Source organism: Lentibacillus sp. JNUCC-1, from assembly GCF_009741735.1.
Taxonomy (GTDB): Bacteria; Bacillota; Bacilli; order Bacillales; family Amphibacillaceae; genus Lentibacillus_B.
In genome coordinates this window covers 749,729-980,414 of record NZ_WHOH01000001.1, presented here as the reverse complement: position 1 = coordinate 980,414, position 230,686 = coordinate 749,729, and the positions used below count along the sequence as shown (strand labels likewise).

The following is a 230,686-nucleotide window of genomic DNA, read 5'->3' as shown; positions in this document are numbered from 1 at the left end:
CGCGCTACCGCGCTCCGGGGTCTCACCGAGGCTTGTCCTCCCGCTGGAGTCTCCGTGTTTTCCCCGAGCTTGGTGTAGAGTGTCCTCCTTTCTTCTCGCTTCGTAGCCAGAACGAATGAAAGTGTGAATGATCATTTAGAGCTTGAAAATAGCTCATAAACGGAAATAAATACTCATAAGTTAAGTTGGATTACGGCTAAATCGAAAATAATACCTATTAGTGGAACAGGAAAAGAAGTATTTACGTTCATACTTGGTTACTTAAGCAGAACCGTCCAAGTCACTGAAAAACATAAAGTGATTGGAGCTGCGGGAAGTCGACTCCTGCGGGAACAGCACGAGTCCGAAGACCCCGCAGTGAGCGGTCTTTGCGAGCGAGGAGGCTGAGGCCGTGCCCGCGGAAAGCGACTTCCCGCAGCGGAAATCACGATGCTCTCAACTTAGAACTGATTTTTCTTTACGTATGAACTTAATTCTACTGTCCGTTAAGGGATTTAACTGTGAAAAGCCCAATAGAAAAGAGCGATCTGAGACCGCTATGCGGATTAATGTGTCATATTTAAAAACCAGAAGAGAGGGAGACATCGCTCGTTCTTTCTGGTTTTTATATGGCCCTTGCGGGCTTGGGGTGCATATTCAATATTCAGTGCCAAAAACTGTCACTCAATTTACCGATTATAGTCTACTAATTTATGTCGATATTTGATAGAATGACTGTAACTACCTAAAGGACGTGACAGTATGATAGATATTCATAGCCATATACTTCCAGGTGTAGATGATGGGGCGCAGACTGAGCAAGACAGTCTTGCGATGGCGCGGGAAGCTGTGAGACAAGGTATTACGACAATTATTGCGACACCGCATCATAGAAACGGCAGCTTCGATAACCCGGGGACTTGATACAGCAAAACGTGGAGATTTTGAACCAGCTGTTTAAAAATCTTCCTATCAAAGTCTTGCCCGGGCAGGAAATTCGCATGAACGGGGATATGATAGAGGAACTTCAGCAAGGGGAGGCACTCTCACTCAATCACTCGAAGTATGTTTTCGTGGAGTTTCCGTCCCAGCATGTGCCTCATTATGCTGAGCGTATGCTCTTTGACTTGCAAGTGGCTGGGCATATGCCAATCATTGTGCACCCTGAGCGGAATGCTGAACTCCTTGAGCATCCTGATCGCCTGTTCAACTTTGTGCAAAAAGGCGCGCTCACTCAGATCACTGCTGGCAGCGTCATTGGCAAGTTCGGCAAAGCGATACAGAAATATACACACCAGCTGATCGAGGCGAATCAAACGCACTTTGTTGCATCAGACGCACACAATACAACATCACGCGGGTTTTATATGCATGAAGCACATGAAGCTATTCGAGAACGTCACGGGAAACCGACAAGCTACATGTTCATGGAAAACGCACACTTGCTCATCGATGACATGAACGTCTTTCGTGACGAACCGTTTCCGGTAAAACGGAGAAAAATTCTTGGCTTGTTTTAGAACTGCAAATTCGTGCACACCCTGAATGATACAATAACAACATAGTATCACCATATGGGTCACATCAGAACCACAGTCATCGAGAGCGCCCCTTCATCGCGGGCCCCATTACGATTACATCATAACTGCTCTAACCAAACACACTTATGCAATACACCAAACCGTTAAAGAAGACTGCCATATGATTAATGTAATGGTTGTGGAAGATGAGAAGATGACACGAACAGTCATGCAGGACTTGTTTGCCATCCACGGAGGATTCGACCTTATAGCGAGCGCCGAAAACGGTAAAGAAGCCCTGCGGCGCGCCAAAATAAATCCACCGGACGTCATTCTCATGGACGTGCATATGCCTGTCATGAACGGCATCAATGCCACCCGGAAAATTAAAAGCATCAACCAAGATATTAAAATCATCCTGTTATATGAAAAGCCAGAGGAAGAAATAGTGATCGAAGCCTTAATTGCAGGCGTAGATGGTTTTCTTCTGACCACCGCCGATTTCAGTCATGTTGTCCAGTCGATTCATGACGTTCTCAACGACCAGGTGATTCTGTCAGGGGAGATCAGTCGAATTCTGGCTCGACGCGTCACTGAACTTCAATACACAAAAAAAGATGTGCTCAAACGCAAGCTTGAGGAACGTCACATCTCCCTTTCACCAAGAGAACTCGATGTCGCCTACCAGCTTCTTGAAAACAAGACCAATCACCAAATCGCCAAAGAGTTATTCCTAAGCGAAGGAACGGTGAAGAATTACATCAGCCATCTATACGGAAAAACCGCCATTAAACATCGGAAAGAACTCGTACAGTACTTACGCTACCTCTTAAACTGACATATACTTCCAATGTTTCAAGAAGTTAACGTTATTGTAATGAAAAGTCACTATGAAAATGACTTTCAATCTACTATAATGGATATTATGTAAAAAGTGTGGAATAACGTCGGAACTTGTAAAAAACGTTACATGCTTTTGGAAAGGAGGCCACATTCACGATGACATACCGCAAACGACTGCTTTTTCTCATGACGCTCGACTCGATCATCGTATTGTGCGCCATTTTTGCCGCGACATGGATTGTGTATCCCGGCATGCAGGTGGAAAATGCCGTACCCGTACTGACCATCAGCGCCATCGCTATGCTTGTCTTTCACCATCTTTATGCCATGATTTATAAATTATATAACAAGGTGTGGGCATATGCGAGTGTCGGCGAACTGCTCGCGATCGTCAAAGCCGTGACATTCACGATCATCTCGGCAGGCATCGTACAATTCCTGGTCAATGATTTCTCAATCTACCGCCGGGCTTTACTCGTCACATGGCTCTTACATATTATCTTTATCGGAGGCTCCCGCTTCTTCTGGCGCGTATTCCGTGATCGGTATATTGCAACTGGTCAAAACAGAAAACGCACACTGATCGTCGGAGCGGGGTCTGCCGGAACAATGATTGCCAGACAACTCCACAATAACAACGTGGATGACGATGGCCTCATGCCTGTTGCCTTTGTGGACGATGACATCACGAAGCAGCGCATGGAAATCTATGGTGTCCCTGTCCTCGGGCAGATCAAGGATATCGACACAGTGGTGAACAACCACAACATCGAACTCGTCGTTATCGCCATCCCATCATTGAAAAATGGCGAGCTGTCGGAAATTGTGGCAAAATGTAACGCCACCAACGCCAAAGTCCAGATGATCCCGAAAATCGAGGATCTCATGACAGGCCGTGTCTCCGTCAGCAATCTGAAAAACGTTGAAGTAGAAGACCTGCTCGGCAGACGACCAGTCGAACTCGACATCAACGCCATTTCTGAATATGTCACAGGTCAGACCGTCATGGTCACCGGTGCCGGTGGATCAATTGGTTCTGAATTATGCCGCCAGCTCATGCGTTTCACACCAGGGAAAATCGTACTCGTCGGCCATGGGGAATTCAGCATTTATACGATTGATATGGAATTAAAACAAGACTATGGCCAGACTGAGACAGAGATTGTTCCGGTGATCGGAGACGTGCAGGACAGAGACCGCATGTTTGAGATTATGCAGGAACATCAGCCGATGATTGTGTATCATGCAGCGGCTCATAAGCATGTGCCTCTCATGGAATACAACCCGCATGAAGCGGTGAAAAACAACGTCATGGGGACGCGGAATGTTGCAGAAGCAGCTGATGCCTTCGGCGTTAATACTTTTGTTTTGGTTTCGACTGATAAAGCTGTGAACCCGACGAATGTCATGGGCGCGAGTAAACGGATTGCTGAAATGGTTATTCAGGACTTGAATAAACGGAGTCAGACCAAGTATGTGGCTGTTCGTTTTGGCAACGTTCTTGGCAGTCGTGGGAGTGTTATTCCTTTGTTTAAAAAACAAATTGAGCGCGGGGGACCGGTTACGGTTACTGATCCGGAGATGACGCGTTATTTTATGACCATACCCGAAGCCTCACGGCTTGTGATTCAGGCAGGAACACTGGCTAAGGGTGGAGAGATCTTTGTTCTGGATATGGGTGAGCCTGTGAAGATTGTTGATTTGGCTCGTAATCTGATTAGACTATCAGGATATACGGAAAATGAGATTGAGATTCAGTTTTCTGGTAAGCGTCCAGGGGAGAAGATGTTTGAGGAACTGCTTAATGAGAATGAGGTTCATCCGGATGCAGTTTATGAGAAGATTTATGTAGGGAAGACGGTTCAGGTTGATAGACAGATTATTGATATGATGCTGGAGAACTTGCCGCATAATTCGGGTGAGATGTTGAAAGATGAGTTGTTGGGGATTGTGTTTATGGAGCAAAGAGAACTGGCCCAGGTGCCAGGTAATTAAAAGAAATACACTGGAGGTCATGATTTGAAAACAGTTAAAAAAGCCATCATCCCAGCAGCCGGTCTGGGAACAAGATTTTTACCGGCCACAAAAGCAATGCCGAAAGAAATGCTTCCAATTGTTGATAAACCAACTATTCAATACATAGTTGAAGAAGCTATTAACTCCGGTATTGAAGACATCATCATCGTAACCGGAAAACACAAGCGCGCTATTGAAGACCATTTTGATAATAACTTTGAACTTGAAGATAACCTAATTAAAAAAGAAAAATTTGAGCTTCTTGAGAAAGTTAAACACACATCAAATGTTGACATTCATTACATCAGACAAAAAGACCCGCAAGGCCTAGGCCATGCCGTATGGTGCGCACGTAAATTCATCGGGAACGAACCATTTGCTGTTCTCCTTGGGGACGACATCGTGGAATCAGAGACACCAGGACTCAGACAGCTTATCCAGCAATATGAAGAAACAGAGAGTTCAGTAGTCGGTGTCCAGCAAGTACCACAAGACGAGACTAATCGCTATGGTATTGTAGATCCTTCATCATCTGAAGGCAGACGCTACAAGGTACATCACTTTGTGGAGAAGCCGAAACTGGGGACAGCTCCTTCTAACTTGGCTATTATGGGGCGTTATGTACTCACACCTGAAATTTTCAAACACCTAGATAAACACGAAATCGGTGCGGGTGGAGAAATTCAACTGACTGACGCGATCCAAAATTTGAATCAAGAGCAGTCCGTCTATGCCTATGATTTTGAAGGCAAACGCCATGACGTTGGAGAGAAGTTTGGGTTTGTGAAAACGACTTTGGAGTTTGCTTTGAAAGATGTGAGCATCGGAAACGACGTGGCAGCTTTGGTTAATGAATTGGCTGCTAAGCAGAGTGTTAAAAGCTAAAAAGTAAACATAATAATGGCAGGTGTCGAGTACAGAAACTCGGCACATTGCCATTACATTATTGCACAATACCTTAGTAGTTTAGTAGTTCCTCAGAGTTCAATTACCCAAATAATTCTGGAGAAGTATTAAGCTACTAAAACCCAGGGAGCGTATGAATATGTATTTAAAATTAAAACGGCTTGTTGATATCATTCTGTCGCTTGGTGGACTCTTAATCTTATCACCCGTTTTCATCATACTCATTATTGGAATTAAATTGGATTCAAAAGGGCCAATTTTTTTCAAGCAAAAAAGAGTTGGTCTGCATAAATCGCATTTTAACATATTAAAGTTCCGTACTATGAGAATCGATACACCAAAGGACACCCCAACGCACTTATTAAAAGACCCTGATATGTATATTACTAAGATGGGTAAGTTCTTAAGAAAAACATCACTCGATGAACTTCCACAGATATTAAATATACTAACTGGTAAAATGAGTGTTATTGGTCCAAGACCAGCCCTTTGGAATCAATATGATCTAATCAAGGAACGAGACAAATATGGCGCAAACGACATCTCACCCGGGTTAACCGGCTGGGCGCAGATTAAAGGCAGGGACGAACTGCCAATTGATATCAAAGCTCAACTGGACGGGGAATATGTAAACAATATGAGCTTCTGGCTAGATGTGAAATGCTTCTTCGGAACGTTTATCAGCGTTGTCAAGAGCGATGGTGTGGTAGAAGGCGGGACAGGTAGAACTACCAAGGATGAATCTGCCTGTAGCAAGGAGACTGTGTCAAAATGAAACATGTATTGATAACAGGTGTTAATAGTTATGTTGGTAACAGTTTAGCAGAATGGTTGGGCAAAGATCCTGATAGTTATTCTGTTGATAAGATTAGTTTGAAAGATGGATCATGGAGAGAAATGGATTTTTCTAAATATGATTCTGTTGTTCATGTTGCTGGGATAGCGCATGTTTCCAAAGATCCCAAGATGGAAGAGAAATATTATAAAGTAAATCGAGATTTAACAATAGAAGTGGCACATAAAGCCAAAGTAGAAAACGTGGGTCAGTTTATCTTTATAAGCAGCATTATTGTGTATGGAGATGCTGTAGGAGAAGACGGTGTGATAGACAAAAATACAATACCAAAACCAAAAGACTTTTATGGAGAAAGCAAGTTGCAGGCAGAAAAAGGAATCGAGCCGCTAAATGATAAAGTGTTTAAAGTGGTTATAATTAGACCGCCAATGATTTATGGTAAAGAATCGAAAGGCAATTACCCAAAGCTAGCAAAAGCAGCTCAAAAACTTCCTATATTCCCTGATCTTAACAACCAGCGAAGCATGTTGCATATTGATAATCTTTCTGAGTTCTTGAGACTAATGATCGAAAAAGAAGAAAGTGGACTGTTTTTTCCTCAAAACAAAACATATGTAAAAACGAGTGAAATGGTAAAATTGATCTCCAATGTGCACGGAAGAAATATAAAATTGGTAAAGGTATTTAATCCATTATTACGTTTTATGCTGCCTAGAGTTGATATAGTAAACAAAGTGTTTGGAAATCTAGTATACGATATAAATCTAAGTCAATATAAAGATAACTACAGAATCCGAGATTTGAGTAGTTCTATACGGCTTACTGAAAGCAGGGAATAGAGTTGAGTTCTAAAAAAGTTCTTATATTAGTCAACCATGATGTAGTTATTTACAACTTTAGATTAGAATTGGTTGAACGACTGTTAGAAGAGGGCTATGAAGTACACATATCTTCACCATACGGCGAAAGGATTGATGATCTAGTTAAGTTAGGTTGTCATTATATTAAAGCAGATGTTAATAGACACGGATTAAATGTATACCAAGAGTGGAAATTACTTCGTTATTATAAAAATATAATGAAAAAAATCAAACCAGATATCGTTTTGACATACACAATTAAACCAAACATATATGGGGGGATGGCTGCAAAAAGCTTAAAGATTCCTTACATAGCAAACATTACTGGGCTCGGTACCGCAGTAGAAAGTGGCGGGTTAATGCAAAAGGTGTCCGTGATCTTATACAAAAAAGCTTTTAAAGACATATCAAAAGTCTTTTTTCAGAATGAGGAAAATCAACAGTTTTTCATTGATAATAAGATTGCAGAGAGTAAACATAAATTAGTACCTGGTTCAGGGGTTAATTTAAATCATTTTTCTTTAATTGATTACCCAGATAATTCTACAATTGACTTTGTTTTTATTTCAAGGATTATGAAGGAAAAAGGCATAGACCAATACTTGGAAGCGGCTCAATACATTAGACAGAAACACCCTGAGACAAGATTTCATGTTCTGGGATTTTGTGAACAAGATTATGATGATCAGCTTAAAAAAATGCACGATAAAAAAGTTATTCAATATCATGGGATGCAACGAGACATTAGAAAGTACCTTTCTCTTTCTCACTGTACGATACACCCAACATATTATCCAGAGGGCATGTCAAATGTACTATTGGAAAGTGCGGCAAGCGGACGTCCGGTTATTACGACAAATAGAAGCGGTTGTAGAGAGATAGTGGATCATGGTAAGAATGGATATATTGTTGAGCAAAAAAGCAGCGAAGACCTTATAAAAAAAATAGAATTATTTTTACGCCATCCTCATGAAGAAAAGAAAAAGATGGGATTGTCTGGGCGAAAAAAAGTAGAAGAAGAATTTGATCGGCAGATGGTTGTTGAAGCTTACCTTGATGAAATACAAAAGGAAATAGGTTGATAGAGATGAACTATAAAAAATTAATACCTAATCAAGAGATAAGATTTAAAATACTCGGGTTACTGGATTTTTTGCCTGATAAGTTTATGATAAAGATTCAATATTGGATCAAAACGGGACGAATTTTAAACTTAGAAAATCCAAAAAGATTTACTGAGAAATTGCAATGGTACAAGTTATACTATCGTGATCCACTAATGACACAATGCGCAGATAAGCATAATGTAAGACAATTCATTATTGAAAAAGGCTATGAAAATATTTTAATCCCACAATATGGTGTGTATGATAATGCTAATGATATAGATTTTGATAATCTGCCGAGTGAATTTGTCCTCAAAACAACAAATGCAAGTAAAACAAACATATTATGCCATGATAAAAGTACTTTAAACATTGAAGAAACCATTAATACACTAAATCAGTGGCTAGTGGATAGGCCAGTCAAGATGGGAAGAGAGTGGGCCTATTATGATATCAAACCCAAAATAATATGCGAAAAACTAATCAAAGACAAAACGAATAATAAAAAAGAACTTAGTGATTATAAGTTTATCTGTTTTAATGGGGAAGCGAAATACGTTTGGATAGATATTGATAGATATTCTAATCACAAGAGAAACTTCTATGATCTTGAATGGAATTTTCTTGATGTTGATAGTGATATACCAAACTGTGGAGATATAATACCTAAGCCAGGTGGGCTTGAACGAATGATTCAGGTAGCTACTGATCTTTCCAAAGACTTTCCACATGTTAGAGTCGATTTATATTGGGTAAATGAAGAAGTTTATTTCGGAGAGTTGACTTTTTACTTGCTGAGTGGATATGAAGAATTTAAGCCCGATCAGTTTGATTTTATATTAGGCGAACAGTTTAAAGTAGATAAAATGAAATATTAAGAGGAGATTTTATAATGCAAGTATTGTTCTGTCATGATGGACCGTTAAGTGTTGATGGTGAACAAAATTATTATGGCATTGCTCACAATAATGAAATGTTTAAACGGTATTACGCAATTGCAGACCAAATTGCAACAGTAATTAGACTAAACCAATTAAAAAAAGATGAGTCAACGAAGAATCTATCCAAAATAAATGGTATCCCTTTTAAAGTGTATGAAATGCCCAATATTAGTAGCGCAAAAGGTGTATTATTTTATCGAAAAAAAGCAAAAGCAATTGTTAAAAAAGCAGTCTTGGAGTCTGATTATATCGTAGCTAGGCTGCCAAGTATGTCGGGTTTTATAGCTATTGATTATGCTAAAAAATATAATAAACCGTATTTAACAGAAGTTGTTGCTTGTCCATGGGATGCACATTGGAACCATAGTTTTAAAGGGAAATTAGTTGCGCCGTTTATGTATCTAGCGACAAAGAAACGTGTTAAAAATTCTAATTATGTAGTTTATGTAACAAACCACTTTTTACAAGATCGATATCCTACACGTGGTAAAAGTGTTAATTGCTCAAATGTAGCCTTAACTAAATTTGATGACAATATCTTAAGGAAAAGACAAGAAAAAATAAGAAACATGGATGCAAATAGTAAAATTATAATAGGTACAACTGCAGCGGTGAATGTAAGGTATAAAGGACAACAATATGTAATAGAAGCTTTAGGTGAATTAAAAAAACAAGGTTATACCCATTTTGAATATCAACTTGTTGGGGCAGGTGATCAATCATATTTAAAATCTGTTGCCGAGAAATTCGACGTTACTGAGCAAGTTAGATTTATGGGACCTATGATCCATGACGAGGTTTTTAGTTGGCTTGAAACGATTGATATTTATACGCAACCAAGCCGACAAGAAGGATTACCACGTGCTTTGATTGAAGCTATGAGTAGAGGAGTGCCGGCTTTTGGTGCTAATACAGCTGGAATTCCTGAGTTAATAGATGATGGATTTATATTTGGTAATACAAAGTACAACACACAAGAAATATGTTCTATTTTAAAGACTTTGAAAAAGGAACAAATGTTAAGTCAAGCTGAAAGAAATTTTATAGAAGCGAAGAAATACGATAAAAAGAAAATTGATGAGCGGAGAGAAAGGTTCTTCAAAGAATTCAGCCATAATAACATTTGATTTGTTTTCATTATAGGGGGTAACAATGGAATTTATAGATAGTACTATTGATAAAAAAGATTTCAATTTGTCTTATAAAAATAGTAATTTTAAGAAGGAAACTGATGTTTTTGTTGTCTATCTCTATATAATAACAGCAGTGATATTATGTGTTGCTTTACCAGATGAATATTTAAATACAATGCTTTATTATATTGCAGTTGTTTTAAGTGCAGTCATGTTTGCTGGATTAGCACAGAGTAGTAAAACTTCTCTTTTCTTTAATGTATATGCGTTTCTTTCATTTGCTGTTTTGTTTTTCACCTATGGATTTAGAAGATTTTCAGCTATTGATGACAGTTCTTACATAAAAATTTTTAACTATGTCTCACAGGATGGCTGGTTTGATTATTTTTTGAATTCAACAATGGAGCCAGGTTATTTAATACTCAATAATATTGTCGCCCTTTTTACTGAAGACTATTTGTATATGCAACTAGTAACGTCCTTTATTCCATTGTTTTTATTTTATTATGGCTTTAAGAAATATAGGTATATGATCAGTTTGCCAACAGCTGTCTTTTTATTAAGCACTATGCTATATTTCCAAATGTTATCTGTAGCGTTAGTAAGAATGTTTATAGCAATTAGTATTGTATTTATTGCATTTGATTATATACCTAAAAGAAAACCTATTAAATATTTTTTGTTGATTTTTCTAGCAAGCTTATTTCATTATTCCGCTTTTTTTATGATCATATTAGTCTATTTTGCAATAAATAAATCAAATCTGTCTAAAAAGGCTTCACGGAGTTATAATATCTTATTTATTACAGCACCTATACTTTTTATATTTGTATCTGAATTTATTGTCCCATTATTAGGAAGTAGATATACAAAATATGGATCAATAGATGGTGTTAGTATAAGCATATCATCATTTTCGACAGTTCCCTTATTAATCTTATTATTATTTTATTATAAAAAGTTTTATGGTAAACAACAATTATATTTCAAGTTGTTCTTAACAGTTTATGCACTATCAATAATAATCTCTTTGTTTGGAAGTATGGTCAATTTAGGTCGATTAATTTTCTATTCATATACAGCTTTTATCTTAGGAGCAGCAATGGTAAGTAAGTTATTAAGTAGGGATTCTAAAAAGCTATTATACTCAAGCATTATAATAGTATACGGCTTTTTATATGTTTATACTACACAGTTTACATTGGAGCATCATGTTTCATATTTATTCCCATACCGAAATATCTTTTTTAGTTTATAAAAAGAGCTTCCTCGCTATTTAATGTTGAGTCTAAAGTTTCATAACACTGTCTATACTGGGTAAAAACTATAAAATTACCCAGGAGATGATTCGTTATGCAAGATTTTCAAGAGCGGTATGATGTGTTTCAGTCAGCACTGGAAATACCTGAACCATGGTACGTATTTCATCATGAACTGGCCAAAGAAGAAAACACGTTGCACATTTATATTGAATATAGGTCAGGGGCCGAATTTTCCTGCCCCAACTGCGGTAAATCTGGATGTAAAGTTCATGATACCCTGGATCAAGATCGGACATGGAGACACCTTGATTTCTGGCAGTATCAAACCCTGCTTCGGGCAAGAATGCCACGAGTAAAGTGCGATGCTTGTGGTAAAATACGGACAGTGCACATTGAATGGGCACGCTCTGGTGCGGGATTTTCCTTTCTTTTTGAACAACATCTTTTATCGTTAATGATTGAGATGCCTGTTGCCGCAGTCGCTCGTAAAGTTGGTGAACATGATACTCGCCTTTGGCGTGTGTTTAATTATTATGTCAATAAAGCAATGGAAGACATGGATATATCGGAATTAAAACGCGTTGCCATGGATGAAACGTCTCGCGCCAAAGGGCATAAATATATCACGCTTTTTATTGATATGGACACAAAACGCTTGATATTTGCCACCAAAGGAAAAGGCGCGGACGTTCTACAGGATTTCTGCCTCCATCTTGATCATAAAGGGGTCTCACGCTCCCAAATTGAGGATATCTGTTGTGATATGTCTCCATCATTTATATCAGGTATTGAAAAGAACTTCCCAAATGCTTCAATTACTTTCGATAAATTTCATGTAATGAAATTGGTCAATGAAGCGTTGGATCAAGTACGTAGAGAAGAACAAGCAACACAACCGGAACTCAAAAATTCACGCTACGTATGGTTGAAAAACCAGGGAAATCTAACTAAAAAGCAGGAAGCTCAATTTCAAAAACTCAAGGACATGGACTTAAAAACAGGACGCGCATACCGCATGAAGTTATCGCTTCAAAACATGTGGACACGGTCTTACATTATTTCCAAACTCTACTTTAACGAATGGTACAATTGGGCAACACGTTCCCAACTTAAACCAATGATTGATGCCGCCAAATCTTTAAAGAGGCACCAGGATGGTATCTTAAGGTGGTTCGAAAGTAAGATGACCAACGGTCTGATTGAAGGGACTAACAGTCTGATTCAAGCGGCCAAAAGAAAAGCCCGAGGTTATCGTACAGCCGAGAATTTTATTGCCATGGCATATGCGACAGTCAATAAGCTGGATTTGATCAAACAATCATGACTGCAGTTATTCCTTTGTTTGCTTGACGACCACTACCTTGTATGCATTAGAGCTTGTCAAGTGGGTTCCTTGACTAGCTCTAATGCATACAAGACAATGCAAGCCGCAAACAAGGAATGATAGGTTCGCAGTGTTACTACTATTTTGTTTTTTCAATACTAAATAGCGAAGAGCCTAAAAAGAGACTTGAACTATGCTTTTTCTCACAAATAAATTAATTTCTTAGGGGATGTTATTGAGATTTTACTTATAAATTCATTAGTCTTAGCGAGGTGATTTATTATGATCAGAGTTCTACATGTTGTTTCAAGTATGGGGAGAGGTGGAATAGAAACCTTTATAATGAATATTTATCGGAAAATTGATAGAAGTAAAGTTCAGTTCGACTTCCTTGTACATACTCAAGAAAAATGTGCTTATGACACAGAAATTCGAAGCTTAGGTGGTAGAATTTTTAGTATAACTCCAAGAAAACATGGGATGCTAGAAAATCGAAAAGACCTTAATAACTTTTTTAAAGAACATAAAGAATATAAGATTGTTCATCAACATTTAAGTTCGTTAACCTACATCGAGCCGCTTAAGTTGGCGAAAAAACACAATGTCCCAATTCGCATTGTACACAGTCATAATACCATGCAAGGTGGAATCTTCATTCATAAGTATATTCATAAATTTAATAAAAGGTTTATCGGATCAATTGCCACTCATTATTTTGCTTGTTCTCGGTTAGCTGCTAAATGGCTTTATCCAAAAAAACAATATAATAATAATAACTATCAAATCATAAATAATGCTATTGATACAGAGAGATTTGTTTATAACGAAGAAATTAGAAGGGTGAAAAGGGAGGAGTTGGGAATTGAAGACTCCTTCACACTAGGACATGTTGGGCGCTTTACACATCAAAAGAATCATGAGCTCTTAATTGATATTTTCAAAAATATTCACGACAGATGTGAAAATACTAAATTAATCTTAGTAGGTGATGGGGAGCTAAGAAAATCTATTGAAGAAAAAGTGCAGAAACTTCACTTGAAAGATAAAGTTATTTTCACAGGTGTAAGATCGGATATTCCGGAGTTGTTACAAGCAATGGATGTATTTGTAATGCCATCATATCATGAAGGATTGCCTGTAACGGTAGTTGAAGCTCAAGCATCTGGGGTGCCATGTGTTCTATCAACAAATATCACACAAGAAATTGAAATATTAAATATTGTTGAATGGTGCAATTTAACTGATGATCTTTCAACTTGGACAAACAGTATATTAAACTTCAAGAAAATAAATCATCGAAATAACAAGAAAAATGAGATAATAAAAGCAGGTTATGACGTCAATGATCTTGCTAAAAGATTAGAAAAAATTTATCATCAAGTATTGATCTATCGAGGAGGGTAATAATATTATGAAAAAAATATCAATATTGGACACATCAGTTGCAACTAAAAATATTGGAGATGAAATAATTGTAGATTCAGTTAAAAAAGAAATTTTAAAGATTTTTAATCGTAAATCCATGTTTTTTAATATTCCAACACACGAAATAATTAGTAGGCATAGTAGAAGAATAATTAAAGAAAGTAATTATTCGTTTGTGGCTGGAACAAACCTATTATCATCAAAACAGAATATTATAAAAGCTAATCAATGGAATATAAATTTTTATGATGCCATGAAATTTGATAATGTTATATTAATGGGGTTGGGTGGACGAATTATCAAAAGAAAACTAGCTTATTAACTAAGTTAGTATATAAAAATGCTTTAGATACAGAAAAGTTACATTCTGTTAGAGATAATTATACAAAAGAAAAATTAAAAAAATAGGAATAACAAATGTCATAAATACCGGCTGTCCAACAATGTGGCAGTTAACTGCTGATCATTGTAAATATATACCTGTCAAAAAAGCGGAGAATGTGGTTTTTACAATTACTGATTATCGTAAAGATGAACAAAATGATAAACAAATGGTAGATATACTAGAAAGAAACTATAAAAAAATATATGCATGGGTACAAGGATCAAACGATCTTGAGTATATACTTTCACTGAGCAATAAAATAGAAATTGTTGACCCTACCTTAGAAGCATACGATAAATTGCTCGATTCCGATCTTGATTTAGATTATGTAGGCACTAGATTACATGCTGGTATTAGAGCCCTTCAAAAAAAACGTCGAAGTATCATTATCGGAATTGACAATAGAGCACTTGAAAAACAACGTGATTTTAATATTAATGTAATAAATAGAAACGAAATTAATAGTTTGGATACTTATCTCAATAAGGAAATTTCTACTGAAATTAAACTTGATGTCAAAGCTATTGAAGACTGGAAAGCCCAGTTTGTTAAGTAAGATTATTCAATTCACAATAGATTGGGAATATGAACAATATGAAGAGAGAAAAACGACTTATTATTAATACAATTATATTAGGCATTGGTAATGTTTTACCTAAATCTATTTCTTTTTTGATATTGCCGATTTTAACGGCTTTTTTAACTAAAGCTGAATACGGTACGTATGATTTAGTATTAACAAGTGTATCTTTAGTAGTCCCTACATTTTCTTTATTAATCGAACAGGCAGTTTTTAGGTTTTTACTTGACGCTAGAACTGAAAAAAAGAAAAAGAAGATAATTACAAACTCCGCATTATATGTCTTCGCATCTTCTATTATTCTTTTTATTATAAGTATATTAATACTGTCTTTCCTACGAATAGAAACTCAAGTGTTAATAAGCTTATTCATTGTAGTTAATTTGTACTATAGATACGCAATCCAGACTTGCAGAGGTTTGGGGCTATTAAAAAAATATTCAATGTCAAGTTTAATTAATTCCTTAATGAAGCTTACGTTAATTTACTTTCTTGTAAAACAAATCCCTTTAGGATTAACTGGGGTGTTAATAGCTCTAGTGTTATCTGTTTTTTTGGGTACAATATATGCAATAATTAGTAGTGGAATAATAAAAATGTTTTCTTTCAAGATGTTTGATATGAGATATATTAAAGTGTTAATTGCTTACTCTGCGCCCCTGTTACCTAATTCATTATCATGGTGGGTTATTAATATATCTGATCGTTGGATAATAACAGCTTTTCTAAATGTAGAGATGACTGGTATATTTGCTGTTGCAAATAAAATACCTAGCGTTTTTAATCTATTATATAATAATTTCAACCTTGCCTGGCAAGAATCTGCTTCAGTCAATTCTAAAGATAAAGATATTAAGGATTACTACACAAATATCTTTGATAATTTGTTTAATATTTTAGTTGGCATGTTATTGTTACTAGTAACTCTTTCCCCAGTTTTGTTTAATATTTTTATTGATGAATCTTATTTCTCAGCGTTCTACCAAATGCCAATATTGTTTCTTGCAATGTTTTTTAATAGTCTTTCAGCATATTATGGTGGAATTTATGTTGCATTCAAAAAAACAAAGAGTATAAGTGTTTCTTCATTAATTGCGGCATTTATAAATGTGATATTTAATATTGCATTAATATCACATATAGGCTTGTATGCTGCTTCTATTTCTACGTTATTATCTTATTTAATTCTAACTATATATAGAGCTGTTGATCTACAGAAGCAAATTATGATCAAATATAATTTTGTTAAAATATTATTTTCATTGTTATTAGTTGTGATCGTTGCAACTATAAATTATATAAACGAAGCGCACCTCCATATAGTTAACTTTATTGTAGCTATCGTTATCGCAACTTTACTTAATAAGAATTTGATACGGCAAATACTGCATAGAATCATAATAAATATCAAAAAATAATACATAAGCTTTTAAATAGCTATGTTGAATTAATATAGAAATTGTGAATGAATTGTAATTGGAAGGATATGAGGAAAACTCTTTTTTCGAAGTATGGGTGTCCACTTCCTCCTAATGTAAACATTTAAAGAAGCAGGATAAAGTTAAATTAAAACACAATGTTTTTAGAGAATAACCCTAAACTAAAATATTTACGGAGTTGAAGACATGAATGATATTACTATTGACGCAACCAAAACATATTTAATCACAGGAGCATCTGGTTTTATAGGCTTTTACCTAACTAAAAGCCTACTTGATAAAGGATGCCGTGTAATCGGAATTGATAACATGAATGATTATTATGATATGAATCTGAAATTAGCACGATTGGAACAGCTAAAATTATATGAGCAATTTACATTTGCCAAAGAAGATATATCGGATAAAGATATTTTAGTGAAAATCTTTAATGAGTATCAACCTCATATTGTTGTAAACTTAGCTGCTCAGGCGGGTGTTCGCTATTCTATCGAAAACCCCGATGTCTATATCCAGAGCAATCTTATAGGTTTTTATAACATTCTAGAGGCATGCCGTGATTACCCAGTTGACCATCTTGTATATGCATCCTCTAGTTCTGTTTATGGGGCCAATAAAAAAGTACCTTTTGAGGAGACGGACTTTGTGGACAATCCTGTATCATTATATGCCTCTACAAAGAAGTCAAATGAATTAATGGCTCATACATATAGTCATTTATACGATATCCCCGCAACTGGTCTACGTTTCTTTACCGTTTACGGGCCGATGGGACGCCCAGATATGGCCTACTTTGGATTCACAGACAAGTTTTTTGCTGATGAGCCGATAAAGATATTTAACAATGGTGATTTTGAGAACGATCTGTATCGCGATTTTACATATATTGATGATATCGTTAAAGGGGTGGAACGACTTTTGGGGACTCCGCCTAACAATGAGAAGGGTGCTCCACATCGAGTATTTAATATCGGCAATAACAGCCCAGAGAAGCTTATGACATTTATCGGTGCCTTGGAAAAAGCTTTAAGCATCGCCCTTGGACGTGAAGTTGAATTTAATAAACTGTATGAACCAATCAAACCAGGTGATGTACCGGCTACATATGCTTCAACTGATCGATTGTATGAAGCAATTGGTTTCAAACCCCAAACCACGATTGAAGAAGGACTTCAGAAATTTGCTGACTGGTACGTTAAGTATTATCATGTGAAGTAATTCACATGATAAAAAGATTTAGTAACTCTTGACTTTCTCAATATTTTGGAGGTAATTAGATATGAAAATCGTAGTTGCCGGCACAGGGTATGTCGGCCTTTCAAACGCAGTTTTACTCGCTCAACATCATGAAGTTGTAGCTCTGGACGTGTTACAGGAAAAAGTAGACATGATTAACAACCAGAAGTCTCCGATTGTTGATACAGAAATAAGCGATTATATGAGCAGTAAAGAATTGAACCTTACAGCTACTACTAATAGCGAACAAGCTTACAAGGGTGCTGATTATGTAATTATATCGACACCTACAAACTATGATCCTGATAAAAACTATTTCGACACGTCAACCGTTGAAGATGTAATCAGAGATGTACTGGACACAAATCCAGAGGCGGTCATGATCATTAAATCTACTGTACCTGTGGGCTATACAAAAGAAATAAGTATCAAATTTGCAACAAATAATATTATTTTTTCACCTGAGTTTTTACGTGAGGGAAAAGCCTTGTATGACAACTTGTACCCATCACGTATTGTGGTAGGTGAACAATCTGATCGTGCTCGTGTATTTGCTGACTCGCTCATAGAAGGTGCAGTGAAAGAGAACATTGATGTTCTGTTTACAGATTCAACGGAGGCAGAAGCGATTAAACTATTTGCAAATACATACCTTGCTATGCGTGTTTCCTTTTTTAATGAGCTTGATTCATATGCAGAAGTTCGCGGACTTGACAGCAAGCAGATAATAGAAGGTGTAGGGCTTGATCCACGGATCGGCAGCCATTATAACAATCCTTCATTTGGATATGGTGGCTACTGCCTGCCTAAGGATACAAAACAGCTTTTGGCAAATTATGAAGATGTACCTAACAATATTATGCAGGCCATCGTGGATGCGAACCGTACTCGGAAGGATCATGTTTCCAATGCCATTTTGGAGAGAGAACCAGGTGTTGTAGGTATCTATCGTTTAACTATGAAAACTGATTCTGATAACTTCCGTCAGTCTGCCATCCAGGGGTTATGAAAAGGATTAAAGCAAAGGGCATTGAAGTCATTGTATATGAGCCAGTATTAGAAGAAGATGACTTCTATAACTCCCGGGTTGTAAATGATTTTGCAGCGTTTAAAGAAGAAGCTGATGTTATTGTTGCAAACAGGCTGGATGAGCATTTAAAAGATGTGAAAGACAAAGTTTATACACGCGATCTGTTCAGCAGAGACTAATCATCTTTATGAGGCTACTATTCATTGCCGCGCTCTTTCATGTATAATTAACCATAACAACTTTCTGACTTTGAGGTGACTTGATGGCACTTGATTATATCAGTTCAATCCCTTTGCACGTGCAATTGAAAGAGGCGATTGAAGAGAAGGTTCTAGCTGGACAGTATACAGATCAGATCCCGAGTGAACGTGAACTGATGGACGAGTATTATGTGAGTCGTAGTACGGTGAGGCAAAGCATTTCACAGCTCGTTCAGGAAGGGGTTTTGGAAAAGAGGCGGGGCAAAGGGACGTTTGTCGCCATTAAGCCGATTAATGATTGGCTGGGGAGTCTTAGCAGTACCTATGAAATCATCGAACGGATGGGTATGAAGCCCGGTGCGCAAGTGATTGAATCTAAGATTCTTTCACCTGGCCCAGAGCTTCAACCTTTCGTTAAAATGGCGAAAGTCTATCATATTGCACGACTTCGTTATGCCAACCGTATTCCGATTGGCATTGAACGCCATTATTATCCGGTGGAAATTGGAGAGCAGCTTGCCCGGTTTGATCTGAAGGATGTGTCCCTGTATACCCTTTTGGAAACCGAAATGGGTGTCATTACATCTGAAGCAGATCAGATCATTACATCAACTCCGCTTACGGGGGATGACGCTGCCTTGCTTAAATTGCCAGAGCATACCGGTGTTTTGAACGCAAAGCGTACGATTACCGATATGGATGGCAAGTTTGTTGAATTTGAAAATGCGTATTATCGTGCAGATATGTATTCATTTCATATTAAGCTTTCCAGAAAAGGGAACTAGATTCATAAATTCAATAAAATGATTTGAAACCGCTATGGGCCTTAAATAGGCATCCAGGCGGTTTTTTTGTGGTCGAATTGGCAGCGTATCACTTGTACGGACGTCCGTAAGCGTCAAATAATCCCCACCTGTAATCAGATGGGTGAAGAAAGACACAGGATAGGACCACGCTTGCCATGTTTTTGAGCCATCTCTGCCATAAAAATGAGCCACCTCTGCCACTACTGAGCCACTTCCTATATAATAAGTTTGCACATACTGTGCAAATTCATTATGTAGGAGGTTTTTTTGTGATTAAATATCGCGAAATTTTACGGCTTCATGCCCAGGAGGTGAGCCAAAGAGGGATTGCCTCAAGTTGTGCACATTCAAGAAACACCATCAGCGAGGTCTTGAAAAGAGCAAAAAAGCATGGGATTTCTTGGCCTCTTGAGCAGGATATGTCGGACCAAGAACTTCAAGAGCTTCTATACCCTGAAAAAAGCGCTGAATCTGGATTTAGAAGAATGCCTGACGTAGAACATGTTCATAAAGAACTGGCCAAAAGTGGTGTGACACTCTCGCTCTTATGGGACGAATACTGTATAAGTTGTAGATCAAATAAAGAAATCCCATACAGCTATCGTCAATTCTGTCGCTTCTATCATAAGTATGCAACTAAAACAAAGGCTACCATGAGAATCAAACGTAAGCCTGGAGAGCTTTTGGAGGTTGATTGGGCTGGTCAAAAGATGTATATCAAAGATAACGTCACAGGGGAAGATATTCCAGCATATATATTCGTCGCAACCTTGCCATGCAGCCAATACGCATACGTAGAAGCTTTCCTGTCCATGGGGATTGAGAATTGGATAAAAGCTCATATTCACGCATTTCAGTTCTACGGGGGCGTCACTAGAATTGTAGTGCCTGATAACCTTAAAACGGGTGTGGTAAAAGCTTCGCGGTCGGAGCCGATTATAAACCGCGTTTATCAGGAAATGGCGGAACATTACAATACAACTATTATTCCAGCCAGAGTTCGGCATCCGAAGGATAAACCAAGTGCAGAAGGCACAGTGGGAAACGTTTCAACCTGGATTATTGCATCCCTTCGGAATCAAAAATTCTTCTCCATTACGGAGTTGAATCAAGCAATTCAGGAAAAATTAATGGAGTTAAATACAAAACCTTTTCAAAAAAAGAAAGGAAACAGACAAACGGCCTTTTTGGAAGAAGAAAAATTTGCGTTGATGCCTTTGCCTGTTTCCCAATATGAGATTGCCACTTGGAAGAAGGCAACCGTACAGTATGATTATCACATACATTTAGATCAAATGTATTATTCTGTGCCCTATGATTATATCAGTCATCAGGTAGATGTGCGACAAACCGGAAGCATCGTGGAAGTCTTTTTTAAGAACTTCAGAATTGCCTCTCATAAACGGTTAAACGGTGAGGCTGGACAAACTTCAACAAATGCGGACCATATGCCTGATAAGCATAAACAGTTTATTAACTACAATCAAGACTACGTACTTGAATGGGCTGGAGCCTCAGGCAGCCATATTTTAACGACTGTTAAAAGTATACTGGCATCCTATAAGACTGAGAAGCAAGGACTGAAGTCCTGCCTTGGGTTAATGAAACTAGCTGATAAGCATTCTATTGTATATGGTAACTTAAAAGTGAGCCACCATCGCAGTTGAAAATTGAGCCACTCTAATAGAAAATATACCCCTAATGAAATATCAGGGGGTTGAACTCGGAGTGATCACATTGATGGAAAAACAAAAAATAATAAAATCATACTTGGAAGGAGTAAGTCAGAGAAAGATTGCCGAACAAACGGGAAAATCTAGAAATACGGTGAAAAGTTACATTGACGATTATGAGAAGAGCAGAAAGGAAGATGTAAGGGATCTTCCAATAGCTGAGAATATTGTAAAGGCGCCTGCATATAAAAAGCGGATTGGTAAAAAGAGAGTATTAACAGATGATATAAAGCGAATTTTGCGCGGCTATATAAAGGAAAATGAATGGAAGAGAAACCACTACATGGCCAAGCAGCAAATGAAAATGATAGATATGCATGAGGCGTTGTTGGATGCCGGACACGCCATTAGTTACACAACGGTGCGAAACTTTGTTAATAAAGAAGTGGCTAAATCAAGGGAGGTGTTTATCCGGCGGAATTGTGTACCTGGTTATGAGGCGGAATTTGATTGGGGCGAAATTAAGCTTGAGATTGATGGAGAAATCAAAAGTTATTCATTAGCAGTTTTCACATTAGCTCACAGCAATTATCGCTTCGCGAAGATTTATCAATCTGAGTCTCAGGTTTGTGTACTGGATGTTCATTCGGAGTTCATTCATCATATCGGTTTTATTCCTAAGGTCTTTACCTATGATAACATGCGGACCGTTGTAAAATCTTTTGTAGGGACAGAGAAAACGGTCACAGATAGCATGATTAATCTTTCCAATTACTATCAGTTTAAAATTCGTTTGTGTGAGCCACGGAAAGGCAATGAGAAAGGACATGTGGAACGGAGTGTAGAGTTTATACGGAGAAAAGCATTCTCAGCAATCTATTCATTTACGAGTTTACAAGAGGCGGAAGATCACCTCTCCTGTACACTTAAAAAGATCAATGAACGGTATCATCATGAACATCAAGTAAAGCATATAACGCTATTGGAAGATGAAAAGAAAGTCGCAAGACCTGCTGTTATGGCACCATTTGATAGCGCGGAGTTGGTTGAATGTCAGGTGAATAAATATAGCACAGTGATGATTAAGCAAAATCATTATTCTGTGCCGGAGGGGCACGTTGGGAAATACATCAAGGCAAAGGCCGGTGCCACGTATATTAAGTTGTTTATTGATGGAGAGCTTGTAGCTGAGCATCAACGAAAATGGGGTGTGCATGAATGGCAAATGAATATTTATCACTATCTGAGTACCTTCCAAAAGAAAAAAGGTGCCATATCCCAAAGTGAATGTTTGAGACAGGCACCAACCCAAATAAAAGATATCTACAACAATTATTATATAGGAAAAGAGAAAGAATTCATAGAGCTGCTTCTTTACGTGAAAGAAAACAATAATCTGAAACGGGTCCTTGAAGCCGTAGAAGAACTAAGTGCCATCCGATTTGATCTCGTCACGACGGACAGCATCCTGTTTATTTGCGGACAATCCACGTCTACGACCAAAGCGTTCTCCGGTGGAGATGAAACCATGAATCAGTCTGTGAGCAACATGGAGGCATACGCAGACATGTTTAATCAAGTCGGATAAGGAGCAGTGACCAATGGATAAACAACAACGAATTATTGATCTATGTAAAGATTTGCGCTTACCAAGCATACGAAAAATCGTTCAGAATGAAGCTTTGGAACAACCAGCTCAAGCATTTGAAGTGTTACTTCAAGTGCTTGAACAAGAAAAAGCCGACCGGCAGGTGCGGGCAAAGCAAAATCGTATCCGTACGGCTAATTTCCCACAGAAGAAGCTATTGGAGGAATTGAGAGTAGAAGAATTACCGGAACAAGCCAGTCAAAAATTACCTCATTTAAAAACACTGGATTTCATAGAGGAAGGGCAAAATGTCATTCTGACAGGTTCATCGGGCACGGGGAAGACCCATATTGCGATTGGGCTTGGAATGGAAGCATGCTTGGCAGGATACCGGGTATTCTACGCTACGGTCCCTTCCTTGATAAACCAGCTAAAGGAACATCGTTCAGAAAGAACCTTGCGCTCATTTGAGTTGAAGTTTGGGAAATATGACGTTGTTATCCTGGATGAATTAGGTTACATTTCTTTCGACAAGGAAGGTGCGGAGTTACTGTTTTCTCACCTCTCGCTACGGGCAGGTAGGAAATCAACAATTATCACCAGCAACCTGCCATTTACGAAATGGCAAGACATGTTTCATGACCCGGTATTGACGGCTGCGTTAACCGATCGTCTTACACATAAATCTCATGTCGTAAACATGATAGGGCCTTCTTACCGAATGAAGGAAACAGAAGCTTGGATCAAAATGAGTGGAAACAAAGTGGCTCAAAATTAAATTGCGAAATGGCTCACTTTTCACTTGCGAAATACATTCTATTGAACGAGTGGAAAACGCATGTGAACGGGCACTGTCTTATACGCCCAGACCAACACTCAAAAGCATTCAAACAATACTAAGTACTGGACAGGATAAATTGATGCAGGAAGAACAGCACGACACAAAAAGTACAAGTAGCTCGTATGGATTCACTCGTGGAGCTGCTTATTATGGGGGAGATAAAGAATGACAAACGAATCAACATTATCAAAGTTGAATGATATGCGTATGGCTGCCATGGCAGAATCCTATCAAGAACAATTGAGAAATCCCGACTACCAATCAATGACGTTTGAAGACCGTTTTGCCTTACTCGTTGATTTGGAGTGGTCGAGACGACAAAACAATAAACTGGAACGCCTTATAAAAGGTGCCCAATTCCGTAACAACCAGGCCGCTATAGAGGATATTGAGTACCATGCAGACAGGAAACTAGATAAGGAACAAATCCTTAGGTTAGCTTCTGGGCAGTACATTGAAGAGCATCGTAATATAATCTTAAAAGGAGCTTCGGGAAACGGGAAGACCTATCTTGCATGCGCCTTCGGTATAGCTGCTTGCCGTCAGTTCTATAAGGTTAAATACATCCGATTACCAGATCTACTAGACGAGCTAGCAGTGGCAAGGGGGAAGGGGTGTTCCGGAAAGTCATAAAGCAATACAAAAAGGTTAATCTCCTTATTTTAGATGAATGGCTTCTGACACCCTTGAAGGAAACTGAAGCTCGTGATCTATTGGATATCGTGGAATCCAGACATCGTACAGGATCAACTATTTTCTGTTCACAATTCGACCCAAGATGTTGTCGAATCTTTTTCAGGTCAAATGCAATTGAATGTTTCTCCTCGAGGCGCGACTTCACGCATAACAGACCTCTCAGAAAGCATCACACTCACGTATGACAAGGACTTCAAACATGTTCTAGGGCATAAGCAGGCCAAAAGGGCGCTGGAAATTGCTGCGGCAGGCGGGCATAATGTGTTGATGGTTGGTCCGCCCGGTTGTGGCAAAAGCTTGCTTGCAGAGACGTTTCAATCCATTTTACCACCGTTAAAACAAGAGGGAAGTTTTGACGTCATGAGCATTTATCAATTGGCAGGGATGACGAACGAAAAGCATCAGCTGCCGCCTTATAGAGCCCCGCATCATTCAGCATCAGCCGTTTCACTGATAGGCGGTGGCGCAAATCCGAAGCCTGGTGAAGTTACCCTCGCACATCATGGTGTGCTTTTCCTTGATGAAATGGCGGAGTTCCCCAAGCGAACGTTGGACATGCTCAGGCAACCTCTGGAAATGGGGAGGGTAACGATCAGCCGGGCAGCTTCGACCGTGACATACCCGGCGCAATTCATATTAATAGGTGCTATGAACCCTTGTCCGTGTGGCTATTTAGGATCAAGACACCGGTACTGCACCTGTTCCCCCAAACAAGTTCTTGCCTACACCAATCGCGTATCCGGCCCAATAGAAGATCGGATGGATATTTTGTTAACGCTTAACACAGTGGTATTGGAGCAAGAATCCTCAGAAGGTAATGAGCCATCCTCAAGTATACGGTCCCGTGTCCAAGCAGCACGAAATATACAATATGCGCGTTTTAACAGAGACATCACGAATTCGGTTGTGTCCAATGAGCAGTTGTCCCATTGTAGCAGGTTGAATGATGATCAGCAGAAAATGCTGCAGCAGTGGGCGAGTCAATACCACTGGAGTACGCGGGTACAAATGAAAATCCTGCGCTTAGCCAGAACCATATCTGACTTAAGCGGTCATGAGAACATTTCCAATGAAGCGATTTGGGAAGCCGTTACATTGCGTCGCACCAACGCGAGCCTAGGGCAGAAAAGGATTACGGCAGATCACTAGAGAGATACATGAAGAAGCGTGATCAAAGAAGCACGGGGACGGTTCTCGTGCTTCCTTTACTACGATAAAGCAATAAAGTGGAGTGTTTTTTATTTTTTCTTTTATTAATTTTACCTTTTACCATACTTAAGCCACAAGAAATTCAATTTTCATCCATCAAATCCTTTCATTTTCTCAATTCCCCTATTTACTACACCCCAAGATACGATTCTACACTTTCGGCAAGAGAACAAACGTTCTTGACTTTCCTATCAGAATATCATATGATATCGCTAACGAATAAGAGAGGTGTGACGTTATGGCGACTGTCGTTTCGAGCATTGGTCTGAAAGGCATGGAAGGTTACCGTGTCCAGGTGGAGGTACAGCTATTGCCGGGGGTTGAAGGAATTTGTATTGTGGGGCTGCCGGATGCTTCTGTGAAAGAGTCGAAGGATCGGGTGCTGGCGGCTTTGTATGCGTATGACTGCGAGATCGCTGATAAGCGGATCATTATAAACTTATCCCCTGCAGAACAAAAGAAAAACAGTCCGATTTTTGATTTGGCGATGGCGATTGGGATTATGAAGGAAACGGGTGAAATTAAAGATCAGATACCTGAAGCCGCAGCTTTTCTGGGCGTGTTATCCTTGGATGGTTCGATTAAACCGGTTGAAGGGATGCTGCCGGCTATTATGGCAGCTAAAAAGGCGGGTTATAAGGTGTTGTATTTACCGCCGATACATGAGTTTCCATTGACTCATATTGATGGGCTTGAACTTCGATTTGCTGAAACACTTGTAACCGTCAAGTAGAAATAAACAGTTTTCCACAAATAATTTTAAACAGGTTTCCACAATTAAGACTCAACAGGTGACGTATCAAAAATAGCCTTGCGATACTTCATCCGTATGCTGTCTGCCTCCTTATCAAACGTAAGAACCTCACTTCGGTGCAATAATCTGTCCAGAATGGCGGTGGTGAGAGTGGGGTCACCAAGAAACTTTCCCCACTCACCAGGACCTTTATTAGAAGTTAGAATAAAAGCTGCTTTATCATACAGATCATAAACAAACTGGAAAAACAAATGAGCTTCTTCGGCATCATATGTCATGTACATTACATCATCAATAATGACGAGATCAGAAGAGACAATGCGTTTATATCTTGTCTTGGATTTACTGATATAGTCTTTCGTCTTTAGAATGTACATTAATTGGCTCATTGAGGTGAAGGATACCTGGTATCCGCGTTCTACGGCATGTATGCCAAGAGCCACAGACAAGTGTGTCTTGCCAGCGCCGGTCGGCCCCATCATAATCAAAGTGAAATGCTCATCTATCCAATGGAGTTCCTGTAAAACGTGAAGTTGCTTCTCCCCAATCGCATTTTGCTCCTTTAAATCATACATTTCAAATGTTAGATGCTCTGGGAATTCTGCCCATTTCATCATTTTGTAAGCGTCAAATAATCCCCACCTGTAATCAGATGGGGATTTCATGTATGCTTTATTTAGATTTATTTGGAACGCGACACGCCTGTAAATGATAAACTAGACTCAACAGTTTTCCACAAATAAGAATCAACAGAATTTCACAAGTCAGATTAAACAGTTATTCCAAATTCACCCCTAGATTCAATATACTAGAGTTAGTTTATTGAAAGTGGGGACGCAGGAGTGGAAATATACATGGCTTATGTTGAAATTCATCGTTTGTATTCGGAGGGCTTTTCAAAAAGTAAGATTGCAAGGAAGTTAGGGATATCCAGAAATAGAGTGATAGATTATTTGAGAATGGATCCCGATGAATTTGAGGAATTTGTAAATTCACTAAGGGTTAGGGGGAAAAAGTTAGATCCTTATCAAGCACATATAATTGCATGGCTTCAAGAACACCCTGATTTAACAGCGGCTCAAATCCATGATTGGCTAGAGGAGAAGTTGGAAGTGACAGATGTGAGTGAGAATACAGTAAGAAATTATGTAAATGAACTACGTGATAAGTATTACATTCCCAAAGTAAAGGTTCAGCGAACTTACAGTGCGGTCCCGGAATTACCAATGGGTCTTCAAGCGCAGGTTGATTTCGGCCAGACGGTTGTTGAAGATAATCAGAAGGGGAAGCATCGTTTGTATTTCATCGCGTTTATACTATCACATTCGAGATACAAATATGTAGAGTGGCTAGACCGACCGTTCAGAACAACCGATGTCATCCATATGCATGAGAATGCATTCCAATATTTTGGGGGGATGCCACAGGAAATGGTCTACGACCAAGATGCCCTTTTAGCAGTAAACGAAAATGCCGGAGATTTAATTATGACGGCAGAATTCACGAAATACCATCAGGCAAGGCAATTTCGCATTTATTTATGTAAGAAGAGCGATCCGGAATCAAAAGGGAAAGTCGAACAAGTTGTCAAATTTGTAAAAAACAATTTCAGCAGTCATCGTACTTTTCATAACATTGATGACTGGAATGCGTCCTGTCTCGCCTGGCTAAAACGCACCGGGAACTATAAAGTTCATCACAATATAAAAAAGAGACCCGCCGAGGTGCACGCCCTGGAAAAGCCGCACTGACCGAAGCATGGGGACGGTTCTCGTGCTTCCTTTACTTCGATAAAGCAATAAAGTGGAGTGGTTTTTATTTTTTCTTTTATTAATTTCACCTTTTACCATACTTAAGCCACAAGAAAATCAATTTTCATCCATCAAATCCTCCTATTTTCTCAATTCCCTTATTTACCACACCCCAAAATACGATTTCACAATTTCAAAAATAGAACAAACGTTCTTGACTCCCCTCTCAGAATACCTTATGATATCGCTAACGAATAGGAGAGGTGTGACGTTATGGCAACTGTCGTTTCGAGCATTGGTCTGAAAGGCATGGAAGGTTACCGTGTTCAGGTGGAGGTGCAGCTGCTGCCGGGGGTTGAAGGGATTTGTATTGTGGGGCTGCCGGATGCTTCTGTGAAGGAGTCGAAGGATCGGGTGCTGGCGGCTCTGTATGCGTATGATTGCGAGATTGCTGATAAGCGGATCATTATAAACTTATCCCCTGCAGAACAAAAGAAAAATAGCCCGATTTTTGACTTGGCGATGGCGATTGGGATTATGAAGGAAACGGGTGATATAAAAGATCCGATTCCTGACGCCGCAGCTTTTCTGGGTGTGCTATCTTTGGATGGATCCATTAAACCGGTTGAAGGGATGCTGCCGGCTATTATGGCAGCTAAAAAGGCGGGGTATAAGGTGTTGTATTTACCGCCGATACATGAGTTTCCATTGACTCATATTGATGGGCTTGAACTTCGATTTGCTGAAACACTTCAAGATGTTGTTGAATCTTTTTCAGGTCAAATGCAATTGAATGTTTCTCCTCGAGGCGCGACTTCACGCATAACAGACCTCTCAGAAAGCATCACACTCACGTATGACAAGGACTTCAAGCATGTTCTAGGGCATAAGCAGGCCAAAAGGGCGCTGGAAATTGCTGCGGCAGGCGGGCATAATGTGTTGATGGTTGGCCCGCCCGGTTGTGGAAAAAGCTTGCTTGCAGAGACGTTTCAATCCATTTTACCACCGTTAAAACAAGAGGGAAGTTTTGACGTCATGAGCATTTATCAATTGGCAGGGATGACGAACGAAAAGCATCAGCTGCCGCCTTATAGAGCCCCGCATCATTCAGCATCAGCAGTTTCACTGATAGGCGGCGGCGCAAACCCAAAACCTGGTGAAGTCACCCTTGCACATCATGGGGTGCTCTTCCTCGATGAAATGGCGGAATTCCCTAAGCGAACGTTGGACATGCTCAGGCAACCTCTGGAAATGGGGAGGGTAACGATCAGCCGGGCAGCTTCGACCGTGACATACCCGGCGCAATTCATATTAATAGGTGCTATGAACCCTTGTCCATGTGGCTATTTAGGATCAAGACATCGGTACTGCACCTGTTCCCCCAAACAAGTTCTTGCCTACACCAATCGCGTATCCGGCCCAATAGAAGACAGGATGGATGTTTTGTTAACGCTTAACACAGTGGCATTGGAGCAAGAATCCTCAGAAGGTAATGAGCCATCATCAGGTATACGGTCCCGTGTCCAAGCAGCACGAAATATACAATATGCGCGTTTTAACAGAGACATCACGAATTCGGTTGTGTCCAATGAGCAGTTGTCCCATTGTAGCAGGTTGAATGATGATCAGCAGAAAATGCTGCAGCAATGGGCGAGTCAATACCACTGGAGTACGCGGGTACAAATGAAAATCCTGCGCTTAGCCAGAACAATATCTGACTTAAGTGGTCATGAGAACATTTCCAATGAAGCGATTTGGGAAGCCGTTACATTGCGTCGCAGCAACGCGAGTTTAGGGCAGAAAAGGATGACGGCAGACCACTAGAGAGATACATGAAGAGTCATGAGCAAGCAGGGAGGCAGAAAAATGGCCCGCAAAGCCCGGGTGAAAAGTAAGACTGGCATCTATCATATCATGGTTCGTGGTGTGAACAGGCAGGAAATATTCCATGACGATGCGGACTGTGAGAAATACCTTGAAATCATCCAAAAATATAAAGCCCGAACGGCCATACAATTCTACGCGTGGTGTCTGATGAATAATCATGTCCATTTGCTGTTGAAAGAAGGAAACGAACCGCTTGCAACGACCATGAAACGGATAGGGGTCAGCTATGTCCGGTATTATAATTGGAAATACAGAACAACCGGCCACCTGTTTCAAGACAGATTCAGAAGTGAAAATGTGGAAACGAGCGCGTATTTACTGACGGTGACTCGGTACATCCACCAAAACCCGGTTAAAGCGAAGATCACAACCAGGGTGGATAAATGGAAGTGGAGCAGTTGTCTGGGCTATTATGGTGAACCCTATTTTCCAGGTGACTTGTTGGACAAGGAGCTGGTGTTGGGCTTGTTTTCTGGCCATGAGACAACTGCACAAGCACGTTTTAAAGCGTTTAATGAAGAACCCAATCAAGATCAATGCCTTGAAGATCGTTTTTACACCATTAGAAAGACGGACGAAGAAGCCAGGACAGAAATTAAACAGCTGTTGGGACAACTTGAAATTGCCCATGTGAAGAGTTTACCCCGATTGGAAAGAAATGCGATCTTAAGACGGGTGAAGGGCATCAAAGGACTGTCCCAACGGCAAGCTGCAAGAATTTTGGGTGTGTCAGCTAATTTGATTTTTAAGGCGTGAGGCAGTGGTTCATTTTGGACATGCCTTACTAGTTGCCACCCACCACCGGCACCTGTCTGAATGCATCTAGCATGCTCTGCAGTTCTTCCCGGGTTTTGAGCGGATCGACAGGGAGCGTTGACGGGCGTGCTGCCTCTTTTGCATCTCGCTGTTTTTGTTGTTCGCGGAACCAATCAGGTACCACCTCTTTTCTTGCGGTAGCGCCGGCGTAATAAGCGCGCGTTTGTTGGCGAGGTTGTCTGCTCGAGTAGGTTTCGGCTTCTCGTTTAGCATCTGCAACCGTCATGATATTTTTCCTTCCCCAGGCTTTCAGGATGCCTTTTACATACGCTCAGTTTGGTTAGACACGTTCAACGAAACACGGGGTGCTGAATTTCATTTTATATACAGCTAGCTTCACCTAGCTTTGAGTGGGGATCATTATATAAGCTTAAACATATTTTTCTAAGTTATTGACAATTAAATTTCCAATATCTTCTGTTGTATTTACCCCCCCTAAATCCGGTGTTCTTATGGTTTTATTGGACAAGGTGCTTTCAATTGCATTAATAACCAATTCACTTAAGTTCCCCAGTTCTAAGTGCTCTAACATTAGAGCCACGCTCCAGATTTGAGCAATTGGATTAGCAATTCCTTTACCTGCAATGTCCGGGGCAGAACCATGGATTGGCTCGAACATAGAAGGGTACTTTCCAGAAGGGTTAATGTTACCAGATGGTGCAAGACCCAGACCGCCCACAACTGCAGCTCCAAGATCGCTTAGAATATCTCCAAATAGATTACTGGATATAATAACTTCAAAGTCTTCAGGTCTAGTGATGAAATAGGCAGCAAGGGCATCAATGTGATAATAATCAACTTGGAGATTATGTTTACTTTCAAACTTCTTTCCTATCTCATCCCAAAAGGTCATAGAGTGCTTAATCGCGTTTGACTTTGTAGCAACCGTAACAGACTTTTTCTGTTTTTGTTGGGCATAATTAAACCCATAATCAAAGATTCGTTCTGTACCAAATCTAGTGAACACATTATTTTGAATAACTACTTCGTTGGGTGTATTTGCATGTAATTTGCCCCCAATCTTCGAGTATTCTCCTTCGGTGTTCTCTCTAATAATTGTAAAATCAATGTTTCCATTTAGTTTTTTTAATGGGCTCTCTATTCCTTGAAGTTGTTTTATTGGTCGTAAATTTACATATTGTTCAAACTGTTGTCTAATGGGTAAAATTAATTCCCATACAGATATATCATCCGGTACAGAAGGTGCTCCTACGGCACCGAACAAGATAGCATCATTTTCTCTTAGTCTATCTAATCCATCATCTGGCATCATTTTATGATTTTTGAGGTAGTATTCACACCCCCAATCGTATCTATTTTCTTTAAAATGTATGCCGCCATGAATCTTTTCTACTACATTCAAGACTTTTAAAGCTTGTTCCATAATTTCTGGTCCAATTCCATCACCTGAAATTACGCCTAATGAATACTTTTTCATGTTTCATCCTCCAAGATTCTATTATAAAAGCCATAAGGATAGTTGAGGTATAAATATTAATATCAACAACACAATTATTAATAACGCGTAAAAAGGCAAGACACCTTTAAGAATTGACTCAATTTTTAACCCTGATACGCCACTGACTACGAATAGGTTCATTCCTAGAGGTGGAGTAATCATGCCAAGTTCCATAGTCACTACCATAATGACTGCAAAGAAAAACAAATTAATATCTAATGTAGCTAAGATTGGTAAGAAAATTGGTAAAGTGATCATTAACATAGCGGTAGCATCCAAAAACATACCTAGTACAAATAGCATTAAACTGACAAGTAAAAGAAACATTATTGTACTGTCAAAATTAGATCCAATCCATGCAGCAAATGTTTGTGGAATTTGTTCCAAACTTAAGAAAACACCCAATAGGGATGCGGATGCAATGATTAAAAAGATCATTGCGGTAGTGTTTACTGAGCTGATAACTATGTCTCTAAAATTTTTCCAATCTATTTCTTTATAAACGTATTTTGAAATGATAAAAGCATATAAAACTGCAATGAAAGAAGCTTCTGTCGGAGTTGCAATTCCCCCGTAAATACTCCCTAAGATAATAACTGGGAAAAGCAGTCCCCAAATAGCCTTCTTTGAGGCCTTTATCCTAGTTTCCCAAGATGCTTTTTCTAAACCACCATAACCTTTTCTAATCGCCACCACAATTGAAAAAATAATTAAAGCAGTTGCCAAGAGGGCGGCAGGTATAAGAGCAGCAGTGAACAAGCCTTTTACCGATATTTCTGCAATTGAACCATAAAGTATGAGGGGAACTGAAGGTGGGACAAGAATACCAAGAGTTCCAGCTGTAGCAACTAATCCAGCAGCATATTTTTTATCATACCCTGCTTTGGTCATTACCGGGATCATTATGGATCCAACTGCGACTGCTGTTGCGGCACTTGAACCAGAAATAGCCGCAAATATCAGAGATACTAAAATAGCAACAGTCGAGAGCCCACCTCTTGTGTGCCCAATCCAAGCATTCATAACTTCAAATAGGTATTTTGCCATCCCGCCCCTTGCCATAATTAATCCAGCAAAAATAAAACCAGGAACAGCCATAAGAACAGGTTTATCTACTCCGGTAAACATACGCAATGCAATTGTATCTAGAGAGAAGCCATCTACTAAAAGCATGATCATGCTGGACAAACCAATACTAATGGCCAGAGGGACTTGTAAAAACATAAACAGGAACAATAGAGCTAAAAGATATATTACTGCCAACCTAGAACTCCTCCTTCCTAAAATGTTTAACAATAAAATTGATGAGATGTATCAGAATTAATATCCCAGTTATTGGCATAATTAGGTAGGTGATCCAAACCGGCAAACCTATATCTGGTGTTGTAAGTCCCTGTTTAAATGTTTTTACAACAATGAAGTACCCTGAAACCATGAACAGCACACCAAACGCAAGACTGAGTAAATAAGACAAAAGCATCATTGCTGATTGAACAGTTTTACTGGTAAATCTGTTTGCCAAATCAACAGTAATGTGTTTTCCATCTCTTAATGCTGTTCCAAAACCGATAAATATTGCAATAAGAAATAGAAGCGTGTATGTTTCCGGCACCCAATATTGTGGAATGGATGGGAAAAATCTTAAAGCGATACCTATCAAATTAGTTATCACACCCAACAGGAAAAAGATGACTACCAAGTTATTTTCTATAATTCTCAAGTATTTCATCCTAAATCCACCTTAGTTACAATCATAAAGATCAGAAATCTGGCCTTTATGATTGATTATTAATTTGTTCTATATATTCCTCACCTATTTCCGGTACCCATTTATCATAAAGTGGTTCAAATGCATCTTTGAATGCTTTCCTTTGTTGTTCTGACAACTCGATAATTTCCACATCCCCACGTTCTTTAAGCTTTTTAAATGATTCTTCATTTAATTCGTCTGAGGTATTCACTGCAAACTTAGTTGCGGCATCAGCAGCTTCCTCAATTAGCTGTTTTGTATCATCGTTTAGCGTGCCCCAAAACTCAAGGTTTGTTTGTAATACATAGTCGATTCTATTGTGGTTGGTGACCGTTAAATAATCTGTAACCTCATCAAAATTAAACGATTCCAAAGCTCCAAATGTATTCTCAAGGCCATCCACCACACCTGTTTCCAGAGATGTAAATAACTCATCAATACCCATACTTTGTGTGCTGGCGTTAAGTAAATCATAAGTTTCTGTCAGAACTGGCCCACCTTGAGTTCTGATCTTTAAACCAGCAAGATCTTCCGGAGATGTTACCGCTTTCTTGTTATTCATTAAATTTTTCGGACCATTTGGCCAGACAGCTAATCCCTTTATTTCATCATCTTCAAAACTATTTAAGATTTCTTGTCCTTCTTCACTTTGCCAAAAGGCCATGGATTCAGCATTGCTCTCAAACAAAAATGGCATATTCGGAATGTTAAAGGCAGGGTGAACATCAGTCATGCGACTCATATCAGAAATTATAAATTGAGTGTCGTTAGAAGCTAGGTTTTGGTATTGGTTTGCAGTATCAAACAAAGTATTATTTGGGTAAATAGTCACTTCAATGTTTCCGTCTGAGTTTTCTTCAATATATTTTTTAAACTCCACAGAAGCTTTGTGCTTAATATGTGTCTCCGTAACGTCGTGTGTCAAAGTAATATCCAACTTCTGAATCCCATCACTGGCTGCAGGTTCTGAATCATTTCCACATCCAACCAGTATCAGAACTAAAACAAAAAACAAAATAAGTTTTTTCATAAATTTAATTACCTCCTCAATTTGTGTATACTACATAGTACGTACTATGTTGAAAAATATGATAACATAATAATGTGAGTATGTAAATATTTCTAAAAAATTTATACTACCTACATGGAGGGATGTAAATGATTGAAAAAGTTGAACCACTGCAAAAGAAAGGAACTATGTCTACAAGAATAGTTAACATAATAAAGGAAAATCTTATAAAGGGTCATTTAAAAGCAGGGGATAAGCTACCGAAAGAATCAGAGTTAATGGACATATTAGGAGTTAGTAGAACGCCTTTAAGAGAGGCGATAAAAGTACTTGAATCAATCGGCATCGTTGAAATCAGAAGAGGCGAAGGGATGTTTATAACAAAAGAAAACTCACCAGGTGGATTGAATCCACTTATATTCAGTTTGATCTTGCATAGAGAAAACATTCATTCGTTAATTGAATTTAGACAACAGTTTGAAGTATTAATGATTAGTATTTTAAAGACAAAAGCATCGTTTAATATCGCTAAGATTGAATCGGTTTATAACTCGCAAATTAATAGAATGGAAAAAAAGCTTACACCTGAAGAGTTGGTTGAGATTGATCTAGAATTCCATTATACAGTTATGGAAGAAACCGAAAATCCTTTTGTTATTGAGATTGGGAAGACGATCTATGAAATCATCAAACCCCATATGATTCATTTTAAAGATAAAAAAAATATTGAACGGACGCTTAAAACTCATAAACTTTATTTGGATGTATTAAAAGGGGAAAAAGAATTTCAACCAAATGAGACAGCAAGAAACTTAATTAAAAATAATGAAGAGATGATTGACTTTTCGATTAAGAATTATCGTTAATTATTATTTGCATTTAAACTAAATTCGGCGTCAATTCCTTGCTTTTACCCTGATTAAGCCCATTTAGTATTTACTAGAATTGTCGCTTGCGTTTGTCTGGGCTAGTTTGGAAACATGGGCGATTGTCATGCTTCTCTAATTACTAACATACTGTTATGTGGTAATAATTTTAAAAAGATTACAAACGGATTATTGACAATAACTGAATGGTTGATATAATTGGATAAATAAAAATATAAATAAGAAACTAATAACGATGACTATTTGCTTATGGAAATCACCTTTGAGAGTATTATGAGTTTTTTCAGGGGCATGGCATATTTATACACCTGAAATTCATACTATGATAAACATCATAATCATCTACAAAATTTCAACGGAAGGAGGAAAGACTGCAAAATTGTTTTGAGGACACTAATAGTTTGAATTTAAATATCTCATAGAAAATGGAAAGACTGCCTATAAATGTTTGAATATGTATCTTTGCTCGTACAAGGGAACTCATGGTGTAAAAATATTGGGAGGTTTTATTTTATGAAGAGTGTAAACGAATACATCGATCAGAATCGTGATTACTACATTAATTGGTTGAAGGAGATTTGCGAGATTCCTAGCGTTGCTGCTCAAAACAGAGGGATGACGGACAGCGTAGATTATCTTAAGGGGTTGTTTGAAGAAGCGTTTCAACAGACACCAGAAGTACTAAAAACAAGTGGCTACCCCGTTGTGTTTTCACATCTGAAGGGGACGGGGGAAAACACATTAAGTTTTTACAACCACTATGATGTTCAACCTGAAGATCCTATAGAATTATGGAATACGCCACCCTTTGAACCGACTATAATTGATGGGCAGATGTACGCTAGAGGGATTGCAGATAATAAAGGGAATTTAATTGCGAGACTTGCTGCGGTACATGCTATTAAAAATGTAATAGGTGAACTTCCTATAGATATTAAATTTATATTTGAAGGCGAAGAGGAAATTGGCAGTGTAAGCTTACCGGAATTTGCAGATGAATACAAAGATAAAATCAGGGCTGATGGTTGCGTATGGGAGTTTGGATATAGAGATGGGGATCATCGATTACAATTGTCTTTAGGTGTAAAAGGTATGCTCTATGTAGAATTGTTTTCAAAAGGGGCTAATACTGATTTGCACTCTGCACAGGCTTCAATTGTAGAAAGCCCTGTTTGGCGTTTAGTATGGGCATTAAACCATTTAAAAGATGAAAACGAAAAAATCCTAATCCCTGGTTTCTACGATGATATTGACCCACTTACAAAAGAAGATGAAGAGATGATTAAACATTATCGTCTAAGTGAAAATTTTCTGCTCGAACACTTAAATGTAACAAATTTTGTAAATAACCTTGAAGATGAAGAACTAAAGATCAAACATATATTTGAGCCAACATGTAATATTTGCGGTATACAAAGTGGATATACAGGTGAGGGCTCGAAAACCGTTCTTCCTTCAGAGGCTTTTGCAAAGTTAGATTTTCGCCTAGTATCTGGCCAAGATCCAGATAAAATATTATTAGACTTAAGAAAGCATCTTGATGATAATGGGTTTTCTGATATAGGAATTCGTAGTTTGACAAAAGAAAAGGCAGCAAGAACCTCTCCTACTGAACGAATTACGAAAGCCGCAATTAATACAATTAAAAGTAGCACAAACGAGATGCCGAATGTGGTTCCAAGTACACCTGGAACAGGACCAATGTTTGAATTATGTCAAAAACACGGCATTCCGGCTGTTTCTTTCGGAGTAGGTCATTTCGCATCTAATAATCATGCTCCGAATGAAAATATATTTATAGAAGACTTTATAGAGGGTATTAAAATGATGGCATCATTCATATTTGAATTTAAGAATGAAATGGAACAACAAGGAGCGGGTATTCGTGATGAAGTCAAAAGCCAAAAGTGATACCTTTCATGAGATGAAAGCATCCGATCCAATTCTCTATGATACAGTTTTGAGTATTTATGATGAGCTGGTACAAATCAGGAGGGATTTTAGAAAGCATCCGGAATTAGCTTTTCAAGAAAAAAGCACTGCTTCTACCATAGCACATTATCTGAAAAGTTGGGGCTATGAGGTTGAAGAAGGTGTTGGAAATACAGGGGTAATCGGATTGCTTCAGGGAAAAGAGGATGGCAAGGTATTCGGTTTGAGAGCAGATATGGATGCCCTACCGATGGATGATGAAATCACAGAAGATTATAAGAGCATACATGAGAAAGTAGCCCATACTTGTGGTCATGACATGCATATGGCAAATTTACTAGGCGTTGCTAAAGTTTTCTCTATTATGGGGTTAAAGAAAGGAACACTGAAGTTAATCTTTCAACCTGCGGAAGAAATTGCTGCTGGAGCAAAAAAAATGATAAATGAAGGTGCATTAAGAGATCCTCCGATTGATATGATGGCTGGTTTACATGTGCACCCTACAATAGAAGTTGGCGAATTTTCCATATCTAATTCAAAGTATAGTGGTGCGGCTGCTGACTTTTTTAATCTCGAAGTATTCGGTAAAGGGGGCATGCTGCCTATCCACATCTGACAGTTGATCCGATAACGATTGCTTCTCAAATTATATTGGCTTTCCAACAGATAGTCAGCAGGCAAGTGAATCCAATAAACTCAGCGGTAATAAGTATTGGTAGCATTAAAGGAGGGACAAAAAATAATATTATTCCAGAGAAAGTAACAGTAAAAGGAACGGTAAGAACACTAGATCCAAGCACTAGAAAATTGGTTTCAAATAGTATGAGAAAAATCGCGGCTTCTATTGCTGAATCATACGGAGGGAATTGCAATCTCCAATATAACTTTGGTCCCCCACCTATAAAAATAGATAGTAAGGCAAAAGAATTATTTGTAGATTCAGCAACAAAATTATTTGGAGAAGAAAGTATTAAGTATTCTCCACCTGCGATGGGTGGTGAAGATTTTTCAGAATTTTCATCGGAAGTGCCATCAATATTTTTTAGATTAGGAACATATTCAGATGAGTCTACTGCATACAGTAACCATAATCCTAAGTTTGATGTTGATGAACGAGCGCTGTTATATGGAGTTTCTGTAATGACGCTTTTAGTAAACAAGTTTTTAAATAATACGTTTGAATAAATGGGGGGAATTTTAATGAAAAAAGTCTTCTGGTCAACATTATTGATTTTCGTTTTATTAATTGCAGGTTGCTCAAATTCAAGTGGCGGGGAAAATGTTGAAGGGAATGGTGGTGACCCTGAAGAGGATGCCGATTCCAAAAAATTAGTTATTGCAAGTGGAAATGACATTGTCTCCTTTGACATACATGATCATAATAATACTAGTACAGAAGCAGTTCATGTAAATATGTTTAATTATCTTGTAAGGAACGACCCTGAAGAAGGATTTGTTTCTGATCTTGCTGAAAGCTGGGAAAACGTAGACGAGAATACTTGGACATTTACTTTGAAGGAAGGTGTGACCTTCCATAATGGTGAAGAGCTAACAGCTGAGGATGTCAAATTCACGCTTGAACGAGTGGCTAAAGATGATACGCTGTTGGAATATGGTTCCTATCAACAGATTGATGAAGTTGAGGTTCTTAGTGATTATGAGTTTAATATTTATACACATGAATCTGAACCTGCTCTATTAAATAGATTGTCACGAATTGGTTCAGGTATGCTTCCTAAAGATTATATAGAGTCCGAAGGCTGGGATGCATTTCTTAAAGATCCAGCTGGCACAGGTCCTTATAAGCTAAAGGAATGGAAGAAAGATGACCGACTTATTCTAGAGCCTTTTGATGATTATTTTGGTGAAGAACCAAAATGGGAGGAAGTTGTATTTAGATCTATTCCGGAAGATTCTACACGGGTTTCAGAAGTTTTAACAGGAGGGGTAGATGTAGCAGTTAATATTCCTCCAACTGATATAGAACGTATTGAAGATAAAGAAGGAGTATCGGTGGTAAATTCACCATCACAGCGCGTGATGCTGTTGGCACTCCGTACGCAAGGGGATTATCCTACTGCAGATCCTAAGGTTCGTGAAGCTATTGATTTAGCAATCGATAAAGAGGCGATTGTAGATTCACTTCTTGAAGGAAACGGCACACCGACAAGAACACGTGTAACACCAGGTAACGTGGGAGCAAACGAAGAACTATATGATACCCAGGTATACGATCCGGAAAAGGCCAAAGAACTACTTGCTGAGGCAGGCTATGAAGACGGGTTAAATATAACCTTAAGTGCGCCTAATGGTCGATACTTAAAAGATAAAGAGTCCGTTGAGTTAATACAAGCAATGCTACAAGAAGTCGGTATTACTGCTGATGTAGAAATGTTGGAATGGAGTTCATTTTCTACTAGATATGCAGAAAAAGAATTTGAAGATGTGTTTTTTATAGCATATGGAAATTCCATGTTTGATGCATCCCTTGCTTTACAGCGCTTAACTAAAGAACAAGCAGCTGGAGAAACCGATTATGATAATCCTGAAACAGAACAACTGATACAAGATGCTATGTCTAACATGGATCCAGATGAACGTGTCGAGCAATATCAGAAAGCGCAAGAAATAATAGCAGAAGATAGGCCGCAAATTTACTTGTATCAAATTAACTCTATTTATGGAGTTAATGATAGGCTAGATTTCACACCAAAATTAAGTGAAATGTTATACGTGGATGAAATTACACTAAAATAGAAGGGGGTTCTTCCTCCCTTCTCTTTTCTAAAGAGGAGGAATATGACTTGAAATACTTTGTTAAAAGCTTAATTAAAACCATCCCCGTTCTATTCCTCATTACCTTAATTGTTTTCATTCTTGTGCGTGTTACAGGTGATCCGGTTTCCCTAATGATATCTGAAACAGCCACTGACGAAGAGCGTGAAGCACTGAGAGAGTCACTTGGTTATAATGACCCGCTCTATACTCAGTATTTTGATTATATGGGAAATCTGATTAAGGGGGATTTTGGGAATTCCCACAGATATGAAACAGATGCCTTGAATTTAGTAATCGAACGATTACCTGCTACTATCGAACTAGCAATTGCTTCCATGATTATAGCTATTATTGTCTCTGTGCCGTTGGGTATAATGTCAGCTATAAAACGTAATAGTTTTTTTGATTTGTTCATTACAGGCGGAGCGGTTTTGGGGAAAGCTATGCCAAATTTCTGGTTGGGTATTATGATGATTTTATTTTTAGCAGTGAACCTTGAGATGTTTCCAGTGTCAGGTAGGGGGTCCCTATTACATCTCGTGTTGCCTGCAATTGCATTGGGAACAGGAATTGCTGCTGAAATGACGAGGCTTATACGATCAAGCATGCTTGAAATTCTGGAGCAGGATTTTATTCGGACGGCAAGGAGTAAAGGTTTAAGAGAAGCAATAGTAGTTAATATTCATGCCTTCCGTAACGCGCTTATTCCAGTGATTACAATAACTGCTTTACAAACATCAACATTAATTGGAGGAACGTTGATTACAGAAACTGTGTTTGCTTGGCCGGGGATTGGCCAGTTATTAATACAGGCTGTAAACTTGCGTGACATGGCGGTTGTACAAGCTGCGGTATTTATTATAGCAATAGCTGTTATTCTCAGTAATCTTATTGCTGACTCAGTTTATAGACTTCTCGATCCAAGAATTAAGTATGACTAAGGAGGGGCGTTGTTATGGAAAATCTGATAGAAAGCGTGGATGCAGTTCCAAAGCGCAAGGAAAGCCGAACAAAAAAATTATTACAACAGTTATTTAGAAGTAAAACCGGTACAATGGGATTGGTAATTGTTGTATGTGTATCATTAGTTGCTATCTTTGCAAATAACCTTGCTATGCATGATCCTGCAGAAACTAATGTAGTAAATCGACTGCTCCCTCCTTTTTGGTTAGATGGAGGGAGCACGGAATATCTTTTAGGAACAGATAATTTAGGTCGTGACGTGTTAAGTAGAATAATATATGGCTCACGAATTTCTTTATTAGTAGGTATAAGTGCTGTTCTGTTAGCAGGTTTTATTGGGATGATTTTTGGACTCATTGCAGGGTATTACGGAAAGATATGGGACTTTATTATTATGAGAACAGTGGATTCCTTTTTAGCTATACCTAATATTTTATTTATGTTAATCGTATTAGCGGTGTTAGGTCCAAGTTTAATAACGCTAATCCTTGTTCTAGGAGGAACAACTTGGGTGGTTTATGCCAGAATGGTTCGTAGTGAGACATTAAGTGTAAAGGAAAGAGATTATGTTCGATCTGCCCGTGCAATAGGTGCTAAAAATTTTAGAATTATAATCCAGTATGTTTTACCCAATGTCGTTTCCTCTTTTATTGTTATCGCAACATTAAACGTTGCTTCAACGATTATATTGGAGGCAAGTTTAAGCTTTTTAGGACTTGGAATACAGCCACCTGATGTTTCATGGGGACTGATGCTCAGTGATGGTAGAGAATATATATCTACTAGTTGGTGGGTTGCGACATTTCCTGGAATAGCCATTACAATGACAGTACTAGGCGTTATATTCCTGGGTGATTGGCTCCGAGATGTACTAGACCCTAAAATTAAAGACTAATAATGTGAGGTGCTGATATGGCGAAGCAACTTTTAGATATTCAGGATTTAAAAGTTCGTTTTAAAACAGATGACGGATATGTATCAACTGTTAATGGTGTCACGTTTCGCATACACGAAGGGGAAACGTTGGCTATAGTAGGGGAATCTGGCAGTGGGAAAAGTGTGACTTCTTTAGCTTTGTTAGGAATTTTGCCCCCTAATGGGGAAGTGTATGATGGAGATATGACTTTTGAAGATAAAAAATTACGTAAGATTAGTAAAAAGGAATATAGAAAGTTACGAGGCAATGAAATATCAATGATATTTCAAGAGCCGATGACTGCATTAAATCCAGTCTTTACAATAGGTTTTCAGTTAAGAGAAGCACTGATGTTACATTTTAATTTATCCAAAGAGGCAGCAAACAAAAAAGGGATAGAGATGCTTGACCACGTAGGTATTTCTGATTCTGAGAGAATTATGAGTCGCTTTCCTCATAATTTATCGGGGGGGATGCGTCAACGAGTGATGATTGCTATGGCATTATCGTGTAATCCCAAATTGTTAATAGCGGATGAACCGACAACTGCGTTGGATGTAACTATCCAATCACAAATATTGAAGCTCATGAAAGATCTTAAAAAAGAATCAAATACCAGTATACTCTTTATCACACATGATTTGGGAGTAGTAGCTGAAATGGCTGACCGAGTTGTAGTTATGTATGCTGGTGAAGTAGTAGAAGAAGCACCAGTGCATGAATTGTTTGAAAATCCAAAACACCCTTATACAAAAGGTTTAATGTCATCTATGCCTAAAGTTCACGAGGTAGTAGATGATTTATTCTCAATTGAAGGTACCGTGCCTAATCCTTCTGAAATGCCTACAGGATGTAAGTTTCACCCAAGATGTCCTTTAGCTGACGATGAATGTAAACTTGTTCATCCGGAATTAGAATTTATAAGTGAAAATCATGCGAAGAGATGCATTAAAGTTTAGGAGGGAGATAGATGTCAGAAACCAATACGAAGAATGCGAGACCAGATGACGAAGTTCTCTTAGAAGTAAAGAATTTAAAAAAACACTTTGAAGTTTCCAAGGGTTTTATAAAAAAAGAAATATCTACTGTACGTGCTGTTGATGGTGTTAATTTTAAAGTATATAAAGGAGAGACATTGGGGATTGTGGGTGAAAGTGGCAGCGGCAAATCAACTACAGGACTGTTAACACTTGGCCTATTAGCTCCTACAGAAGGTGAGATTTACTTTGGTAATAGTGAGATATCAAAACTCAATACAAAAAATTTAAGAGCGATGAGGAAGAACTTACAAGTAATATTTCAAGATCCCTATTCTTCTTTAAATCCTAGGATGACTGTAGAACACATTATAGGAGAGCCGTTAGTTGTCCATAACTTAGCATCTGGAAAAGAACTTAGAAAAAAAGTTCTTGAGCTTATGAATTTAGTCGGGCTCCAGGAACATCAAATGAAAAGGTACCCTCACGAATTTAGTGGTGGTCAACGTCAGCGCATAGGAATCGCAAGAGCACTTGCACTTGAACCACAAGTCATTGTTTGTGATGAAGCTGTTTCATCATTAGACGTTTCAATACAAGCACAGATACTAAACCTTTTGAAAAAGCTACAAAGAGAAATGGAGTTAACATATATTTTTATAGCTCATGGTTTGCCCGCTATCCGTCATATAAGCAATAGGATTGGCGTTATGTATTTAGGAAGGATGGTAGAGTTAGCGGATAGGGATGCAATATTTGAGAAACCACTTCATCCTTATACTTATGCACTATTGGATTCTGTGCCTATACCAGATCCAAAGTTACGAAAGGAAAGCCAAGTAATAGAAGGAGAAATACCAAATCCCAGCGATCCACCTTCAGGGTGTCATTTCCATCCTAGGTGCCCATTTGCAAATGAAGTTTGTAAAAACAAAGCACCGGAATATAGGGAAATATATGATGGCCATTATGTTGCTTGTCATTATCCGTTAGTCGATTATGAAACTCAGGTTATTCCGGTTGAAAGAGAAAAATCACTTTAAGTGTGTTAAGTTCATTATTAAGCACAGAGAAGCATGGGACTGTACTCGTGCTTCCTTATTTTTATGTTGATTAAATTTTTGGTTTATATGGGTGGCGATTCTTAGTAATCTTAATAGTGTTTTTTATAATCTTTTTTATCCATAACCTCGAATATGGGTGATGACACCTAGTTTTAGGGGAAAGGGGAACTTATAATGCGTAAAGTGTACTATTCTGAAAGAAGCGAGAAGATTGATATAAAATTAAATTCCATCAGAGATTTAAAAGATCTTTTCGTTCAAATCCACGAAGATTTAGCAAGGGATTTATACTTTCGTGAGTTATATGGAAATCAAAAATCTAACATAGACGGAATAGCTGGTTCCAATATCGAAGCTTTTGCATTTGAGAAAACTCGTATACGAAATCTTATGCCGATTGATTATAATAAAAGATATAAAGAACATGAGTTATTTACACTTATTGAATTATTACATGACTATGTATCTGAATGTAAGTGGGATGATTTTGAAGAAACATGGATGTGCAATAAGGAGAAAGGGCAAAGGGTATTTAGGGATAGGATTAATTCAATTTTAAATATTTATGATCAGGGTTGGGAACTTTCTACGGAAGGATACATAAGAGAGTGGGTAAATAATGGCTTAGGAGAACTTATTGAAGCACAGTATGATAATTCGGATGACGAACAATATACGGAAATACAAGAAGCAAAAAAGCAATTTTTAAGATATGGCTCTACTATAGATGACAAAAGGTCAGCTCTACTCCAATTAGGGCGAGTAATGGAAAATGTAAGAAGAGAAATGACGCAACTGCTTCCAGAAAAGCCAGACACTGAGCAGTTATTCCATATACTTAATAAATACAACCTAAGACATAATAACCCAAATCAGCATAAAGATTATGACCGGGAAATCTATTATAGGTGGATGTTTTTCATATTTTTATCTGCAATCGACGCTTATTTTCAAATGAAAGACTAATAATTTATTGAAAACTCGATCGTAAAATGGTTAAACTTCTTAATAAAGACGGTCGAGTTTTTTAAATTAATTTAGGAAATAACGTCAAGAACACTAGCCTCGCATATAAGTATGTGGACGAGGGGGACTCGTGTTTCCTTACTCTTATGTTGCTATAACTGCTTAACTAAAATGAACAGTTTTTGTGCCGTGCATGAGAATTCACCAAAATATGCCGGTTAGTTTACCACAAGAAAAAGCATGAATGTGAAGTAGTATGCAGGACAAAGTATGGTTGCCATATTTTTGTTCTATAGTACATGGAGAGAAGGCGCTGCCATCAAGAGGTATGAACTATGCCTGGTTTATCCGTTTACATTGGAAAGCGCTGAAAGAAGCGATTGGGCAATTTGAAAATCATTCAATGGGATCCATATGATTATTTTTTATTTAAAATAAACCAGGCTTTTGAGCTACAGTTTCTTTTCTGCCTGCTTTTTTATACACGTAGTAAGCTTTTATTTAATTTACTTTTATTGATCTCGCCAACCATATAGTTAATAATTGCTCCCAAGTTGTAATGGACCTTATACAGTGTTCTATCTAGCTCACCTGCTAGTGCTTTATCTTGGTATTGGTTATCAAGGTAGTAACCGTTTATTCTTTCTTCACCACTTAGGATTTTATTCATTAAACGATGATTTCCGTCAATGACAACCATTTGTGTTCTGGTATTTAACAAAGGATAGCTAACAATAAAAATTGGATCTTTACTATTTGCCACTGCTTTTAAACGTTGGGATTCTATAGCACCAGGAGCAATACCATCTGAAATAACATTAACAAAAAATGACATTGGAGGAAGGTCATAAGTGTCGACCACTTCCATGGCTTTGGTTACACTCCAAGTAATATTATAAAAGTCACCATTAGTTAAATCGATAGTCTGAGTAAATGTTTGAGTATTACCATCTATTACACGGATTACACTATCACTATTCATAATATCTTTAATTTCATCCATTGGCTCTTTGGCAGCCTCTTCAATCTTTTTCTTGTACTTTTTAATAGTCTGCCTTAACCTAGGATATTCATTTTTAATGGATAAACCGTTCAGCTTAAATATACTCTTGTTTGCGATACTTTCCAAAAAGTCATTAATTTGATATCTATCACTTGTTATCATAGTTTCCCCTCCAGATTAAAAAAGCCCTTATTAGAACTTATTCACCGCTTTTTCCGCTAATGCTTAAAAGGAGAGATTTTTTCATATTAAGTAAATGGTTTTAATCATGGAATGGCATTAAAAAAGGATGATACTCCTGCTTACTCATCATTATGTTGCTTAAGTTTAGAATATATTTGCCACCGATTCTTAACCTTCTAAAGCCTCCTAATGCGTTTGGAACTGCTGAACGTGAGGTAAGGTATTGAATGGAACCACGCTTGCCATTTTTTGAGCGATCCTTGCCATAAAAATAAACGATCTCTGCCACTGTCGAGCCATTTTTTGCTGATGAATAATTAGGGCCAGTGAGGTAGTACCACTCAAACTATACTTTCCACAAACTATACTTTCCACATAATGAATGATAAATGAGTGTTGATCATCCGCCGCTTGAGTGAAGGGGGTTAGCTAAACATCCCTATTCCCCCTCACCGATGTTGCCTAATTAAACTCATCCAGCATTCGCCGAAGTTCCGCACGTGTATGCTGCGGATTAATGATATGCTGGTCTGCTTTAGTCGACTCTCTTGCCTTGCCTTGTTTTTTCTGCTCATTAAACCAGTCCGGGATCACCTCTTGTCGGAAGGAAGAAGGAGAAAAATAAGAGCGCGGCTTTTGTGGCTGGTGTTTAGTCGAATAAGCTATGGCTTCTTGTTTAGCATCTGCAATCGTCATGATATTTTTCCTTGCCCAGGCTTTCAGGATGCCTTTTACATACGCCCAGCTCGGTTTGCCACGCTCTAATGCAAGTTTCATAGCATGGGCGACGAGCTCGTCGTTTGTATCGGTAATCCATGTTGCAATGTCGGTTAGGATGCTTTGGGTGGGCATACCGAAATGAGCCTTGTAGAATTGGCCGGCTTGATGGTCGTGTTGATCTGCAGGTGTGATTGTATGGGTTTGTTTGTCTTGTGTATCGTCTTGTTTAAATAATGGGCCCGTCGTGTGGTCCATTTTGTGGTCTTCTGTGTGGGTTGGTTTGTGATTCGATATGATGTCGTCGTTTTGATTTGCGTGGGTGGTTCTGACAGTAGGTGCTTGTTCCGTGCTGTTAGCCATGGCTTTTTCAGAGTTGGGTACGGATTCAGGTGCGTCTGCTATGTCTGTAAACGCCTGCTGCTGCGATACCATGCAGTATTTGGCCGCCCGGTTGGCGCCTTGAGATGTGACGACGATATGCCCTTGGTGACGAGTTCCTCACGGGCGCGTTTGAATGATGTTGTTTTGAGGCCGGAATGAGACTGCAGCTGACTCGCGGCCACTGTGAATTCTTTACGCCATCCGGATATGTTGTTGAAATGCATCAGGGCATACCAAAGTGCCACTGCCGAGCTTGACAGTGGGGTGAAAATGATTTGTGTGTGAAACGCGTTGAGTTCTTTTATGTAGTTCATGTGACGGACTCCTTTTTAATTGTAGAATGGACTCTAATTGACAGCGCTGTCATTAAGAGCTGAGGTCATTCATAATAGTTGTTTTCAGTTCGGAGGTGTATAGCTTCTTGCGTGCTTGTTGGCCCCAGCTTTTTACAGCAGCGACAGTTGTATTTTCCTGAATGGCAATGTCTTGATAAGGCTGCTCTTGAATGATGGCATGATAAAACCATTTCCATTGATTTTCTGTTAAATGGGATTTTAATTGCGTACAGAAGGCAGGATCGTCTGACATGAGGTCTGTGAGTGGTGTGACTGAGCTGAAGATCTGCTGCTGGTGGTGAAGCTTGGCTGATTGCAAATGTGTTTCCTGATAGTGATGGTCACGATTCTGTTTGCGAAGCTGATCAATGAGGCGGTTGCGGATCGTGTAATTGAAGTAAGTGGACATCGGCCCTTTATTCGGATTGTGTGTTTCGTAGGCCTGCCACATGGCACATAGTCCCTCCTGAAAGTATTCCTGATGTGGGTCATGAATGTTGAGCTTGTGGATCTGATAATGAATGCGGCGTTTGTTTTGCTCGTAAATTTCTTCAAATGTAAACGTTCTTGTCATGGTCTGGCTCCTTTAAATGGGATTGGAAGGGAAATGGGGATAGGATCGTAACGAGGACACCGGAAGCCTGAGTCATGGATGTCAGAAGGGACGCCGTGGCGCAAGCGTCCTTATCTCGCTTATTTTGACTTCAGCACACTTTTAAATAAGTCGTCCATAAGTTGCAGGTCCTTATAAGATAATCCAGACCAGGCTTTATAGTCTAAAATGGCATGGTTTTCGAAGCCGTGCTTCCTGTATAATTTCGACAGACGTAAGAGATTCAACATGTCGGTTGGCAGATTCTCGTTTGGATTATAATCTTTGCCGCGGATCAAATAGTCCGTCGATACATGAAATATATCCGCAAGCTTCTCGATCGTCTCCACAGAAGGCGTACTCGCTTCCCGTTCATATGTACCATACACATTATGTGAGTAACCGATGAGCGCACTAAGTTCTTTTTGCGAATAATCGGAGCTGTCGCGAAGGCTCGCCAAGCGCTGCCCCAGTCCTTTCATACTAAACACCTCTCCCTACACGCTTAAAAAATACCACAAAATAACTGATAAATAGGGAAAACACACGAAACGAGTGTTATTTTTTGTGGATGGGGGGTGAAACACTTGTGGTGTGTGTTTTTGGTAAGGTAATAGGAAAGTTTTTGGATGTATCGCTTGAGTTTGTTCTAGAATCAGTGGAGTGAACCCATTGTTCTTTGAAGTAAATGTGGAGTCGGGCCGAAAGGTCCTATACGTTCTTTGTCACTGCTAAGTAATTTGAGCCTTGTACATCTTTTACAAATGCAATATGAAGATAAGGAGAATGGTGATTTGATTGTGCAGAGTTGGAGGAGAGCTGAGTACAAAAGCAGGTATGATTCCGATGGTTTACAAGTATTGTTTTGCGTTTATGCTTAAATAGTATATAATTAAAGCATAAAAGCAAAACGAGGTCGATATTATGAGGTATCGTGAACAATTAGAGCGTTTAATTGCAGATAACAATGGAATCGTAGTAACGAATGAAGTGGAAAAACGAGGTATCCCACGTCATTATTTAACGCCTCTTGTGCGAGAGGGGAAATTGGATCGGGTATCACATGGGGTTTATGTAACACCTGATGCCTTTGAAGATGAAATGTATATGCTTCAGATGAAAAGACCAAAAGTGGTATTCTCTCATGAAACAGCATTATTCTGCCATGATTTAACGGATAGGGATCCACTTGAATGGTCTGTAACCGTACCAAATGGATACAACGCCACAAAGTTAAGGAATTCAGGCATTCAAGTATACTCTGTAAAAAAACATTACATTTAATGGGAACTACTGAGGTGGAAACTTTTTTTGGAAGGAAGGTCACAGCCTACAACAAGGAAAGAACCATTTGTGATATTATTCGAAATCGAAATAACATGGATATTGCTATCTTAAATGATGCATTGAAGAGATACCTCGTTCGTAAAGATAAAAATATTTCTTTATTAATGAAATACGCTAAAGCGTTACGGGTTCAAAAAATCCTAAGAAATTATATGGAGATTCTACTATGAAGAGTTCAACTCAAATAAAAGCCTTAATAAGAAATCTTGCAAAAGAAAAGGAAATAAATGCACAAATACTATTGAGGAACTATATGTTGGAGAGACTTCTAGAAAGAATCTCCAGATCAGAGCATAAAGAAAATTTCATTTTAAAGGGTGGCATGTTGGTAGCTGCCCTAGTTGGTGTAGATATGCGTTCAACAATAGACATGGATGCAACGATTAAATCTTTTCCTGTTGATATGGAATCGATTGAAGCTGTATTTAGGGTAATTCTAGGCGTGCCATTAGATGACGGAGTGAAAATGACACTAAAACGAATAGAGGAGATAAGGGATGAGGACCAGTACAGCGGTTACCGAGTGTCAATTGAAGCTGTTATGGACGATGCGAAAATTCCTATAAGAGTTGATATTACCACTGGAGATGAAATCACACCAAAGGAAGTTATTTATACATTTGATTTATTACTTGAGCACAGAAGTATTGATATCCTAGCATATAACATTGAAACGGTTATTGCTGAAAAATTTGAAACTATATTAACAAGAGGCATTACTAATACAAGAATGAGAGACTTTTACGATATCTACATTCTTGTTAAGTTACAAGGGCACCGAATCGAGAATGATGTCTTGGGTGAAGCGGTTAGAAAGACTGCAGAAAAAAGAGGGTCTGTTTCTACTTTGTTTAGTGGACAAGCTATTCTCGATGAGGTTAGATTTGATGATGGCCTACAACGGCACTGGTTAAATTATCAAGGTAAATATCGTTATGCTGATGATATTTCCTGGGAAGATATAAATGGTGCACTTATTAGGTTATGGAATGTAATTTTGGAAAACCTGGAAAGTTAGTGTAAGAAACGCCCGGGCGGCTTGGCTCTGGCATTGTTATATTTGGTGCTGGAGCTGCTCGATTGAGCGGCGTGCTGGTGTAATAGCCGTTGTTGCTGTCGGAGGGGAAGTCCCCATTCATATTCATCAGTAGCTCGTCATGCCAACTCGATCAATTTTGGGGGTAACAGAAGGATTGTGGATCCCATTCTTGTTCACCCCACAATTGATCGAACAATATAAACAACGCAAGTTGATGAAATACATCAAGTTTTAGAGGATACCAAAAGCGGTAAACCATTAAACCGATTATTGCTTTTTAAAGTGATTGCTTATTTAAGGTATTCTTTGACAGTGATAACCCCAGGAGCGCTGAAATGGAGGCGTTCCTGGGGTTTTTTAGAATTTAGTAGTGAGTACTATTTATGTTTAGAGATTCCAGGAAGGTTGAAAGTATATCGCTAGCGTTTTGATAGTAGGCCTCCTGGGATGCTTGAGGAAGCACGATTACCGTCTCAATGTTTCTTTAAGATATTTGGGATAACTTAAAACCCTATTTAAGGTAATTGTTGGAATATGTCGAAATGTATAGTATAATAGTCTTGGGTTAAAGATTTGCAGAAGCATTATTTACATCTTTATAGTCTCTATGTCTTTCATGTTAATTTAAACTATTATATATCAATCACACCAAGACCCAAGCATACAATGAACTTTTTATGCTTGGGCTTTTCATTTGGAATGAACGAAGTAAACCAGTAAAAAGTACCTTTATTTAACCTAATGTAAAGGTGGGATATTATGAGTGCCAGCCATTTTACCATTTATAGGTTGTATGGTGGTGGAAATTGGCAGAGTATTATTAATGATTTCAATGAAGGCAAAGATGAAGAAGAACATCTCTTTATCCACACTAATCGAGAATACAGGTTCCGTAACATATCGGCTTACAGCTTATATACTAGCGTGGCAAAAACCTCTCCTAATTGGGGTGCAACTTTATCAGAACTGGTGAACGATTTAGGAGAAATTGAAAACATAAGGCAATCGTTTGTTTTGTTTCTGAAAGTAGGCGATGAAAGTTTCGCAGCAACGGGGGGCAATGGCTATCAAGTGCTTGAAGGCGTTAAAGACTATAATTTTGGCTTAGAGTTGCTATCGCGTCTAATAAGCCAAAATGATGACGTGATTAAGAGAGTGAACGACAGATATTTCACAGGAAACATTTTAGGCGGTAATTATCAATATAACCGAAGAGTAACGATAAACACAGAAGCGGATTTCAATAATTTTTTTAATGAGATTTATGTGGCATTGCCGAGTGATAAAATTACGAAAAAGTTAGGAATCAACATAACTACCAAGAAAAAAGATTATAGGTTTCTCGCGAAGGATTCAATACAACTCGGTAAGGCCATGACGCTGAAAGAGCTTGATAGCATGTTAGGCTCGGTTTTAGGTCTATTAAAAGCACAAGGATATGATATCAACCCTTTTTATAGATTGAATGATAAAGATCATACAACAGATGAATTGGATATGAGGTTGGTACAAGGATTTACTGATTATTTGAGTGGGGAAAATTTCAATGTGGACTTTTCTATTATCCCTTTTTACGAAGTGTATGATACACACTACATGAAAATAAATGACGATCCCGAAACCACAGAAACTTATGAAACAGAAAATGATATTGCAGAGCTGTTCAAGAAGCATGTAGATTTGGATAAGGAAGCGGAAGATATTCTGTCAATCATAAAAAACACCTATTTAACAGCAAAAGTTGAAAATAATGAAGAGGCTAAGCAAACTTTATATGAACACTTAGATGTAAAGGTAAGGTTAGACGATGCTTCATACTGGCTCATGAATGGAAATTGGTATAAAGTGGGTCGATCATTCATTGATGAACTCAATAAACATTTTGTAAATAAAGTAACAACAAATTTTGATCATGAGTTTAAATTAAACAAAGTACATACATGGCCGGACAAAGAAAGTGAAGGAGATTATAACTTTTGTCATAATGAAATCGCATCTATTTTTGTCCTAGACAAGATTCTATACCGTAATATAGAAATATGTGATTTACTATATGTTGAAGACGATGCAATATACTTTATACATGTTAAGGATGGCTTGTCTGGAGATGTTAGAGTATTGGTAAACCAAATTGAAGATGCCATGAGAGTACTGCAAGACGGGTTAGAGTATGACATAGATACACTTAAAGAATTTTATGAAAGCATTGTTCAAAAAATCAAAAGTGATAACGAATCTCAAACGCAACAATCACGAGCAGCCCAAAAATTCATTAGCCATTTTCAGTGTTCATAGAGCTTCAGTCAACAGTTAAGGGCACTCAAAAATAATATTACGTTTGTGTTTGCTTATCGACCACTTGAAAGTCATGACTTAAATAGACCAGAAACAATTGAATCCACAGCTGCAAAGTTATCCATGATCGGATTAACTGAAACGATTAAGAACTATGACTTTAGGTTGGAGTTTATGGAGATTGAGCGTGGAACTTAGGATGGATAATTGAAAAGAAAAGAGAGGGTTAATATGCTTTTAAGACTACCATTGCCTAAAAAGGTATATAAATTTATGGAGCCGAAACGATTAAAGGAATTACAAGGCAGCAAGACATTTTTCATTAACCATTTAAACAATTATTCAGAGGAAAAGTTAGGTAGTGAAATAGGAGATAATGATGAGGGTCGTCTAAACACAAAATTCAACATTGGTAATTACACTTTTAATAAAGGGAAGCCTAAAAACCCAATTTTTGAGCAAGCGTTCCGTTCTATGCAAAGAGGAATACACATTGGAGAAGAAGCAAATAATGTTACGTTGGAAAATGTAGTAATAGAACAAAACATTGATGATAATAATTATTACGTGTACTGTACCAGTTTAGAATGTGATCAAAAATTAAAAAAGGAATTTGGGGGTGCAACCCTAGTTATTAATGATTTTCAAAACTTCTTGCTCAGTATTAACCGAGAGATGATTAAAATCGGAAAGCAGCCATATTCTTTCGGTGCATGTGAGTATGTTTCCAAAAGAGAAAATGTATTTACTGAGTTTGATAGTGAATTTGTAATGTCATTACCGTTTTTAATTAAAGAAAAAAGATATGGTTATCAAAAAGAGTTCAGGGTTTTATGGAAAAATAGTGATAATGAAATCATAAAAGCCCCCTTGAAATTGTATTGCCCTCAAGCATTGGAATACTGTGAGTTTGTATTCTGATATATACGCTTTTTTGTTTCATATCAGGGATGTATAGCTTCATCCATGCTTGTTAGTCTCAGCTTTTTACAGTGACAATAATAGTTGTATTTTCTTGAATGGCAATGCCTTGGGAAAGTTTTTCTGAGAGGGTGGCATAATAAAGCCATTTTCACTGGTTTTAGATTAAACAGGAGGTTTATCGTGGTAATGGTCACGATCCTGTTTGCGAAGTTGATCAATGAGGCAATGGCGGATCGTGTATAATTGATGTAAGTGGACATTGGGCTTTTATCGGGGTTGTGCGTTACGCAAACCTAACCTAGCACACATGGCGTATAGTCCCTCTTGAAAGAACTCCTAAATGTGAATCACGTATGTTGAGACTGAGATTTTGATGTTCTGGCGGGGGATTCTGGAGATTTTCCGATTATACAGAACCAATTTAATGATTGTTATCTAAATGTATCTTTACAAATAAAACCCATGGGAAATGCTTATAAGACAAGCATTCCTATGGGTTTTTCAGTTTGTGCTCCTAAAATCACGGGTAAATAAGTTGTATAATACAATAACCAGAAATGAGGGAATCAAATTGGCTAATCTTGATGTTAAACTAGACGAAAAATATGACCTATTTATCAACGGAAATCTTCAAAAGGCATCCAACGACTATTTTGAAGTCCTTAACCCTGCAAATGGAAATGTTTTGACCAAGATGGGACGTGCTTCTTCTGATGATGTCGACAAAGCGGTTCGTGCTGCTAGGGAAGCTTTCTCAGAATGGTCTCATACATCGATAGAAGAACGCTCACAGTATTTGCACAAGGTTGCCGATGCGCTTGAAGAGAATAAAGAACGTTTATCTAAAATAGATTGTCTGGACACCGGCAGACCAATTGCTGAATTCGAATCCAATTATGGTGATTATAATATTGCGATTGCTCAGTTCAGATATTTCGCCTCAGCCATACTGAATTTTGAAGGGATGTCCCGTCCTTTAAATGATGGGCAGTTAGTTGTGCAGAGGGAGCCTTTTGGCGTGTGTGGACAAATTATTCCGTGGAATGTGCCGATGGTGATTTTGTCTTATAAAGTGGCACCAGCGATTGCTGCTGGAAACACGGTGGTTTTAAAACCGGCTGAAGATGCAAGTATCTCGACTATGGAATTCGCTAAATTGTTACAAGACATACTTCCTGCAGGTGTTGTTAATTTTGTCACTGGCTTTGGGGATGAAGCAGGACAAGCCATCTTGGACCACCCGGACATCGATAAACTTGCTTTCACAGGAAGTACAGGTGTGGGGCGTAAAGTAGGAAAAACGGCAGGTGAAAAGTTAATACCAGCCACGCTTGAGCTTGGCGGTAAAAGTCCGCACATTGTCTTCCCGGATGTGGATGACATCGAGCGTGCCGTTGAGACAGTTGCATTCGGATTTTATTTCTACAACGGCCAGGGTTGTTTAAATGGCACATGTATTTCGCAAGTGAAAAGTGAGCCATTTCGCAATTTAATTTTGAGCCACTTTGTTTCCACTCATTTTGATCCAAGCTTCTGTTTCCTTCATTCGGTAAGAAGGCCCTATCATGTTTACGACATGAGATTTATGTGTAAGACGATCGGTTAACGCAGCCGTCAATACCGGGTCATGAAACATGTCTTGCCATTTCGTAAATGGCAGGTTGCTGGTGATAATTGTTGATTTCCTACCTGCCCGTAGCGAGAGGTGAGAAAACAGTAACTCCGCACCTTCCTTGTCGAAAGAAATGTAACCTAATTCATCCAGGATAACAACGTCATATTTCCCAAACTTCAACTCAAATGAGCGCAAGGTTCTTTCTGAACGATGTTCCTTTAGCTGGTTTATCAAGGAAGGGACCGTAGCGTAGAATACCCGGTATCCTGCCAAGCATGCTTCCATTCCAAGCCCAATCGCAATATGGGTCTTCCCCGTGCCCGATGAACCTGTCAGAATGACATTTTGCCCTTCCTCTATGAAATCCAGTGTTTTTAAATGAGGTAATTTTTGACTGGCTTGTTCCGGTAATTCTTCTACTCTCAATTCCTCCAATAGCTTCTTCTGTGGGAAATTAGCCGTACGGATACGATTTTGCTTTGCCCGCACCTGCCGGTCGGCTTTTTCTTGTTCAAGCACTTGAAGTAACACTTCAAATGCTTGAGCTGGTTGTTCCAAAGCTTCATTCTGAACGATTTTTCGTATGCTTGGTAAGCGCAAATCTTTACATAGATCAATAATTCGTTGTTGTTTATCCATTGGTCACTGCTCCTTATCCGACTTGATTAAACATGTCTGCGTATGCCTCCATGTTGCTCACAGACTGATTCATGGTTTCATCTCCACCGGAGAACGCTTTGGTCGTAGACGTGGATTGTCCGCAAATAAACAGGATGCTGTCCGTCGTGACGAGATCAAATCGGATGGCACTTAGTTCTTCTACGGCTTCAAGGACCCGTTTCAGATTATTGTTTTCTTTCACGTAAAGAAGCAGCTCTATGAATTCTTTCTCTTTTCCTATATAATAATTGTTGTAGATATCTTTTATTTGGGTTGGTGCCTGTCTCAAACATTCACTTTGGGATATGGCACCTTTTTTCTTTTGGAAGGTACTCAGATAGTGATAAATATTCATTTGCCATTCATGCACACCCCATTTTCGTTGATGCTCAGCTACAAGCTCTCCATCAATAAACAACTTAATATACGTGGCACCGGCCTTTGCCTTGATGTATTTCCCAACGTGCCCCTCCGGCACAGAATAATGATTTTGCTTAATCATCACTGTGCTATATTTATTCACCTGACATTCAACCAACTCCGCGCTATCAAATGGTGCCATAACAGCAGGTCTTGCGACTTTCTTTTCATCTTCCAATAGCGTTATATGCTTTACTTGATGTTCATGATGATACCGTTCATTGATCTTTTTAAGTGTACAGGAGAGGTGATCTTCCGCCTCTTGTAAACTCGTAAATGAATAGATTGCTGAGAATGCTTTTCTCCGTATAAACTCTACACTCCGTTCCACATGTCCTTTCTCATTGCCTTTCCGTGGCTCACACAAACGAATTTTAAACTGATAGTAATTGGAAAGATTAATCATGCTATCTGTGACCGTTTTCTCTGTCCCTACAAAAGATTTTACAACGGTCCGCATGTTATCATAGGTAAAGACCTTAGGAATAAAACCGATATGATGAATGAACTCCGAATGAACATCCAGTACACAAACCTGAGACTCAGATTGATAAATCTTCGCGAAGCGATAATTGCTGTGAGCTAATGTGAAAACTGCTAATGAATAACTTTTGATTTCTCCATCAATCTCAAGCTTAATTTCGCCCCAATCAAATTCCGCCTCATAACCAGGTACACAATTCCGCCGGATAAACACCTCCCTTGATTTAGCCACTTCTTTATTAACAAAGTTTCGCACCGTTGTGTAACTAATGGCGTGTCCGGCATCCAACAACGCCTCATGCATATCTATCATTTTCATTTGCTGCTTGGCCATGTAGTGGTTTCTCTTCCATTCATTTTCCTTTATATAGCCGCGCAAAATTCGCTTTATATCATCTGTTAATACTCTCTTTTTACCAATCCGCTTTTTATATGCAGGCGCCTTTACAATATTCTCAGCTATTGGAAGATCCCTTACATCTTCCTTTCTGCTCTTCTCATAATCGTCAATGTAACTTTTCACCGTATTTCTAGATTTTCCCGTTTGTTCGGCAATCTTTCTCTGACTTACTCCTTCCAAGTATGATTTTATTATTTTTTGTTTTTCCATCAATGTGATCACTCCGAGTTCAACCCCCTGATATTTCATTAGGGGTATATTTTCTATTAGAGTGGCTCAATTTTCAACTGCGATGGTGGCTCACTTTTAAGTTACCATATACAGGCACACGATTATTTTTACATGATGACATCTATGATCAGTTTATGGAGCAGCTGGTTAAAAAAGTTGAATCATTAAAAATAGGTGATCCAGCAGATCCAAATACGCAAATCAGCTGTGCAATTTCCCAGAAACAAGGTAAGCGTATTATGGATTATATTGATATCGGTAAGCAAGAGAATGCCAAACTAGTAACAGGCGGACATAAAGTAGATGTCGAGGGTAACGATTATGGTTATTTCATTGAACCGACCATATTTGAGGCAACAAACGATATGAGAATTTCACAGGAGGAAATTTTCGGCCCCGTTCTTTCCGTGATACGCTGGAACGATTTTGATCAAATGATTCAAGAAGCAAATGACACAGAATATGGCTTAGCCGCTGGGGTGATTACAACGAATCTGGAAAATGCAGTGAAAACAGCCAACCTTCTCCAAGCGGGTAATGTCTGGGTCAATGAATACAATAATTTCCAAACAGGCGCTCCTTTTGGCGGCTATAAAAACAGTGGACTCGGCCGTGAATATGGCAAAGAGGCCTTGGATATGTACACTCAATCAAAAATGATCACACTCATGAATCATCTGCCACCGATTGGATTTGCAGATTAAATAGGCGTGATAGAATAAATGGATTAAAACATGAAGGAGGAACCAAAATGCAGGTTACAGGTGCTCTAGTAGATGAAAATCAGAATGTGAAATTAGAAAACATCGAGCTTGAAGGTCCTTATAAAGATGAAGTTTTGATTAAGTTAGTTGGCACTGGGATATGTCATACAGATCTGAGTGTTTTAAACCAGGAAGTGCCTACACCATTACCAATTGTGTTGGGACATGAAGGAGCCGGCATCGTTGAAGAAGTTGGCCCCGGGGTAACCGAGTTTGAGAAAGGCGATCACGTGGTTATTGCATTTGCATTTTGTGGAGAATGCAAGATGTGTAAGAAAGGTAAACCAGGCAGCTGTGAAAACCTCGGGAAGCTAAATTTTGAAGGAACAATGAGAGATGGAACCATGCGCATGCGGCAACAAGAAGAGTCTGTGGCCACGCTGTTTGGTCAATCTTCTTTATCAACCTATTCTGTTTCGCACAAAAGCAACTTGGTTAAGGTCGATAAAGATGTTGATCTGTCCATAATGGGCCCACTGGGTTGTGGCATTCAGACGGGTGCCGGGACAGTCGCGAACAAATTACAACCGGAGTACGGCTCTGACATCGTTATATTTGGCGCCGGAGCTGTTGGATTGAGTGGCGTGATGGTTGCCAGTCAGCTAGGTTGTGAGAATGTGATTGTAGTTGATATTAACCAGGAACGCCTTGATTTGGCGAAAGAATTGGGTGCCACCCATACGTTGAATGGCAAGAAAGTAGATACGCTCGAGGAGATTTCCAAAATCACTAACGGAGGCGCACAATATGCCTTTGACACGACAGGTGTACCCGATATCGTCCTTCAGTCTATACGGTGTTTGGCGGTAGACGGCGTAGTAGCCGTTGTAGCTGTCGGAGGAGAAGTCCCCATTCATATTCATCAGGACCTTGTCATGCCAAATCGTTCTATTGTAGGAGTAACAGAAGGATTGTCTATTCCTTCCTTGTTCATTCCGCAATTAATCGAACAGTATAAACAGGGCAAGTTTCCTTTTGATAAGTTGATCCAGAAATATTCATTTGATGAAATACATCAAGCTTTAGAGGATACCAAGAGCGGTAAAACCATTAAACCGATTATTACGTTTTAAGGTGGTTGGTTGTTTAAGTACTGGAATGCGAATATAAAGTTTGAGAAATCCCTTCAGATTAAAGGACTGAAGGGGTTTTTTATAATAAAAATAGAACATTAAATCTGTAATGCTGTGGAGGTCATAGAAGATTTAAGTCCCGGGTCTAACCTTGAACTTCAACACCATGTTTTGAAACTTTTGGGAGCGCGAATGCTGTTTCTATGGTCTCCGGGGAGTTTTCGGATGTATCGCTGAAATTTGTGAGCGTATCTGGGGAGCTTTGTCTGGTATCAGTTGAATTCACTGGTTCATCAATGGAGTTTGAGCTAGTATCCGGGAAGTTCATTGATTTATCAATGTAGTTTTGATTGGTTAAGAGCCAGTTGATGGCTTCTTTGACAGTAGAAATCACAGAGTTGTCTATTTGATAGCGATCCCTGCGACTTTTTGTGGTGAAAAGTGCGTACTATTTGTTTGGAAGCACGAGTACTGCCCCCATGCTTCCCACTTACTGCTAAACCAAAATGGACAGTTTTTGCTCGTTAAAACTGAATACTAAGGACTTACAGAAGACTTTTACCAGGTGTGCGATTATGTTTACCATGCCTTGTGTCTGTTGTTAGATAGCATCCATCGAGTTGCCGTCAATCGCACACTATCTAAAAAATGTCTCCAAATATATACTTCACAAGACTTAAGACCTTTTATGCTATAATACATATGGAGAACTAAAAATAATGGAGGAATAAGTTACGCTGGTATTGTTCAAGAGGCTGTTATTCCCCAAATATTTGATTAACTAGGAGGCTGCTGTGAATGGAAAAAGAATTGCTTCAACAGATCTTAGCTGGTATCCAGGATTTGAAAAAAGAAATGGTTGAAGTTAAGACTGAACAAAAAGAGACATCCCGTCGCCTGACGAGCATGGAAGGTAAATTACAAATTATTTACGAGCAAACTGGGAAACTTACCGAATACCACACTGAGACAATAGAAAACTTCGAACACCTTGCAACAAAGGAAGATCTTACTTATTTTGATAAGAAAATAACTGAGCATGATCGAGAGATATTTAAAATAAAAAACAGAGCATAGGCATGTGGACCCGGGTGGTAAAACATGCCATCGAACTCTGTTGGTCCCTAATCGGTCAATCTACAATTCCCCCCATATATACGAACGCCCACGTATACCCCTACTCACTTTTAATCCTTTTCACGTGAACATCACTCCCATGCAGCCACTTTTTGAAGTCAAAAATGATAGGCATAAGAATGGGACCGTCACGAACCAAGCTTTCATCTTTTTTGGAAAATAAGCGGCTGTGGAAGCATGGGGACGGTACTGGTGCTTCCTGGTGCTTATATTGCTTATGTTTTAGTATATATTTGACGCCAATTCTACGTCATCCTAAAGTGGTTGTAACTGACACACCAAAATTTACAGTTCATGCCAGTTCTGAACACTAAGGGACTTGTGTGCGAATTTTTTCACCAGATGTACGATTGTGTTTACCATGTGTAACCTTCAAGTAGGATTAAGCATATTTACATAAATAAAATTCAACGGTTCTCCTCAATTAAATCATAAGGGAAGGAAGCACGAGTACCGTCCCCATGCTTCCTAAGCAAGTCATAAGAGTAAGGAAGCGCGAGCACCATCCGAGGCCACTGCAAAAGTCATCTTTCTCAGTAGCCTCATACCGTCCCCATGCTCTCCACCCCCTATTTACTATACAAAGCACCCTACTAATGGTAGGATAATAGACGGATATAGCTAATGAAAAAATATATAAAGTAATTGGGGGTACGATAATGAAAAATGATTTGGTTGTAAAACCTGTAGAAGAACTGGCACCACTCATTAAAGAAAAATCGGTTTCACCGGTCGAATTGACAAAGGCTGTGCTGGATCAAGCCGAGGCTTGTGAGGAAAAATTAAATGCGACGATCTCATCTTATCGAGAAGAAGCAGAAACTGCAGCAAAACAGGCTGAGTCGGAAATCGCAAACGGGACATATCGCGGGATGTATCATGGTATACCAATGGGCATTAAAGACAACATATTCATGAAAGATAAGCTCACGACCATGGCTTCAAAGATCCATCAGGATTTTATTGCGCCCTATGATGCCGGTGTCATTTCTAAACTTAAGGAAGCGGGTGCCATCCTTACCGGGAAGTTGAATATGCATGAATACGCGATGGGGCTGACGAGCGACAATCCGCATTACGGAGCAGTACATAATCCATGGGAACTCAGCAAAATCCCCGGTGGCTCAAGCGGCGGTTCAGGGGCTGCCATTGCAGCGCATGCAAGCATGGCATCCATCGGAACCGATACGGCCGGGTCCATCCGTATTCCTGCTGCTTTTTGCGGTATCGTAGGCTTAAAACCTACATACGGACGTGTCAGCACACATGGCGTTTATCCGCTCTCCTGGACACATGACCATGTCGGTCCGATGGCCAAAACGGTCAAAGATACCGCGGGTCTATTTAACATTATCGCGGGAAAAGGGGACGGAAACCCAGCCGATTCCAATCGTGTCCTTGATGGGGATGTGAAAAATTTGGTTATCGGTGTTGAGGAAGATTTCTATTTCAACCAGATTGACAACCGGATTGACGCATTAGTCCGAAAAACCATAAATACCCTTGTTGAACAGGGGGCCAGAGTAGAAGTGGTCAGCATTCCATCAATGTCAGAAACGGGTCATGCCGGATTTACCATCACACTGTCAGAAGGCTCTGCTGTTCATATGAACAATGTACTGGAGCGCGCCGGTGATTTTGGTGCAGATAACCGAGGTATGCTGGAAATGGGCGCCTTCCCTTCCTCACAGGCATATGCCGATGCGTTAAAGGTGAGGGAGCAGGTCAAAAAGGAATTCCGGGACACCTTCAAGAAAGTGGATGTCCTCATAACACCAACATCACCGGTAATGCCAATCAATATTGGGGATAGTCAAGCCGATTTGAACGGTGAAAAGGTCGATTTCCTAACCAACGTCATCAGACTTACGATCCCGGGGAACCTGACAGGTCTCCCTTCACTGAGCGTACCATGCGGTCTCATCGATGGCATGCCGTGCGGAATTCAAATCACAGGCCCCGAATTCAGAGAAGACCTTGTCCTCAATACCGGACTGGCCATTGAACAGACAAATCCGCTTAATGGCGCAAAGCCATCTATTTTGTAATAGAGGGTTTAGGGTGTCGGTCCCTAACTTCTATTAAATACAACAACTATGTTGAGATACACCGACCATTGTGCTTAGTGGTAACATGCCCTGTTTTCCTGAACTTGAGGAATAACAGGGCATGTTTTTTAATTTTGTCTGGGGAAGCACAATGGGGTGCTCAGAATTCCTCAATGATCTTTTATAATAGATACAGAGGAATGGAACTTTTTCGGGATGCAGGGAATGGACTGCCATGATACGATGTCATAAAGGTATGGGGAATCTGTTCTGTTATGCTGCTGGAAAGAAGGGCTAATCATGAGAAAACCAAGAATTGGGATTATAGGGCTCGGTGGAATTGCCCAAAAGGCATATTTACCGATTTTGTCACAGGAGACTGATTGGGAGGTTGCAGGTGCTTTTACCCCAAATGTGCAGAAACGAAATTTAATCTGCAGTGAGTACCGTATGGAGGAATACGCCAGTGTGAAAAAGCTTGCTGCTGACTGTGATGCTGTTTTTGTGCATAGTTCGACTACATCTCATTATGCAGTGGTAGCGGAGTTATTGAGAGATGGCAAGGATGTATATGTGGATAATCCGCTGGCGGCAACCGTTACAGAAGCGGAAGAGCTGGTTGAAGTAAGCAAAAAACATGGCAGAAAGCTGATGGTTGGCTTCAATCGCCGTTTTGCACCACAATACATAAAGGCAAAGCAAAAGATCCCCCATGCCTCTGCCGTCCGTTTTGAAAAACATCATGTGAATGGAATAGGAGCGGATTATAAGTTGACGATGCTTGATGACTATCTTCATCTGATAGATACCGTGCGCTGGTTAACAGAAGGAAAGAAAATTCAGCTCGTATATCCGCGGCTGCAATTGAATGAGGCAGATCAGCTCATTTATGCCCAGCATACGTTTGAAACAGATGACAAGATCGTTTACCAAACCGGAATGCACCGCCAAGCCGGTACCAACCTGGAACAATTGGAAGTGGTCGCCCTGGATTCCATCACCCGTGTCAAAAACATGCGCACGGTGGAAACAGAAAAAGATGGTATACTGCATTGGGAAGAACAGGGGACCTGGGAAACAATGTTGACAACCCGTGGTTTTACAGGGGCGGTTACACACTTTATAGATTGTCTGCAGCAGGACATGCAGCCAATGATTGATGGGGAACAAGCACTGCAATCACAAAGGGTTTTGGAAAGCTTGCTTGAGGAATAACGTGTTGGGAATCCGGGGAGTTTTCGGTTGTATCGCTGGAGTTTGTGAGTGTATTCGTGGAGTTTGAGCTTGTATCCGGGAAGTTCATTGGTTTATCTATGGAGTTTTGATTGGTTAAGAGCCAATTAATGGCTTCTTTGACAGTAGAAATCACAGGAATGCCTATTTGATAGGGATTCCTGTGATTTTTTTGTGGTGAAAAGTGCGTACTATTTGCTTGGAAGCACGTACCGTCTCCATGCTTCCTTCTGGTGTATATGTTGTACGTTTATTGTCCATAATAATTTATCATAAAGTTAATGATCTTTACATATCGTAAATATAAGTTATAATGGAGGTGAGAAGGGAGTGGGATTTATGAGTGTGGCTATACTAGAGGAATTTGACAAAGATATAGATGCTGCATACAAAGAAAATAATCAATCAAAAATTGAAAAGGAAACCTTTACTATTCTAAGTACTGTGGCTATGTTCATGATGGAATTGTTTAAAGATCGGCTTAAGCGTGTTGTCCCAGATATAAACCATCTGGATTTTAACAAATCCTTTATTACTTCTGAAAAAAACCATGAAGCTTTATTGCATTGGCTAAAGCAGATTGATACAATCACCAATGGCTCCGTTGAAGATATTGAATTTGGTAAATTTAAGGTGGATTTTGAGAAGTGGTTTTATGAGATTGGCGGAACAAATATACAGTTTGAATATCATGATTCATATCTAATTACCCCTGGTGAGGCTGCAGAACAGCTTGGTGTATCGACTGTTACGATTAATAATTATGTGAAGCGCGGATTTGAATATATGAATCATCGTTCACATCGGCGAATTCCTAAACACATGATCCCATTATGGAAAGATCCCGTTTATAGTATTAAAATTCAAATGATGTATCAACAACAAAAGTTACTTCATCAAAAACCCGAAGAACGGTTAAAAGAGGTTATGGAAGAAATTTTATCTTTTCAAATAAAATATCAGGCAGGGACAGTTAAAAAGGCTATTAAAGAGGTAGATGGTGATAAACCAGATCTTTTAACAGACTATTATGAGTGGGAGAGTTTAGAAGAGGAGCGGCAGGAATTAGAAGAACAAGTTTTTGGGGAGCAGACGGGTGGTTGAACGTACAGAGCTAAGAGATGTTAATTCCCCTCTTTATCCTGCTGAGGTCGACATCGTTGTAGAGCAATATAACAAAGTTACTACACAGAAAAACACACAACGTCTGGATTTCTCATCCGGTCTGTTGTGTGTTTTAAATCATTCTCCCACAAAATCTGCTTCACTCAACTGATCTTCTACAATCCTTGTGTAACTGTTAAACCAAAATGAACATTTTTTGCTTGTTAAATCTACAAGGATTTTAAAATGTTTGAGGAAACGCGAGTGCCGTATCATGGTTTCTCAAACTTGGTATTCAGGGAGTTTTCCGATTTATCGTTGAAGTTTGTGAGCGTATCAGTGGAATTCGCGCGCTAATCACTGGAGTTTCCTCCCACCCTCCCCGAAAATGTTATAATCAATCCATCATGACACAGAAACAAGGAGATGTACGATGACTAAAATCATGATCATAGAGGATGACCCGAAAATTGCTTCCCATCTGAAAAGTTATATTGAAAAATATGAATTTGACGTTGCGATTGTGGAAGACTTTGAACATATTATGGGAAGCTTTGTGAAGCACCAGCCCCAGCTTGTCCTGCTGGATATCAATTTACCGTATTTTGACGGCTATTATTGGTGCAGGCAAATACGAAAGGAATCGATTTGTCCGGTGATTTTCATTTCTGCGCGAACGGGTGAAATGGATCAGGTGATGGCGATTGAAAATGGCGGGGATGATTATATCACCAAGCCTTTTCATTCGGATGTTGTCATGGCGAAAATTCGCAGTCAACTGCGGCGGGCATACGGTGAATATGCGAGGAACCGGGGAGAGAGAATACTGGAAATGGGCGGTCTTCAGCTTTTCCCGGAAAGATTCGAGTTGCGGTTTGGGGGTCAGACCGTTCTGCTGACGAAAAATGAAAGTGATATTATGGCAACGCTGCTGGAACGTCATCCGCGTGTGGCGGGCAGGGAGGATTTGCTGGAAAAGCTGTGGGACGAGCAGACGTATGTCGATGAAAATACGCTGAACGTTAATATTACCAGGGTCAGGAAAAAGTTTCAGGAGCTTGGTATTGAAGGGGCCGTGGAAACCGTCCGCGGGGCGGGATACCGTTTGCGGCCGACATGGGAGGAGAGCCATGAATGAAACTGTTTCTGAAAGAACATGCGCTGTTAATTGTCCTTCATATTGTTCAGTTTGCCTTTTTTACTTTTCTGTTGCTGATCAGCGGGTATCGTGATTACTCGGTTCTCCTGTACGGCATCATCGTAGCCGTGTTTTTTCTCGGCAGTTATTTAATTTTTCAATACGCCACACGTCACAAAGTCTATAAGCGCCTTTCCGCAAAGGCAGAGCGGCTTGAGGAACTTTTGGAAAAAACCAGTGATGCCCCGGTCGGCAGGGCATTGGATCAATTGACGAAAAGTCATTACATGCTGTTTATGGAGCAGCTGAAGCAGGCGGAAGATGCCCAGGATGAACACCGCCAATTTATTGACAGGTGGGTCCATCAGATGAAAACGCCGTTATCCGTCATTGAATTGACAGCACAGAACCTCGATGAACCTGAATCCTCTGATATCAGGGAGGAGACCGAGCGGATTAAAAATGGGCTCCATACCGTATTAAACATGGCGCGGCTCCGCACGATCCAGGATGACTTCCATGTGAAGCCTGTCCGGCTTGAAGCGCTGCTGCACGAAGTTAACCAAGAAAATAAACGGTTTTACATCCGTAACCAGGTGTATCCCCGACTGCATATCCGCAGTGAGTCTGTTGCCGTCGAAACGGATGAGAAGTGGCTGTTTTTTATTGTGAACCAGCTTGTGCAAAATGCCGTCAAGTACTCCTCCGGCAAAAGCAACCGCGTAGAAATTGTGCTCGATAAAACGGAGGAAGGCGCTGCCGTTTTAGAAATAACGGATTATGGCGTGGGCATTCCGTGGCATGATCAGAAACGCATTTTCCAGGCTTTTTTCACCGGAGACAATGGCCGCCTTTTCCGGGAATCGACCGGCATGGGACTGTATTTAACGAAGGAAGTTGCGGACTACCTGGGACATGCGATTGAGGTGGATTCAACAGAAGGGGAAGGCAGCACGTTCCGGATCCTGTTTACCCGATCACAAACTGTAGACTTATAATCCTTACAAAAATGTAAGCTTCATGAAAGGTTATCCCATCGCAGCTTTGAACAAAACGGATTACACTATCTGTAGAGCTTTTTTATGAGTTGTTTTCAAGAAACAGCTTCTCTACAGAAAGGGGTATTGACATGCTAAAAGTCAACGAAGTCAGTAAAATTTATGAAGGAAAGGTCGCATATAGAGCTTTAACGGATATTAATCTGGAAATAGACAAGGGCGAATTTGTCGGGATCATGGGCCCGTCCGGAAGCGGGAAAACAACGCTCCTCAATCTGATTGCCACCATTGATGAACCAACAACAGGCAACATCCAGATTGAAGGGGAAAATCCGCATCGTTTGAAACGAAACCAGTTGGCCCAGTTCCGCAGAAGGGAACTTGGCTTTGTATTTCAGGATTTCAATTTGCTGCACACCCTCACAGTCAAAGAAAATATCGTGCTTCCATTAACCCTTGACGGGAAAAAGGTAAAGGATATGGAAGCCAAGGCCGATGCGATTGCAAACACACTTGGGATCACGCCTATCATGAATAAGCGGACATATGAAATATCCGGCGGCCAGGCACAGCGGGCAGCCATCGCCAGGGCAATGATCCATACACCAAAGCTATTGCTCGCAGACGAACCAACGGGAAATCTGGATTCAAAAGCTTCCAAAGATGTCATGGAAATGCTTGTGTCCCTTAATGAAAAGGAAAAAACGACGATGATGCTCGTGACACATGATCCACAGGCGGCAAGCTATTGTGACAGAGTTGTCTTCATCCGGGATGGCAAGTTCTACTCGGAGATCCATCAGGGTGAGAGCCGGCAAGCATTTTTCCAGAAGATCATCGACACACTTTCCTTGTTGGGAGGGAATGACAATGACTTTCCGACAGTTCGTCGTTAATAACGTCCTCCGCAACAAACGGCTCTATGCCGCCTATTTCCTGAGCAGTATGTTCACCGTCATGATATTTTTCACGTTTGCGATATTTGCTTTTCATCCCGCATTGACGGGAGACACCATGAGATCAGAAGTGATGTATGGCATGGGAATCGCAGGCGGCATCATCTATGTGTTCTCATTATTCTTTGTCCTGTACTCGATGAGCGCCTTCCTACAATCACGGAAAAAGGAATTCGGGCTGCTCATGATGCAGGGCATGTCCATGCGGCAAGTCCGCCTGATGGTATTCCTGGAAAATATGCTGATCGGTCTGCTCGCGACAGTGATCGGCATTGGCATCGGCCTGTTGTTTGCCAAAGCGATCCTGATGATTGCTGAAAAAGTGCTGATTATCGAGCAGGCATTACATTTTTACTTTCCATTGCTTGCCATCATCATCACCTTTGTTTCGTTTACATTGCTCTTTTTGATCATCTCTTTCTTTGTGACCTTTTTCCTTCGTTCTAGAAAACTTACCGAGCTGATCAAAGGCAGCCAGAAGCCTAAGGAGGAACCAAAAGCATCTGTCACACTGACCATTATTGCCGCACTGCTTCTGGGTGCAGGCTATGTGACGGCGCTATGGGCAAAAGGCGCGATGGTGATCTATGTCATGCTGCCCGTTATTGTGGTCGTTATTCTTGGCACGTATTTATTTTTTACACAGCTGAGTGTGTACCTGATTCATCGTTTGAAGAAAAGAAAAGCTGTTTTTTGGAAGAAGACAAATATGCTCCTGCTGTCAGACTTGTCCTTCCGCATGAAAGATAATGCAAGAACGTTCTTCATGGTTGCAGTTATTTCCACTGTTGCTTTCAGTGCCATTGGTACATTATTCGGATTCCAGACCTATTTGACATCCGGAATGAAAGAAACGAATCCGTATTCATTCACTTATTTTCACGGTGACATGCAGGATGAGGCGGATCCGCAAAAAGATATCCAGACCATTGAAAGCACACTGGACCAATACAATATTGAAGCTGAAAAAACATCCAGCGAATTGCAGTATTATACGATTTCAGGTGAGCGTACACTTGTTGTCAGCGCGTCGATGTACAATCAGTTTGCTGACGTTATGGGGGCGGGCAAAGTCTCTGTTGAAAACGGGGAGGCGCTCGCAGTCCAGCCAAGTGATCGGGTGTTAGCCGCGCATGGCGGAGAAAAAGATATGCTGAACAATGCAATCTCGCTGCAAAATGGCGACCAGCTGACGCCAGCACGGACGATTGAAAATGAGGCAGTTTTACCAGAGTTGAGAGGCTATTATATTGTGGCCGAAGCGGATTATCAGCAACTGCCAGAGCCGGAAAGCACAGAAAAGAACTGGGTATGGAAAGCCGCAGACGGACAAAGTGATGCAGTCGTGGAAGCCGGAACCCAATTAATGGACGAGGTTCCGCCATTTGCATTCCAAGCCATTGACGCCGTCATGTATATGATCAACAAAACCTATGGCCCAATCCTCTTCGTTGGCTTGTTCATCGGCATCGTCTTCTTCGTCGCAGCAGGAAGCTTCCTATACTTCCGCTTGTACTCAGACCTGGACGAAGACAAAGCCAAATTCAGCGCCATCGCAAAAATGGGACTGACAGACAAAGAACTCGGCAAAGTCATCAACAGACAAACCGCCATCCTGTTCTTCGCCCCCATCGCAGTAGCACTCATCCACGGAGCCGTAGCCCTCACAGCCCTTGCACATTTCTTTGAGTACCAGCTGTTTACAGAATCGGGGCTGGTTTTGGGCGGGTTCCTGGGGATACAGATTGTTTACTTTGTGGTAGTTAGGTATTTGTATAGCCGGCAGATTAAGTCGGTGTTGTAGAGTGGGAAGCGCGGGGGGGGACCCCACGCTTTCTTTTTTTAGGTGTTCGAACACGGGTGGTGCCTGTCACTTCCCGGTTTTTGTCGAATGGTGTCGGGCAATTTTAACCAGTGATATTCTACTTTATTTCGTTGGTTTACGGCAATATTTGGGATATAATTATAGCTACAAAAAAAGAGAGGATTTGATGCAGATCATTCCTATGTGCGGCTTGAAGAATACGACCGAAGTGAAGCGGCGTTGTGTTGGAGAAAACGGTTCTGTGTTTGTAACCAAAAACGGTTATAGCCACTTGGTAGTTATGGATATTGAGCATTATGAAAGAAGCATGCAGAAAATATGTGAAGCTAAAGTGGTTATGGGAGGCTTGGAAGATGTAAAAGCAGGTCGAACTGTAGATGGAGACACTGCAATGGGCAATTTAAGGGATAGATATGGAATTTAAGTTTAAATATAGGCCTGTCATAGAAAGCGGATGTTAACTTGGATGACGTTGTTTTAAACCATTGCTGTGGAAATATTCAATCTGGAAGGCTGGTTCAGAGTCGATACATTACAGTAGGTCAATTATGTTCATATCGTTGTGAAAAGAACCCTCCGCATGTTGCCTATTTAGGACTACCGTTAAAGTCGGTGATGTTTGGAGAGGTGGAGTTAGGGTAAGTAAATGTGAGTGGTAATATAAAGGGAGAGATTAATGATGAGTAAACTTAAAAAGTGGTTTATAAAAGTGGCTTTTCCAGTAATCATTAACTTATTAAAAGTATACGGTGAGGACATTGTAAGGGGATTGGTTAAGACATTTTACACACACATGTCCGAGAAGGAAAAGAACAGAGCACATGAACATTTTAACCAAGCTAAAGAAAATATGGATAAGGCATACACTGCTGAAACAGAAAAAGAAAGAGACGAATATAAGTTTCAAGCAGAATTTTATAAACAACAAGCTGAGCAAAATATAAATGAACTTCAGAGACTAGCTAAAGAATTTGCTGATTTAGAAGAAAAAACGGTTGACCTTGTTAAGGACAAAACTTCAAGAATGGATGTAGAAGACCTATTTAAGCTGGATAAGTCTAAAAAGGGAATATCACTTAAAAACGATACTAAACTTATTGATGTAGATCTCAAAGATAAATAGATATGAAAGGAAAAAAGCTTGCGGATTAGAATGAGAGAAATAAATGGGAAAAGAATTTTTATGGTTGGGGAGCATGGAGGTGACACTCGTGCTTCCTCATTTTTGTATTGCTGGGGTTAAGGGTTGATATGGATAACAATATTTTCTCGTCTAAAAGTGTTATTGCATGTATTAATCTTGCCTTTTACTGCGCAATTATTTAAGTGAATACAATCTTTGTTCTACTTTTCATTCAAAAATTTTACATGAGCTCCACACTTGCAGTGACCATGACCATTTTGTTTAATTTTAATTGTACTTTTGCATTCGGGGCATTTTACATACATAATGTCACCTCTTTATGGATGTTGGTCTTACACACTGGTTGGCAAATGCCAGGATTGTGTCATAGATGCCTTGGACAGGAAAACTACTGTTGTGTGTTCCATTTTACCATAATTTCCTCCTCTGAAGGTACGGGGGGTTACCCCAATATCCTATTGTACCCATCACAATGCGCAGGGAGGTCCAACAAGAGGTCAGTCAGTGTAGGATGCGTCCTAATCTCGCTTATAACTGAGAAAAAACACACTGTACGTGTGTTATATTTTAATAATAGGATAAAAAACACTAGCTGCGTGTGTTTTTTTGTTGGAGGTGGATTCAAATCGGATCTTTGAAAGTCATGACATGGAACATTCGGCAGGGTGGCAAAAAGGCTATGCAGCAGATTTCTGATGCGATTCTTTTTCATCAAGCGGATTTGGTGGTACTTACTGAATACAAAGATCATGAAGCTGGGATGGGACTTATGAAGACTTTGAAGCAGGCTGGGTGGTCGTATACACTTTCTTCAGAGCCGCCTAATAAGGAAAATGGTCTTCTCATCGCTTCTGTTTATCCGTTTGAAGCACACGCCGCGCCATTTTCAAAAAAACACGGTTCGCATCGATGGCATGAGATTTATTTGCCTTCGTTTGATTTAAATGTGCTCGGCATTCATGTGCCAAATGTGAATGAAACATATGACAAACGCTTTTTTGGGGAAGAGATCACTCGGTATGCGTATCGTCGTCGGAATGATCGCGCGATGATTGTTGGTGATTTTAATACGGCAAGGCCGGATGAAAAAAGCAGTGCACCACGTAAATTCAGTGATTATATTATGCAGCTCTTGGAGGGTGGATGGACAGATGCCTGGAAGGACATCCATGGAGAAAACCTGGATTACAGCTGGTTCAGTCATAAACAGAATGGATTTCACTTGGACTATGTGTTTTTATCCCCCAGCCTTTCCAATCATCTGACAGACACTCAATTTTCCCATCATGAACGAGAAGAAAACTACTCCGACCACTCGATACTGATTGCAGAGTTTGAGCTGTTCCAAGTGGGCGGGTGAGTGCGTTAATCGACAAGTGCCTGTCACTTCCCGGTTTTTGTCGAATGGCGCAACGATTTTTTTGACAGTAAAACCACGGGGATGCCTATATGATAGGCACCCCCGTGGTTTTTGGTGGTGAAAAGTAAGTACTATTTAGGAATGAGCAAGTTAACATCCCCCAGCATACTCGATCCTGAAGTCCTGGTTAAACGCATTTGCTATTCACTATTTAATCAATTTATTCAGATCCATCTTAGCATAAATGACTCTATGAATTTCTACCTGGTGTTCGAGAACAGTATAGAATACCAAATATTTTTTAACAGGAAGGACTCTGTATTCTGTATCCAGCGGAGCAGTTGTTTGATAAACCTTGCAGGAATATGGAAATTCCTGAAGACGCGAAATGGACGCATCGAAAGCATCAATCAAATTCATGGCTGCCAATGAATCGTGTAACTCATCCTTAATATATCTTGTTATCTCTAGCAAATCCTTTTTAGCAATTGGAAGATATTTAATTTTATACATTTTCACCATTGCTCTTTTCGGAAAGCCCTTTTCGTATATCTCGAAAAACATCTTCGTGCGTATGTCGTGTTTGAGTCGATTTTGCATCTAACTCTGCTTCTTTCAGCTTCAGATATATGTCACTTTCAAACAGCTTTTGTTCATAAGCTTCAATACTCATGACAACCATATCACCGTAGCCATTCTTTGTAAGGTAGACAGGTTCTTGATCTTCATGAACCGTTTTGGAAATATCCGCAAAATGATTTCGTAAATCAGATATGGGTCTAATGTGGCGCATATTACCACTCCTCAATTTTAATGATTTAAGTTTATCATAATTATGATAAGTCATCAAGAAAGCATGAGGAAGGCACTTGTGCTTCCTTACTAATTTTCATCATTACGCATTTTGTAGTATGTGCCGAAAATTTTTCGCCCAACCATGCCCCTTTTTCACTTTTCGTTTCGATTATAGATATAAAGAAGCGATTTGGAGGAAGCGCATATGTCGAAGCCAAAGCAATCATTTACGTTTGAAGAGGTGTTTAAGCAAAACGAGCGGCGGATTCATTATCATATCCATCGGCTGAATATCCGGGACCCGCATCAGGAATATTTTCAGGAAGGGCTGTGTGCGTTGTGGAATGCGTATGAAAAATATGCCCCGGACAAGGGACCGATGGCGACATATTTTAATTACACAATTAGGAACCGGCTGATTGACCGCATCCGCAGTGAATCGCGCAGTGTCGAGGCGCAGGAGCAGGCGGTCGAGGAGCAGCGCAAAGTAGCCATGGATGGCAACCATATCTCGCGGAATGCCCAATCGTACCCGCTCCCAGCGCTAGACAACAGCATGCCATTACCCGATGACAATAAACTCTGGGGCAATTTGAAAGCGCATTTGAGTGATAACCAGTGGAAATGGGTCCAGGGGTATATTATTGAGGACCTTTCCCAGAAAGAGATTGCTCAGATTGAAAAGGCTTCAATCGAGGCTGTGAAAAGCTGGGGAAACAGGTGAGGAAGAAGCTGCGGGATGAAGCGTTTCGGGCGAAAGTGGGGTGGGAGATTGGGGAGTGAGCGGGGGGATGGTGTGGGTGAATCACATTACCACATGTTTTCTTTGACAGTGAAAATCACGGGGATGCCTATATGATAGGCATCCTTGTGGTTTTTTAGCAATGAAAAGTGAGTACTATTAATGAGCATATCTGATCAAGCATAAACAAAGTGGCTATCCAAGGAAGACTGCGGTCTATCGCACGAAGAAAGGGTTCTATCCAAGCAATAATGGATTCTATCAAACGAAGAAGCGCTGCTATCCAAGCAAGATCCTCTTCTATCGCACGAAGCATCGGTTGGCACTATCCAAGGAAGAACAGGAAAATAATTACTTGAAATAAAATTCGGGAAGTGACTGTCACTTCCCGAATTTTGTCGAAAAAAGGAAGCGCGAGTACCGTCCCCATGCTTCCCCTGCCTGCTACATCAGTTTTTTCAATTCGCGTTTGGCTTCGCGGTTCATGTGTTTAGTGAGGTCTTGGTATAATGCGTCCCATTCAGACTTGAACATATTATATAAGACGGGATAGTTTTTTTGCAGCTTTAGAATACCTGCAGCGTAAAAGTCTGTTTCTGCTTTTAGTGCGTTAATGGCCTCCGAATTGAACAGATAATCAAGTTCACGAACCAGGGGATAATCGTCGTCATTATAAAACCAATGAACGCTATGATAGATCATCAGTGGAAAAATGGTTTCATCCCCAACGAGTTTGCCGATTTCTTTTTCGGCACGGGCTAATTGTTTGGCTTCTTTTAGAGCGCTTTTTGCGTCCTGGTCCTGTGGATTAGTGACGGTTGCCAGTTCCAAAAAGACTTCTGCATCCCGGTAACGATAAACTTCGGACAATTCTACATATTCGGTTGAAAGCACCGAAAATGCTTCTTCGCGTTCTTGAGGGTCCTGCAGATTTTTCAAGTACTTCCGAAAACGGGCCTTCACTTTTGAAAGTTCTGGCCAACTGTTGGTATTAAGAATGGCATACAACCAGTTAACGTAACGGTCAAAATCATCAATAGATGGTTGGAGGTCTGCTGGCGGTACGTTTTTTTCAGCGGTTTCTATGGCTTTTTGATCCTGACCAGTATCTAAATAAGTAATTGTTAATAGGTCATTTATTTCACGGCCTTCATCAGAGAATTGTTCAACCCCTTGCTCCAAAAAATGAATCGCTTCATCGATGTGACCGAGGTCTATCAAGACCTTGCCGAAAGCGGCGTACACCATGGCGGGTGTAAGGTCTTCATCTTCATACAAAGCTGGTGAGGACAGCAGCTTTTCCAACATCTGATGTGCCTTGTTGATTTGGTTGAGACGTAATCGGACGAATATGACACCAAGTTGTGCGCTCAAGATATCCGGATCAATCTGCAATACGTCAAGGAGTACTTTTTCCGCTTTTTCGTAGTTTTCATTGATGGTCAGTTTGTCAGCCTTCTCCAGCATTTTTTCAATGTCGCCGCCGTACTTGCGCGATAGATCGTATTGTTTACGTTTAACAGGGTCTTTTAATGTGTCATAGGCTTCGCGTATTTTTTCAAATTGCTCGGGATCTGTTTCCGGTGGATGTTGTTTGACGGCGCTAATATACTTTTCTTTAATGCGACGCTGGCTAATGTTTGCGGTAGTGCCCAGGATTTTATAATAGCTTTGGTCTTGCTTCGACATTGGCAGGCCCTCCTTAAAGCTCCAGATTGATTGCCAGGTCAATCGCGTTTTCGATTGCGTCGTTCAGTGTTATGGCATTCTTGGATTGGATCGCGGCGTCCAGTTGGTTGATCACATCTTGCAATGAGGCGCTTTGATCGTTGTCAACATTACTGTTGAACGCTTCTTGCAAGCGGTCTTTCCAATCACGTGCTTCTTTGAGCAAATCAGCATGGGATTCCATCGCATCTGTTACATCGATTTCGCTCCAATGATCAAGTTGCTGGGTATTGTCGGCCCCTTGTCCATAAGCAGCTTCAATATTGGCAAGACTGTCTGCAAACGCATCATCCGAACTGCGATCAATAGCATCCTCGATTGTCACGGTCATTTCATTGCCACTGGACGCATTCTTGGCAGTGACTTCCAGAATGCCATTAATGTTATAGCGGAATGTGATGTCAACGGCTTCATGTCCGGCTGGTTTTGCTGGAAGTCCTTCGAGTGAAAATTCATTTAGGAAGTAATTATCTGTGACCCAGTCATTTTCCCCCTGGTAAATTTCAACAGTGACAGCTGTTTGATGATCGAACGTCGTTGAAAAGGTGTGTGTCCGTGTAACAGGGATTGTTGTGTTTCGATCGATAATTGCGTGAAACTGCCCTGGGACCAGCTCGCGCTCAATTTCTCCCGCTACTGCAACACCCATGGAAAAAGGGGCAACGTCGGTAATGATCAGTCCGCTGTCTTGAAGTGTTCCAGCTTTGATGCCAGCCTGAACGGCAGCCCCGAGTGCAACTGCCTCGTCCGGGTTGATCTCAGAATGCGGGGTCTTGCCAAAGAAATCCGTTACAAGTTTTTGAACGTTGGGAATTCTGGTCGATCCGCCAACGAGGATGACGTCATCAATGTCTGCGCGGGCGAGCCCGGCTTCTTCCAAGACATATTCAAGATTATATTGAGTTTCAGCGAGGAACGGTTTGATCAAATGGACAAACTGCTCCTGCGTAATGGTTGTTTCCAGGCCGATTGGACGGTTGCCACTGACAGTAGCAACCGGGATGGAAACATCAACGGCTTCTTTAAAAGATAATTGCTTTTTCACATGCTCCGCTTCTTCTTTCAATCGAGCTTTTGCCCGCGGTTCTTCTCTAGGATCGATCTGATGTTCATCGATTACTTTTTCAGCGAACCAGTCCACAAGTGCCCAGTCAAAATCTTCACCCCCCAATCGGTGGTTACCGGCAGAAGCTTTGACTTCAAGAATGCCGTCCATAAGCTCGACGACAGAGACATCAAATGTCCCGCCACCAAGATCATAGACGAGTATATGACCGTCGTTTTTCATGTTCTGTATGCCATAAGCCAGCGCAGCAGCAGTTGGTTCGTTGATAATGCGCTCCACAACGAATCCGGCCAGTTCACCGGCTTCTTTGGTTGCCTGGCGCTGCTGGTTTGTAAAATAAGCTGGGACAGTGATGACCGCTTCAATTTCCCCTTCTGAGAGCTGGCTTTCAACTTGCTTTTTAATTTCCTTCAGAATCATGGCGGAAATTTCTTCAGGTCTGTAGGATTGGTTCCCCAGCTCAATGCGTGTATCCTGGCCCATCTCCCGTTTGACGGCTGATTTGGTGTACTGGGGCATGGCCACAAGCGCGCTCCTGGCATCATCACCGACAATCACCTGACCATTTGGATCACGTAACACGACTGAAGGCAGCATGAATGAAGCATTGTTCATCTCAAGCATGGCTGGATTTTGGTTATGTATGTAGGCAGCGGCCGAGTTGGTCGTCCCCAGGTCAATGCCAATGATGGGGCGAAAAGATTGATTGGTTGTCGCATCTTGTGTCATGATTTGTCCTCCTCTTTTACGGTTGTGACCTGTGCTTTTCGATAGATCGATCCATCCGCATAGGCAAAGCCGCGTTTGTGAATGGCACTGATTTCAAAAGGCTGGTGCTGTCCAGTCGGTGGAATGGTTTCGACCGCCTCAGCGCGACTAGGGTCAAAGGTATTTCCTATTTGAATCGTTTCCGTTATGCCAATCGTTGCGAGCGTCTTTAGTGATGATTCAATCCATTTTTCCAGCAATCCGGCCCATTGAGGATCATTGGACAGTTGATTATAGACCATATCCATGTCATCGATTTGACTGATTAAATGGCTGACGAGCTGGTGCTGAGTAGTGTGATCAGACGTTTTGGACTGTTGTTTGGTCTGCTTTGCCACTAAATGGTCCAGCTTGTCTTCCATGGATTTACTTGTTTTATATTGTAGTCTGGTTAATTTCTGCATGTGTTGTTCAAGGCTTGTAAGTTTGTCTTCTGTTGTATGTGATTGCTGTTTTAAGGCGTTTATTTCATCAATAACAGGATCAGGTGCTTTCTCTTTTTTCCCAAAGAACCAGGCCATTGCAGGTTGCTCCTTTCAAATACCATTCTATGAAGATTATATCAAAAGTTTCGGTGTGTTGATACTGATTGGTGGTAGAGTTCCTTGAATAAACGAAGATTAGGTGATAGATAGAAAGTGCCTGTCACTCCCCGAATTTTGTCGAAAATGAAGTGTGGGAACCGTCCTCGAGGAAGCATGGGGACGGTACTCGTGCTTCCTTTGTCGTTCATGACTTTTGCTAATGAGGCAACATATACATGCTACTATTTAATCATCTTATTCTGATCCATCTCGTCATAAATGTTTGAAAGTGGCTATCAAAGGAAGTACGCGGTCTATCGCACGAAGAAGGGTTCTATCCAAGCAAGCGCGGCTTCTATCAAAGGAGCTGGGGATTCTATCCAAGCAATAATGGATTCTATCAAACGAAGAGGTGCCGCTATCCAAGCAAGATCCACTTCTATCGCACGAAGCGTCGGTTGGGATTATCCCAGACATAACGGGAAAATGATAACCTACAATTCTCGCATAATCACAAACGCCCTCATATAAGCCAACTCACCTTTAATCCGTTTCACATGCACGTCCTTCCCCCGAAGCCATTTTTCAAAGTCAAAAATAACAGGCATACGATTGGGACCGATCGCAAACCAAGCTTTCATTTCTTTTGGAAAATAAGCAGCTGTATGAATCGTGCCAGCCGATGCATCGTATTTCTTTGAAAAAACATCATATTGCGGATCGTTCATGACTTGAAACGCCTGCAGCGGATTTGTCGCGTGCTGTTGCTGCTCCAGAATGGTCTCCTCACGCTGTCTCGTTTCCGCTTGTCGGTAGCGATTTTCCTCATCGAGCACGTGAAAATGATTGGTGCACACATTCGACTGCCGTGCCACAACCTCTCGCGGAGAAGCCTCCACGACATAGGACTCACCATCGGGATCCAAAATCACATAGCTGAATGAGTGCCGGTGGGGCAGTTCCTTCAGTAAGTCGATCGCCTCGTCCACATTTGCGCAATTCTCCAAAATGATCCGCCCAATCATATTGCACAGAAATCCGTCACCTGATTTTTTGCTATGGGTGAAGTTATAACCGAGCACAAGCCCCTTTTCATTCATCCCGTCAATACGGCCAGTGATCTGCATCGACGGCCCGAGAACCGCATAACCCTGATCAGTGGGCTGATAAAACACATATCTTCCCTCATAGCCCACCGGATGACTGTCATAATTTCGCACCATAAAATCCGGATCCGCAAAAATCGAACACCCACTTCGAACAAACTCACGATAATAACCGCCAAACAGCCGGTATGCCTCCGTGAGATTCATCTCAAGCGCATCCGCAAGCCCGTGAATTTCTTCCAAGATAGCAGGAGAAAACTTACCCATAATACGTCCATAAAGTTTTTCATCAACAATAAAATGGCGATCTTTCTTTGGCCCCCATTGTTTTTGACGGTTAGAGATAATTGGAGAATGCTTTAGCAATTCGCCTTGGTAATAGCCAAAATCATAGTGATTTCCTCTATATTGAAGCACATCGGTGTAGTAGTTCATGGGAATCATTCCTTGTCGTAGAGATCTTAGAGTCAGTTTAAGTGATGGGGGAAAGAAAAGGAATTACATTGCTTAATATGAAAAATAAAAATCGGGAAGTGACAGGCACCTTTCGGGCGAAAGGTGCCTGTCACTTCCCGGTCTTTGTCGAATGGTGCCGTGTTTCCGTTTCTTGAATCGATCTTGAATCAGCGTAATGGCATGGTGATTTCAAAAGTGCGGCATTCAAATAATGATCGACAGCGTTGTGAAATAGATCGAAGCCCGGGGCGGCAATGTACCCCTCAATTCGCATGTCGATCAGGTTAAAGTAAAAAGGAAGAGCCCTTGGTGTGTATCTCGGCGACGGGTCGTATATTCGGGCGAAAAAGGCTGAGTGCTATACACATGGCCCAGGCACAATGATGATTTATTTATCGCTCGATGAACCGCTTGAGTGGTGTGCGGGGGATAGTTTCCAAAACTATATATGTTACAACATTGTGAAACTGTGAACAAATGTATATACACACGGTGCTAATGTGTATATAATATAGGTGTAAAGAAATTTTATACAACATAATGTGAAGTGTTGAGCATGATGTTGGAAAAAGGAGATGGGGACCATGATCATGAACGTCATTCGCAATAATAAAATTGTCGCAGGGATTTTAGCATTTGTTCGCATTTATATTGGTTTAGCTTGGCTGACTGCGGGACTTGGGAAAGTGAGTGCCGGTTTTGATGCAAGTGGTTTTATCCAAGGGGCCATCGCGGGCGCGGGTGGAGAGCACCCTGCCGTACAAGGCTGGTGGGCTGTTTTTTTAGAAAATGTTGCCTTGCCGAATGCAGGTGTATTTAGCTTTATGGTCGCTTGGGGTGAAGTGTTAGTAGGAATCGCTCTTATACTTGGTTTATTTACGAATTTCGCCGCACTTATGGGCATCACAATGAACTTTGCTTTCTTGTTCAGTGGTACAGTTAGCACGAATGCACAAATGGTCCTGCTTACCATTTTCCTGATCATCGCCGGAGCCAATGCAGGTCGTTACGGTTTAGACCGCTGGGCAATGCCATTTCTAAAAAGACATATTGGCAATAGAAAACACAACAAGACACACAAACCAGATTTGGCAACTGCTTAAATAAAGACACCAGCTCATAAAAACGTGAGCTGGTGTTTTAGCTTGCGTTATGATGAGGGACTGGCATTTTCGCTTGCTAACGAGACATATACATACCACTATTTAATTAGCATAAATGATTCTATGAATTTCTACCTGGTGTTCGAGTACAGTATAGAATACCAAATATTTTTTAACAGTGAGAACTCTGTATTCTGTATCCAGTTGAGCAGTTGACTGATAAACCTTGCAGGAATATGGGAATTCCTGATACGCGAAATGGACGAATCGAAAGCGTCAATCAAGTTCATGCTGCCAATGAATCATGCAACTCATCCTTAATATATCTTGTTATCTCTAGCAAATCCTTTTTAGCGATTGGAAGATATTTAATTTTATACATTTTCACCACCACTTTTTTCGGAAAGTCCTTTTCGTATACTATGAAAAACATCTTCGTGCGTGTGTCGTGTTTGAGTCGATTTTGCATCTAACTCTGCTTCTTTCAGCTTCTGATATATGTCACTTTCAAACAGCTTTTGTTCATAAGCTTCAATACTCATGACATCCATATCACCGTAGCCATTTTTTGTAAGATAGACAGGTTCTTGATCTTCATGAACTGTTTTGGAATTATCCGCAAAGTGATTTCGTAAATCAGATATGGGTCTAATGTGGCGCATATTACCACTCTCCATTTTTATAGTATAAGCTTATCATAATTATGATAAGCCATCAATTTGTATTTAAGATACGATACACCACGGGTAACAACTTAAACGCTGGGATCGCCATAAGAACAAGGGGAAAGTCATTCGATGAATGTTGCTGTTTCTCTTGGCGTTTTTTTGCTCTTTAATGCATGATCAAAATGGCTATCAAAGGAAGCGCGCGTTCTATCGCACGAAGAAGGGATTCTATCCAAGCAAGGGAGGCTTCTATCAAAGGAGATGGGAGGTCTATCCAAGCAAAAACGGCTTCTATCCAACGAAGAGGTACTGCTATCCAAGCAAGATCCACTACTATCGCATGAAGCGTCATTTGGAACTGTCTGAGGAAGATCAGCTTTAATTGCGGGAAGTAATAGGCTACAATTTCTCCATATTCAGAAACGCCTTCGTATACGCCAACTCACTTTTATCTTTTTCACATGCACATCCTCCCTTGAAGCCATATCTCCCCTCGTAGCCCACCGGATGGATGTCTTAATTTCGTATCATAAAGTCCGATTCCGTAAAAATTTAACTGTGTGAAAAAGGAGTTGCCGATTACATCGCAAGAAATAATCTTAAATCCATGACACTCACCCATGTAGTGCCTGTCACTTCCCGAATTTTGTCGAATCCTGCTTCCGGTGCTTCGTTAGACAATAAAACGAGGGTCAAGTAGAATAAAGTTGCTAACATCACAACGACCTCAAAGTGGCAGTGTCGTCTATGATTATATTTTCAGGAGTTGACATAATGGCTAAAGAACAGCGAAAAATCCCCCTGTATGTGCAAATAAAAGGGAAGTTAATGGCAAGAATAAAAAATCAGGAATGGATGCCTGGGGACCCGCTTCCTTCTGAAGGCGATCTGATGCAACAGTTTAATGTAAGCCGTACAACGATTCGGCAGGCCATTCGTGATTTGACACAGGAAGGCATTATTGAAACCCGCCGCGGGGCTGTTGCACGTATAAAAACAACCCCTAATGATAAAATGGAAAACCCGGGAATTGTTCACCATGAACTCGGTACGGACTTTTCTGCTAAAGTTCTAAGATCACAGTATGTATCTGACCATTATTATGCGCAACATCAATTAAAACAAGAAAACAAATCCATATACTTTCTTGAACGTGTCCGCTTGGCAGATGACGTCCCAATCGGTATTCAGCAGCTCTATACCCCCGCCAAGATTGGTCACCTGATTGAAGAGAAAGCAGCTTCATGGTTTGATATTTTCCCTCTGCTCGGTATGAATGGCGTGACATACTCAAATATCAAAGAAGATGTGACTGCTTCATTAGTCAATCAACATGAAGCGGACTTATTGGGTATTTCATGCGGGGATCCGTTAATCGGTATTAACCGTGTGACCCTTGGCACTGACCGCCAGCCGATCGAGTTTTCAAAAACAAAATACCTGCCTGAACACTTTAATTATCGCATCGAAATCGGTTACGAATAACGTATCGATCACCTCCCACCTAGGACACGTATTGAATAACATGTTGCAATATGATTGATACATGTTATAATAAGTTACGTCTTCAAAGACAGGAATTAACATTTTGTGAGGTGACTTTTTTGGAAAAAATTAATAGCATTCGTCATGACAAAACACAAATAGACTTAGCAAGAATGCGTCAATATCGTCTGAATCGTGTTCGTGAACAGTTAAAATCATTAGAGTATGGTGGGATCGTGCTTTTTGATCCGGTGAATTTGCGATACGCTACTGGTAGCCGTAACATGCAAGTGTTTATGTTACGTAACCCCGCCCGTTATACATTTATTCCCACGGAAGGCCCCGTCGTTTTATTCGACTTCCCGAATTGCGAACATCTATCAGAAGGAATAGAAACCATAGACGAAGTGCGCCCGGCATTAACCATGTCCTACGTCGCCTCTGGAGAACATCTTGAAAGTGTATCCAAGCAATGGGCACAGGAAATAGCTGATCTTATGCGTCAATATGCAGGAGATAATAACAAAATCGCTATCGATCGCATCAATCCTGCAGGTGCAATTGCTTTAGCGAAAGAAGGCATGCGCGTCGTTGACGGACAGGAACCTGTTGAGCATGCACGAAGCATCAAGTCCCCCGAAGAAATTGACGCCATGAAAATATCGGTCAGAACAGCTGAAGCGGGCATGATTCGCATGGTTGAGAATTTGCAGCCTGGTATCACTGAGAATGAATTATGGTCTTATCTTCATCAAGTCAACATCGCGCAAGGTGGAGATTACGTTGAAACCCGTTTGCTAAGTTCAGGGGAAAGAACGAATCCATGGTTTCAGGAATGTAGTGACAGAGTCATCCAGGAAGGTGATCTGGTAGGATTCGACACCGACATGAACGGACCATTCGGGTATTTCACAGACATCAGCCGAACATTTTACTGTGGCGAACGCCCACCGACAGATGAACAAAAACGCCTTTATCAATTAGCCTATGAACAGGTTCAATATAATATCGATTTGCTTAAACCGGGAATGACTTTTAAAGAGTACTCCGATAAAAGCTGGAAAATACCTGAAGAATTCGTCCCAAATCGTTATTTTACCGTTGCCCATGGAACAGGGTTGAGTGGCGAATATCCATACATTGTCCATCCTCAGGATTTTGACCAAGTTGGTTATGATGGGATCATTGAAGAAAACATGGTCATTTCTGTTGAAAGCTATATTGGTTCACCCGGCGGAAAAGAAGGCGTGAAACTTGAAGAACAACTACTCGTCACAAGTGATGGCGTGGAAAACTTTTCTTCATTCCCATTTGAAGAAAGACTTTTAAAATAAACGGAACTGACATACAAAAGGGGGATTTTTTATGAAAAATATTAAAAAACTACTTTTCACTACATTATTAGGAATGATTTTAGTACTTGCTGCTTGTAGCGGAGACGAAAATGCCAATGACGGCGCAAATGGAAACGACGCAAAACCAGAAGATAAAGCACCTATTACGATTGGAATGAACAACTGGGCTGAAAACGTCGCTGTGTCTAACATGTGGAAAATCATTTTAGAGAATAAAGGCTACGAGGTTGACCTCAAAGCCGTCGAAAAAGCGATCCTTTATGAAGGATTATCTCAAAAAGATGTTGATATCGGTATGGAAATCTGGATGCCAATAACCGATAAACCATACTACGAAAAACATGAAGATAAAATCGATTTGCGTGAGCCATGGTATGAAGGGACGGATTTAGCTTTAGCTGTTCCAGAGTATATGGAAGACATCAACAGCATTGAAGATTTAAAAGGCATGGAAGCGAAATTGGACTCCGAAATCATCGGCATTGACCCTGGTTCAAGCATTATGGAGTTGACTGGGGATGTGATCGAGGAATACGGGCTCGATTACAACTTGGTCTCCTCATCTGAACCAGCCATGATTTCGGAATTACAGAAGAAAATGGCAGACGAAGAACCGATAGTTGTCACGCTCTGGAAGCCACATTGGGTGTTTGCAGAAATGGATTTAAAATTACTTGAAGACGACAAAAACATCTACGGTGACCAAGAAGATATTCATTATGGGATTCGCCTGGGATTTGAAGACGAATATCCTGAGGTCGTTGAATGGTTTGATAACTTCAAACTCAATGACGACCAGCTTGGCAGCCTCATGGCGGAACTGAATGAAGCTGAATCAGAAGAAGAAGGCGCCCAGAACTGGATAGATGATAATCAGGATCTGATTGATGAATGGGTTGGGGAAACTGAGTAAGCTTCAAGGCGTTAGGCTACTTGAAGAGCGTTAGAATGTTATAGGGAATTATGAACGCATCCTCGTGTATATGTGAGGGTGCGTTTTTTAGGCTCAACAATAAATGTTAGGGTGTTAAACTATTATGATAGGAAACTGGGTTTAGTTTAGTTATTCACAATATAAGTTAAATTCTAAGGCTCTTCGCTATTTAGTATTGAAAAAACAAAATAGTAGTAACACTGCGAACCTATCATTCCTTGTTTGCGGCTTGCATTGTCTTGTATGCATTAGAGCTAGTCAAGGAACCCACTTGACAAGCTCTAATGCATACAAGGTAGTGGTCGTCAAGCAAACAAAGGAATAACTGCAGTCATGATTGTTTGATCAAATCCAGCTTATTGACTGTCGCATATGCCATGGCAATAAAATTCTCGGCTGTACGATAACCTCGGGCTTTTCTTTTGGCCGCTTGAATCAGACTGTTAGTCCCTTCAATCAGACCGTTGGTCATCTTACTTTCGAACCACCTTAAGATACCATCCTGGTGCCTCTTTAAAGATTTGGCGGCATCAATCATTGGTTTAAGTTGGGAACGTGTTGCCCAATTGTACCATTCGTTAAAGTAGAGTTTGGAAATAATGTAAGACCGTGTCCACATGTTTTGAAGCGATAACTTCATGCGGTATGCGCGTCCTGTTTTTAAGTCCATGTCCTTGAGTTTTTGAAATTGAGCTTCCTGCTTTTTAGTTAGATTTCCCTGGTTTTTCAACCATACGTAGCGTGAATTTTTGAGTTCCGGTTGTGTTGCTTGTTCTTCTCTACGTACTTGATCCAACGCTTCATTGACCAATTTCATTACATGAAATTTATCGAAAGTAATTGAAGCATTTGGGAAGTTCTTTTCAATACCTGATATAAATGATGGAGACATATCACAACAGATATCCTCAATTTGGGAGCGTGAGACCCCTTTATGATCAAGATGGAGGCAGAAATCCTGTAGAACGTCCGCGCCTTTTCCTTTGGTGGCAAATATCAAGCGTTTTGTGTCCATATCAATAAAAAGCGTGATATATTTATGCCCTTTGGCGCGAGACGTTTCATCCATGGCAACGCGCTTTAATTCCGATATATCCATGTCTTCCATTGCTTTATTGACATAATAATTAAACACACGCCAAAGGCGAGTATCATGTTCACCAACTTTACGAGCGACTGCGGCAACAGGCATCTCAATCATTAACGATAAAAGATGTTGTTCAAAAAGAAAGGAAAATCCGGCACCAGAGCGTGCCCAGTCAATGTGCACTGTACGTATTTTACCACAAGCATCGCACTTTACTCGTGGCATTCTTGCCCGAAGCAGGGTTTGATACTGCCAGAAATCAAGGTGTCTCCATGTCCGATCTTGATCCAGGGTATCATGAACTTTACATCCAGATTTACCGCAGTTGGGGCAGGAAAATTCGGCCCCTGACCTATATTCAATATAAATGTGCAACGTGTTTTCTTCTTTGGCCAGTTCATGATGAAATACGTACCATGGTTCAGGTATTTCCAGTGCTGACTGAAACACATCATACCGCTCTTGAAAATCTTGCATAACGAATCATCTCCTGGGTAATTTTATAGTTTTTACCCAGTATAGACAGTGTTATGAAACTTTAGACTCAACATTAAATAGCGAGGAAGCAATTCTAAGAAGGAATGTTGGTGGTAAGCGTACTTCAACACTGGAATAATAAGCTTCAAGTTTCTATTGCTTCCTACTAAACTACTACTTTCAAAATTCAGAAAACACTACCTTTTTCCTATAGACCAAACAATTAATTGGTAGTAGTCTATATGTAAGTTCATATTTTGGTGGAGTCGAGGAGAAGTTGCCAAGCAAAATACCCTTGTTATAGACAGGGCTATTTTCGGCAACTTCTCTTTTTCTGCCAAATTTTAGAGGAGGTGACACTTCTAAAGTCTATTCGTTTTTAACATCACCCCTAGATACCTGCATAGATTTCTTAAAAATAAAGGAGGCGTTTGGTTGTTTAAAAAAATGGTATGGATTGTATCTATGGCAGCAATCGTTTTTTTGGGTTTTAGTACAGTAGAGAAACAGTTTGCTTCAGCGAGTGGAGAGAAGTTAATTGATGAAAACTTTGATCAGGGTACCATGCCTGAGAATTGGAATGTGATTCAAGGAAACGCAGAAGTAACTGACAGCAAACTTTTATTAACATCACCGAATATTTCTAATCCATCTCGTGTTCTAATTCCAATGCCTAAGGGCACTGGTGATTATGTATTTGAAGCTGATATGACATTTAAATCCGCTGTAAATGACGCTCGCTGGGCTTCATTGATGTACCGTGTTCAAAATGAGGATTACCCTTATTACCAGTTTGCTGTACGACGTGGTACTTCCGCCCTTAATGGTTTGGAATTCGCCATTCGGACAGAATCCAATTCCTGGAATGTTCCAGAAAAAACCTTCTACCCTGAAGACTTTCAATATGGTGATACACACCGTTTGAAGGTGATCGTAAAAGATAATCGTGTTCAGCACTTTGTTAATGGACAATTGGTAATTGATACGGACTTGGCAGATACATGGTATGAAGGTGATCTTGGCTTCCAGGTTTCCGGGGCAACTGTTGAATTTGACAATGTACTTGTAAAGACGAGGACAGAAGATTTGCCGCCCATGGAAGATAATAATGCTTTCTTACCTGATGAACCTGAAACCAATATGCTGAATGCGCCAACGGTTATATCCAGTTATATTCCAAACGAAATCTCACAGTTGGAAGGGGTTTCCTCAACGTTGCTTCCTGCTGAACTAAATGAAAGCGGTGACATATCAGTTGGAGATCAACTATTGACAGACCTTCTTGATGAAATCCGTGGAAAGTTTATTCCTGTTATAAAAGTCGAGGATGTTAATGCGGTCCCTGGTGTTATTGATGTTTTGGATTCAGCGTCCATAAACGATGCCCATGTACTGTCATCAAACCTTGACATAATTAGAGAAATTAAGGAAGCACATCCTACAGTACGCGGAACTGTATTATATGAAAAAAATCACCTAAACAAGCATGATTTGCAAAAGCTTGTTGAAGATGCGAATTTGACAAATTCAATGACTGTAGCTCTTCCGGAAAAATTAATTACAACTGACACTGTTCATTTCTTTCATGCACGCGCAATTGCGGTATGGGGTATCGGAGATGATATACACTCTTTGATCCATAATGGTGTAGATGGAATCGTTACATCGAGTCCGTCATCGACTGTTAATGCATTTAGCCAATATCCGGAAAAGACATTGGTTCAGCGCCCCATCGTAGTTGCCCATCGTGGAGTGCCATCATTAGCACCGGAAAATACTATGGCTGGATACAATTTGGCCTATGACTTAGGTGCAGACTTAATTGAAACAGATATTCAACAAACAAAAGATGGGCACTTGATCATTATGCATGACAGCACCGTTAATCGAACAACAAATGGTACAGGAAAAGTATCAGATTTGACATTGAATGAAATTCGACAATTAGATGCAGGAATTATTTTCGGTCCAGATTTTGAAGGAGAAAAAGTGCCAACATTCAAAGAGTTCCTAGATGGTTTCAAGAAGAAAGACGTAGTACTACTGGTCGAATTAAAAGCAGACAATATTGAAGAAGCGGTTTTACAAGAGATAAAAGATGCAGGAATTGAAGATAAAGTGGTCTTGCAAAGCTTTTCCGTTGAACATGTCAAGAAGTTCAGAGAAATAGCTCCCGAAATGAGTGTTGGTTATTTGTATTCTTCGTCAGTAGCTGCCACCCCTGAGGCGAGAGTAGAAGATGCGCAACAAATGATGAATTATGCAACTGCAATTGGTGCAAGACTAAATTCTAGTCATCGCAGCCTTTCGGAGGAGTCTGTTACTTATCTTAGACAACGCGGCATGATCAGTATGCATTGGACTTTCCGTTCACAGCCGCCACTTGAAGACCTGTTGAAAAAAGGTCTCATTGGACCGATTACTGATTACACACAATGGCTTACAGATGCACCAACAATCATTGAGACACCTATCAAGAAGCGTAACCTCAAAGTTGGCAAATCTGCAACAATCAAAGCTAAAACATTTGTAAATTATCGAGCAGATAAAAAGAAAAACATCGAAACGACCTTGTTTACTGAGGGGAACTTGAATGTTGTTGACGTGAATAAGAACACCATAACCGCGTTGTCGCCTGGACAAGCCGATGTCTTCGCGATCCACACATTTGATATGATCGGTGAAGAATGGAATCTGGTTTCTAAACCCATAAGAGTTAATGTATCACGTTAACTGAGACTAATCAAAACACCTCAAAAGGTAGAATATTTGGTTCTGCCTTCGGGGTGTTTTATTTTACGCACACTGTAAAAGATCCTGCATGAGATATTTCATGATGTCTGTGAAAATAATATTGCTTTTAAGTATTTTAAAATTTTTGTTTACAAAAGGTAAAATCTTTGCTAAACTGTAAGCAATTGAATATCTCTAAGAGAATCCAGGAGAAGAGAAATAAATGAAAACCCTTTCCTCGCGAATGGGTCTGTGTTTATTTTTCTTCTTTTTGTTTTTAGAGAATTCATAAAAAATAAAATGGGGGTTGGATTTATGAAGAAGTTTACTGTGTTTTTATCGGCACTTTTCTTGGTGTTATTTCTTAGTGCCTGCGCAGGTGATGACAGTTCCTCTTCTAATGGTGGAGGAGATGGCGATGGCGGGTCAATAACACTTTACTCACCGGAGACACCTGACTTATCAAAGGAATTGGCACAAAAGTATGAGGAAGTGCACGGGGGTAAAGTTGACGTCCATTATGCAGGCACAAACGTATTGGTCAATCAGATGATGGCTGAAAAAGGAAATCCAAAAGCCGATGTGTGGTACGGAGGCGGAGGCATACTGCCGTTTGAGGCTGCAGTAGATAAAGATATCATTACATCATATATTCCAGAAAATGCGGAAGACTGGGAAGTTGTTGAAAACGGTATCAAGATGAAACATGAAGATGGTTATTATGTAGGAGCAGAAATGTTTGTTCTGGGATTTGCCTATAATACTGAGTTGGTTTCAGAAGAGGAAGCACCAAAAACATGGGAAGATTTACTGGATCCAAAATGGGAAGGAAAAATTCAATTCCCGAATCCTGCTGCGTCAGGAACAGCTACACTTATGGTGTTAAGTTATATGATGCAGCATGGTGAGGAAGAAGGTTGGGAATATTTCCAGGCTTTAGCAGACCAGGCAAACTCAATTCCTGACTCTGGCTCTGGTCCAACTAAAGGTGCTGCAATGGGAGAAGCCCATATTGCTGTTGGATTTGACTTCATGGCTTATGAACATAAAAACAATGGGGAAACAGTTGATTTTATTGTTCCAGAAAAAACGCCTATCCTGGTTAATCCTATGACTCTTGTAAAAGATGGTCCTAACCCAGAGGGCGGAAAGAAGTTCATGGACTTTATGTTAAGTGAAGATGCACAAGAAATACTGGCGGATTGGTACCATATCCCGATTAACCCAGATGTTGAATCAAAAACACCATTAACTCTCGATAATTTGAAGGAGAATGCTGTTGATCTGGATATTGACTGGGTAAACGAAAATTATGACCGGATCCGTGATGAGTGGAAAGCTAATATTAATTAAAGGAAGTTGATTTCAATGGGGTCAGTGGTAGTAGAACAGCTAAGAAAAGACTTTTCGGGTACAACTGTACTGCACGATATAAGTTTGGACATTGAAGAGGGCGAGTTTTTTGCCCTCTTGGGTCCTTCAGGTTGTGGGAAGACAACGACAATGAGATGTATTGCCGGTTTTGAACAACCAACAAAAGGGGTCATAAAAATTGGCGGTAACAATGTGAATGACATAGCGCCAAACAATAGAAACTGCGGTATGGTGTTTCAAAGCTATGCTTTGTTCCCACACATGAACGTTTTCGATAACGTTGCATATAGCTTAAATGTGAAACAACTTAGAGACAGCAACATCTTTAAGAAGTTTGGTGTGTATACAAGAATGCTTAATAGTAAACTCGTTAAATATTCGAAGGAAACTGAGAAAAAGGTAATGAGTATACTTGAATATGTGGAATTAACAGAGCATGCAAATAAATTAACCAGTGAGCTTTCAGGGGGACAACAGCAAAGAGTTGCCTTAGCAAGAGCGCTTATTATGGAACCGGAAGTTCTTCTGATGGATGAGCCTTTATCCAATTTAGACCAGAAGTTAAGACATTCTATGAGAAATACGATTAGAAAGATACAACAAGATTTGAAAATCACCACAATTTTTGTAACACACGATCAGGAAGAAGCGATGAGCATGGCTGACCGTGTAGCAGTAATGAATAAAGGTGAAATATTGCAGATTGGGACACCGACTGATTTGTATAGTAACCCTAAATCACCATTTATTGCAGATTTTGTTGGGACATCGAATATTTTCAATGGAAAAGTAGTTCGTAAAGAAAACGGGCATTCTGTTGTTCGATTTGGGGAACAAGAGGTGCAAACAGTAGTCGATTTGGACAAGGAAGATGTACAAGTGGTCATAAGACCAGAGAGCATTAATGTTATTAATAAACACTCGATGGAGTATGATAACTACTTTGAAGGTGTTATTCAATTCGCGACTTATTTAGGGTCGACTGTTAGGTATGACATCACAGTAGGCGAATATAATGTTGTTGCAGATACAATCTATGAATCTGGCGATAGCATCATGGAAAATGGAGCGACAGTGAAATTAGGAGTGTCACCTGAAAGGGTGTTACTACTATGAAATGGATTAAAAAACACTTAACAGGTATTAATATTGTTAAGTATCTAATAATCGGGTTTTTCCTATTGTTTTTGATCTTACCTTTAATATCTGTTTTTTTAGTTAGTTTCACTGATGAACCCATTAATTTATTCGGTTCATTAATTAGTATGGACACCCTGCAAACAACGATTGATCAATTTAAGAACTCTACATTGGACAATTTTAAAGCCATTTTATCCAACAGCACTTATTATGATGCTCTTGGGAACAGTCTCTACTTATCATTACTCGTGTCTATTATAGTGCTGATAGTCTGTATTCCTATTGCATATGGAATCGCAAGAACAAAAATGCCCTTTAAAAAGACGATCAGTGCTCTTTGTACACTCCCGTTGATTGTTCCTACATTTATTTCGGCTTATGCCTTTATCATAATGTTTGGAAGATCGGGATGGGTAACATATATTTATCAATCATTGGGTGGAGAGGGATTTTTGATAGATCCATATTCCTTTACAGGGATTGTGCTTGTTCAAGTATTCTTCTTTTTCCCTTATGCTTTATGGCCAATGGTTGCCGCATTTAAAGTAAGCGATGTTTCGTTGGAAGAGGCTTCAAGAAACATGGGGGCTAAAAGCTGGCTTACATTTTCTACGGTAACATTTCCTTTGGTAGTCCCAGGAATGCTTTCTACAGCTTTGGTTATATTTGCCGTTAGTTTTTCTGACTTTGGTACTCCAATTATTTTGGCGCCAACGGATCTTAACTTGTTGGTTGTAGAAGCATATAGAGAGATCTCTGGATTCTTCAACTGGGGCGGCGCGGCTATCTTGACAGTAATTATGATTGCGGTTGCTGGATTCGTATTCTGGTTGCAGAACTTCTTTTTTAAAGGAAAGAATTATGATTCTGTTTCTGGAAAGCCTAAGCAAATTAAATTAAATGAAAGTAAATTGTTGGGCAGGTCTTTATCTGCATTCGCAGGGTTTGTTGTATTGATTCCTCTGTTTGCAATGCTTACTGTGTTCATGCAGTCTATTGCAAAAACTTGGGGTAAGGATCCTTTACCTTCAGGGTATACATTGCAACATTACAAAGATATCTTTTCATCGTCACTGGGTAATATACAAAATAGTTTGATCCTGGCTGCCGGAGCATTGGTATTGAGTATTGTTATTGCTACATTTGTATCGTATTTTGTTGTAAGACAGAATTCCGGAACTTTGGACTTTATGACGACTATTCCATTGATTGTTCCCGGTATTGCATTTGGTATTGCATTGATCCAAACCTTTAATACAGCGCCTTTGCAGTTAACAGGTACAGCGACGATTTTGATCATTGCATATACTATTCGACGTCTCCCATATATGGTTAGGTCTACTGTGGGAACAATGCAGTCTATTAAAGCTGATATTGAAGAAGCAGCGGTTAACCTTGGCGCTTCAACACTTACTGCAGCAATTACCGTTATTGGGCCGCTAATGCTTCCTGGTATCGCAGCAGGTTCAATACTGGTATTTATTACAGTCATTAAAGAAACAAGTATTTCCATATTAATGGCACCTGCAGATTGGGCTCCCATGAGTCTAGCAATTTTTCAGAACATCCTGAGAGCAGAGTACTATTCAGCTGCAGCTATGTCTGTGATATTGATCGTATTGGTGCTGGTATTACAGGCAATTGCTTCCCGTCTAACAGGTGGAAGTGATCAAACATAAAGAGTTCATTGAGAGGAAGATATTTTGGTGAAAGGGTTTATTTTTGATTTGGATGGTACTGTGTATGTAGATAATAAAATAATAGATGGTGCTGCTGAGGCGATTAACCATTTAAGGGAACGCGGGGACAAGGTTGTTTTTCTTACTAATAAATCTATCGAATCCATTTCGAGCTATGTGGATAAATTAAACAGGCTGGGAATCGAAGCGACTATGACTGATGTAGTGAACTCCAACTTACTTGCTGCTAAATATTTAGCTTCAGTTATGAAGGAGGAAGAAAGTGTCCTGGTCATCGGGGAGCAACCCTTATATGACGAATTGAACAAGTTGAGGATCCCTTTTACAGAGGATCCTCAAAAGGCAAGTTATGTAGTGCTTGGGTGGGATCGCGAATTCACCTACGAAAAAATAAACCAGGCATTCCAAGCTTGGAGCAATGGAGCTCAGATTGTGGCAACTAATCCGGATAGAACATGTCCAGTTCATGGGGGCAGATTCCTGATTGCGGTGCTATTATCGGAGCTGTGGAAGGTGCAACTGGTGAGAAAGTTAAAGCGATTCTCGGAAAGCCCTCCTTACTGGCAACTGACTTCATCGTAAAAGAATTGCTCGGTATACCTCCTGAACAATGTTACATAGTGGGAGATAGGCTTGAAACGGATATAAAAATGGGAAATGATTACGGTATTCAATCCGTACTCGTGCTTACTGGTATTACGGATCAAGCGATGTTAGACGAAACCTTTGAAAAACCACGGTTCGTTCTAGACAGTATTAAAGAAGTTGTGACGTTATAGCACTAGATATCCATATTCCATAACTTAGAATTACCGGATGAAATGGCCAAAGCCCCCGCTTTTAAGCCCTCCAATATTTCTTGTTTGTTTTTTATCAACCCACCAGCTATGATCGGCAGGTGGGTTGATTTTGTTAGTTCATCAATAACACTCGGCATGATACCAGGCAGGACTTCTATGGCATGTGGTTTGCAAGAGTGGGATATATCTATACCTCTTTTTATTGCATTATGATCTATCAAAAAGATGCGTTGAATCGTTTTTAAGCCTTCTTCGTTGGCATATTTAATTAAATTACTTTTAGTTGTTATAATGCCATCAGGTTTCCAATAATCAGCAATATACTTGATGGCACTATGTGAATTTGATAGCCCTTCAATGAAGTCTATATGTACAAATGTTACTTTGTTTGCAGCTTTTAACCTATCAATATATTCTTTCGTAGTTTGCAAGTTCCCTGTTAGCAAAAATGTTATATTTGCACTGGAATTGTTTGCTTTCTCAATATCAGATTCTTTTTTAACAGACGCAATTATTTGGGATTGAACCATATCTACAATGCTCGGCATTTTTATTCTCCTTATTAATGGAATTATGTATATTGTATCATAAAAATATCCACAATTTGAATATTGTAATCGGGATGGAGATTTATGGCGGTAATTACTTGTTTTGGCACACTAAAAAACCACAGGATATTACCAAATAGGTGATCCCTGTGGTTTTTATTGTTGAAATCAAGAATTAAGTATCTAACTCTGCTTCTTTAATAGCCACATCGAGTTCTTCTGTATACTGTTCTTTTTGATCGTCGGTCCATTTTAGTGATAGGCCATATAATTTATCACGGCTTGTTTGTGCTGTTTCACCCAATCAATATCAAAAAACAATGCACTTGTTCTCCGGACAAAGAAATCTACGGGTTTATAGACAAGCTCATAGTTTAAACCGTACTTCAATTCAGCCAGCACAAGCGGGTCTATGTCCGCCTCGTTCTCTATGCTTTCTTGATAGATATTAAAAAGTATTGAGATATTACTGCCGTATAGATCAATGAGTCTCGTAACTGTGTCTTTAGAAAGACCAAGATCCATTCCTTCTTTTAACTTCTCCTGCTTGAATATCTTAAACCCTTCAGAGCCTCCGACGTCTCCGCCGGATATAGGCAGATGCCGTGTTTGTGAAGGGGCATCATATAGTAAGTCTTCGTGTTTCAGTTCCTTAAGCACGGTATTCACAGCTTCCTCAGCCATTTTCCGATATCCGGTCAATTTGCCGCCTGCCATTGAAATCAGGCCTGATTCGGAAATGAATATCTCATCTTTTCTTGATATTTCACCCGGCTTTTCGTCATTACCATCAGAGAATAAAGCGCGAACGCCTGCCCAACTCGATTCAACATGATCTTTATTTATTCTCAAAGACGGGAACATGCTGTTAATGGTATTGATCACATAATCGCGGTCTTCAACAGTTGTTTTAGGATCGATTACATCAGCCTTATAATAGGTGTCTGTGGTGCCGACGTAAACTTTTTTCTGCCGAGGAATGGCAAAAATCATGCGGCCATCAGGGCTGTCAAAATAAATCGCTTGTTTTAAAGGGAAGTCCTTCTGGCTAAAGACAAGGTGAACTCCTTTAGTAAGATGAAGAGTTTTGCCCTTTTTGGAGTGATCAATTTCACGTAATTCATCGAGCCATGGACCTGTGGCACTGACAATTTTTTTTGCGTGAATCTCATGCAGTTCACCGCTAATCTCATCGTGCGTTTTGATCCCGCATACTTTACCGGACTCATCATATAGAAGGTTCACCGCTTTCATGTAATTAACAGCATGTGCCCCTTGTTCAATTGCTTTTTTCAAAACCTCTATGGTTAATCGGGCATCGTCTGTTTTATATTCAACATAGTATCCTGCCCCTTTAAGGTCGTTTTGGTTAATGAGCGGCTCTTTGTTTATCGCTTCTTTAGGATTTAGCATTTGACGTCTTTCGCCTTTTTTTACACCTGCCAGAAAATCATACACCTTCAATCCAACACTAGTACTGAGTGGCCCGAAGTTTCCGCCTTTGTGAAAGGGAAGCATCATCCATTCGGGTTTGGTAACATGGGGTCCATTTTCATACACAATTGCTCTTTCTTTACCTACTTCAGCTACTAGTTTAATTTCAAATTGCTGTAGATAACGCAGTCCCCCATGAACGAGTTTGGTAGATTTACTTGAAGTGCCTGCTGCAAAGTCTTGCATCTCGATGACTGCGACGTTCAACCCTCTAGTAGTGGCATCCAATGCGATCCCCGCTCCGGTTATTCCTCCACCAACTACTAAAATGTCCAGATTTTCTTGTTTAATGGCTTCAATAATTGTGTTTCTCTTATAACTAGAAAATTCAACCATGGCTTTATCTCCTTTATAAGTACTCCAGTGTAACTGGTCGGCGAACAAAAAAAGAGCCGCCAAAGCACTTATGCAAAATTGCATAAGCGTTTGCGGCTCTCCATTTCTCGGTCCGAATTTATTAACTTATATTTATATTAACATATTTACTTTAAAAAACCAATGAAATTATTTTTGCTTTGGGAAGATGGTGGACTGTGGAAATGAGTGACTTTTAGGTGACTCGTTAGAATTTGGACAGATATCGGTTTGGTTATATAGCCTTTCAGAGTATGCAAGAACTATTAAAAGTCAGCAGAGATTGCATCGGTAAATAATCAAACAAAGTTAAATCCGCCTTGCATTTTTATAAGGGAAGAGTTACACTGAGTATACAGTATACCGTACATTGATCGACATGTTTGATTTCCACAATGTAAACGCTTATACTATTAATATACGAAAAATAGTATATTGGATAAGAGGTGTAGTTTATGTGGGAAAAACTATATTCTAAAAACGGTTTAACTGCCAAGAATATTGCCATAGAAATATTAGATTTGGATATTGGAAAGAAGATTCCTCGCGTTTCAGACTATAGCGAGAGGCTTGGGATAGGCCGGGGACAGTTCAAATCGCATTGAAGTTACTAGAAGAGTTAAAAGCCATACGCTTGGAACCAAGAGGACATCTGGGTACATATCTTGTAGACAAGGACATTCAATTGCTGCAAGAAATTGCCGGTATCTCTCCTTTAATTGGTACGATGCCACTTCCATATTCCCGGAAGTATGAGGGGCTTGCTACAGGAATTGTGGAAGCTTTCCAAAAAGCAGGTAAAAAGGTTGGTCTCTCCTATATGAGGGGAGGGATGAACCGGGTTGAAGCGGTTCGTACAAAGCGGAGTGACTTTACGATTGTTTCTAAAATGACGGCTTATAATAGTCTTTCAAAGTATCATAACGTAAAGGTGATGAAGGAGCTAGGAAATGGCAGTTATGTATCGGCTCACAGAATTTTCTTTGCCAACCCTGAAGAACCTTCGTTACGAAAAGGAATGCGCGTTGGGGTAGATATGGACTCCCCTGACCAGATGGAATTAACTTTCAGTGAATTCGAGGGCCTGGAACCAGATTTCAAACATATCAATTATATGCAGTTGTTTGAAATGCTGCATACCAAGCAAATAGATGTTGCAGTTTGGAATACAGATGATAGACGTATCATACAAACATTCAAATCAGCTGATTTTCAATCTGAAAAAGCGAAAGAAATATCAAAAGAGACTTCGGAGGCCGTTATTATGATTGATGCAGATCGGGAGGAAGAAATTAGCAGAAAATGGGGTTCAGTTGATATAAAACAAATTTTAAGCATTCAGGCACAAGTTGAAAAAGGTTCGAAAATGCCAAGATATTAACCTTAAAGGAAGGTGAAGGCGATGCTCGTTAACGGAATGACCTATATGCATGAACACACAACGATTAATCTGTCAGAGGTAAAAAATAATGAAGATTGCCAATTAGATGCGTATGAAGAAACAGTTAAGGAGTACAAAAAACTTTATAAAAAAGGAGTTCGAAACATTGTAGATGTCACGAATTTTGGTATGGGGAGAAATATCCCATATGTTGAACGTGTTGCAGAAGAGACAGGAATTAATATTGTCCATGCAACAGGCTATTATCAAGAAAAGTTTTACCCGATACAAGTATTTAGGGAAACGAAAGAACAACTTGCAGACAGAATGATTAAAGAAATAACCGCGGGTATTAAAGGCACAAATGTAAAAGCAAGTATCATTGGTGAGATTGGCACTAGCTACAACGAATGGACGGATACGGAGAAGAAAGTATTTGATGCAGTTGTGATTGCGCATAAAGAAACAGGTGCCCCGATCACGACTCATACTACATTAGGTACGCTTGGGCATGAGCAGGTTGCGTTTTTTAAAAATAATGAAGTCGATTTGAACCGTGTTATTATTGGCCACCTCGATTTAACCGGAGATGCTGATTATATCCTTCATGTGTTGAAAGAGGGAGCGTTTGTTGAATTCGACACCATCGGAAAAGAAAATTATATGCCAGACCAAGTTCGTGCCGATATACTTAAAGAAATACAAAGAAAAGGGTATATGGATCAAGTGTTATTATCCATGGATATAACAAGGAAGTCTCATCTAGAATATCAAGGGGGTTAGGTTACGCCTACCTTTTAGATACGTTTATACCACTTTTAGAGCAAAATGGAATTACTAGCGAGTCGATTGATAAAATGCTCGTTAAAAACCCAATCGCATTTATGAAAGGGTGACATGACAATGGAAACTTCACCATTGAAAAGTCTCACATTAGACCAAGCTCAGAACGATCAATTTCGGTTGATTGACACCATTACAAAACATTTTCGAGGGGATGACATTCTATCGCTAGGGGATTTGGGAGTCGTAAAGGGGCAAAATAAACCGAATTACACCAAAAAGGTTGAAGAAGTGCTTGCTGAATTCTTTGGGGTTGAAAAAGCTAAACTTGTTCGGGGAGCAGGAACCGGTGCTTTAAGGTACGGCTTCATGAGTTTTCTAAAACCAAATGATAAAATCCTTCTCCATGATGCTCCGATATACCCAACGAGTAAAACAACACTGGATCATATGGGCATCATTCCAATCTTTGCTGATTTTAATGATCAGGAGGCTGTGAAAAAGGTTATCTCAAAGCATCCGGAGCTAAAAGGAGCATTAATTCAGCATACACGTCAACAAATAGACGACTATTATGAATTACGTGACGTTATAAAGCTGATCAAAGCAACAAGCCCCCATTTAAAAACGATTACGGATGACAATTACGCTGCTATGAAAACGAATTACATTGGTGCACAATTAGGAGCAGATTTGTCCACATTTTCCCTATTTAAATTACTAGGTCCCGAAGGCGTAGGAATTATATTAGGCAGTGCTGATTTAATTGAAAAGATTGAAGCGCTTAATTATTCTGGTGGTAGTCAGGTACAAGGGTATGAAGCACTAGAAGCTTTGAGAGGTCTAATTTACGCCCCTGTCATGCTGGCCATTCAAGCTAACGTCAATGAAGAACTCGTAAGACGTTTAAATCAGAATGAGGTTCAAGGAATAAAAAAGGCATTTCTGGCAAATGCACAATCAAAAGTATTATTAGTTGAATTCGAACAACCTATTGCTCAAGATGTTCTCCACTATGCAAATGAACTTGGAGCAGCGCCTCATCCTGTCGGAGCAGAATCCAAATATGAATTTGTGCCTATGTTTTATAAAGTCTCTGGAACTTTCCTTGCTTCAGATGCACGTTTAGGTAAAACAATGATTCGAATTAATCCTATGCGAAGTGGTGCTGACACAGTGATCCGGATACTTTCTGACAGTGTAGACCGTGTTAGACATTCCAAATAAAGAAGGGAGAGAAATTTGATGAACAAAAGAGTGATCATATTAATCTTAGATAGTCTAGGCGTTGGATATATGGCAGATGCAAAAAACTATCACCCTCAAGATGTGGGTGCTCATACATTTCATCATGTTATTGATTCAAATCCATCGATTGAGATACCAAACTTCGAAAAGCTGGGTATTAACCAGATTTTGCAGCATCCTAACTTGAATAAAGAAATTCAACCGCTGGCAAGCTTTGGAAAACTGAATCTTATGCATAGAGGGGCGGACAGCTTTGAAGGTCATAACGAAATAATGGGCAGCAAACCTAAGAAAACATACCAAGCTCCATTTGTTGAAAACATGATGGAAGTCAAAAGTGCCCTAGAAGCAGAAGGTTATGATGTTAAAATACCTGACCATGATCTGCCGTATCTATTGGTTAATGACCTTGTCATTGTCGCTGACAATATTGAAACTGATTACGGGCAAATTTACAATGTAAGTGCACCACTTGACCATATTTCCTTCGATGACGTCTTAAAGATCGGGAAGTGCGTACGCAAAAATGTAAGAGTAAATAGGGTTATTGCACTTGGTGGAGAGAATGTGACACCGAACCATTTAAAGAATTCTATTGAGAGAAGGGAAGACGGCTTGGTAGGTGTAAACTCTCCTAAATCTAATGTTTACAAAAAGGGATATCAAGTTCGCCATTTAGGATATGGCATTTCACCTGAACATCAGTTACCTACTATAGCAAAAAAGGCAGGACTGGAAGTGTCTTTGGTTGGTAAGATGCAGGACGTCATATATTGTGAAGGTGCGACAAAGCGTCCAGGTGTTGATACAGAGAATGTTATGAAAGATATATTGCAAGAAATGAAATCCGTTCAAAAAGGTGTTATTGCTGCCACTGTCCAAGAAACTGATTTAGCAGGACATGCCCAAGACTCCGCACGTTATGCCAATCGAATTCAACTGGTTGATAATTTTTTGCCGCAAATCTTTGAAGAAATGACGGATCAAGACCTTCTTATAATGAGTGCTGATCATGGTAATGATCCGACTATAGGACATAATCAGCATACAAGGGAAAAGACCTATCTTCTTGCCTATCAGAAAAAGTGCCGATCCGTTGATCTTGGTGAAAGAGATACTTTATCTGATATTGCGGCTACGGGAGCAGGCTATCTTGGGCTAGAACAAACAGAGAATGGGTCATCATTTCTTCCTTTTATGAAGAGAAGATAGGAAGGAGACTATTATGTTCTTAGATATCACGCTAGAAAGAAATAAACAACTTATGAGTACAGCCATTGACTTACATCAGCAAGGCATCATTACTCCAAATACGTATGTGTTGGACTTAGATTCCATAGAAGAGAATGCCGCCATTTTAGCCCAAGAAGCTAAAAAAGAGAATATAGAGTTATTCTTCATGACTAAACAACTTGCCAGAAATGAACTTGCTGCAAAAGCTATTGTAAGTGGGGGGATTGAAAAAGCAGTGGCAGTGGACCCTTGGGAAGCACTTGTACTGCATCAACACGGAATTAAAATTGGGCATGTCGGGCACCTTGTTCAGATTCCTAAGCACATGATTAAAGCTATATTAAAACTTACACCGGATTATGTAACTGTTTTTAGTTTTGAAAAAGCCCGCCAAATTAGTGACGCAGCCAAGGAGCTGAACATGAAGCAGAAGATTCTCTTACGTATAGCTGATCATGAAGATTTTATTTATGAGGGTCAAGCCGGTGGTTTTACAATTAACACACTGCGTAAGGAAGTAAGCCAAATAGGAGAACTCCCTGGTATTCAAATTTCAGGGCTAACCAGCTTTCCTTGTTTACTCATTGAAGATTATGAGGCTAAGGCAACACCTAATGTATATTCCATGATGAAAGCTAAAAAAATATTAGAAGAACAAGGTTATACACAGATTGAAATGAATATGCCTAGTGCAACCTCAAGTGCAACATTAAAGTTACTAAACGAAATGGGTGCAACACAAGGTGAACCAGGCCATGCTCTGACGGGCACAACACCACTACACGCAACAAAGAAATTACCCGAAAAGCCTGCAATGGTTTATGTGTCAGAGGTGTCTCATGTTTACAACCAAAATGCATATACGTTTGGCGGAGGATTCTATCCAAGGTCTCGAATGCAGAGTGCACTCGTCGGTACAGACATAAATAATTTAAAAAAAGTGTCCGTAAGTGAAAATGATCCATCAGCGATTGATTATTATGGCACTCTGAAGACGAGTGAGGTGAGTGTGGGGGAGACGGCCTTGTACGCCTTTCGTACACAAATCTTTGTAACAAATTCACGAGTGGCTCTCATCAAGGATTTAGAAAGCAACCCGAAACTCATGGGGATTTATGATTCATCCGGCAATTTACTGAAAGGCACTTATTAGTTATTCTATAAACGTATTGAAAGCGAAGCATGAAAGCGTTATAATTACAATATACTATATTTTGTACGGTGATTATAATTAAAGGTCCAGTAAGGGAATGATCTATGATGGGTGTCCAAGATAGATTCGAAAAGGCGCAAAAAGAGCTTAGACGATCAGTAGTTCGGATCAATAATAAGGTTTTTCATGAAGTAAAAGAAAAAAATGAAGATGTACAATACTTTGGAGTTAAGGATACCGACCAAATTCCTGCTGAAATTATTGAAATCCTCCGAAGACACCTTGAATACGCCTTACTTACAATTGACAAAGGCTCTGATAAAGGGAGAGCAATAGACACAGATTTGATTAACCCGATTACTTATAGAGTCATGACTGGTTCCAGCAGTGGGGGACCGATTAATATACTAAAAGGAATAAATGACTTTGCAATCGGTACCGATGGAGGAGGATCAGTGCTAGGTCCAGCGTTAAGCTGTCACCTGCCGTCCGTGATTGGTGCTGGTGTAGGTCTCCTTGTAAAAAATCATAAAACCTCCACAGATGGGATACATTTTAAAGCCAGTATCGGTATTATCGGAAAAAAAGTTTCCCGATTAAATAATGTAATGGAGTCTGTAATAGGGTGCGGTATAGGTGGATTGGAAGATAAGAAGCTGAAAATCATCGTTCCCAAAAAAGGTTCTGTAACAACCCCAGATAAAAAGGATATGCATGAAAAAGTAATGCATGTTCTATCTTCCATTAATAATGCTTCGTATATCATTGAAGAAATGGATATGTGTGGCATAGAGGAGCGCAGTGTGGCTATTGAAACAATAAACAAGAGCTTTAAAGAAAAGCAAGCAGATATGATTTTGACCTGTGAGGGACCAGTAGATGTTTATGGATATGGAGAAACGATCCCTCAATTTTTTGGGGATACAGGCATAGCAATAACAAAACATCATGGAAAATGTCTGATCAGGGCAGCTAATATGTGTCAGACTACAGCAATGACTGTACCAATTAACGAATTGGCAAGCGGAATGGTTATTATCGCGAAGCCAGGTATAAAACACTGTGGGTTTGCTTTTGATTTGGCGCAGAAGTTGGAGGATGCAATCCATTTACCAGACATTTGGAATCGATACTTTCTGAAACCAGATTAAAATAGAGTAACTGTTTTTCTGTTAAGAATAGAATTAAAGGGTGGATATATGATGAATATGGAAGATTATAGAAAACGACTGGATATATTGATAGAACAAAGTGTTATTACGAAAACAGCTTATGATGTTGCCTTTTCTGCTTTTGATGAATTGACAAAAATCCTTGGGAAGTCGGACATTACACAAGCAGAGATGCTATTTACGCATCTGCCAATGGCATTAACGAGAACCAATTCCGGTGAAGAAGTGGAAAAGCCCAATGATGCCATCATGGAAGAAGTTCGCGCGTCAGAGCACTTCGATACAGCTCAAGCACAAGTGGATTTCGTTGAAAGAAAATGGGGGAAGGACTCCCTGATGGCGAACGACAATATTTATATATGCATTACACAACGGTAATTGATCAGAATTAGCAAAAGGCTTTATGCCTTTATAAATAAGAGGAGGAATACAAATGAAAATAGTTATTGGTGGACAGGTGGAAAAAAAGGAGATTGAAAGACTGATTAAAGAACAAGATTCGTCAATCGAAACGGTTATAAAATCAGATTTGGATGCAGCAATGGCAATTAAAACAGGGCAAGCAGATTACTATTTAGGGGCATGTCATACTGGTGGTGGAGGCGCTTTGGCAATGGCTATTGCTATGATTGGGCGGGACAAATGTGAAACCGTTTCAATGCCTGGCAAAAAGCCTGTTGAAGAAAATGTTGTCGAAGCAGTTAAGAATGGTAAAGTGGCATTTGGTTTTACCGGTGACCATATGGAGACGGCAGTTCCGATGATTTTGAAAGTAATTAAAAACAACTTATAACGAATGGAGGATAAAACATGGAGACAATCTTTGTAGTTCTTATCGGGGCAGTGGCCGCAGTTTTGGCTAACAGGAATATTGCTGTTTTTAATGACGGTTTACGCCCAATTGTATCTGAACATGTTGAAGGAAGGCTGAAACGCAGAGAACTCGGTCTAACAGCCTTTGCCATGAGTTTCGGATTGGTAATCGGTTTCGGGATACCATTTACCTTATCGGCAAGTATTATTCTAATTCATAGTATTTTATTAGGGACTGACATCATTGGTTTGATTGCACCCAAAAACAGGTGGGGAACGCCTGTAGCCGCGATAGTGGGGGCGCTTTATGGTTGGGGGCTCCTTTCAGGGTTAGAAGGATTTGTTAAGCTATTTGATTACCTTCCTGTTAACTTCTTGGAACCGCTTGGAGAAGTTGGAACACCTGTAGTCGTAACATTCATGGCATTCCCGGCATTAGCTGTAGCTATGCAATACGGCGTCAAAAAAGGTATTTTGACTTTCGTTGTTTCTGCAATTGCTAGACAGCTGGCTGTTTTTGTAAATGAACAAGGCTTAATTCAAATTGGTGATAATGCAGTTTCTCTGAACCAAGAAGGTATGGCATTAATAGTAGGAATGATTTTCTTATTCGCTTATGCTATGAATGAAAAGCCTGAGGGTGACGCATCTGTAGATCTCGCGTCCGTGTTTAGTGAAAAGGTTAAGTCTATCAGAAAGAATGTAGTCTTCTTCATGATTATAGGGGCATTGATCGCAGGCGCCACGAATTTGTTACTAATGGCTGGTGACCCTATTTCACTAAATTTACTGGCTGATGGTAAACAAACAGATGCAGGTATAGCTGCAGCTGCAAGAGCAATTGGCTTTATACCACTCGTAGCAAGTACCGCTATTGCAACTGGTGTTTATAGCCCGGTAGGTTTTACGTTGATCTTCGTAGTTGGGTTGTTTATGCCAAACGTCTGGTTAGCGGTTCTTATTGGCGCTGTAGTGATCTTCGCAGAGGTCATGTTGCTAAGCTCCATTGCCAAGTTCTTGGATAAATACCCTGGTGTCCGTAACTCTGGTGAGAATATTCGTAGCGCCATGACTAAAATTTTGGAAGTTGCTTTATTAATCGGTGGTGCGAACGCAGCAAACATGATTGCACCCGGATTTGGATTCTTCTTTATAGCAGGATTCTACTTACTAAATGAAATTGCAGGTCGACCAATTGTCCGCATGGCCGTTGGTCCGGTTGGGGCAATTGCAGTTGGGATAATTGCTAATATTTTAGTAGGATTAGGGATTATGTCGCTATAAATTAATAAGTCATATGACAAGCATATATAGAGTGGAGAAGCACAGGAAGTTCCTGTGCTTCTTTTTCATTATAGAGGGAAAAGTGCCTGTCACTCCCCGAATTTTGTCGAATGTTCTTGCAGGGTCATTTGTTCTAAAAACTGGATGCTGGTTTGTTTGTCTGTTAATGGGATTGTTTTAGCGATGACTTTTTTATTTCGATCGTTACGTAGGGTGTATACATTATTACTTAGCACTGCTGATGTTCCGGCTTGTGGATATAAGACATACACGCACTGGCAATTGGGATAGGTGTTTAGATATTTGTACATTTGGACGAGGTCTCTTTCCTCAATGCCGCGGCCGGAATGATAAGCTTTCCATTTTGTATCGATGATGATCACTGTATTGTCTGGCTGTTTGATCACGATATCTGGAAGGATGCGCGCAGCCGGTCTTCCGTTTCTATTAAATAACGCGTGTGTATTGTCCTGGACCGATATGTCGACTGGGAGATACCGCTGGAATAGTGTTGCGGTGTATTGTTCATAGAGATCGGACATATCGAATAAGAGTGAGAATGCTTCGTTCCGTCCGATCATTAAGCCGCCCGTCAGCTGTTTTTGAAATAAAATCGCTAGGTGAATGGCTGTTTGATACCGGGACAAATTTCTGTCGATGATGACGTTTTGCAGCATATCAGGGGTGAATTTCACCTGATCGACGTCAAACAGCTGTTGGTTGAGCTGGTGCAGCTGGGAAAGGACGTCGCCTTGCTTAACATGCTTTTGCAACAGTCTGTTCGTGGCCAGAAACAGCTGGTTGATCACGTTGTTGTGACTGTGTTCCGCGAACGAGCAGTATACGCGGTGTGGCCGTTTTTTCAGCATGTTGTGTTTCACGTGCTTTTGAATATTAACTTTCCCTTTGACATAATGGCCATTTCTTTCCGTTGTGCGATATTGGCCATGGATGCCCCTTTTGAACTCAAACAGAAGTTCCTCCGCGTACATCTTCGCAAAAATATGAAACAATGAATAGGGCTGAGCACTCAATCTACTGCTCGCGGTTGCAGTGATGTTGAATTGATAGACTTCATCCAGCATCATCAGCAATGTATGCCGGGATCTCAGAGTGTCTTCGTCCAAGCTCAGTTTTGGCAGAATTTCCATGGAAAAATAAGGACATTGGATAAAACCGACATAATTGATCAACCGAATGGAACGATTCCCCCAAACAATGAAATCCCTATTTAAATGATTCTCCTCAATATACACTTCTAATTGACTCGCTTCTTCACGGGTTAAGGAGACCCCGCCCGCATCTGATCCAGACGTGATCGGTACCGGGTGGTTTTCCTGGATGGTGAGGTGCCTCATTTGGATGACCATTTCCCGATCCGGAACAGCGCCTCCGCTTCAGGTTTTTCAACGCGTTCATACATTACTTTTGGCTGCAGTTCGCCTTGCACTGTGTCATTGAAAATGGTTGCCGGTGTGATCTCTTGTTTAAATAAAAAATAGCTTTTATCTGTCTCGTCTTGTGTGGCGCCGCCCAGAATATGTTCGATTTGGCGCCAATCGCCGTAAAAGTACTCCTGCAACAGCGGTATAATGCGCTTCGTAAAAGCATTCAAAACATCGTCCACACTGTGGCAATCCATAAGATAGGCATGTCCGATTGTATGTTCACGATCATATAAAAATTCAATCCGCTGGTTGATCGTATCAAGAATCTTGGGCAGACGGATTGGACCACGGCCATTCTCCATCGGAATATCTTTAAGCAAGTCCGATTGAGGCATAACCTCTTTAAAAGTAAAACGTCGCCGCAGCGCTGTATCCATAAGAGCAATCGAACGGTCCGCTGTATTCATGGTGCCGATCATGTACAGATTTTCCGGCACGCCAAATGGCTTGTTGGAATAAGGGAGGGTCACCGTTGTGGCTTCTTTTGTGCCAAGGCGTTTGTTCGGTTCAATCAAAGTGATGAGTTCCCCGAAGATTTGTGCGATATTCCCTCTGTTGATTTCATCAATAATCAGGACATATTTTTCCAAAGGATCGATTAACTGGATAACATGATGAGCGGGCTTAAAGTCTTCCCGTTTCAGCTCGCTCAATTGCTTGATCTGATAGTCAAATTGGTCAGCTTTGTAGATGTCACTGACATTGATGGGATCTGTCCATAGCCACTCCACTTTACGCATGTGTTTATAATGCTCATTGAACTTTTCTGACTGATACTCATAATCGCCAACCACTTTGGCGATCGCATGGACGGTATCTTTGTTGTCATGATCGGAAATGAAGATAATGTCACCTGGCTTGATGACGTTTTTAAAAATATGCAAATAAGGCGCAGATCCTTCCCAGTGATCCTTGGATATCGCTGCAAGTTTTTCCGGCGTATCGTATGTCTGATGTTCTTGCTGATAGGTTTCTTCAGCCATTTTGTCGCTGTCAATTGTGCATATATTGGTTGAGACCATATTATGTTCAAGCCCATATTCGAGATATGTATCGCCCGTCGTACCAAGTGACATTTGGATGAATCGGCGGTGCTGGTATGCATTATACGCTGCTTCGGCCTGCTGACTGATGCGTTTAAACATGCCGTCTTCGGTTTTGAATTGTCCATCTTCACCAATTCGAATGCCTTCAATAAATTCCTCATAGCTTAACGACTGGTGAAACGTGCACAATTGGATGTGGCCTGACTCGAGAAATTGTTCATAGAGGTGACGGTGATCCTGGTCTGCTGGTTGGTTGGCCACCACGTGCACAGCCTCTCTTGTGGCGGCATGGGTTTTCCCTGTTCCTGGAGGGCCATAGAAAATGCAATTATGATCCAATGTAAATTCCTCCCAATTAAGGTTTACATAAATAGTACATGAAAGGAAAAATAAAAGGAAGTAGTCATTATTGTTGACTTGGTACTAACGTTAATATAATATATGAATTAACGTTAGTACTTTAATTGGAAAGAGGTGACTTACAATGAAAAAAACCATTGAAGGAGCCGTTTATAATACGAAAACGGCTCAAAAGATTTGTGAACGGTTTACACATGAACCCAAACATGAAAAAGGCGCTAACGTTAAACAGTTACAGCAATTGTTTAGGACAAGGAGCAATAAATTTTTCTTTTATGTGAAAAGCGAATTCACAACACCGGTTGTCGTTAATAATGATGATATTTTTCCGGAGTTTGAAGAACAGGAAGTGATTGACGAGCAAATCATCCCAGTTTCCTATGAGAAAGCGCTGCAGTTCGCAAGCGAGATTTCAGCTGACTCAAAGTCAGAAAAGAACATGATTCGCAAGTACTTTCCCGAATTGGTTGAAGGGCAAGGCGAGAAAAAGATTCAAAAGAAGTTATACCTGTCCGAAAAAGCAAATTGGTATCTGGAATTGATGCTGCAGGAAGGCACAGATACCAACAGCAGCCTCGTTGAGAAACTCATCACAGAGGAATACCGCAGATTGTATAAACAAGGCATCATGATCCGGGATCCGTTTTCGGAAATGGATGACTAGAAGTTAGCAAAACATGAATACACAGGGGGTATTTTAAATGGAAAATAAAGTTCAGCAATTAATCACGGAAGGCGTCACCTTAAAAAGAGAAGGGGATCTGGAAGGGGCACTCAACTGTTATTTGCAAGCCATTGACATAGACCCGACCAACATGAAGCTATTTATCAGCATTGGCAAAACGGCACATCTGTTAAAACAACAAAACTTGGCCGCAAGATGTTATTTGGCGGCCACACATCTCATGCTTGAACCGATCGAACGCACAATCCATCAGCCTGATCAATTACCGTCTTACTTGCAGATGGCGTATGGACAATTCACAGAGGAAGAATTGCGGCAATTACCGCGGAAATCGGCTTTTGCTATTTTAATAGACAGCAATACGCCAAGACATGTGGCACATTCAATGGTTGACCTTTCCCCGGATATCATGGAAAAGAGAACGGATTTAATGCCGTTTGCAGAGATTTACAGAGCCAGCATTTTAGGTGACGGGTCCCATGGTAACGTGCTCAATCGGTATGGTTACACACCTGATGATCAAATGACAATAGATAAAGAGTTTTACATACCATCAGGTCAAAAGTTTCTAATGGCTGATGTGCAGTGGGATCAATTGGATCGGCAAAATGTAACGGATATTTATTTTTAACTCAACTTTCGCAGACTGAAATAGGCAGGTAAACCTTGATATAACTCGGCAGACCCGCAATCCATTGTTGTAGTTGACTTTTGATGAGTTGCTGCATTTTCTTATTCGTCTTTTTCAAGGTATCTTCAAGAAGCTCGAATAACTGCTGTAAAGCCACAGCCCAATCGAGGTCATTAACTTCATCACATAATTCATAAAATATACCGCCCAATGTGCGGTCATCTGTACTACAACGATTTTGCCATGATAAGACAATATACCTTGCAAACACAATGGTTGTATGGCTAATAAGAGCGTCATAAGAGCGACTCTGGAACTCCTTTTGGAGTTTTAAAAGTGATTTTGTCGTTTTGAAGAAAACTTCAATATCCCAGCGCATGCCGTAAATTCGAATAATTTCCCGGTCACTTAATGTACAGTCTGTACTCAAAATAGCCAACCAATCACTTTTCTTATTTCGGTTGCGTACGAACACGATTTTAATCGGCACACCATTTGCTTGCGTTGTGTGGATGGAGCGTAAAATGCCTCTTTTGCCATCAGTTGGGGCAGCTATACGATACAATTCATCCAGACTAACACGTTTGCCATCTACCAGATAACGCTGCTTTAGTTTTTTTACCATGCCAATCACGTCAAGACCTTGTTCTGTCAGGTCTTTAACAAGGGGCTGTTGTGTAAACCATGAATCCATCAGTACATAGGAAGCATCGATACCAGCGTTCATCGCACGTTTAATCATACCTGGAATCTGTTCAGGCGCTGTTTGCAACGCTTCTTGACGACGCTTGTAACCAGAACTACGTTTATCAATACTTTCAGAGATCCCATTAATCTTGCTTTTTTTCGAACTTAACAGCGAAAAATCAACAGGCAGGAATGTAGCACCATCAGACCATCCCAGTGTCAGCATGCGAAACCCTTTGTAAAAACGCATTTTCTGTGATGCATGATCAAAGCAACGAGCCAGAAGTTCTACATGTTTACTTCGGTTCCGATCATAAGACGAATCATCTAAGATGAGCACTTTTGGACGGTCATGACGAGTGAGCTTTGATACCTTACTTATGGTATAAGCGACTAGTGAAAGCAAAAATCGGCGCCAATTAAACGTCGACTGATTCAGAAACCGGTAAATAGTATCCTTAGCCGGAACATCCGCGGCTCTTTTGCCTTCCAGCGTTCGAAACCAATTTTTATTTTCAAAGATCAGACTAAAGATTAGCTGGAAAATGTAAGCACACGAAAAGCCAAAGGATTTTGTAATGCCAGCGTTACGCAAGTGCTTGAGCACTTTTAATTCCTTAAATGTTGAATTTATTTCATTTGGCAGTTGATTATTCGAGTTGTTTTTCGCTATCATATAGAGAGCACCTCTTCTGTATGGTATGTGATTCTCATCAAATCAACTATACCAAAAGTTGAGGTGTTTTTTCATGTTAAAGTCAAAAGTCAAGCTCTATATGTCAGACCCAACGGGTCCTGATAGGCGTTGAATTCATTAAGACTTTTTTGGTGCGAAAGTTGAGTTTTTAAGTAAAAAGGAGTAAATTACATGACACTTGAAATAGCGATTATGAATACAGCAGGAATTGCTCTCGCCGCCGATAGTGCTGTTACGGTCAAAGGCGGGCAAAAAATCTATCATTCGGCACATAAACTGTTCAAATTGTCCGATGCCCATCCAGTCGGCATTATGATTTATGGAAATGCTTCGTTTCTGGACGTCCCATGGGAAACGATTATTAAAATGTATCGCAATCATATTGGTAATACGCGCTTTGACACGTTAGAGGCATATACGGAGAGCTTTTTCGACTTCCTGCATCACAATGATTATCCAGACCTCATGTCGGAATGCAGTGAACACAGCTACATTAAGCACGCTTTGGAAACTGAGGTCATCAGCCTCGGAAAAGCATTGGCAGATATCAAGAACGATTTGTTTGCAGAGTATGGTGACTTATATATTCAAGATGAGATTCAAGACATGTATATGGAAAATGGAGAGGCATTTCTGCAAAACAGCATCACGGATTTTGCGGAAACGAAGCATATTCAAGGGTTCACAGATGACGACTTTGCCCGTCTGACTGACGCATACGGCGCAGAAATAGAAGGCATGATTGAGAAGCACTTTGAGTCTTATAATCTCATAGACGAATGGGTAGATCCAATAAAATCCATTGCCATCAGCGCCACATTAAAATTGTTTTCACGCAAATTTTCCGGCCTTGTTTTTGCCGGGTTCGGTGAAAAGGAGATCTATCCTTCGCTCTATTTATTCTTGGTCGACGGCAGCATCCATCAAAAAGTGAAATACAGGAATACGCCACAATCCAAAGCGATTAACCATGAGCGGCGGGCGTCCATCATTCCACTGGCACAGCGTGATGTGGTGAATAATTTCATCGAGGGGATCCACCCAGGGATGAACAAGCTGCTGAGGAAAAATCTGAAGCGCCATGTTGAATCTCTACATCGCTCACTCGTGAAAACGCTGGATACTGAACTTTCCGGCCAGACGAACCTCACAGCGATTAAAGAAAATCTTAAAGAAGAAATTCTTCATTTATACCATGAACATTTCAATGCAATGAACCGATATAAAGAAGAGCAGTTCATTGATCCGATGATGGCCATTATTGAGCATCTGCCCCACGAGGAACTGGCAGAAATGGCTGAGACCTTAATTCATATGACATCTTTTAAAAAGAAATTGTCAGCAGACGTCGAATCGGTAGGTGGACCAGTCGATAGTGCCGTAATCACAAAGGGAGACGGCTTTACGTGGGTGAGATGTAAGAATCATGTGGTAGATTATCGGTGATAAAAAAATATGAGGGGGAAACACAATGAATTTTGCACGTGTGCTGGAGGCCATCAAGGCAATTATAAAAGGAAATGCACTCTTATTTACAGTCTTAACTATATTTTTCTATAAAACCGTAAGCAATGCTGCTGATCAAGGGTTAACGCAGTTGTTGAATATGAACAACGAAAGCATTTATACATACAACTATTCGTTCGGGATGACAGGGCTGCTATTGATCATTCCTGCAGCTTTATTTACTTTATTAATTATCAAAGGATTGCTCTTAATCAAAAATAAATTCAAGCCCTCGGCAAATCCGCACGAGCTTGGATTCCCGACTCTTTCTCAGGTGTGGACATTAATCAAATTGCTTGGCAAAGCATTCTTATGGATCTTCTCCGCAATCGGATTGTTTATCTTCTGGCTGGCCAGTGTGCTGAGTCCTGGTTCTTCCGGGGGAGGCGGCGCTTCATCAGGTCGAGGAGCAGTTGGCGGAAGACCGAGCGCTCCAGTTGATAACAGCAATTTAAAACGCGAGGCCGAATTTCAGGCGAGGCAAAAGCAAAAGGAAGCCGATTATGCTAAACGTCAATTAGGAAAACAGCTTGGTTATAACGCAGGTTACGCACCTGAGGTGAATAAGAGGTTGAACAGAGCCAATGCAATGCAGCGCGAAGCTAATGAGGCGGCGAAGAGAGCGCGGAATTTGTAGGGTGCGGCCGAGGTTGTGCCCATAAGCGCCAGTATAACCGATAGGGAGGAAATACAATTGAAGAAGATCAGAGAATACTTAGTAGACGTGGCAGAGGAGCAGTTACGAGACGAGGTTAATACAACATCTTTTACAAAAAGTGAACTGGAACTTCTGCCGATCATTTTAGAAGATGGGGAAACCGTGCATCGGGTTATGAGCGGCCGTGCGGATCAAAAGTTAGGCAAGCTCATGGCTACAAACAAAAGAGTTATTTACTTAAGAACATATTCAGCAGGAAGCAGCGATATGGAAACATTTTATTTTGGGGAAATACAGTCTATTACTCAAAATAAAACAAAAGGGCTGAGCGGACAAAATGTTGACTTAACATTTACGGATATAACCGGATATGCTTACACAGTATATAGCATATTAAATTTTAGTGTGCCGAGTTTTTTGGAGTATGTTCATGCGATGAATGATCAGTGATTAAGTAAAGATTACCAAGACGAAATTAGGTATCCCCCTTCTTATCAAGATAAGAGGGGGTGTATTATTGACTTAGTATCTTTTCAACCATTCTGCGGTGCCCTCGACATCGACCATTCCATCAGCTTTAAACTGCATATAATCTGAATTTTCAGCAAATGTCATCGTTTTTCCCGTTCCAAGTCTCGAAGGTCTCTTTAGATTCAGTTCTTTTTCATCAGATAACTGTAATACTTGTTTCATCCTCTCTTTCCGAAGCTGACGTTTATTATCGCTATTTCCAGCTTTTATTTTAATGCAAAGCTTATCTTGTTCCAGCTGCGGATAAAATTCATCACCCAAATTGGAAGACCACCAGAAAGCCTGGAAACCGCCAGATTTGTTATGTACATATTTCCAATTTCCATCAATATCTTTTTGAAGGGCTTGGTAAAATCCCTCCCAGCACCGACCATCCCACTCGGATACAGGTTTTGTCAGGTAGGCTGATACAGCAAGTTCCAATTTTTTCAGATGACGTAAGTAGTCCAGAAAAATAGGGTTCGTCACGTCGTCCTCTTTACCCTGTATTAAAACAGGCAGCATATCTTTTCGCGTAAATGGGGCGTACCCAGCCTTTATAACGGAACGATAATGGCTTTGGTCGTACGTTTTGTAATAGATAGGTAATTGAATGAGGTCGGGATTATATTTTTCTATGGCTTCCCGATACCGATAAAGCTGTCGTGAATGATTTTTAGTTTTGATTTTGTCTTCGATTAATATGGCATAATTCTGATTAATAATGGCGAGCACATCAAGATCTTCGTGTTGACGTTTGATTTTGATCGTTTCAATTTCTGGAGCGTCTTGAGCATGCTTATTGAAGATAGCAGATATAAAATTAATGGCCGCTCTGTGTAAAGGCGCATCTGTTTTCTGAAAAACAGGATCTGCCCATGCCATTAACCAGCAAAGAAACGCATCCTGTGATAGTTCCCTCGTTGCATATGTGAATAGATTTGGTTTCTCTACGTGATCGTGAAGGCTTTCGTTTGTGCTATTGATTTTTTCGACGTAACCACAGTGATTTTTGCAGACGTAAGCAGGGTAGGTGTCGATTATTATGTTGCTGTTCTGTAGGGATAGATCTTCCCAGGCGTCTTCTACGAGTTCGGACCCGCATTTTGGGCAGGTTTCATTTTCCATTGTTGATACGCTCCTTTGTTATTTATAGGTGAAACTGGTTTAAGAATATAATATAAGATCCCCGCAATTGTAGGAGGATCTTATATTATTGGTTTAATAGTCGAGTAGATTTTAAACGAATGAACCTAAACTCTTTGTTTCAAACATCGGCTAGCACTTTCAACCATCTTCTCAGCCACTACCTCGGCATCATAAACATGCTCTGGACCATTAGGATTAACATCTATTAAATGCAGTCCATAGTTCTCAACAACGCCCATAACGATGCTTACTTCTGAAATCAGATCACCGAAAGCATATTTAAGTGCATCAGCTACATTAACTGCTAGGTGTTTTGCTTCACTCATAATTTCCGTAGCAGCGGCTTCCCCGAAATGTTTAATTAAACATTCCTGTAAGTCCTCGCGAAAGCTACCACCTGTTTCTAAAGATTTGATATCCGCGTATTCGTTCACGCTCTCCCAGCCATCATCAACTCTTATCAAATTCGTACAAATTGTAAAGGTCTCATCTTCATTAAATTTTTTACGTTGATCTCCAAAGACAATCATCTTTTCTCTTTCTAAAATGTCCTTTAACTTATTCCTCAGCGGCAGTTCGCTATATGCTTTGTCGGAATTCATCTGGTATTTTCCGTCTTCAGTCTGATTGATTGTAGATCCGTTTGAAAGAGGGCCGGTTTCTGGCACCAAAAGAACTTTGCCATGCTTTTCAAGCTCTCGGAAAATATCTCTCGGTTTGGTGACTTGATGGGAACTCGGTAAAACATCTGTCAGCAAACCTGAAGTTTGAAGCTTGTCCAGAATCTGGGACCGCGAATAACGTCTTCCCGGCCATTCGTTTGTAAATTGAATGTCCTCCAATTCCTCATAAACCCACTCAGCATTATGATCACCGCGCAGCTTAAGCCGGTCAATCACAACATCCGGATATGCAACAATTTTCGGGACCCATTTTCCGTCTTCGTAAAAATGACCTTTTATCAGCATTTCGTCCATGTCTAAATCCTTTGGCGTAAAAGCGAAAAGTGATATTCCCAGGTTCAATGCAGACTTTGCAATAGCAACACTGAGATTGTCATCTGCAATTCTTCCCATTAGAATACCGATTACCGCTTGCTTACCAGTGTCCGCAAAGGGTAGTTGGCTTGTCCTGGCTTGAAAACGGCCGCCAGTTGTTTGCCCCAGGAAATCTGAATGGTAGATCCCGTTTTTGGCAATGTATTTGGCATAAGCGATCGTATTGACAGCCCGCTTTTCTTCATGGTATGCGGTTTGTGGGCCGTTATTGGCCTCATGCATCCAGTAGCGACCATTTTCGTCAATGGCCAAATCGATTCCGAGTTCATCTAACGCAAGGTTGTGCAGTTTGTCAAGGTAATGAGCAAGCTCCATGGACAACCGCAATATATCCTGCTCATACATCTCACCTTTGTCACCATATTCTTGTTGCATAAAGTCATGAAGATCTTCCACACGCCCGTCCGTGGCCACGTTGCTCAGATTACTTTTCTTATTCCCAACGCGTGGATAGATATGGGTCAGCACCCATTCACCGTCACCATTCTTCTGAACATGTGCCCGAATGTGGTATGGCTCGTCAGCTTTCGTTCTAGTGTGAATGTAACGTTGAACAATGAAGCTGCCTTTTTCCTTTAAAATCGTGTTTTGCACCCATTTATTGAAAGCATCTTCACTTAAAATATGTTCTTTTTTATGAGCCAAAATGGTATAACGGCTGCCTTTTTTCGTGACAAAATAAATGTTTTCCCCTCTGTTGCTGGAAAGGGCTTTGAAGACAACACTGTTATTCTCTTCCAGAAAATCATGAATGTCTATTTCATGAAGGCAGAGTTTAAACGGTACGAGCAGTTCCGCATATTTACGATATTGCACCATGCGTTTTGGAAGAAAGAATTTGTTGCCTACGAAAAAACTTGTAAACGGCACTTCCCGTCGCAAGCGTCTGTCCACCCTTGTACGTCGGCCACCGCCTACATTGTTGATGACATCAGGGTAAGATGCTTTAACCTGTTGCCATTCCCCCTTTGTGAAAACATCCGCTGAAATGGTTTTATGCTCAAGGTCAACATCTTTGGACGTAAAAAAGATGAGTTTTGTATCTTGCTTTTCACTTTCATTCAACATGGCCTCCAAACGTTCCTTTGTATAAAAGTCCCGCGGATTGCGTTGTGGTGAAAACACACCGATCGTATAGGTTTTGTTTTCCGACTGTTGAGTGACAGCTTCCGTTTGTTTGAGCATCTTTTTTAAAAACGGAATGAATGAAAATTGCAGGATCTCACTGATTTTAAGAAATTGTCCTTGTTCTAAAAGCTTGGCTATTTGAAGAAGATACTGTTCCACTTTTCCTTTGTGGCTGGACCAGTCTTGTTTATCAAGACCTTCAGGGACGTTTCCCAACGCTCCCAGGCCTTCCACAATAGAACTGAAAATAAAGATGCTTTGATTCACTTCTTTGGCTTTAATGAGTTTATGAAAATGCTCCGAGGCCTCGAGCAGTGTCTGGAGGATATTATGAACTTGCATAAGCTGTTTTTCATTTGATTTTGGCATTTGAAACACTCCCTGATGTTGTGTGGCTTATATGGATATTATCGGTTAAGGTAGCTTACGTTTGAAGTTTTAGAGAGAAATAAAAACTTTTTTCAAAAAAGCTTAAACATATTTCCAACCAGCCGATAATAGTAATAGGTCCTCATCGTGGCAGTATGTTTTGGCCGGACATGCTTAGACGCGGATCTCGTGCACAACCGCACACCACACGGGGGCAGCCTCATTGGCGAGGCACATACATTGGTTAATAACTTCTTAACAGGAAGTTGTTATACACGGGACACAAGGACGTGACCCGAAAATACAAAACATGGAGGTAGATTGATCATGATTATCAATCACAACATTTCAGCACTTAACACACATCGTCAGTTGGGTGCCAACAACAACGCAGTACAAGGTTCATTGGAAAAGCTTTCTTCAGGTCTTCAGATTAACCGTGCCGGGGATGACGCAGCAGGTTTGGCGATCTCTGAAAAAATGCGTGGGCAGATTAAAGGTTTGGAAATGGCGTCTAAGAACGCACAAGACGGTAGACTGGAAATGCCGCTCTAAGCAGAAATGTTTAGATGACAACTCCGTGAATTCGGTGGAACCCCAAACCACGCCTAGCAGTGCGAATGGTGGGCAATACCGAGCCAAGCCTGGTGAATTGAGAGTAACATGTAACCAGGAAGGTGTAACGATCAGGTAGTGAGGATTCAAAACCAATAACCTACCCACGAGCGCGGAGCATCCCAAGCGGATGAAGATATGATCTGAACTTTATGGAAACATAAAGAAGCAGCGGGTTAAATACCGATGCGATAACAGAATTGATTTCTCTTATACAGACTGCTGAAGGTGCTTTGAATGAGACTCATGCAATTCTTCAGAGAATGCGGGAGTTGGCAGTTCAGAGTTCGAACGATACGAATACTGATACAGACCGTGCTGAGCTTCAAAAAGAGGTTGATCAGCTTGCAAGTGCACTAACAGATATTTCAAAGGACACTCAGTTTAACGAAAAAGATTTACTGACTGGGGACTTTGAAGCTACATTTCATGTTGGAGCAAATCAAGGCCAGAATCTAAGTGTTGCAATTGATGATATGGGTGCGGATAGTCTTAAAGCTGGTTTCGTTGAAAAAGTAGCGGAACAAGAATCAGGGGAATTAGAAGCTGGAAATACCTATTCTGTTGTAAGCTTTAAAGCGACAGATATTATGGATGATGGTACTGAAGCTGGTGTTGGTGTTGAAGACGCTAAATACGCACTTAAAGACAATGATGGGAATTTTGTTGCTGTAAGTAAAGATGGTAAAACATATACGGATTTAAATGCTCCCGTTAGTGATTTGAAGGATGCAAAGGTAGCTGAGACAAGTCCAAAAGAGGTTACCTTTACCAACGCTGTTAAAAACGGATCAGTAAGCGTGGCTAATAGCGCTACCTCTGGTAAGCTTGATCTTGAAGCAACAGGTGGTATATACATTGGTGAACAAGCAGATGCTGACAAAGCAATTACAACCATTCAATCAGCTATTGACACTGTATCCGCAGAACGGTCGAAGCTCGGTGCTGTTCAAAACCGCTTAGACCACACAATCAACAACCTTGGTGCATCAGCTGAAAACCTAACCGCCGCTGAATCACGTATCCGCGACGTAGATTATGACTTAGTTGCCGCTTAAACAGGCAACAACAGTCACAGTCGTCCTGGCTGGGAACGGTCAGTGATGATAACCGGGTGAATTGCTGGAAACCCCTTAAGCTTGTCTTACCACAACGCAGCTGGAAACGGCAAACGTGATGGTTCTAAGAAAAGACGAGATTGGGCAATCAGCAGCCAAGCGCCTGTGGCGAAAGCCTGGCGAAGGTTCAACGACTAGGATAGTCCACCTAACTCAAACAGACATGGTGATGAAATCCGTAGGGAACTGAAAGCAGCCGCAACACTTTCAGCAACCGAAGTGCCCGGCCCCAACACGAATGGTCAAGCAAGCATTCGAAGGGTGAAGATATAGTCTGGTCATTTATGAAAGTAAATGTTCGCACGATGGCGAAAGAAATGATGAACTTCACTAAGAACAACATCCTTTCACAAGCGGCACAATCAATGCTAGCTCAAGCACAACAAAGTCCTCAAGGAGTACTACAACTTCTTCGGTAACGTTGTGAACGGGCGTCCAGCCTGGTAACGGACTGGATCATAACTGGGTGAATTGCTGGGACCTCCTAAAGTGTCTTGTACCACAACGCAGCTGGAAACGGCAGACGTGATGGTTTGAAAAACAAGGCAATGTCACAATGGACAATCAGCAGCCAAGCGCCTCAGGTGAAAACCTGGCGAAGGTTCAACGACTAGAATGCACTGCCTAACGCACAAGCCACGGCAATGAGATTCGTAGGTTGACCAATATCAACCGAAGTGCCCAGCCCCACTAACACGGGTGAAGATATAGTCTATTCTATGATCGAAAGACATAGCGGCAAAGCAAGCCAACCAACAACCACAGGGAGTACTTCAGTTACTTCGTTAATACGCGGTATATTTTAAAGACTCTGGTACGGATCATCTCGTACCAGAGTCTTTTTATGCGTGTGCCAGGCATGCGCACACTCTATAGGGTTAAAGTCCCGAATCGTGAAGGCAGTAGTAGCGATTAGCCAAGGACAAGGGTGTCCAGAGAAATCTGGAATCTGAAGGAAGTCTGCGGCAAATCTCCGCCCCGAGGAACACGAACTTCATAAGGCTAGATGTACTTGGACGAGGCTGCACAACAAGCCAAAACCCATACTGCCAAAGGGTGCATAAAGTAGATGAAGCGGGGACATGGGGAGGAAGGGTGTGTGCTTACCCTGGGAGGTCTGGCAGAAATGCACAACCCATTGTGTAACTGAGTACGTAAGTACTCACTGAACTGTCAGAAGTCAGCAGACGCCATAGTAATGGGGATATCTAGAGTTCCCATGAAGGGCTGAATCATTTAAGGAGAATTGTCGCTTCGCGTACGCAACACTTGATGAAGCAGAAACATATATCCTTCCTAATGGAGGAAACGGTGAATTCCGTGGGGGACATTAGAAGGGCTGAAAGTGATTGCCACACAAGAGGAGAGAACAATTCACGCAGGAGTTGGATATCATGTTGGATCGAATTCTATCACGGGAAAACTTAATAAACGCACTAAAACGCGTTGAACGTAATAAAGGCAGTCATGGTGTAGATGGAATGCCCGTACAAAACCTACGAGCGCATGTCATGAAACATTGGACAAGCCTGCGAAAAGAAATCCAAGAGGGGTCTTATCGTCCTCAACCTGTCCGTCGTGTCGAAATCCCGAAACCAAACGGCGGGAAGAGGAAGTTAGGCATCCCAACCGTGTTGGATAGATTCATCCAACAAGCAATTGCACAAGTTCTCACTGAAGAATACGACTCAACGTTCTCGAAACACAGTTATGGATTTAGACCAAACAAGCGAGGACATGATGCCGTAAGAGAAGCAAGGCAATACATGAAAGAAGGCTACCGTTGGGTCGTTGACATGGACCTAGAGAAATTCTTCGATAAAGTCAACCACGATCGTTTGATGCGCACATTGAACAAACGTATTGAGGACCCACATCTATTGAAGCTGATTCGAAGATACCTGCAGGCAGGTATTATGGAAGAGGGTTTAGTGCGTCCTAATACAGAAGGAGCTCCGCAAGGTGGTCCGCTCAGTCCACTACTTTCCAATATCGTCTTAGATGAGTTGGACAAGGAATTGGAGAAAAGAGGACTCCGTTTCGTCCGCTATGCGGACGACTGTAATATATACGTCAAATCAAGACGTGCAGGGTTGCGTGTAATGGAAAATATTACACAATTTATTGAAAGTAAACTCAAGCTGAAGGTCAACGTAGAGAAAAGTGCGGTGGATCGCCCATGGAGACGTAAATTTCTGGGGTTTTCCTTCACGTTTCACAAAGATCACCCGAAAATCCGGATACCCAAAGAGAGTATCAAACGCTTCAAACAACGTGTCCGGGCTCTTACATCCAGAAGAAAATCCATGAATATGACAGATAGAATCGAGAAACTCAATCGATATTTGGTGGGCTGGCTTGGTTATTATCAACTGGCAGAAACGCCAACCACATTCAACAAACTGGATGCCTGGATTCGAAGAAGACTGCGAATGATTAGGTGGAAAGAATGGAAGCTAGTCAAAACGAAGTACAAGAATCTTGTGAAATACGGCGTGAAGAAAGAGAAAGCGTGGGAATGGGCCAACACAAGAAAGGCTTATTGGCGGATTGCCAAAAGCCCCATCTTGCATAAAGCCCTTGGTGACCAATACTGGTCAATCCAAGGGCTTAAGAGTCTGCTTAAACGATATCAAACGTTGCGTTGGACTTAAATGAAACCGCCGTATACGGAACCGTACGTACGGTGGTGTGAGAGGTCGGGGGTTAGTCACCCCCTCCTACTCGATCATGAATAAGAACAATTCCTTATTTGTTATCGCTCTGTAAAATTACTTCGAATTCAATCCTCTGTTATTTCACTAGGTATATAGGATCTATTTTGGGATTCCTCTCATTAACTGGACTGGCAGACTATATAAATTTAGACTATACATTTTTAAATTGAATAGCAGGGATCTGTTTCCTCACTGTTTTTTAGTGTGAGCGGAACTTGTCTGTCATTTGACATCGCTTTCTTTTAGTTTTATAATAGTAACGAAACGCAGTTCCACTATAAGAAACATTATAAAGGAGATATTATTATATGAATATTAAGTTTGGATGCCATGGTTCAACATGGGAACTTGATTATGACAAAAAAACAGACTATCTACCGCATATTATGGATGTTGTGGAAAATGCCGGGTTTCAGGGCATTGATGTACAGATTTCTTTGTTAGGTCGTTTTGCAGAAAGCCCTGAATCTCTCAAAGAAGAACTGGATAAACGAGGGCTTCAATTAGCGGCACTAACTGTTCCCTTTAGCTGGTTGCATAACGAAGAAACTAAAGAGGAACGTGAGTTGGCGAACTATTATATGGAATACATAAAGCATTTTCCGGGGGCTCTTCTAAATGTTGCTCCAAGGACCTTTAAGGATCGGAATAATTTAATAAATAAACAGAGAAATATTATTAGTTGTGCAAATTCATTAGCGAAAAGGGCCTTTGAACAGGGTGTGTTATGTTCGTTTCATCCTAGTTCACCCGATGGATCAGCGTTTAGAACAGAAGAAGATTATAAAATACTTTTTGAAGGATTAGACATGAAATTTATTGGCTACACACCAGATGCTGGCCATATTTCTATGGGGGGCATGGATGTACTAGAAATATTTAAGCAATACCTGCCGTATATTAAGCATGTACATTTTAAAGATGCCTCTATCACAGGTGAATGGAGGAAAATGGGGACGGGTGATATTGATTTCCCTGAAATTGTAAAGATGCTACGTGGGTCTGGATACCATGGTTGGATTATGGTAGAAGAAGAGACAGAACAGTCCTCTTCAAACCCGGATGAAGCAATAAAAGATATAAGTGATTATGTATCCATGAATTTAAAATAAAGGTGGCTAACAATGGTAGAACATAATACGTTTAAACCCACTATTCTGTTGCCAGAGTTATATTTTCCTGACGCAGATAAGAAGGGTTTTTTAGCAGGTAAAATTGAACAGTTTGCTGAAGAAGGCTTTTATAAAGGTGTAGAGATCCCAGTTATTAACAATTCGGTAGATAGACAAAGAGTGAAAGAAGCTACTGCTTCAGCAAACTTCTCAGTCGTGCAGTGGATGACAGCATTAATTACTAATGAAGGTTTAGATATATCAGCGGTAGATTCATCAGAGAGAGTATATGCTACAGAAAGAATTAAAAAGCACATCCCTGCAGCTGTTGAATCAGGTGCAGGGTATATTGCACTCATTACCGGTCCAAATCCAAAGGTGCATCTTAAAGAAAAAGCAGCTGAAAGTTTATATAACAGTCTTTGCGATATATGCTCATATGCTGGCGATTTTGGTCTAGAGGTCCTGATTGAGCCACTTGATAGACATGTGCATAAAAAGAAGTTCATTGGTCCGACTGAGGAAGCTGTAAAAATTATAAGCCAAGTTAAACAATCTTATCCAAATATTGGACTGGCATACGATACAGCTCATGCAGCTCTTAATGGCGAAAATATCGAACATTCTCTTGAAATAGCTGATATGCACATTAGTCAACTTCATTTATCTAATGCAGTGCTAAATTCTAAACATAAATGGTATGGAGATTACCATATTCCTCTAGGAGAACCGGGTTTTATGACATTAGAAAAGGCAACTTTAATATTGAAAAAAATGAAGGGAACAAAAATCTTAAGTCAAAGAGATTTGCGAATTTCGGTTGAGGTTAGAAGCGTGAGTAGTAATGATGCTGAATTGCAAGAGAAAAATGCAAGAGAATTTTTGAAGTCTTTACAAGTAAGTCTAAAAGAATAATTAATGAAATACTAAAGGTGAAGGGAGATGAAATGGTGAAGAATACAACTTCTATACAATCTGTGGATCGCGCATTAAAGATAATGGATATTTTACAGGGGTATCCCAAAGGACTAGGTGTAACAGAATTGTCACGTCGACTTGAGGTTTCGAAGAGTACATCTTATCGATTGTTAACTTCACTTAAAAACCAGGGGTACATTAAACAAGATGAACAAACCGAGTTATATCTATTAGGGCATAAACTTATCCATTTAGGGCAAAAAGTCTTGGAACAACTCAATATCAGAGAACTTTCTGCTCCTTATCTGCGCAGTCTGTCACAATCCACAGGTGAAACTGCTCACCTCGCTATAATGGAGGAAAATAGGGTGGTTTACATAGATAAAATAGAAAGCCCAAAAACAATCCGAATGTTTTCGAACGTTGGAAAAACAGCTCCACTTCATTGTACTGGGGTAGGTAAGGCTATTCTTGCTTTTCAATCTGATGAGAAGATTAAAGAAGTGATTAACGGTGTTGGGTTGAAAAAATTCACAGATAAGACCATTGTAACTAAAGAAAAAATGTTATCTGAAATTGATGTAATTAGAAGAAAAGGTTACTCTATTGACGATGAAGAACATGAGTTAGGAATAACCTGTGCTGCTTCTCCAATACTTAATCACAATAATCAAGTAGTGGCAGGAATTAGCGTGGCAGGACCTACTATGCGGATAGACGAAGAAAAGTTGCAGCAAATAGCTAAAGACGTTGTAGAGGTGTGTGCGTCTATTTCTAAATTACTTGGTTCAGATGATTGACAGCGCTTTTATATTTTAATATACTTTTAATAACACAATATGGAACGATGTTCCCTAATGAGGAACGTGGGTGTTGTCTAAAATAAAGGGGGGTGAATATATGGATTCAGTAATAAACCAAATAAAGAAAGAAAAAATCGTTTCTATTATTAGAGGAAACTCTGCAGATGAGCTTGAAGCAACTGTAGAGAGTCTCTATAAGGGTGGTATAAGAATTGTTGAAATTACAATGAACACCCCAGGTGCTATCGAAGGCATTGAAAATATAAGTAAATCTTTTCCTGACTTAATAGTAGGGGCTGGTACTGTATTGGATCCTGAGACTGCTAGGAATGCTATATTAGCGGGTGCTGACTTTTTACTAGCTCCAACCTTAAACATTGATACTTTGAAATTGGCTACTCGCTATAATGTTCTGTGTGTGCCAGGTGTTTTAACCCCAACAGAAGCTTTAACTGCTCATGAACATGGCGCGCGAATGATTAAAGTATTCCCGGTTCGTGCTCTTGGTCCTTCTTATATTTCCGATATAAAGGCTCCTTTAAATCAACTGGAAATAATGGCGGTAGGAGGGGTTTCTTTAAGTAATGCTCGTGAATTTCTAAAAGCGGGTTGCTGTTCCTTGGGTATAGGAAGCTCTTTAGTCGACAACCAATCGGTTTATGATAAAGACTTTATAAATATCGAGGAGAAAGCTAAGCGTTTTGTAGAACTAGCAGGAGAATTTAATCTTTAAAGCAAGTATTAGAGAAGTGGTGTGAAAATGAAGATGATTTTAATTGACTCTGGTACAACCAATTCTAGACTTCGTTTAGTGGATAAGAGTCAAAATGAAGTAATTGATATCTTAAAGATTAAAGTAGGTGTAAGAAATACCGCTATAGAAGGAAATAATAACAACCTGAAAAAGCAGCTGACAAAAGGTATAAATGCATTATTAACAAATAACAACTTAAATGCTAACAGTATTAGCTATATTGTCGCATCAGGAATGATTACTTCTAATCTAGGCATATATGAGGTCCCTCATATCTTAAGTCCAGCAAGTTTACAGGACTTTGTGAAGCATTCCGTTGTTGTTAATTTGAATGACTTCTATAATATCCCGTGTATTTTTGTTCCGGGCATGACTAACAATGTCCCAGATGATAATAAGGGTTTTTTGGATATATTGAACGATCACGATGTAATGCGTGGGGAGGAAGTAGAATCTTTTGGTTTGCTTAAACAAATTGATGTGCAAGGCAGCGGTTTAATTGTTCTTCCGGGGTCACATACAAAATATGTAATTGTAGATGAACATAAATCGTTAACTTCTTCTATTTCCACGTTGGGAGGAGAAGTATTGCAAGCTCTTCAAAAAGAAACAATTTTATCAAACTCGTTAGATAGTTCTTTAGTCCAAGAAGTCAATACTGATATGCTGAAAAAAGGTTTCGAATCTACTCGGAAATACGGGCTCACAAGAACCCTTTACCATATAAGGTTAATCGACTTGTTTTCAGAACTAAGTAAGAATGACAGAGCGAATTACTTTGTAGGGGCGATTCTTCATGATGATATTAAAACACTATCTGACTCTATAAAAGACGCAAATCTTCAATGGATAATTGTTGGCGGGTCTAATCCCCTCCGTGAAGCGTTTGTGCATTTACTTAGCGCCATTTCTATCGCAAAAGAAGTAATAGAGGCAACTGATGAGCAGGTGGAACATTCTTTGGTGGAAGGTGCAAGGGATATCGCTTCTGAATATATAACTTTGCATACAAAATGAAAGCGATTAAACAATGAGGAGAGTGTATAAGAATGAGCAAGTTTACAAAACTATTAGGTTTAATTCTGATGACGGTTCTGGTGCTTACAATATCGGGATGCAGCGGAAACAGTGAAAATGAGGATGCTGGTTCGGGCAATTCAGGTTCCGCTGATAATGCGAATGAAGATTTTCCTAAGAAAGAAATAGAACTCATTGTACCAACAGCTGCAGGGGGCGGGACAGATGCTGCAGCTAGAGCTTTGGCTCCTTTAGCAGAGGATCACTTAGGGACTTCTATAGGTGTAGTTAATAAAACTGGCGGAAGCGGTTCAGTCGGTATGACAGAGGGAGCTAACTCTAAGCCAGACGGTTATACTGTTACGATGGTTTTTGTAGAGCTGACTATGTTTGAGCATTTAGGTCTATCCCCTCTAACACCACAAGATTTTAAACCAATTGGTCTTATTAACTTTGACCCGGCAGCATTAACTGTTCCTGCTGATGCACCGTATGATACTTTGGAAGAGTTTATTTCATATGCTAAAGAACATCCGGGTGAAATTTCAGTAGGTAACTCTGGACCAGGATCAATATGGCATATAGCCGCAGCTAACCTTGAAGAAGCAGCAGGGATTGAATTAAACCACGTGCCTCATGATGGTGCAGCACCAGCGGTAACTGCTTTGGTCGGTGGTCACATAGATGCGGTAACAGTAAGTCCTGCTGAAGTTAAATCACAAATAGATGCAGGGAAATTAAAAATGTTAGCCGTAATGTCTGATGAAAAATCTGATATGGCTCCAGATGTTCCAACAGTATCTGAAGCTGGGTTAGATGCAGCTCCAATAGGTACTTGGAGAGGGTTAACTGTGCCTAAAGAAACACCTGATGACATAGTAGCTAAACTGGAAGATGGTTTTCTTAAGGCAGCAGAAGAAGAAGAATTCAAAGATTTTATGGACAAAAATGGTTTAGGTTTGAAAATACAAGGTTCAGAAGAATTTGGTGAATACATGCAACAAAATCAAGAGTTATATGGTGAGATCATTTCAGATTTAGATTTAGATTAAGGTTGTAAATATGTAATGTTCATATGGAGCGAGAGAACTTCGTGTATAACAGAGTTCTCTCTCTCTTTTATAGGGAGTGAACAAAAATGAAGCTGTCAAACTATATTAGTGGTATTATTACGATCGTTATTGGTGTCTTCTTTTATACACTGACATTTAGTTTCAAAAAATTAGGGAACCAATTAATTGGTGCAGAATTTATGCCAAGAGTCTATTGCGGTTTACTTATTGTACTAGGTTTTATTTTATTGGTACAGACATATAGAGACAAATCGAAAAAAGATGAGAAAAAGAATACAATGAAATATGCACTTGGCACAATGGTTATCGTTCTTTTATATATAATTGTTATACCATTAGTTGGTTTTTATTTAGCTACAGTTTTCACCATATTAGGGTTGCTGTTATTTTCAAAAGTTAAAAACAAAATCATCATATTTTTATTACCGATTGGAACTGTAGCGTTTGTTTATGTTGCATTTGATAAATTATTGAAGGTATCCATTCCTATTGGATCATTATTTTCTTAGGAGGTGACATCATGGGCGATCTATTGAATGGTTTAACAGGGGTAATGCATTTTGAGGTGCTCGGTGTTTTAATTCTTGGAGTAATAGGTGGTATTGCTATTGGTTCTTTACCTGGTTTAACAGCTACGATGGGAGTAGCGTTGATGTTGCCAGTTACATTTGGAATGGAGCCGGTAGTGGGGATATTGCTGCTTATTGGAATATATTTTGGTTCAGTTTATGGTGGGTCCTTAACGGCCATATTGATAAATACACCAGGCACTCCAGCATCTGCAGCCACTGCATTGGATGGCTACGCAATGGCAAAAAAAGGTTTTGCACACAAAGCATTAACAGTTTCCACTATATCCTCAACTATAGGGGGCATATTAAGTGTAATCGTTTTAATTTTAGTTGCCCCACAACTAGCTGAGTTTGCATTGAGGTTTAGTGCACCTGAGACCTTTGCTTTAGCGGTGTTTGGTATATCAATTATTTCAAGTATTGCAGGAAAGTCGATGGTAAAAGGATTAATAGCCGGTCTTATAGGCTTACTTATTGCCACAATAGGATTGGATCCAATCGGTGGATTTCCACGTTTTACTTTCGGGAGTATGAATTTAACTGGCGGTGTAGAATTTATTCCTGTCATGATTGGATTATTTGCAGCTGCAGAAGCTTTTAAAACAATGGAAGAAGTGTTTTCAAAACATAAGTTAAAATTATCTGTTGAAAAAGTTAAATTAAAATGGGTAGAATTTAAATCCATAATTATTACCATACTTAGATCGGCTGGCATTGGTACATTTATAGGTATGATACCAGGAGCAGGTGGGGACATCACAGCTTTCGTAGCCTACAATGAGGCGAAACGCTTCTCAAAAAACAAAGAAGAATTTGGGGAAGGTTCTATAAAAGGTGTCGCTGCTCCAGAAGCTGCCAATAACAGTGTTACTGGTGGAGCAATGATTCCATTACTAACATTGGGAATACCTGGAGACGCTGTTACAGCAGTGCTTCTGGGAGCTCTGATGGTTCAAGGGCTTCAACCAGGTCCAATGCTTTTTGAAAACAATGGTCCTCTTGTATATAGCTTGTTCGTCGGAATGCTATTAGCAAACGTATTATTATTGATATTTGGGTTATTGGGAATTCGTCTTTTCGCGAAGATATTACTCATACCAAAAGCTGTTCTCAGTCCTGTAATTTTAGTGTTATGCGTAGTTGGTTCTTATTCTTTGGGGAATAGCTATTTTGATGTAATCGTTATGATTATATCGGGAATTGTTGGCTATTTCATGATTAGGACTGGTTTTCCTGCGCCCCCACTTATATTAGGATTGATCTTGGGCCCGATCATGGAAAGTAATTTCAGACGTTCTATTGTGATGTCGCAAGGAGATTTAAGTATCTTTTACACAAGACCAATCACACTGATTTTACTAATCGTGGCTGTAGCAACTCTTTTTTCACCTTTATTATCCAAAGCCTATAAAAAAATGCTAAAAACTAATTGAGTATAAAACCATATAGAAAAGGAGTGTTTTAATAGTTATGAAACCAAAAGTGTATATTGCAAAACCCATTCCTGAAAGCGTGGAAAAATATATTGCCGAGTATTGTGAGTATAAGATATGGGACGAAAAAACGCCCATTCCAAAAGAAAAGCTGCTTGAAGAGATTAAAGATATAGATGGTTTAATGCTTCCAAAAGGTGAAATCACAAATGAATTTCTTGACCAAGCACCTAAGTTGAAAGTCGTCAGTAATATTGCGGTCGGCTATGATGGCTTTGATATTGAAGCTATGAAAAAACACAAAGTTCTAGGGACACATACTCCTCATGTTCTAGATGAAACGGTAGCTGATACAATCTTTGGTCTTATATTGATGACGGCAAGAAAGTTGAGTGAATGTAATCACCATGTAAAAAAAGGCCACTGGAACAAAATGGATAGTGAGGATTTCTTTGGAAAAGATGTTCATGATGCCACACTCGGGATTATAGGAATGGGAAGAATTGGCGAAAAGGTTGCTAGGCGAGCAACACAAGGGTTTAATATGAATGTGCTTTACTATAATAGGTCTCGTCGTAAAGACGTAGAGGAAAAATACAATGTTCGCTATTCAGACATGACAAACTTATTAAGAGAATCCGATTTTGTTTTGCTTATGCTTCCCTTAACAAATTCTACATTTCAATTTATGGGAGCAAATGAATTCAAACTTATGAAAACAGATGCATTCTTCTTCAATTGCTCTCGTGGAAAGACAGTAGATGAGAACGCGCTTATAGAAGCATTGAAAATGAAAAAAATTAGCGGCGCAGGATTAGACGTTTACGAACAAGAGCCTATTAACAAAGATAACCCTTTGCTGTTAATGGATAACGTAGTCACTCTTCCTCACATAGGCTCTGCTACTAAGAAAACACGTGATGATATGGCAATGAGAGCCGCAGAAAACTTGGTAGCAGGTGTTACTGGAAAAACGCCCCCGGATGTAGTCAAAGAAATGAGGTAACAAAACAAATAATATAAGGGGGAATCCTAATTAATGAAATATGTTATTGGTATTGACATAGGAACCAGTGCCGTTAAAATTCTTTTAGTGAGTGAAAGTGGCGAGTTGGTATGTGAAGAATCAGTACACTATGCTCCTCTGCAAGAGAGAAACGGCTTTGTTGAACAAGATCCTGAAGATTGGGTTAACAGTACAATCATAGGGATATCGCGTATAATAAAGAACTTCCGAGGGGCTCCCTCCCAAATTGAAGGTATAAGTTTTTCAGGACAAATGCATGGTTTGGTTTTGTTGGATAAACATTATAATGTCTTACGAAACGCCATTCTTTGGAATGATACACGAACAACAGAAGAATGTCTGGAAATAAGTAAAGCATTAAAGAACACAGAATTACAAGATATTATTAAAAATCCTGTACTGGAAGGTTTTACATTACCGAAAATTCTCTGGGTCCAAGAGCATGAACCAGAGGTTTTCAGTCAAGCGCATAAGTTTTTGTTACCAAAAGATTATGTGCGATTCAGATTGACAGGTGAATTGTGTACAGAGTATTCCGATGCTGCTGGCACGCTATTGTTAGATGTTGTGACAAAAAAGTGGAGCGAAAAAATTTGTAATGCTTTTAATATCAGCCAGAACTTATGTCCCTCTTTAGTTGCTTCTCATGCGCAAACTGGGACTGTCACTGAAAATATAGCGAATCAAACCGGATTAAAGGAAAAGACAAAAGTTTTTGCAGGTGGAGCAGATAATGCCTGTAGTGCGATAGGAACGGGTATATTAGAAAATGGTAAGACGTTATGCAGTATTGGAACGTCTGGAGTAATTTTATCTTATGAAGAAAAAACATTTAATAGTAATATTACAGAAGGCATTCATTTTTTCAATCATGCTCTTGAAAATAGCTATTATAAAATGGGTGTCACACTTGCTGCGGGGGACAGTCTTAACTGGTTCAAAGAAGAGTTTGCCAAAGAAGAATCCTTTGAGGAACTATTATCCGGGATAAATGCATCTTCCCCTGGCTCGGATGGGTTATTGTTTACTCCGTACATTGTGGGTGAGAGAACCCCACATAATAGCGCTATGATCCGAGGAAGTTTTATAGGATTGAGCAAATCACACACAAAACAACACTTTATTCAAGCGATAGTTGAGGGAATTACGTTTTCGCTACGGGAAACTATTGATATCTTACGTGAAAACGGGAAAACCATTAAATCCATTGTCTCAACAGGCGGAGGTAGCCAAAGTAATACTTGGTTACAAATGCAAGCTGATATCTTTGATGCTGAAATTGTTAAACTTTCTAATGTCCAGGGTCCAGGGTTAGGAGCTGCAATGCTGGCAGCTTACGGATGTGGTTGGTTTAATTCGCTGCAAGAATGCGCAGACAGGTTTATTAGCGTAGAAAAAGCTTTCATTCCAAACCCCTACAATACCAAAGTATATGAACAAATATACGAAATCTATAAGGATATATATCACGATACAATAAATCTTAATGAGAAATTAGTATCGTATCGAAAATAAAATCAATTAATCAGGTTGTATATAACACCTGTTAAATGGACCATATTATTTCAAAGTGGAGGGATTGTTTAATATGAAGATCACTAATTTTCGTCTTTACCAGGTACCCCCGCGGTGGTTATTTTTAAAAATTGAAACAGATGAAGGATTAGTAGGATGGGGAGAGCCTGTCATAGAAGGACGGGCAGCAACTGTTTATACAGCTGTTGAGGAGTTAATGGAATCCTTAATCGGTAAGGACCCTTCGCATATCGAAGATCACTGGAACATGATGTATCGATCAGGGTTTTATCGGGGTGGTCCCATTTTAATGAGTGCCATATCAGGTATTGACCAGGCTCTATGGGATATAAAAGGAAAATATTATAATGCGCCTGTACATCAACTGATGGGAGGAGCTGCTCGTGACAAGATTAAAGTTTATTCTTGGATAGGCGGTGACCGTCCTTCTGATGTAGGAAAAGCAGCTAAAGAAGTCGTTGAAAGAGGATTTAAAGCAATAAAAATGAATGCCACAGAGGAGTTGCAATATATAGATAGCTATGAAAAAGTTGACAGCGTATTGGAACGTGTTTCTGCCATTAGGGAATCTGTGGGTCAATATATAGGAATTGGCATAGATTTTCATGGAAGAGTACATAAACCAATGGCGAAAATTTTAGCAAAAGAATTAGAAGTTTTTCGCCCAATGTTTATTGAGGAGCCAGTTTTGCCGGAGAATAATGAAGCGTTGCGTGAAATTGCAGCACACACATCCATACCAATTGCGACTGGTGAAAGAATGTTTTCGCGATGGCAATTCAAACCATTATTAATGGATGGGTATGTAGATATTATACAACCGGACTTATCTCATGCTGGGGGTATAACTGAATGTAAAAAAATCTTATCAATGGCTGAAGCGTTTGATGTTGCTGCAGCCCCCCACTGTCCATTAGGGCCGATTGCGCTAGCCGCATGTCTGCAAGTGGATGCAACATCACATAATGCCTTTATCCAAGAACAAAGTCTTGGCATTCATTATAATGTAGGTAGTGACTTATTGGATTATGTAGAAGATCCATCTGTTTTTGCCTATGAAAATGGTTATGTACAAATTCCAAAGGGACCAGGCTTGGGAATCACTGTTAATGAAGCACATGTGAAGAAAATGACAGAAGAAGGACATAATTGGCGCAACCCTGTGTGGCGGCATGTCGATGGTTCCGTTGCTGAGTGGTAATTATACATTTTGCTGTAAAGTATGAGTTCAAGACAATTCAGTACAATACAAGGTATGGGCTAACGTTAAGTCCATACCTTTTTTTTATTGAACAACCTGTAGACAATGAATTTAATGGATCAAACTTGAATTTTAACCTTCAGGGTAAACTACGCCCTTGTTCATATGTACCCTCAACAGAAACAGATGCCTTAAGCACAGACCTATCTGCGCTAAAGGCATCTTTAAATTTTAAGAAAACTAGATAGAAGAGCAAGCTGAAAAACCTACGATGCCCAGTATACCCCATTAATAAGGTCCTCCTATTATGGTCATTAACAAACTGACTCTTACATGAATAAAGCCGCTTTTGTGCCAAGTGTAGTTCTTAATAAAGAATATAATATTTTTAAATTAAGCGAAAAACAAAGGTAATTAGAGATAAATAGCTATTTTCGTTCTATATATAGAATATTTGACTGTATTTGAGGGTTTTCAAATAGGTCAAAATATCCTAGACTAAGGTCATGAAGTTCTTAATAGTGAACAACATGACTTACATAAAGAACGCATTTCAAATAAAAATTTTCAAGGAGGGATATGACGCAGTTTGTAGTCATTGGATCACTTGTGTCTCCAATGATGGACAGGCTATCAAGCGCGTAAATGAACGGGAGGTGGTGATTTTGAAAAGAATCATTATGATAGGGCTGGCCTCGATCCTGCTGTTAAGTTCTGTGACAGTCGTCTATGCCAGTTCAGATTCAAAAGCTGGTCTTCAAAATTGGTATGAAACAATAGCCTTCAAGCAATCATCTGAAAAAAGAACGGGGATCGGTGATCGCTTGTCGATAGCAGAAGGTTTAGCTCAGGCAATCACAGGTGCGAAAAAAGATATCAAGATATTCAGTGCGGACACCGTCTTACATTGGGAACAGGACATAGAAAATCACCAAAAAGAATATCTTAGACGTTTATCAAAGACGAAAAAGGTTTTATTGGGGAAGAATTTTGATCAATACACACAGTCAAAGGAAGCCGAAATAAACGCTGAGATCACAGCGGATATTGAGGATTATCTGGCAGACTTATTATCTGAATGACGTAAAAAACTAAAAAACGAGAGGAAGATATTTATATGAAATTAAAAACAGTTAAGGGTAAAGTTTTAGCAGGTGTTTTGGCAGTTGGAGTCGTATCAAGCGCGGGGATTGCTTTTGCGAATACAAACGCAGGTGAAGCGTTAAGTAACTGGTTTGACGGTAAGTACAATAGTGCAACAGAATCAATAGAAAGCCAGGTAACTGATTATGCTAAAGGGTTTTTACCGGAATTAGCTGAGAGACAAGAAGATCATAAGGATCATGTCACGAATAGTGTTAACGTGAAAAAAAGTTACGAAATTAGGACAGGTAAGGACGATATAACTAATGCCAAAGATAGCCATCTAGAGTCATTGGGGAGTACTAAGGCGGAGATTATGAAAGAAATGGGACCAAAATTCTATAATGAAGTCTTTCGTCCTGGAAAGGCTGAAATTGATGCTGCTGCTTCACAAGGCTTGGAATATGCGACAAATGACTTAACACGTTATTCAGAGGGAGCCGGTCAGGATGCGGTGGATGAGGTCACGCAAACCTTGAACGAAGCTAAAGATGATGCTGTATCAGAATTAGAAGCAGCAATTGAGGATGCTAAAGCAGAGATAACCGCTAAGTTGGATGAGGAAGAAGCAGGTGCAGTTCATGGTCTCAAGGGACAAGTTGATATAGCGGTTAATGACCTTAAACAAAACGTTAATGATCTGGTGAAAGAACTTGTTAAAGAACAACACGCCATTGTGGCTGACGCTGCAAAAGAGCTTAGAAATAATGCGAAAGCGGCACTGGATGATGTCGTATCTGGCATCGACGGGTAATGATGTAAAATTTTTCAAGGGGCTTGCGTTGGTGTGCGGGCCCTTTTACAAAAAAGGAGGCGTTATGATGAGAAGCAGAAAAGAAATACATAAACGGAAGCCCTTTGCAAAACGACTTCGATTACTGGTTGGAGCTATTGTTTTAACTGTATTTATTGGCGGTAGTATTAACGTTGCTTTTGCAGACCAGGATCTCTCTTCTATATTATTAAACTGGTTTGATCGCAATCAGACTGAATCTATTACTGAAATCGATCGTGCCATTACGGAAGAGCAGGCAAAGCAAACAGAACGGTTGAAAAAAGAGCTGCGAGCGGAAATTGAGCATGCCAAGGAGCAATTGAACACCTTCACTGCTGCGGAAAGAAAGAAAAGCATCGATGAATTACAGACATATGCGGATGCGTTGATTGAAAACATAGATGTTAACTATGATGATGAAAAGGCTTCAGTCATGGCGAAATATCAGTCGATTCTTCAAGATGCTAAAGATCAGATGTCCAAGATACAAAGCGGTGGTAAAGCAGATGCGGAAGATTCAGCTGATGCAAAAGGAAATCGTGGAGATGAAAAAGCAGCAGAAAGTGATGAATCATCAAAACAAAAAGATGTCAGTGACCCAGAAGCAGGTAATGAAAAATGAGATTAATAAGTGCCACAGAAGTCAATCTTGTTGAAACAAAAGAGCGGAAAGATGAAAAGGAAAAATCAAAGTGGCTGAGCTGGGTTGTATTTGCCGTCATGATGGCTGCGGTGATTTTTACTTTTCGTTATGTGATTGGGATTACAGTAATTAGTGGAAATTCAATGTCTCAAACGATTGAAAGCAATGATGTCATATTATCGAGTCATTTGCTTTATCAGCCGGAGCGGAATGATATCATCATTTTCCGGGATGAACATGGTTATGACGTGATCAAAAGAATTATTGCATTGCCAAATGAAACAATTGAAATCTCTGACGGGGTGGTATTTGTAGATGGACAGCCGTTTGAGGAGTCATATGTAAGTGGTATTTCAAATGATATGGAAAAAACGGTTGTTGAAGAAGATGCCTATTTTGTGATGGGGGATAACCGCACCCCTGGTGAAAGTCTTGATAGCAGAAGCGCAGATGTTGGCACAATTGCTAGGGAGCGCATCAAGGGTGAGGCGTTGCTTTCGTTGATTCCGTTTCGGTTGTTTTGATGAGGGTTAAATAAGAGCAAGAAGGAAAAGGCCGGTGGTCTGCTTCCTTCTTGCTTTTTTTAGTTAATGTAATGACTCATACAGGAAATTAAATTTTTTATAAATTGTCACTTTCGGCTATTGACAGAAAATAATCACTGTGATAAATTGTTAATAATTCTTACTAACTAATTACAAAATCATTGTATTGGAGATTAGAGATGCGTAATGATGTAAATCAAACCATGATGAGCACGAAAAAACTGAATAAGCGGTTAATATTAAACTGTATCAGGTCGCATCCGTTGATTTACAGGTCAACCATTTCAAAGAAGCTCAATTTGAGCAAGCCGACAGTATCTGCATTGGTTGATGAATTGATAGAGGAAGGCTGGATCAACGAGCTGGATAAAACTGAAGATCATTTGAAGGTTGGACGAAAACCCATTCAGCTGAGTTTTAACGAAAAGGCTGGGTTTGTCGTTGGTGTGGATATTGGCGGCTCGGGTGTTGAAATTGCTTTGAGTGATCTGAATGGTACCATTTACGACCAACGGGTGATTGATACACAAGCTTCATTACAAGTCGGGTTATTACACGTCATCCATGATACAGTTCATCTGATTCTCAAAGATGCACGAATTAGTGCTGGGGAAGTTTTGGGAATGGGGATCGGTGTACCGGGAATTGTGAATGTTGAAGAAGGAATCGTCATTGATGCACCTTCCTTGGATTGGATAAATTATCCGCTTAAAAAAGAGGCGGAGACTTTATTTGATTGGAAAGTGCTCATAGATAATGATGTAAATGTAAGCGTTTTAGGAGAACAATGGCTTGGTAGAGCCAGGAATAAAAGCAATGTGATTCTTCTGTCGATCGGAACTGGCATCGGGTGCGGGATTTTATTGAATGGGAATTTGTACAGAGGGTGTAAATGGGGGGCTGGAGAAGTTGGTTATATGATTACCGACAAAGAGAGAGCTTTCAACGCCTATACCAAACCTTTCAAAGGCTATGGGTTTTTGGATAGCCAGCTGGGAGGTCCTGCGCTGGTGGAAAAGATGAAATTTAAATTAAAACAGCATCCTGAGCATCCTTTTTACGGTCATGAGGTCATCACTGCCAAAGATATATTTACATATGCCAAAAAGGATGATGCGCTGGCACTGGAGGTTATCGATGAATTTATCTCTGATTTGAGTGCTGCGATTATTAACATTACGTCTTTGTTAAATCCTGAAATTATTCTGCTGGGAGGTGGCATTTCAAAGAGTGGCGACTGGTTTATCTCTAAGTTGAAAGCAAAAGTGAAGGAATATGTGCCTTTTGAAGTAAACATAGAGATTGCAGAGCTAGATGAACGTATTGGGGTATTAGGTGCGATAACCTTATTTCTTAAAGAAAATGAAAGCGTCATCAAAATTTAATCAGGGGTGAAAGACATGCAACCGATTGAAATTAATCAAGTTCAAAAAGAAATTGATAAGTATGTAAATGAACCAATCTTCCTGCATATGGAAACGTCAACCGGTTCTTATGTAAGGGTCCAGGATCCAGAGACTTTGCCTGCGTGTGCATATATCAGAAATGGGAAAATAAAATTTTCAGAAGGGAAGATTGTAAAAAACGAAGCCTGGTTTTCAGTGGGGTTGAAGCTTGACGATGGATGGGTGTATTCAGAAGGACTAACAGATTGGGAGGTTTTAGAAGAAGACAAATTGCTGCTTGCAGGTCATGACAAAGAAGGGAATCTAAAGATTGGACTAGAGCTTAGCAAAACACCTTTTGATTGTGGTGAATGATCAATATCCGAAATAGGGGTGGGACAAATGGATAAAAAGAAATCAATACTCGCTGTATTTCCGCATCCGGATGATGAGTCGTTTGGCAGAGCTGGAACATTGATTAAACACGCAGACAATGGAGATGACATTACGCTGATCTGTGCAACCATGGGGCAAATGGGACGGCGAATGGGGAATCCTTTTTTTGCGAATCGGGAGACACTTCCGGATGTGAGAGAGAAGGAACTGAAGGATGCTTGTGACAAAATTGGGATCAATCGAATGATCCTGTGGAAGATGCAAGACAAAACACTGCAGTTCAGAGATCCGGAATTTTTGGCGAACCGTATATTAAAAGTGATCGAGGATGTCAAACCGGAGATCATCTATACGTTTTATCCGGAGCATGGCGTACACCCTGATCATGACGCGCTGTCGAAAGCGACTGCGATCGCGGTATCGGAATTATCCGTGGAAGAGAGGCCGCTTATATACGGGGCCGCCATTACGCGTGAGCGGGAAGAAGAGCTGGGGAGGCCGGATATGGTTGTGGATGTATCCGATGTTCTCGATCAGAAAATGGATGTCATGCGGGCACACCGGTCGCAATCAGAACTTATCACGTTGCCGCTTGATATGAGGATAAGAGAAGCACCTGAATTGAAAGAGCAAATACTCGAGCCGTTCAGTAAAGAATCATATTGGGTTTATCCTATTTCATAAACAAAGGGGAGACAGTGACATGAAAAAGATCAAATGGTTATTGGTAGGGATTTTGGCAGGCATGCTATTTATTGCCGGGTGTGGTGGAGATGATGAAACGAAAGGTGATCCTGATAAGACAACGATCACATATTGGCAGTATACTTATCCGTCAAAAGTTGAAGAGATTGATAAGATCATTAAGGATTTTGAAGAAGAGAATCCTGACATTGAAGTGATTGCACAGGATTATCCGCACGACCAATATCAGCAAAAGATCTTTGCGGCGATGAAGGCTGATAAAGGGCCTGACATTATGAACATTTATTATGGGTGGGTCCCTGAGTATGTAGATCGGGAATACATTCAGCCGATACGTGATGAATTCATGACTGATGAAGAGATCAGTGATTACTATGTAGATATGGTTGAACCGAACAAAACTGATGACACGTATTATACATTGCCTATAGCTGTACGTTCATTGGCATTATTTTGGAACAAAGACATGTTTGAAGAGGCTGGTCTGGACAAAGATACCCCGCCTGAAACATGGGATGAGGTCATTGACTATGCGAAAAAAATGACGGTATTAGATGACAATGGCAGATATGAACAAGAAGGCTATGGCTGGAACGTAGGCGGCCAGGGCTTGCACATGTTCCAACAGGTTATGCTGCGTCAGTTTGGTGTTGAGCCATATAGTGATGATGGTAAAGAAGTCCTGTGGAACTCTGAGCCTGAGGGGTATGACGCATTTGAATATTGGGTGAATATGAGCAAGGAACATAAGATAGGGGATCAAAACTTCGCTAATAGTTACAGTGAGGCGTTTATATCCGGAAAAGCAGGTATGATCATTGATGGTTCCTTCAGAATCGGGGATGTTCAAAGCAGTACCGATTTCGACTGGGGTGTTACAACGCTTCCTGTACTTGAAAAAGGCGGTCTTGAATCCAACTATGCATCTTATTGGACGAACGCGATTGCGACAGGTGTAGAAGGCAAGAAATTGGAAGCGAGTGAGAAGTTTCTTGAGTACCTGATTCAAGAGGATGTTCAAAGAGAATGGATGAAAAATGTCGGTGAGTTGCCAGCAGCTCAAGCACTTGCAGAAGATGAAGAGATTAAAGAAGATCCAGTTTATGGGCCGTTTGTAAAAGGTCTTGAGCATGCACATGCGACTTTCTTTGTCAGAGCTGAAAAAGAGCGGGAAATCATGATGAACAAAGTCGATCAAATTCTTTTAAACGACGCAGATATTGACAAGACATTTGACGAGCTTGTAGAAGAAATTCAAACAGTGCGGGATGAATACTTTGAAGAACATTAATGTGTGATCATACTGCTTCTGGGCATACGGCTATAAAATATGGTCGTGTGCCTGGAAGAAAGGAGAATGTAAATGGCTAAAAGCTCGAAAAAAGGGCAAATGACCTTGAAAAGAAGACGCACGCTTATTGCTTATGGTTTTTTACTGGTACCCATATTGTTTTATTTAGGGGTCAGAATTGTACCAGCTGTTCAGGCCTTATCAATGTCATTTACATATGAGGGGTCATCGGTCTTTACGCTAGACCATTATAAAGAACTGATGAAGGACAAAGTATTTTGGATTTCAGTTCGAAACACCATTTATTATGTGTTGTTGATTGTACCTTTACAGATGGCATTTGGGTTATTAATTGCATTGGCGATTGAACGCGTGGATCGTTTTAAATGGTTTTACAGGATTGTTTTCTTTTTGCCCTATATGACTTCTATTGTCGCAGTCAGCTGGGTTTGGCGTTTGATCTATGAACCTAACACAGGAATATTGAATCAAATTCTTGACGCCTTGAACATTCCTGGACAAGGCTGGCTCACGCATCCTGATACGGCTTTAATATCAGTCAGCGTCGTAATTATTTGGCAAATGATGGGCTTCTGTATGCTGATTTTCACCGCCGGACTTCAGGTGATTCCAAGACAATATTATGAGGCTGCTGAAATTGATGGCGCGGGAAGGTGGAAGAAGTTCTGGATGATCACTTTTCCACTGTTAAATCCGACTATTGTCTTTCTGGCGATCATTGGTGTTATTCAAACACTGCAGACATTTACTCAGATTGCCAACTTGACAGGCGGTGCGACAGGCGGGGGACTGGGAGGTCCATTGAACAGTACAGCAAGTGTTGTTGTCTATATGTACAACCAAGGTTTCCGAGATTATAACTTGCACTTTGCTGCCGCCAGTACAGTATTCTTGTTTATTCTTATTTTAATCGTCACACTCATTCAATTCAGAGTGCTTAATAAAAGCTACAAGTTCTAGGAGGGATGAATATGAAGGAAAAATTCGGCATGGGGAAGTTCATTATTCATCTCATACTGCTGAGCGGAATTATTATTGTAGCTTTTCCGTTCCTATGGATGATTATGTCTTCACTTAAAAGTTTGACCGACTTCTACAACTTTTCATTTTTACCTGAATCTATTGATCTGTCCGGGTATATTTATACCTTTACGGAAACCGGTTTTTTAAGATGGTACTTTAATAGTTTCGTTGTTGCAGTAGTCGTTACGGTGAGTAATATCATTTTCTGTTCTTTGATTGGATATACCATTGCGAAGTTCAGGTTTTTCGGTGCCAAGGCTATATTCTTGCTCATATTGAGTACGATGATGATTCCTACAGAAATGCTTGTTATTCCTTGGTATGTACTCAGTAGTGATTTGCATTGGATCGATTCTTATTGGGGACTGATGTTTCCAGGCATGATGGAGGCATTTGGCATCTTTTTGATGAGACAGTTTATGAGTGATGTGCCTGATGACATATTGGATGCAGCTCGTATTGATGGGATGGGTGAATTCAAAATATGGTGGCGTGTCGCGATGCCTCAGGTTAAACCGGCAATATCAGCACTGGCCATCATCACTTTCTTAGGAAACTGGAACGCTTACCTGTGGCCGGTTATTGTAACATCTACCGCCAAAATGAGGACATTGCCAGTTGGGATCTCACTGTATGGCACATCAGATGCCGGGGGGATTCAATGGAATACGATCATGGCGATGAGTACGTTAACGGTTATTCCAATGATTATTGTATTCCTGATTTTCCAGCGGCAAATTGTAGAAGGTATCGCATTAACTGGAACAAAAGGCTAAACATGGGTTTTATATGATAATGACATTTTAAGAAGGAGAGAACATGGGATGGCTGCTGAGAAACAACCGAATATTATTTTTATTATGAGTGATGATCATGCTGCCCATGCAATGAGCTGCTATGACAGTCAAATTAATAAGACACCTAACTTAGACAGGATTGCTGAAGACGGGATGAGGTTTGACCAGTGTTTTTGTACCAATTCCATTTGTGCTCCCAGCAGGGCAGCCATTTTAACAGGACAATATAATCATTTAAATGGTGTTCGAACGCTTGGGGATACATTTGATGGCAGACAAGAAACGATGCCCAAGATCCTACAGCGGAATGGATATGAAACAGCCATTATTGGCAAATGGCATCTGGGTCATGGGGTGTCAATGATCCAACAGGGTTTGATTATTGGAACGTTCTTCCCGGGCAAGGGATTACCATAACCCCAAAATGATTGAAATGGGAACCGAAAAAACAATTGAAGGCTATGTCACAGATATTATTACAGATCAAAGTATCAATTGGATCAAAAACAGAGCAGACGATCAACCGTTCATGTTGATGTGTCATCATAAAGCCCCCACCGTCCATGGGAACCGGATGAGAAACATATGCATTTATACGAGGACTTGGAGATTCCTGAGCCGCCGACATTTAATGATGATTATTCCAACCGCTCAAGAGCAGCTAAAGAAGCAGCTATGAGAATTGATCGTGATCTTAATGAATATGACTTAAAAATAGCGCCTCCTGAGGGATTGTCACATGAGGAAGAAAAGAGCTGGAACTATCAGCGGTATATCAAGGATTATTTACGATGTGTTGCATCGATCGATGATAATGTTGGAAGGCTGCTGGATTTTCTTGAAAATGAGGGCTATCAGAGGACACAATTGTCATTTACACGTCGGATCAAGGGTTTTTCCTTGGGGACCATGGCTGGTATGACAAAAGGTTTATGTATGAAGAATCCTTACGTATGCCTTTTATCATAAAATACCCAAGAAAGATTCAAAAAGCGTCTGTTACAGATGCGATGGCATTGAATGTGGATTTTGCTCCGACATTGTTGGAGTTTGCTGGTATTCCGGTCCCTGATTTTATGCAAGGAGATAGTCTTGTGCCAATCCTGGAGGGGACAACACCAGAAAACTGGCGAACATCTATGTACTATCGATATTGGGAACATATGAGCAAGCCTCATAAAGTCTGTGCGCATTATGGTGTGCGAACAGACAGATATAAACTGGTGTATTACTATAATGAGGCACTTGGAATGGCAAGAGCTGTGGATATTCCAATGGAACCTGAATGGGAATTATTTGATTTGGAGAAAGATCCGATGGAAATGACTAATCGATATAGTGATCCTGAATATGCTTCTGTTGTGTCCGATTTAAAAGACGAATTACAAAGGTTGAAATCAGATCTCAAAGATGATGAATAATTGGATTCTAGGAGAGTGTTTATAAATATGAAAGAAGCATTCTTGAAAGAAGAAGGTACCAAATTTCCAGGACATACGTATGTGGAGGCATTGCTGAAGCCTGTGTTTGAAGATCAAAGGGATTATTTATTCGACGCGATGTTTGCCCTGCATCGCGCTCACGTTCTAATGTTGACTGAACAAAAGCTGCTTCCCGGTGATGAAGCAGAGGCCATTTTATCAGGATTGACTAAACTTGAAAAAATTGACCGAGCTGAATTGAAATATCAGCCGCAGTATGAAGATTTATTTTTCACTTTGGAATCAAAATTGGGCGACTTGATTGGCGAAGATCTTGCAGGAAAAGTTCATATGGCGAGAAGTCGTAATGACATGGGGAGGGAATGTACCGTTATGTGTTAAGAGAACATATCCTTTCACTTGTTAAGGATGTGGACCTGTTAAGTGATGCCCTACTTGAGCAGGCAGAAGCGCATACCGGCTCAGTGATGGCTGCTCATACCCACACACAGCCTGCCCAACCGACTACATTCGGTCATTATTTGCTGGCAATCTTTGATAATTTACAACGTGACCGTGAAAGGCTTATGCGTGCCTATCATACGGTGAATCATTCGCCGCTAGGTGCTGTAGCTATTACGACCACAGGGTTTCCTATCAGCCGGGAGCGTTTGGCAGAGCTGTTGGGTTTTGAAGGGTTGATGGAGAATTCTTATGATGCAATTGGCACCGGGACTATCTGATTGAAACAGCCCAGTCGATTGTCAGTTTGATGGTTAACACAGGCAGATGGGTACAAGAATTCCTGCGCTTTGCCACCCATGAAGTAGGACTCATAACGGTGGCCGATCCATATGTGCAGATTTCCAGCATCATGCCGCAAAAAAGAAATCCCGTATCCATCGAACATTCCCGTGCATTAGCCAGCAGCTCAGCGGGATCAGCACAAACAGTTATTCAAATGCTTCACAATGCGCCATATGGTGATATCGTCGATACGGAAGATGATCTCCAGCCTACCTTGTACAAAAGTTTCCATGATGCTTCAAGAGTGATGAAGCTTATGCATGCGGTGATCCGTACTTTAACATTCAATAAAGAACATGCGGAGAATGAGGCGAAAAAAAATCTGATCGTTATTACAGAATTTGCGGATGTGCTGACGAGAGACCATGACCTATCTTTTCGAAAGGCACATACCATAGCCGCTAAAGTTGCGCAGGAGTCCGTTCAGACGGGCAAAGAACTATACGACTGGGATGTTGCGGATATTAATAACATGATTGACGGTACTTCATTAACGGAAAAAGAGTGGAACGATATCATTGATCCAAACGTCTTTGTTGAAAGGCGCTCGGTGAGAGGTGGCACAAATAAGGAAGAAGTCGAGCGGATGATCGAGGTGAGGAAAGCTTCGGTGGAAGAGCAGAATGATGAGTTGCAAGGGATTGAAGATGAGCTTGAGGAAGCGCTTGTGCAGTTGAAGGCAGCATCTGTTAACCATTAATTAGTAGTTTGAAGTTATTGGCGGCGGGAGGGAGGTAAACATGGTTGTTTGCTTCCTTTTTGCTTGGGGTTTTGATTCAAAACAAAAGAAATGAAAGCCTGAAAAAATCCTTACTCAAAGGTGTGGTACTGGTAAGGTCAGATGTAAGGCACGTACGATCCACGAGTTATAAAACATTCAATATAAAGGTAAAACCCACTGATTATTAATCAGTGGGTTTTACTTTTTGAAACACTTGGATTGAAGAATATGTCTATCAAAGGAAGAGTATCTTCTATCCAAGCAAAAATGCATCCTATCCAAGCAAAAGTGAAGTCTATCCAAGCGGGAGTGGGTTCTATCAAAGGAACAACGGGTTCTATCCAAGCAAGAGCAGGTTCTATCACAGCAACAGTGCATTCTATCCAAGCAACAGCATCCTGCTCACTGGTTAAAGCTGGCATCAGCCATGAAAAAGTCATCCGGGGAGGATCCGCCTCCCCAGATATCCACTCTTTACTTAGCCACATTCAGCCACTCGCCAGACGTCCAAAGCTGACTCATAAATGCTTCAGATTCTCCAGTATTTGCATTTAAGACGAATTGCTTACTAAATTCACCACTAGCAACGCTTACAAACCATAACGGTAAATAGACCAAGGATGAATCAATGATTTTATGATCTGGTTTCTTCAGGACGTATGCACGGTTGATTTGTTTTTTCTGAACGTCATGAACATAATCTTTTACAATGTCTGTTTGGTCAATGTCTGGTGTAATGATATTAGGGGCAGGGATAGGTTGTTTTGTCGTTTCAGGTACTTTTGTGATTAATCCTCTGTAACCGGAAACGGCGTCAACAAAAATCATTTTTGGCATCTTTTTGGGTGGAAATGGTTTGCGATCTGCTATAACGAGCGTTTTGATCAGCCAGATTGGGTGGTAGATCAGTTCTCTTTTGCATGTATGCTTTTTAATGAAGTCGGATGTCATTTCTTTTTTTAAGCGGTCGGTCCATTTAAGCGATTTATACATATATGAATAGAGTTGATCTTCGGTAATGAGTTGGTTTCGTCCAATCAGTGTGATGTCTTTTTTTGGTTGGTTGGTCATATTATTTCACTCCTGTTAACCTGCTGTTTTGTCTGATCTTGAGTGGTACTTTTCGACTAGGTTTTGCGTTTCGGCTGATGGGGGAGATGTCATCAGGCTAACGGCGATTACCAATATGAGAGAGACGGGCGCGGCGATGATGGGTTCTGATACCAGAGCGAACGGTTTTGTTATAACCAGGATGAGGAATGTTGCCGCGCCGCCTAACATGCCTGCCAGTGCCCCAGCGGTGTTGGCTCTTTTCCACCAGATACCGAGTACGAGCGGAAAGCCGAATGCAGATAATAAGCCGCCGCCTACCCACCCGACCATAATGGCGATTAATTGTGGGGGATTGATGGCGAACAGAATGCCCACGATGCTGGCGATGATCATGACGCCAAATCCGAGTCTTGTGATGGTTTTTTCGGATGCGTCTTTTTTAATATACTCTTTGTAAATATCACGGGCGACACCTGCGGAAATGGCGAGCAGCATGGCGTCGGCGGATGACATAATGGCTGCGATCAGGCCGGCAAACATGAGTCCTGCCAGGAATGGTGACATGTAATGTTCAATGACAGATACAAATATCATATCCTGATTTTCCAGTGTATCAGCGATGCCCAGGCTTGCTCCGCCTGAAGCTACGATGAAACCAAAGATGAAGACTAAGAGGTAAAGCAAGCATGCCCACATAGCCGAGCGACGGGCTGTTCTTGCATCACGTGAAGCAAAATTACGCATGACTGCCGATGGTGAAACGATACCGAACCATAGAAATGCGAGGAATAATCCAAAATAGGACATCCATGGCTGGGTCACATCTCCAAAGACGGGTGTCGTTGACAGGGCGTCTTGCAGTAAAGAACTGAAGCCATTGTGTTCTGTCAGGATGATGATGGACAGAACCAACATACCGACGAGTATAACAGCACCTTGAATGAGGTCTGTATATGTGATGGCCCACATTCCGCCAAGCGCTGCATAGATGGTAAATCCCAGCCCCAGAACGATGACAGCTGTCTTATAATCGATTCCTAAAACATATGACCCGATCAATCCGGATGCTGTTAATTGAGGGACCATATAAAACGTCATGCCCACAACAACAATCCCAACGGCAATGATTTGGACAGAGTTGCCAAATCTTTGTTTGAAAAACTCTGGTAAGGTGCTCACACCAGAGCGCCTGATTTGTCCTGACACTAAAAACATTGTAAAGGGCAAAATGGCTACGGCACCAAATCCATAAGCTAAAAGAAATGGAACCCCCATGGCGACCCCTGAGCCAACAGCCCCATCAGTGAGCTGGAGCTTGCCAGGGCGGCGAATAATGCAAATGCGCCAACCATTGTACTGATGCTTTTGCCGGCGGTCCAATAGTCACTTTCGGATGAGTGTGCGCGCCTTGTAAACGAAGCACCCAAGATGATCATGGCTACCAAATAAACACCTAAAATACTTGCTTCCATGACTTGCATGATTGTATTCCCTCCTTACTTTTAAATTTTTTATTCCTCTTCCTTATCAATCTTTTCAATCCAAAGGACATATATAACGGCGATGAGAAACCAGATAAAATAACTGGCAAACATTAACCAACCTGCGAGTGATATGCCCATAAAGTAAATGTCTGTTGGCCACCAGACCAACACGATACCCGCAACAAAAAGCAGCACACCAACCAATATAATCCCTGGATCTGAAAGCTTTGATTTTGGCCTCATAATTGAAACCTCCTTTCTTTGTCGTTTCTTATAAAGTTAATGCCTTTGAAGCGTGTGTTGCAGATTTACAAGTTAAAAGTGTGACCCGCCTTCTTTTCGATTGCTTTTTGATAGATTAAATTGGCAACGACGGAATCAAACAAAGCCATTCCTGTAGATTTAAATATGATGTTTTTGCCTTTATCAACGTTTCTTCGGGGTGATGTCAGGTAAGTTGACATGGTTTCTACGTCTGTTTCATTGATCCAGTCATGCTCGAGCGGGTCTTTTATATCCCCGGATTCTTCCCGGACATCGTCTGAGTCGATGAATATGTGCTCGCTAATTTTATACAGTGCCTCGGGAAATTCCCGCATGGAGGGCTGGAAGGAGCCGATGCCTATGGTTAATTTACCTTTCAACAGATTGGGATCATCTGGGAGTACCGGTGTTGATGAGGTGGTCGCTGTAATAATGATATGAGCCTCTTTTACAGCTTCTTCAGAGGTGCTCGCATCATGAAGTTGAATGCTGTGCCCAATCCATCTTCTTAATGTGTTTTTAAAATCCCGGATCTTTTCAGGAGACCGGTTGTATAGATATATATCTGTAATCGGTCTTTCTGTACATGCGGATACTGCTTGATATAATCCCTGAACCCCGGTGCCTATGATGGCAAGTTTACTGGCGTCGTCATGTGCCAGGTGGCGGGTGGCTGAACCGCCGATGGCCCCGGTTCTGAAACCGGTTACAAATGTGCCATCCATAATTGCTTTGATTTCCCCTGTTTCACTGCTGTTTAGAATGATCAGACCATGCAGTGTCGGGTGTGTGGTGTTTTCAGGAAATAGGGTTACTAGCTTCGTCGCAATCGATTCCTCTGTCAGACACGGCATTAAGAGTAACGTGTTCTTGTCGTCAACGACCTGTGTTCTTGTGGGCATTTTAAATTGGTTGGACGCATAGATGTCATACGCCTTGTCGATGGCGTTGATCGCATCTTTCATTGATATCGCTTGCTTGATGTCCTTTTCATTTAAAAATAACATGCTCATTTGCCTCCTCTAGACTGAAATTTAAACAATCGCACCTTCTATGATTAAGTCATTCTCTGCAAAACGTTCGAACCGCAAAGGAGACAAATCCAATGTTTGATACGTGCCGGTTATGATCAGCTCGGAAATGCCTTTTCCAACAGCAGGAGCCTGCTGCATGCCATGCCCGCTGAAACCACATGCTAAATAGTAGCCGTTTAACTGTGGGTGCTCACCGACAATGGCATTCTGGTCTTCGGTATTATGGCTGTAAATCCCTGCCCAGCCACTTTTAATCTTCGCGCGTTCAAAGTTAGCGATTCGATGTCCAAGTACCGGCCATAAGTGTTCAAGGAAAAAGTCTCTTTTCCACCTGAAGTCAATACCCGGTTTGACTTTTTCACCGAAGCCAGTAATAAGGGAATCACCTTCATGACGAAAATAAACACCTGTTGGATCAACTGTTAATGGCAGGTGACGTTGGAGTGGTTTTTGAATGTCGAAATGGATAATCTGACGTTTTAACGGGACCACGGGAAGGGGCAGTCCAATGTTTTTGCTTAATTCAGGAGCCCAGGGCCGGCACAGTTGATCACAATATTGGCTTCATGAATCTCTCCGTTGTTTAGTCGCACGCCCTTTACACCCGCACGTTCGTCTATGATATGGTCGACTTCTTCATAGATATATTCTGCTCCAAGCTCTTTTGCCTTACGTGCATAGCCCTGCATCACAGAATACGGATCCAGATAACCATCCTCACCGCAGTACAGACCGCCTTGCAAATCATCGATCGTTAACTCAGGGATAATTGATAACAGTTCATCTTTTGAAAGAAATTCTGATGGTACACCTAACTCATTTTGAAGTTTCAATTGTTTTTTCAAGTCATCCATATTTTCGTTTTTAGCAAGAAACAAGTAGCCGTACTGCTTTAAATCAATATCTGCTTTTTCCCCATCAACTGCCATATCATCGGCAAATGTCTTGTATTTACCTAAGCTATAACTGCTTATTTGAATATTAATAGCCGTTGTGAATAATTGCCTGATCCCACCGGCACTTCTTGGTGTAGAAGAGAATTCATAAAGCTTATCTTTTTCAAAAATGACGATACGGCCCTGGTACCCATCATTTAAAAGATTGTAAGCTATACTTGAACCGATAACGCCTCCACCAATAATGATAACGTCTGATTGATTTGGCAAACGATCACCTCTGTAGTTTTAAAAATTGGAATATAGTAACATCTTATTCGTGTGTTTGAGTTTTATAACGTGGTAGAGGTAAAAAAGTGGAGATTAAATTGGCTGGAAATACAGTTGCAAATGTAAGTGCGTTCAGTGTTATGTTCGTAGAATTAGTACGTAAGAAGGGGGGAGGGTGCGGTGTAGAAGGGGTAAGTCAGGGAAAAGTTGCGGAAAAAGAAAGCACAACTACTTTCCCGACAATTGAATATACTGCGTTTAAAGGAACGTATATTCTGAACTTTTTTCTTTATAATAGTCTATGCTAAATACACTCAAATAGGAAAAAATTATAGGGGATATACCCTTAGTCAAATACTTAGGGGGGTCGACTTAGCAGCTTGCAATTGAATTTTTAAAGGAATTGACAATTATACCTAAATTATATAAAATTGAAACTACTACTATAGTGATAACGTTTACATTTTTATTTATAGGGACTTAATCATTTCAAAAAGGGGAGATATTATTGCAAGCGGAATCAGGTGGAATTCACGATATCATTAAGAGCAGCAGGGTTATTTACCCGGATCAAGAAAAACAAGCAGCGACTGAATTGGGGAGCAGTGACGCTTTTCAGGCCTTGTTGAAGGAATCGCAGGAGGATCCGGCAGCTTTTTGGGAGAAGGTCGCCAGTGAATTGCACTGGTTTAAACCATGGGAAGAAACGATTAGTGGCAGCTTGCCTGACTTTGAATTTTTTAAAGGCGGTATCAGTAATCCTTGTTACAATCTATTGGACCGTCATATTGAAAATGGCGCCGGTAATCGTACCGCTTTGATCTGGGAAGGTGAGGAAGGGGCAACACGTTTTTATACGTATAATATGCTGCTTGCCGAAGTCAATCGCTTTTCCAATGTCCTCCAATCAAAAGGTGTGGGGAAAGGAGATCCTGTCGCCATATACCTGCCGAATCTGGCGGAATCCTTCATCGCAATTCTGACGTGTTTTCGTGTGGGGGCTGTCTACAGTACAGTTTTTTCGGGTTTCTCCGAGCAGTCGCTTTATGACCGGCTATCGAACTATGAGCCAAAACTCGTTATCACCGCGGATGCCGGTTTAAGACGTGGGAAAGTCATTCCACTGAAGGAAAAGATGGACCGTGTGGCTGACCGTATACCCAGTGTTGAGTCGGTTGTTGTGGTTGATCGTCTTGGGACCGAGCCTTCTATGAAAACAGGGCGGGATGTGTGGTGGCATGAGGAACTGCAGAAAGCTTCTATCCACTTTGACCCGGTTCATGTTGAAGCAAATGAACCTGGCATCGTTTTTTATACGAGCGGAACCACTGGTAAACCGAAAGGCGTGGTTCATGCAGGAATGGCTTTCGTTGTTCAAAATTACATTTATGCCAAATATCACATGAACCACCAACCGGATGATGTTTTTTGGTGTACGGCGGATGTGGGCTGGTTAACCATGCATATCTGGGGTGTGGTTGGTTCGCTGGCAAACGGTGTTACAACGGTTGTATATGATGGCGCACCCAATTACCCTGAATCTGATCGTTTCTATCAGATCATCGATAAATACCGTATAAACAAACTATTTACGGCTCCCACGGCATTGCGTATGCTGCGGAGTTTGGGCGAAAAAGCCCTTGAGCCCTATAATTTGTCTTGTTTGGATGTGGTTTCGCTGGTTGGGGAACCATTTGACCCAGATACATGGCATTGGACGCGCGATGTACTGGGGAATGGAAATATTTATGTCAATAATACGTGGGGGCAAACAGAGACTGCGGGATGTCCGCTGGCAGGAGCCGCCTGGTTGAGTCCGATGAAGCCGGGATCAGCAGGGGCGCAGTTTTTAGGTGCAGATGTTGGCATTGTCGACAATGAAGGGAATGACCCCCCACAGGGTACCATCGGCAATCTGGTTATTCGTAAACCATTTCCAATGCTGTGCCGCACACTATGGAAAGAGCCTGATCGTTATTATGAAAAATATTTCAGCCAGGTAGAAGGCTGCTATTATGCGAGTGACATTGCAATTGAAGATGAGGATGGATTTTTCTGGGTTATTGGACGTTCAGATGATGCTTTTAACGTCTCTGGCCATCGGTTGAGTACGATGGAAATAGAGAATGCGGTACTCGGATGTGCTGGTGTATCTGAAGCAGCGGTCATTGGCGCTCCGGATGAAATAAAAGGCGAGGTGCCGGTCGTCTTTGCAACGATCTCGGACGGATATACTGCCAATGAAGATCTGAAGCAAACAATTGAAAACGGCATTATCCAAGCTGTCGGTCAATTGGCCCGCCCCCGGGATATCTTTTTCGTCGAGGCGATGCCTAAAACAGTCAGCGGTAAGATCATGCGCCGCCTGTTAAAAGAGGTCCAGTTAAAAGGAAGTGTCGATGGGGATGTGACCGGTTTGGAAGACCCCAGTGCAATTGATCATGTCAGGGAGATCGTTACGGATAAGCAGGTGTGATAGATTCAGGGAAGCGTGGGGACGAGGGAAGCGTGGGGACGGAGGGAAGCGTGGGGACGGATCTCGTGCTTCCTTTGATCTGCTTGGGTAAAGTGAGGGATACGGTAAGAATTGAAGCCAAAGGATTATTGGATGCGAGTGTTTTAGAAAAAAGCTAAGAAGGAAGTGAACGCGATTGTTCGCTTCCTTCTTAGCTTTTTTGTTGTGTAATTATTGGATATTCGACTGGCTTTCAAAGAAAAATTGAATATCCGAGCAGGCTTTTTGTATTGTGAAGTATCCTTGCGAGTTGAGTAGCTCTGATAGAACCGCATCTTCGTTTAATAGAACTCGTTATTGCTGTGATAGAATGGGTTGTTCGTTTGATAGACACGGTTCTTGCTCTGATAGAGGTGAAGCTTCGTTTGATAGATACGGCTCTTGCTCTGATAGAAACGCATTTTCGTTTGATAGATGACGTTATTGATCGGCGTCTGCACTATTCTAGTATAGAAGTATCATCATGCAAGAGCATTTGGAGATTTGTGCTGTTTTGTAAATCTGGCTATTATCATTTGGACGACAGGGGATGCGGATCATAGCGCTTGGACTGCTTGTGTTTGCTGTTCAGTTGTCTTTTTAGGACCAATTATGTGGGGAAAGGACCGTTGCGGCGTGTGGAAAGTCAAGTCCTTAATCTTGTGTAAAAATAATGTTACAATATTTAGTATATTTAAAGGGTCTTACTTGTGATGAAAGCAAAAATGCCAAGTATGCAATAAACCACAGCGTAGCTGCTTGCCCTTGCCAGCTGTGCCACTTCTTAGTGATCGCTTGAAGGGGAGAGAGCCCCGCCAGCGGAACTTAGAAGTGATTAGCCATGGTACACTGGTTATGTGGATGGTGCCCGTTGAGGGTGTTTTATCACCAGCCGCCACCCATGGCTCCAAACAATGGCAAGGGTGGTGGTTGATCTCTGTATCCACTAACAGAAATCCTAGGGACGGACTTTCATCGATAAAAGTATTTCCTCCCTCCCGAATCAACTGAGGCATCATAATCCTTTAAAACGGCTCCTACCAGTCTAAATGCCGATTCAGGATTAGGAAAGATCCTAATCACCCGGACCCTTCTCTTAACTTCCCCATTTATCCGCTCCAGCACATTTGTGCTCCGAATGTGGCGATGAGTCACAGGTGGTTCAGTGTAAAACTGAACGGCATCTTCGTAGCCTTCGTCAAGGACGTTAATGGCTTTCTGGTATTTTTTGTCGTCACCAAATTTGGTTATAAACTCTTCTTTAAGCATTCTTGAGATATCTATTGATTGAGCTTTGAAAATTTCTTTCAAGTGGTGGCGTGCTTCCGCACTATCTTTTTTAGGCATTGCATCTGTGATGTTTTTAATAAAGTGAACTGTGCAGCGTTGCCAGCTAGAGCCTAGAAATTTCTCTTGAACGGCTGATTTAAGGCCTTCATGCGCATCAGAGATAATTAACTTAGGTGCATGGAGCCCCCTGGAAATCAGTGATTCAAAGAAGTCGCTCCAATTCGCCTTTGATTCCACCCCGGAGACTTTGAATCCAATGATTTCTCTCTCGTCATTACTGTTGACACCCAGGGCAATATAGACTGCCTTTGAAACGACTTTGTGGAATTCACGGACTTTGATATATGTGGCGTCAACATAGACATATCTATAGTAATCCGTGCTTAGAGGTCTTTCAGACCACTCTTTTATAATAGGGTCTAATTCCTTTGTCAAATCAGAAACCATTGATTTTGACACCTTTTCACCGCAAAGTTGTTCAACGACTTTAGAGACTTTTCGAGTTGAAACGCCATTGACCACCATTTCGACCATGGACAGTAGAAAAGCTTGATCGCTTCGACTATATTTTTCAAACGCTTGAGTTGAAAACTCGCCGCTTCGGGTTCGAGGCACTTTTAAAGGGATTCTACCAATATTGAGAACCAGGTCTCTATCATAATAGCCATTTCTGTAGTCACTGCGCTCTCCGTCCCGCTCGTAAGAGGCGTTGTTCATGAATTGATTTCTTTCTTCCTCCATGTATTTGTTAAGTACTACGACGATCGAAGATTTAATTACGTCGTTCAGACTAGATTGCATGACTTCCTCTTTAAGTTGATCAAAATTTAGTGTAAAATTAATTTGGGTCATCATTAATACCTCCGTTACGGTTTTTTGTGGTGAAAATATTGTAACATAGGAGGCCTAATGATGGCCTTTTCTTTTTACACAATTATATGGACATAATCGTGTGGAACAGTATATCCAGATTTTTTTCACTTTATCCAGAACTATGGATAACTTATCCAGGTTTTATGATGATATATCCAGAATTACACATGACATATCCAGGTTTTTCTGCCACATATCCAGGTTTTCACGCCCCCCACCAAGTTTCGACAATATTCGGGAAGTGACAGGCACCGACTCGGCACTGATTGGGGCATTGGTTCAACTTAAACCCCCAATGGATGTCGATAATCCATTGGGGGTTGGGCTGTACGAATAGGTTTTTTACACATTTAAAACGGAAACAGCTAATAGTTTACAGCGTTCGAACAATGATTCGACGACTGCGTATTCATGTGGGGTGTGGTTTCCTTCGCCCACGGGGCCCAGGGAGCATACGGTTGGAACGCCAGCCAATGTGGTGTAGGCTGAGTCAGAGCTCCCTTGGCTTGTAACGGCATGTGGCTCCTCCATCTGAAGTTCCTCTGCGGTTGTTCTGATCGCTTCAAACAGTCGGCGATTTCCATCTGTTGCCTCCATCGGGTCGAATCCGCCGATGTATGTCAGGGAAGTTTCTGTTCCATCGATAAATTGTTTTTCGCTGATTTTTTTCAGTGTGTGGTGCATCATGTCTTGCTGGGCTGCTGTCTGGCAACGGGTCCCGATTGTTGCCTTGGCATAATCCGGGCATGTATTGGGTGCTGTGCCGCCTTCTGTAATGGTCACGTTGTAGGTGTAGCCAGCATCATGATTGGACTCTGAATCAATAGCAATCATCTTATGTGACAACTCGATGATGGCATTACGCCCTTTTTTCCAGTCAATTCCCGTATGGCTGGCGACGCCGCGCACTTCCAACTCGTAGATGGCACCACCCGCTCTGCCAATGGACAGGCTGTTATCGAGGTTGCCGGTCTCAGTGTTGAAGGCATATGCGCCGTTCCTTGCTTCTTCGAGTATCATCGATTTTGCGTCGGAGTTGGTATGGGCATCTTCTTCGTCACCGACAATAATCACTTTAAGTGGGTAGTTACTAAACTGAGCAGCTCTTAACGCTTTAACCGCATATAGGATTGATGCAACGCCGCCTTTCATGTCCAGGATGCCCGGCCCGTAAGCCTTACCGTCCCTAATTTGAAAAGGATGATCATGCAGGAAGCCTTTTGGGAAAACGGTGTCTACATGACCGATGAAAATAATCGGTTTCTTTGTTTCCACATCTCCAAATTCAGCAACAACTGCATTTCCGGTTTTTTCATAATGAATGATTCTTGTGTGGAAACCTTCATTCTGCAAAATAGCTTCTACTTTAGATATCAATGAATCAATGCCCGGTATCTGGTCTTTGGCACTTTCCACATTCACGAGTTCTTCCCATAAAGCGAGCATTTCATCTCTATTTTGATCGATATAGTCTAAGACTTGTTGCTTCATATTGATCTGCCCCTTCCTTTTTCAGCTTCTGGCAATCTGTCTGTACCATACGACAGTCTCGTTGATTGCCTATACTGGTCCATAATTTATCAAAACGGCAGCAGCTACAAATACAGCGCCCAGAAGGATCCAAATGAGCAATAGCGGAAAAGCAAATTTCACCCATTTAACGTACGATACTTTTCCAATGGCCAGACAAGCCATTAGGGTGCCGGATAAAGGCGTAATAATGTTTGTGACCGCATCACCGAGTTTAAATGTAATGAACACAGATTGCCTTGTCACGTCAAGCATATCCCCAATCGGGACCATAATCGGCATGACAATGGCTGCTTGTCCTGCCCCTGATGAAATTATCCCATTGAACAGTAGATTGAATCCGTATAACAGGACCATTGATAGAACAGGTGTGAAATCGTTTAATGCAGAGGAGACCGCGTGCACAATTGTATCAACCACTTGTGCATCCTGCAGTATGACAATTACGGCACCTGCCACACCGACAATCAGGGCGCCATACATCACTCTGCCAGCGCCATCCATAAACACTTTTACAAACTGATTTGGACTTATTCGTGTGACCAGCGCAATGCAAATGCCCAGCATAAGGAAAATGGCGGACAGTTCATTAATCGACCAGCCGTGCTGCAGCGAACCATACAGGAACAGAGCAATTGCCCCGAAAAACAACAGAATAATAATTTGATAAATGGGCGTAAAGGTGTGAGGTTCAATCGCGTTTTCCCCACTTGCATGTGGTTCGATCATGGACTCGCTTTCCAGTGAGCTGCGGGATGATTGGTATTTGGCTTTCTTCGCATACACGATGATATACGTAATCGTGATGGAAACAAAGACTGCAAATATGAGCATCCTGAACAGCACTCCTGAGAAGATGGGCACCCCCGCAATCATTTGCCCCAGGACTGTTACGACCGGGTCAAACACGCCTCCTGCAAATCCCGAATAGGCACCAAGAAGCACCATCGCCACGCCAATCACCGGATCCAGGCGCAATTTTTCTGCCAGCAGGATACCTATTGGAACAAAGGCAACGGCCAGGTTAGGTGCAATGCCTATTGAACAAATAACTGCAAAAATCGTACAGAAAGTCACAATTAACATGTTCTGGTTGCCGCGTGATTTTCGCAGCAGGGGATGTATTGCAGCATCAATGGCGCCTGTATGTTCAATGACTCTGATAACGCCGCCTGCAATGAGGATAATGAATATAATTCCCGATGCATTCACCAATCCTCTTTGAACAGCGCTGAACAAATCCATGATCGACAGCGGGTCACTTGTTATATATTGGAAACTGTCTGGCACGACTTGGGTAATGCCACCTTTCTCCACTCGTTCAAACGTACCCGAGGGAATGATATAAGATAGCATAAATGCCAACAGTAAAAAACCGAACAAAATCACATATACATCCGGCATAGCTGACTTTTTCCTTTTTCTCTGCTCATTCTTTAACGCGCTACTTTCCTCAACTCGACTCAAACTAGACATTCCGTCATCCTTTCTTAATTTTAATCCTGCAACTTAAACAGCTGCACATGTCTCTATTCTCTCAACTCAACTCTACCTGGAAATCTCAGCTATCCCCCTTTCATGTATATACACTTTTTTAATCGTTAAAAAAAGTGTGAATGCCGCTATATTACCATTTTAGAAGACGCTTGTCACTTGTCAAAGCCGGGGAAGTGTGGGGACGGATCTGGTGCTTCCTCTGAACTCCCCCAGGTGAGAACAAGACACGGTAAGGACTGATTAAATGAGTAGCAGATACAAGTGCTGCAGAAAAAGACTAAGAAGGAAGTGAACGCGTTTGTTCGCTTCCTTCTTAGCTTTTTTCTATGGGGTTATTGATTATATGGGTCTGGTATTTAGTGTGAAGGTGAATAGCCAGGCGGGCTTTTTGTATTGTGAGGTATCCTCGCGAGTTGGGTTGCTCTGATAGAACCGCATCTTCGTTGGATAGAACTCATTATTGCTGTGATAGAATAGGTTGTTCGTTTGATAGACGCGGCTCTTGCTTTGATAGAAATGCATTTTCGTTTGATAGATGACGTTAATGATCGGCGTCTCCACTATTCTAGTATAGAAGTATCCTCGTGCAAGAGCATTTGGAGATTTGTGCTGTTTTGAAAATCTGGTTATTACCACCTGGACGACAGGGGATGCGGATCATAACCCTTGGACTGCTTGTGTTTGCTGTTTAGTTGTCTTTTTAGGACCAAGTATGTGGGGAAAGGACCGCTGCGGCGTGTGGAACAGGATATCCAGATTTTTTTCACTTGATCCAGAACTATGGGTAACTTATCCAGGTTTTATGATGATATATCCAGAATTACACATGGCATATCCAGGTTTTCACGCCCCCCCGCCAAGTTTCGACAATATTCGGGAAGTGACAGGCACCGTGTTTGCCCCGCACCTGCTGCAACGCCGCTCAAGCAGTGGTGTTTCTAACTTCCCGAATCCTTTGTCAGATGTATCTGTGAGGTGAAAACTGGCTATGAGGATAATATATGTACTACTGGATGAGAGGCATTGTAATACGGTAATGGTTGATGGGGTAGCAGAGACGACACGGGATCTCACTTTGCAGATGCCGACGGGACTTTTCATAGTAAGAAGCTAAAAAGAAGTCCGCATACAGTCTGCAGACTTCCTTTTGATCGTTGGAATCCTTAAAAGGGACGATCCCCTTGTCCTTGTGTCCCGCTTAATTCTTAATTTCTACGCCGCCAAAGGCTGTTAAGCAATTGACTTTGAGTATTGGGAGGGGTGTATCTTCATCATGTTTGTGATTGTTTATCTTGTTATCCCAGCCGCCAAAGATGGGAAGGCCGGTAATTTCCACTTGGACATGCTCAGGAACAAAAATGGAGATCCCCCGAATAATGCTGTTAAGTCAAGTGCAGCACCTTCTTCTGAAAGGGCAGTTTCTCGTAAATCAATCTCTGCACCTCCAAACAAAGCTGTCACACTACCACCTTCAAACTTCTGGGATTGGCTTTTTAAATCGACTCCTGAGAACAGTGAAAATGTATCGATAATTTGATTCGAATCTTTATGTGTTTTGTGGTGAACCTTTGAAAAAATGAATGTTAAACCAATCGTAATTAGAATGAGTGGCCATAGATATGGGATTAAGTCCATATCAACCGACCGATCCACGAGAAAGAATCCGCCTATTAAAATAAAAATGAAACCTGGTAAATACGAATAGGTGGAATTTACGATATGGATCACTCCGATACCGATTACAATAAGCGGCCACCAGGTGCTGAGAACATTTGAAAAGTCCCATATATCAGCCTGATGCAGCAAAAAGCCAAAACCAAGAACGATAAAAAGCAAACCAATCCAATACTTGCCGGACATGCTATAACCTCCTAGTCTCTCCCTTGTATAAGGGTTTAATGACGTTTGTGACATAGGTGTTTAAGATACATAATTAGGATGATGTATCATCTGGGAGTGTGAATGTTGACAGAATCAATCTTCCTTTCAGACAATTATAAACCAAGTATACGCCAAAATCCACCCTTTTCGATGCCTGGTTTTTGTCTGGCCATTGACAGAAGGAAGCATGGGGACGGATCTCGCGCTTCCGCTGAGCTTTCCGGGTGATGTGGGGCGGGACTTTAAGACCTGATACCTAAGGATTATTAGGTGCGAGTGTTGTTGAAAAAAAGCTGAGAAGGAAGTGAACGCGTTTGTTCGCTTCCTTCTCAGCTTTTTTTATAGGGGTTGTGGTGAGCGGGAACTGATTTAGAGCGGAAGTGAATAACTTGGCAGGCTCTTTGTATCGTAAAGTAACCTTGCGAGTTGGGTTGCTCTGATAGAAGGCATCTTCGTTGGATAGAACTCATTATTGCTGTGATAGAATGGGTTGCTCGTTTGATAGACACGGTTCTTGCTCCGATAGAGGTGAAGCTTCGTTTGATAGACGCTGCTCTTGCTCTGATAGAACCGCTTTTTCGTTGGATAGAGGAAGCATGGGGAACGGATCTCATGCTTCCTCCGAGCCTTTGTATTATTTTTACGCGTGATACAGACATGTGAGCTGTTGCCCGGGGAAGCAGAATAAGGCGGATGTTTGAAATTGAAGTTTGTGGTTTTATCTGGGGAGTTCTGAGTGTAATCGCTGGAGTTCTTCAATCTATCAGTGGTGTTTTGCATTCCATCAGGGGTAACAGACGTGCGGATTAAGTTTTATCCCACGATCGAATTGCAATGAAAAGAGGTTTTACATTATAACTCACTAAGACGTTATTAAGAACAGACCGGCAGCTAATAAGACTTGTGAATTGAAAGGGGGCTGCTGACGTGAAAAGTGGTTATTTCGTGGAAATTCCCTTTGTGCGGGCGATTGCTTGTTTGATGATTGTTTTTGTTCATGTGACTGCTGTTGCTTATAGCCGTACGGAAGGCTTTTCTTATGGACCGAATTTGTTTGTGAATCAGTTTTCCAGGCTGGGGACACCGGTGTTTGCGGTAATCAGTGCTTTTTTGCTGTTTAGTTCAGTGAAGAAGAGAGGGTTTAAACTTCGGCAGTTTCTGTTATCAAGAACGTCAAAGGTGGTCGCCCCCTTTGCGGTATGGACAATTGTGTACTTGACTGTCGACTGGTTTGCTGGGGAAGTGGTGCTCGGTGGACGTCAGATGGCGGGTTATTTTGTGCTGGGCACGGGGTATTATCATCTTTATTTTATGGTGACGGTCATTCAGTTTTATATTTTTTTCCGTTGATTCAGTTGGTACGCGTCAGGAAATATTTTATTGTTTTATTTCTGCTGAGTGTTCCACTGAATTATTTTTGGCTGACGAACACGGGGTCCCAGTTGCAAGGAGCGGTGGGCGTGATTACGGGGCACCATTCATTTATTTTGAATTGGTTGTCCTATTTCCTTCTTGGGGCGGTGCTGGCGTATTATTATGAGGAAATTATGCTGCGGCTTCATCGGTATAGAGTGGTTCTTGGTATGTTATTTGTTTGGATGGTCGTGGGAATTTATGTGGAAATCACGCCGGGTGAACTGTTTGGCTCGATGCGGCCTGCCAATTTGATTTATATTCCAATCTTTTTCCTGTTTTTACTATCTGTGTATGAGCGTATCGCAAGGGGGAAGTATATCACCGAATTCATCCATATGATCGGTAATTATTCCATGGGGATCTATTTGGTGCATCCGTTAATTATATTGCTGCTGGAAGGTCAGTTGCCAAGTTATATGTGGAACAGTGTCCTAATTTTGCCGATATTCGGGCTGACGATTGCTGGCAGCATCGCTATTAACAAGCTGATCCTTTTATTGCCTATTTCCCAATATATTGTTCCTGTTGGGAAAAGGCGGCCGCGTTCGGTTAGAGTTGGTGTGGTCGAAGGGGATACGGTGAAGGGGGGAGTGCATGCGCAAGGGAGTACATCGTAGCTGGGAGATGGAGGCTGGTATCTGGAGAGTTTGTCTCTATAAGACTGATGAATTGCTTGTACATAACTTGAGCAGCTTAAAAGCTCCCTGAATATTTGACAATTAAATCATGCATGATACAATTTTCCCAAAACATGAATGCATTCATGAAATAAAATACATTCATGTAATCGGTGACATTTTTAAAAAGGGAGAGTTGTTTGTATGGAAATCAAAGATGCGATTATTGTAGGCGGCGGTATTGCAGGACTGGCTGCGGCGTGGGAGTTGCGGGAGAAGGATATTTTGCTTCTGGAATCGGATGATCGGTTTGGCGGACGGCTGTCTTCTGAGCGTCGCGGGAAGTATTGGCTCAATTGGGGTGGTCATGTTTTGGCCGGTGAAGGGTCGTCGACGGATGAGCTGCTGAAGTCTGTGGGGATTCAAGCCTCGCCTGTTCCGGGGACGGTTACCGGAATTGCCATGAACGGGAAGGTGATTTTGGATGGGCGTGTGGAAAGTTATCCATTTCGAATCCCGATGTCGCTCAAGTCTCGGATGGCGATTTTGAAGGCTGGGGCTAAAATTAGATTGGCGGTTATGAAGTATGGGAAGATTGTGGCGCCGAAGCCGGGTGAGAATTTCAAGGATCATCAGCAGCGTATTTATGAGTTTGAGAATGATCAAACTTTTACTGATTACGTGGGTAAATTACCGGAGGATGCTGATGCGATTTTTCGGCCTACTGTGAGTCGGTCAGCCGGGGACCCTGAGGAGATATCGGCGGGTGCCGGGATTGGCTATTTTCACCTTGTCTGGGATAAGGGGGAAGGGCTATCGCGCAATGTGCATGGCGGTGCGGCGACGTTAACCAATACGTTGGGTGAGTCGCTTTCTGATAAAACTCGGCTTGGTGCTGTGGTAACCGAGGTGGTGCAGCATCAGGATCATGTGGAGGTAACGTATACAGAGAACGGTGAGGTGCATGTGGTCAAGGCGAAATATGCGATCATGGCTACGCCAGCTCCGATTACGAATAAAATTGCCACGAACCTGGATACGGACATGCGCTGGGCGCTTGATCAGATTAAATACGGCCCATATGTCAGTGCGGCTTTCTTGACGAACGAGACGGATCCGCAAGTGTGGGATGATGCCTATGCGATTGCCACGCCAAAAAGGTCGTTTAATGTGGCGTTCAACATGTCCAATTTAAATCGTTCATGGGAATCCACGAGAGAGAAGGGCAGCAGTATCATGACGTTTTCGCCTGCGAGTCTGGCGCGAAAGTTGATCGATCAGTCGGATGAGCAAATTATCCAGACGTATTTGCACGATTTAAATGAGATCTTTCCGGGCTTCAGTGATAAAGTCGTTGAGGCGAAAGTACAGCGTTTTCCGCTGGGGCTCGCGTATTGCTTTCCTGGACGGGCGAAACTGCAGCCGTATTTGACCAAACCGGATGGGAGGTTGTTCCTGGCCGGAGACTACTTAGGCACGTTATATACGGAGACATCGATTAAAACAGGGCAGGAAGCGGCGAAGAACATATTGCAGCGGTTATCTTAGTTGTTGCTCGTGTTGAAGGGGGCTCACGGTTTAGTGGGCCTCCTGATTCTATGAAAATTTTAACGGAAAAGTGGGCGGTCGTGATGAAACATAAGGATATCAAAACAGCATTAATGTATAAATATTTTATTGATGCAGCGGTGGATGTTATCAACGAAGAAGGCATTGAGCGTGTGACGGTGAAGAAAGTAGCTCGGAAGGCCGGTTTCACGGCGTCGACGGTTTATAATTATTTTGATGAGTTCTCCCATCTCATTTATTTTTCGTCCATGCGGTTTTTAAATGACTATAATCAGGACTTGCAACTTGCACTGAAAAACACGCGAAATCCATTGGACAAATATCTATCGACGTGGCAATGCTTTTTCAGGCATTCTTTTGCCTCGCCGGGTATTTTTAATGCTTTGTTTGTGGCGGATCTGGGGAGTGATCCTAATAAATTGATTCACAGATACTATAATATTTATCAATCTGATTTATCGGAGGAACTGAAATTCATCATTATGGAACACGATATGTTCAAACGGAATCGGCATATGCTGGAAGATGCTGCTGATCAGGGATTTTTGCAGGTGGAGGATATTGAGTTCATATTGGGGGTAACGGTATACACATGGCAGGGCAAGCTCACGACATTGATGAACAACCGCTCTGTGCAGACGGGGGAGGAGGCGGAAGCAGAAACGATTGAATATGTGCGTCGGCTTGTGGGGAAATGTGCGCTGAGGGATGTGGATGCGTGGGGTTAGTTGGGCGAAATTGTCACTGGAATTTTTCATATATCAGGGGAGTTTTGTATTCTATACCTGTTATCAATTGAGAACGACAAATAGACCTCCCTGAGGCACCAGCTCCAGTGGGAGGTCTATTTACCTTCAACGGAGCCGTCCCTCTTGATGGGTGCGATCCGTTGTGCTTATCATATGTTTCTTTATTTTTATATACCACATTCTTGGGAATTTTAAACCGAACCGCTCGAAGACTGCTTTTAGTGGTTAAAGAAGGTCAATAAAATAAACCTAAGTTGGTACTATGCTAAATAAAAATACTCTAATCGGGAAGCGTGGGGACGGGCCTCGGGCGGATCTCGTGCTTCCGCTGGGCTTGCCGGGTGGTGGGAGGGTGAAACTATAAGGCCTGAAGCCAAAGGGTTATTAGGTGAGAGTGTTGCTAAAAAAAGCTGAGAAGGAAGTGAACGTGGTTGCTCGCTTCCTTCTTAGCTTTTTTATGGGAGATTATAGGGAGCGGGGGGTTGATTTAGAGTGAACGTGAATATCCGAGCGGGCTTTTTGTATTGTAAAGTAACCTTGCGAATTGGGTTGCTCTGATAGAACGGTATCTTCGTTGGATAGAACTCATTATTGCTGTGATAGAATGGGTTGTTCGTTTGATAGACACAATTCTTGCTCCGATACAAGTGAAGCTTCGTTTGATAGACGCGGCTCTTGCTCTGATAGAACCGCATCTTCGTTTGATAGATGACGTTATTTTTTGCTGTCTGCACAATGTCAGTATAGAGGTATCGTTATGTGAGAATTTTTGGAGGCAGGATTCAGCAGTTCTTATCATGACATAGAACCCCCCGACAGATGAATAACGCTTTCTGTCGGGGGTGTTTTTTAGTTTTGACTCCAATAATACGAAGCGTACGGTGGTTCGTAGCCTGGGAATGAGATGTGGGACGTTTCACATACGTAAGACTTCCCATTATATGTTACGACGTCACCTGCTACATACCATGTATAACTTTGCCAGGCTGGTGCTTGGGGGTCTTCTTGACCACCGTCACCATTATCGCCACCGCCTGTACCGCCGCCTACAACTTCTTGTACGGCTGCATAGGCGTCCACGATGCCGTTGCCGTACTCAAGCTGTGGACCTGCTGGTTGTGCGGTGGTGTTTAAAATGGATTTTGCTTCAGAAACGGTTACGCTTGGGTCAGCGGATCTCATCAGACCTAAAACCCCTGCCACATGTGGCGTTGCCATGGATGTGCCGGAGAACTTGTCGTAGTTTCCACCTGGGGTGGTGCTGTAAATGTTTGACCCGGGTGCGACGATATCCAATTCATGTCCGTAGTTGGAAAAATAGGAACGTGATTCGCTTGATGTGACCGAACCGACTGCGATTGCAGCGTCATATGCTGCTGGATAGGATACATTTTGGACGCCGTCATTTCCGGTTGCCGCGACGACGATGGTGCCTTGGTTGTTGGCAGTGATGATGGCTTCTTCCATACCTTGGTTGTACGAGCCGCCACCAAGGGACATATTAACGACATCGGCATCGATGCTGGCTGCGTATGTGATGCCTTGCTGGATACCGTACATGGACCCTTTTCCATCGTCACCGAGAACTTTTACAGGGATTAAAGTTGCCTCCTGCATAACACCAGAGACGTTTCCATAGCTCGCAATGGTTCCGGCGACGTGTGTGCCGTGGCCTTGCCGATCTGCCGTGTCGCCACCGACAAAGCTTTTGCCGAGGGAGGTATCGACAAAGTTGCTTAAGCTCTGATGGGAGCTGTCGATGCCTGTATCAAGCACCGCGACCTTGGTGGCGCTGGAACCTGATGTGACATCCCAAGCCTGTGAAGCGTTGATCATGTTATATTGCCAGTCTTGTTCGGGATGCACGGTCATTGGAGTGACCTGTTCAGGTACAGCCTCCAGGGCGTGCATGGTCTCGTTTTCTTCAACGTATCTGACGTTTAGGCCTGAGTCTTTTAAAGCATTCTCGAGTGCTTTTTTTGCATGCGCGGTGGATTTGTATTTAGCCTCGGAATATTTGATTAAGTAAACCATTCCCATTTGTTCAACAACTTGTTTTTCGAAAGTGTTGTCCATTGTGTGGGTGAATCTGACTGAATGCTCTTCAACAATGAATCTGCTATCTGGAAACCGTTTTGTTCGAGTTTGGCAGATTTAGAGATTGTCTGATCGGCGCTTTGAATCGACATTTTGTTGGTATTTGCTTCAATCGAAACGACCAGCTCGCCTTTGATATGCTTGGACGCTGCGTCAGTCTTGCCGTCAGTTTTAGCGGATGCTTGTCCAGTAAATGTTAACAATACGAAAAGGGCTGTAAGGATCAGGGCTGCACTTCCGAAAACTTTCAGTGATTTTGTCAAAAGAATGCCTCCTTAAAATTTTCCCCAGTTGATAAGAGGGGTAGATCAACTTGCGAGAATACACCTCCAGTCGTCTTTTTCTAGATAATTCCTTTGAAAGAGTTTTTCTCGTGTTGTGAATTTATGTAGGATTTCAACTCTTAAATGCCGTGTACCCCTTGATGCCTGTTTAAAACGAGCCTTTTGGAGTAATCTGTTACCCCTGAAACATGCGATGGCAAGCGCTTTTTGGGCAATTCGTACTCAAACTTTTGACAGTCAAAAGTCAAAGAGCCTTGTGTAGAAATCCTAAGACATTCCCAGCATCCCGGGAAACTCGAAAAGATCGCTGCTAAAGTGGTGAAACACCCAGAAATAGATAAAATGATAGAAAAATATAGTACATTTTCCTTAAACATCCAAAGAAACTTTTTTACGGGAAACAGAAAATACGAACAGTGCCTGTCACTTCCCGAATTTTGTCGAACTCTAAGAGTCTTGAAGAAATTGATATTTTTATAGGAAAGATTGCAGATATTGGTGATCTGCTTTTTGCATGGGAGATTACCCAATTAATGGGCTTTAGTGATATAATAGAAGTTAGAAGCTCTGTTGCACAAAATAATATTCGGAGTGGGGAAATGGATACCAAATTGTTGTATCATATAACACATTACAGTAACTTGCCATCAATATTAAAGAACGGCGAGCTATTAGCATACTCTAAAATAACATCAGACAATATTCCTTACAGCGATATTGCTCATCAAACCATACAAAATAGGAGATCCACCACAAATATTCCTGTTTCGCCCTATGGTGTATTACACGATTACGTCCCATTTTATTTTGCACCGAACTCACCTATGCTTTATGCGATTAAAAATGACAACGTCGAAGGGTTTGAAGGAACACAGAGCGATATCATATATTTTGTCACCAGCACAAGCGAAATTGCTAAATCAAATTACGAATTTGTTTTTACTGATGGCCATGCCATTGTCGCTTTAACGGAATTCTATAATGATTTAACTTATTTAGAAGAAGTGGATTGGTCTGTGGTGGAGAGCAAGTATTGGCATGATACTAATGAATATCCGGACAGAAAAAGAAAGCGACAAGCAGAGTTCTTAGTGTATGAATCGGTGCCAGTGTCACGCTTCATTGGAATAGGTGTTTATAATGAACGGATAAAGTCTATTGTTGAGGAAATGTTAAAAGAACAAAGCATTGATATGAAAGTCGTTACAAGACCACAATTTTATTTTTAGGAGGTGACAGTTATGATTAAATACATGAAAGGGAATTTATTAGAAGATTCTTCGGAGGCGCTGGTTAATACAGTTAATACAGTTGGTGTAATGGGTAAAGGGATAGCATTGCAATTTAAACAGGCTTTTCCAGAGGTGTTTCGTGAATATGAAAAGTCATGTCGAAAGAATGAAGTTGAGACAGGGAAAATGCATATCGTCGATACAAGTGCTCTAGTTGGCCCAAAGTATATTATAAACTTCCCAACGAAACAGCATTGGAAAGAAAAAACTAAAATGAGCTATATAACAGAGGGACTAAAGGATCTGGTTAAAAATGTACAGGAATTAGGTATTCGATCAATAGCCATCCCGCCTTTAGGGTGTGGAAATGGAGGGCTGGACTGGTCGGAAGTGAAACCTCTAATTGAAAAAGCATTTAAGGACTTGGATGTGGATGTTCGTATTTATGAGCCAGTTGGCAGCCCAAAAGCTGATGAAATGAAAATCGGTACGAAAACACCACGAATGACCACATCAAGGGCCCTTCTTTTGGCTTCTTTAAATCAATACAAAGAACCAGATTATCGTCTTTCCGTGCTTGAAGTACAAAAAGTGGCATATTTTATTCAGGAGACTGGCGAGCCTCTAAAACTCAACTTTACAAAAGAGAAATATGGTCCATATGCTGAAAATCTTAATTTTGTGTTGCAGCGGTTAGAAGGGCATTTCATACGAGGTTATGGGGATCGAAATCGAAGTGCTGAAATTTATTTAATCAATTCTGCTGAGCAAAAAGCGTTTGATTATTTGAAAAATAGCAAGACCGAGACCAAGCGGCTGGAAAGAATCAGGAAAGTTATAGAAGGATTTGAGACACCATATGGAATGGAGTTGCTCGCAACTGTCCATTGGGTTATTAAAACTAAATGTCCTACTTCGAACGAAGAGCTTATAGCCGAAGTTCAGGAATGGAATGCTCGGAAAAAAGAATTGTTTCCTCAGAAGCATATCATTAAGGCATATGAGCATCTGAAAAAAGTACTGATAAATAAAACAGAGACTACGACCGGATAGCATCCTTACTTTAAAAAAGTGAGGATGCTTTATTATTTGAAGGTTTTGGAAGTGGCTGGATACCTCCCTTGGTGCCTGTCACTTCCCGGTTTTTGTCGAATGTGCTCGAATCGTTTTGACATAGAGAAGGACCGGGCAATATTTAATTCCTTCTCGCAGTAGCAAGGGAGAGTGCTTTTTAAAAATTCACATATATATGATACACTGGAACTACTTACAACTGAACATTTATAGACTAGGGGGCATGTAACATGACAAAAATCCAATGGGGTATTCTCAGTACGGCAAATATCGCTCAAAAAGCACTTATTCCGGCGATTCAGCGGGCAAAGAATGCAGAGGTGACTGCGATCGCGAGTGGCAGTGATGCCGGGAAAGCGCGGGCTGTCGCTGAGAAGTTTGAGATTCCGAAAACGCATGACAGGTATGAGGCGTTGCTTGAAGATCCGGATATCCAGGCTGTGTATATTCCGCTGCCCAATCACCTGCATAAAAAGTGGGTTATTGAAGCGGCCAAGGCTGGGAAACATATTTTGTGTGAAAAGCCGATTGGACTTGATGAGGAAGAGGCTCGGGAGATGCAGCGGGTGTGTGAGGAGAATGGTGTGCTGTTGATGGAGGCGTTTATGTATCATTTTCATCCGCAGCATGAGCGGGTGAAGGAGATCATGGCGTCTGGGGAGATCGGTGATGTGAGATACATGCGTGCGGCGTTTTCCTTTTTTATCGGGAATAAGGCGGATAATATCCGGATGCACCGCGAAAAAGGCGGCGGCTGTATGTATGATGTTGGCAGTTATGGTGTCCATTCGATTCGGAATATCCTAGGGAAGAGCCGAAGACAGTCCATGTTCACGCAGTTGTGGATCCGGATTATGAGGTAGATACGGATGTTGTTGGTTATATGACATTTGCGAGCGGTGTGACGGCTTCGTTTGATGCCAGTTTTAATTTGGACCTGCGTACGGAATATGAAGTGCACGGGTCGCATGGCAGTATTATCGTGCCACGAGCTTATCGGCCGGATGCCAATGGCGGCGAGGGATTGGTCATTGTTAAGAAACCGGGTGTGAAACGGACTGAAACTGTAAAAGGGGACCAGTACTGTGCTGAAGTCGAGCACTTTTCACAGGCCATTCTGGATGGCACTCGCGAATTGTATCACGACCTTGAAAACACCATTCATAACATGCGCGTGCTCGATGCGTGCTATGAATCTATCGAAACTGGCGGGCAAGTGCGTATACCCTAAAAGAAAAACCGGGAAGTGCCTGTCACTTCCCGGTTTTTGTCGAATGGTGTCGTGGGTTGGGTTGTAATATAAAAGCAAGAAGGAAGTGAACAAACGCGTTCGCTTCCTTCTTGCTTTTTGTTTCGGGTAATTGCGTCTATCTGGGGTCGGGCACGCCCGCCTCCACATGCCTACCAGACAAAAAGGTGGGCGATGGTGACGAATAGGGCGCCGAGTGCGTATTGAATGAGGATCAGCGGCCAAATCCATTTCAGCCATTTGACCCAAGGTACTCGGGAGACGGCGAGAGCGGCCATGAATGCGCCACTGGTTGGGGTAATGATGTTGGAAATGCCGTCGCCCATCTGAAACGCGATGACGGCGGTTTGCCGGCTGACATCAACCAAGTCTGCCAGTGGTGCCATGATGGGCATGGTTAAGGCTGCTTGGCCGCTTCCGGAGGGCACGATAAAGTTGAGAACACTCTGGGTGACGAACATACCAATAGCTGTCATGCCTGCCGGGAGCCCGCTAACCATATTGGACAAGCTATATAAAATGGTATCGATCGTGCGGCTGTCCTGAAGTACGACCAGGATTCCGTAAGCAAACCCGACTACCAATGCGCCTAGAACAATGCCCTCGCACCCTTTCACGAAGTTTTCAGCGAGCTGATTTAACCGCATTTTCCCGATTAATCCGACCACGATGCCCATAATGATAAATAACGCTGCGATCTCCTGGATATACCAGTCCAAAAAGATAACGCCTAATGCCAAACCGATGAGTGTGGCGATCAGAACCGTGATGATAAGGATCTGACGAACTGTAATCGGCTCCTGATCGACTTTTTCACTGATTTGTCGCTTTTGGTCTTCCTTATACATAAGGCTTTTTTCAGGATTCTTTTTAACCTTTCTGGCATAAAACATCACATACGCAATGCTGACACCGACAAATACGACCCACATCGCAATTCTAAACCCAAGCCCTGAAAACATTGGCAATTCGGCGATTGTTTGAGCCACTCCGACTGTAAAAGGATTCAGAAATGCCGCGGTAAACCCGGAGAAAGCACCAACGAGTACCATTGCCGCGCCAACCATGGAGTCGAATCCCATGCGAATTGCCAGAGGAATGATGACGAGCATAAAAGGAATGGTTTCCTCAGCCATGCCAAATGTCGCGCCGCCCAAGGCGAACAGCAGCATCACGGCAGGAATCATATAGATCTCTTTATTACTCATTTTTAATGAAATACTGCTGATCAGCTCATCCAATGCCTTGGTCTCAATCAATATACTGAAAGAACCTCCAACAATCAAGATGAAAAAGATAATCCCCGCCGCTTGTGACATGCCTTCTGGCAGTGCGAGAAACAGGTCAAAAAAGCCGGTCGGATTACTTTCCACCTGGTGGTAAGTGCCCTCAACAACGACGGTCGTTCCGTCTTCATCGGTTGTTCGCTCGAATTCACCTGCTGGGATGAAATATGAGGCAATTCCCATGATCACCATCAGGCCAAACAAAATGATGAAGACGTGTGGAAACTGAAACTTGGGTTTCTTCTCTTGGTTTGAATTGATCGGCTCCACTTCTTGGGTATTCAAATGTGTACGCACTCCTTTCCTATCGATTAGTTATGTTTGACTTGCTTCAAACTCTGCTCTGATTTTCTTGAAAAGCGCTTCATCGCTAAGAATGTCATATCCCGTCAATGCCATCGACAGCGCACCTTCTGATATAGCCCGGTGGCCGTCGTCGGTGACGGTTTTATCAGCAAATTCCTTCGTATGAAAGACAAGTCCTGGTTCATTTAAGCCAATGAAAGGATGGATGGCGGGCGCTACTTTGCTGACATCGCCCATATCCGTGGAGCCGAAGCTTTGTTCACCGGGATAGACGGGATGTACACTCACTTCACGCAAACGCTTGGTGAATGTTTCTGACAGAGCTTCATTCGTGACCAAATTGTCAAAGCTCGTTTCGTAGTTGGAAACCTCGAGCGACGCGCCTGTCATCAGTGCGGCCCCCTCGGCAATGTTTTTAACTTTTTCAATGACAGTATCTAAATAAGTGCGTTCCTTCGCTCTGATATAAAATTGGGCAACGGCTCTATCAGGCACCACATTAGCCGCCTGGCCGCCTTCCGTAATAATGCCATGTAAACGGGCATCTGAAGAAAGATGCTCTCTCAGCGCATTAATGCCATTAAATAATTGAATCACACCATCGAGCGCGTTGATGCCTGCTTCGGGTTCCGCGGCCGCATGAGAAGCTTTTCCCGTATACGTAAATTGGAGTGCTTCCATGGCAGATGTGCTCCCGCTCGCATAGGACTGGTCCGCGCCATGAACCATCATCGCAACGTCAACATCGTCAAAAACGCCTGCTTCACTCATTGCAACCTTGGCTCCGTTCGTTTCCTCTGCAGGTGTTCCAATGACCATCACCTTGCCGCCAGTTTCATGCACCACCTTACTCAGTGTGACGCCTGCTCCAACGCCCATCGCTGCAATCAAATTATGTCCGCAGCCATGTCCGACTTCCGGGAGTGCATCATATTCAGCGAGAAACGCAATCGTTGGCCCTGGTCTGTCACTGGTAAATACAGCCTTGAATGCAGTCGGACGATTGATAATCCCTGTTTCAACTTGAAAATGATGCTGCTTCAAAAAATCAACAAGCAGCTGCATGGACTGAAACTCCTCATCCCCCAATTCAGGATTCTCATAAAGGGTGTCTCCAATCTCAAACAGCTGCTGCTCGATACTTTTTAACGCGGTAGTTAATGTCGTGTCCATAAATGCCCTCCTAAGAAGTTAGAACTATTTAAATAGTCTCTATTGGTTTTCAACATTTTAGTATGATGACACCGTTTTGTCAAGGGTGTTTTGGGAATTGTGAGAAAAAATCAGTGCTGCGGTTTGGGATGGAATGCAGATATATGAGCCCGAGCGTGATTCAACGATTCCAATATTTGTCATGACTCCGGCGTCATGAATGTGGTTTTAATGGACATTGCTTTTGTAGAGTTGGGGTAGTCGGAATCGAGGGAGTTTGGCTTGAATCCCTTGGAGTTTTACAGTTCAAAGTTGAAGTTTGAGTGGTTATCAAGGAAGTCTTGGAAGCTATCGCTGGAGTTTGTCAATCTATCAGTGATGCTCAGCTATCTATCCGTCGAGTCTATATATCTAATTTTTTCCATCAAACGGAGAGATTTACCCTTTAATTCTGTAATTAAACCGCCTTATTCCAGTTGTAACGTCATCGTATTCTCATATTAATAGTCTTGTTATATTCATCTGTTACAGTGTATATACGCTATTAAAAATTGATCGTTCCTCAATGGAAGTTGGTATTCATACATACAGGAGGCTATTAAATGTCAGATAAAAGATATGTTCGGAAGTATGTTGTCGCGCCGGTCGTTGCTACTACGATTTTGTTAACCCCGGTGTTTGCAGGAAGTGTGTCAGCTACTACATATTATAGTTACGGTGACAAAGGTCCAGGTGTAACCGAGGTTCAGGAAGCATTAGTGGATTATGGTTACCGCATAAGCATAGATGGCAGCTATGGTCTCAACACAAGAAGCTCAGTGATCAGTTTCCAAACGGCAGAAGGACTGCAGGTTGACGGTTTTGCAGGACCGAATACACTCGCAGCGTTGAAGGTCTCAGGAAGCAGTTCAAGTAACTCCAGCAGTTCCTCTATTGTCTATTACAGCTACGGTGACACGGGATCCGGCGTTCGCCAGGTCCAATCGGATTTGAACAGACACGGCTTCAGCACATCTGTTGACGGCAGCTTTGGTCCAAGCACGAGAAGCACGGTTAAGAGTTTCCAGCGTGCGAAGGGTCTTTCGATCGATGGTATGGCCGGACCGAACACGCTTGAAGCGTTGAGCAAAAAAGCTTCTGGTAACAGCGGTAATAGTGGCAGTCAGGCAAGTGCGGACGGTGTGATCTCAACTGCCAATTCATTGATCGGGTCGCCATATGTATTCGGCGGAACAACGCCATCCGGTTTTGACAGCAGCGGCTTCGTCAATTATGTGTTAAAGAAAAACGGCATCAATGTCTCTAGAACACACGCAGGTATCTGGGCAAACAATGGTGTTAGAACGTCTTCTCCTAAACCAGGCGATCTCGTTTTCTTTAAGAACACATATAAAAATGGAATCTCTCATAGTGGAATCTATCTCGGCAACGGCAAAATGGTCCACGCTGGAACCCCATCCACTGGCGTTGAAATAACCAACATGAACTACAATTATTGGTCAAGCAGATACATCGGTGCCAAAACATTTTAATCAACTCACATCAAGCCATCCGCGGTAATCACACCGCGGATGGCTTTTTTCACGTTGATATATTTTTCGGGTGGTGACTGTCACTTCCCGAAATATGTCGAATGGAGATTAAAATTTTTTTAGATTCAGTTCAGTGAATTTTCATTTGGGGCGGTTATGGTGAATATGTAACATCAAAAAAGGAGGAATGAAGTATGAAACGGAAACTATTAATTGGCAGCACGGCTTTGGTATTAATTGGTGGCGGCATTGCCGGAACTTCTGTATTTGCGGCGTCCGCTGGGGAAGATGATGACGTTTCTCAAAAAGAACTGAAGGAAATGGCAAGCATTTCACAAGAAGAAGCGATCAACATTTCGCTTGAAGAAGTCCCGGGTGAAGCTGTCCAGACAGAGCTGGATGATGAAGACGGCAAGGCGGTCTATGAAGTCGATGTCAAAGCTGAAGACGGTAAGATGTGGGACTTTGAAATCGATGCCGAAAGCGGTGACGTTTTGCAAAAAGAAGCAGATGATGATGGTCGCGATGATGACGACGAACTTTCTGATCAGGAAGAACAAGCACAACTGAAAAAAGAAGCTGAGCTCACATCAGAAGAGAGCGAAACCATTGCGTTAAAAGAAGTTAAAGGCGATGTTATCGAAAACGAACTGGATGACGAAAATGGAACGGTCGTCTATTCCCTGGAAATTAGAGATGATCAGGGCGTCGAACATGAAGTTGAAGTCGACGCTAAAACAGGGGACGTTTTGAAAGTAGAGAAAGATGACGATGACGACGATGAAGATACAGACGATGATAATGACGGCGATGACGACGAAGATGAGGAAGATGATGACTAAGCGTCAGGAAAGTTAAGTCCAATGGGCTCTGTGTGTCTAGTAGCATGCAGGGTCCATTTGCTTTATAGTGGTGTTAATAGCGGAGAAGTTACCGGGAGGGCTGGTCATGAAGATTCTGGTTATTGAAGACGAAGAAGCGATATCGGAATTTATTGTGCTCGAATTACAATATGAGGGATACGAGACTACGGCGGCATATGACGGTAGAAAAGGGCTTGAATTGGCGCTGGCGCATGATTGGGATGTAATCCTCCTCGACTTGATGCTGCCGGGGCTAAATGGCATGGAAATTTGCAGACGGTTAAAAAATGAAAAGGATACGCCTATCATCATGATTACGGCCAAAGATAGTGTCATGGACCGGGTGCAGGGGCTGGATCGCGGTGCTGATGATTACATAACGAAGCCTTTTGCAATCGAGGAATTGCTCGCGAGGATCCGGGTGATCATCAGGCGTGAGGAGAAAACTTCTGCGTCGTCAAACAGGCTTACTTTTAAAGATCTGACCCTGGATGTGGAAACGCGTTTGCTGACAAAAGGCGATCAGGTCATTGAGCTGACGACAAAAGAATATGAGCTGCTGTATATGTTTATGAACAACATCGACCGCGTTTTGACAAGGGAAATCCTGCTTGAGCACATTTGGGGATATGATGCTGCGGTCGAAACAAATGTGGTAGATGTGTATGTCAGACATTTGCGGATGAAATTGGACGCTTCTGACAGGGACAGCTACATTCACACGTTGCGAGGGACGGGGTATGTGATGCGAACATGAAAAAAGTCAGGAATATTTTTCCGAAAAGCATGAGCATTAAATGGAAGTTGACATTGTGGGCGGCGTGCTTGATGTTGATTTTATTTTTGGCCTATAGTGTCTCGCAATATGTGATCATCCAAAACTGGGCGATGAACCAGGAAACCGAGTCCATTCAAAAAAAGATGGAAGAGGTTACGGCTTATATAGAGGGGATGCCTGCTGATCGGGATGTGGCAGAAAGTGCTGCGTACCTCGAGGTGCTGAATGAAGAGGATCAGACGATACGCGTGATTGGTGATGCGGGCGTGCCGGTTGTCACCGTCGCGGATGATGATGTCGATGAATGGCTTGAGCCGAAACGCTTGAAAGAGGAATCTTTGGAGGAAGTTGAGGTGGACGAGGAGTTACTGCTTGTTTTTCGGATGCCGGTTGAGAGGGACGGCTTCAGCGGGACCGTTGAAATTACACGTGATATCGAGAGTTATGAAAGTTTGTTTGAGCAGATCGGCATGCTCGTACTGGTGACCGGCATAGTAGCGATTGTGTTGAGTTTTATCGGAGGGCGTCTGATTTCTTTTCAACTGCTCAGACCGATTCATTCAATGATTGCCGCGATGAAAAATGTGAAGCAAAAAGGGCTGCAGGAGCGTGTTCCGGTTAAAAGTAATCGTGATGAAATGGCTGAGCTTGGCATGATGTTTAATGAGCTCATGGACAATTTGGAACGCGCTTTTCAACAGCAGCAGCAATTTGTCGAGGACGCCTCCCATGAATTAAAAACGCCTTTGACCGTGATTCATGGCCATTTGTCGTTGATCCAGCGCTGGGGCAAGGAGAATCCCGAAGTACTGGAGCGATCCATTCAGCTCAGCCTGAATGAAACAGACCGCCTTACGCACCTAGTGTCGGAGTTGCTGACGCTGACAAAAGGGCAGGACGATTCAACAGACGTTGCCAATCTGGAAAATATCCCGGTGAAGCAGAAGCTGGAAACGGTCATTGAGAATTATCAGCTCGTTCACAGTGACTTTGAGATTCGAGCAGATCTGGGCGTGGAATCCGGGACGACGCTGAAAATGGTTCAAAATCACTTTGAACAGATGATGATCATTGTTCTCGACAACGCCATTAATTACTCAGAGGATGAAAAAGTGATCGATCTTAAGGCGCGGCAGGACGACGGCCGCCTGGTCATCGAGGTGACAGACTATGGGATCGGCATTCCCGAAAGTGAGATACCATTCGTATTCCGCCGCTTTTACCGCGTCGATAAGTCCAGAAGCCGGAAACAAGGCGGCAATGGCCTGGGATTGGCCATTGTTAAACGGCTGGTGGAAACGTATGGTGGGACGATTGAAATTGATAGTGAATATGAAGAATGGACCACGGTGAGGATTGCTTTTCCGAGCTAGAGCACGTGCCTGAGCGGGTGCCTGTCACTTCCCGGTTTTTGTTGGATTTTGTCGAATTGATATCGGTAGAGGTTATTGTTCTACCAATGGAATTTCAACATCTATTACTGCAATTCTGGTTAATTTTAGTTACTCAACTAACTGGGAGTAGGGGGGAGCATGCATTTAATCATGTATCAGTCATTACTGAAGTAACTGGTGTCGTTGCTCGCATAAATGGTAAGGTTGCTCTCGTAAATTGCGTTCTTGCTCTCGTAAGTTGTAGGGCTGCTCTCGTAAATTGCGTTCTTGCTCTCGTAAGTTGTAAGGTTGCTCTCGTAACAGGGGTCCTTGCTCTCGTAACAGGTGCCCTTACTCCCGAAAAAGGGGAAGTTGCTCTCGTAACTGTCGTCGTTAGTGTTGCTGGCAGCTGCTCGCTCAAAACCTATGGGGATGTATTGCAAGTGGATTGACTAAATAGCATATTTCCTCAGATCGAAACTGTTGTAAACCTCCAGTACAGAAAAGAGGTGAATAAAATGAATATGCTTTTTGTTAGAGAAGATATCGATCAATTAGTAACCAAAAATTATGCGCATCATAACACAAGGAAATCTTTTCGCGAAGCCATGTTGAAAGATTTGGCACAGTTAGCGGCCAAATACGGGTTAACTGGCATGCAGAGGTATCGAGATGATACGTCTGGCACGGGTATAGATGTTGGGTGGCAGGATCAGGAAGGCCATTTGGTATTGGCGATTGAAATTGATAACAGTTTAAGATCAAGATCTGTTGAGAAATTGGCTAGTTTGCCTGATCATGTTGAGAGGGTATGGCTTTGCTACTCACCAAAGGAAATTGATGTTCAGGCGTATGAGGATAATGTTAATGGGGTTGTGATGAAATATGAATTAGGGTTTGGAAGGAGAGAGGGTTAAATATTGGGAGATCAGACATAGGGTCCCGTTTTGAGCCAACCAGTGCCGTATTCGACAAGTGCCTGTCACTTCCCGGTTTTTGTTGGAATTTGTCGAAAGCTGCAGTGTTTGGTAAGAGCATTCGCTGGTGCTTGTACAGAGTTAGTAGCGCTTTCTATCAGGAGAGTTATTAGTATAAGAACGATTTTAAGCGTTATGCTTGATATGCTAAGGTAGGAAAAAGATAGTATTTCCTGAAAAAGTATTGTATACAAACATTCCGACAAAAATTCTACATTCAAGAATGGAGAGGATATATTGTCATTATTCACAGATGACCAAATTCAGATGATACGCAGCGAACGCAAAGATTTTGAACAAACGCAACAGATCTCAGACAAACTATTGGAATTGATGTATGAGCAGAATCTTTTCAAGTTGCTTGTACCTCAAGCTTTTGGAGGAAAGATGCTGGATTTGCCACAAGCTGTGAACATTTTTCAGGAAGCATCCCGTATAGAGGGTAACTTTGGCTGGTTGGTCACAGTCGGTTCAGGCGGAGGGATGTTTGTGCCGAATATGACCGAAGAAGCTGCCAGACGTTTTTATTCTCCTCGACAGGCAGTTGTTGCGGGCAGCGGCTTCCCGGCCGGAAAAGCACGGCCCGTAGAGGGTGGCTATAATGTTAATGGCAAGTGGTTTTATTGCAGTGGGTCCCAATATGCTACTCTGTTTACGGCAAGTTGTGTCGTTGAAAATAGAGATGAAAGCAGTCAAGAGATCCTGGCCATGGAGCTGGATCCTGAACAGGTGAATGTGCTTGATGACTGGGATGCGTTTGGGCTGAAAGGCACGAGCAGCCATTCCATTCAGGTGGTTGATCAATTCGTTCCCAGCAGCCGTGTATTTTCCCTGTTTGAGCATCAAAATGATTACGCTGGGCTTGTTCACACATACCCTTTTATGATGTTTTCAGAAGCGTCATTTGCAGCTGTTTCACTTGGTATTGGACGGCACTTTTTAGAAGAAGTGGAAGCCATCTTGGAACGAAATAAAGCAGCCTGGCAAAAGGGCTCAGGCCATCGCTATACGTTTTTGAAAGGCAAGCTGGATGACGAAAAGGGACGCTGGAAAAGAGCTAACGAGGCATTTCACGAGGCCGTCCGATCGTCGTGGGAGAAACATGTGAAAGGAGAAGAACTCTCTGAAACGTTGCAGAAGGGATTTTCTGTCACGGCAAAGCGTGGTGCGGCAACAGCTGTATATTGCGCCAATAACTTGTTTCGCTACATTGGCATGCAAGCTGTGATGGAGGGCAATGCACTCAATCAAATCTGGCGGGATCTACACACTGCCGCCCAGCACACATTCCTGACCCCACGTGACTCGGAAGAATCCACACCATATTAAAAGGAAGCACGCGACCCCGTGCTTCCTTTTAATTATGTGAACATACAAACGGTGCCTGTCACTTCCCGGTTTTTTTCGAATGGTGTTTTCAAGTTCTCTCGAAAACCAACACTAAAAAACCCACTGCCTCGGCTATGGGTTTTAAACTGCTAGTATGCGATTGACTTTCTTCGTAATATCGTCAACGTTTGTGTTGAGTGCAAAGGCTATTTCTCTGAAGAATATGTTTTTGATGTCCATTAATAATTGTCTATCGCTCTCGTTGAGCTTCTTGCCATCGTCTTCAATTTCGTTTCGCTTGCGTATCAAAGTGTTGGCAAGTTTGGCGATATCCAGTCGGCTGCCGGTGTTGATCATTTTCCCGTATACAAGTGCACGTTTTTGCGGCCTTTCGATCCATTCGATTCCCTCTGAATGAAACGATTGCAAAACTTCTTTCGCCTCTGCTTTGCCAATTAGATTCCGCAGCAGGGTTTTGCCATTTTCCACAGGGATGTGGGCAGTTAGATTGCTGCTGTTTTCGATGGGGCGTAAAACATAGTATGTTCGCGTTTTTCCGGCATATGTTTTGTCACAAATTTCATCGATCCGACAAATGCCATGGGTTGAATAGATCGCTAAATCTCCAGTTTGAAGCATGTTATAAACCTCTTTCGATTTATTTGTCAACTTAGTTTACTAATCTCATTATACCCCAATCCGGAAATTTTATCAACTTGGTTGACATTTGGGGTGCTGTTTTGTATATTATTGGGCAGAATATGGATTGGGGGAAGGTTCATGGGGATGAAGTGCAGCGTGTGAATTTAATTGATGCGATTGGTGAGCGGCATATGCAGCTGCGTGAATTTTTGGATGTGCGTTGGAATGAAATGAGTGATATTTATCTCTCACATTCGGAGTGGCGCATCATAACGCAGATCTATCGTGAGGAGCAAACGACGATATCGACGGTGACAAAACATATGGATATATCCCGTCAAGCGACACACAAGTTTATCAAGCGGATGACGGAAAAAGGGCTGGTCATTGTCATGAACCAGGAAAATAACAAGAAGGAAAAAGCAATAACATTAACATCGTTGGGTAAGGAGTGCTATGAAAAGAACGAAACCCTGAAAACCGAACTAGAAACTAAAATTGCTGAGCATATAGGAGCGGAAAACATTCAGATGCTCAGCAAAATCATACATATGGACTGGGGTTTAAAATAGAAAATTCGGGAGGTGCCTGTCACTTCCCGAAATATGTCGCATTCGACAAGTGACAGTCACTTCCCGGATTTTGTCGAATGTCCGTTGGTTGTTTAGTGGACAATGGACCGGGTAAATGGAATAATACGAATTAAAGATGGAAATAAATTTTGCACGTGGATAGGAGCATTCAGATGAGTCAAGATCAGGGAGGCAACAACAACCGAAATGAGCAAGTGGAGGATTTGATGCATTCCATTTCTGAAGCGCTACAAGGCTCCAGGCTCCCGGAGAAGGTCAAAGGGATTGTGCAGGAAGAGCTGAACAACTTGCGGGCGTTCACCTTGGATGCGCGGCCTGCACGGATTGCGATTGTCGGTCGCCGCGGTGCTGGAAAGTCCAGCTTGATTAATGCAATTTTTGGCGAACAGCGGGCAGAAATCGGTGATGTGAAGGCGCAGACGGGCGCTGGAAAATGGTATGCTTATGAATCCGAACTGGGCAGTCTTGAAATTTTGGATACAAGAGGTCTGGGTGAAGCGGACAAGCCGGGTGAAGCTTTTGAACATGGGTCAGCATTGGAAGAAGTTAAGGCTTCAATAGAGGAGAAGTGCCCGGATGCGATCTTATTTTTAAGCAAGGCGAAAGAGGTCAGTGCGCGGATCGATGAGGATTTGCAGCAATTATTGGATCTGAAGCAAAGCATTCGGGCGGCACATGCGTATGATGTGCCGATCGTCGGAGCGGTTACACAGGTGGACGAGCTGAGTCCGAAAAAGCCTGACACCCCGCCGTTTGACCATCCTGTAAAACAGCAAAACATATCTGAAGCTGTTGATATTTTAACCGGGAAATTAAGTGATGCGGTCTCAGAGCCGGTTAAGGTCATCCCACTCTGTTGCTATCTTGAATTTGAAGACGGTAAAATTGTGTACGATATCAGATGGAACGTGGATACATTGCTGGATTATTTGATTCAGCAGTTGCCCAATGAAGCGCAGATTATTTTAGCCAAACTCTCGAAGATCCGTTCTGTTCAAAAAAAAATTGCCCGGAGGATTGGCCGTAGTGTAGCGGGAATGACTGGAGTGGTGGGTGCTAACCCCATTCCGTTGTCAGATCTCCCGGTCATCACGGGCATGCAGACGGTAATGGTGACGATTATTGCGCTCATCAGCGGGCAAAAAATTGATCGGAAAGGCGTTCTGGAGTTTTTCGGCGCGCTGGGCGTGAACGTGGCGGCTGGCTTTGCACTTAGGCAAGTAGCCCGCCAGCTCGTGAAATTTGTCCCAGTAGCCGGGAACGTCGTGTCAGGCGCCGTGGCATCTGCAGGAACCTATGCCTTATGCGAAGCCGCGATCGCTTACTTTATTGAGGACGAACCGATCACAAGGGTGAAAGACATCTATAAAAGAGTGTTTAGAAGAAAGAAAAAAGAAAATCAAGATGACACGTGAATGTAAGACACGAGCGCCCCTGAACCATTTCAGGGGCGTTTTCGCTGTCTGGTGGTGCCTGTCACTTCCCGATTTTTGTTGAACTGTGACGAATATTATTGCCCTAATACCCTGACTTTTCGAGGGGTTTGTTTGTGAGGTGGTGGAATTTTGTGTAAAATGAAACGTATATCTAAATTAGGGGGAAGTATCATGCTTGCAATTGTGAATGGGGTAATTTTTGACGGTACAGGAAACAAGTTTGATAACAAGGTGTTGCTTGTAGAAGGAGGAAAGTTCAAAGATATTGTTTCACCGGAAGATGTTCCTGGGAACGCTGAAACAATCGACGCTTCCGGTAAAGTAATCACACCCGGGCTGATCGATGTACATACACATCTCGGTGTTTCTGAGGAAGGTATCGGCAAAGATGGAAGTGATTTTAACGAGACGAGTGATCCGGTCACACCAGAAGTGCGCGCAATCGACGGCATTAATCCGCTGGAACAAGGGTTTAAAGATGCCAGAGCGTCCGGTATTACGACGGTTCAGGTCATGCCCGGCAGCGCTAACGTTATAGGTGGTGAGATGGTCATTTTAAAAACAGCCGGCACAATTGTGGATGAAATGGTCGTTAAAGCGCCATCTGGGATGAAGGCTGCTATGGGTGAGAATCCAAAACGTGTTCACGGCGATAAAGGGAAAATGCCTGTGACGCGCATGGGCGTTGCGGCCAAGCTGCGTCAGAAACTGATTGAAGCACAAAATTACATTAATAAAGCTGACGCAAAACGGGATCTGGCAATGGAGAACTTGGCAAAAGTGATTCGAAAGGAAATTCCGCTGAGGGTACATGCTCATCGTGCTGATGACATATTGACCGTGCTGCGCATCAAACGCGAATTTGATATTGATCTCACGATAGAACATTGCACAGAAGGCCACAAAATTGCCGATTACGTGAAAAAGCATAATGTGCACGTGTCGGTGGGGCCGACCATGTCAACGCGTTCGAAGGTGGAACTTAAGGACAAAGGTTGGACAACGATCAAGACGTTGCTTGATGCGGGTGTCCCGTGCTCGATCACAACAGATCATCCCGTGGTCGGCATCGAATATTTAATAACAAGTGCCGTTCATGCCATCCGCGCGGGGATTTCCGAGGAACAGGCATTAAAAGCATTGACCGTTGATGCAGCCCGGCACCTCGGGGTCAGCGATCGCGTTGGCTCCATAGAACCGGGGAAAGATGCGGATTTTGTAATCTGGTCCGGTAATCCTTTTAAGTTGGAAAACACGGCTGAAGAAGTATTTATCGCGGGGGAAAGAGTGTAGACTCAACGGTCATAATTGGCTCTAAGAATTGCAGAGGACAAAGGAAGCCTTCAAGTGGAGAAGGCTTCTTTTTGCATGTCACGGGATTTCGACAAGTGCCTGTCACTTCCCGAAATATGTCGAATCAAGGGCTGGATATTCTGCTCCGGCAGCTCGCTGGTTGCTGCCACAGCCTGTCCCTTCTATTTTAACTTCCCGCCGAGTGGGTATGCGGTTAAGTTCGACTGTTTTACTGTAGTACCGGCTGATAAGATCGTGAATGGTGCTGAACTCCCGCTCTGCAAACAGATACTCGCGGATGACTTTATTAGTATACAGCGCCATTTCAGCCTGGTCGACCTCGGCAGTTTCTTCTTCAGTAACTTGTTCCCGCTGATCACGGACTTTTGCCTGATAAGCGTGGTACAAGTTTACAAACTGTTTATACTGATCCTGGGCTTCTTGATCGGTCCTAAAGCGCTCGATCATCCCATTCAAAGCTTGAAAATCCTCCTGCCCAAGCAACTCGGAACAAAACGTCTCCATTTTTCCAACAACAAAATCTCTGTCCAACTTAATCATCCACACATCAACCCTTCCATACCTGCTATGTCTCAACTCTACACCACCCCAACTCGCAAAGCAGTGAGCCAACTCACTCATGTATAAAAGACGTTCCGAGTCCCTCCAAAGTGCCTGTCACTTCCCGAATTGTGTCGAATGGGAAATTGTTTTTGTGATGCGTGATGTGGCTCACTGCAAGGGCGGGTGTTCCTGTTTATAATCAGGGTAGTTAGATGAAATTCAAGATAATTTATATATAGGAGGAATGAACAGTGAGTACATACGCTGCAACGATTAAGGTGACAGAGTATCCGCCGCATCTGAAGCATAAGGTGATTTTCGAGACGTTTGAAAAGTTGGCCTCGAGTGAAGCAATGCTGATTGTGAATGATCACGATCCTAAGCCTTTGCACTATCAGTTCAACTCAATGTACCCGAGCAATACGCATGGGAATATATAGAACAAGGACCGGAGACCTTCCAGATCAAGATTGACAAATTATAAGCGAGGAGCTGATTGTCATGGCAAACGCGCAAATTGTTGATGAAAACACATTGAAAATCACCCTCGTTGTTGATGATGCTGTCACCATGGTGCAAGAAGCGGCAAGTCATTTAGAGAAATACGCTCACGACATTGCAACGATATATGAGAAAATGCCTGAATTTGATTATACATTTTTCTGTTTCTACGCCTATGACAGCGCCCAGCTTTTTGAAAACATACTACCCGTCGATCCCAAGCAATACAACTCCTTCTCGCTCGACGCACCCGACGCCTTTTTCTACACACTCTACGGGGGAATGGCCGCTTTGTACGAGAAAGTGCCTGTCACTTCCCGAATTATGTCGAATGGGTGAGTGAAATCTCAAGGCGTTTAGCAGCCAAAAAGGAAGCCTGCAATTTTAGCGGGCTTCCTTTTTTCTTACTTAACGTATTTCCCTTTCACTTCAAACGGATACAAATAAGTCGTCTGCGATGCCCCGGCATGGGCCAGCGCGCTGGACCTCTGAGGTATAAAACTTCCAATATTGGTGTTTATGGATTCTACGCGCGCTTCATGCAGGCTCCAAGACGTGTGCGCGATCGTTGCTTTAAAAATACGCTCTCCTTTTATGCTGTAAAAGTGATACCGTTCAGTAAGCCAATGCTCCAGTGTTCCGGCATCTGGAGTAAACATTTCGGATGCATGCCGAACATCTACCGAAAACTGAGCTTCAGGGTGGTTCATATTGTAAGCCAACCTGCCCCCGCCATGATCTGTACTAAACCGAGCGTGATGATACGGAAGGGACATCATCCTCGCCCCCAGTGCAGCCAGCCTGCTGTTGGTATAGACGTTGAGAAATTGAACAGCTGGCTCCTCGTAAAAAACGGATGTACGTCCGAAAATTCAGCTGGAAATGAGAACCGAGCGTAACCAAGTCCGATCCCCAGCGCGGCTTGGTGTGGACAGCCTTAAACGGGACAATGCCCACCCAAGCTTGTCCATCAAACGTATCCAACACGAAAGGCTCTGGCACGAGTGGCCGGAGTACCTCATACGGCACCGGCCAATGCAAAAATAAAGGCTTGTCCCACTCCTGTATCCCAATCCACGGCACATCCATATCAACACAGCCTCCTTATATTACTGGATACCCAATCATTACCGTTCATTATAACACTTTTCCCTACTTAAAATTCCTCCCCCGATTCGACAAAAACCGGGAAGTGACAGGCACCAATCTGGTATTTGTTCAAAAATAGTGGTCATATATGGGTGTTTTCTACCATATATTATGCTAGAGGATTCATAGAGTGAGTATTTTAATGTTGAGGGGGAAGTTGATGCGTAAATGGTTGGTGGTTGTCATGATGATGGGGTTTGTTGGATTGTTTGGATGTTCGAATGCAGAATATGATCAGGCTATGGCGGACGGTCAGGCCGCGCTTGAGGAAGCGGATTATGAAGCAGCGGTTGAAGCTTTTGAACGGGCTTTGGAGGAAAAAGCTGATGATGAAGAAGCTAAGACCTTGCGCGCTCAGACAGAAATGGTTATGGAAGCATCCGAACAATTAACAGCAGGAGCGCTTGACGAAGCACTTGCACTAATAGAGAGCGTGATAGAAGAGGATCACGGCTCAGACCTGCTTATTGAGCACGCCGAAGAAATGCAGGATGAGATAGAAACGCTTCAGACACAGCAAAAGGAATATGCCGCTGCTTTTGAAGAGGCTGAAAAAGCCCTCGCCAAGGAAGAATTCGATGAAGCTGCAGCAGCGATTGAAGTCCTTTTAAAAGAAGACTTGAGTCACGCCGTCTTTAATGATATCCAGGAAAACTCTGAAAAACTGCAGGCATCCATAAAAGAGCAAAAAGCTGAAGTAGAACGTCTTGCAAAGGAAGAAGCGCGTAAGAAGAAGGAATCTGAGGAAAAACGGAAGAAAGAAGCGGAAGAAAAAGCACGCGCTGAAGCCGAGGCAAAGAAACAAAAAGAGGCAGAAGAGAAGAAGCGGAAAGAAGCAGAAGCCAAAGCAGCGGCCGCTAAAAAGAAAGAGCAGCAGGGGATTGATATCGAAGCCTTCACAGGGTACTGGCTGAATCCGACTAATGATCTCGCTATTCACGTCGCTCCAACTTATATATCCAGTGCTGTACCCTATTCAGATGTGATGAGCAATGATGCGATCAGCAGTGTGTCTTCTGTAAGCCAAAACGAAATCCAGGTGAAGTTTACAAATGGTCACACTTCAAAACTTAAGCTTTCAGGTGACAAATCAACTATGAGTATTTTCGGGGAAAGTTACAGACGCGTGTCAAAAGAGGAGGCTAATGCGATATTTGACGGGTATTATGAATTACCGTGATGGTGGGGAAGGGGAAAATCGGATAATTTGTGAAGAAGGCTGCTGACCTTAGTTGGCAGCCTTCTTCTACGTTTGAACATTGGCCATTTCACTCAACTATTAAAGGATTTAAATTCTAAAAGCAGGTGTTTTCCCCGTCTTTGTCGAATAGTGTAAATGAAAACAAAATAAACAGCATATCTATCACTAAAAAGATGGGAATGATTACATGAAGGTCATGCACTATAACATTATGGATGGGTGTCCTGATAAAGACAGACGTTCAAGACTAAAATCCTGGATACAAGAACAAAAGTGTGATGTCATTAGTTTCAATGAACTCAACGGATGGGATCAAGAGACTTTTCAAAATGAAATGAAGGCGTTGGGTTTAGATTATAGTATTTTGTTTGAAATGACAACGAGCCCATATTTCGTAGGGATTGCATCCAAATATCCGATCACAGTTATCGAACAAATAGAAAAAGACCCAATTTATCACGGCTTATTACATGTAGAAATTAAAGGGATTCGTTTTGTTGTGGCTCACCTGACACCTTTTGAATCGAAAAAACGAGAGCGTGAAACTGCTTTTATTGCAGATGTAATTCAACATATTGATGGACCAGCAGTTGTTATGGGGGATCTAAACACTCTATCACCGTTGGATAGAGTGCAATACGAAAAAAATAACGTAATTAAGTATTTGAAAGAAAACAATATATTGAACCGGCAACACCTTCTTGAAGGGGAAATTAATTATAAACCAATGGAATTATTGCTGGGAGCAGGACTTCGTGATACAAGGACTTCAAAGGAATTTCAGCATACCTTTCCAACGCCGTACATCGAAATGCAGCAAAATGGAGCTCAATTGCGCATCGATTACCTTTTAGCGAATAACGCAATGTACGAGAAACTGATAGACTTTGATATTGTACAAACAAAAACAACACGAACGTTATCAGATCATTATCCGATTCAAAGCGTATGGAATATATAAAGAAAGCAGGATAACTATGACAAAATTTATTTATTTTACTGATACACATATTGGGGCAAATCCTGTAGGGTTCTGTCAGCAGCCAGCATACCCTCAATCTATTAATAACCTAGTTACGTATCTCAAGAACGTTGTTGTAAGCGAACAGATTGATTTTGTGGTCCATGGAGGTGATTTGGTTCAAACGTGCAAAAAAGATTTGATCCAAGAAGCGGTCAAGCTAATGAATTTTTCTGTGCCCGTTTATTTATGTTTAGGTAATCATGACTTAGATCATAAGAATGCAGTTAATACATGGATGGAGAATGCCCCTAATCTATTTTGCGAAAACAAGCCAGCTTATTCTGTAATTGACAAGACATCTGCACTGCATATTATACCTAATCATTGGATAGACAATCACTTATACTATTGGGAAAACAAGCAAAATCCTTACTTTACTCAAGCTCAAATTCATTATCTGGAAAAGAAATTCCAAGCACATCCAGACAAAAAACATATTTTAATAACCCATAGCCCTGTATTTGGTATGAGCAAAAAACAGAGTGGATTAGATCACGTTATCCACGAACCGCCACTTTCTTTTCAGGATACAATTCTTCAAACAAGCTTGCAGTATCCTGAGTTAAAACTCGTTTTATCCGGTCATAATCATCTTAATACCTTGAAACAAAGAAATGGCACCCTATTTGTATCGGGAAGTTCTTTCATAGAGACACCGTTTGAGTATAAAATAATTGAAGTTACTGAGAGGTGTATCAACCTTAGAACTCATTCAATTGGTCAAACAGCGTTGTTGGATTTCGTTCCCTCATATAATTATGAAGCCACATATGTTCAAGGGCGTGAACAAGATCGCCATGTAACTCTAAACTTTTAACAAGTTTTGATATCAGTAGTATAAAAAGTGCCGTATGAAATTTAGTTTCATACGGTTTCTTATATTTTAATAGACCCCTCATAGTTTAAAAATTATTTCATAAAAAATGCTAGTGATAAAAAATATTTTCAAAAAGTATTGACATTGTCACTAATTAGAAATAAAATGACAATGAAAGCGTTTCCCTGCGATGACGTTTTCTATAATTTAAAGGGGGCAATAAAATGCGTAAAAGTTTAAGAGGAGTAATGCTGGCCATTCTTTTAACTGGGTTATTAATTGCGTTGGCTGCTTGCGGCGGCAACAATGACGAATCTTCCAGCGGTAGTGGAGATGAAAACGGTTCGGGTAACGAAGGCCTTTCAGGTGACGTAACAATGTGGACAGCATCTTTAGCTGGTGAACCTTTTGATAGTTACTTTGATGACATAAAAAAGGATTTTGAAGAACTTCATCCAGATGTCAATGTTATCATTGAGGATATCCCACAGGCAGAAATAGAACAAAAAGTATTAACTTCTTTAACAGGCAGTGACGTCCCGGATCTTGTGAATTTAGCTCCGAGATTTGTGTTTAATATTGCTGCACAAGGCGGGTTGCTGGATCTATCAGATAAGATCGATGAAGATACAAAGGATTCATATCTTGAAGGACCGTTTAAAGCAGGATATTTCGACGAGGGCTTATACGCATTGCCTTGGTATCTTACAACAACTGTAAGCTGGTACAATAGTAACCATTTTGAAGAAGCAGGAATAGATTCACCACCAAACAGCACTGAGGGAATCTACGAGACTGCTAAATCTATAACAGAAGAGACAGGAAATCCTTCTTTCTATCAGGTTATTAACGAAGGAGAAACTGTGATCGATAAAATGATTACGCTTGCAAATGGTGATCCGATTGTAGAAAACGGTAAAGCACAAATAACTGATAATGATAAGATATTGGAGTTCTTTACATTAACTCAAAAAATGTACGAAGAAGGCATCATACCACAGGAAAACGCTGAGGGAAGCTTCACGACTGCTCAAGAATTATATATGGCAGAAAACATTTCTTTCCTTGAGACTGGCGTTACATTCCTAGGCCCGATCGAATCAGGCGCGCCCGATGTTTATGAAGCATCAAAAGCAGGGCAGCCGTTAAATGACGAAGATGCACCGATGAACGTAGCGATTATGAACTTCTCTATTCCTTCAAAAACGGATAATCCAGATGCAGCGGTTGCTCTGGCGGAATTCGTAACAAATGCAGAGAATCAACTTGAATTTGCTAAAGTAGCCGGAACAGTGCTGCCTTCAACAAAAGAGTCGTTAGAAGACGATTACTTCCAAAACCCAGGAGATTCACCAAAAGCACTAGGGATGCTGGAAGCTTCAAAGTCATTAGAACGTTCGGAATCACTGATGCCACCTTTGGAAAATAACCCGAAGTTGCGTGAAATCGTAAAAATGACATTTGTTGAAAATTTGCAGGGTAAGCTGACACCTGAGGAAGCATTGAAGAAAATAGAAGATGAGTGGAATGCTTCATTTGAAGATGCAGGGATAACAGACGTCACATTTTAATAAAAACTTAGAGACTAGCATTTAAACCGCTAGTCTCTATCATTCCAAGGGGGGAATATGGGTGAGCAGAAATGCTAAAGCGGCATCAAAAAAGAAGATCATGAGAAATATAACGCCCTGGCTATTTTTACTCCCGGCGATCGTTATTTTAGGAACATTTCTCATCATCCCCATTGTTGAGGCGTTCAGATGGAGTCTACTGGATTATAAGCTGATCGCTGACACAAGTGAATTTGTTGGCCTTGCAAACTTTAAAGAAATATTCTCGGACGATATGTTTTGGAAAGCATTTGTTAACACAATCTTATACTTGGCTATCGTTCTGCCATTGAACATCTTTCTTCCCATGATTTTGGCTTCTTTGGTAAATCAAAAAATCAGGGCTGTAGGAGCCTTTCGTGTATTGTATTATGTGCCAGTTGTAACGCCGATCGTTGTTGGAGCGATCATGTGGAAAATTCTTTATTCACAAAGCGGAGCTGTATCAAACTTTTTGGTGTGGATCGGTGTTCTGGATAAAGGAATGAACTTTCTTACAAACTCAACAACTGCTTTAGCAGCGGTTGCTTTTATCACGGCGTGGAGAGGGCTTGGTTATTATATGATCATGTACTTAGCTAACCTTCAGTCCATTCCGAACCAATTATATGAATCTGCAAGTATCGATGGCGCTAACACGATCCAAAAGTTTACTAGAATAACGATGCCTATGTTAATGCCTTCCATCACACTCGTTTCAGTGTTGACGATTGTAAATGGGTTGAAGGTGTTTGAAGAAATTGCATTGACAACTGATGGTGGGCCAGCCGGAGCCACGACTACACTTGTTATGTATATATATGATAAATTCATGAACCTTGATGTCAGTATTGCTTCTGCTGCTGGAATTGTTTTATTGGTACTAGCGATTGTGGGTTCTTTAGTACAAATGAAGCTGACCAGTGGCCGCGAAGAAGATTTAAGGGCTTAAAAGGAGTGATACAATGAGAACCCAAATGAAGTTAAAAAAAATATTGGTTTATATTTTAATGTTACTTATCACTTTGGTTACAGTCGGTCCGTTGATATACACCTTCTTTATAGCCCTGAAGTCCCCTGAACAAGGCATATATGACGGATTATTACCAACAGACCCCACGATGGTTAATTTCATAGATTCATTTAACAAAACAAACTTTGGGGTATTTTTATGGAATACTGTGATTGTTACCGGTATAGCTATTCCGCTTAATATTTTATTTAGCAGTCTGGCGGGTTATGCGCTTGCCAGAATCGATTTTAGAGGTCGCACAATCGCACTGACGCTTATTATTTCAACAATGACTGTTCCGTTTCAATTGTATATGGCACCTTTATTTCAGATTGCTGGCCAATTAGGTCTTAGAAACACACATATTGGATTAACCGTCTTGCAAATTGCTACAGCGTTTGGGATTTATTTTATGCGTCAGGCCTTTTTAAGCATTCCGAAAGATTTGGAGGAATCCGCGTATTTGGACGGTGCTAATAAATTCCAAGTTTGGTATAAAATTGCGATGCCACTTGTGAAGCCGACGATTGTTTCACTGGCCATTTATACTTTTACATTCACTTGGGGCGATTATTTATGGCCGCTTATTAATACAACAGACAGCAGTATGTATACTTTGTCCATTGGGTTGGCGCAAATGTCACAAAACTTCGATGGCGGGAATCTCAAGTTAATTAGTGCTGCTTCAATTTTAACGACCATTCCAAGCTTATTGATCTTTATTTGGTTACAGAAATACTTTATATCCGGTGCTACAGAAGGTGCAGTAAAAGGATAAAAGCGTCTAAGGAGAGGTACTATGAGAACTTTTTTAGCATTTGATATAGGGGGTTCTTTTATCAAATACGGTGTACTCACAGAAGCGGGTACTTTTGTAGAAAAACATGAAACAGCAACAGAAGCCCACTTGGGCGGAAGCTCCATTATAGAAAAGGTTAAAGAAATAGGTACATGCTTTTTGGAAAAATATATTATAAGTGGCGTGTGTGTAAGTACGGCAGGACAGGTTGATTCGAAAAAAGGGGAAATCTTATATGCCTCACCGCTTATCCCCGAATATACTGGCACGCCTTTGAAAAGAATTCTGGAAGATCATTTTGAACTTCCTGTAGAAGTTGAAAATGATGTGAATAGTGTAGGGCTGGCCGAATCCTGGCTGGGAAAAGGGAACCGCGCAAAGAGCATGTTTTGTCTAACTGTTGGAACGGGAATTGGCGGGAGTTATATTATCAATAATAAACTTCATACGGGTCATAGTTTCAGCAGTGGAGAAATTGGTTATATTCCGATCGAGGGAAGTCAGTTTGAAGAATTAGCCTCAACAAAAGCTCTGATTGATTATGTGGCTGAACAAAAAAGCATTTCATCTGATGCCATAAGTGGGAAATGGATCTTTGATATGGCGAAAAGTGGTGACGAGATCTGCATTCAAGCCATTAATCGGTTGGTTTATTATTTGTCAAAAGGGATCGCAACCATCACTTATATCATGAATCCAGAAATGATTGTCATCGGCGGGGGATTACGCATCAGAAAGATTACCTATATCCGCTCATTATGGAACAGTTAAAGAAAGATATCATTCCCGCAATTTTACAGCAAACAAAAATTGAAATCGCCGGAACGCTCAACAACGCGGGGATGATCGGGGCGTTGCGACACTTTCTTATACAGGAATCTTTGCAGCCTTTTAACAAGATCACAACACTGATCGAATCAAACAAGCATATGTTAACAAAAGGGGAAACGACAATCGCCAATTATATCATTACTAATCTGGATGAAGTGCCTGATTTTACGATATCTGAAATGGCTAAAAAGATCGACGTATCCAGCTCAATGCTTACTCGATTTTGCAAGAAACTGGGGATTGATTCTTATAGCAAATTCAGATTGATGGCTAAAGAAGCGATTGTGGGCGGTCGTATTCATGATAAGCCCGATACAACAAGTCTCATTGAAGTAAAGCAAGATTATATCACAATACTAAATAAACTTGAAACCTTAAATGAAGGTTATGACGTTAAAGAATTTGCTGCCCGACTCAAAAACGTAAATCGAATATTTTTTTATGGGCTGGGCGAAATGTCGTTTGTCGTGACGCAAATAAAGTATAAATTAATGGAACTAGGCATCATAGTTGATTGTTTTTCCCATAAATACGAAATGGAGAAGTCCAAAGAGTTATTAAACCCGGAAACGGTTGTTGTTGGATTGAGTTTATCGGGGAGCGATTCTGAAATACATCACTTATTCGAAGTGGCCAAAGTAAAGGGTTCTTTGACGGTGGGCATTACTAGTCAAAAAGATACCCCGATCTATTGTGAGGCAGAGTTGTCCTATCTTATACCCTCTTCAAACGGAAATGCCTTGAGCTCGGTTAATGAAACATCGACGCTGCTTTTGTTGGAAGTTCTTTTTAAAGAATTGAATGGCTTGAGAAAGAAAGTAGCGGTGGAAGAAATCGTTTAACGTTAAGGAGGTGCCTTCCATGAAAATCATTTACTTGCCTTTGGATGAAAGACCTTGCAATACGGTCATGGTTGAACGAATTGCTGCTACAGCCCGGGAGGTCACTATACAAATGCCGCCTCGTGACATACTGGGGAGAAAAAAGCGAGCGGCTGATATTGAACGCTTGTGGGAGTGGGTTCAACAGGAAGTTCAGAATTGTGATGCATTAATACTGAGCATTGATATGCTGATGTACGGGGGACTTCTGCCGTCCCGTTTGCATGAGTTTAAAGAGGATATGGTTCCGATAATGTTGAATCGCTTGCGTGAGTTGCTCACATTAAATCCTGAACTCCCAGTTTATGCCTTTAGCCTCATCATGCGCACGCCCCAGTACAGTTCAAGTGATGAGGAACCTGACTATTATGAGCATTGGGGAGGGGAAATTTTTCTGAGGGCCTTTTTGGAAGATAAAAGTAACAATGAAGAACTTACAGATGAGGAGCTGTGTGAGCTGAAAGATATACAGCAGCGCTTGCCCAGCGAACATGTGACGGATTATGAAACCAGAAGGCGATTTAACGTAGCCATCAATATGGGTTTGTTGGATCTTGTGCATGAAGGTATACTCAATTGCCTCGTCATTCCTCAAGATGACAGTGCAATATACGGCTACACTGCCATTGATCAAAAAGCTATCTATCAAAAAAGGGCTCAGCTGGGCCTGGAAGATCAGGTTCTTATATATCCTGGTGCTGACGAGGTGGGCGCTACTTTACTTGCCAGGGCTTACAATGAGCTGTCAGGTTATACGACGAAAATATACCCAGTATGGAGCAGCCCCTTAGGCCCGGAAATTATACCCATGTATGAGGACAGGCCATTTTTAGAGAGTTTAAATTCGCATGTGTTGGCTGCTGGATGTAAATTAGTTGAAAGTCCGGAGACAGCAGATCTTATTCTTGCCTATAACACGCCGGGCGGCGAAATGCAGGAGTCGTGGGAACAATCAGGTAAACATCATACATATGTGAATGATCGAAACATGTCTGGATTTGTGAAGCAATTGAAAAATCACATGAATAACGGCAAAAAAGTAATCGTAGCAGATTCAGCATATGCAAACGGTGGAGATTTTGAACTTATCAATTTAATGGATAAGAAGGTGCTTCTTGATTCAGTGTTATCATATAAGGGATGGAATACAAATTGCAACACACTTGGCAGCACGATCTCCCAAGGGGTTTTAGGCTTAAATGGGGACCCCGAGAAGATACAAGAAAATGTGTTGTACCACGTTTTGGATGATTATTTATATCAGGCGGAAATTCGTATGGAGATGACAGCGGACTTTTTGCCGAGTTATGATTTAAGTTATTTTGACTTAAAAGATCAAGCAGACCTGGTTTGCAGAGAAAGAGATCAACGGCTGTTGCAGCGTTTGAATAGTGAAATCCTTTATAGCTTTGAGAACCTTAAAATTGAAGAGCTAAAGACTTGGGCTCCTTGGAATAGGATGTTTGAATGTGGATTGAAACTGGTTGTGAGGTTCCCAGAATTAGAGTAGAAGAGAGGGATAAAGTTGCTTAAGCATGAACAAGCCGATGTCATCGTTCTTGGAGGGGGAATAGGCGGCTGCATCGCTTCTTTAGCAGCGGCGAAAATGGGGCTTACTGTTGTATTGACTGAAGAAACCGACTGGCTTGGAGGACAATTGACCAGCCAAGCCGTCCCTCCAGACGAACATCAGTGGATAGAGGAATTTGGATGCACTGACACATATACTGAGTTCAGAGAGAGAATTCGTCAATACTATCAAACAAATTACCCGCTTACGAGCGACGCTAAGATGGATAGGCGCCTCAATCCCGGAAATGCATGGGTGACAAGGTTAGCTCACGAACCCAAAGTGGCTTTAAGTGTGTTGGAAGATATGCTTTCTCCATATATCAATAGTGGCAAAATCAATGTCTTGTACCACTGTGTTCCTTATGATGCCCATGCAGTTGATGACATAGTGAAGTCAGTCACAGTGGAATCTTTGGTGGATAAGAATAAATTCAAACTAACAGGTACGTACTTTTTAGATGCGACAGAATGTGGAGACTTGATTAAACTTGCTGGTGTAGAATATGTAGTTGGGGCAGAGTCAAAAGCAGATACTCAAGAACCACACGCCTTAGAGACAGCGGACCCAACCGACATGCAGGCTATTACACATGTATTGGCTGTTGACTATATTGAAGGAGAAGATTATACGATTGATGAGCCAGCGCAGTATGATTTTTGGAAAGGATATTATCCTAGTTTTTCTGACTCTCCGCTACTGAGTTGGAATGCTGTGAATTCAGAGGACACCTCCACAATGAAGACTTTCACTTTATTTCCTAATGAAAAGAATATCCCTTCTTTATTTACCTATCGTCGTGTAATAGACCGTCACCTTTTCGAGGGGAAATTATATGAGGGTGATATTTCTCTCCTTAACTGGCCTCAGAATGATTATTTTCTCGGGCCGATTATTGACGTCTCAGATAAAGAACGCAGGAAACACTTAGAAAACGCCAAACAATTAAGCTTGTCTTTGTTGTACTGGCTGCAGACCGAAGCTCCACGTTTAGATGGGGGCAAAGGGTACCCTGGATTGCGCTTGAGAAAAGATGTGCTTGGAACAGAAGATGGGCTTGCCAAATATCCATATATACGGGAATCAAGAAGAATTAAAGCAGTTTATACAGTCACGGAGATGGATGTAAGCAAGGAACTAAGAGGGAATAAAAGAATTAAGAATTATTTTGATAGTGTCGGTGTCGGAAGCTATCATTTGGACATACACCACACAACAGTTTCAAACCGTACGTTCTACATACCGTCTTACCCTTTTGAGATTCCTTTAGGGGCCTTACTCCCTGTAAGAGTTAAAAACGTTCTGCCTGCGTGTAAAAACATAGGGACAACCCAAATCACAAATGGATGCTATCGTTTGCATCCAACGGAATGGAATATAGGGGAATCGGCAGGTTATTTGGCTGCATATGCAATACTAAATAAAGTTACCCCACATATGGTTCGAGAAAATCAAGCGTATTTACATGATTATCAGCAATTGTTAAAGGAGCAGGGTATACAATTGCATTGGCCTGAGAATATGGAGTTGTAAATATATATTAGCTTCTTATTCATGCCCCTCTTAATAAGAGGGGCATGAATATTTTTGTGTCTTAACGTAAAAAACTCTTCATTTAAATCTTCCTGTCAGTCCCTTACAGCATTACCCATTACCTGAATTCTGTCTACCGGGGTAAAATACACTTCCAAACAAAAGTTTGATATAGTAGACATACAGGTTATATACCTACTACTAGAATCCCTGACCCTTGCATAATCTGCAAGGGCATTTGATTTTACTATACTAGTGCTTCAAAAAGTTGCTTATGCACATAACTAAAATTTAACAGAATGGACGTGACATAATGGAGTGGAGAGAAGATGAATCGATAAGTTGTGAAACCAGTAATGACAGAACACACCGCTATATGCTGACATGTTCATGGGATAGCAAGAAACCGGCGGTGACTTTTGTTATGTTTAACCCTACCTTGGAGGATGAAAATGAGGCAGATCAAACATTGAGAAGGTGCGTTAGTTTTGCTAGAGACTGGGGATATGGATCGATGATTATTGTGAACCTTTTTTCCCAGGTAACGCCTGATCCTAGTGAAATAGAGCCGCAAACTTTGGAAGAAAAAATAACGAACATGAAGGCTATTAGAAAAGCAGTTATGCAGTCAGAAAAGGTTGTTTTTGCTTGGGGTGAAAAAGGCTCAAAAAATAACAAGGTTGTGGAGGAAGTTCTAGCTCTTGTTGAAGATGAAAAGAGATTCTGCATTAAAAGGTCCAAAACAAAAGCCAAGTTTCCCCTGCATCCACTATCTCAAAAACATTCTGAAGCCGCTATTCCGTATGAGGTGTGATGACGGGGCTGATGAGGAAATAACTAAAATTCGGGAAGTGACAGTCACTTCCCGAATTTTGTCGAACGATAATTATGGAAGCTGGCTAGTGTACAGGCAAAAGGGGATTTCTTCTCTTCTTTATCATAACACTAGCATTTATTAATATCAGAAATGGAGAGGTCACTATGAGAGCATCACTTTTCGTCACGTGTCTGGGGGAAATATTTTATCAGGAAGCTGCGAAGGACATGGTTGAGGTGCTGGAGCGGCTGGGGTGTGACATTGATTTTCCGCAGGGGCAGATCTGCTGTGGGCAGCCGGCGTTTAACAGTGGTTATAAAAGTCAGGCTCAGAAATCTGCTAAGCAAATTATTAAGAGTTTTGAAGTTTCGAAGTATGTGGTTACGCCGTCGGGATCGTGTGCGGGCATGCTGAAGGAGTACCCGCGGATGTTTGCAGGGGATCCTGTTTGGGAGCCGCGGGCGCAAGAGCTGGCTGATAAAACGTATGAGTTTACCCAGTTTATCGTACATGTGCTGGGGATTGAAGATGTCGGGGCGGTTTATCCGGCCAAGGCGACGTATCATACGTCTTGTCATATGATGCGTTTGCTGCACGAGACGGAATCTCCTTTTACGTTATTGAAAAATGTGGAAGGTTTGGAACTGCTGCCGCTTGAGAACAGTTATGATTGCTGCGGTTTCGGCGGGACGTTTGCGGTTAAGATGGTGCCGATTTCTGAGCAGATGGTGGATGAAAAAATCCGTCATGTTGAAGACACTGGGGCGGACGTGCTGATTACGGCCGACGGTGGGTGTTTGATGAATATTCAAGGGCGGATTGACCGAAAAGGGAAGCAGCTGCCTGTGAAACATATTGCACAAATTTTAAATTCACGCTAATGAAGGGGGCGGTATCTAGTGGCTATGAAAATTGGCAATCAGCCTTTTTTTGATCGGGTAGACGAGGCTTTGGATGACGATTTTATGCGTCAGTCGATGGCGAAAGCGCAGGACGGGCTTCGTGAAAAGAAAATTGCCGCGACTGAAGGCGATGACGAGATTGGTGATTGGGAGGACTGGCGGAATGCTGGGGAAGAAATCCGCCGGCATACGCTGGAAAACCTTGATTACTATTTGGATCTGCTGAGTGAAAATTTTGCTGCACGGGGCGGGCATGTCTTTTTTGCTGAGACGGCTGAAGAGGCGAATGCGTACATTCAGAAGGTCGCGAAGGAAAAGAACGCCAAAAACGTGACCAAGGCGAAGTCTATGGTCACGGAAGAAATCGGATTGAATGAGGCTTTGGAAGCGGTCGGCTGTCAGGTTTATGAGACAGATTTGGCCGAGTATATTTTGCAGGCTGAAGACGGGGACCGGCCGTCACATATTGTGGTGCCTTCCTTGCATAAAAACAAATCGCAAATTCGAGATACATTAAAAGAAAAAGCGGGCTATACGGGGTCTGATGATCCGAGTGAATTGACGTCATTTGCCCGGCATCAGTTGAGAGATGTGTTTATGAATGCGGATATGGGTGTGACCGGGTGTAATTTTGGTGTGGCGGAGTCTGGTTCGGTGTCACTTTTAACAAACGAAGGCAATGCCAATATGGTCACGAGTTTTCCCGATACGCTTGTGAGTGTCATGGGAATGGAGCGGCTTGTGCCATCATGGGACGAGCTGGATGTGATGATTAATTTGCTCAGTCGCAGTGCTGTCGGGCAAAAAATCACAACCTATGTCACGAATGTCACGCCTGAAGTCGGTGAGACGAGTGTTGACGGTCCGAATGATTTCCATTTGGTCATTGTCGATGGCGGGCGGTCGAAAGCGCTGGGAACGGAATTCCAGTCTGCGCTCCATTGTATACGGTGTGCGGCTTGTGTGAACGTGTGCCCGGTGTATCGTCATATTGGCGGCCATGCGTCTGGTTCCATTTATCAGGGGCCGATTGGGCGGTTCTATCACCGATTCTTGGCGGTTACGAAGAATACGGGGAATTACCGTATGCGTCAAGCCTGTGTGCGGCCTGTACCGAAGCCTGTCCGGTGAAAATTCCACTGCATGAGCAACTAATCAGGCACAGGGAAATTTATGTGGAAGAAGGCTATGCGGATAAAAGTGAAGAAGCAGCCATGGCGGCGTTTGGCATCGGGTCAAGCACTCCGTCATTGTTTAAAATGGCGACACAGGGCGCACCTGTTTTTGCTAAGCCATTTAGCCATGAAGGGACTATTTCCAATGGGCCGGGCCCTTTGAAAGATTGGACGAAAATCAGAGAATTTCCTGCGCCTCATGGCAGCAATTTTCGTAAGTGGTTTAAGGACCATAAGAAAGGGGAGCGACGCAATGGCTAAGGGAACCGTTCATAACCGGGAGGCGTTTTTGGATCATGTCAGGAATCGTCTTGGCGGTGCCCGGCGGACGCATGTGGAACGGCCAGAGTGGACGTATCAGCCGCAGCGAGCGGTTTATCGGGGGAAAACGCCGACTGAGCTTCGGACGATTTTTAAGGAAAACAGTGTGGAGAAAGACACTCATGTGATTGAAACAACAAAAGACGAGCTGGCAGAAACGGTCCGGGACGTGATGCAATCGTATGGTGGCGGGCCGATGGTTGCGACGCGTGATGAGCGTTTTGACACGTTTGGTTTAAGCGATGTGTTTGAGGATGAGCGTGTTTATATTTGGGATGCGGACGCTGGTGTGGAGCGAAACGTGCAAGAGGCGAGGAAAGCGAATGTCGGCTTTTTCGTCAGTGATGTGAGCCTTGCCGAGTCTGGAACGGTCACCCAGCTGAACGATCGCAACAACGCCCGTTCAGTCAGTCTGCTCCCTGTAACGTATGTCGCGATTGTGCCTGAATCGACCATTGTTCCGCGCATGACCCAGGCGACCGACATGATTCACGGTAAGGTTAAAAATGGGGAAGATCTGTCTCCGTACATTAACTTCAATTCAGGGCCGAGCAACAGTGCAGATATAGAAATGAACATTGTAAAAGGCGTGCATGGACCGGTTCAGGCAGTGCATATCATCGTGCGGGGAATTTAACGGAAAGAGGGTGCCGCTCGGGGCACCCTCTTTGTTTTATTTATGTTTTTTCCGCCATTCTTTATTGACACGTTCATTTAAAATGTGGTTAATGCCGACTGTTTGGTCGACTTCTATTACAAAGGCAATACCTTTTCCGGCTTTATTGAGCTGGGCATCTTTTTCGATGGCTTCCAGAACCTTGCTTGTTTTGTTCCGGTCGATCAGTGTTAATACCACTTCTTTTTCCGGCTCAATCATAATGTTGAACAATTTGGCTTTCTCGTGGACCCCTGTACCGCGCCCATTCAGGATGGTGCCGCCTTCCGCGCCGGCTTTTCGGGTTGCATCGACGACCTTTTCGTTGTCACCCTTGTTGACAATGGTCACAATCAGATCATACAAGATGTCTTGTTCTTCCATGGTATTAACCCCCTCATCGCTATGGTCTTCGGCTTCCATATCCATACCCAGCATTTGACAGATCCCTGTTACTTTTTTCGCGTCGATCACAAAGCCAATGCCATGTCTTGGCCGTTCCAATTTAACAGCATCGATGATTGCCTGTTTGACGTCGGGGAAGATTCGGTCAGATACCAGTGTCAATACGATTTCGCGTTCTCGTTCAACAGGTATACCGAGGACGCGTTTTTTCTCGTTCAGCCGGATGCCATCTCCCCGGAGGACTGTTCCGCCGCGGGCACCAGCCTTTTTTGAGGCGGCAACCACTTTTTTAGCGTTTTCTTTTTTGACGATGGTCACCATCAGTTTCTTCGGCATATTGACCCTTCTCCTTTCTGCCATATAAAACACCGAGCGTTAACACGGATAATATCGGAGCGAGTGCCACCAATGCAACCATTCCGAATCCGTCAAGCAGCGGATCGCGTCCCTCAGTCACTGAAGCCAGCCCGACGAACAGAGCGAGGATGAATGTTGCGGTCATCGGTCCTGTTGCCACACCGCCCGAATCAAAAGCAATCGCTGTAAATGTTTTCGATGTGTATTTTACCATAATAAACGCCAAAATGTACCCCGGCAGAATAAAATACCATAAAGAAATCCCAACTATAATACGGATCATTGACAGAACGACAGCGATCCCGACACCAATGGAAAGTGTGTAAAGAAGTACTTTTTCCGGAATATACCCGCTGGAGACTTTATCAACCTGATTGATCAACACGGCTACGGCAGGTTCCGCATAGATGGCAAAAAATCCGAGCAGGAATCCGATCGGAATTAAGATCCAGCGATGCGTAAGAGCGCCAAGCTTTTCACCCATCAATTCACCGACTGGTAAAAATCCGATGTTGACGCCTTGAAGAAAAATCGCGAGGCCTAAAAACGTCAGCAGAAAACCAATTGTAATGTCGAGAAGTTTTCGCAGTGGCAATTTTAAAAAGAAGATCTGAAAAACAATAAACAGAATAACGAGCGGTAATAGTGCAAGGCCCACTTCCCCCAAAGTGTGGCCAAAGCCTTTGAATATCGTAAAACTCATCCGTAAATCACTCCTAAAATCATGACACACAGAATAGGGCCGACGGATGCGAGGGCAACAAGTCCAAACCCGTCCCTTGAAGCAGACTTACCGCGGAGTACAGACGCGACGCCGACACCGAGCGCCATGACGAAGGGGGTTGTCAGTGGCCCCGTTGTCACCCCACCGGAATCAAATGAAATCGGGACAAAGGTCGCTGGTGTAAAGGCAGCGAGTATGAAAATGGTGCCATAGCTGATTCCGAGCAGCCACGCCATGGGGAAGTTAAAAATAATCCGCAGCATGGCAAGTCCAACAAAAACACCAACGCCGAGGGCAACCGCAAGAATCAGGGTGCTCTTGGGGATGGCGCCGCCTGATACTTGGTCAACTTGCTGAGACAAGACACGTACGTCCGGTTCAGCCAAGGTAACGACCGTTCCCAGCAAGAAGCCGAAAAAGACGATCAGCCATATTTTTTTAGTTTTGGACAAGGCTGAGCCGATCATTTCTCCGACCGGCAGAAGTCCGACATTTACGCCGAGTAAAAATAGAATCAAGCCGACACCGACCATCGCGACACCAATTAAAAATTGAAAAAATGTCTCCAGTGGCAGTTTAATGAGCGTGAATTGCAAAATTGTGATCACGATCGTAATGGGTAAAACCGAGTAAACGACCTCCATCGTCGTTTGTTTAATATTGTCCATGTAAAGCCCCAAGTTGCGTGTTGAGATACACTGCAGAAAAATCAAAAACAAAACTATAAAAAAATGCATATAAACCCATTATATCACTAACGGTATTAAAAGAAGACACATACATTTGCCGAAAAAACTGCAATGTTGACCATCTATACCCGAATTTCAACATCGACAAGCGCCACTTTCGACAAGTGACTGTCACTTCCCGAATTATGTCGAATTTTTCCTGTTTTTAAAATGTGTTGACACCGTTTTCCAGCGCCTTTATTATTGTTGTTGAGAGGTCGTACCTCTTGTGTGATTTTAATTTAAAATTTGAGGGGGATTATAATGAGTGATCATGTTGAGTTGATGCCGACTACGAGAATTCCAGTTAAGGGCATTTCGCCGCTTGTCATTGTGTGCGGAAATCCTTTCCGGGCGAAGCGGATCGCGGATCTGTTGGACGAGCCTGAAGAAGTGGCACATTCTCGGGAATATCGCACGTTTAATGGCTATTATAAAGGCCAGTGGGTCACAGTCACGAGCCACGGTGTTGGTGCACCGGGAGCTGCGGTTTGTTTTGAAGAGTTGATTAAAGCTGGCGCTGAAGTGCTGATACGCGTTGGTACCGCTGGCTCTTATACGAGAACCCTGCCGCCTGGCAGTATCATTGTTGCGGATTCAGCTGTGCGAACGGACGGTTTAACAAAGCAGATGGTGCCTGAAGGAGTTCCAGCTGTGGCTGACTTCCGTGTGGTCCAAGCTTTAAATGAAGCCGCCACTCAAAAAGCGGTGACATATGGTACAGGAACGGTTGTGACCTTGGACGCTTTTTATGCGGGTCCGCTGGAATTTCCGCACAAGCTGTATAAGGACGCCGGTGCGTTGGGAGCTGAGATGGAAATGTCCGCCCTTTACACCATCGCGAAGCTGCGAAATGTGAAAGCTGGCGGTATTCTTGCGCTCGACGGCTATGCCTATGATGATATGGATCATTATAATCCTCATAAAGATATTGTTGATCAGGCTGTTAAAGATGAAATCGAAATTGCGCTGGAAGCGATTGTTTCAGTTCAAAAATAATCAGAACGACGATCAAATGGGCCAGCGGTGACAAGGTGTTTCCGGGGTCTAAAGGGAGGGACTACTTTGAATTTGCTCAACTTTGTCTGGGGGCTGTTTGGCGTTTTGGTCATATGCGGTGTTGCTTTTCTCTTCTCCAGCAATAAACGAAAAATCAGTTTGCGATTGATTATAAGTGCATTGGTGTTTGAAATGTTGTTTGCTTGGTTCGTGTTATCCTCGCAACTCGGCAATACCATTTTACAAGGGATTACCGATTTTGTGAATGCCATTATCAGTTACGGGAACGAAGGGATTGATTTTGTTTTCGGCGGGTTGTATACGGAAGAATCGGGGATTTCATTTGTGGTGGCATTTAACGTGTTGCCGATGATTATCTTTTTCGCATCACTCGTCGCCATTGCTTACCATTTGAACATTATGCCGTTTATTTTCAAGTACGTTGGCGGGCTTTTTTCCAAACTATTTACGACAACAAAGCGCGAATCTGTCGTTGCAGCTGCCAATATTTTTCTTGGACAGACCGAGTCCCCCTTGTGGTTAAACCACATCTGCATAAAATGACCGTTTCGGAAATTTTTGCGGTGATGACGTGTGGACTCGCTTCTGTGGCTGGGACGATGCTTGCATCATATGCGCTTCTCGGTGTTAAACTGGAATACTTGCTTCCCGCTGCGTTTATGGCAGCACCGTCTGGATTAATTATTGCCAAATTGTTTTATCCGGAAACAGAAAAGGTGACAGAAGAAGCGGAAATTGAGATTTCAAATGATACAGAGTCCTCGAATGTCATTGATGCCGCATCCAAGGGTGCTGCTAATGGTTTGCAAATTGCATTGATCGTCGGCGCAACGCTTGTGGCGTTCGTCGCAATTATTTATATGATTAATGGCTTGATTGGTTATGTGAGTGGCTGGTTTGGATTTGAAACGAGCCTGCAGCAGATGCTGGGCTATGTGATTGCGCCGTTTGCGTTTGCGATTGGTATCCCATGGGATGAAGCGATTATGGCGGGGTCTCTGATTGGGGAAAAATTGGTGTTGACTGAGTTTATCGCGTTTATTAATTTCACGGAGGGCATTGGCCAGTTTTCGGAAAAATCGGCTATGATCATTACGTTTGCACTGTGTGGCTTTGCGAACTTTGCCTCAATGGCGACGATGGCCAACACATTGAGCACGATTGACTCGAAACGTCAGAAGCTTTATATGAAGTTGTCCATGAAAAGCTTACTGGGCGGGGCCCTCGCCTCCATGCTCAGCGCCTCGATTGCAGGCATGTTCTTTGTTTAAGGTGGTTTTATAAAGTTAATTTCTACAAAATGTGATGCAAGATAGTTCTAATAACTGCCACATGCGGTCGCTCGGGGAAAACACTCCGCGTCCAGTGGGCGCTGATGAGCCTCCTCGCGCTGCGCGCTGTGGGGTCTCATCTAGGCTTTTGTTCCCACAGGAGTCTCCGTGTTTTCCCCGAGCGGTTGCCAGAAGCAGTCATTCAATTTTTCGCTGTGTCATTAGGTGCATTGCTGATGATATTTTTTAATCAACACTTTTTTAAAAGAGTTTTTCCCAACAAACGGTTTAGAGATAGAAAGGAGATCATCATATGAGTAATAATGTAAAGGAACCACTGCTGGCTTATTTGAATAATACGGTTGATTATCAAGGGGACAAGGTGGTTTTGTTAAATAGGCGCTTGTATCCTGATGAGGTGCAGTATGTGGATTGTGATCGGTATGAAGATGTTGCTGTGGCCATTGAAGATATGACCATTCAGGGTGCTATCGTGATTGCCATTGCAGCGGGGTATGGGTTTGCGCTTGCATTCCAAGGCAAACACGACTTGAAAGGAGACGCCGTGAAGGATTACGCTCAGACTGTTTACGAACGGTTGTTGAGCACAAGACCGACTGGCCAGCGTCTGAAGGTCATTTTGGATAAATGTTTTGTAGAAGTTGAGAAACAGGTACAAGCTGGACATCATGGGGAAGACTGTGCGGCAGCATTGCACACTTTGATGGATCAGGAAGTGGCAGAAGCTGATAATATCGCCATCCGTTGCGGGCAAAATACGGCCAATCTTTTAGAAGACGGCGATAAAGTCTTGACCCATTGCTTTGCAGATGCGGCGCTTATTCATATGCTGATCGAGGCGAAGAAGCAGAACAAGCATATCGAAATGTATTGCACGGAAACGCGCCCCTATTTTCAAGGTGCTCGATTGACTGCCCATTCGATTAAAGAAACAGGTACAAAGGTGACGCTAGTGACGGATAATATGCCCGGCTTTTTGATGGAGCAGGGCATGGTAACGAAACTGGTGACGGCTGCTGACAAAATCACGCTGGAAGGTCATGTGTGCAACAAGATCGGGACGTACCAGTATGCGGTTGTTGCTCAGCACCATAATATTCCTTTTTACGTATTGGGTTATGAAGGTCCGGATGAGAACTCGCCGAATATTGACGACATTGAAATTGAATATCGCAATCAGGAAGAGGTTTTCTATGCCAGAGGTGTGCGCACGGCCGTAGAGGGCATTGAAGGGTTGTATCCGTCATTTGATATTGTAACCCCCAATTTCGTGGACGCGATTGTGACGGACAAAGGAGTTCATGCAGCCAGAAATATTAGTTCTTATTTGAAGTAAACAGGCAAGACTTGGAAAAGGAAGGGGTTTACAGTTAATATGTAAGTGACTGTGTTCGATCAAGGAGGAAATACGATGGAGATTGAAAAACCCCTTTCTCTCCCAGAGAGGATCCATAAAAAAATAGCCGGTTTAATAAAAGCTGGTGAATTTGAAGTGGGGGACAAGTTGCCCTCGGAAATCAATCTGGCTAAACAATTAAAAGTAAGTCGGACCGCATTAAGAGACGCGCTCCAGCTGCTGGAATTTGACGGGTATGTGGAACGGCGTCACGGTGTGGGCACTTATGTCTTGTCAAATACCCCTACATTGCAGGCCGGACTTGAAAAACTCGAGAGTATCACAGAGTTTCTGAAAGCAAAAGATCTAAATCCCGGGACGCTGGAAGGCACTGTTACAGAAGTGCGTGCTGACCAGCATGTGGCCAACCAATTAAATGTCAAAGAAGGCGTAGCGGTGATCAAACTTGAGCGGGTTCGGATAGCAGACGGACGTCCCATTTCCTATGATATTGCTTATGGCATGCCGGACGTAATTAATGAAGACTTTATTCAGAATCAGGACAAAGAGTCGATATTCGATTATTTGGAGTCGGGTAAGGATACGTTCATATCCCATTCTTATTGTAATATTTACGCTAAAAATGCCACACCGGAACTTGCGGAAAAACTGAATGTTCCAGTTTCAGAAGCGCTCCAAGTGCTGGAACAGGTCTATTATACGAAACAAAACAAAACCGTTTATTACGGTGAAAGCTATATTCGCAGTGATGTGCTTAAATTTCATCTGATCAGAAGACGTTAGGAGGCTGGTAGTGCCTATGGAAAATCTATTAATCAAAAACGTTTCCGTCGTTCCAATGACACATGCTGATGCGGTGATTCAAAACGGTTATATTTATATTGAAAAAGGCGTGATCAATGCACTCGGTTCTGCCCCTAATCACACCTTGGTTGAGAAAGCGGATCGGGTGATTGATGGTGAGCATTTGGTGGCGATGCCAGGTTTAATCAATGGGCATACCCACACCCCGATGAGTGTTTTGCGGGGCTATGCCGGGGATTTACCGCTCCAGCAATGGCTTCAAGAGATATGGAAGATTGAGGCGAAGATGTCTTCTGAGGATATTTACTGGGCTGCGATGCTGAGCATGGTGGAAATGCTGAAATCGGGTACGACGACATTTGGCGATATGTATTATGGCATGGACAAGGTCGCGGAAGGTGTGCAGGCTTCTGGAATGCGTGCTTTGTTGACGCAAGGGATTATTGAACAGGATGGCCATGGAGAGGATGTGCTCGCTGAATGTGTTGACTTTGTGAAAAGATGGCACGGCAAAGCGGAAGGCCGCATTCAAGCGATTTTGTCGCCGCATGCGCCCTATACCTGTTCACCGCAATTGATTGAAAAACTGGTTGAAGCAGCACATGACCTAGATTGCTCGATTCACACCCATTTGAACGAAACGCGGGGTAAAATTGACACCATTATAGAGCGGTATGGCAAGAGACCCATCGTTTTAATGGACGAAATTGGTTTGTTTTCCCGGCATGTGATTGCTGCGCATGGTGTTCATGTGTCCGAAGAGGAGCTTGAGATCCTAGCACGTTCACAAGCTGGCATCATTCATAACCCGAAAAGCAATATGAAGCTCGGGAGCGGGATTGCGCCGATTGCTGACATGCTTGAGCGGGGGATTGTTGTCGGACTCGGTACTGACGGATCGGCGAGTAACAATGTGCTGGATATGTTTGAGGAAATGCGATTTGCCAGTTTTTTGCAGAAAGTTCATTTAGAAGACCCGACGGCATTGTCGGCTTATGAAACATTGAAGCTTGGAACAGCACTCGGAGCTCAAGCACTTGGGATTGAATCAGAGATTGGCACGTTGGAAGTTGGCAAAAAAGCGGATCTTACACTCGTAAACGTTGACCGGACACATGCCCTGCCTTTAAACGATATTTTGTCCCATTTGATCTATTCAGCAAAAGCTGATGATGTGGATTATACCATCGTGAATGGCCGTGTGCTTTATGAGAAAGGACATGTGGTGACACTTGATGAAGAAAAGATTAAATGGCATGTTTTAGAATCCAAAAATAAATTGTTCGGCAGCTGAAGGGTGCCTGTTTTTTCGGGTGACCGCTTTTAAGCCATTTAGAGGAAGGAGACATGCGAAATGTCACGCGAAGAAGTTTTCACGTATGCTAAGATGAGCTATGATAATGGGCTGACTGTCGGGACTTCCGGCAATGTAAGTATGAAAAAAGGAAATGTGATGTACATTACACCATCTGCTTTGCCGTATAACGAAATGGTGGCAGATGATATTTTGCAAGTGGATATTGAAACAGGAGAGATTTTGGACGGAACTCGAAAAGCTTCATCTGAGACTCCGATGCACCGCTATATTTATTTGAAGAACCCTGAGATCAATGCGATTGTTCACACACATTCCACATACGCAACCATTTTTGCCTGTGCACATATGCCGATTCCCCCTGTCCATTACACGATTGCAGACATTGGAAAAAGCGTACCTGTCGCACCTTATGCCAAGTACGGAACAGAGGCGCTGGCTGAACATGTTGTCAACACACTGCAAGGGAGCAATGGTGTATTGCTTGCCAATCATGGTGTTGTCGCTGTAGGGGAAAACATGGGAGATGCCTACAGACGGGCTGAAGTCATCGAAGAAGTCGCCCATCTCGCTTATGGCAGCCACACTCTGGGGAGTGTCAATCCCCTAACCAACGCCCAACTCGACGACGCCCGGCAAAGTTTTAAAACCTACACAAGCAACTAACCCCATTTCGACATAATTCGGGAAGTGACTGTCACTTCCCGAATTATGTCGAATCGTTATGCTTCTTATTGATTGGTGTTTGATTTACAATGGGAGCTGAGTAATCATTTTGAAATGGGGTATTTTAATGTCTGTAACGGATATAAAAGCGGCGCAAAAGTGGCGTGAGATTCCCAAGCATATTCAACGGCAATTGCTGGACAATGTGTTTTGCAGCAAGTGCTATGTGACGACGATTGTCGATTATACAATGCATGATGATTTTCATGGGATTTTACTTAAAGGTAAATGCAAGAAGTGTGGCAAGGACGTTGCGCGCCTTGTGGAAGATGGGGCAGACGATCAAGAAGACGAATGATTGAGAAGGGAATTTTGGTGATGGATGGTACGAGAAGAGATGCTATTCAAATTGGGCAGCATGTGCGTGTCGTGCAGAAACAGGATCAGCGCACTGGAAAGCTGACGGACGGTGTGGTGGCAAAGATTTTGACGAATTCGCCGACTCATCCGCACGGAATCAAGGTTAGGCTTGAATCGGGCGTTGTCGGACGTGTGAAGGAAATTAAATAAGTAACGCCACGTTTAAGGTGTTTGTTGAAGCTTGATCCTTAAATGTTTAAATCTTAACCCACTTACCTAGGATGAACAAGTGGGTTTTTTGGCATAGAAATGTTTAAATCATACCAGCTTTGCTTGAAAGTAAATGGATAGCTAAGCTTGGACAGGGAAAGATAGTGCTGCATAGGCACCATATAATGAGGTTTGAATTTTTATGACGATAACGATGATCTAGGTATTATTTTACGGGATACAGGGTATATGTGAGAATGAGTTTACTTGGAACAGCTCAGATGTTACATAGAGGCGCATTCGTCTATAGAAGTGTCTGACTGTTCTATTCAATCATACTTTGGTATGATATCAATATCTTAATCTGAGCGTGCAACAATCTGAATTCATTTATTATTTTTGTAATATTTAATATGCTTAAGAGGACTTGTAAAGGAGCGTTTATATGTATATTCATGGGACGAAGAAGCTGCTTGATAAAGTCAAGCAGCATCATGAAGTGGCAATGGCAGATTTGGAGTCGGGCGGATTATTCTCTTGGCATGCGAATTTGATTAAACTGAGAGGCAGGCAATCCGTTTTATTGGTGAATGATAAGAGTCTGTATGTGATTGTGTTGTATGGTTTGCGTGCTAAGGATTTCTCTCAATTGGACACGCTCATTAAAGACGCGATCCGGACGGTGTGGTTTGAGGAAGGCGTCAAAGAAGATGTGATTGAAGCGTATTTGGAACAGGCCGGGGAAGTGTTTTTTGGTAAAACGAATGACCGGAAGTTCGTTGCACGGATGACTCAGGCTTGTAAAGAGGCGCCGTTTTACGAAAGTGAGATGGAAGGAGAAGACGTCATTCAGATCCCGCACAGTCTGCGTTTGAGCTGGCGTCTTGTCGGGATGGGCAACTCGGATTACTTTAAGCCGGCTGAAGCCTTGCTTGAAGAATTACAAGCGTTTTCTCACGGTGATGTTTTGAGCGTGCGGGCAGCTGAAATGGATGTCCGGCTGATGCTCGGGGAACAGGAGGTTTGGCGGCGGTTGATGGTACCGCTGAACCGAACTTTCTGGCAGTTTCACGAAATTTTGCAGGCAGCCTTTGCTTGGTGGGATTATCATTTGCATTCATTTTATCTGTTTGGAAATGAGAAGCTGGAGAAACCTTACAACGTGAATCACCCGGCATATACAGAGGAAGGCGCAAAACCAGTGGTCAAACTTGTCCCAGATGAAATGATGATGGATGGACCGAATGAAGGTGTGCCGGTAAAATTGGAAAAAGGTGTCAAGCTGTCTGAGTTTCTGCCTGAAATAGGTTCACTGGTGTATGTGTATGATTTTGGAGATGATTGGCGCCACCGGATCGATGTGCTCAGAGTGGTTGAGGATTCGACGGTTAATCATCCAGTTTGTTTGGATGGACGAGGAGACGCTCCGCCTGAGGATGTTGGCGGTGAGTCCGGGTATGTGCAATTTTTGGAGATTATGAATGACGAAGAGCATCCTGACCATACACATATGAAAGAATGGCTGAGCGGGCAGCTGTATCAGCGGTTTGATTTGGACTTGATTAACCGGATGCTGGACAGCCGATGAGTGGCGTTTGAGATGTGAAATCTATAGATATATTAAAAACAATCCCTTCTCCAATAAAGTGGAAGGGATTGTTTTTGATTCGTCACCATGTTTTCCGTTCTGTCCGCATCTTGCGTTTCCATATAAGGTGTTCCAGGGCGCCGGTACCGAGAAAGACACCGGTCAAAATGAGAATGAAGCCGGCTGTGTGGTAGAGGGTGATCGTTTCGTTCAGGAAAACGGCGGCAGCGGTTACGGCGAATAAGGTATTCAAATTCAGGAAAATTGCGGATTCGGCTGGACCGACTTTTTTAATGGCGTAATTATAGGTCATGTGTCCGAACGCGGTGGCGAGGATGGCACTGAACAAAAAGACGCCGGCGAGCTGCCAGTCAAATAGGCGTGTGATGTCCTGAATGTCTGACCCGAAGCCCTGGCTCGTGAGAAAAATGACCGCAGCGCCAAACACGAGCATATAGCCTGTTGCAAGTCGGGCATCGAGTGTAGGCTTTAGCTTGCTGATTAGGATGAAACTGAGGCCCTGGACGAACATGCCGAGAAATACGAAAATGTCGCCTAGTGAGAGGCCTGTGAGTTCGCCTGAACCTGTCAGCGTGGTGACGACAACGCCCCCAAAACCAAGGATAAAGCCTGCCACTCTGAGCCAGGACATACGCTGGTGCAGGATAAGAAAGGCCAGCATTGCAGTGATCAGCGGATTCATGCCGAGTATAAGCGATCCGTTAATACCGCTCGTACGTTCGAGTCCCACAGCGAGAAATGAATGGTGTAGGATTACATTGAAAATGGCGATGAAGGCAATGGTCAGCCATTCATGTTTCTTTGGGAGACGGAAGATTCCAAGCCCGGCGCAAATGAGGAGCACCGCAATCCCTGCAATCATGACGCGAAAGCCTTGCAACAGCAGCGGATCCACAGCCCCGACCAGGACTTTGATCGCGGAAACGTTCATCCCCCATAAGAGCATGACGAATAATAAAAGTGTATAAATCCGTATCATAAAATCGCCTCACCACGTTTCTTCAGTAAAATTTGAAAGTGCTAAAACCATACTATATAAGTTTAAGGCAGCGAAAACAACCTTTTAATCTGAGAAAATTGGAAGCTACAGAAGTAGAGAGGCAGTCGTGAGTGCGGTGGACGGGATGGAGTCAGGGACGGGGCGGCGTCGCTGTGGTTCCACAGTCAGTCCCACAGCCGGATGCCCCAGCCAGATGCCACGGCCGGTGCCTGTCACTTCCCGAATTATGTCGAATGGGAGTGCAATTTTTTAGGTGATTGTCTATAATCAAGGGTGCGAGAGCGTTTGAACGGTATGAGAAGCGTATTTTTAACGTAAAGGAGCAAGTGTGATGAGGAAAAATGATTCCAGGAAGCTCTTTTTTGACGACAGTTTTGAACCTTTCCCTGTAGAAGCAGGGGATGAAGTATTTAGAAATGGTATTTTCCGCTTTAATATTACGAGAATGATAGAGGATATTGAACGCGGTGCATTAGAGCCTGTATGGCGTGATGAGGATAAAGCTACAGTCACGATCAAAGTTGCGGAATGGTATCGACCTTACGAGTTTCGCCCAGGGATCAACGAAGCTCATTTACCCATGGCAGACCTGACCAAACCGGTAATCCAGGTCGAATTCAATCCTGGCATTTTTAAAATCATTGATGGCAACCATCGGATGGAAAAAGCGCTTCGTGATGATGTCCCAACGATCGAATCGTATAAATTAAGCGTCAGTCAGCTGCTTCCTTATTTTGCTGAAAAAAGGGCGTATGAAGCTTTTGTGGATTATTGGAATTCAAAGCTTTTGTAAGAGAGTGCTATAGAAGTTTATCCCAAAAGTAAAAAGATCTAAACGTAAAGCATGGACTTTCAACATGCTTTTTTATTTTTCTAGCTTTTATGACTTAATTTTGCTAAAATAATGATAACTGTAATTTAAATACAGTAACTTCAGTGATCACGTGTAATATACTAATTGTAGCGTTGCAGGTGGGATCTTTTTTAATATGTATTGAGATTTCATTCTAATATTAAGGGGGTAGTTGTCATGAGTGATGTAACCGTTTTCGAAGCCGTGAAGGAGGCATTGCAACTGGAAGGCGCAACTGTGTCGGATATTCGACCGGTGGGTGGGATGACAAATGTGAATTATGCTGTCAAAGTGGATGGAGAGGGCTTCATTGTGAGGCTGCCGGGTGTTGGGACGGATGAGCTGGTGAACCGCGAGGCTGAGCGCGATAATCTGATCTTTGCGACCGGACTTGGCATTAATCCTGAGCTTGTATATATTGATGTCGAAACTGGCATGAAAATTTCCCGGGAAATACAAGATTCGACGACGCTAACAGATGAATTGGTACGAGATCCGGCTATTATGCGTCAGGTGGTTGAGGTATTGCACAAACTTCACAAGTCACCTCATGCCATGAAAAACCGTTTTGATCTGCGCGGGTTGCTGACACATTATGAACGTCTGGTCAGAGAGGCTGCTCCGGCCACTTTTCAAAAATATACTAGGATGCAAGGGCGGATTTATGATTTGCTGGCCTATTATGAATCATTGAACGTGAAGGAACTCCCATGTCACATTGATACGGGGTGCTTTAACTTTATTTTGAGCGGGGCTGGCGAGTTGTATTTGATTGACTGGGAATATAGTGGGATGTTTGACCCGATGTGGGATGTGGCAGCATTTATGTTGGAGAGTGATTTTGACGCCGCAGAAGAAGGCATGTTTTTGAGTACCTATTTTGGCAGAACACCGCGACATGAGGAAAAGCAGCGGGTCCATATGCACAAGATATTTCAAGATTATCTATGGAGCCTCTGGACCGTCTACAAAGAAACACAGGGAGCAGATCACGGCACCTACGCCGAAGACCGTTTTGAGCGCGGTGCCGGTTACTTCCCGAATTTGATAGAAGGTGGGGTGTGAATAAGAGCCCACCTCAGAAAGTACAATTTGGTTGTCCTTTCGACATAAAATGACAAAATCCGGGAAGTGACAGGCACCCTCTTGGTGGCACCCTCCTTTGTGAATCCTGGCACTTTCCTTTTTTAACAGAGATTGAGGATGTAGTTTTTCATGTCTGTAAACCTGCGATGAGCGGGTTTTTTGTTTGTGCCCGCCACGAGCAAGGGGACGAGTGATTCTTGACGGTGCAGGGAGCCGTGTGCTGCGCCGCTGAGATGGGCTGGAGTGGCTTGTGCTTTAAATTCATACCCTGGCTTTGCGTTGACAACGAGATAGGTCCCGCTGTGCGAATGCAAGGCGCCGTATAGCCTGGCAAGGGCATCCGGATAATTGCCGAACGTTAAAAATTGATGATTGGTTACATGAAGATCCAGAATGTCGAGGTTGCCTGAAATATACCAGGTTTGATCATAGATGTCTGTCACTGGACCATTTGGCCTGAAAGACACAGTACCTTCTTTGATACCTGAAACGACATGAATAGCTCCGTCACGTTTCCAAGCGATCACATCAATTCGTTTGTCTTTTTTAAGCAACGCCACTAATGAATCAAGTGACGCTTTCTTATCTAACAGATAAATGAACGCCATACGCTGATTGACACACAGGACGAGCTGGTCTTTTTCAGTGACTGACTTCTGCAGGCGCGCAATTCGGTAACGCTTGAAAATTTTGCGTAAATCAATCGCGTGCTTACGACGGCGCGTTCCTGTAGCGGAATGGCCATTATCACCAATGACCATCCATATATTCTGGTAAAGTGCCTCTTTCCAGCTGGGATACATGTTAAGTATTTTTTGAATTTCGTTATCGATTTTCAAAATCATTTTCATATACGTGGGCCCTTTGAAGTGAAGCCGTGTGTCCATATCTTGGAATATGCAAAACGTGAATTGCGGCAATTTGTTTGTTTTGATCAGATGTCTTAATTCCTTCGCTGTATATTTATAATTCCCGGCTGCCACTTGAGTCGGGACACCTTTTGACCGGAATTTGGAAAAAGCACCCAAAGAAAATTCAGTGGGCGTCTCAGCAATCCATTCACCATCTTCAAAGTGGGTTAATGCGCTAAGAAGTTTTGGCGTCTTGAGACGTTGCGGATGATTTCCCCGGTATACAAAAGAATTGATGGAAGCAGAAGACGTGTTTTTGTGCGCCAGATCCTCGTAAATGGTTGTGACGTTCTTGCTTAAATGCTCATGATTCAAACGGTAAAGCATGTTGTGAATGGAACGGCGCATCCCAATGCGAAAGGTTTCCCTGAAGCCCGTGCCATAATTGACGAATTGCTTTTTATTGATATCAAACCAATGCAGTCCAGGGATCTGATGTTGGTCCGGATATGTTCCTGTAAGCAGTGTGCTGTCGATCGTAACAGACATTGTTGGGAAAGATGAGACCATGTCGGGAAAATACATACCATTTTCCATTAAAAACTGAAGCGCCGGCGCTCGGCCTGTTTGAGCCACTTGTTCCAGTGCGTAAGGCATCAGAGAATCGATATTGAGCAGGATGACCGGTTTCCCCGCTGATTGCTGTTGTGCCACAAATATCCCCGCCCTTCTATACTATAATCACTGACATAATCAGCGTCCTGCATATTACACTGCACAACCCGCCAGAAATTATGCAAAAGGGATTCCATCGTAGAGTCATTGTGGTGCCTGTCACTTCCCGAGTTTTGTCGAAAGCATGGGAGATTTTATGTCTGGAAAAAGTGGATTAAACGCTGAAAGCCTTGTGCAGAAACACTTGATATATTCGACAAAATAAAACAAAAACCGGGAAGTGACAGGCACTTGTCGAAACCCTTCTGTTAGCTAATGGTTTTCATGAGGCATATGGGAGGTATATAATAGAAGATAGATTGTAACGATAGTGATGAGGAGGTATGTGCGATGGAAATTGGAATACCCAAGGAAATTAAAGAAAGTGAAAATCGTGTTGCGATTACGCCCTCGGGTGTTGTGACTTTGACAAATGCTGGGCATGAGGTGTTTTTGGAAGCTGGGGCTGGCACTGGCGCCGGTTTTTCTGACGAAGCGTATTCGGATGCTGGGGCAGTGATTGTCTCGACAGCTGCTGAGGCTTGGAAAAAACAAATGGTGATGAAGGTCAAAGAACCGCTCCCCGAAGAATATGATTATTTTTATGATGGGTTGATCTTGTTTACATTCTTGCATCTGGCTGCCAACCCTGACCTGACCAAGGCACTGATCGAAAAGAACGTGGTCGGTCTTGCTTATGAAACAGTTCAGCTGCCGGACCGCTCTTTACCGCTGCTGACCCCAATGAGTGAGATTGCTGGAAATATGGCAACTCAGATTGGCGCACAATTTTTGGAGAAGCCAAAAGGCGGAAAAGGGATCTTGCTTTCTGGCATTCCAGGGGTTAAAAGAGGAAAAGTTACTGTGATTGGCGGTGGTGTTGTTGGCATGAACGCTGCTAAAGTTGCCAGTAATCTAGGCGCTGAAGTATCCATAATTGACCTGAATCCGGCCCGGTTGAGAACATTGAGTGAGATGTTCGGGTCGTCGGTCAACACGATTATGTCTAATGCTATGAACATCGCTAACGAGGTCAAAGATTCAGATTTGGTCGTTGGTTCTGTGCTGATTCCGGGCGCAAAAGCACCTGTGCTGGTGACAGAAGACATGATCCGTGACATGTCGGAAGGGTCTGTGATCGTTGACGTGGCAATTGATCAAGGTGGTAACTTTGAAACGAGTGACCGGATTACCAGTCATGATGAGCCAGTGTTTGTGAAGCATGGCGTCCTTCATTATACGGTGGCAAATATTCCTGGTGCTGTGCCTCGCACTGGAACGATCGGCCTGGCAAATGTTTCAGTTCCATATGCTCTCCAGATTGCCGAAAAAGGGTACAAGCAAGCGTGCCTTGACAACCCTGCCCTTATGAAAGGGCTGAATACTCTCCAAGGAAAAGTAACATTCAAAGGCGTGTCCGAATCACTCGACCTGCCATACGATAAAGCAGAGCATTTGCTTGGATAGTCCCCGAAGCGGTCAGCTCAGGGGACTCGGAGGTGCCTGTCACTTCCCGAATTATGTCGAAAAATCATACGGTGTTTCATAGGTTAGACTTAGTGTCTCTCTTATGGAGCACTTTTTTATTTTATGTAAAAAGGAATTTTGACTCCTTTTGAAGAGGGAAAATTCATAAATCTTTTATTAATCACCACTAAGAGTCGATTTCACACCTGTTTTGTTAAGGTTTTAACCCTCAAAATGAAATTTTAGCATTTTGCACATTTCCACAATCTAGCTTATATTGATGATGCCCTTTCTGAGAGGCGTCGAGGTGACTTATGGTGACGGAACTTCGTGGTGCCTGTCACTTCCTGAATAATGACGAAATATGTCGATGGTTATTTCAAACGAATTAAATTACCAGATAGGAGGTGCAAACGTGGCGAGAGAAAAGCGCATTTGGGTACCAGAGGCTTTCTATCATATTACCGTACTAATGAGCGGGAAAGCCCATTCCTTCAGGTGTGGGATGAGAGCGAATATATTAAGACATGATCTTAAAAATAAAAGGTTCAAAACAATTAAAATGAAACTGGAACATATGTTCTTGATTTGATATAATACAGTTGAGGAGGTGAAATGGTGCCAACAATTTCTCTGAAAGTAGAATTGCTAAAGCCGACAATAGAAAAACAAAATGTGTATCAAACAATGACACAAACAAACACGGATTTTGCTAATTGGCTTTTAACTTATGACGATCTAAACAAAGCGACATCCAAAGTTTTCAAGCTGTTCTCATCCAACAAACAACTGCCCTCAGCAGTTGTTAATCAAACGATTCGGGATGTAAAAAGTCAAAAGAGACACCAAAAAGCGAAAAAATATAAACGGCTCTGGTGTGCGTTCAATAACCAAAACGCCAAAATAGAATATGACAGCCTTTATAAAATCAGCTTCCCGACACTTGAAAAACGTATCGGCGTGCCTTTGGTCGTCCGACCGTTTCAGCAAAAATGGCTCGATAAGATTTTAAACGGTGAAGCCAAACAAGGTACGGTCGACCTTTTTAAAAAGAGAGGCCGCTGGTTTGTGACAATTGCCATTTCCTATGACGTAGAAAAAACGACCAATGAGAAGGTATTGGGTATTGATCTTGGGTTGAAAAACATCGCCACATGCAGTGTCGGCACGAAAAGTTTATTTTTTAAAGGCAACCAAATAGCCTTCAAAAGAAGAAGATTTTCTTCAAGAAGACGCAAGCTGGGCAAGCTGAAAAAACTTCAAGCTATCAAAAAGTCAAAAGATAAAGAGTCGCTTTGGATGAGAGAAATGAATCATACTATATCCCGTCGAATCATACGTTTTGCCAGGTCCAACGGTGTTGGACTGATCAGAATGGAAGATTTGACAGGTATTCGCATGGCTAAATCAAAAAAAGAGGCAGGCAGAAACCTGAACAATTGGAGCTTCCATCAGCTTCAGACATTCATTCAGTATAAAGCAGAAATGGCAGGCATAACGGTTGAATATGTCGTGCCAAATTATACATCGCAAACATGTAAATGCGGAAATTGTGACAAGAAAAACCGTAATGGTTTGAGGTTCAAATGTAAAAAGTGCAGCTATAAAAACCACGCGGATTTAAATGCAAGTATCAATATTGCAAAAGCCCTGTCAGGCATCTCCAAACATAAACAAGTTATATAACTCGTGTACCGGTAACAGGTATACCGCCAATTGCGGTACAATTCATAACGCAGTTGGACGGGGCCATGGCAGCCCCTTAACTTGAGGCTAGTTCAAAACCGAAAGGGACTGCGAACGTCTTAGCACTCGAGAATCCCACTGCTTTAGCTGTGGGAGTGTCAAAATACGAAAAACAACTTAACAGGTCACGTATTTGAAAAGCGTTTTTTTGATAAGATCATTCAAACGAATTATGGCATGTTAAAAATCAGCAGTTACATTCACTTGAATCCGCTGGAATCCGGCCTGGTCAGACAGGCAAAGGAATATCGCTGGAGCAGCTACCGGCATTATGTATCTAAAATCAAAGATCCTCTAATAAGCCATGATGAGATTTTGAATTGCTTCACAGGGCTCCAATCGGAAAAACGCTTGAAATATCAGGAATTTGTCGAAGCCAAAGGCAGAGTGACTATAAGCTAGCTCACTCCGCCTCCGTTTCGACAAAATTCGGGAAGTGACAGGCACTCCCCGAATTTTAGCATTCCCTGAATTATGTGGTACTCTCTGGATTTTTAGCGTCGTTCTCGTTTTGTGATGTGGATGGTTGGTGAGTTGTAGTCTTTGGATGATCGGATGTCGGCGCTTGATGCTTTCATAAATGACCAAGCCAGCAGCGTCATGATGAACAGGACTGGAAAACCAGCGACGATGCTCGCGGTTTGCAATGTTTTCAAATCCCCGACGTACATTAATACGATCGGCATGAACGAAAGCGTGAACGCCCAAAACAGACGGTTCCATCTAAGCGGTTCTTTCTGTACTTTTCTTTGTACAACAGCTGCAAGAATGTACGATGACGAATCAAAAGTAGTCGCCAAGAAGATAATGGCCAGGATCGTAAACGCAATTACCATGAGACCGGCCATTGGCAATTGATTCAGTATGGCGATGATTGCAGCTTCCGGACTGGAGTCATTCATAAAGCCGACAACATCAAAGTTCCCGCTCAGCTGCAAATACAGACCGTAATTCCCCATGATTCCAAAAAACAAAATACTTCCAAGCGTGCCGTATAGCACCGTTCCAAGTATCATTTCCTGAATCGTACGACCGCGGGAGATCCGGGCGACGAACAGACCGACGAATGGGGCGTACACCACCCACCAGGCCCAGTAGAAAACTGTCCAAGATTCCGGGAATCCTGTTTCCTCGAAGCCTCCAACATTGGCGAGCGGCTCAAGCCATGTCGCCATTTCGAAAAAGTTATTCATGATAACGCCGAGGCTTGTAAAGGTTGTTTCGCTGATAAAAAGTGTTGGTCCAAATATAAAGATAAAAGCGAGAACGAAAAAAGCAAGCCACAGGTTAATATCACTCAGCACCTTGATTCCACGCCTAAGTCCGGAATAGGCACTGACAGCAAAGATCGTCGTACACAAAATCATGATAACTGTTTTCGTAATTAAATTCGGTGGCAGTCCTGTGATGTCATGAACCCCTTCCGCAATCATCGGCGTCCCGAGCGCGAGCGTTGTCCCGGCACCACCCATCAAGCCAAACATGAACAGAATATCAATCACATTGCCAAGCGGCGTATCGACAGCTTTTCCTAAAACTGGTCTGACCGCTTCACTGATTTTAAGAACAGGCGTTTTTCTCACATAGTAAAAGTATGCAATCGGGAGAGCGGGAAGGGTGTAAATGGCCCATGCCACAGGCCCCCAGTGAAAAATACCGTATGATGATGCCCATTTGATAGCTTCTTCTGATCCAGGTTCAACACCGAACGGCGGTCCCTGGTAATAAAAAGCCCACTCAATCATGCCCCAATACAGAATACTCGATCCTATGCCGGCCGCAAACAGCATTGCGGCCCATGAGATCGTGCTGAATTCTTTTTTCTCTTTTCTGTCACCAAGTTTGATTTTCCCATTTTTGCTGAAAGAAACAAATAAGAGAAAAGCAAACGTGGCCAAACCGAAAATCAAATAAAGAACACCGAGATTGGTGGTCATCAATTCGTTGGCAAGGTCTACAACCTTCTTTCCTTCTTCAGGAAAAACGGCGAGCGGAATGCTGACACCAAGTAATAATACCAAAGCTCCAATAAACGTCGGCCAATCGATTAGACTCTTTTTCATATGCATGTCACCTTTCTCGTTGAATAGTTTGTGTGTTTTCAACCAAGTCATACTTTGCTTTGGCGAAAATAGGCGGATTGCTTTTTAGAATCCTAAAATGAGGGAAAACTGTCTAAAAATGGATAACATAACTATCGTAACATATTATCCCCCTAATACTACCCCTGAACTAATGGGGGCGGATTGGTGCCCCAATGGTGCCTGTCACTTCCCGAAAAATGACGAATTTTGTCGAGTGTTTTCGGGGGGAGATATGAAGAGTGTCAGAGGAAACATGCTTTTGAATGCAAGGGAGGTATCTATAATGACTAACCGTGAAAAGGAAATTAAAGCTTACTTTGACCAATTGAACCGCAGAGATTTCATAGCTGGAAATAGCGAGGGAGCTTCGCTGGATTTGCCAGTGCAGATTGGGCATGGGCAAACGATCTCCCAGCCAACGCTTGCCTTAAATATGACCATCGCCCTTCAGCCGGAACCCGGATCCAAAGTATTGGAAATCGGTACTGGTTCAGGATATCAGACCGCCCTGCTTGCCGCTTTTTCTAGAGAAGTCTACACTGTCGAACGGATTGAGGCTCTTTACAAACAGGCACAAGAACATTTGCATGCCAAAAACTTCACTAATATTCATTTTAAAAATGGAGATGGAAGCCTTGGGTGGACTGAGCACGCCCCTTACGACCGTATCATGGTCACCGCTTCTGCAACCCAGATCCCGGACGAGCTCGTGAAACAGCTTGCTCCAGGCGGCAAAATGATCATTCCCGTTGGCGGAGCCCACCTTCAAGAATTGCAAATGATTGAAAAAGGAGCAAATGGTGAAGTCCGCACATCGAAACTTGAGGATGTTGCGTTTGTCAGATTGAGGGGGAAGTACGAGTAAAAAAGCGTGATCTCATGTTGCCCGGGGCGTACTTCCTGCTTTATGTCTCCCTCGCCAAACTCAAACACCACTTCGACATTATTTGACAAAATTCGGGAAGTGACAGGCACTCACCAGGAAGCACCCACCAGGCACCCCCTTAACTCTTTTGGTTGTGGGGGTGCTTTTTGTTTCGTGTTATACTGAGAAAACGAAGGGGTGAGGGTGTTGGATGTTCGGAAGGCGAAGAAGTTGTTGGAGATTAATCGGATGCTGACGAAGTCTTTGACGATTACAGATATATTGAAAAATGTTATTCAAGCTGCAAGCGAATTGCTGGAAGCGTCCAGTGTTTTTATCATTTATCTGTATGATGAAGAGGAGAAAGTGCTGCGGTTTGCGGAAGGGAAAGGCATCGATCAAGCGCATTTTAAGAAAATAGCCTTTGCTCCAGGTGAGTCTATTTCCGGGAAAGTCTTCAATGACAAAAAACCTAAACTGTTTATGTCTGAATCGGAAATCGATCAGGCTATGAATAACATGTCTCAAGAGAATTACAATCATTATTATCAAGGTGTAAACAAACAGAAAATAAAAAGTGCTTTCGTAGTGCCCATCTTAAACAAAGACCGCTGTTATGGGATTGTGGTGGTCGATAACTTCAGCCAAAAAGGGCTATTCACAGAAGAAGATATGGAAGTCATTCAAGCTGTAGCCGATCAGAGTGCAATCGCAATTGAGAACTCCCGTATGTACCAGAACTTAAAAGAAAAGAATGATTTGCTCAAACAGTCCATTTCAATCCATCACAGATTTTATAAACTCATTATCGAAGGCCGGGGGATTGAAAATGTGATCCAGTTGTTAGAACGAATTATTCATTCCGATGTCACCCTCAGTACCGATTGTGAAAACACGGCGGATGACTGTGTTTTTCCGATTGTAAGAGGCAATGATGTGCTCGGCGTATTGAATCTTGAGAAGCCCTTTCAGGATTTTACGCATATGAATCAAATTGCGATTGAACAGGCGAGTTTATCGATTGCCTTGGAGCTGATAAAAGACAACGCACTTTTTGAAAAAGAGATTCACTTAAGAGGCGAAGTGTTTAACCAGCTGATCGAAGGAATTTCGGGTCGTGACTTCCAAAATGTGCTTCAATATGTGAGGTGGGACGAGGATTGGCATGTACAATGTATCATTCTTGAAGGCCGAACTGAACCGTTGTGGAAGCCTGATAAACTGATTGACAAAGAACGCTTTATTCAAGCCATCGAACAAGCAATAGCGACATTTGGTCTGGACAGCCTGGTGCTTACAAGGGCATTTCAGCTGATTATGATCATCCCAGAGCTTGAACACAGCCGTAAAAATCAACTCATCAAACACATCCAGGTACAATTCAAGGATATGAACATTATTTATGGCATTGGTCGCGAAACGCGAATTGACAACCTGTCTGTCTCCTACAATGAGGCCCTCAGATCTGTTGGTTATGGAAAATTACATCATATCGATGTCGTGGAATATCCGATGCTTGGGATTGAACGCCTGTTGTATGAAGTAGATGGAGACGTTTTGGATATGTTCATGCAAGATAAATTACGCAATTTTGACACGCTGGATCAAGCCTTTATTGAAACACTGCGGATGTTTATCAAACTCAATAAAAATCACAAACAAACAGCAGAACACTTACATATTCATCCAAACACATTGTATTATCGCCTGCGAAAAATAGAAAACGTGTTAAATATTGATTTTGATGCTGAAAAAGACTGGATCGATTTAGTCATTGCATTTCGTTTATATGTGGCAAGCAACAAAAATTAGGGGTGATTTTTGTTGCTTGCCACATTTATTTTTGTGAGTGCTGACTGCTAATATGGAATATAATGAATATTCTAGGAGGTTTAGATCATGAGCAGCACTTATTTTAATTATATTAATGGTGAGTGGACCAAGTCTGAAACACATGAAACATATACCAGCATTAACCCAGCAAACAAAGAAGACGTGCTGGGAACCTTTCAGAAGTCCAATGAAAAAGATGTGGAACATGCCATCCAGGCGGCTGAAGATGCTTTTGGCGATTGGTCACGCACTGCTGCCCCGAGGCGAGGTGATGTGATTTTTAAATTGATACAGCTGTTGGAAGATAAACAGGAAGAATTGGCAACAATTATTACGAAAGAAGTGGGAAAATCTTTTCGGGAGGCAAAAGGGGAAGTTAAAAAAACAATTGAAGCAATGAAGCAATTCAGTGGGGAGGCCACACGTCTGGCAGGAGAAACGCTCCCATCAAATGACAGCGCTGTCTTTGGTTATACATTAAGGGAACCACTGGGCGTTGTGGGGGTTATTGCACCATATAATTTCCCGATTGGCATTGGCATTTGGAAAATTGCCCCAGCCATTATTGCCGGTAATACGGTCGTTTTTAAACCCGCCAGCAACACATCACTCATAAGCATTAAAATTATGGAGCTGTTCGAGGAAGCAGGTGTGCCTGCAGGTGTGATCAATATGGTGACAGGTCCGGGTGGGGTAATTGGCAATGCGATCGGAAGCCATCCGAAAATTAAAGCCGTGTCCTTTACAGGTTCAACCGATGTAGGTTTGGCATTAGGAAAAGCAGTGACCTCAAGAGGCGCTAAAATGCAAGCCGAAATGGGAGGCAAAAATCCGTCCATTGTTTTGGAAGACGCCAATCTTGATGATGTTGTGGAAAATCTGGTGATTAGCGGCTTTTTAGATAACGGGCAGCGCTGTACAGGTACCAGTCGGGTAATTGTTTTGAAACCCGTCGCTGAAACCTTGATTCAAAAATTAGTAGCGCGAGCCAAGGAATTGGTTATAGCAGAAGGGTTTACAGAGGGTGTGGATAATGGTCCTGTGATTGATGAGGGTCAATTAAACACTTATCTGCACTATGTCAACACAGCCGTAGACGAAGGAGCGAAACTGGAGTACGGCGGTAAACAGTTGACAGAGAACGACATGGACAAAGGTTTCTTTGTTATGCCAACTGTTTTCAGTGGTGTGACGAGAGATATGACGATTTATAATGAGGAAATTTTCGGGCCTGTTTTGGGTATTACCGCTGTTGACACGTATGAAGAGGCGATGGCACTCGCAAATGACAATGAATTTGGCTTATCGTCCACCATTTATACGAATGACTTAAACAAAGCATTTGATTTTGTTCACAATATCGAGTCCGGCGTCACACATGTCAATATTCCATCCAATTATTTTGAGAATCAATATCCTTTTGGGGGTAAAAAAGCGTCGAGCATCGGACCGCGCGAGCAAGGATCTACAGCACTTGATTTTTGGACGGATTATAAAACGGTTTACATCAAGCCATAACTTTTGAAAAAGGCATAGTGGTTGATGCTGCTATGCCTTCTCTCAAAAGTCATAAGAGGGAAGGGGTATGACGATGAAACATATAGGTGTTGTAGGCTGTGGCTTGATGGGGTCTGGCATAGCAACCAATTTACTGAAAAAGGCATATCAAGTCCATGTGTATGATATTAATAAAGAAAGCGTACAACGATTAGCTCAAAAAGGTGCAATTGCTGAGGATAATATTCCGTCATTGGCAGAAAAAGTGGATATTATGATTCTGTCGCTTCCTTCACCATCATTGATCAAAACGGTTTTGACAGACTGTGAGGAAGGCGCTTTTGTGTCAATGCGCAAGGGATCTTATATCTTGGATATGAGCACAAACGACGTTGAGGTCACACGAGAGCTGCACGCTGTGGCAGGACATTATGGATTAGCGTTTTTGGATTGTCCATTAAGCGGCGGACCGGACGGGGCTGAGTCAGGCACCCTGACAATTATGGTTGGTGGAAATGAGGACGCTTTTTCAAATGTATTACCTGTGCTCGAATCGATGGGGACCAATATTGATTATATCGGGGAAAGTGGTTCAGGACAAATCGTCAAATTATGCAATAACATGCTTGTCGGTGGGGTAATTTCCCTGCTGAGTGAAGCGCTGATCACCGCTGAAAAGGCAGGGGTCTCACAAGAAAAGATCGCGCGTGTTTTTCAAAAGGGTTCAGCTCAAACAAAGGTCATGGATGTGTTTGGTCCGAACATATTGAACCGAAGTTTTGAAGAAGTGAAGTTTTCGCTGGCTAACATGTTAAAAGATATGAATTTATACCGCAATCTAGCGGAGGATCATCTGATTTCAACTCTATCAAGTCAATCTGCGCTTCAATTATTTCAAATCGCGGGCATACAACAGAAAGGGGGGAAAGATTCGACGGCTGTGTATGAAGTGGTGAGAGGAATGTTGGAAGTTAAGGAAACATAAATCTTTTAAAAAGGGGAGGAATGACCATGAACGGGGATACGATTTTTGGGATTTGGAAAGATTGGCGCTTGCATGCTTTGGTACTTGTAATCGTAATTTTAACTGAATTAATCGGGACTTTTCGAATTCCTGTTGGACCTGGTGTTATCTTATTGTTACCTATGTTATATGCTTTGGTGATTGGTCTGATTTTGTTTTTCACACCAGTTGTAAAAGAGAAACAGTCTAAGAATGCAGAACCTATTATTGTGTTGGGGGTTGCCTTGCTGCTGGCGAAAATAGGCGTCATCATTGGACCATCATTACCGGAAGTAATTGCTGCCGGGCCTGCACTCATATTACAAGAGCTGGGGAACTTGGGAACATTGCTCGTTGCACTGCCTGTTGCGGTTATGCTGGGCATGAAGCGAGAGGCAATCGGCATGACGCACTCCATTGGAAGAGAACCCAACGTCGGTTTGATTATGGATAAGTTTGGAATCAATTCTCCTGAAGGCCGGGGCGTCATGGCCATGTATATTTTTGGGACGGTTTTTGGCGCAGTGTTTCTCGGAATCATATCAGGATTTCTTGCGACAATCACACCACTTAACCCATTGTCGTTTGCCATGGCTTCCGGTGTAGGGAGCGGAAGTATGATGGCAGCCGCAAGTGGCTCTTTGATTGCTTCGTTTCCGGAGCTGGAAACTAAAATCACGGCGTTTGCAGGAGCAAGTAACTTGTTGTCATTGTCAACCGGTCTATGGGTGAGCATATTTATTGGCTTGCCTTTAACAGAAAAGCTTTACCGTGTGATGCATCGCAATAAAAAGATGAAATCTTAAAAGGGGGGAACGGAATGTTATTAAAAAATATTCAAGAGTGGACGCTGCTGCTGGTTATTTTTGGTTTCACCTCCCTTTTGGGGAACTGGGCTGGTTATGATATATTGCCCCTTGGTGCAATACCAGGCATGATTGTGCTTATACTCATTTGTTTGGCAGGCTTTATTTTAAGAGAAATGATTCCCATTAACTTTCCAAGCATAGCTTACATTTCTATTATTGGCGTTCTGGTTTCGATGCCTTGGATGCCAGGGTCTGAAAAGGTTGTTGAATGGACCGGCGAGGTAGAACTTCTTGCGTTGGCAACACCGATTCTTGCATATGCCGGCATTGCCATTGGCAGATCCTGGTCTGATTTCACAAAACTAGGCTGGAGAGCCCTCGTCGTCGCCACACTCGTCATGCTTGGCACATTCATCGGCTCAGCCATCATAGCAGAAATCATCCTCCGCTTCCAAGGGATTATCTAAACAGCAAAAACACCATACAACGGTGCCAGTGCCGCAATGGTGCCTGTCACTTCCCGATATTTGTCGAGATGTGTCGAAGGAATCGGGGGGATTTGCTTCTTGTTAAACTAGAATATATTATTATAATAGATGGTTTTGGAACCAGAAGAAATTAGCTCAATAGCTAAATAGTCTAAAAGCAGGGGGTGCTTCAATAAAGCATCCCCACTCTTTAAAGGGAGCGATACGATGAAGGGTTACATATTAAAAGACATGACGTGGCCGGAGATTGAGGAAGCACTGAAAACGGCTAAGGTTGCGGTGGTTCCGATTGGAGCGCAGGAACAGCATGGCCGGCATTTAGCGGAAGGGTGTGATTCATACAGAGCAGAGGCGTTCTGTGCATTGCTGGCTGAGAAGAGTTATCCTCATGTGGTGGTGGCGCCGACGGTCAACTACGGCATTTCTCCGCACCATATGGATTTCCCCGGCACGATCTCGCTGCGTCCGGAAACCCTGATGGCTATCTTGGAAGATGTGGTTTCCAGTTTAAAGCAACACGGGATGAAAAAGTTTTTGTTTGTCAATGGGCATGGGGCAAATTCAAGTGCGATAGCAGTCGCGTCCGAAAAACTCGCAAGGGAATATGACGTGGAGGTTGCACACACGAAATTTGTGGACGCAGCCAAGGGTGTGATTCAAGAACACATCCATTCGGAACATTTTGGGCATGCTTGTGAGCGGGAGATTTCTGAGAGTTTGTATATGGCGCCGCATATCGTCAGGAAAGATCTCGTGGAAAAGAGCGATATGAATACGGATACTTTTGCGTATAAATATATGAACAATGATTTTGTTAAAGTGGTCCATCAGTTTAAAGACACTACCCATAACGGCAACCTCGGAGATGGCCGCCAAGGAAGCTTCGAACTGGGCGAAAAAATCATCCAAACCGCACTGGACAACCTCTCCACCTTCATTGAAGACTTCGCTCGATGATAGGGAGGGGCCCCTAAGTGCCGTAAGCGCCTCGACAAGTGCCTGTCACTTCCCGGTTTTTGTCGGAATGTGTCGAATGCGAAGTAGTGAAGATGGTGTATTAGGGGATGAAAGCAATCAGTAAAAAATACAAAAAAATAGCCAGAACCATTCCAATAGAGCATTAAGCAGATTTTAATATCATTGGAAGTCTGGTGTTGTGTCTGGCTTCTGATGCCAGTGAGTATATTACAGTCGCACAGTATCGTGTTGATGGCGGCATGGGAGCGACAAATTAATGATAAGTGGGAGCCCCATCCCCGCTTTTTTTACATACAATCATGAAAATGTATAGAAGAAGAATAGGCCCCAAATCAAGCCGTGAGATTATTCGACATAATTCGGGAAGTGACAGGCATTTGTCGAGAGAACGGCACTAGTCGTGAACAGGTATTCGTCGGGTGGCGGTGCCTGTGTGTTATTGTCCTCCTTGTCTTTCGAGGTAGGCTTTTTCTTCTTTTGGGGAGAGGATGCCGGTTGCTTTGCCGACTGTGCCGCCTTGCATTTTCCATATGACGTTATGGTCGTTGTCGATACTTGAAAAATCTTTGTTGGCCCATTTGGTTAAAATTCTCTCATATTCTTCCGTGTAATGGATGCCGTCAGCTTGATCCAATGCCGTGAGCAACCATTTAACCCGCTTTGGATGTAGCTCGTAAAATCCCCATTTCTTTTCT

Annotated in this window: 215 protein-coding genes and 12 pseudogenes (1 of these 227 only partly in view); 170 read left to right on the top strand and 57 right to left on the bottom strand. The window is 41.7% G+C overall.

All coding sequences use genetic code 11. From position 1 onward, the window contains the following. Positions 1 to 741: 741 nt before the first annotated feature. The 18 genes and pseudogenes from JNUCC1_RS04600 to JNUCC1_RS04515 all read left to right on the top strand — a co-directional run bounded on the left by JNUCC1_RS04600 (position 742) and on the right by JNUCC1_RS04515 (position 19,766). Positions 742 to 1,499: pseudogene (locus JNUCC1_RS04600) on the top strand (tyrosine-protein phosphatase). Between the two features lie 181 nt (positions 1,500 to 1,680). Further along, positions 1,681 to 2,337 carry a response regulator gene (locus tag JNUCC1_RS04595; protein WP_156644345.1) on the top strand — a complete coding sequence of 219 codons (657 nt, stop codon included), beginning with the start codon at positions 1,681 to 1,683 and terminating at the stop codon, positions 2,335 to 2,337. Between the two features lie 161 nt (positions 2,338 to 2,498). Continuing rightward, positions 2,499 to 4,337: a polysaccharide biosynthesis protein gene (locus JNUCC1_RS04590; RefSeq protein WP_156644344.1), complete on the top strand. Its 1,839-nt coding sequence runs from the start codon at positions 2,499 to 2,501 to the stop codon at positions 4,335 to 4,337. A 24-nt stretch (positions 4,338 to 4,361) separates the two neighbouring features. After that, positions 4,362 to 5,243 (top strand): UTP--glucose-1-phosphate uridylyltransferase GalU, encoded by an 882-nt coding sequence (gene galU, locus JNUCC1_RS04585; protein ID WP_156644343.1) that lies wholly within the window; start codon positions 4,362 to 4,364, stop codon positions 5,241 to 5,243. A gap of 160 nt (positions 5,244 to 5,403) precedes the next feature. Then, the gene (locus JNUCC1_RS04580; protein ID WP_156644342.1) at positions 5,404 to 6,039 is read left to right on the top strand and encodes a sugar transferase; all 636 of its coding nucleotides are present in this window, start codon (positions 5,404 to 5,406) and stop codon (positions 6,037 to 6,039) included. After that, positions 6,036 to 6,899 carry an NAD-dependent epimerase/dehydratase family protein gene (locus JNUCC1_RS04575; RefSeq protein ID WP_156644341.1) on the top strand — a complete coding sequence of 288 codons (864 nt, stop codon included), beginning with the start codon at positions 6,036 to 6,038 and terminating at the stop codon, positions 6,897 to 6,899. The genes JNUCC1_RS04580 and JNUCC1_RS04575 overlap by 4 nt, the downstream gene beginning before the upstream one ends. Before the next feature lie 2 nt (positions 6,900 to 6,901). Next, positions 6,902 to 8,002 carry a glycosyltransferase family 4 protein gene (locus JNUCC1_RS04570; RefSeq protein WP_156644340.1) on the top strand — a complete coding sequence of 367 codons (1,101 nt, stop codon included), beginning with the start codon at positions 6,902 to 6,904 and terminating at the stop codon, positions 8,000 to 8,002. A gap of 5 nt (positions 8,003 to 8,007) precedes the next feature. Further along, positions 8,008 to 8,904 carry an ATP-grasp fold amidoligase family protein gene (locus JNUCC1_RS04565; protein ID WP_156644339.1) on the top strand — a complete coding sequence of 299 codons (897 nt, stop codon included), beginning with the start codon at positions 8,008 to 8,010 and terminating at the stop codon, positions 8,902 to 8,904. Positions 8,905 to 8,918: 14 nt separating this feature from the next. Next, positions 8,919 to 10,094 carry a glycosyltransferase gene (locus JNUCC1_RS04560; protein ID WP_156644338.1) on the top strand — a complete coding sequence of 392 codons (1,176 nt, stop codon included), beginning with the start codon at positions 8,919 to 8,921 and terminating at the stop codon, positions 10,092 to 10,094. 25 nt (positions 10,095 to 10,119) lie between these two features. Further along, a complete protein-coding gene (locus JNUCC1_RS04555; protein ID WP_156644337.1) occupies positions 10,120 to 11,358 on the top strand; it encodes an EpsG family protein in 1,239 nt (412 codons plus the stop codon). A 95-nt stretch (positions 11,359 to 11,453) separates the two neighbouring features. Continuing rightward, entirely contained in the window at positions 11,454 to 12,686 is a 1,233-nt protein-coding gene (locus JNUCC1_RS04550) for an ISL3 family transposase (RefSeq protein ID WP_156644336.1), read from the top strand. Positions 12,687 to 12,968: 282 nt separating this feature from the next. Next, positions 12,969 to 14,090, top strand: a complete 1,122-nt coding sequence (locus tag JNUCC1_RS04545) for a glycosyltransferase family 1 protein (protein WP_156644335.1) — start codon at positions 12,969 to 12,971, stop codon at positions 14,088 to 14,090. 7 nt (positions 14,091 to 14,097) lie between these two features. Continuing rightward, positions 14,098 to 14,433 (top strand): hypothetical protein, encoded by a 336-nt coding sequence (locus JNUCC1_RS04540; RefSeq protein ID WP_156644334.1) that lies wholly within the window; start codon positions 14,098 to 14,100, stop codon positions 14,431 to 14,433. 73 nt (positions 14,434 to 14,506) lie between these two features. Further along, positions 14,507 to 15,052: a polysaccharide pyruvyl transferase family protein gene (locus JNUCC1_RS04535; RefSeq protein WP_331713718.1), complete on the top strand. Its 546-nt coding sequence runs from the start codon at positions 14,507 to 14,509 to the stop codon at positions 15,050 to 15,052. 38 nt (positions 15,053 to 15,090) lie between these two features. After that, a complete protein-coding gene (locus JNUCC1_RS04530) occupies positions 15,091 to 16,494 on the top strand; it encodes a lipopolysaccharide biosynthesis protein (protein ID WP_197431630.1) in 1,404 nt (467 codons plus the stop codon). A 207-nt stretch (positions 16,495 to 16,701) separates the two neighbouring features. Then, complete coding sequence (locus JNUCC1_RS04525; RefSeq protein WP_156644331.1) at positions 16,702 to 17,733, top strand: GDP-mannose 4,6-dehydratase; 1,032 nt, start codon at positions 16,702 to 16,704, stop codon at positions 17,731 to 17,733. Between the two features lie 61 nt (positions 17,734 to 17,794). Next, positions 17,795 to 18,960, top strand: a pseudogene (locus tag JNUCC1_RS04520) (nucleotide sugar dehydrogenase). A gap of 83 nt (positions 18,961 to 19,043) precedes the next feature. Further along, positions 19,044 to 19,766: a GntR family transcriptional regulator gene (locus JNUCC1_RS04515; protein ID WP_156644330.1), complete on the top strand. Its 723-nt coding sequence runs from the start codon at positions 19,044 to 19,046 to the stop codon at positions 19,764 to 19,766. Here the strand turns inward: JNUCC1_RS04515 and JNUCC1_RS04510 are convergent. Next, positions 19,731 to 19,988, bottom strand: coding sequence for a hypothetical protein (locus JNUCC1_RS04510; RefSeq protein WP_156644329.1), 258 nt, complete (start codon positions 19,986 to 19,988; stop codon positions 19,731 to 19,733). The two genes, JNUCC1_RS04515 and JNUCC1_RS04510, sit on opposite strands and share 36 nt — an antisense overlap. Positions 19,989 to 20,056: 68 nt before the next feature. Between JNUCC1_RS04510 and istA (JNUCC1_RS04505) the strand changes: the two genes are divergently transcribed. The 6 genes and pseudogenes from istA (JNUCC1_RS04505) to JNUCC1_RS04480 all read left to right on the top strand — a co-directional run bounded on the left by istA (JNUCC1_RS04505) (position 20,057) and on the right by JNUCC1_RS04480 (position 26,527). Next, on the top strand, positions 20,057 to 21,454 hold the full coding sequence (istA, locus tag JNUCC1_RS04505) for an IS21 family transposase (protein WP_197431629.1): 1,398 nt from the start codon (positions 20,057 to 20,059) through the stop codon (positions 21,452 to 21,454). A gap of 70 nt (positions 21,455 to 21,524) precedes the next feature. Beyond that, positions 21,525 to 23,048: an IS21 family transposase gene (gene istA / locus JNUCC1_RS04500; protein ID WP_231746932.1), complete on the top strand. Its 1,524-nt coding sequence runs from the start codon at positions 21,525 to 21,527 to the stop codon at positions 23,046 to 23,048. 13 nt (positions 23,049 to 23,061) lie between these two features. Further along, positions 23,062 to 23,826, top strand: coding sequence for an IS21-like element helper ATPase IstB (gene istB / locus JNUCC1_RS04495; RefSeq protein ID WP_156643624.1), 765 nt, complete (start codon positions 23,062 to 23,064; stop codon positions 23,824 to 23,826). Positions 23,827 to 24,054: 228 nt separating this feature from the next. Beyond that, a pseudogene (locus tag JNUCC1_RS04490) lies at positions 24,055 to 24,665 on the top strand (ATP-binding protein); the annotation flags it as partial. 28 nt (positions 24,666 to 24,693) lie between these two features. Beyond that, positions 24,694 to 25,734: an ATP-binding protein gene (locus JNUCC1_RS04485; protein WP_156644328.1), complete on the top strand. Its 1,041-nt coding sequence runs from the start codon at positions 24,694 to 24,696 to the stop codon at positions 25,732 to 25,734. Positions 25,735 to 26,032: 298 nt separating this feature from the next. Beyond that, positions 26,033 to 26,527, top strand: a complete 495-nt coding sequence (locus tag JNUCC1_RS04480; RefSeq protein ID WP_156644327.1) for a magnesium chelatase domain-containing protein — start codon at positions 26,033 to 26,035, stop codon at positions 26,525 to 26,527. A gap of 44 nt (positions 26,528 to 26,571) precedes the next feature. On the opposite strand, the gene JNUCC1_RS04475 is transcribed toward JNUCC1_RS04480, so the two are convergent. Then, a complete protein-coding gene (locus JNUCC1_RS04475) occupies positions 26,572 to 27,213 on the bottom strand; it encodes an ATP-binding protein (RefSeq protein ID WP_156644326.1) in 642 nt (213 codons plus the stop codon). 189 nt (positions 27,214 to 27,402) lie between these two features. Here JNUCC1_RS04475 and istA (JNUCC1_RS04470) point away from each other — a divergent pair, with 189 nt between their 5' ends. The 3 genes from istA (JNUCC1_RS04470) (at position 27,403) to JNUCC1_RS04460 (ending at position 30,942) form a co-directional block, all read left to right on the top strand. Next, positions 27,403 to 28,299, top strand: coding sequence for an IS21 family transposase (gene istA, locus JNUCC1_RS04470; protein ID WP_231746982.1), 897 nt, complete (start codon positions 27,403 to 27,405; stop codon positions 28,297 to 28,299). A gap of 273 nt (positions 28,300 to 28,572) precedes the next feature. Beyond that, complete coding sequence (locus JNUCC1_RS04465; protein ID WP_156644325.1) at positions 28,573 to 30,123, top strand: YifB family Mg chelatase-like AAA ATPase; 1,551 nt, start codon at positions 28,573 to 28,575, stop codon at positions 30,121 to 30,123. A gap of 42 nt (positions 30,124 to 30,165) precedes the next feature. Further along, positions 30,166 to 30,942: a transposase gene (locus tag JNUCC1_RS04460; protein ID WP_156644324.1), complete on the top strand. Its 777-nt coding sequence runs from the start codon at positions 30,166 to 30,168 to the stop codon at positions 30,940 to 30,942. Positions 30,943 to 30,970: 28 nt separating this feature from the next. Here the strand turns inward: JNUCC1_RS04460 and JNUCC1_RS04455 are convergent, their stop codons facing one another. From JNUCC1_RS04455 to JNUCC1_RS04435, 5 genes are all read right to left on the bottom strand, one after another. Next, complete coding sequence (locus JNUCC1_RS04455; protein ID WP_156644323.1) at positions 30,971 to 31,228, bottom strand: hypothetical protein; 258 nt, start codon at positions 31,226 to 31,228, stop codon at positions 30,971 to 30,973. A gap of 144 nt (positions 31,229 to 31,372) precedes the next feature. Beyond that, entirely contained in the window at positions 31,373 to 32,440 is a 1,068-nt protein-coding gene (locus tag JNUCC1_RS04450; RefSeq protein WP_156644322.1) for a tartrate dehydrogenase, read from the bottom strand. Positions 32,441 to 32,461: 21 nt separating this feature from the next. Beyond that, entirely contained in the window at positions 32,462 to 33,724 is a 1,263-nt protein-coding gene (locus JNUCC1_RS04445; RefSeq protein WP_156644321.1) for a TRAP transporter large permease, read from the bottom strand. A gap of 1 nt (position 33,725) precedes the next feature. Then, complete coding sequence (locus JNUCC1_RS04440; RefSeq protein WP_156644320.1) at positions 33,726 to 34,190, bottom strand: TRAP transporter small permease; 465 nt, start codon at positions 34,188 to 34,190, stop codon at positions 33,726 to 33,728. Between the two features lie 46 nt (positions 34,191 to 34,236). Next, a complete protein-coding gene (locus JNUCC1_RS04435; RefSeq protein WP_156644319.1) occupies positions 34,237 to 35,241 on the bottom strand; it encodes a TRAP transporter substrate-binding protein in 1,005 nt (334 codons plus the stop codon). 128 nt (positions 35,242 to 35,369) lie between these two features. Between JNUCC1_RS04435 and JNUCC1_RS04430 the strand changes: the two genes are divergently transcribed. The 10 genes from JNUCC1_RS04430 (at position 35,370) to JNUCC1_RS04390 (ending at position 45,703) form a co-directional block, all read left to right on the top strand. Beyond that, entirely contained in the window at positions 35,370 to 36,086 is a 717-nt protein-coding gene (locus tag JNUCC1_RS04430) for a FadR/GntR family transcriptional regulator (RefSeq protein ID WP_156644318.1), read from the top strand. Positions 36,087 to 36,620: 534 nt separating this feature from the next. After that, on the top strand, positions 36,621 to 38,018 hold the full coding sequence (locus JNUCC1_RS04425; protein WP_156644317.1) for a M20/M25/M40 family metallo-hydrolase: 1,398 nt from the start codon (positions 36,621 to 36,623) through the stop codon (positions 38,016 to 38,018). Then, on the top strand, positions 37,996 to 38,655 hold the full coding sequence (locus tag JNUCC1_RS18520) for a M20 metallopeptidase family protein (RefSeq protein WP_231784143.1): 660 nt from the start codon (positions 37,996 to 37,998) through the stop codon (positions 38,653 to 38,655). The genes JNUCC1_RS04425 and JNUCC1_RS18520 overlap by 23 nt, the downstream gene beginning before the upstream one ends. 35 nt (positions 38,656 to 38,690) lie before the next feature. Beyond that, complete coding sequence (locus tag JNUCC1_RS18515) at positions 38,691 to 39,224, top strand: M20 metallopeptidase family protein (protein WP_231746981.1); 534 nt, start codon at positions 38,691 to 38,693, stop codon at positions 39,222 to 39,224. A 15-nt stretch (positions 39,225 to 39,239) separates the two neighbouring features. Then, positions 39,240 to 40,796 (top strand): ABC transporter substrate-binding protein, encoded by a 1,557-nt coding sequence (locus tag JNUCC1_RS04415; RefSeq protein WP_156644316.1) that lies wholly within the window; start codon positions 39,240 to 39,242, stop codon positions 40,794 to 40,796. Positions 40,797 to 40,843: 47 nt separating this feature from the next. Next, positions 40,844 to 41,758 carry an ABC transporter permease gene (locus tag JNUCC1_RS04410; RefSeq protein WP_156644315.1) on the top strand — a complete coding sequence of 305 codons (915 nt, stop codon included), beginning with the start codon at positions 40,844 to 40,846 and terminating at the stop codon, positions 41,756 to 41,758. A 14-nt stretch (positions 41,759 to 41,772) separates the two neighbouring features. Then, on the top strand, positions 41,773 to 42,675 hold the full coding sequence (locus JNUCC1_RS04405) for an ABC transporter permease (protein WP_156644314.1): 903 nt from the start codon (positions 41,773 to 41,775) through the stop codon (positions 42,673 to 42,675). A 17-nt stretch (positions 42,676 to 42,692) separates the two neighbouring features. Next, positions 42,693 to 43,655: an ABC transporter ATP-binding protein gene (locus JNUCC1_RS04400; RefSeq protein WP_156644313.1), complete on the top strand. Its 963-nt coding sequence runs from the start codon at positions 42,693 to 42,695 to the stop codon at positions 43,653 to 43,655. An 11-nt stretch (positions 43,656 to 43,666) separates the two neighbouring features. Next, complete coding sequence (locus JNUCC1_RS04395) at positions 43,667 to 44,716, top strand: ABC transporter ATP-binding protein (RefSeq protein WP_156644312.1); 1,050 nt, start codon at positions 43,667 to 43,669, stop codon at positions 44,714 to 44,716. A gap of 195 nt (positions 44,717 to 44,911) precedes the next feature. Next, positions 44,912 to 45,703 (top strand): hypothetical protein, encoded by a 792-nt coding sequence (locus JNUCC1_RS04390; RefSeq protein ID WP_156644311.1) that lies wholly within the window; start codon positions 44,912 to 44,914, stop codon positions 45,701 to 45,703. A gap of 478 nt (positions 45,704 to 46,181) precedes the next feature. On the opposite strand, the gene JNUCC1_RS04385 is transcribed toward JNUCC1_RS04390, so the two are convergent. The 6 genes from JNUCC1_RS04385 to JNUCC1_RS04360 form a co-directional block, all read right to left on the bottom strand. Next, entirely contained in the window at positions 46,182 to 46,868 is a 687-nt protein-coding gene (locus JNUCC1_RS04385; protein ID WP_156644310.1) for a hypothetical protein, read from the bottom strand. 100 nt (positions 46,869 to 46,968) lie between these two features. Then, positions 46,969 to 47,178 carry a hypothetical protein gene (locus tag JNUCC1_RS04380; RefSeq protein WP_156644309.1) on the bottom strand — a complete coding sequence of 70 codons (210 nt, stop codon included), beginning with the start codon at positions 47,176 to 47,178 and terminating at the stop codon, positions 46,969 to 46,971. Positions 47,179 to 47,351: 173 nt separating this feature from the next. Further along, entirely contained in the window at positions 47,352 to 48,041 is a 690-nt protein-coding gene (locus tag JNUCC1_RS04375; RefSeq protein WP_156644308.1) for a DnaD domain-containing protein, read from the bottom strand. Beyond that, positions 48,008 to 48,304 (bottom strand): hypothetical protein, encoded by a 297-nt coding sequence (locus JNUCC1_RS04370; RefSeq protein WP_156644307.1) that lies wholly within the window; start codon positions 48,302 to 48,304, stop codon positions 48,008 to 48,010. Before JNUCC1_RS04370 ends, JNUCC1_RS04375 begins: the two co-directional genes overlap by 34 nt. A 52-nt stretch (positions 48,305 to 48,356) precedes the next feature. After that, positions 48,357 to 48,899 (bottom strand): sigma-70 family RNA polymerase sigma factor, encoded by a 543-nt coding sequence (locus tag JNUCC1_RS04365; protein ID WP_156644306.1) that lies wholly within the window; start codon positions 48,897 to 48,899, stop codon positions 48,357 to 48,359. A gap of 119 nt (positions 48,900 to 49,018) precedes the next feature. Continuing rightward, the gene (locus JNUCC1_RS04360) at positions 49,019 to 49,399 is read right to left on the bottom strand and encodes a helix-turn-helix domain-containing protein (RefSeq protein ID WP_156644305.1); all 381 of its coding nucleotides are present in this window, start codon (positions 49,397 to 49,399) and stop codon (positions 49,019 to 49,021) included. Positions 49,400 to 49,841: 442 nt separating this feature from the next. Between JNUCC1_RS04360 and JNUCC1_RS18165 the strand changes: the two genes are divergently transcribed. From JNUCC1_RS18165 to JNUCC1_RS04335, 6 genes are all read left to right on the top strand, one after another. Beyond that, complete coding sequence (locus tag JNUCC1_RS18165) at positions 49,842 to 50,201, top strand: type IV toxin-antitoxin system AbiEi family antitoxin domain-containing protein (RefSeq protein ID WP_197431628.1); 360 nt, start codon at positions 49,842 to 49,844, stop codon at positions 50,199 to 50,201. Between the two features lie 229 nt (positions 50,202 to 50,430). Next, positions 50,431 to 51,282, top strand: a complete 852-nt coding sequence (locus JNUCC1_RS04350) for a nucleotidyl transferase AbiEii/AbiGii toxin family protein (protein WP_156644304.1) — start codon at positions 50,431 to 50,433, stop codon at positions 51,280 to 51,282. A 780-nt stretch (positions 51,283 to 52,062) separates the two neighbouring features. Continuing rightward, on the top strand, positions 52,063 to 53,598 hold the full coding sequence (locus tag JNUCC1_RS04345) for a DUF6119 family protein (RefSeq protein WP_156644303.1): 1,536 nt from the start codon (positions 52,063 to 52,065) through the stop codon (positions 53,596 to 53,598). 45 nt (positions 53,599 to 53,643) lie between these two features. Beyond that, a complete protein-coding gene (locus JNUCC1_RS18160; RefSeq protein ID WP_197431627.1) occupies positions 53,644 to 53,796 on the top strand; it encodes a hypothetical protein in 153 nt (50 codons plus the stop codon). Between the two features lie 9 nt (positions 53,797 to 53,805). Beyond that, a complete protein-coding gene (locus tag JNUCC1_RS04340) occupies positions 53,806 to 54,519 on the top strand; it encodes a hypothetical protein (RefSeq protein ID WP_156644302.1) in 714 nt (237 codons plus the stop codon). Positions 54,520 to 55,093: 574 nt separating this feature from the next. Next, the gene (locus JNUCC1_RS04335) at positions 55,094 to 56,128 is read left to right on the top strand and encodes an aldehyde dehydrogenase family protein (RefSeq protein ID WP_231746980.1); all 1,035 of its coding nucleotides are present in this window, start codon (positions 55,094 to 55,096) and stop codon (positions 56,126 to 56,128) included. Here JNUCC1_RS04335 and istB (JNUCC1_RS04330) read toward each other — a convergent pair. Both istB (JNUCC1_RS04330) and istA (JNUCC1_RS04325) read right to left on the bottom strand, forming a co-directional pair. Next, a complete protein-coding gene (gene istB, locus JNUCC1_RS04330) occupies positions 56,012 to 56,776 on the bottom strand; it encodes an IS21-like element helper ATPase IstB (RefSeq protein WP_156643624.1) in 765 nt (254 codons plus the stop codon). The two genes, JNUCC1_RS04335 and istB (JNUCC1_RS04330), sit on opposite strands and share 117 nt — an antisense overlap. Positions 56,777 to 56,789: 13 nt before the next feature. Beyond that, positions 56,790 to 58,313, bottom strand: a complete 1,524-nt coding sequence (istA, locus tag JNUCC1_RS04325) for an IS21 family transposase (RefSeq protein WP_231746932.1) — start codon at positions 58,311 to 58,313, stop codon at positions 56,790 to 56,792. A 29-nt stretch (positions 58,314 to 58,342) separates the two neighbouring features. Here istA (JNUCC1_RS04325) and JNUCC1_RS04320 point away from each other — a divergent pair, with 29 nt between their 5' ends. From JNUCC1_RS04320 to JNUCC1_RS04260, 13 genes are all read left to right on the top strand, one after another. Continuing rightward, positions 58,343 to 59,035: an aldehyde dehydrogenase family protein gene (locus tag JNUCC1_RS04320; RefSeq protein ID WP_331713717.1), complete on the top strand. Its 693-nt coding sequence runs from the start codon at positions 58,343 to 58,345 to the stop codon at positions 59,033 to 59,035. A gap of 47 nt (positions 59,036 to 59,082) precedes the next feature. After that, positions 59,083 to 60,168 (top strand): NAD(P)-dependent alcohol dehydrogenase, encoded by a 1,086-nt coding sequence (locus JNUCC1_RS04315; protein WP_156644299.1) that lies wholly within the window; start codon positions 59,083 to 59,085, stop codon positions 60,166 to 60,168. 798 nt (positions 60,169 to 60,966) lie between these two features. After that, entirely contained in the window at positions 60,967 to 61,245 is a 279-nt protein-coding gene (locus tag JNUCC1_RS04310) for a hypothetical protein (RefSeq protein WP_156644298.1), read from the top strand. 719 nt (positions 61,246 to 61,964) lie between these two features. Next, entirely contained in the window at positions 61,965 to 63,353 is a 1,389-nt protein-coding gene (locus tag JNUCC1_RS04305; protein ID WP_156644297.1) for an amidase, read from the top strand. Positions 63,354 to 63,653: 300 nt separating this feature from the next. Further along, positions 63,654 to 64,568: a Gfo/Idh/MocA family protein gene (locus JNUCC1_RS04300; RefSeq protein ID WP_156644296.1), complete on the top strand. Its 915-nt coding sequence runs from the start codon at positions 63,654 to 63,656 to the stop codon at positions 64,566 to 64,568. Positions 64,569 to 64,925: 357 nt separating this feature from the next. Further along, positions 64,926 to 65,690: a helix-turn-helix domain-containing protein gene (locus JNUCC1_RS04295; RefSeq protein ID WP_156644295.1), complete on the top strand. Its 765-nt coding sequence runs from the start codon at positions 64,926 to 64,928 to the stop codon at positions 65,688 to 65,690. A gap of 433 nt (positions 65,691 to 66,123) precedes the next feature. Beyond that, entirely contained in the window at positions 66,124 to 66,828 is a 705-nt protein-coding gene (locus JNUCC1_RS04290) for a response regulator transcription factor (protein ID WP_156644294.1), read from the top strand. After that, on the top strand, positions 66,825 to 67,826 hold the full coding sequence (locus JNUCC1_RS04285) for a sensor histidine kinase (RefSeq protein WP_156644293.1): 1,002 nt from the start codon (positions 66,825 to 66,827) through the stop codon (positions 67,824 to 67,826). Before JNUCC1_RS04290 ends, JNUCC1_RS04285 begins: the two co-directional genes overlap by 4 nt. A gap of 131 nt (positions 67,827 to 67,957) precedes the next feature. After that, a complete protein-coding gene (locus tag JNUCC1_RS04280) occupies positions 67,958 to 68,722 on the top strand; it encodes an ABC transporter ATP-binding protein (RefSeq protein ID WP_156644292.1) in 765 nt (254 codons plus the stop codon). Then, the gene (locus JNUCC1_RS04275; protein WP_156644291.1) at positions 68,697 to 70,586 is read left to right on the top strand and encodes an ABC transporter permease; all 1,890 of its coding nucleotides are present in this window, start codon (positions 68,697 to 68,699) and stop codon (positions 70,584 to 70,586) included. Before JNUCC1_RS04280 ends, JNUCC1_RS04275 begins: the two co-directional genes overlap by 26 nt. Positions 70,587 to 70,734: 148 nt before the next feature. Then, positions 70,735 to 71,031 carry a hypothetical protein gene (locus JNUCC1_RS04270; protein ID WP_231746978.1) on the top strand — a complete coding sequence of 99 codons (297 nt, stop codon included), beginning with the start codon at positions 70,735 to 70,737 and terminating at the stop codon, positions 71,029 to 71,031. 252 nt (positions 71,032 to 71,283) lie between these two features. Further along, positions 71,284 to 71,730 (top strand): hypothetical protein, encoded by a 447-nt coding sequence (locus JNUCC1_RS04265; protein ID WP_156644289.1) that lies wholly within the window; start codon positions 71,284 to 71,286, stop codon positions 71,728 to 71,730. 664 nt (positions 71,731 to 72,394) lie between these two features. Continuing rightward, a complete protein-coding gene (locus JNUCC1_RS04260; RefSeq protein WP_156644288.1) occupies positions 72,395 to 73,111 on the top strand; it encodes an endonuclease/exonuclease/phosphatase family protein in 717 nt (238 codons plus the stop codon). Positions 73,112 to 73,318: 207 nt separating this feature from the next. Here the strand turns inward: JNUCC1_RS04260 and JNUCC1_RS04255 are convergent, their stop codons facing one another. Both JNUCC1_RS04255 and JNUCC1_RS04250 read right to left on the bottom strand, forming a co-directional pair. After that, entirely contained in the window at positions 73,319 to 73,624 is a 306-nt protein-coding gene (locus JNUCC1_RS04255) for a type II toxin-antitoxin system RelE/ParE family toxin (protein ID WP_156644287.1), read from the bottom strand. Further along, on the bottom strand, positions 73,617 to 73,904 hold the full coding sequence (locus JNUCC1_RS04250) for a type II toxin-antitoxin system Phd/YefM family antitoxin (RefSeq protein WP_156644286.1): 288 nt from the start codon (positions 73,902 to 73,904) through the stop codon (positions 73,617 to 73,619). Before JNUCC1_RS04250 ends, JNUCC1_RS04255 begins: the two co-directional genes overlap by 8 nt. A 207-nt stretch (positions 73,905 to 74,111) precedes the next feature. Here JNUCC1_RS04250 and JNUCC1_RS04245 point away from each other — a divergent pair, with 207 nt between their 5' ends. After that, the gene (locus JNUCC1_RS04245) at positions 74,112 to 74,630 is read left to right on the top strand and encodes a sigma-70 family RNA polymerase sigma factor (RefSeq protein WP_231746977.1); all 519 of its coding nucleotides are present in this window, start codon (positions 74,112 to 74,114) and stop codon (positions 74,628 to 74,630) included. A gap of 462 nt (positions 74,631 to 75,092) precedes the next feature. On the opposite strand, the gene JNUCC1_RS04240 is transcribed toward JNUCC1_RS04245, so the two are convergent. From JNUCC1_RS04240 to JNUCC1_RS04225, 4 genes are all read right to left on the bottom strand, one after another. Continuing rightward, the gene (locus JNUCC1_RS04240; protein WP_156644285.1) at positions 75,093 to 76,337 is read right to left on the bottom strand and encodes a DnaJ domain-containing protein; all 1,245 of its coding nucleotides are present in this window, start codon (positions 76,335 to 76,337) and stop codon (positions 75,093 to 75,095) included. A 13-nt stretch (positions 76,338 to 76,350) separates the two neighbouring features. Next, entirely contained in the window at positions 76,351 to 78,171 is a 1,821-nt protein-coding gene (locus tag JNUCC1_RS04235) for an Hsp70 family protein (protein ID WP_156644284.1), read from the bottom strand. After that, positions 78,168 to 78,731 carry a nucleotide exchange factor GrpE gene (gene grpE, locus JNUCC1_RS04230; RefSeq protein ID WP_156644283.1) on the bottom strand — a complete coding sequence of 188 codons (564 nt, stop codon included), beginning with the start codon at positions 78,729 to 78,731 and terminating at the stop codon, positions 78,168 to 78,170. Before grpE ends, JNUCC1_RS04235 begins: the two co-directional genes overlap by 4 nt. 497 nt (positions 78,732 to 79,228) lie before the next feature. After that, a complete protein-coding gene (locus JNUCC1_RS04225) occupies positions 79,229 to 80,275 on the bottom strand; it encodes a C45 family autoproteolytic acyltransferase/hydolase (RefSeq protein WP_156644282.1) in 1,047 nt (348 codons plus the stop codon). Positions 80,276 to 80,880: 605 nt separating this feature from the next. Between JNUCC1_RS04225 and JNUCC1_RS04220 the strand changes: the two genes are divergently transcribed. Next, positions 80,881 to 81,399, top strand: a complete 519-nt coding sequence (locus JNUCC1_RS04220) for a DoxX family protein (RefSeq protein ID WP_156644281.1) — start codon at positions 80,881 to 80,883, stop codon at positions 81,397 to 81,399. A 374-nt stretch (positions 81,400 to 81,773) separates the two neighbouring features. Here the strand turns inward: JNUCC1_RS04220 and JNUCC1_RS04215 are convergent, their stop codons facing one another. Further along, positions 81,774 to 82,061 carry a type II toxin-antitoxin system Phd/YefM family antitoxin gene (locus JNUCC1_RS04215; protein ID WP_156644280.1) on the bottom strand — a complete coding sequence of 96 codons (288 nt, stop codon included), beginning with the start codon at positions 82,059 to 82,061 and terminating at the stop codon, positions 81,774 to 81,776. 585 nt (positions 82,062 to 82,646) lie between these two features. Further along, positions 82,647 to 82,784 (bottom strand): hypothetical protein, encoded by a 138-nt coding sequence (locus tag JNUCC1_RS04210; RefSeq protein ID WP_156644279.1) that lies wholly within the window; start codon positions 82,782 to 82,784, stop codon positions 82,647 to 82,649. A gap of 57 nt (positions 82,785 to 82,841) precedes the next feature. On the opposite strand from JNUCC1_RS04210, the gene JNUCC1_RS04205 reads away from it, so the two are divergent. The 3 genes from JNUCC1_RS04205 to JNUCC1_RS04195 all read left to right on the top strand — a co-directional run bounded on the left by JNUCC1_RS04205 (position 82,842) and on the right by JNUCC1_RS04195 (position 85,820). Then, positions 82,842 to 83,552, top strand: coding sequence for a GntR family transcriptional regulator (locus tag JNUCC1_RS04205; RefSeq protein WP_197431626.1), 711 nt, complete (start codon positions 82,842 to 82,844; stop codon positions 83,550 to 83,552). A 119-nt stretch (positions 83,553 to 83,671) separates the two neighbouring features. Further along, on the top strand, positions 83,672 to 84,886 hold the full coding sequence (locus JNUCC1_RS04200; RefSeq protein ID WP_231746976.1) for a M24 family metallopeptidase: 1,215 nt from the start codon (positions 83,672 to 83,674) through the stop codon (positions 84,884 to 84,886). A gap of 31 nt (positions 84,887 to 84,917) precedes the next feature. Beyond that, entirely contained in the window at positions 84,918 to 85,820 is a 903-nt protein-coding gene (locus JNUCC1_RS04195) for a glycine betaine ABC transporter substrate-binding protein (protein WP_156644277.1), read from the top strand. Between the two features lie 352 nt (positions 85,821 to 86,172). Here the strand turns inward: JNUCC1_RS04195 and JNUCC1_RS04190 are convergent, their stop codons facing one another. Beyond that, positions 86,173 to 87,405, bottom strand: a complete 1,233-nt coding sequence (locus tag JNUCC1_RS04190) for an ISL3 family transposase (RefSeq protein WP_156644276.1) — start codon at positions 87,403 to 87,405, stop codon at positions 86,173 to 86,175. A 435-nt stretch (positions 87,406 to 87,840) separates the two neighbouring features. Between JNUCC1_RS04190 and JNUCC1_RS04185 the strand changes: the two genes are divergently transcribed. From JNUCC1_RS04185 to JNUCC1_RS19155, 6 genes are all read left to right on the top strand, one after another. After that, positions 87,841 to 90,138: a glycerophosphodiester phosphodiesterase family protein gene (locus JNUCC1_RS04185; RefSeq protein WP_156644275.1), complete on the top strand. Its 2,298-nt coding sequence runs from the start codon at positions 87,841 to 87,843 to the stop codon at positions 90,136 to 90,138. Between the two features lie 252 nt (positions 90,139 to 90,390). Next, a complete protein-coding gene (locus tag JNUCC1_RS04180; protein WP_331713600.1) occupies positions 90,391 to 91,491 on the top strand; it encodes an ABC transporter substrate-binding protein in 1,101 nt (366 codons plus the stop codon). A gap of 15 nt (positions 91,492 to 91,506) precedes the next feature. Beyond that, positions 91,507 to 92,628, top strand: coding sequence for an ABC transporter ATP-binding protein (locus JNUCC1_RS04175; RefSeq protein ID WP_156644274.1), 1,122 nt, complete (start codon positions 91,507 to 91,509; stop codon positions 92,626 to 92,628). Then, the gene (locus JNUCC1_RS04170; RefSeq protein WP_156644273.1) at positions 92,625 to 94,331 is read left to right on the top strand and encodes an ABC transporter permease; all 1,707 of its coding nucleotides are present in this window, start codon (positions 92,625 to 92,627) and stop codon (positions 94,329 to 94,331) included. The genes JNUCC1_RS04175 and JNUCC1_RS04170 overlap by 4 nt, the downstream gene beginning before the upstream one ends. A gap of 27 nt (positions 94,332 to 94,358) precedes the next feature. Beyond that, the gene (locus tag JNUCC1_RS04165) at positions 94,359 to 94,934 is read left to right on the top strand and encodes an HAD-IIA family hydrolase (protein WP_331713599.1); all 576 of its coding nucleotides are present in this window, start codon (positions 94,359 to 94,361) and stop codon (positions 94,932 to 94,934) included. After that, the gene (locus JNUCC1_RS19155; protein ID WP_331713598.1) at positions 94,859 to 95,131 is read left to right on the top strand and encodes an HAD hydrolase-like protein; all 273 of its coding nucleotides are present in this window, start codon (positions 94,859 to 94,861) and stop codon (positions 95,129 to 95,131) included. Before JNUCC1_RS04165 ends, JNUCC1_RS19155 begins: the two co-directional genes overlap by 76 nt. Before the next feature lie 2 nt (positions 95,132 to 95,133). Here JNUCC1_RS19155 and JNUCC1_RS04160 read toward each other — a convergent pair whose 3' ends face one another. Both JNUCC1_RS04160 and JNUCC1_RS04155 read right to left on the bottom strand, forming a co-directional pair. Then, positions 95,134 to 95,700: a glycerol-3-phosphate responsive antiterminator gene (locus tag JNUCC1_RS04160; RefSeq protein WP_156644272.1), complete on the bottom strand. Its 567-nt coding sequence runs from the start codon at positions 95,698 to 95,700 to the stop codon at positions 95,134 to 95,136. A gap of 252 nt (positions 95,701 to 95,952) precedes the next feature. Further along, a complete protein-coding gene (locus JNUCC1_RS04155) occupies positions 95,953 to 97,530 on the bottom strand; it encodes a glycerol-3-phosphate dehydrogenase/oxidase (protein ID WP_331713597.1) in 1,578 nt (525 codons plus the stop codon). 473 nt (positions 97,531 to 98,003) lie between these two features. On the opposite strand from JNUCC1_RS04155, the gene JNUCC1_RS18510 reads away from it, so the two are divergent. From JNUCC1_RS18510 to JNUCC1_RS04110, 10 genes and pseudogenes are all read left to right on the top strand, one after another. Next, entirely contained in the window at positions 98,004 to 98,153 is a 150-nt protein-coding gene (locus JNUCC1_RS18510; protein ID WP_231746975.1) for a hypothetical protein, read from the top strand. Further along, positions 98,150 to 98,929, top strand: coding sequence for a GntR family transcriptional regulator YhfZ (gene yhfZ, locus JNUCC1_RS04150; protein ID WP_231746974.1), 780 nt, complete (start codon positions 98,150 to 98,152; stop codon positions 98,927 to 98,929). The genes JNUCC1_RS18510 and yhfZ overlap by 4 nt, the downstream gene beginning before the upstream one ends. Positions 98,930 to 98,950: 21 nt before the next feature. Then, positions 98,951 to 99,825 (top strand): annotated as a pseudogene (locus JNUCC1_RS04145) (phosphotriesterase family protein). 7 nt (positions 99,826 to 99,832) lie between these two features. Continuing rightward, positions 99,833 to 100,939 carry an aminotransferase class V-fold PLP-dependent enzyme gene (locus JNUCC1_RS04140; RefSeq protein ID WP_442915416.1) on the top strand — a complete coding sequence of 369 codons (1,107 nt, stop codon included), beginning with the start codon at positions 99,833 to 99,835 and terminating at the stop codon, positions 100,937 to 100,939. Positions 100,940 to 100,957: 18 nt separating this feature from the next. After that, positions 100,958 to 102,172, top strand: a complete 1,215-nt coding sequence (locus JNUCC1_RS04135; RefSeq protein ID WP_156644270.1) for a phosphopentomutase — start codon at positions 100,958 to 100,960, stop codon at positions 102,170 to 102,172. Positions 102,173 to 102,185: 13 nt separating this feature from the next. Next, positions 102,186 to 103,346, top strand: coding sequence for a YhfX family PLP-dependent enzyme (locus tag JNUCC1_RS04130; protein ID WP_156644269.1), 1,161 nt, complete (start codon positions 102,186 to 102,188; stop codon positions 103,344 to 103,346). 104 nt (positions 103,347 to 103,450) lie between these two features. Further along, positions 103,451 to 104,497 (top strand): amidase, encoded by a 1,047-nt coding sequence (locus JNUCC1_RS04125; protein WP_156644268.1) that lies wholly within the window; start codon positions 103,451 to 103,453, stop codon positions 104,495 to 104,497. Positions 104,498 to 104,545: 48 nt separating this feature from the next. Continuing rightward, positions 104,546 to 104,896, top strand: a complete 351-nt coding sequence (locus tag JNUCC1_RS04120) for a PRD domain-containing protein (protein ID WP_156644267.1) — start codon at positions 104,546 to 104,548, stop codon at positions 104,894 to 104,896. Positions 104,897 to 104,951: 55 nt separating this feature from the next. Next, a complete protein-coding gene (locus JNUCC1_RS04115) occupies positions 104,952 to 105,311 on the top strand; it encodes a DUF2620 domain-containing protein (RefSeq protein WP_156644266.1) in 360 nt (119 codons plus the stop codon). Positions 105,312 to 105,328: 17 nt separating this feature from the next. After that, complete coding sequence (locus tag JNUCC1_RS04110) at positions 105,329 to 106,615, top strand: YhfT family protein (protein WP_156644265.1); 1,287 nt, start codon at positions 105,329 to 105,331, stop codon at positions 106,613 to 106,615. Positions 106,616 to 106,704: 89 nt separating this feature from the next. Here the strand turns inward: JNUCC1_RS04110 and JNUCC1_RS04105 are convergent, their stop codons facing one another. Both JNUCC1_RS04105 and JNUCC1_RS04100 read right to left on the bottom strand, forming a co-directional pair. Beyond that, on the bottom strand, positions 106,705 to 107,985 hold the full coding sequence (locus tag JNUCC1_RS04105; protein WP_156644264.1) for an McrC family protein: 1,281 nt from the start codon (positions 107,983 to 107,985) through the stop codon (positions 106,705 to 106,707). Beyond that, positions 107,970 to 109,448: an AAA family ATPase gene (locus JNUCC1_RS04100; protein ID WP_156644263.1), complete on the bottom strand. Its 1,479-nt coding sequence runs from the start codon at positions 109,446 to 109,448 to the stop codon at positions 107,970 to 107,972. Before JNUCC1_RS04100 ends, JNUCC1_RS04105 begins: the two co-directional genes overlap by 16 nt. A gap of 145 nt (positions 109,449 to 109,593) precedes the next feature. On the opposite strand from JNUCC1_RS04100, the gene JNUCC1_RS04095 reads away from it, so the two are divergent. Then, complete coding sequence (locus tag JNUCC1_RS04095; RefSeq protein ID WP_156644262.1) at positions 109,594 to 110,133, top strand: hypothetical protein; 540 nt, start codon at positions 109,594 to 109,596, stop codon at positions 110,131 to 110,133. Between the two features lie 37 nt (positions 110,134 to 110,170). After that, the gene (locus JNUCC1_RS04090) at positions 110,171 to 110,785 is read left to right on the top strand and encodes a tetratricopeptide repeat protein (protein WP_156644261.1); all 615 of its coding nucleotides are present in this window, start codon (positions 110,171 to 110,173) and stop codon (positions 110,783 to 110,785) included. Between the two features lies 1 nt (position 110,786). Here JNUCC1_RS04090 and JNUCC1_RS04085 read toward each other — a convergent pair whose 3' ends face one another. Beyond that, positions 110,787 to 112,148, bottom strand: coding sequence for an IS4 family transposase (locus tag JNUCC1_RS04085; protein ID WP_156644260.1), 1,362 nt, complete (start codon positions 112,146 to 112,148; stop codon positions 110,787 to 110,789). A gap of 192 nt (positions 112,149 to 112,340) precedes the next feature. Between JNUCC1_RS04085 and JNUCC1_RS04080 the strand changes: the two genes are divergently transcribed. From JNUCC1_RS04080 to JNUCC1_RS04070, 3 genes are read left to right on the top strand one after another with little or no spacing between them, the layout of a single operon-like run. Next, a complete protein-coding gene (locus JNUCC1_RS04080; protein ID WP_156644259.1) occupies positions 112,341 to 113,615 on the top strand; it encodes a hypothetical protein in 1,275 nt (424 codons plus the stop codon). 25 nt (positions 113,616 to 113,640) lie between these two features. Continuing rightward, positions 113,641 to 114,312, top strand: coding sequence for a hypothetical protein (locus tag JNUCC1_RS04075; RefSeq protein ID WP_156644258.1), 672 nt, complete (start codon positions 113,641 to 113,643; stop codon positions 114,310 to 114,312). A gap of 57 nt (positions 114,313 to 114,369) precedes the next feature. Then, positions 114,370 to 114,783, top strand: a complete 414-nt coding sequence (locus tag JNUCC1_RS04070) for a PH domain-containing protein (protein ID WP_156644257.1) — start codon at positions 114,370 to 114,372, stop codon at positions 114,781 to 114,783. A gap of 72 nt (positions 114,784 to 114,855) precedes the next feature. Here JNUCC1_RS04070 and JNUCC1_RS04065 read toward each other — a convergent pair whose 3' ends face one another. Together JNUCC1_RS04065 and JNUCC1_RS04060 are read right to left on the bottom strand one after the other, a co-directional pair. Continuing rightward, positions 114,856 to 115,728 (bottom strand): PD-(D/E)XK nuclease family protein, encoded by an 873-nt coding sequence (locus tag JNUCC1_RS04065; RefSeq protein ID WP_231746973.1) that lies wholly within the window; start codon positions 115,726 to 115,728, stop codon positions 114,856 to 114,858. 368 nt (positions 115,729 to 116,096) lie between these two features. Beyond that, complete coding sequence (locus tag JNUCC1_RS04060) at positions 116,097 to 118,547, bottom strand: YheC/YheD family protein (RefSeq protein ID WP_156644255.1); 2,451 nt, start codon at positions 118,545 to 118,547, stop codon at positions 116,097 to 116,099. 327 nt (positions 118,548 to 118,874) lie between these two features. Between JNUCC1_RS04060 and JNUCC1_RS04055 the strand changes: the two are divergent. The 32 genes and pseudogenes from JNUCC1_RS04055 to JNUCC1_RS18920 form a co-directional block, all read left to right on the top strand. Beyond that, positions 118,875 to 119,081, top strand: a pseudogene (locus JNUCC1_RS04055) (flagellin N-terminal helical domain-containing protein); the annotation flags it as partial. A gap of 281 nt (positions 119,082 to 119,362) precedes the next feature. After that, positions 119,363 to 119,515: pseudogene (locus JNUCC1_RS19455) on the top strand (flagellin N-terminal helical domain-containing protein); the annotation flags it as partial. A 513-nt stretch (positions 119,516 to 120,028) separates the two neighbouring features. After that, positions 120,029 to 120,199, top strand: a pseudogene (locus JNUCC1_RS19450) (flagellin); the annotation flags it as partial. A 365-nt stretch (positions 120,200 to 120,564) separates the two neighbouring features. After that, complete coding sequence (locus JNUCC1_RS04040; protein WP_156644254.1) at positions 120,565 to 120,699, top strand: flagellin; 135 nt, start codon at positions 120,565 to 120,567, stop codon at positions 120,697 to 120,699. A 975-nt stretch (positions 120,700 to 121,674) separates the two neighbouring features. Further along, entirely contained in the window at positions 121,675 to 122,934 is a 1,260-nt protein-coding gene (ltrA, locus tag JNUCC1_RS04035) for a group II intron reverse transcriptase/maturase (RefSeq protein WP_156643749.1), read from the top strand. Between the two features lie 371 nt (positions 122,935 to 123,305). Next, positions 123,306 to 124,109: a sugar phosphate isomerase/epimerase family protein gene (locus JNUCC1_RS04030; RefSeq protein WP_156644253.1), complete on the top strand. Its 804-nt coding sequence runs from the start codon at positions 123,306 to 123,308 to the stop codon at positions 124,107 to 124,109. 12 nt (positions 124,110 to 124,121) lie between these two features. Then, a complete protein-coding gene (locus JNUCC1_RS04025; protein WP_156644252.1) occupies positions 124,122 to 125,024 on the top strand; it encodes a sugar phosphate isomerase/epimerase family protein in 903 nt (300 codons plus the stop codon). Between the two features lie 32 nt (positions 125,025 to 125,056). After that, complete coding sequence (locus JNUCC1_RS04020; RefSeq protein ID WP_156644251.1) at positions 125,057 to 125,827, top strand: IclR family transcriptional regulator; 771 nt, start codon at positions 125,057 to 125,059, stop codon at positions 125,825 to 125,827. 100 nt (positions 125,828 to 125,927) lie between these two features. Then, complete coding sequence (locus JNUCC1_RS04015; protein WP_156644250.1) at positions 125,928 to 126,563, top strand: bifunctional 4-hydroxy-2-oxoglutarate aldolase/2-dehydro-3-deoxy-phosphogluconate aldolase; 636 nt, start codon at positions 125,928 to 125,930, stop codon at positions 126,561 to 126,563. Positions 126,564 to 126,590: 27 nt separating this feature from the next. Further along, positions 126,591 to 127,601 (top strand): 2-dehydro-3-deoxygalactonokinase, encoded by a 1,011-nt coding sequence (locus JNUCC1_RS04010; RefSeq protein WP_156644249.1) that lies wholly within the window; start codon positions 126,591 to 126,593, stop codon positions 127,599 to 127,601. A gap of 32 nt (positions 127,602 to 127,633) precedes the next feature. Then, a complete protein-coding gene (locus JNUCC1_RS04005) occupies positions 127,634 to 128,653 on the top strand; it encodes a tripartite tricarboxylate transporter substrate binding protein (protein ID WP_156644248.1) in 1,020 nt (339 codons plus the stop codon). Between the two features lie 86 nt (positions 128,654 to 128,739). Further along, positions 128,740 to 129,183, top strand: coding sequence for a tripartite tricarboxylate transporter TctB family protein (locus JNUCC1_RS04000; protein ID WP_156644247.1), 444 nt, complete (start codon positions 128,740 to 128,742; stop codon positions 129,181 to 129,183). Positions 129,184 to 129,194: 11 nt separating this feature from the next. Further along, positions 129,195 to 130,679, top strand: coding sequence for a tripartite tricarboxylate transporter permease (locus JNUCC1_RS03995; RefSeq protein ID WP_156644246.1), 1,485 nt, complete (start codon positions 129,195 to 129,197; stop codon positions 130,677 to 130,679). A gap of 37 nt (positions 130,680 to 130,716) precedes the next feature. Continuing rightward, entirely contained in the window at positions 130,717 to 131,685 is a 969-nt protein-coding gene (locus JNUCC1_RS03990) for a 2-hydroxyacid dehydrogenase (RefSeq protein ID WP_156644245.1), read from the top strand. 33 nt (positions 131,686 to 131,718) lie between these two features. Continuing rightward, complete coding sequence (xylB, locus tag JNUCC1_RS03985) at positions 131,719 to 133,221, top strand: xylulokinase (protein WP_156644244.1); 1,503 nt, start codon at positions 131,719 to 131,721, stop codon at positions 133,219 to 133,221. A 73-nt stretch (positions 133,222 to 133,294) separates the two neighbouring features. Beyond that, a complete protein-coding gene (dgoD, locus tag JNUCC1_RS03980) occupies positions 133,295 to 134,443 on the top strand; it encodes a galactonate dehydratase (protein WP_156644243.1) in 1,149 nt (382 codons plus the stop codon). A gap of 665 nt (positions 134,444 to 135,108) precedes the next feature. Further along, positions 135,109 to 135,525, top strand: a complete 417-nt coding sequence (locus JNUCC1_RS03975; RefSeq protein ID WP_156644242.1) for a hypothetical protein — start codon at positions 135,109 to 135,111, stop codon at positions 135,523 to 135,525. A gap of 35 nt (positions 135,526 to 135,560) precedes the next feature. Further along, a complete protein-coding gene (locus JNUCC1_RS03970) occupies positions 135,561 to 136,340 on the top strand; it encodes a hypothetical protein (RefSeq protein ID WP_156644241.1) in 780 nt (259 codons plus the stop codon). A 64-nt stretch (positions 136,341 to 136,404) separates the two neighbouring features. Next, positions 136,405 to 136,983: a hypothetical protein gene (locus JNUCC1_RS03965; protein ID WP_156644240.1), complete on the top strand. Its 579-nt coding sequence runs from the start codon at positions 136,405 to 136,407 to the stop codon at positions 136,981 to 136,983. Then, on the top strand, positions 136,980 to 137,528 hold the full coding sequence (gene lepB / locus JNUCC1_RS03960) for a signal peptidase I (RefSeq protein ID WP_156644239.1): 549 nt from the start codon (positions 136,980 to 136,982) through the stop codon (positions 137,526 to 137,528). The genes JNUCC1_RS03965 and lepB overlap by 4 nt, the downstream gene beginning before the upstream one ends. Positions 137,529 to 137,728: 200 nt before the next feature. Further along, positions 137,729 to 138,934 (top strand): ROK family transcriptional regulator, encoded by a 1,206-nt coding sequence (locus JNUCC1_RS03955; RefSeq protein ID WP_156644238.1) that lies wholly within the window; start codon positions 137,729 to 137,731, stop codon positions 138,932 to 138,934. Positions 138,935 to 138,949: 15 nt separating this feature from the next. Further along, the gene (locus JNUCC1_RS03950) at positions 138,950 to 139,309 is read left to right on the top strand and encodes a DUF1806 family protein (protein WP_156644237.1); all 360 of its coding nucleotides are present in this window, start codon (positions 138,950 to 138,952) and stop codon (positions 139,307 to 139,309) included. Positions 139,310 to 139,336: 27 nt separating this feature from the next. Then, positions 139,337 to 140,014: a bacillithiol biosynthesis deacetylase BshB2 gene (bshB2, locus tag JNUCC1_RS03945; protein ID WP_156644236.1), complete on the top strand. Its 678-nt coding sequence runs from the start codon at positions 139,337 to 139,339 to the stop codon at positions 140,012 to 140,014. Between the two features lie 19 nt (positions 140,015 to 140,033). Continuing rightward, positions 140,034 to 141,326, top strand: coding sequence for an extracellular solute-binding protein (locus JNUCC1_RS03940; RefSeq protein WP_156644235.1), 1,293 nt, complete (start codon positions 140,034 to 140,036; stop codon positions 141,324 to 141,326). Between the two features lie 72 nt (positions 141,327 to 141,398). After that, positions 141,399 to 142,307 carry a carbohydrate ABC transporter permease gene (locus JNUCC1_RS03935; RefSeq protein WP_231746972.1) on the top strand — a complete coding sequence of 303 codons (909 nt, stop codon included), beginning with the start codon at positions 141,399 to 141,401 and terminating at the stop codon, positions 142,305 to 142,307. A gap of 11 nt (positions 142,308 to 142,318) precedes the next feature. Next, on the top strand, positions 142,319 to 143,146 hold the full coding sequence (locus JNUCC1_RS03930; RefSeq protein WP_156644234.1) for a carbohydrate ABC transporter permease: 828 nt from the start codon (positions 142,319 to 142,321) through the stop codon (positions 143,144 to 143,146). A 48-nt stretch (positions 143,147 to 143,194) separates the two neighbouring features. Further along, entirely contained in the window at positions 143,195 to 143,584 is a 390-nt protein-coding gene (locus JNUCC1_RS18500) for a sulfatase-like hydrolase/transferase (RefSeq protein WP_231746971.1), read from the top strand. A 168-nt stretch (positions 143,585 to 143,752) separates the two neighbouring features. Then, positions 143,753 to 144,136 (top strand): hypothetical protein, encoded by a 384-nt coding sequence (locus tag JNUCC1_RS19150; RefSeq protein ID WP_331713596.1) that lies wholly within the window; start codon positions 143,753 to 143,755, stop codon positions 144,134 to 144,136. Then, on the top strand, positions 144,034 to 144,588 hold the full coding sequence (locus JNUCC1_RS19145; RefSeq protein ID WP_331713716.1) for a sulfatase/phosphatase domain-containing protein: 555 nt from the start codon (positions 144,034 to 144,036) through the stop codon (positions 144,586 to 144,588). The genes JNUCC1_RS19150 and JNUCC1_RS19145 overlap by 103 nt, the downstream gene beginning before the upstream one ends. Before the next feature lie 27 nt (positions 144,589 to 144,615). Continuing rightward, positions 144,616 to 144,990, top strand: a complete 375-nt coding sequence (locus JNUCC1_RS18485; RefSeq protein ID WP_231746970.1) for a hypothetical protein — start codon at positions 144,616 to 144,618, stop codon at positions 144,988 to 144,990. Further along, entirely contained in the window at positions 144,972 to 145,331 is a 360-nt protein-coding gene (locus JNUCC1_RS18480) for a lyase family protein (RefSeq protein WP_269448129.1), read from the top strand. Before JNUCC1_RS18485 ends, JNUCC1_RS18480 begins: the two co-directional genes overlap by 19 nt. A gap of 29 nt (positions 145,332 to 145,360) precedes the next feature. Further along, positions 145,361 to 146,095 carry a lyase family protein gene (locus tag JNUCC1_RS18920; RefSeq protein WP_269448154.1) on the top strand — a complete coding sequence of 245 codons (735 nt, stop codon included), beginning with the start codon at positions 145,361 to 145,363 and terminating at the stop codon, positions 146,093 to 146,095. Between the two features lie 209 nt (positions 146,096 to 146,304). Here the strand turns inward: JNUCC1_RS18920 and JNUCC1_RS03915 are convergent, their stop codons facing one another. The 7 genes and pseudogenes from JNUCC1_RS03915 to JNUCC1_RS03890 form a co-directional block, all read right to left on the bottom strand. Further along, positions 146,305 to 146,538 carry a hypothetical protein gene (locus tag JNUCC1_RS03915; protein ID WP_231746969.1) on the bottom strand — a complete coding sequence of 78 codons (234 nt, stop codon included), beginning with the start codon at positions 146,536 to 146,538 and terminating at the stop codon, positions 146,305 to 146,307. Between the two features lie 52 nt (positions 146,539 to 146,590). Further along, positions 146,591 to 147,187, bottom strand: coding sequence for a hypothetical protein (locus JNUCC1_RS03910; protein WP_156644232.1), 597 nt, complete (start codon positions 147,185 to 147,187; stop codon positions 146,591 to 146,593). 15 nt (positions 147,188 to 147,202) lie between these two features. Continuing rightward, positions 147,203 to 148,444 (bottom strand): sodium:solute symporter family protein, encoded by a 1,242-nt coding sequence (locus JNUCC1_RS03905; protein WP_231746968.1) that lies wholly within the window; start codon positions 148,442 to 148,444, stop codon positions 147,203 to 147,205. After that, the gene (locus JNUCC1_RS18470) at positions 148,423 to 148,650 is read right to left on the bottom strand and encodes a hypothetical protein (RefSeq protein WP_231746967.1); all 228 of its coding nucleotides are present in this window, start codon (positions 148,648 to 148,650) and stop codon (positions 148,423 to 148,425) included. Before JNUCC1_RS18470 ends, JNUCC1_RS03905 begins: the two co-directional genes overlap by 22 nt. A gap of 30 nt (positions 148,651 to 148,680) precedes the next feature. Continuing rightward, complete coding sequence (locus JNUCC1_RS03900) at positions 148,681 to 148,896, bottom strand: hypothetical protein (RefSeq protein ID WP_156644231.1); 216 nt, start codon at positions 148,894 to 148,896, stop codon at positions 148,681 to 148,683. 65 nt (positions 148,897 to 148,961) lie between these two features. Next, positions 148,962 to 149,924, bottom strand: a complete 963-nt coding sequence (locus tag JNUCC1_RS03895) for an ornithine cyclodeaminase family protein (RefSeq protein ID WP_197431624.1) — start codon at positions 149,922 to 149,924, stop codon at positions 148,962 to 148,964. Between the two features lie 27 nt (positions 149,925 to 149,951). Continuing rightward, a pseudogene (locus tag JNUCC1_RS03890) lies at positions 149,952 to 151,117 on the bottom strand (NAD(P)/FAD-dependent oxidoreductase). Between the two features lie 86 nt (positions 151,118 to 151,203). On the opposite strand from JNUCC1_RS03890, the gene JNUCC1_RS03885 reads away from it, so the two are divergent. Beyond that, a complete protein-coding gene (locus JNUCC1_RS03885; protein WP_156644229.1) occupies positions 151,204 to 151,425 on the top strand; it encodes a hypothetical protein in 222 nt (73 codons plus the stop codon). Between the two features lie 200 nt (positions 151,426 to 151,625). After that, positions 151,626 to 153,593: an acetate--CoA ligase gene (locus JNUCC1_RS03880; RefSeq protein WP_156644228.1), complete on the top strand. Its 1,968-nt coding sequence runs from the start codon at positions 151,626 to 151,628 to the stop codon at positions 153,591 to 153,593. A gap of 990 nt (positions 153,594 to 154,583) precedes the next feature. Here JNUCC1_RS03880 and JNUCC1_RS03875 read toward each other — a convergent pair. The 4 genes from JNUCC1_RS03875 to JNUCC1_RS03860 all read right to left on the bottom strand — a co-directional run bounded on the left by JNUCC1_RS03875 (position 154,584) and on the right by JNUCC1_RS03860 (position 160,661). Continuing rightward, complete coding sequence (locus tag JNUCC1_RS03875) at positions 154,584 to 155,753, bottom strand: IS256 family transposase (RefSeq protein WP_156645371.1); 1,170 nt, start codon at positions 155,751 to 155,753, stop codon at positions 154,584 to 154,586. Positions 155,754 to 156,116: 363 nt separating this feature from the next. Next, entirely contained in the window at positions 156,117 to 157,265 is a 1,149-nt protein-coding gene (locus JNUCC1_RS03870) for a M20 family metallopeptidase (protein WP_156644227.1), read from the bottom strand. A gap of 69 nt (positions 157,266 to 157,334) precedes the next feature. Beyond that, positions 157,335 to 158,708, bottom strand: coding sequence for a YfcC family protein (locus JNUCC1_RS03865; RefSeq protein WP_231746966.1), 1,374 nt, complete (start codon positions 158,706 to 158,708; stop codon positions 157,335 to 157,337). A gap of 1,380 nt (positions 158,709 to 160,088) precedes the next feature. Beyond that, positions 160,089 to 160,661, bottom strand: a complete 573-nt coding sequence (locus JNUCC1_RS03860; RefSeq protein WP_156644223.1) for a LiaF transmembrane domain-containing protein — start codon at positions 160,659 to 160,661, stop codon at positions 160,089 to 160,091. A 1,002-nt stretch (positions 160,662 to 161,663) separates the two neighbouring features. Between JNUCC1_RS03860 and JNUCC1_RS03850 the strand changes: the two are divergent. From JNUCC1_RS03850 to JNUCC1_RS03840, 3 genes and pseudogenes are all read left to right on the top strand, one after another. Beyond that, positions 161,664 to 162,715 (top strand): annotated as a pseudogene (locus JNUCC1_RS03850) (acyltransferase). Positions 162,716 to 162,919: 204 nt separating this feature from the next. Next, a complete protein-coding gene (locus tag JNUCC1_RS03845; protein WP_156644218.1) occupies positions 162,920 to 164,263 on the top strand; it encodes a protoporphyrinogen/coproporphyrinogen oxidase in 1,344 nt (447 codons plus the stop codon). 50 nt (positions 164,264 to 164,313) lie between these two features. Next, the gene (locus JNUCC1_RS03840) at positions 164,314 to 165,012 is read left to right on the top strand and encodes a TetR/AcrR family transcriptional regulator (protein WP_156644216.1); all 699 of its coding nucleotides are present in this window, start codon (positions 164,314 to 164,316) and stop codon (positions 165,010 to 165,012) included. Between the two features lie 870 nt (positions 165,013 to 165,882). On the opposite strand, the gene JNUCC1_RS03835 is transcribed toward JNUCC1_RS03840, so the two are convergent. Beyond that, on the bottom strand, positions 165,883 to 167,109 hold the full coding sequence (locus JNUCC1_RS03835) for a S8 family serine peptidase (protein ID WP_156644214.1): 1,227 nt from the start codon (positions 167,107 to 167,109) through the stop codon (positions 165,883 to 165,885). Beyond that, the gene (locus JNUCC1_RS03830; RefSeq protein ID WP_156644212.1) at positions 167,055 to 167,393 is read right to left on the bottom strand and encodes a hypothetical protein; all 339 of its coding nucleotides are present in this window, start codon (positions 167,391 to 167,393) and stop codon (positions 167,055 to 167,057) included. Before JNUCC1_RS03830 ends, JNUCC1_RS03835 begins: the two co-directional genes overlap by 55 nt. 437 nt (positions 167,394 to 167,830) lie before the next feature. On the opposite strand from JNUCC1_RS03830, the gene darT reads away from it, so the two are divergent. From darT to JNUCC1_RS19135, 4 genes are all read left to right on the top strand, one after another. After that, positions 167,831 to 168,643, top strand: a complete 813-nt coding sequence (gene darT / locus JNUCC1_RS03825) for a type II toxin-antitoxin system toxin DNA ADP-ribosyl transferase DarT (RefSeq protein ID WP_331713595.1) — start codon at positions 167,831 to 167,833, stop codon at positions 168,641 to 168,643. A gap of 12 nt (positions 168,644 to 168,655) precedes the next feature. Then, complete coding sequence (gene darG / locus JNUCC1_RS03820; protein ID WP_156644210.1) at positions 168,656 to 169,699, top strand: type II toxin-antitoxin system antitoxin DNA ADP-ribosyl glycohydrolase DarG; 1,044 nt, start codon at positions 168,656 to 168,658, stop codon at positions 169,697 to 169,699. A 251-nt stretch (positions 169,700 to 169,950) separates the two neighbouring features. Then, positions 169,951 to 170,583, top strand: a complete 633-nt coding sequence (locus JNUCC1_RS19140; protein WP_331713594.1) for a Gfo/Idh/MocA family protein — start codon at positions 169,951 to 169,953, stop codon at positions 170,581 to 170,583. Next, positions 170,562 to 170,951, top strand: a complete 390-nt coding sequence (locus tag JNUCC1_RS19135) for a Gfo/Idh/MocA family oxidoreductase (RefSeq protein WP_331713593.1) — start codon at positions 170,562 to 170,564, stop codon at positions 170,949 to 170,951. Before JNUCC1_RS19140 ends, JNUCC1_RS19135 begins: the two co-directional genes overlap by 22 nt. 170 nt (positions 170,952 to 171,121) lie before the next feature. Here JNUCC1_RS19135 and JNUCC1_RS03810 read toward each other — a convergent pair whose 3' ends face one another. Both JNUCC1_RS03810 and JNUCC1_RS03805 read right to left on the bottom strand, forming a co-directional pair. Further along, positions 171,122 to 172,540 (bottom strand): YfcC family protein, encoded by a 1,419-nt coding sequence (locus JNUCC1_RS03810; RefSeq protein ID WP_231746965.1) that lies wholly within the window; start codon positions 172,538 to 172,540, stop codon positions 171,122 to 171,124. Positions 172,541 to 172,570: 30 nt separating this feature from the next. After that, on the bottom strand, positions 172,571 to 173,734 hold the full coding sequence (locus JNUCC1_RS03805; RefSeq protein ID WP_156644207.1) for a M20 family metallopeptidase: 1,164 nt from the start codon (positions 173,732 to 173,734) through the stop codon (positions 172,571 to 172,573). A gap of 581 nt (positions 173,735 to 174,315) precedes the next feature. On the opposite strand from JNUCC1_RS03805, the gene JNUCC1_RS03800 reads away from it, so the two are divergent. The 6 genes from JNUCC1_RS03800 to JNUCC1_RS03775 all read left to right on the top strand — a co-directional run bounded on the left by JNUCC1_RS03800 (position 174,316) and on the right by JNUCC1_RS03775 (position 180,565). Beyond that, entirely contained in the window at positions 174,316 to 175,245 is a 930-nt protein-coding gene (locus tag JNUCC1_RS03800; protein WP_156644206.1) for a C40 family peptidase, read from the top strand. Between the two features lie 194 nt (positions 175,246 to 175,439). Beyond that, entirely contained in the window at positions 175,440 to 176,087 is a 648-nt protein-coding gene (locus tag JNUCC1_RS03795) for a PepSY domain-containing protein (RefSeq protein WP_156644204.1), read from the top strand. A gap of 106 nt (positions 176,088 to 176,193) precedes the next feature. Further along, entirely contained in the window at positions 176,194 to 176,865 is a 672-nt protein-coding gene (locus JNUCC1_RS03790; RefSeq protein ID WP_156644202.1) for a response regulator transcription factor, read from the top strand. Between the two features lie 71 nt (positions 176,866 to 176,936). After that, the gene (locus tag JNUCC1_RS03785; RefSeq protein ID WP_197431622.1) at positions 176,937 to 178,259 is read left to right on the top strand and encodes a HAMP domain-containing sensor histidine kinase; all 1,323 of its coding nucleotides are present in this window, start codon (positions 176,937 to 176,939) and stop codon (positions 178,257 to 178,259) included. Between the two features lie 518 nt (positions 178,260 to 178,777). Next, positions 178,778 to 179,176 (top strand): hypothetical protein, encoded by a 399-nt coding sequence (locus JNUCC1_RS03780; RefSeq protein ID WP_156644198.1) that lies wholly within the window; start codon positions 178,778 to 178,780, stop codon positions 179,174 to 179,176. Positions 179,177 to 179,473: 297 nt separating this feature from the next. After that, on the top strand, positions 179,474 to 180,565 hold the full coding sequence (locus JNUCC1_RS03775) for an acyl-CoA dehydrogenase family protein (protein WP_156644196.1): 1,092 nt from the start codon (positions 179,474 to 179,476) through the stop codon (positions 180,563 to 180,565). A gap of 141 nt (positions 180,566 to 180,706) precedes the next feature. Here JNUCC1_RS03775 and JNUCC1_RS03770 read toward each other — a convergent pair whose 3' ends face one another. Beyond that, positions 180,707 to 181,204, bottom strand: a complete 498-nt coding sequence (locus JNUCC1_RS03770; protein ID WP_156644194.1) for a CarD family transcriptional regulator — start codon at positions 181,202 to 181,204, stop codon at positions 180,707 to 180,709. A gap of 77 nt (positions 181,205 to 181,281) precedes the next feature. Here JNUCC1_RS03770 and JNUCC1_RS03765 point away from each other — a divergent pair, with 77 nt between their 5' ends. From JNUCC1_RS03765 to JNUCC1_RS03755, 3 genes are all read left to right on the top strand, one after another. Beyond that, positions 181,282 to 181,779 (top strand): MarR family winged helix-turn-helix transcriptional regulator, encoded by a 498-nt coding sequence (locus JNUCC1_RS03765; protein WP_231746964.1) that lies wholly within the window; start codon positions 181,282 to 181,284, stop codon positions 181,777 to 181,779. Between the two features lie 173 nt (positions 181,780 to 181,952). Then, on the top strand, positions 181,953 to 183,215 hold the full coding sequence (locus JNUCC1_RS03760; RefSeq protein WP_156644193.1) for a GTPase family protein: 1,263 nt from the start codon (positions 181,953 to 181,955) through the stop codon (positions 183,213 to 183,215). Positions 183,216 to 183,407: 192 nt separating this feature from the next. Then, positions 183,408 to 184,529 carry an amidohydrolase gene (locus JNUCC1_RS03755; RefSeq protein WP_156644191.1) on the top strand — a complete coding sequence of 374 codons (1,122 nt, stop codon included), beginning with the start codon at positions 183,408 to 183,410 and terminating at the stop codon, positions 184,527 to 184,529. Between the two features lie 102 nt (positions 184,530 to 184,631). On the opposite strand, the gene JNUCC1_RS03750 is transcribed toward JNUCC1_RS03755, so the two are convergent. Then, positions 184,632 to 185,090, bottom strand: a complete 459-nt coding sequence (locus tag JNUCC1_RS03750) for a YlbF family regulator (RefSeq protein WP_197431621.1) — start codon at positions 185,088 to 185,090, stop codon at positions 184,632 to 184,634. 254 nt (positions 185,091 to 185,344) lie between these two features. Here JNUCC1_RS03750 and JNUCC1_RS03745 point away from each other — a divergent pair, with 254 nt between their 5' ends. Both JNUCC1_RS03745 and JNUCC1_RS03740 read left to right on the top strand, forming a co-directional pair. After that, positions 185,345 to 185,533, top strand: coding sequence for a DUF2249 domain-containing protein (locus tag JNUCC1_RS03745; RefSeq protein WP_331713592.1), 189 nt, complete (start codon positions 185,345 to 185,347; stop codon positions 185,531 to 185,533). Between the two features lie 61 nt (positions 185,534 to 185,594). Next, positions 185,595 to 185,933 carry a hypothetical protein gene (locus JNUCC1_RS03740; protein WP_156644188.1) on the top strand — a complete coding sequence of 113 codons (339 nt, stop codon included), beginning with the start codon at positions 185,595 to 185,597 and terminating at the stop codon, positions 185,931 to 185,933. Between the two features lie 65 nt (positions 185,934 to 185,998). Here JNUCC1_RS03740 and JNUCC1_RS18915 read toward each other — a convergent pair whose 3' ends face one another. Further along, positions 185,999 to 186,466 (bottom strand): DUF2071 domain-containing protein, encoded by a 468-nt coding sequence (locus tag JNUCC1_RS18915; protein ID WP_331713715.1) that lies wholly within the window; start codon positions 186,464 to 186,466, stop codon positions 185,999 to 186,001. After that, positions 186,456 to 186,683 (bottom strand): annotated as a pseudogene (locus JNUCC1_RS19445) (DUF2071 domain-containing protein); the annotation flags it as partial. The pseudogene JNUCC1_RS19445 and the gene JNUCC1_RS18915, both read right to left, overlap by 11 nt. Before the next feature lie 220 nt (positions 186,684 to 186,903). On the opposite strand from JNUCC1_RS19445, the gene JNUCC1_RS03725 reads away from it, so the two are divergent. The 14 genes and pseudogenes from JNUCC1_RS03725 to JNUCC1_RS03660 all read left to right on the top strand — a co-directional run bounded on the left by JNUCC1_RS03725 (position 186,904) and on the right by JNUCC1_RS03660 (position 201,852). Continuing rightward, on the top strand, positions 186,904 to 187,923 hold the full coding sequence (locus tag JNUCC1_RS03725; protein ID WP_156644182.1) for a hypothetical protein: 1,020 nt from the start codon (positions 186,904 to 186,906) through the stop codon (positions 187,921 to 187,923). A 208-nt stretch (positions 187,924 to 188,131) separates the two neighbouring features. After that, positions 188,132 to 188,905, top strand: a complete 774-nt coding sequence (locus tag JNUCC1_RS03720; RefSeq protein WP_156644180.1) for an endonuclease/exonuclease/phosphatase family protein — start codon at positions 188,132 to 188,134, stop codon at positions 188,903 to 188,905. 16 nt (positions 188,906 to 188,921) lie between these two features. Next, complete coding sequence (locus JNUCC1_RS03715) at positions 188,922 to 189,785, top strand: metallophosphoesterase family protein (protein WP_156644178.1); 864 nt, start codon at positions 188,922 to 188,924, stop codon at positions 189,783 to 189,785. Between the two features lie 224 nt (positions 189,786 to 190,009). Beyond that, on the top strand, positions 190,010 to 191,356 hold the full coding sequence (locus tag JNUCC1_RS03710; RefSeq protein WP_156644176.1) for an ABC transporter substrate-binding protein: 1,347 nt from the start codon (positions 190,010 to 190,012) through the stop codon (positions 191,354 to 191,356). Between the two features lie 61 nt (positions 191,357 to 191,417). Continuing rightward, a complete protein-coding gene (locus JNUCC1_RS03705; RefSeq protein WP_331713591.1) occupies positions 191,418 to 192,326 on the top strand; it encodes a carbohydrate ABC transporter permease in 909 nt (302 codons plus the stop codon). 13 nt (positions 192,327 to 192,339) lie between these two features. Further along, positions 192,340 to 193,164 (top strand): carbohydrate ABC transporter permease, encoded by an 825-nt coding sequence (locus tag JNUCC1_RS03700; protein ID WP_156644174.1) that lies wholly within the window; start codon positions 192,340 to 192,342, stop codon positions 193,162 to 193,164. A 21-nt stretch (positions 193,165 to 193,185) separates the two neighbouring features. After that, entirely contained in the window at positions 193,186 to 193,956 is a 771-nt protein-coding gene (locus JNUCC1_RS03695; RefSeq protein WP_156644173.1) for an ROK family protein, read from the top strand. Next, positions 193,944 to 194,858, top strand: coding sequence for a MurR/RpiR family transcriptional regulator (locus JNUCC1_RS03690; protein ID WP_156644172.1), 915 nt, complete (start codon positions 193,944 to 193,946; stop codon positions 194,856 to 194,858). Before JNUCC1_RS03695 ends, JNUCC1_RS03690 begins: the two co-directional genes overlap by 13 nt. A 19-nt stretch (positions 194,859 to 194,877) precedes the next feature. Next, positions 194,878 to 196,407, top strand: a complete 1,530-nt coding sequence (locus JNUCC1_RS03685; protein WP_156644171.1) for a DUF4127 family protein — start codon at positions 194,878 to 194,880, stop codon at positions 196,405 to 196,407. 9 nt (positions 196,408 to 196,416) lie between these two features. Beyond that, positions 196,417 to 198,000 (top strand): FAD-dependent oxidoreductase, encoded by a 1,584-nt coding sequence (locus JNUCC1_RS03680; protein WP_442915447.1) that lies wholly within the window; start codon positions 196,417 to 196,419, stop codon positions 197,998 to 198,000. A 313-nt stretch (positions 198,001 to 198,313) separates the two neighbouring features. Continuing rightward, positions 198,314 to 198,814 (top strand): DUF1643 domain-containing protein, encoded by a 501-nt coding sequence (locus JNUCC1_RS03675; protein ID WP_156644168.1) that lies wholly within the window; start codon positions 198,314 to 198,316, stop codon positions 198,812 to 198,814. Positions 198,815 to 198,981: 167 nt separating this feature from the next. Continuing rightward, positions 198,982 to 199,698: a (Fe-S)-binding protein gene (locus JNUCC1_RS03670; RefSeq protein ID WP_156644166.1), complete on the top strand. Its 717-nt coding sequence runs from the start codon at positions 198,982 to 198,984 to the stop codon at positions 199,696 to 199,698. Positions 199,699 to 199,716: 18 nt separating this feature from the next. Then, positions 199,717 to 201,155: pseudogene (locus JNUCC1_RS03665) on the top strand (LutB/LldF family L-lactate oxidation iron-sulfur protein). Continuing rightward, complete coding sequence (locus JNUCC1_RS03660) at positions 201,148 to 201,852, top strand: LutC/YkgG family protein (protein WP_156644164.1); 705 nt, start codon at positions 201,148 to 201,150, stop codon at positions 201,850 to 201,852. The pseudogene JNUCC1_RS03665 and the gene JNUCC1_RS03660 overlap by 8 nt, the downstream one beginning before the upstream one ends. A gap of 36 nt (positions 201,853 to 201,888) precedes the next feature. Here the strand turns inward: JNUCC1_RS03660 and JNUCC1_RS03655 are convergent, their stop codons facing one another. Genes JNUCC1_RS03655 through JNUCC1_RS03645 form a run of 3 tightly spaced genes read right to left on the bottom strand, consistent with a single transcriptional unit; the run spans position 201,889 to position 204,024 of the window. Beyond that, a complete protein-coding gene (locus tag JNUCC1_RS03655; protein WP_156644162.1) occupies positions 201,889 to 202,611 on the bottom strand; it encodes a P-II family nitrogen regulator in 723 nt (240 codons plus the stop codon). Next, positions 202,565 to 203,335, bottom strand: a complete 771-nt coding sequence (locus JNUCC1_RS03650; RefSeq protein WP_156644160.1) for a DUF1538 domain-containing protein — start codon at positions 203,333 to 203,335, stop codon at positions 202,565 to 202,567. Before JNUCC1_RS03650 ends, JNUCC1_RS03655 begins: the two co-directional genes overlap by 47 nt. Next, a complete protein-coding gene (locus tag JNUCC1_RS03645; RefSeq protein WP_156644158.1) occupies positions 203,332 to 204,024 on the bottom strand; it encodes a DUF1538 domain-containing protein in 693 nt (230 codons plus the stop codon). The genes JNUCC1_RS03650 and JNUCC1_RS03645 overlap by 4 nt, the downstream gene beginning before the upstream one ends. A 324-nt stretch (positions 204,025 to 204,348) precedes the next feature. Here JNUCC1_RS03645 and JNUCC1_RS03640 point away from each other — a divergent pair, with 324 nt between their 5' ends. The 9 genes and pseudogenes from JNUCC1_RS03640 to JNUCC1_RS03600 all read left to right on the top strand — a co-directional run bounded on the left by JNUCC1_RS03640 (position 204,349) and on the right by JNUCC1_RS03600 (position 212,696). Beyond that, entirely contained in the window at positions 204,349 to 205,083 is a 735-nt protein-coding gene (locus tag JNUCC1_RS03640) for a nucleoside phosphorylase (RefSeq protein ID WP_442915415.1), read from the top strand. A gap of 72 nt (positions 205,084 to 205,155) precedes the next feature. After that, positions 205,156 to 206,375, top strand: a pseudogene (locus tag JNUCC1_RS03635) (NupC/NupG family nucleoside CNT transporter). Positions 206,376 to 206,688: 313 nt separating this feature from the next. Further along, entirely contained in the window at positions 206,689 to 207,732 is a 1,044-nt protein-coding gene (locus JNUCC1_RS03630) for a s-methyl-5-thioribose-1-phosphate isomerase (protein WP_156644156.1), read from the top strand. Positions 207,733 to 207,807: 75 nt separating this feature from the next. Beyond that, positions 207,808 to 208,536 (top strand): GntR family transcriptional regulator, encoded by a 729-nt coding sequence (locus JNUCC1_RS03625; protein WP_156644154.1) that lies wholly within the window; start codon positions 207,808 to 207,810, stop codon positions 208,534 to 208,536. Positions 208,537 to 208,552: 16 nt separating this feature from the next. Beyond that, a complete protein-coding gene (locus tag JNUCC1_RS03620; protein WP_156644153.1) occupies positions 208,553 to 209,851 on the top strand; it encodes an amidohydrolase family protein in 1,299 nt (432 codons plus the stop codon). Between the two features lie 60 nt (positions 209,852 to 209,911). After that, positions 209,912 to 210,538, top strand: a complete 627-nt coding sequence (locus JNUCC1_RS03615; RefSeq protein WP_156644151.1) for a class II aldolase/adducin family protein — start codon at positions 209,912 to 209,914, stop codon at positions 210,536 to 210,538. 127 nt (positions 210,539 to 210,665) lie between these two features. Then, positions 210,666 to 210,896 carry a hypothetical protein gene (locus JNUCC1_RS03610; RefSeq protein ID WP_156644149.1) on the top strand — a complete coding sequence of 77 codons (231 nt, stop codon included), beginning with the start codon at positions 210,666 to 210,668 and terminating at the stop codon, positions 210,894 to 210,896. 20 nt (positions 210,897 to 210,916) lie between these two features. Then, positions 210,917 to 211,108 carry a YwbE family protein gene (locus tag JNUCC1_RS03605; protein WP_156645383.1) on the top strand — a complete coding sequence of 64 codons (192 nt, stop codon included), beginning with the start codon at positions 210,917 to 210,919 and terminating at the stop codon, positions 211,106 to 211,108. A 445-nt stretch (positions 211,109 to 211,553) separates the two neighbouring features. Further along, a complete protein-coding gene (locus JNUCC1_RS03600) occupies positions 211,554 to 212,696 on the top strand; it encodes a plasmid pRiA4b ORF-3 family protein (protein ID WP_156644147.1) in 1,143 nt (380 codons plus the stop codon). A gap of 82 nt (positions 212,697 to 212,778) precedes the next feature. On the opposite strand, the gene JNUCC1_RS03595 is transcribed toward JNUCC1_RS03600, so the two are convergent. Then, a complete protein-coding gene (locus JNUCC1_RS03595; RefSeq protein ID WP_156644145.1) occupies positions 212,779 to 213,696 on the bottom strand; it encodes a DMT family transporter in 918 nt (305 codons plus the stop codon). A 352-nt stretch (positions 213,697 to 214,048) separates the two neighbouring features. Between JNUCC1_RS03595 and JNUCC1_RS03590 the strand changes: the two genes are divergently transcribed. Further along, the gene (locus JNUCC1_RS03590; protein WP_156644143.1) at positions 214,049 to 214,510 is read left to right on the top strand and encodes a hypothetical protein; all 462 of its coding nucleotides are present in this window, start codon (positions 214,049 to 214,051) and stop codon (positions 214,508 to 214,510) included. A 237-nt stretch (positions 214,511 to 214,747) separates the two neighbouring features. Then, positions 214,748 to 215,635, top strand: a complete 888-nt coding sequence (locus JNUCC1_RS03585; RefSeq protein ID WP_156644141.1) for a choline/ethanolamine kinase family protein — start codon at positions 214,748 to 214,750, stop codon at positions 215,633 to 215,635. 122 nt (positions 215,636 to 215,757) lie between these two features. Here the strand turns inward: JNUCC1_RS03585 and JNUCC1_RS03580 are convergent, their stop codons facing one another. Further along, on the bottom strand, positions 215,758 to 217,221 hold the full coding sequence (locus tag JNUCC1_RS03580) for an alkaline phosphatase family protein (protein WP_331713590.1): 1,464 nt from the start codon (positions 217,219 to 217,221) through the stop codon (positions 215,758 to 215,760). A gap of 351 nt (positions 217,222 to 217,572) precedes the next feature. Between JNUCC1_RS03580 and ald the strand changes: the two genes are divergently transcribed. The 4 genes from ald (at position 217,573) to JNUCC1_RS03560 (ending at position 220,836) form a co-directional block, all read left to right on the top strand. After that, the gene (gene ald / locus JNUCC1_RS03575) at positions 217,573 to 218,688 is read left to right on the top strand and encodes an alanine dehydrogenase (RefSeq protein ID WP_156644139.1); all 1,116 of its coding nucleotides are present in this window, start codon (positions 217,573 to 217,575) and stop codon (positions 218,686 to 218,688) included. A gap of 415 nt (positions 218,689 to 219,103) precedes the next feature. Next, the gene (locus JNUCC1_RS03570; RefSeq protein WP_156644137.1) at positions 219,104 to 219,280 is read left to right on the top strand and encodes a hypothetical protein; all 177 of its coding nucleotides are present in this window, start codon (positions 219,104 to 219,106) and stop codon (positions 219,278 to 219,280) included. A gap of 26 nt (positions 219,281 to 219,306) precedes the next feature. Beyond that, complete coding sequence (locus tag JNUCC1_RS03565; RefSeq protein ID WP_331713714.1) at positions 219,307 to 220,374, top strand: RNA-guided endonuclease InsQ/TnpB family protein; 1,068 nt, start codon at positions 219,307 to 219,309, stop codon at positions 220,372 to 220,374. Between the two features lie 237 nt (positions 220,375 to 220,611). Continuing rightward, positions 220,612 to 220,836, top strand: a complete 225-nt coding sequence (locus JNUCC1_RS03560) for a hypothetical protein (protein WP_197431619.1) — start codon at positions 220,612 to 220,614, stop codon at positions 220,834 to 220,836. A gap of 92 nt (positions 220,837 to 220,928) precedes the next feature. On the opposite strand, the gene JNUCC1_RS03555 is transcribed toward JNUCC1_RS03560, so the two are convergent. Beyond that, on the bottom strand, positions 220,929 to 222,497 hold the full coding sequence (locus tag JNUCC1_RS03555) for a BCCT family transporter (RefSeq protein WP_156644132.1): 1,569 nt from the start codon (positions 222,495 to 222,497) through the stop codon (positions 220,929 to 220,931). Between the two features lie 304 nt (positions 222,498 to 222,801). Here JNUCC1_RS03555 and JNUCC1_RS03550 point away from each other — a divergent pair, with 304 nt between their 5' ends. From JNUCC1_RS03550 to JNUCC1_RS03520, 7 genes are all read left to right on the top strand, one after another. Then, on the top strand, positions 222,802 to 223,383 hold the full coding sequence (locus tag JNUCC1_RS03550) for a protein-L-isoaspartate(D-aspartate) O-methyltransferase (protein ID WP_156644130.1): 582 nt from the start codon (positions 222,802 to 222,804) through the stop codon (positions 223,381 to 223,383). 207 nt (positions 223,384 to 223,590) lie between these two features. Then, positions 223,591 to 225,195, top strand: a complete 1,605-nt coding sequence (locus JNUCC1_RS03545) for a helix-turn-helix domain-containing protein (protein WP_156644128.1) — start codon at positions 223,591 to 223,593, stop codon at positions 225,193 to 225,195. A gap of 87 nt (positions 225,196 to 225,282) precedes the next feature. Beyond that, positions 225,283 to 226,734 carry an aldehyde dehydrogenase family protein gene (locus JNUCC1_RS03540; protein WP_156644127.1) on the top strand — a complete coding sequence of 484 codons (1,452 nt, stop codon included), beginning with the start codon at positions 225,283 to 225,285 and terminating at the stop codon, positions 226,732 to 226,734. Between the two features lie 67 nt (positions 226,735 to 226,801). Continuing rightward, complete coding sequence (locus JNUCC1_RS03535) at positions 226,802 to 227,698, top strand: NAD(P)-dependent oxidoreductase (protein ID WP_156644125.1); 897 nt, start codon at positions 226,802 to 226,804, stop codon at positions 227,696 to 227,698. 26 nt (positions 227,699 to 227,724) lie between these two features. Beyond that, positions 227,725 to 228,522, top strand: coding sequence for a DUF3100 domain-containing protein (locus tag JNUCC1_RS03530; protein WP_442915414.1), 798 nt, complete (start codon positions 227,725 to 227,727; stop codon positions 228,520 to 228,522). A gap of 14 nt (positions 228,523 to 228,536) precedes the next feature. Next, positions 228,537 to 228,992 (top strand): hypothetical protein, encoded by a 456-nt coding sequence (locus tag JNUCC1_RS03525; RefSeq protein WP_156644121.1) that lies wholly within the window; start codon positions 228,537 to 228,539, stop codon positions 228,990 to 228,992. Between the two features lie 228 nt (positions 228,993 to 229,220). Further along, positions 229,221 to 229,970, top strand: coding sequence for a creatininase family protein (locus JNUCC1_RS03520; RefSeq protein ID WP_156644119.1), 750 nt, complete (start codon positions 229,221 to 229,223; stop codon positions 229,968 to 229,970). 457 nt (positions 229,971 to 230,427) lie between these two features. Here JNUCC1_RS03520 and JNUCC1_RS03515 read toward each other — a convergent pair whose 3' ends face one another. After that, positions 230,428 to 230,686, bottom strand: the 3' portion of a protein-coding gene (locus JNUCC1_RS03515) for a DUF6241 domain-containing protein (protein WP_156644117.1). Its footprint extends 311 nt past the window's final position; 259 of the gene's 570 nt are visible here — the last part of the coding sequence; the start codon falls outside the window, past its right edge; the stop codon is at positions 230,428 to 230,430.

Coding starts and splice junctions, on each gene's coding strand:
- JNUCC1_RS03710 (WP_156644176.1), top strand. CDS start 190,010: ATGCGTAAAAGTTTAAGAGGAGTAATGCTGGCCATTCTTTTAACTGGG.
- ltrA (WP_156643749.1), top strand. CDS start 121,675: ATGTTGGATCGAATTCTATCACGGGAAAACTTAATAAACGCACTAAAA.
- JNUCC1_RS03640 (WP_442915415.1), top strand. CDS start 204,349: ATGAGTGATCATGTTGAGTTGATGCCGACTACGAGAATTCCAGTTAAG.
- JNUCC1_RS04255 (WP_156644287.1), bottom strand. CDS start 73,624: ATGTATAAAATTAAATATCTTCCAATTGCTAAAAAGGATTTGCTAGAG.
- JNUCC1_RS04250 (WP_156644286.1), bottom strand. CDS start 73,904: ATGCGCCACATTAGACCCATATCTGATTTACGAAATCATTTTGCGGAT.
- JNUCC1_RS04015 (WP_156644250.1), top strand. CDS start 125,928: ATGGATTCAGTAATAAACCAAATAAAGAAAGAAAAAATCGTTTCTATT.
- JNUCC1_RS03785 (WP_197431622.1), top strand. CDS start 176,937: ATGTTGATTTTATTTTTGGCCTATAGTGTCTCGCAATATGTGATCATC.
- JNUCC1_RS04075 (WP_156644258.1), top strand. CDS start 113,641: ATGAATTTTGCACGTGTGCTGGAGGCCATCAAGGCAATTATAAAAGGA.
- JNUCC1_RS04360 (WP_156644305.1), bottom strand. CDS start 49,399: ATGAAAGGACTGGGGCAGCGCTTGGCGAGCCTTCGCGACAGCTCCGAT.
- JNUCC1_RS04575 (WP_156644341.1), top strand. CDS start 6,036: ATGAAACATGTATTGATAACAGGTGTTAATAGTTATGTTGGTAACAGT.
- JNUCC1_RS03835 (WP_156644214.1), bottom strand. CDS start 167,109: ATGGACAACACTTTCGAAAAACAAGTTGTTGAACAAATGGGAATGGTT.
- JNUCC1_RS03950 (WP_156644237.1), top strand. CDS start 138,950: ATGCAACCGATTGAAATTAATCAAGTTCAAAAAGAAATTGATAAGTAT.
- JNUCC1_RS03530 (WP_442915414.1), top strand. CDS start 227,725: ATGAACGGGGATACGATTTTTGGGATTTGGAAAGATTGGCGCTTGCAT.
- JNUCC1_RS03875 (WP_156645371.1), bottom strand. CDS start 155,753: ATGACCCAAATTAATTTTACACTAAATTTTGATCAACTTAAAGAGGAA.
- JNUCC1_RS04305 (WP_156644297.1), top strand. CDS start 61,965: ATGAAAAATGATTTGGTTGTAAAACCTGTAGAAGAACTGGCACCACTC.
- istA (WP_231746982.1), top strand. CDS start 27,403: ATGGCTTATGTTGAAATTCATCGTTTGTATTCGGAGGGCTTTTCAAAA.
- JNUCC1_RS03790 (WP_156644202.1), top strand. CDS start 176,194: ATGAAGATTCTGGTTATTGAAGACGAAGAAGCGATATCGGAATTTATT.
- JNUCC1_RS03755 (WP_156644191.1), top strand. CDS start 183,408: ATGCTTGCAATTGTGAATGGGGTAATTTTTGACGGTACAGGAAACAAG.
- JNUCC1_RS04020 (WP_156644251.1), top strand. CDS start 125,057: ATGGTGAAGAATACAACTTCTATACAATCTGTGGATCGCGCATTAAAG.
- JNUCC1_RS03770 (WP_156644194.1), bottom strand. CDS start 181,204: ATGCTTCAAACTGGAGATTTAGCGATCTATTCAACCCATGGCATTTGT.
- JNUCC1_RS04275 (WP_156644291.1), top strand. CDS start 68,697: ATGACTTTCCGACAGTTCGTCGTTAATAACGTCCTCCGCAACAAACGG.
- JNUCC1_RS04375 (WP_156644308.1), bottom strand. CDS start 48,041: ATGGTATCGCAGCAGCAGGCGTTTACAGACATAGCAGACGCACCTGAA.
- JNUCC1_RS04550 (WP_156644336.1), top strand. CDS start 11,454: ATGCAAGATTTTCAAGAGCGGTATGATGTGTTTCAGTCAGCACTGGAA.
- bshB2 (WP_156644236.1), top strand. CDS start 139,337: ATGGATAAAAAGAAATCAATACTCGCTGTATTTCCGCATCCGGATGAT.
- JNUCC1_RS04110 (WP_156644265.1), top strand. CDS start 105,329: ATGGAGACAATCTTTGTAGTTCTTATCGGGGCAGTGGCCGCAGTTTTG.
- JNUCC1_RS04245 (WP_231746977.1), top strand. CDS start 74,112: ATGTCGAAGCCAAAGCAATCATTTACGTTTGAAGAGGTGTTTAAGCAA.
- JNUCC1_RS03540 (WP_156644127.1), top strand. CDS start 225,283: ATGAGCAGCACTTATTTTAATTATATTAATGGTGAGTGGACCAAGTCT.
- JNUCC1_RS18480 (WP_269448129.1), top strand. CDS start 144,972: ATGTACCGTTATGTGTTAAGAGAACATATCCTTTCACTTGTTAAGGAT.
- JNUCC1_RS04465 (WP_156644325.1), top strand. CDS start 28,573: ATGGCAACTGTCGTTTCGAGCATTGGTCTGAAAGGCATGGAAGGTTAC.
- JNUCC1_RS04225 (WP_156644282.1), bottom strand. CDS start 80,275: ATGAACTACTACACCGATGTGCTTCAATATAGAGGAAATCACTATGAT.
- JNUCC1_RS04395 (WP_156644312.1), top strand. CDS start 43,667: ATGTCAGAAACCAATACGAAGAATGCGAGACCAGATGACGAAGTTCTC.
- grpE (WP_156644283.1), bottom strand. CDS start 78,731: ATGGCCTGGTTCTTTGGGAAAAAAGAGAAAGCACCTGATCCTGTTATT.
- JNUCC1_RS04440 (WP_156644320.1), bottom strand. CDS start 34,190: ATGAAATACTTGAGAATTATAGAAAATAACTTGGTAGTCATCTTTTTC.
- JNUCC1_RS03725 (WP_156644182.1), top strand. CDS start 186,904: ATGCGTAAATGGTTGGTGGTTGTCATGATGATGGGGTTTGTTGGATTG.
- JNUCC1_RS04260 (WP_156644288.1), top strand. CDS start 72,395: ATGACATGGAACATTCGGCAGGGTGGCAAAAAGGCTATGCAGCAGATT.
- JNUCC1_RS04175 (WP_156644274.1), top strand. CDS start 91,507: ATGGGGTCAGTGGTAGTAGAACAGCTAAGAAAAGACTTTTCGGGTACA.
- JNUCC1_RS03670 (WP_156644166.1), top strand. CDS start 198,982: ATGAGAGCATCACTTTTCGTCACGTGTCTGGGGGAAATATTTTATCAG.
- JNUCC1_RS04370 (WP_156644307.1), bottom strand. CDS start 48,304: ATGAACTACATAAAAGAACTCAACGCGTTTCACACACAAATCATTTTC.
- JNUCC1_RS03620 (WP_156644153.1), top strand. CDS start 208,553: ATGGAAAATCTATTAATCAAAAACGTTTCCGTCGTTCCAATGACACAT.
- JNUCC1_RS04290 (WP_156644294.1), top strand. CDS start 66,124: ATGACTAAAATCATGATCATAGAGGATGACCCGAAAATTGCTTCCCAT.
- JNUCC1_RS03655 (WP_156644162.1), bottom strand. CDS start 202,611: ATGCCGAAGAAACTGATGGTGACCATCGTCAAAAAAGAAAACGCTAAA.
- JNUCC1_RS03585 (WP_156644141.1), top strand. CDS start 214,748: ATGAGTGATGTAACCGTTTTCGAAGCCGTGAAGGAGGCATTGCAACTG.
- JNUCC1_RS03965 (WP_156644240.1), top strand. CDS start 136,405: ATGATGAGAAGCAGAAAAGAAATACATAAACGGAAGCCCTTTGCAAAA.
- JNUCC1_RS04560 (WP_156644338.1), top strand. CDS start 8,919: ATGCAAGTATTGTTCTGTCATGATGGACCGTTAAGTGTTGATGGTGAA.
- JNUCC1_RS18485 (WP_231746970.1), top strand. CDS start 144,616: ATGAAAGAAGCATTCTTGAAAGAAGAAGGTACCAAATTTCCAGGACAT.
- JNUCC1_RS04540 (WP_156644334.1), top strand. CDS start 14,098: ATGAAAAAAATATCAATATTGGACACATCAGTTGCAACTAAAAATATT.
- JNUCC1_RS04205 (WP_197431626.1), top strand. CDS start 82,842: ATGGCTAAAGAACAGCGAAAAATCCCCCTGTATGTGCAAATAAAAGGG.
- JNUCC1_RS04430 (WP_156644318.1), top strand. CDS start 35,370: ATGATTGAAAAAGTTGAACCACTGCAAAAGAAAGGAACTATGTCTACA.
- JNUCC1_RS04025 (WP_156644252.1), top strand. CDS start 124,122: ATGGTAGAACATAATACGTTTAAACCCACTATTCTGTTGCCAGAGTTA.
- istB (WP_156643624.1), top strand. CDS start 23,062: ATGGATAAACAACAACGAATTATTGATCTATGTAAAGATTTGCGCTTA.
- JNUCC1_RS03935 (WP_231746972.1), top strand. CDS start 141,399: ATGGCTAAAAGCTCGAAAAAAGGGCAAATGACCTTGAAAAGAAGACGC.
- JNUCC1_RS04530 (WP_197431630.1), top strand. CDS start 15,091: ATGAAGAGAGAAAAACGACTTATTATTAATACAATTATATTAGGCATT.
- dgoD (WP_156644243.1), top strand. CDS start 133,295: ATGAAGATCACTAATTTTCGTCTTTACCAGGTACCCCCGCGGTGGTTA.
- JNUCC1_RS03845 (WP_156644218.1), top strand. CDS start 162,920: ATGGAAATCAAAGATGCGATTATTGTAGGCGGCGGTATTGCAGGACTG.
- JNUCC1_RS03910 (WP_156644232.1), bottom strand. CDS start 147,187: ATGACCAACCAACCAAAAAAAGACATCACACTGATTGGACGAAACCAA.
- ald (WP_156644139.1), top strand. CDS start 217,573: ATGGAAATTGGAATACCCAAGGAAATTAAAGAAAGTGAAAATCGTGTT.
- JNUCC1_RS03860 (WP_156644223.1), bottom strand. CDS start 160,661: ATGTCCGGCAAGTATTGGATTGGTTTGCTTTTTATCGTTCTTGGTTTT.
- JNUCC1_RS04400 (WP_156644313.1), top strand. CDS start 42,693: ATGGCGAAGCAACTTTTAGATATTCAGGATTTAAAAGTTCGTTTTAAA.
- JNUCC1_RS03520 (WP_156644119.1), top strand. CDS start 229,221: ATGAAGGGTTACATATTAAAAGACATGACGTGGCCGGAGATTGAGGAA.
- JNUCC1_RS04215 (WP_156644280.1), bottom strand. CDS start 82,061: ATGCGCCACATTAGACCCATATCTGATTTACGAAATCACTTTGCGGAT.
- JNUCC1_RS04210 (WP_156644279.1), bottom strand. CDS start 82,784: ATGTTAGCAACTTTATTCTACTTGACCCTCGTTTTATTGTCTAACGAA.
- JNUCC1_RS03525 (WP_156644121.1), top strand. CDS start 228,537: ATGTTATTAAAAAATATTCAAGAGTGGACGCTGCTGCTGGTTATTTTT.
- JNUCC1_RS04060 (WP_156644255.1), bottom strand. CDS start 118,547: ATGCCAAAATCAAATGAAAAACAGCTTATGCAAGTTCATAATATCCTC.
- JNUCC1_RS03805 (WP_156644207.1), bottom strand. CDS start 173,734: ATGGACACGACATTAACTACCGCGTTAAAAAGTATCGAGCAGCAGCTG.
- JNUCC1_RS03970 (WP_156644241.1), top strand. CDS start 135,561: ATGAAATTAAAAACAGTTAAGGGTAAAGTTTTAGCAGGTGTTTTGGCA.
- JNUCC1_RS04065 (WP_231746973.1), bottom strand. CDS start 115,728: ATGGCATGGGCAGATCCTGTTTTTCAGAAAACAGATGCGCCTTTACAC.
- JNUCC1_RS03900 (WP_156644231.1), bottom strand. CDS start 148,896: ATGAGGCCAAAATCAAAGCTTTCAGATCCAGGGATTATATTGGTTGGT.
- JNUCC1_RS04310 (WP_156644298.1), top strand. CDS start 60,967: ATGGAAAAAGAATTGCTTCAACAGATCTTAGCTGGTATCCAGGATTTG.
- JNUCC1_RS04085 (WP_156644260.1), bottom strand. CDS start 112,148: ATGATAGCGAAAAACAACTCGAATAATCAACTGCCAAATGAAATAAAT.
- JNUCC1_RS03610 (WP_156644149.1), top strand. CDS start 210,666: ATGTCTGTAACGGATATAAAAGCGGCGCAAAAGTGGCGTGAGATTCCC.
- JNUCC1_RS03915 (WP_231746969.1), bottom strand. CDS start 146,538: ATGCCAGCTTTAACCAGTGAGCAGGATGCTGTTGCTTGGATAGAATGC.
- JNUCC1_RS04415 (WP_156644316.1), top strand. CDS start 39,240: ATGAAAAAAGTCTTCTGGTCAACATTATTGATTTTCGTTTTATTAATT.
- JNUCC1_RS04315 (WP_156644299.1), top strand. CDS start 59,083: ATGCAGGTTACAGGTGCTCTAGTAGATGAAAATCAGAATGTGAAATTA.
- JNUCC1_RS03800 (WP_156644206.1), top strand. CDS start 174,316: ATGTCAGATAAAAGATATGTTCGGAAGTATGTTGTCGCGCCGGTCGTT.
- JNUCC1_RS04190 (WP_156644276.1), bottom strand. CDS start 87,405: ATGCAAGATTTTCAAGAGCGGTATGATGTGTTTCAGTCAGCACTGGAA.
- JNUCC1_RS03840 (WP_156644216.1), top strand. CDS start 164,314: ATGAAAATTTTAACGGAAAAGTGGGCGGTCGTGATGAAACATAAGGAT.
- JNUCC1_RS04120 (WP_156644267.1), top strand. CDS start 104,546: ATGATGAATATGGAAGATTATAGAAAACGACTGGATATATTGATAGAA.
- JNUCC1_RS04095 (WP_156644262.1), top strand. CDS start 109,594: ATGAAAAAAACCATTGAAGGAGCCGTTTATAATACGAAAACGGCTCAA.
- JNUCC1_RS03630 (WP_156644156.1), top strand. CDS start 206,689: ATGAGTAATAATGTAAAGGAACCACTGCTGGCTTATTTGAATAATACG.
- JNUCC1_RS04390 (WP_156644311.1), top strand. CDS start 44,912: ATGCGTAAAGTGTACTATTCTGAAAGAAGCGAGAAGATTGATATAAAA.
- JNUCC1_RS03930 (WP_156644234.1), top strand. CDS start 142,319: ATGAAGGAAAAATTCGGCATGGGGAAGTTCATTATTCATCTCATACTG.
- JNUCC1_RS04125 (WP_156644268.1), top strand. CDS start 103,451: ATGATGGGTGTCCAAGATAGATTCGAAAAGGCGCAAAAAGAGCTTAGA.
- JNUCC1_RS03615 (WP_156644151.1), top strand. CDS start 209,912: ATGTCACGCGAAGAAGTTTTCACGTATGCTAAGATGAGCTATGATAAT.
- lepB (WP_156644239.1), top strand. CDS start 136,980: ATGAGATTAATAAGTGCCACAGAAGTCAATCTTGTTGAAACAAAAGAG.
- JNUCC1_RS03595 (WP_156644145.1), bottom strand. CDS start 213,696: ATGATACGGATTTATACACTTTTATTATTCGTCATGCTCTTATGGGGG.
- JNUCC1_RS03940 (WP_156644235.1), top strand. CDS start 140,034: ATGAAAAAGATCAAATGGTTATTGGTAGGGATTTTGGCAGGCATGCTA.
- darG (WP_156644210.1), top strand. CDS start 168,656: ATGATTAAATACATGAAAGGGAATTTATTAGAAGATTCTTCGGAGGCG.
- JNUCC1_RS04595 (WP_156644345.1), top strand. CDS start 1,681: ATGATTAATGTAATGGTTGTGGAAGATGAGAAGATGACACGAACAGTC.
- JNUCC1_RS03720 (WP_156644180.1), top strand. CDS start 188,132: ATGAAGGTCATGCACTATAACATTATGGATGGGTGTCCTGATAAAGAC.
- JNUCC1_RS04115 (WP_156644266.1), top strand. CDS start 104,952: ATGAAAATAGTTATTGGTGGACAGGTGGAAAAAAAGGAGATTGAAAGA.
- JNUCC1_RS04140 (WP_442915416.1), top strand. CDS start 99,833: ATGGAAACTTCACCATTGAAAAGTCTCACATTAGACCAAGCTCAGAAC.
- JNUCC1_RS04135 (WP_156644270.1), top strand. CDS start 100,958: ATGAACAAAAGAGTGATCATATTAATCTTAGATAGTCTAGGCGTTGGA.
- JNUCC1_RS03660 (WP_156644164.1), top strand. CDS start 201,148: ATGGCTAAGGGAACCGTTCATAACCGGGAGGCGTTTTTGGATCATGTC.
- JNUCC1_RS18510 (WP_231746975.1), top strand. CDS start 98,004: ATGTGGGAAAAACTATATTCTAAAAACGGTTTAACTGCCAAGAATATT.
- JNUCC1_RS04545 (WP_156644335.1), top strand. CDS start 12,969: ATGATCAGAGTTCTACATGTTGTTTCAAGTATGGGGAGAGGTGGAATA.
- JNUCC1_RS04565 (WP_156644339.1), top strand. CDS start 8,008: ATGAACTATAAAAAATTAATACCTAATCAAGAGATAAGATTTAAAATA.
- JNUCC1_RS04160 (WP_156644272.1), bottom strand. CDS start 95,700: ATGCCGAGCATTGTAGATATGGTTCAATCCCAAATAATTGCGTCTGTT.
- JNUCC1_RS04425 (WP_156644317.1), top strand. CDS start 36,621: ATGAAGAGTGTAAACGAATACATCGATCAGAATCGTGATTACTACATT.
- JNUCC1_RS03625 (WP_156644154.1), top strand. CDS start 207,808: ATGGAGATTGAAAAACCCCTTTCTCTCCCAGAGAGGATCCATAAAAAA.
- JNUCC1_RS04460 (WP_156644324.1), top strand. CDS start 30,166: ATGGCCCGCAAAGCCCGGGTGAAAAGTAAGACTGGCATCTATCATATC.
- JNUCC1_RS04170 (WP_156644273.1), top strand. CDS start 92,625: ATGAAATGGATTAAAAAACACTTAACAGGTATTAATATTGTTAAGTAT.
- JNUCC1_RS19150 (WP_331713596.1), top strand. CDS start 143,753: ATGCATTTATACGAGGACTTGGAGATTCCTGAGCCGCCGACATTTAAT.
- JNUCC1_RS04040 (WP_156644254.1), top strand. CDS start 120,565: ATGAAAGTAAATGTTCGCACGATGGCGAAAGAAATGATGAACTTCACT.
- JNUCC1_RS03550 (WP_156644130.1), top strand. CDS start 222,802: ATGACTAACCGTGAAAAGGAAATTAAAGCTTACTTTGACCAATTGAAC.
- JNUCC1_RS03605 (WP_156645383.1), top strand. CDS start 210,917: ATGGATGGTACGAGAAGAGATGCTATTCAAATTGGGCAGCATGTGCGT.
- JNUCC1_RS03740 (WP_156644188.1), top strand. CDS start 185,595: ATGGCAAACGCGCAAATTGTTGATGAAAACACATTGAAAATCACCCTC.
- JNUCC1_RS03995 (WP_156644246.1), top strand. CDS start 129,195: ATGGGCGATCTATTGAATGGTTTAACAGGGGTAATGCATTTTGAGGTG.
- JNUCC1_RS04195 (WP_156644277.1), top strand. CDS start 84,918: ATGAAAAATATTAAAAAACTACTTTTCACTACATTATTAGGAATGATT.
- JNUCC1_RS04155 (WP_331713597.1), bottom strand. CDS start 97,530: ATGGTTGAATTTTCTAGTTATAAGAGAAACACAATTATTGAAGCCATT.
- JNUCC1_RS18520 (WP_231784143.1), top strand. CDS start 37,996: ATGAAGTCAAAAGCCAAAAGTGATACCTTTCATGAGATGAAAGCATCC.
- JNUCC1_RS03750 (WP_197431621.1), bottom strand. CDS start 185,090: ATGATTAAGTTGGACAGAGATTTTGTTGTTGGAAAAATGGAGACGTTT.
- JNUCC1_RS04295 (WP_156644295.1), top strand. CDS start 64,926: ATGAGTGTGGCTATACTAGAGGAATTTGACAAAGATATAGATGCTGCA.
- JNUCC1_RS18165 (WP_197431628.1), top strand. CDS start 49,842: ATGAGGTATCGTGAACAATTAGAGCGTTTAATTGCAGATAACAATGGA.
- JNUCC1_RS18470 (WP_231746967.1), bottom strand. CDS start 148,650: ATGCAAGTCATGGAAGCAAGTATTTTAGGTGTTTATTTGGTAGCCATG.
- JNUCC1_RS04300 (WP_156644296.1), top strand. CDS start 63,654: ATGAGAAAACCAAGAATTGGGATTATAGGGCTCGGTGGAATTGCCCAA.
- JNUCC1_RS03895 (WP_197431624.1), bottom strand. CDS start 149,924: ATGTTATTTTTAAATGAAAAGGACATCAAGCAAGCGATATCAATGAAA.
- JNUCC1_RS03905 (WP_231746968.1), bottom strand. CDS start 148,444: ATGGGGGTTCCATTTCTTTTAGCTTATGGATTTGGTGCCGTAGCCATT.
- JNUCC1_RS03870 (WP_156644227.1), bottom strand. CDS start 157,265: ATGAAGCAACAAGTCTTAGACTATATCGATCAAAATAGAGATGAAATG.
- JNUCC1_RS03695 (WP_156644173.1), top strand. CDS start 193,186: ATGAGAACTTTTTTAGCATTTGATATAGGGGGTTCTTTTATCAAATAC.
- JNUCC1_RS04080 (WP_156644259.1), top strand. CDS start 112,341: ATGACACTTGAAATAGCGATTATGAATACAGCAGGAATTGCTCTCGCC.
- JNUCC1_RS04005 (WP_156644248.1), top strand. CDS start 127,634: ATGAGCAAGTTTACAAAACTATTAGGTTTAATTCTGATGACGGTTCTG.
- JNUCC1_RS03865 (WP_231746966.1), bottom strand. CDS start 158,708: ATGCCGGATGTATATGTGATTTTGTTCGGTTTTTTACTGTTGGCATTT.
- JNUCC1_RS18920 (WP_269448154.1), top strand. CDS start 145,361: ATGGTTAACACAGGCAGATGGGTACAAGAATTCCTGCGCTTTGCCACC.
- JNUCC1_RS04000 (WP_156644247.1), top strand. CDS start 128,740: ATGAAGCTGTCAAACTATATTAGTGGTATTATTACGATCGTTATTGGT.
- JNUCC1_RS04385 (WP_156644310.1), bottom strand. CDS start 46,868: ATGATAACAAGTGATAGATATCAAATTAATGACTTTTTGGAAAGTATC.
- JNUCC1_RS04555 (WP_156644337.1), top strand. CDS start 10,120: ATGGAATTTATAGATAGTACTATTGATAAAAAAGATTTCAATTTGTCT.
- JNUCC1_RS04485 (WP_156644328.1), top strand. CDS start 24,694: ATGCAATTGAATGTTTCTCCTCGAGGCGCGACTTCACGCATAACAGAC.
- JNUCC1_RS04580 (WP_156644342.1), top strand. CDS start 5,404: ATGTATTTAAAATTAAAACGGCTTGTTGATATCATTCTGTCGCTTGGT.
- JNUCC1_RS04345 (WP_156644303.1), top strand. CDS start 52,063: ATGAGTGCCAGCCATTTTACCATTTATAGGTTGTATGGTGGTGGAAAT.
- JNUCC1_RS19140 (WP_331713594.1), top strand. CDS start 169,951: ATGACAAAAATCCAATGGGGTATTCTCAGTACGGCAAATATCGCTCAA.
- JNUCC1_RS04475 (WP_156644326.1), bottom strand. CDS start 27,213: ATGAAATCCCCATCTGATTACAGGTGGGGATTATTTGACGCTTACAAA.
- JNUCC1_RS04235 (WP_156644284.1), bottom strand. CDS start 78,171: ATGACACAAGATGCGACAACCAATCAATCTTTTCGCCCCATCATTGGC.
- JNUCC1_RS04365 (WP_156644306.1), bottom strand. CDS start 48,899: ATGACAAGAACGTTTACATTTGAAGAAATTTACGAGCAAAACAAACGC.
- JNUCC1_RS04090 (WP_156644261.1), top strand. CDS start 110,171: ATGGAAAATAAAGTTCAGCAATTAATCACGGAAGGCGTCACCTTAAAA.
- JNUCC1_RS04350 (WP_156644304.1), top strand. CDS start 50,431: ATGAAGAGTTCAACTCAAATAAAAGCCTTAATAAGAAATCTTGCAAAA.
- JNUCC1_RS03780 (WP_156644198.1), top strand. CDS start 178,778: ATGAATATGCTTTTTGTTAGAGAAGATATCGATCAATTAGTAACCAAA.
- JNUCC1_RS03955 (WP_156644238.1), top strand. CDS start 137,729: ATGCGTAATGATGTAAATCAAACCATGATGAGCACGAAAAAACTGAAT.
- JNUCC1_RS04590 (WP_156644344.1), top strand. CDS start 2,499: ATGACATACCGCAAACGACTGCTTTTTCTCATGACGCTCGACTCGATC.
- JNUCC1_RS03990 (WP_156644245.1), top strand. CDS start 130,717: ATGAAACCAAAAGTGTATATTGCAAAACCCATTCCTGAAAGCGTGGAA.
- JNUCC1_RS18500 (WP_231746971.1), top strand. CDS start 143,195: ATGGCTGCTGAGAAACAACCGAATATTATTTTTATTATGAGTGATGAT.
- JNUCC1_RS03555 (WP_156644132.1), bottom strand. CDS start 222,497: ATGAAAAAGAGTCTAATCGATTGGCCGACGTTTATTGGAGCTTTGGTA.
- JNUCC1_RS03715 (WP_156644178.1), top strand. CDS start 188,922: ATGACAAAATTTATTTATTTTACTGATACACATATTGGGGCAAATCCT.
- JNUCC1_RS04280 (WP_156644292.1), top strand. CDS start 67,958: ATGCTAAAAGTCAACGAAGTCAGTAAAATTTATGAAGGAAAGGTCGCA.
- JNUCC1_RS04405 (WP_156644314.1), top strand. CDS start 41,773: ATGGAAAATCTGATAGAAAGCGTGGATGCAGTTCCAAAGCGCAAGGAA.
- JNUCC1_RS04220 (WP_156644281.1), top strand. CDS start 80,881: ATGATCATGAACGTCATTCGCAATAATAAAATTGTCGCAGGGATTTTA.
- JNUCC1_RS04450 (WP_156644322.1), bottom strand. CDS start 32,440: ATGAAAAAGTATTCATTAGGCGTAATTTCAGGTGATGGAATTGGACCA.
- JNUCC1_RS04435 (WP_156644319.1), bottom strand. CDS start 35,241: ATGAAAAAACTTATTTTGTTTTTTGTTTTAGTTCTGATACTGGTTGGA.
- JNUCC1_RS04010 (WP_156644249.1), top strand. CDS start 126,591: ATGAAGATGATTTTAATTGACTCTGGTACAACCAATTCTAGACTTCGT.
- JNUCC1_RS03650 (WP_156644160.1), bottom strand. CDS start 203,335: ATGAGTTTTACGATATTCAAAGGCTTTGGCCACACTTTGGGGGAAGTG.
- JNUCC1_RS03700 (WP_156644174.1), top strand. CDS start 192,340: ATGAGAACCCAAATGAAGTTAAAAAAAATATTGGTTTATATTTTAATG.
- JNUCC1_RS03535 (WP_156644125.1), top strand. CDS start 226,802: ATGACGATGAAACATATAGGTGTTGTAGGCTGTGGCTTGATGGGGTCT.
- JNUCC1_RS03600 (WP_156644147.1), top strand. CDS start 211,554: ATGTATATTCATGGGACGAAGAAGCTGCTTGATAAAGTCAAGCAGCAT.
- JNUCC1_RS04030 (WP_156644253.1), top strand. CDS start 123,306: ATGAATATTAAGTTTGGATGCCATGGTTCAACATGGGAACTTGATTAT.
- JNUCC1_RS04455 (WP_156644323.1), bottom strand. CDS start 31,228: ATGACGGTTGCAGATGCTAAACGAGAAGCCGAAACCTACTCGAGCAGA.
- istB (WP_156643624.1), bottom strand. CDS start 56,776: ATGGATAAACAACAACGAATTATTGATCTATGTAAAGATTTGCGCTTA.
- JNUCC1_RS04515 (WP_156644330.1), top strand. CDS start 19,044: ATGGCACTTGATTATATCAGTTCAATCCCTTTGCACGTGCAATTGAAA.
- JNUCC1_RS03675 (WP_156644168.1), top strand. CDS start 198,314: ATGGAGTGGAGAGAAGATGAATCGATAAGTTGTGAAACCAGTAATGAC.
- JNUCC1_RS04130 (WP_156644269.1), top strand. CDS start 102,186: ATGTTCTTAGATATCACGCTAGAAAGAAATAAACAACTTATGAGTACA.
- xylB (WP_156644244.1), top strand. CDS start 131,719: ATGAAATATGTTATTGGTATTGACATAGGAACCAGTGCCGTTAAAATT.
- JNUCC1_RS04285 (WP_156644293.1), top strand. CDS start 66,825: ATGAAACTGTTTCTGAAAGAACATGCGCTGTTAATTGTCCTTCATATT.
- JNUCC1_RS03760 (WP_156644193.1), top strand. CDS start 181,953: ATGAGTCAAGATCAGGGAGGCAACAACAACCGAAATGAGCAAGTGGAG.
- JNUCC1_RS03645 (WP_156644158.1), bottom strand. CDS start 204,024: ATGGACAATATTAAACAAACGACGATGGAGGTCGTTTACTCGGTTTTA.
- JNUCC1_RS03690 (WP_156644172.1), top strand. CDS start 193,944: ATGGAACAGTTAAAGAAAGATATCATTCCCGCAATTTTACAGCAAACA.
- JNUCC1_RS03795 (WP_156644204.1), top strand. CDS start 175,440: ATGAAACGGAAACTATTAATTGGCAGCACGGCTTTGGTATTAATTGGT.
- JNUCC1_RS03590 (WP_156644143.1), top strand. CDS start 214,049: ATGAGGAAAAATGATTCCAGGAAGCTCTTTTTTGACGACAGTTTTGAA.
- JNUCC1_RS04480 (WP_156644327.1), top strand. CDS start 26,033: ATGGCGACTGTCGTTTCGAGCATTGGTCTGAAAGGCATGGAAGGTTAC.
- JNUCC1_RS04265 (WP_156644289.1), top strand. CDS start 71,284: ATGATGAGTAAACTTAAAAAGTGGTTTATAAAAGTGGCTTTTCCAGTA.
- JNUCC1_RS03685 (WP_156644171.1), top strand. CDS start 194,878: ATGAAAATCATTTACTTGCCTTTGGATGAAAGACCTTGCAATACGGTC.
- JNUCC1_RS03560 (WP_197431619.1), top strand. CDS start 220,612: ATGTTAAAAATCAGCAGTTACATTCACTTGAATCCGCTGGAATCCGGC.
- JNUCC1_RS04525 (WP_156644331.1), top strand. CDS start 16,702: ATGAATGATATTACTATTGACGCAACCAAAACATATTTAATCACAGGA.
- JNUCC1_RS04240 (WP_156644285.1), bottom strand. CDS start 76,337: ATGTCGAAGCAAGACCAAAGCTATTATAAAATCCTGGGCACTACCGCA.
- JNUCC1_RS04105 (WP_156644264.1), bottom strand. CDS start 107,985: ATGGTCATCCAAATGAGGCACCTCACCATCCAGGAAAACCACCCGGTA.